This window comes from Flavobacterium erciyesense, from assembly GCF_018069925.1.
GTDB classification, from domain to species: domain Bacteria; phylum Bacteroidota; class Bacteroidia; order Flavobacteriales; family Flavobacteriaceae; genus Flavobacterium; species Flavobacterium erciyesense.
The window spans coordinates 230,686-461,371 of record NZ_JAGPXB010000001.1 but is presented as its reverse complement, the minus strand read 5'-3'; the positions used below and the strand labels follow the sequence as shown (position 1 = coordinate 461,371).

Below are 230,686 nucleotides of genomic sequence, written 5' to 3'. Positions count from 1 at the left end.
GCAGAAACATCAATTCCTCCTACTTCATTTGTTTTTTCAAATTCCGGTTTATTATCAATTTTCACATTTGTATGTGAACCACCATCTTTACTAGCCATTTCGGTAACTTTTTCCGTCAGAGCTGTTAATTTTTCGTCAATCGTTCCGGTAGCAGTTACTCCAGCTTCAACAAGTATAGCATCTACCGAAGTTTCTAAACTAGCAATAGTTCCCTGCGCTGTGGCTAATTCGGGATTTTCTTTGGCTGCGGCCAATTGAGTTTTCAAATCGGATTCGGATGCTTCTAGTGATTCAATTTTGTTTTCAATTAAGTCCAGTTGTTCCTCGTTGAAGTATGTCCCTTTATCAGTGCTTGCTAATGCAGCTGTTAAGCCTAGCGTGGCTTGTAATTTTAGCAGTGTTTTGCTCATGATTTTATTATTAGTGTTGTTTAATTGCTCGTTTTTATCCTTTAAGTTGGACAAGCTAAATACTTTGTCAATAGCGGTTTGCAAATCTCCTAGTTCGTCAATCAGTCCCATTTCTAAAGCCTTCACTCCGCCCCATGTTGAGCCATCAAAAACGGCTTCGTTAAGTCCTGGACGGGTTGCTTTCATATCCTGGTGAAAAGTCGTTACTATTGGATCTAGTACATTTTTGATGTAAGGCTCGTAGTTAGAATTATTGACTACTTCGCGGTAATCTGCATTTTTTCCAGTTGATTTTGTAGCGTAGAATTCATGTACTTTTGCACCGTATTTTTCCCAAATACCTGTAAAATCTACAATTGTAGTGTAAGCACCAATAGAGCCAATAGCATCGGCTCTTTTATTGGCAACTATCCATTTTGCAGCATTGCCTATATAGTAGGCCGCTGAACACATGTAACCATCGGTATAGCTAACAACAGGTAGTGGATAGGCAGTTAGATAATCATAAAACTCACCGGTGCCATAAACTTGACCGCCGCCGCTATCGATATTCAAAACAACTCCTGCAATGTTTGGGTCGTTTTTATACCGGTCTAAAATAGACATGAATGATTTTGTACCTAAATATTCCCAGGAAGAGAATTTCTGAATAGGAGTCTTGATAGACAAAATTAAAACAGTTTTTGCGCTAACTCCAGAACCGCCCTCTGTTGATGCCATGCGTTGGCTTAGAGCAAGCGTTTCTTTTTCTGTTTCGGTTTTGGATGGGGTTTTGCCTAAAACAAATGCGGAATACAGCACAGGTAGTAAAGACTGTGCGTATTCTTTATTGATGTAAAAAGGGCTTGCAAAAATACTTTGTAGATCGTTTTCCAAGGCAAAAAAATTTGTACTTATTATTGAAGTACAAATTTTGTTTTTTGCGTAATCTTAAAATAGGACAATTTTTTTACAACTTATAGTGTACTGGTCTATGACGCATTTCGCCTTTTATGCTTACCATTATTAATCCTGCATCTTCAATTTTTTTACCTTCGTCAATTTTCCAATTAAAAATTAAAGGCGTTTCATTAGTACCGTATAATTTCTTTATTCCGGTATTAAGTGTTAATAGCGCGACGACAGATTTGTTTTGATATTTGTCTAAATATTTTTCTAGTGATAGCACTCGGTTCGAAAAATTGAAAACAATTTCAATAGGGTAGGTAGTTCCATTGGCGGCTTGTTTAGGAGGAATATTGACATCTATGCTTTCGTCTATAATTTTACCATAATCTTCTACTACACATTCAGGAAGTATTATTTGATTTGCTGTTTCGTCATTAAGCACAATGGGCCAGTTACTAGTGTCTTCAATAAGAAAAAATTCCACTTTGCAAAACCCTCCTAACTGTTCAAAATCTGTATCCATAAAATTTATTTTTTTTAAATTGTCGTATTGTTACGCCTTGCTGTCATTGGCTTAACGCTCTATTTTATTCAAAAATGAAATTATTTTTAAATTATTTTTTTTGCTTTAATTCCATTTTTGCAGTGACGCTGATATTGCCTGTAAAAACTATAAAATTTAATTTCATCTTCAGAAATTGAGTACTGTTTAAAAAATATACGCATTGCTTCTACAGCTGTGCAATTCATATTCGAAACTGAGATATCAACATAAGCGTAAAAATCCTCAATAAATAGTTTTTCTAAGCAGATCGCTAAAAACCTACGCTTTCGTAATGGTATTGAAAATCCTTTTTCGTAAAAATATTGCGGCGAAATGTGTATTAGATATTTTTCAGAATACTCCTTAAAGTTTTGATTTGGCTTTTCTGTTTTTTTATCTAAAACATTGAAAAGCAAAATACCGATTAACGATTTTTTTGTTAATGTATGCTCTGTTCCGTAGCGAATTGATATGTATTTTTTTATGTGGGGCTTTACAGGTATAGTAATAGAAATAAAATCAGTTTTTTTTTTCACGGGTGGTTTTTTTGATTTGGGTTTCAAAAATGCATTTTAAAATAAGCTAAACTTTCCCGTTAGAATTACCTTATAGTTTGTAAAATTAATAAAATTCCTAATAAGGCATTATTTTGACATCATAATTTTCAAGTTTTTTACTGTCCTATTTTTTAGAATGCTACAAACTTAATTTAGCTTAAAAATTAGGAATGGCATCGGCAATTGATTTATATAATTTAGAAAAACAATTAGCGAAAAAGGGAACGACTGCTTTAAAAGTAGCGCTTAAAAATGCCATAAATTCAACGGTTGAAATTAAAACATTTGTAGCATTGAATACCGCAAATTCACGCGCGGTTTACAAAGACCAACGATTGCAAAGAATTACCATTCAAGCATCTCACTATGTTTTTAAACAAAATTACGGTTTCGAAGGCTCTAAGTCGAACGGCATAAATATGCGATTAAATCAAACAGATGTGCTTTCAAAAGCACTAGATAGTTCAAACATTTTAAACACTTTAGCTGATGGTATTGCAGAAATTCGTTTAAGTCAAGTAACCACACTAATAAATTTCTCTAAAAATGGCAGGTAGAAAAGAAATCCCTAGAGAAATATCAATTTACGTCAATGATGTAGCTGTAGTTAATTCCTTTACTGGGATTAATAGAGCTATTAGACAAACAAATAATGAGATTGGCGCATTAAATAAAAACTCTGAAACTTACGAGCAAGATTTGCAACGTTTGAAAACTACTTTAAGTGAGTTACAAGAAAAACAATCAGAGTTCAAAGAAGAGATTCAGGGAACAAATATGACTGTTGGCCAGTTTAAAGAATCAATCTCTCAAATATTCACAGGCTTACAATCGGGTGATTTAGAAACCGCAAAAGAGGGTTTTGAGGGCATCAAAGGTTCAATAAGTGGGATGGTAAAGTCTGCAGCTGCTTTTATAGCAACGCCACTTGGTGCTGCCATAGCTGTAATTTCTACAATTGCAATAGGTACTAAGGCTATTTTTGATTTTAACCAAGGCCTCCAGGAATCAAATAAACTTCTTGAGGCTTTTGGATTGCAGGGAGATCAACTACGTAAAGTTAGATCTGAAATACAAGCTACAGCTGAAACTTTTGATAAGGATTTTAAAGAAATTGGTGAACGAGCCAATTCCCTAGCTAAAACTTATGGTATTTCAATGTCAGAGGCTAATGCAGAAATTGCGCGCGGTCTTGCTGATGGTGGTGCGCAAAATTCAGAGTTTCTGGATAGTCTCGGAGAGTACGATGAGTTTTTTGCTAAGGCAGGATACTCTGCGCGTGATTTTGTCAATATTGTTAATACAGGTTTTGATTTAGGAATATATTCAGATAAACTACCGGATGCTTTAAAAGAGGCTGATTTATCATTGAGAGAACAGACTAAAGCCACCCGCGATGCGTTGACCAATGCTTTTGGAGCTTCGTTTACTGATACAATTTTAGCTAAAGTTTCAAGTGGTGAAATAACCACAAAAACGGCTTTAGAAAATATTGCTCAAAAAGCTAAAGAAACAGGATTAACTCAACAGCAACAGGCACAGTTAACGGCTGATGTTTTTAGAGGTGCGGGAGAAGATGCTGGTGGAGCTCTGAAAATTTTAGAGGCAGTTGGTGCTTCTTCAAAAAGAGAATTGTCAGAAAGTGCAAAAGCATCGCTGGAACTGGTTGAAGCAAATGAACGTTTGAATAAGGCTCAATCAGATTTATTTGAAATCGAAGGTTTTAGTTCAATTTGGACTAATATAAAAATAGAATCAACAGATGCTTTAACCTCTATTTTAGAATGGATTCTAGATGTAAAAAAGGATATACAGCCGCTTATTGATTTCGTTGGAGTTGTTTTTGTAAATGCATGGCATGGATTAAAAACTAGTGTACAAATTGCTTTTGATGTAGTTGGAGGTGTTTTAAAATCTTTTTCTAACACAATTGGCACTATATTTAATTTCGTAATAAAACTGTTTAAAGGTGATTTTTCAGGAGCCTTAAATGTTTTGAAAAACGGTTTTACAAAATTAGCAACTATAGTTGGCGACACTTTTGCAAAAATTAAAAATCATGTTATAGATGGACTGAAATCTATAATTAATAATGTAGCCCCATTCCTTGATGCTGTAGGAATTGATGTAGATAAACTCCAAAAAAAATTAGATGGTTTAAAATCTAAAAACATAGTGTTAAAAACTACTCCAGAAACAAACAAACCAAACGGATCTAATCCGGATGCAGCTGCTACAAAAATTACTGCTGAAGAGTTAGCCAAACAAAAAGCGCTCAGAGATGCTGCGCGACAAAAAGAAATTGATGCTAATCAAAAAGCGCTTGATAAAAAGAAATCAGACCAACAAAAGCACGATAAACTTATATGGGATCAGGCAATGTCCCTGGCAAAATCTCAAAGTGATTTAGCCAAAGCTGAACTGGATAGTTTTATTACTAATAATCGAACTAAAATTGATAGTACAAAGCAATTAACTCCTGAATTAATTGCTGAGGAAACGAAAAGGCTTGACGAAATTAAATTCCGTCAACAAAATGCATTAGCAGAAAAGCGCTTAAATGATATAGCAAAGGCGGAACACGAAATTAAATCTGAAACAGAATTAGCAAACGTCAAAAAAGCAATTGATTTAGAGTATTTAACTGCTGAACAAAATTTAGAACTTCAATTTTTGGATGCTACAACTGTATTAAAAAAACAGTATGAAGAGCAGCAAAAACAATTGGCCCTTGAGCAATTGCAGGCTGAAAATCAGTTACAAGTAATTGAAGCTGATACTAAGGCACAGCAAGAATCTATTAAGCAAGCACAGGATTACAGGACTAAATTAGCAGGTTATAAAAAATTACTTGAGGATAAAAAAATTACTCAGTCCCAATATGATCGTTTTGAAAAGGCGGCAAAAAAAGAACAAGAAACATTAGATCGCGCCAGAGAATTACAACAATTACAAGGAACGCTTGGAGGATTAAATCAAGTGGCTGGTGCTATTGGTGAAATGTTTGGACAATCAAAAGGATTAGCTATCGCTCAAGCTGGAATTAATGGTGCTATGGCTGTGACATCTATTTTGGCACAATATCCAAAATTTGATGGTGGTTTTGCTATGTGGGCTGCTATCGCTGCTGCAGGAATTACGACTATTGCTCAGGTCGGTAAAATTACCAATACGAAAAGCCCAAAAACCCCGAAATTCTTTTACGGCGGTTTTAATAACTCAGATGGTTCTGGCGGCCCTACGGGTAATACGGCTTATCTCGGAACTGATGAATACGGCAAGATAACAGGCGTTACACACGATGAAGAGTGGATTGCTCCAAAAGTAATGACGCAGTCACCAAGATATGCAGCAACATTTTCATGGTTGGAGAACGAACGTAAATCAATGATAGGTAATAAATTTTTTAATGGTGGTGAATCTTCTAGTGGCACAGTTGCGCCATTTGTCGCGAATTCAACTAATGATGATGCCCTTCTAATTGCTATTAATAAACTGAATGATCACTTAGACAGAGGTATAAAGTCTACAGCGCTAATAGGCTATAAAGAAGCAAAAAATATCAAGGAATTGAATGATGAAAGAGAAATGTCTAACCAATACGGAATAATAAGTCAATGATACAAATAGATAAATTTCCAGCCGAAAACAAGGTCTGTTTAGATGGTAATAGTACCATTGTTTCTATTACTTCAAGTAATGGTTTAGGATTCTATTTTAGAGCAAAAATTTACATCAATGATGAATTATTTGATGAGCAAAGTTGGTCTAGAAAAAATGATAAAACCGCTGAAAAGGATTTGAAAAAACTATATCATGCTTATTTTGAAACAGTTTTCAAATCTAATATTATAAATGGTTTAGAGCAGCAAAATCACCTACTTAAAAAGGTTTCTATTATTGTAGAAGAGTATAATTTGGCTAATGATATTTTGGTGCAAAGTCTGAATTTACCGCAATTCTATTTAATGTACAATGTAAAACCTGTTTTATTTGATGACACTATTAAAGTTCAATTGTTAGATGGTAGGAGTGAATTATTACAAATATCGTCAAAGGGCAAAATTGCGGTACCTTTTATGGTTAATGCTTTAAATGAGACTTTAACAGTAGAGTTAATAGATAATTATGGCAATGTCATTAATTCTCTTGGTAAATCTAATTTTTCAGATAAGAGGGTATATCAGTATTTTTTCGATTTAGCTACCGTTTCTATTCCGGAATCCACTCTTTATTTGACACTCAAGATTAGTGTGGGAAATACTTTTGTTGCTAAGAACTTTAGATTTTTTAATTCTTCTCAATATTCTATAAAAGAAATTGTTTTTGCAAACAATTTTGGTTATTGGGTCTATGCGTATTTAGATGGCAAATTGACTATCGAAAATAATATTGATACTAAAACCTACGAGCAAAATGACGGTTTTGAGAAAGTATATGAAATTAATGAAAAAGAAACTTATACCCTGAATTCAGGAACTTTGTTATTATCTGAAAAGAATATCTTAAATCAAATATGTACAGCAATTGAAGCTAAAATTTATTGGCAGACTAAATACATATCATTGGTAAATGCGACCAAAAAAATTAATACTTACAATGAAAGAGAGTATTTGTACTCTGAAAATTTAAGTTTTTCAGTTCGTGAAAACACAGATATTGATAATCAATTATCCACAAGGAAAGCTTACTACTCTAATAAATACAACCCATCATATTATAAAACCAATTAAAAATATAAATAATGATTTTAAAAGATATTATTCTAAACCTCATAAATGCAAAAATCAGGAATAATCCAGCTGAGATAGAGCCTGAAGATCATGCAACTGTTGAAGAGCAAATTTTAGATGCAATATTTATACCCTATCAAGTAATTGAAATGGATTGTACTTTAGAATTTATACAAAATAATTTTATTTGGGATGAAGTTCCAGAGAAAGGTTTGGGTAAAAATTTAATGGTTGGATTTGCATATTGTAATGGAAATAATGGAACCCGCGACCGCCGAAAATTGACATCTGTGTGCTATAGTGATGAAGAAGGACCATTTATTTATGATTATGGCGAAATGGGTAATGAATTTGGATCTGAAAGTCATGTTTTAACAAAGGAAGAGCTTCCTAGTACTATTGATATCGATACATCAGCTGGAACAGATGAGGGTAATGATTACATGACTACAGGTAGGCAAAACGAAGGGAGAATTACATTGCAAACTGGAGGTTTGGATAAAGCCCACAATAATATGCAGCCTTCAATTGTTTCTTTTTTTGTTCAAAGAGTATGAGTTTGATAAAAATAATTGCCAATAATTATGAATTAGAAATTGTTCGTGAAACCTTAACCATCACAAAAGAAAACAATTCTTTTAGTAATGATTTTAAGGTTTCGCGTTCTGATTTCCCATTTTTAATTGTCGAAAATTCAAAAACTAAAAAAGCAATTGGTTCCAGGGATATTACCTCGTTTAATAAACCAAAGGTAGTACCGGTTGTGGTAGAGGAACTCAACGAAAGGTATTACGGTCAATTACAAATCATTTCGTATTTGCCAGGTTTTAGAAAGGTTACTTTGAGATACGCGACTCAATTGCTAGAAATTACTGAGAAGCCTATCGCTGCTTTCATGCCTAGTATTTCAGTAATACCAAACGAAAATAATCCAGTACCATACACTCAGGAATCTGAGTTGCTCCTGGAAGGCGCCTCTAGTTTTAATCAATTTGCTAAAAATCAAATAACGAAATCATATCCTGAAGTTAAATTTAATTTTCCAAAAATGTATTGGAGAAATAAATTCGGAACTGAATTAAAAGCGGATGATGAATGGTTTGGTTATTTAGGATTCGTGAACTTTTTTGATGACGATTTGAATTTTGTTTCAAACACTTATACAATAGCCTCCGAAGTTGTAACAACTTCAAATGGTAACGTTCCCTCGCCACAGCTTTATTTATTGAGTCCTCTGTTTTATGCACTGCAAAGTTTAGGGTGGCGAATGGTTGGTGACTTTGTTGAATCGGAGTTTATTCAAAAAATAATACTCCTTTCGTCTAAAGATAATCTTTGTAAAACAAATGTTTACGCAGCTCCTACTCAATTAAACTTTTCAAATCCATTAGTTTGGGAAGCTATCCAGGTAGCTTATGCAGGCAGAGGTCCGCAGTATACAACTTACAGAACTAAAATACAGTTTACATTAACTCAAGATAAAAGTTTTATTTTAAACTGGAAGTTTAAAATAACGGATGCAACTACTGATCTACCAGGGCAAATTAAAACTTATGCTCGTTTAGATATTACTGGCTCAGGAGGCGGTACTAGGGGTGGAGGAAATGCCACGACTTATGATAGGTATGGCGATAGGATTTTGTTGTTTTCAAACACCATGAATGGTAATAATTTAGTTTTTCAAGGAACTCATGAGTTTAAAGGAGTGGCAGGTGATGTCGTGACAATAACATTCGGTAATTTACATAAAACCCCACCGGTTGAATATTCACTTTCATTATATAATAATGATGGTAAAAAGGTTTTTTATCAATTTCATCCCACAATAGATTTGGGTAGGTTCTGCCCTGATTGGACTTTTGGAACTTACCTTAATGAGCTGAAAAAATTATTTAATTTAAAAATAACTATTGATGACACTACTAAAAAATTGGCACTGAATTTTAATGAAGCAATTATTCAAAGTTCTGAAAAAGTAGTTCTGAAAAAGTCTTTTCTGATTAAGAGCCATGAGCACACTCAATTTGATGCGTTTCATCTTAAATTTGAAAATGATGAAGATAAAAGTGTATGGGTTACGCGTGCAGGTTCGCAATTGTTTTCCAAACAGGAAAGTTCGTTCGTTAATACAATAGAATCAAAATTCAAATTTGTTCCAAGAAATGGTTTAAGCAGTGTTTTGTCGGATGATCTTGAGAGTAAATCAGGAGTTGGATTGATGATTTATGATTCGGATTTTGCACCGCATACATCAGAAAGTTTTAATGAACAAAAATTGCAAATTGAAGGTGATAAAGGCATCTGTAATACTTTTTGGAAAAACTTCTTGAAATTCAGACTGAATGCAGAACCAATTGAAATAGTTGGTTATTTTACAGAAATTGAATTGTCAAAAATTCAAAAAACAGAAAGAATTTATATTGATCATCAGGATTTTTTTGTTTCAGTTCTCGAGTATTCAGAAACTGAAAAAAACAACTTTGAGGTTTTAATGAAATTGGAAAGTGTAAATTTCTAAACAACTGACCGACATTCATGCCGGTCAGTTCTATTGCTTAATTGCATTAATTATTTTAAAATGCACATCATCCTGGGTGGTGTCCAGAAAGTCGCCTTCATAAACGCTATGAACATCGCCCCTAGTGTGGCCAGTAAGCTCCATAATAACATCCCTGTTCAGTTCCAGTTTTTTCCCAATATCGATGAAGGTATAACGAGCCGTTTTTGTTGTGAAATAGCTTTCAATTCCAATAGCTTTAAGCCATTTTTTAAATTGTAAATTATAATTTTTTCGATAATTGTCGTAATCGGTTTTTCTCCAGATGTTTGTTAGGTAGTCAGACTCATCCTTGTATAAGTCTAAAATAGATTGCGCTTCAGGAAAAATTTTGTTGTTAATCCATTCATAAGTTGAACCGCCTTTAAATCTTTTAAAAATGATTCGGCCATTTTTCACATGCTCAGAGTATTTTAAATTGGCAATATCTATAAAGTCGAGCCCACCAAGATAAAAGCATAACAGAAAATAGTTGTGATAGTGATATTCTCTTGATTTTGTTTTTTCAGTGTTATTCCATCCTTTTATTGTAGGTCCGTTGTATGGATTGTTAGTGTTTAAATTCTTTATAACACTTTTCATTTCATCAATAGAGAAGTATTTGTCTTTAGTTTTTTCGTTTTTTTTCATCACACCCAAAAATGGTTTTTTGAATGAAGTAGGGGTAAATGCCTCTCTTTTTATTCCTTCGTTATAAATGGCGCGCATTGTTCGTAAATAAACGTTTATTCCGTTTGTTGTGCATCCATTTTGCAGTTTGTAATCTCTGTATGAGATAAGAAAATTATAATTGATATCGCTAAATGCGATATCGTTTTTAAATTGCTTTAAAATTGATAAATGCAAGGTGTACGTTTTGTGAACCTTTTTTTCATTTCGTTTGTATTCTGCAGCTAGATCAAAGCCAAACTTTAAAAAACTTTCTGAATTTTCGTTTTTTAATGTAGTCTCAATTTTTTGCATGCTCCATTTTTCTTGAGCAGCTGTGTTTTTCAATTTTATGAGCTCTACCTTTTTGGTGGCAATCCATTCGTAAAGAAATAGAAAGTTTGGATGTTTTTTATTTGGTTCAAAAGTTTCTGTGTTGAATTCCTCAAGAAAGGCGTAGTGATCTGTTTGAATCCATTTTTCACTTCCTTTTTTTAGATAAACATAAATTTTGATCGGATAGCCCTTTGAAGTAATTTTTCTTTTGTCAAGTTTTAGTTCAATTTTCATTTGCAGTCTTTTTGCAGAAAAAATGTATATTTATGTATATTTATTTCCTATTTAATTAATCAATTTGTTTTTTTTGAAGACAGAAAATTGCAATTTTGGAGTGTTTTAAAACAAATAAAGCGTTGTGAAACAACGCTTTATTTATTAGTGGAGAATACCGGATTCGAACCGGTCACCTCTTGCCTGCCAGGCAAGCGCTCTAGCCAAATGAGCTAATCCCCCAATCTTGTCGCAAATATATGATTTTAATTATCCAAAAAACAAATTTCCAAAAAACAAATCCATTCCTTTTTCTCAAAAATTGAAATCATTCGGTAGTTTTTTTAACTTTACCCTAAAAAATCCCTATGTCATCAATACCGTCTACAGGTTCGCTTACTACAACTATCAACGCAGCAGTTGCAACACTTACATTTGGCCATCCTGCAAGCAATTCGTTCCCAAGAGTTTTACTAGATCAGTTAACCGAAGCTTTAAAAGCAATGAGTAACAATCCAGAGATATCTTTAATTGTAATTCAAAGCGAGGGCGAAGGCGCTTTTTGTGCAGGTGCCTCATTTGATGAACTCTTGGCGGTATCCAATGAAGCAGAAGGAGCTCATTTTTTCTCTGGTTTTGCCCATCTTATCAATGCCATGCGTTCCTGCTCAAAGTTGATTATTGGTCGCGTACATGGTAAAGCAGTGGGCGGTGGAGTAGGTATTGCCGCAGCTTGTGATTATGTTTTAGCATCTACTTCGGCAGCTATAAAACTCTCTGAATTAGCCATCGGCATAGGTCCGTTTGTTATCGAGCCTGCCGTTTCTCGTAAAATTGGTAAAACTGCCATGTCCGAAATGACGCTTGCTGCTCACGAATGGAAGTCGGCCGATTGGGCTGTTGCCAAAGGTTTATACGCCGCGACCTATACCACGCAACAAGAACTTGACGCTGCCGTTGCTTCGTTTAGCACCAAATTGGCGAGTTACAATCCGGAGGCATTATTTGAAATGAAAAAAGTGCTTTGGGAAGGAACCGAAAACTGGGATACACTTTTGTTAGAGCGCGCCAGCATTTCTGGAACTTTGGTTTTGTCTGAGTTTACTAAAAATGCTTTGGCACAATTCAAAAAATAGTTGAGGTATTTTTTTTAGGAGCTTTTTCCTGCTGTACACTATATTCCCGATAAATAAAAACTACGGCAAAAAAGCCTTGTTTTTCTAAATCGGGAGATGCCGTTTCCATCAGGGCTATGGGTTTATCCATTCTGAAGTTAAGTTTTTTTAATATTCGTATCATTTTAATAAGAGGTTACACTTTTCAAACTCCGCTCCAAAAGCCATTGCCTAATATTTACAGCTTATTTCTCGCTTCTATTTCCTAAATTTGCATCAAAATTCAAGTCTAATGAGCAATATCAGAATTACAAAACAATTTAGTTTCGAGACCGGGCATGCCTTGTATGGTTACGATGGCAAATGCAAAAACGTACACGGACACAGTTATAAATTGTCAGTAACCGTAATAGGAACGCCAATCACAGATCGTTCTAATGTAAAATTCGGAATGGTAATTGACTTCACGGATTTAAAGAAAATTGTAAAAGAAGAAATCGTTGATCAGTTCGATCACGCCACAGTTTTTAATGGTACCACGCCACATATTGATCTAGCCAATGAGCTTATCAATCGTGGGCATCACGTAATTTTGGTGGATTACCAACCTACGAGTGAGAATATGGTAATTGATTTTGCAAAACGAATCAGCAACAGACTTCCAGAAGGAATTGCACTTTTCTCATTGAAATTACAAGAAACAGAATCGTCTTTTGCAGAGTGGTTTGCTAGCGACAATATTTAATATTTAGGCCGTTTTCATGACTGTACCTCCTAACAAAAAGATTTATTTTGCCTCTGATCAGCATTTTGGTGCGCCAACGCCTGAGTTGAGTTTTCCCCGAGAACAAAAGTTTGTGGCTTGGCTAGACGAAGTAAAAAAGGATGCCGAAGCGATTTTTTTGTTAGGTGATTTATTTGACTTTTGGTTCGAATACAAAACAGTAGTTCCCAAAGGTTTTGTTCGTGTTTTGGGTAAGTTAGCCGAAATTCGCGACAGCGGAATTCCTATTTATTTTTTTGTAGGCAACCACGATTTATGGATGGCTGATTATTTCCAAAAGGAATTGAACATCCCTGTTTTTCATGACAATCAAGAGTATACTTTTGGTAATAAAACTTTTTTAATCGGACATGGCGATGGCAAAGGCCCTGGTGATTTAGGATACAAACGCATGAAAAAGATTTTTACCAATCCGTTTTTTAAATGGCTTTTCAGATGGTTGCATCCGGATATTGGCGTGAGGTTAGCACAGTATCTTTCTGTAAAAAACAAACTAATTTCAGGCGATGAAGATGTGAAATTTCTTGGCGAAGACAACGAATGGCTGATTCTTTATTCCAAGAAAAAATTGCAAACCAAACACTACAATTACCTTGTTTTTGGCCACCGTCACTTACCAATGAAAGTGTCTGTCGGCGATAATTCTGAATACGTAAACCTTGGCGATTGGATTATATATTTTACTTACGGTGTTTTTGATGGTGAGAATTTTGAAATTAAAAAATTCCAATCTTAATTTAATCCTTCTCCATATACATATTTTTCCAAATTAATAGTAAACAAAGTTCCCATTACTAAGTCTTTCACCGCTGAAAGTTCAGTCATAGTCACCGCTAAATCTATTTGAGAATTAGGTGTTTTTAACAAAAAGCGCTGGCATTGTTGCTGAAACTCGCAATTCATACACGACTTATTGTTTTCAAAACTATCTTGAATACAATTGGCAAACAGTTGCAATTCCTGAGTCGTATAGTAAAAACCCATGTCTTTAAAAATGATCTGTATACGATCTGAAAGAAGCTGCTCTCCTTTTTTCCAATAAAATGAGGTTCCTAAATGGTTCTGATAAATGGTTTTGATGTCGTGCATGAGCTACTCTTTTTTACAAAGATAATTATTATTTAAAATTATTCTAAATAATAAATTGTAAAAAAGACTTAAAATTTTATGACTAAGGATAGCATCGCTAAACAGACTTATGACTCGCTTTTTTCATGGTCTTCAACATCTTTTTGCAGGTCTAATTTTCTGAAAGTAGGTGATACCGCTCCTGTAAAAAATACCGTTACCAAAGTCATTACACCACCAAACACTACTGCATTTACAGTGCCCATAAGTTTTGCGGTCAATCCACTTTCAAAAGCGCCTAATTCATTTGAGGATCCTACAAAGATTGAATTTACAGCTGCTACGCGGCCTCGCATCGAATCCGGTGTTTTTAATTGTAAAATGGTTTGTCTAATCACAACTGAAATTCCATCGAACAGACCACTTAAAAACAAAGCGACAACTGAAATCCAAAAAACAGAGGATAGCCCAAAAACTATCATACACAGTCCAAAGGCAAATACAGCCAGTAATAATTTGATTCCTGCATTTTTTGTAAACGGAATGTAAGCCGAAAGAATCAGCATTAAAAATGCCCCAACTGCCGGTGCGGCACGCAACACACCAAATCCTTGTGGACCCACTTTTAAAATGTCTTGCGCAAAAACAGGTAACAGCGCTACGGCACCACCAAACAAAACGGCAATCATATCCAAGGACAAAGCACCCAAAATGGTTTTGTTAGTAAATACAAATCGTACGCCTTCTTTCAAGCTGTCCATTATAGGTTCCCCAATTTTCGGATTCAAAATAGGCTTTTTTTCTATCTGAGTTAGCGCAAGCAAAGCAAGTACGGAGCAAAAAAGCACTACTGCCATCGAACTCGGTACTCCAAACCAATTGATCGAAAAACCAGCTACAGCAGGCCCAAGTACAGAACTTATTTGCCAAACAGAACTACTCCAAGTTGCTGCATTAGGATATATTTTTTTGGGAACGATAAGAGCCAACAAAGAGAAAATCGTTGGACCTAGGAAGGCACGAACTGCACCGCCCAAAAACACCAAAAAGTAAATGAAATACAACAAGGTCGTCTTAGATATATCTTTTGTAATTGAGGGCAAAGTACATAAGAATAGGCCTAAACTAATAACTGCAAAACCTAAAATGCATTTTACAAGTAGGCCTTTTTTTTCCTTTTGATCTACAACATGTCCAGCAAATAGTGCCATCGTTATAGCGGGAATTACTTCCATTAAACCAATAATCCCTAGCGATAGCGGGTTTTTAGTCAAACTATAAACTTCCCATTCTATGATGATAAATTGCATAGACCAACCAAATACCATGGCAAAACGCAACAATAAAAAAATAGTAAATTCTTTGTAACGGAGCGCTGCGTAAGGATCAGTTTTGGTACTAGTCATGGTGTTATGCTTTAATATCTTTTAATCGCAATTGGGTTGTAACGGTGCCGTTCCATTCGTTTTCGTCAATGCAATAAACAGCCTGAAAGGTTTTTTGATGTGAAGTAATATCTAATTTAGCACCAAGATTAAATCCTATTGCCGCAACGCCAGCTGAATGATTTTGTTTCACAAAAAGGCGAATGTGTTCGTCTTCTTTACCCATTGGCTTGCCATAACCAGTATCTTTTACATTTTTGGTTAAAAATACGGGAGTCATATTTTGTGGCCCGAAAGGTTCAAATTGTTTTAAAATCCGAATCAGTTTGGGAGTGATGTCGTTAAAATCAATTTCGGCATCGATGGTAATTTCAGGAACCAATAATTCGGGTGGAATGGTTTGTTTGACCTCATTTTCGAATGCATTTTTAAACGACTCGTAGTTTTCTTTTTTTAAAGTCATACCGGCAGCATACATGTGGCCACCAAATTGTTCTAAATGTTCGGCACAAGATTCAAGAGCATTGTAAACATCAAATCCTTTTACGGAACGTGCCGAAGCGGCATATTTGTCGCCACTTTTGGTAAAAACTAATGTCGGTCGGTAGTAGGTTTCAATTAAGCGCGAAGCTACAATTCCGATGACTCCTTTATGCCAATCTTCTTGAAAAACAACGGTAGTAAAGCGTTCAGTTTCGTCATTTTCAATGATTTGTTGCAGAGCTTCTTTTGTAATGTACTTATCTAAATCTTTGCGTTCTGCGTTATAAGCTTCAATTTCTGAGGCAAACTGTTGCGCTTGTTCAAAATCAAATTCGGTTAACAATTCAACAGCGTGATTGCCATGTTTGATGCGGCCAGCAGCATTGATGCGGGGAGCAATGATAAATACTACATCGGTAATATCTAAAGTTTGTTTTTTTAATTGATGGATAATGGCTTTGATTCCCGGTCTCGGATTACTATTGATAACTTGTAATCCAAAATGAGCCAAAACTCTGTTTTCTCCTGTCATTGGTACAATGTCTGCAGCAATGGCGGCAGCTACTAAATCAAGATATTCCGTTAAATCAGTTACGGTTTGATTCCTATTGGCGCCTAGTGCTTGAATGAGCTTGAATCCAATACCGCAACCACACAATTCATCATACGGATAAGTGCAATCGTCACGTTTGGGATCAAGTATTGCTACTGCATCGGGTAGGGAATCGCCTGGCCTATGGTGGTCACAAATGACAAAATCAATGCCTTTATTTTTGGCGTAAGCCACGTGATCAATTGATTTAATACCGCAGTCTAAGGCAATAATAAGTGTAAAATCGTTATCCTCTGCAAAGTCAATCCCCTTAAACGATACTCCGTAACCTTCGTCATAACGATCCGGAATATAAGTGGCAACATTAGGGTAAAACGACCTTAAGTAGGACGATACGAGTGATACCGCTGTTGTTCCATCCACATCGTAATCACCAAAAACCAGTATGTTTTCGTTTGCTGAGATGGCATTTTCAATGCGTGCGATGGCTTTGTCCATATCTTTCATCAAGTATGGATCATGTAAATGTTCTAGACTTGGTCTAAAAAAAGCCTTGGCTTCTCCAAAAGTAGTAATGCCGCGTTGAACGAGTAAAGTGGCCACAAATTCCTCTACATTAAGTGCTTTAGCCAATGCAGTTACAGTTTCTTGTGGCGGTTTTGGTTTTAGTGTCCAACGCATACTTATTCTGAATAATAAATTGGTGTTATAAATTTTGTAATCTTGAGCGCATTAGCAATCATTTGATCAGAATTGATTGTGATGCAACTAACAATGAGATTATAGTTTTATTTTGCCACTAAGGGACTTCCGTAAAAAGCAATGCCATCCCAACCTGTTTTCATGAAATTGCGAATGTTTTGGTGATTGGTTCCGTTTGGATCTCCCAAAACATCTTCAAAATAATACGCTCCAAAACAAGCTAAAGTAGCTTCTGGACTTAGTTGGTGCATTTCGGCGAAAGCCAAAAGTTTACACGAACCTGAATTTTCGCCAGCAGCATTGTGCTGTGTACCGTTTTCAAAGGCGGTTGGAGTAAAATCATAGTGGGCTTCAATAACAGCTATAGTATCTGCAAATGCGATTGATTCTGGTGTTGCATGTAATTTTTCTAAAAAAGCTTCAATAGTCATGATCTGAAATATATTAAAATTGAGATGAAATTTTTTTTGCGGCAGCAAGTGCTCCGTCCATGTAACCAGGATGTTGTTGCGCTGTTTCGGAGCCAGATAAGAATAGTTTTCCATTAAACTGGCTTTGTTGGTAGGCTTTGTGCCCATTATTTTGGTGTGCCAAAACAAGTTGATCGTATGGGTGAAAAGTCAAAGCTTCATTTCGCCAAACAGTTTCATAATAGCCTTCGATTGTCGAAGCTTCAGGTCCAAATAAACTAGTTAACTGCGCAAGAACTTTTTGCTGCCTTTCTTGAGATGAGAGCACTGCTGTGCCTGCGTTCAAAAAGCCTTTTAATGCAAATCCTGTAGCCGTAGCGGTGCTGTGGTCGTACATTTCTTGAATGATACTTGCTTGACTGTACAAAGTTCCGGAGTAATTGGCCTCACGCCAAAAAGGAGTTTTGTAAGCCACGGCAAATTTAATGCTTTCGCCCATCCAAGTATGAGTTTTACGAGCCAGTTGCATCACATTTTCAGGCAGCGTAGGTTCAAATTCTACGGTGTTAATGAGTAAATTGGGCGGAATCGTACTGATGACATAATCGGCTGTAAAAATAGTTCCGTTACTGGTCGTTACGTTAATTTGAGTTTCTTGCTCTTCAATTGCAGTTACTGTGTATCCGGTTTTAATTGTTGCCGCAGCGCACAATGATACCAAGCGATCAATTAAAACGCTACTGCCGCCTTCAATTCGAAACGAAGGTTCTTCTGCATCAGATATTTCAAACTTTTGCGGAGGCACAAATGACATAGTTTCGAATAATGAAATTCCTTTGGTGTGTTGTCTAAAATACGGAATTTGTAATTCTTGCAATAAAGCAACGAGATGCGTATGCTGGTTGCTAAACCAAGTAGCACCCATTTCCATGGTAACGGGAGTGCTACCTGTGATCGTATGAATGCGTCCGCCTACACGATTGCGAGCTTCTATGATTTTGACATCAAAACCTTTTTCAAGTAGTAAATACGCGGTGTACAAACCCGTAAGTCCTGCCCCGATAAGGATTACTTTCTTTTTATTCATGATTCACTTTGGTCCGAGAATTTACTTTTCTTAGGTTCTTTAATTGCTGTTTTACCCGCTACCACAACTACAATTTCGCCTCTTGGTGCTGTTTTTTCAAAATGAGCAGCAACTTCTTTTACGGTGCCACGAACATTTTCTTCGTGTAGTTTTGATAATTCTCTTGAGACACAAATTTGTCGGTCTTCGCCAAAATAAGTGCTAAATTCAGCGAGTGTTTTTACTAATTTATGTGGTGAAACATATAAAATCATGGTTCTCGTTTCCTCGGCTAATGTCAAATAACGCGTTTGACGGCCCTTTTTTTCAGGTAAAAAACCCTCAAAAACAAACTTATCATTAGGCAATCCGCTATTGACTAATGCAGGTACAAATGCAGTCGCGCCAGGCAAACATTCAACCGCAATACCATGTTCAACGCATGCTCTTGTAAGCAAAAAACCAGGGTCAGAAATGGCTGGTGTTCCTGCATCAGAGATCAATGCGATGTTTTCGCCAGCTTGTAATCGAGCAATTAAATTCTCGACTGTTTTGTGTTCGTTGTGCATGTGATGGCTGTGCATGTGCGTGCCAATTTCAAAATGCTTCAACAGTTTGCCGCTCGTACGCGTGTCTTCGGCTAGAATCAAGTCGACTTCTTTCAATATTCGAATGGCTCGAAAAGTCATGTCTTCTAGATTACCAATGGGCGTAGGAACGATATATAATTTTGACATAGTAGTTGGTATTTCCTAATTAGGAATTCTTAACAAAAGGCTAATTTGAAATGAAAATTACAAGAATTTCTTTTCGATGATATCCATAAAACGGTCTTCGTATTCTTGTTTGCCTTCCCAATTGTTATAATCTGGTTTTACCATGTCTTGAACAAAATCTCTTGTTTCGTAAAATGAATTAAAAGTATTAATTTGACTCAAAACGCGGTTGTAATCCTCGCTGCTGTTTGCAAATAAATGTTTGATAAAAGCCAAGCGATCATTTAAATCAATATGGATTCCTTTGGCTAATTTGTCGTTTAAAGATACAGCTTTTGCCTCTGTTTTTTCAATTTCAGTTGCCGCCTCCACAAGTTCTGGTTGTTGCGGTAGAGCTATTTCTTCTGGAGTTTCAATGACAACAGCGGTCGGTATATTTTCAATTTGCTGTTTTTTTACGAATAAAGTATCGTGGTAATTTCCACCTAATAAATCTTCAAAAGAAATTTGGACTGCTTCTGGTTTTTTTGTGGTTTCAACTGGAGTTTCTTCAACTTCATCTGCAAGTAAGCTAAAAGCCGGTGCAAAGGCTGCAGTCGCAGCAAGTTCAGGTTCAGCGGATTCATGTTGAGGTTCTAATTCCACGGCAGTTTTATTGTCAGTTACTGCAGCCACTTCCTCTTTTGTATCTTCCTCAACTTCATCATAGCTAATTGACTCATTTACTTCAGTACCTTCTTCTTCGTTGTTGATGTTTGATTCTGCTTCCGGGATGAGCTGTGGCTCGCTCTCTGCTTCAGGCTCAACGATTGATGATTCTTCTTTAACTGTTTCTTCGATCGTTTTCTCGATTTCTGATTCTTGTGTCGTTGGAATTTCCTCTTCAACATTAGTTTCAATTGCAGTGGCTTTTTCCTCAAAAATGGTTTCCAATTGCTGAGTTACTTCCGATAGACCAATAGTAGGTTTTACCTCGCTAAAGTGGTTTTCTACAAATTGTAAAACAGTTAATTTTTCATATAATTTTTGCGTTTCCAGATACAATTGATTGATGTCAGATTTATTTTTGAGCTGTAATATTCGGTGCGCAATGCTGATTAAATCGGCTTCTAATTTTTTTTTCATAACAATTTCAATTATAAGAGGTTAGGCGGAAAATTTTTATTTTGATTTGATGTGCTTGTATAAATGGTCTGATAATGAGGGGTGTTGCTTCTGGACTTTTATTTTTTTTGAAATAAGTCTCAGCTAAACCTCGTTTTGATTTAATTTTTATACTTTTGAAACGACGTAAAAGTATAAAATTTTTAGGTCGTTTATTCAGTACAAAGTAATAAAAACTATTCATTTTTTAAGTCAGAAAAATACAAAATGTTTCTCGAAAATACAGTAAATCACAAAGAGCAGTTTGGTTGGATCGAAGTCATTTGTGGCTCGATGTTTTCGGGTAAAACCGAAGAATTAATTCGTCGTTTAAAAAGGGCGCAATTTGCTAAACAACGAATCGAAATTTTCAAACCAGCAATCGATACGCGTTATGACGAGGAAATGGTAGTATCACATGATTCAAGCCAAATTCGTTCTACACCCGTTCCAGCTGCTGCCAATATCTCAATTTTGGCGCAAGGTTGTGATGTAGTTGGTATTGATGAAGCGCAGTTTTTTGATGATGAAATTGTAAAAGTGTGCAACGATTTGGCCAACCAAGGCATTCGTGTTATTGTTGCAGGATTGGATATGGATTTTAAAGGAAATCCTTTTGGGCCGATGCCTGCCTTAATGGCCACGGCAGAATATGTTACAAAAGTACACGCGGTTTGTACTCGTACTGGTAATTTGGCGCATTATAGTTTTAGAAAAACTGATAATGATAAACTAGTTATGCTTGGTGAAACTCAGGAGTACGAACCTTTGAGCCGAGCGGCGTATTATCATGCGATGCGTAAAGATCAGGACAAAAAATAAAAATTCTCTCAAAAATAAAGGAACTAGAACTGAACTAAAAAAACAAACCCTTTCAAATTTTATAATTTTGAAAGGGTTTGTTTTTTTAGTTAAAAATAGATTCTAATTTAAAATCCAACTCAGGAAATAATTTACTTTGAATCGTATCCTCTTCAATTAACGGATGCATTCCTATAAATTCATTATCTTTTAATACATAAATAAAAACTGTTTTATCCGCGGGGTTTACAATCCAATATTCAAGGACCCCGGCTTCTTCATATAAATCAAATTTATATTTCATCTCTTTGTTAGAATTTCCAGGTGAAAGAATTTCTATAACCAAGTCAGGAGCACCAATAGCACCACGTTCGTCAATTTTAGAATCATCACAAATGACACATAAATCAGGTTGTACAACGGTATAAATTTCTTGGTTTAACTTCGATTTCTTCTTATCCATCAATCGAACATCAAATGGAGCAGCGAAAAGATTGCATGGGTGTGGTTTGAAAAAATTATAAAGCATACCTGCTAACTCCATGGATATTCTTTGATGAGTAGTACTTGGTGCTGGGCTCATCTTAAATATCTTTCCTTTTATCAATTCCAATTTCTCTTGAAATTGCCAAGTTAAATAATCCGCATAGGAATACGTTTTATTTAAATCTAATTGGTTTATGTCCGTTATCATGATGCTTCTTTTTTTCAAAGTTATTAAAAAAACGATCTCGGTTATGCCATCACAAAAGATGAAATCTGTTAAAGTAACTAAACCAAAATTCTACATTTTCTTTCTCATTCTCGCTACCGGAATATCGAGTTGCTCTCTGTATTTTGCAATCGTTCTTCTTGCAATTGGATATCCTTTTTCTTTAAGGATCTCGGCTAGTTGATCGTCTGGCAATGGTTTTTTCTTATCTTCTTCTTCAATGGTGTTTTGTAGAATTTTCTTGATTTCCAATGTCGAAACGTCTTCTCCTTGGTCGTTCTTCATTGATTCTGAGAAAAATTCTTTGATCAATTTGGTGCCGTACGGAGTCTCCACATATTTACTGTTGGCTACGCGTGAAATGGTCGAAATATCAAGACCTACCAAATCGGCAATGTCTTTCAAAATCATTGGCTTCATCTTAGTCTCATCACCATCTAGAAAAAATTCTTCTTGGTAATGCATAATCGCATTCATGGTAACGAATAAAGTTTCCTGGCGCTGACGAATGGCATCAATAAACCATTTAGCCGAATCCAGTTTTTGTTTAATGAATTGAACCGCTTCTTTTTGTTGTGTTGATTTGTCACGAGAATCCTTATAGGTTTGCATCATTTCCTGATAATCTTTTGAAACGTGCAGTGATGGTGCGTTACGACCGTTTAGAGTCAACTCCAGCTCGCCATCAACAATTCTAATTGCAAAATCAGGAACTACATTTTCGGTAACTTTATTGTTTCCGGTAAACGAACCGCCTGGTTTTGGATTCAGTTTCTCAATCTCGTGAATGGCTTTTTTCAATTGTTCATTTGATACGCCATACTTTTGAAGTAATTTATCGTAATGTTTTTTTGTAAAAGCATCAAATTGATTTTCGATAATGTCAATAGCCAAATCCACCGATTCCGTTGGTGTTTTGTGCTTGAGTTGTAGCAGCAAACATTCTTGCAAATCTTGTGCGCCTACACCTGCTGGTTCTAATTCATGAATTACATGAAGCATTTTTTGCACCATTTTTTCGTCGGTGTAAATGCCTTGCGTAAATGCCATATCATCAACCATGTCTGGAATGCTACGACGTATGTAACCCATATCATCAATACTTCCTACGAGGAATTCAGCAATTTCGCGCTCCTCATCATTCAAGATAAAGGTGTTTAACTGATTGATTAAATCTTGGTGAAAACTGATTGGCGCGGCAAAAGGTGTTTCGCGATCCTCATCATCATCGCTGTAATTGTTGGCCTGAGTTTTATAATCAGGTGTTTCGTCGTTGCTTAAATACTCATCAATATTGATATCTTCAGCATCAATTCGTTCTGATTCGGCATCATCATAATCATCGTAATCTTCGTTTTCAAACTCGTCCTTCTCGTAATCATCTTCTTCTTTTCCGGATTCGAGTGCCGGATTCTCGTTCATTTCTTCGAGTAAACGTTGTTCAAAAGCTTGCGTAGGCAATTGAATTAACTTCATCAGCTGGATTTGCTGTGGAGATAATTTTTGTGATAATTTTAAATTTAAGAATTGCTTTAGCATTTTATATTTTGTTGTTTTTGTTTAAGGTTTCAAGTTTCAAGTTGTCGCACTTGAAACTTTAAACCTTGAACTTTAAACTTTTTTTAGAATTCCGCATTCATAGGTGTTCTTGGGAAAGGAATTACGTCACGAATATTAGTCATTCCAGTTACAAACAATACCAATCTTTCAAACCCAAGTCCAAAACCAGAGTGAACCGCTGATCCAAATCTACGAGTGTCTAAGTACCACCACAATTCTTCTTCGTCAATTCCTAAGGCTTTCATTTTTTCAACCAAAACATCAAAACGCTCTTCACGCTGAGATCCACCTACGATTTCTCCAATTCCAGGGAACAAGATATCCATGGCGCGAACTGTTTTTCCGTCTTCGTTCAAACGCATGTAAAATGCTTTGATATTGGCAGGATAATCAAACAAAATTACCGGACATTTAAAGTGTTTCTCCACCAAGTAACGCTCGTGCTCACTTTGTAAATCAGCACCCCATTCGTTGATGATATAGTTGAATTTTTTCTTTTTGTTTGGTGTAGAATCTCTTAAAATATCAATAGCTTCTGTGTACGAAACGCGCTTGAAATTGTTCTCTAAAACAAAGTTCAATTTTTCTAGTAAAGCCATTTCACTGCGCTCAGCTTGTGGTTTTGATTTTTCTTCTTCTAATAAACGACCTTCTAAGAATTTCAAATCCTCCGGACATTTATCCATTGTGTATTTGATTACATATTGAATGAAATCTTCAGCCAAGTCCATGTTGTCATTCAAATCATTGAACGCCACCTCTGGCTCAATCATCCAAAATTCCGCCAAGTGTCGTGAAGTGTTTGAGTTTTCAGCTCTAAATGTTGGTCCAAAAGTATAAATCTGCCCCAAAGCCATCGCAAAAGTTTCTCCTTCTAATTGTCCAGAAACTGTCAAGTTGGTTTCTTTTCCAAAGAAATCCTCTTTGTAATTTACTTTTCCATCCTCAGTTCTTGGAGTGTTGTCAAATGGCAAAGCAGTTACTTTAAACATTTCACCAGCACCTTCAGCATCAGACCCTGTGATGATAGGCGTGTTCACATACACAAAACCTTTCTCTTGAAAATAGCTATGAACGGCATACGACAGTACAGAACGAACACGCATAATAGCACCAAAAGCATTCGTACGCACACGCAAATGCGCATTTTCACGCAAGAATTCTAACGAGTGTTTTTTAGGCTGCATTGGGAATTTCTCCGGATCAGAGTCGCCTAAAATCTCTAATTTAGTTACCTGAATTTCAAATTTCTGTCCAGCTCCTTTGCTTTCTACCAAAGTTCCTGTTACTGAAACCGCTGCTCCGGTTGTAATGCGTTTTAAAGTCTCGTCTGGCGTATTTTCAAAATCCACCACACATTGTATATTGGCAATGGTCGAACCATCGTTTAAGGCAATAAATTGATTGTTTCTAAAAGTTCTCACCCATCCTTTTGCATTTACTTCATGAAGCGTCGTGGTGCTGTTTAGCAAGTCTTTAACTTTTGTATGTCTCATTTTAGGTATAGAGTTGATATTAAAATTGGTATCGTAATCGAACTGCAAATATAAATCATTTGTTTGTAATTGCATTGTGACAATTCAGGTAATCAGGAGCTATTTCCCGCTATACATTGCAATCTTATTGTTTTTGGCAAGCAAAACAATAAGGATTTCCACTTCTATCGGGGCTAGTGAGTAAGTTTCAGGACATATTTTGTTTACTGTTTTGCAGTTTCTTCTTTTTGAAGCTGTTTAAAAACTTGGCGAACCGCACAACACTTTGTACTTTTGCGGTATGAACGACAATTTTGTAACAGAGTATTTCGGTATCGGAATTCAAAACGGTAAAACCCCTGAAAATTTGGGAGTTTTGTGGCGTACCGCCCAAAACCTGGGTGCCAGTTATATTTTCACTATAGGAAATCGATATGCTAAGCAAGCTTGTGATACACACAATGCTGTAAAATCTTTACCGTATTTTCATTACGAAAATTTTGAGGATTTCTATAACAACTTACCTAAAGGCGCTCGCTTAGTAGGCGTTGAATTAGATGAACGCGCTACCGATTTAGAAACATTTGAGCACCCAAGGCGATGTGTGTACTTATTAGGTGCCGAAGACAATGGCTTATCTAAAGCGGCTATGGCCAAATGCCATCATTTGGTAAAATTCAAATCAGAGAAAAGCTTAAACGTGTCGGTAGCGGGAAGTATCGTGATGTACGATCGAGCGCTGCCTAAACCAAGATCATAAAACTAAAAATTCCCGTAATTAGCGGGAATTTTTATCAATAATACGTTTAGCTATTGCTTTCCATTTCTAGAATGAGGTTGGCAATCAAAGCTGTCCAGCCCGTTTGGTGCGAGGCTCCTAAACCGCGACCGGTATCTCCATCAAAAAACTCATAAAACAAATGTTGATTCTTGAACTCTTCTTCGTTCGTGAACAATTGGTTGTGGTTTTCTGAATGGTAGCGAAATTTTCCATTATCATCACGTTCAAACAACTTGATAAGTCTTTTGGTCAACTCATTTGCAATTTGATTTAAATTCAGTTTGTTACCCGATCCAGTCGGAAATTCATAACGGTATTTATCGCCATAAAAAGTATAATATTTGCGCAACGACTGTATAATCATATAATTGAGCGGCATCCAGATAGGGCCACGCCAATTTGAATTGCCTCCAAACATACCCGATCTGCTTTCGCCAGGTTCGTACTGAATTTTATGATGCCCATTATTGCCAAAAACAAAAGGATTGTCTTTGTGGAATTTAGATAGGGATCGAATACCGAAGTCGGATAAAAATTCATTTTCATCCAAAAGTCGAATTAAAAGATGCTCCAATCTAAAACCGCGCATGATGGAGAACATAAAGTTTCCGTCTTTATTCGCTGTTTCTAAATTTGAAATTAATGAAGCCAAATCAGGTCGCGTGCGAATAATTTCATTGGCTCTTTTTTGGAAATCTTTTAGCTGTTCAAATAATTCTTTGTTCATTATTTCGACTGCAAATAGCGGAATTACGCCCACAAGCGAACGCACTTTTAAGCGTTCGGAGCCGCCATCCGAGAGTTCAACAACATCGTAATAAAAATTATCTTGATCGTCCCAAAGTGATAGATCTCTTTTACCAATATGGTGCATGGCCCAAGCAATATTTAAAAAATGCCTGAAAAATTTAGCCGAAATGTCTTCGTAAATTTTATTGGTTTTTGCCAGTTCTAAACTCATGCGCAACATGTTTAACGAAAACAGCGCCATCCAACTTGTGGCATCGGCTTGTTGCATTTTTTTGATGCCTTCGGGCATGTGGTTGCGATCAAAAACTCCGATATTATCTAGGCCAAGGAAACCACCTTCAAATAAATCGGTGCCGCTCGTATCTTTTTGATTGACCCACCACGTAAAATTGACATTCAGTTTTTGAAAAGCCGTTTCTAAAAATTCTGTGTCGGCTATTCCAGTTCGCTTGAGGTCTTTTTCGTAAACCGTCCATACGGCCCACGAATGCACGGGCGGATTCACATCGCTAAAATTCCATTCGTAAGCAGGAATTTGTCCGTTGGAGTGCATATAACTTTCTTGCAATACCAAGAGTAGTTGTTGTTTGGCAAAACGCGGGTCAATTTCTACAAAAGAAGCCATGTGAAAAGCCAAATCCCAAGCGGCATACCACGGATATTCCCATTTATCTGGCATGGAAATGACATGACGGTTAGTTAAATGTTTCCAGCTACTATTGCGTTTGTCGTGGCGGTTAGGTGGCGTTTCGCCTGGCCCGCCGTACAACCATTTAAACACATCATAATAATAAAATTGTTTGGTCCACAATAAACCTGAGAAGGCACTTTTTGCAATTGCTTGCTGCTCTTGCGGCAAGTTTGAACTAATTTTAGAGTTGTAAAACGCCTCACATTCTTCTTTTCGAGCATTAATAACTGCGTCAAAGTCGGTCCATGGTTCGGCTTTTGGCGATTTACTCAAACGTATTTTAATGCTTTTTTCTTCGCCTGCTGCTAATTCAAATTGTTGCCAAATAGCAGCTTTGGTTCCAAATAAGTCTGGGTTTACAGTCGGTTCATCATGAATAACGTGGTTATTGATACCGTCTTTTACATAAGGATATTCGTTGGCAACCCCGTAAATGCGTTCGTTATTGGTTTCGTTTTCACAAAAAAGTTGTGTTCCTTCCTCATGGTATAAATAATAGGTTTCAATGCGCGAGCTTGTTGTTTCGATAGTATTGTTTCCTATACTTTTCATTGATGGACGCGGATGCCTGTCGTTGTGCTTCCAGAAATTACGATACCAAAGGTGTGGCAAGACGTGAATTTGAGCTTGTTGAGCACCGCGATTTACGATGGTTACTTGCATCAGAATATCATCGACATCGGCTTTTGCATATTCAATAAAACAATCAAAATAAGCATTGTCGTCAAAGCTATTGGTATCCGTTATTTCAAACTCTGTTTCTTCGCGGCTGCGTTGGTTTTTTACAATAAGTTCCTCGTACGGAAACCCGTTTTGCGGGTATTTGTACAAGTATTTGTTGTACGAATGCGAGGGTGAAGCCACTTGATGAAAATAAAGTTCTTTAACATCTTCGCCGTGGTTGCCTTGATTATTGGTTAAACCAAAAAGTCGCTCTTTGATGATAGGATCTTTTCCGTTCCAAAATGCGGGAGCCAAGCAGAGAATTTCGCGAGAGTCACAAAAACCACCGATGCCTTCCTCGCCCCAACGGTAAGCGTTGCTTCGGGCTCTATCGTGGTTGATAAAGTTCCATGCATCTCCGTTTTGGCTGTAGTCTTCTCGAACTGTTCCCCATTGTCTTTCGGCTAAATATGGCCCCCATTTTTTCCAATTGCGGTAGTTATCAGGAACGGCTAATTTTTGTTCTTCGGAAAGGTGCTGCGACATAGTAAAAAATCAAATTAGTAGTGTGTTTCAAAAATAGTAAAGGATAATTGCAAGAGATTGCAAGCTTGCTTTTTTTGAAAATTGTGTTGGCGTAAAAATAAGATTTATTTTGTAACCGAACGAAATCAGGGCTTTACTATTGTTTAATTGCCCGCCATCGATGGATTTCTTTGGTTATGTCGTAAAATTGGGGTGCTGAAATTATTTATTTTTATTGAAGTGCTAATAAAAACAGAAGTACTCTAAGCATCGGTGTTAAAATAGTTCTACCTCAGATTTGATTCTCTTCGGAGAAAAATTTTTTTCAAGCGCAAGTAGTGTACAATGCAACAGTTCCTAGCCCGGATAGCAGTGGAAATCCTTCCTGTTTTTGTTAAAAAACAGGAAGATTGTAGCGGATAGCCGGAAATAGCTCCTGATGAATTTTATTTTTTTGAGGTTAAATCGTCAATTTCTTCATCGGTTGGTTCGATAATATCAATTTTTGGTTCGATAAAATCTTGTTCGTTGGCCAATGTTTTGTTGAGTGTGAGCACCAAGGCTGGCAACAACATTAAATTGGATAACATCCCGAATAACAGTGTCAACGAAATCAAGCCGCCAAGGGCAATTGTTCCTCCAAAACTAGACAGCATAAATACTGAAAATCCAAAGAATAATACGATCGAGGTGTAGAACATGCTCAAACCTGCATCTGTAAAAGTGGCGTAAACTGATTTGCGAATTTTCCAGTTATTTTTCTTCAATTCCTCTCGGTACTGAGATAAGAAACGAACGGTATCATCGACTGAAAGTCCGAATGCAATTCCAAAAACTAATATAGTTGATGGCTTAAGCGGAATGTCTAAAAAGCCCATCAGTCCTGCAGTAAGCATGAGCGGCAAGAGGTTTGGAATGATAGAAACCAGTACCATTTTGAAGGAACGGAACATAAACGCAATTAAAAGCGCGGTAAGTAAAAAGGCAAAAGCTAGCGATGATAACAAGTTGTCTAGCAAATAACCGGTTCCTTTTTGAAACACGAGAGCTTTTCCGGTAACTGTTACATTGTATTGGTTTTCAGGGAAAATTTTAGCTGCTTTTTTCTTGATTTCGGCTTCAATTTTAGCAATTTTATCGCCGCTTTCGTCTCTCATGAACGTTGTAATTCGGGCAAATTGACCAGAATTATCTACGTAACTTTTCATCAGGTTGTCCTTTGAATCTTTGGTCGCATTTTTGGCATACGATAAGATAAAGGATTGCTCTTGCGAAGATGGTAATTCGTAATACGCGGGATTACCATTGTAGTACGCTTGCTTCGAATATTTAATCAAGTTTACAATAGAAATGGGTTTTGATAATTCAGGAATTTCATCAATTGCTTGCTCGAGTTCGTCCATTCTTCGCAGGGTTGAGAGTTTCATTACTCCCTTTTTGCGTTTGGTATCAATCATGATTTCGAGCGGCATGACACCATCAAATTCTTTTTCGAAGAAAACGATGTCCTCGAAAAAGGCTTCTTTTTTAGGCATGTCCTCGATAAGACTGCCAGAAATACGCATTTCGTAAATGCCGATAATACTGATGACCAATAATGCAATAGCAACAACATAGATTGAGAAACGGTTGTACTTTACGTTGCGTAAAATCCAGCCCATGAATGATTTTACATAGTCTCGATCTAAGTGCTCGATGTGGCGCTCTTTTGGTGCGGGAATATAACTGTGAAAAATAGGAATCACAATAATACACAAAAAGAAAAGTGCCATGATGTTGATGGAAGTCACCACACCAAACTCTAGCAACAACTGATTATTTGACGCCACAAAAGTAGCAAAACCAATGGCTGTGGTAAGATTTGTCATTAGCGTTGCCATACCTACTTTGGTAGTAACGCGTTGCAAAGCTTTAGCTTTATTATGGTGGATTTTATATTCTTGATGATATTTATTGGTCAGGAAAATACAATTTGGGATACCAATTACGATGATTAGTGAAGGCACTAAAGCCGTTAAAACAGTAATTTCATAATGCAGCAGTCCTAAAAATCCGAACGACCACATTACACCAATAATCACAATAATCATAGAGATTAAAGTGGCTCTAAAACTCCTAAAAAAGAAAAAGAAAAGCAAAGAAGTAACCAAGAGCGAGGCACCAATAAAAATGCTAATCTCGTCAGTAATCGTTTTTGCATTCAGGGTTCGAATGTAGGGCATGCCCGAAACACGAAGGTCGATTCCAGTTTCTTTTTCGAATGTTTCAACCGCGGGAACGAGTTTGTCTAAAATAAAATCTTTTCGAGCGGCAGTATTTACAATTTTCTTATCCATGTAAATGGCAGAACGAATACTTCCAGAACGCTTGTTAAAAAGTAAACCTTCATAAAAAGGGAGGTCGTTAAAAAGTTCTTTTTTTATTTTTTGAAGATAGGCTGGGTCAAGAGTTTTTGATTGCTCAACAAAGGGAATTAATTCAAAAGTTTGTAGCGAGTCGTTTTTTTGTAATTTTTTTAAATCATTAAACGACACGACCAAATCAACAGCTTTGTCGCCTTTAAGAGTATTCATCATTTTACTCCAAGCGGCAAAAGCTTTTGGGGTAAATATAGCTTTGTCTTGTACGCCTATAATTACAAGATTTCCTTCTTCGCCAAATTTATTTAAAAAGGCATTGTACTCAATATTAACAATATTATCGTCTGGTAATAAATTAGCTTCGGTAAAAGTAAAATGGATATTTTTCCATTGTGAGGCCAAAAGTGCTGTTATTGCAACAATAATAGACAGCATTAAAATTCTATTTCGAAGGACTACACGGGCAATTAATTCCCAAAACCCCAAACTAAACCACTTGATCATAACTTATATTTAACGGGCGCAAAGGTAGTTAAAACCACTTTGAATCGTTAGTTTAAGGCTAAAGATTTGCTCGTTTTACCTAAACATTAAGTTTTTATTTTGTTTCTATTTTAAAAAATAGAATAAAATAATAATGATATATTTGAATTAGTTGTGGCGAGGAAAAACCAAACCCCAAAAACTATTTTTTTTGCTATGAAGAAGTATAAAAACACTATTTTCTATTTGATTGTAACAGGTTGCTTTTCAGTACTTATGTATTGGATTATTACAAAAGGAAAACTGCTAGAAGCAACAGAAGTCATTGAAAAACCCGCTAGTGGCAAGGGTTCTTGGGCTGATTTTTTGATCTCCATGCAACATAATTTTCAAGAACCTTTGGCTATTTTGTTGGCGCAAATTGTGACCATCATTTTAGTAGCTCGTTTTTTTGGATGGGTTTTCAGAAAAATAGGGCAACCCTCTGTGATTGGTGAAATCATTGCAGGAATTGTGTTGGGGCCGTCTTTGTTAGGAATGTATTTTCCGGAGTTCTCGGCGATTTTGTTTCCTGTTGCTTCTTTGGGTAACTTAAAGTTTTTGAGTCAAATTGGTTTGATTCTGTTCATGTTTGTGATTGGGATGGAATTGGATTTGAAAATATTGAAAAATAAAGCCAACGAAGCCATTGTCATTAGTCATGCGAGTATAATTATTCCTTTTGCACTCGGAATCGGATTAGCCTATTTTGTATACAATCAGTTTGCTCCTGAAGGCGTGACGTTTTTGTCTTTTAGTTTATTCATGGGTATTGCTTTGAGTATTACTGCTTTTCCGGTTTTGGCCCGAATTGTACAGGAACGTGGCATTCATAAAACCAGGTTAGGAGCTATAGTAATCACTTGCGCTGCCGCTGATGATATTACTGCATGGTGTATCTTGGCAGTTGTAATTGCCATTGTAAAAGCGGGTAATTTTGTCAGTTCATTATATATCATCTCACTCGCGGTGTTGTACGTTGTGGCAATGATTTATGTAGTAAAACCGTTTTTAAAACGTATTGGCGATTTGTACGGTTCCAAAGAAAGCATAGTAAAACCTGTTGTTGCTATTTTCTTTTTGGTACTTATTATGTCTTCTTACGCGACTGAAGTGATCGGGATTCATGCCCTTTTTGGTGCTTTTATGGCGGGTGTTATTATGCCTGATGTTCCAAAATTCAGAACTATTTTTATTGATAAAGTGGAGGATGTAGCGCTGATACTTTTACTTCCGTTGTTCTTTGTTTTTACAGGTTTAAAAACTGAAATTGGCCTTATCAGTGATCCTTATCTTTTAAAAGTGACAGGATTTATTATTTTGGTAGCTGTTGTTGGTAAATTTCTTGGTAGTGCTTTGGCAGCAAAGTTTGTTGGGCAATCTTGGCGTGATAGTTTTACAATTGGCGCTTTAATGAATACCAGAGGATTGATGGAGTTGATTGTTTTGAACATTGGTTTGGAATTGAAAGTACTAACTCCAGAAGTTTTTACAATGATGGTAATTATGGCCTTGGTTACGACTTTTATGACCGGTCCAGCGCTTGATTTGATTAATTTTATTTTTAAAACTAAAGATGGTGCGGATGTTTTAGAACCTATAAACGATAATAAATACCGCGTTTTGATATCTTTCGGTAATAACGAAAAAGGAAAATCTTTGTTGCGATTGGCGAATAGCTTAACCAAACGACAAAAAAACACCTCTAGTGTTACCGTGATGCACTTGTCTTTGAGTGATGAGGTGCATACCTTTAATATGGAAGACAAGGAAAAAAACAGTTTCCATCCTATTGTTGAAGAATCTCAGGTGCTTAAACAAGAGATCACTACGATTTTTAAAGCCACTACAGATATTGAAACCGAAATTGCCGATGTAGCCAATCAAGGAGATTATGATTTGCTGTTGGTAGGACTTGGAAAATCTATTTTTGAAGGTACGATTTTGGGTAAAGTAATTGGTTTTACTACTCGAATTATAAATCCGGATCGCTTAATTGATAAATTTACGGGTAAGGAAGGTTTGTTCGAAAACTCACCGTTTGATGAGCGAACGAGACAAATTATCTCCAAAACCAAAATGCCAATTGGGATTTTAATTGACAAAGATTTACAAGAAGTGCAAAATGTTTTTGTACCTGTTTTTAGTACCGAAGATGCCTTTGTGATTGATTACATCCAAAAACTGATTTACAACAACAATTCTAAAGTGATTATTTTAGATGTAAATGGTCATGTGGCTACAAATTTTGTTATGAATAGTGCTGTAGATTCTTTAGAACAAAAACATCCAAATAATATCAGTTTGATTACTGAAAAAACCATCAAGAAAGAGTTTTTGGCCCAACAAAATTTGATGTTAATTAGTCTCGAAAGCTGGAAACAACTAGTTGATTCGCGTAGTGTTTGGTTGAGCGGAGTACCATCAGTATTAATTGTAAAACAATAATATGAATTGGATTTTATTGATTATTGGTGGCCTGTTCGAAGTAGGTTTTGCAACTTGTTTAGGCAAAGCCAAAGAAAGTACGGGTACGGCAGCTACATTATGGTTGCTCGGTTTTTTGGCATGTTTAACAATAAGTATGGTATTGCTTTATAAAGCTACGCAAACCTTACCCATAGGAACCGCATACGCAGTTTGGACCGGGATTGGCGCAGTAGGAACTGTGCTGGTGGGTATTTTTGTATTCAAGGAACCGGCTGATTTTTGGCGTCTGTTTTTTATTACCACCTTAATTAGTTCTATCATAGGATTGAAATTCGTTTCAAGTCATTAGTGATATTTAAATTTTTATTGTTTTAAGATTGTCTTATTTTAGATAACTTATTTTAAGTACAATGTAATTTCTACAATGTAACAAACCTAACCAATTATTAACCAAAACGATTATGATTCTAACCACAACCAACTCTATCGAAGATTATAAAATTCTCGAATACAACGGCATTGTTTCAGGTACTGCTATTAACATGCAAAAAATGGGTTTGACTTTTAGCATGCAAAAATACTATGACGGCATTGCTGAAAGTATTGCAGAAGTGAGAGAAAAGGCATTTGCAAACTTAAAAGTAAATGCCGAAAAAATGAGTGCCAATGCAGTTGTAGGAATTCAAGTAGATGTGGAGCTCAAAAGTGGCGAAGGATTAATCACTGTAATGATAACGGGAACTGCCGTGAGTATTGTAAAGCGCTAGGATATTGCTTTTTTTCTAAACTAGTTTAGCTTTAAACATAGCAAACGACTAGTTCCTTAAAACTACAAAATAACCGCCTCGTTTTCTCAACAAGGCGGTTTTAAAATATTTGTCAGATAGGTTTACACCTTCATGATTTCGGCTTCTTTTACCACTAACAGTTCATCATTTTTTTTGATAAAACTGTTGGTTAAGTTTTGTACTTCTTCTTCGGCACTATTATCGTTAGTCAGCTTGTAGTAGTAGCGGATAAATATACCAAAGTTTATGGTTAATAACGAACCTCTACAACTACAATAGCGACTTTCAGATATACTGAAAGCCGCTATTGCTACAAACTGTGGTTGTACCTAGTTAATTTAATTCATCGTACATGTTGTGCATCCCGTACAATAATATGCTGTATAACCAAACATACCCTCTTTCTCTAATTTACAACTACCTCCACTAGTGCCACTACAACTACAACCTTTTGGACCACCTGCATCTTCCAGTGAAGCTAATCTTAAATTTGGTAAAAGTTTACTGATTTTAGGATCTTTAGGAATTACTAAACCTAATTCTACTCCAAATAGATAAGTTTTAGCAAATACAAATTTAGTACTATTCATTTTACTTAATTCAGATTTAAAATTTGGTTTATCAATATGTTTATAAATTAAATCGTATCCCTTTTTAATTTCATTTCTAAACTCTTCGACCTTAAATATTCCAACTTTACCCAAATCAGATAAACTAGCCATTTCATCAGTTTTTGTGTCTATTTTATCATTGTCAATAAAAACAACTCCTTCAATTCTTGAAGCTGATAAACTTTTGGTTCTTTTTCCAGTACAAGAACCAGTACAATTTGATTGCAAACAGCCATAACCTACAGAATCATTATAAAAGGTTGTACAGCTACCATCTGCTGAACAAGTACATGAGTATCCAGCTCCCGCATCAGCTAATCTAAATGAACCTTCTTTTTCATCAAATAATAAAAATTTGTAGCCTGTTGGTAATTCAAATTCCACCTCGTTGTGTTCTTTATTTGTATAAAACCACTTGGTATTTTTTGGCAGATAAATATTACTACCTATTAATGTTTTATTTTTAAGTGTTTCTCTTTTGACAGAACTATAATCAATGTCACTTGTATTGTCATTGCAGGATATAATGTTTAACGAAAGACTTAAAACAAAAATTATCAATGCAATGGAAATTAATTTAATTTTCATGATTAAAATGTTTTAATTAGTAATATATTGAAATATAGAATTTGTTGAGTTCAATAAACTTAATCCCTGTAAGTTAAAGATACAATATTTTGACTTACAGGGTTAATTCTCGAAGATTTTCTGCCTTTTGAATGTCATTTTCTATTTAATTAGGTACAACATATGAATTCACGTATGGGCAAGTAGTAACTATTAAAATTTCGTAGTAAGCTTTTGTGGAGTCGGTACAGTCTTGTCCAGGTGCATGGCCAGCACTAGAACCGCAATAATGTGTTATTAAAGATGCTGATGAAGAACAATCGTCTGCAGTTTTTGCTGTTGTAGTATTGGCCTGTTTTTGAGGTTGACCGTTTAATATTCTGCTTTCTGCTCTAATCTTTTTTTTGAGATCCAGTATCTGGATTTTCCCGGAAAAGGAATCAATGTTTAAGTATTCAATGGGAGTATCAGGAATATATTTTAAATACCCTACTTTTTCTGTATCTCGATCTTTTGTAATTACATAATACATAAAATACGGGTTTTTTGTAGAATAATTATTTAGCAATAGTAGGTATGTTGTGTATTCATTACCCTTGACTATTTTTGTAAAATATACAGGGGCTATTTCACTACTTTTCTGTGTAATGCCTTGTAGTGTACTAGTTTTGAAAGTTTCAGTTTGATTTAGTATTAGTGGGTTCTCAATGACTGACAGTACTTTATCTAGGCTTATTTTCTCAGAATTTATATAATCTTTAGTTGTTGCGTCATTGTTTGTGATGCCCTCTTCGGTACTACATGCTTGTGTAAAAACAAGAATTAATACTATAAATAGACTTTTTGCAGTGACCTCAGCTTAGTTGTTTGTTTGTTTGTTTGTTTGTTTGTTTCAACATAATTTTAGTTTAAAGTTAGTTTTAATGGTGTTATCGCTCTTTAATGACTAACCAATATCCTTACATAGGACATTTACAATAAATTGCAACAAGCTTTTACCAAAATTAGAACAATATTTTCATTCTATTTTACGGTTTTTATGTTAAAATTTTACGGTTTTTTTACACTTTAAATCAATGTTTTAATTCGGTTCATTTCCTAAATAGCAGGATATTAATTTCTGATGTATTTGTTTGAAGTCATATTGTTTCATTATGTAGCACAAAAAAACCGCCTCGTTTTCTCAACAAGGCGGTTTTTAAAATATTTATAAATCAGGTTTACACCTTCATGATTTCGGCTTCTTTTACCACAAATAGTTCATCAATTTTTTTGATAAAACTGTTGGTTAAGTTTTGAACCTCTTCTTCGGCACTTTTACAAATGTCTTCTGAGGTACCGTCTTTTTCTAATTTTTTGATTTCGGTGTTGGCATCTTTACGAGCATTACGAATACCAATTTTTGCATCTTCAGCCTCTGCTTTGGCTTGTTTGGCCAATTCCTTACGACGATCTTCTGTCAAAGGTGGAACACTAATGATTACTACATCACCATTATTCATTGGGTTAAAGCCCAAATTAGCAATCATAATAGCTTTTTCAATTGGGTGAAGCATGCTTTTTTCAAACGGCTGTAACGTAATTGTTCTAGCATCTGGCACACTGATTTTTGAAACCTGTGACAAAGGCGTAGCTGCTCCGTAATAATCAACAAAAACACTTCCTAACATAGCAGGCGATGCTTTTCCGGCACGGATATTTAAAAATTCTTTTTCTAAATGCGCAATAGAACCCGCCATTGATTCTTGTGTGCTATCTAATATAAAATCAATTTCTTCAGTCATAATTTTAATTTTCAGTTTTCAGCAACAGTTTTTAGTTTAAGCCGCACTTGCGACTGTAAACTGTAACTGTATACTATATATTTACTACAGTTCCTATATTTTCGCCTTGGCAAATTTTAAGTAAGTTACCCACTTTGTTCATGTCAAAAACTACAATAGGCAATTTGTTTTCTTGACTTAAAGTGAATGCAGTGGTATCCATTACATTCAATCCTTTTTTCAAAACATCTTCAAAAGAGATAAAATCAAATTTTACTGCTGATGAATTCTTTTCTGGATCAGAATCATATACACCATCAACACGCGTTCCTTTTAAAATTACATCGGCATTAATTTCAATTCCTCTTAAAACCGCTGCAGTATCTGTTGTAAAATAAGGGTTTCCGGTTCCGGCACCAAAAATTACAATTCTACCTTTTTCAAGATGTCTGTCGGCTCTCCTTTTAATGTAAGGCTCAGCGATTGACTCCATTTTTAAAGCCGTTTGTAAACGGGTTTTCATTCCTTTTTCTTCAAGAGCGCCCTGCAAAGCCATTCCGTTGATTACGGTAGCAAGCATTCCCATATAATCGCCTTGTACACGATCCATACCAGCACTTGCGCCTGCAACTCCTCTAAAAATATTTCCACCACCTATTACAATGGCAATTTCTACTCCCTTAGCGTGAATTTGCTTAATTTCGTCAGCGTATTCAGCTAATCTTTTAGGATCAATTCCGTATTGTAAGTCGCCCATTAAGGCTTCTCCACTTAATTTCAGTAGAATTCTTTTGTATTTCATGTGTGTGTTGCGTTGATTGGTGCAAATATAGAATTTTCTTTTTTTTTAAAATAATCTTGACTCTATTTTATAAAGCTAGTTTTTCATACGAATTTTTGGCTGATTGATAACCAATTTGGAACACCTGATCCATCTTTAGTTTGCTGGTTTCAAAGGTGCTATAAATACAGAGTTCTTTGGGTTCAATGACCCAATCGCACATATTAAATTTATGAATATTGGAGTTGGCCGATAACAAATCAAAGGCGCGCGTTGTCACTGCTTTGATTGAGTTTAAATCAGAAGCTTCAATTTTCTGAATCGGGCTTACGTAAACTCCAATAATTGTATCGCACTGTCCTAATAAAATGTCAGTAGGAAAGTGGTTCAGGATTCCACCATCACTGTAAATATTGCCATCGATGGCATAGGGTGAAATTATTCCCGGAAAAGCAGATGAGGCTAAAACGGCATCAACCACCTTTGTGTCGGGATGAAATATTTTTAACTTCCCGCGTACCATATCAGTTGCAGTTATTTGAAGCGGAATGTTTAAATCGGCCAAAGTCGCTTCTTTAAAAATGGCTTTAAAATAGATTTTAAACGATTCAGAATCGATTAAACCCGCTTTTTTAAAAGTTAAATGTTTCCAATTAAAAAGATAAATCGATTTAAAAAAAGCTAAAATTTCATCAGGTGTTTTACCACAGGCATACAATGCACCTACTATTGATCCAGCGCTTGTTCCTGCAATTATACTGGGCTTTATGCCTTTTTCTTCTAAAAATTTAATCGCACCAGCGTGAGCCAATCCTTTGGAGCCTCCACCCGAAAGTACTAATCCTATCGATTTTGTTTCTAAATCCATTGTGTTTATTTGTGCTAAAATTACTTATTTTTTTTAAGCAGGGTCGTTTCTGAGAAATTAAAATTCCATTTATGCCTAACTTTGTGTTTCAAAAAATGCAACTCATGAAACAAGAAATTGAACAAGCCTTGGCTAAAAGTTATACATACGATGGCTACAAGCAGTTGGTTACTAATTTGCTATTAGATGGTAAATCAACGGGACATATACAGAGTGAAGATTTAACGCACTACAGTCAGCTCAATGAAACACGCATGAAGCGTTTGGATAAAACAATTGTGATTACTGAGGCAGTTGCCGCCCAATTGAAGAGTATTAAACAGAACTACTTATTTTTGGTTATTTCTGAGGGATGGTGCGGTGATGCAGCTCAAATATTACCAATTATCAATAAAATGGTGAATTTGGCGCCTACCATTGATTTGAAGATTGTTTTGCGTGATGACAATGAGCCGCTCATGAACTTATTTTTAACGAATAATGCCAAATCTATTCCGATTTTGATTTGTATAAATTCAGATACAAATGAAGTGCTAACGAGTTGGGGACCAAGACCCAAACCTGCTGTAGAACTGGTTGAGAATTACAAAAAAGAGTTTGGGGTTATTGATGCAACGCTTAAAACCAACTTGCAAAAATGGTATCATGACGATAAAGGTCTAGCTACTCAAAGTGAAATCTTACAAATTATTTTGAGATAAAGTTATTTGTAATAAATAAATAAAAGAAAATTCTGAAAAAAATATTCAATCTATCGACGAATAAACTAAAAAGTTCGCTCAAATACATCATTTTGAGTTTTATATTTCTTTTAAGAAAAATTAATTCTCAAGACTAAAAAATAATCGTAACTTGCTGAAAGATAACCAAATCTATTAATTGATTTACTTTTTTTATACATGTTTCGCATTGTTTAACAATTAAAAAAACAGTATCATGAAAAATTTATTTGAAAGATTGTATGATTATTTGTCTCTGGTTTTATTTGGTGGAAAAAACATTCCTCATTACTAATCGTAAACTAAACCCAGAAAGAGTAAAAGTATGAAGTGAAAATTACTTTTTACCTTTAGAAAAAACACATCGCAAATTTCAGTTTGAATTTGTCATGTGTTTTTGTCTTTTATAACACAATCAAAATATATAAAGGTGTCTTTAAATCAGTTGTTAGTGATTTTACTTTGCAGTTAAACTTTCTTCAAAATCGATAACATTAATTCCGTTTTTAACATCGTAATCTCCAATTTTTGTTCTTCGTAAAACGGTCAAATGAGAACCAGATTGCATGGCTTTACCGAAATCATAGGCTAAAGAACGAATGTATGTTCCTTTACTGCAAACTACCCTGAAATCAACTTCGGGTAATGCAATTCGGGTTATTTCAAACTCGTGAATGGTGGTTTTTCGACTCGCAATTTCAATACTTTCTCCTGCACGAGCGTGCTCATACAAGCGGACGCCGTCTTTTTTTATTGCCGAAAAAATAGGAGGTATTTGATCAATTTCACCAAGAAATTGTTTCACGGTTTCATGAATTAAGCTTTCGTTTATGTGTTCTGTTGGGAAAGTTTGGTCAATTTCTGTTTCTAAATCATAGGAAGGTGTTGTGGCTCCAATGAAAAAAGTTCCAGTGTATTCTTTGGCTTGACCTTGAAGTTCAGCAATTCTTTTGGTAAACTTTCCGGTACAAACTATTAATAAACCACTTGCTAGTGGATCTAAGGTGCCTGCATGACCAATCTTGAATTTTTTGGGCAATCCAACTTTATTAATCAAAGCATATTTTAGCTTGTTCACCGCCTGAAAAGAACTCCAATTTAATGGTTTGTCAATAAGTAAAATTTGTCCGTTTTGGTAATCTTCGACTGTCATCGCTGGAATTTATTTAAAGTATGAAAAGTAAATCAGTAAAAAGATCCCAACTATTATTCGGTACCAACCCCAAGGTTTGAAACCGTATTTTTTGATGATTTCGATAAAGAATTTTATTGCAATAATGGCAACTATAAAAGCAACTATGTTACCAATTATAAAAAGCTGAATATTTTGATCTGATTTTAAAATAAGTTCATAACCCTTCATCTGTGAGCTTTCGTAGGTCTTTAAGAATACAGAGTAGCAAGTAACGGCCATCATGGTTGGAACTGCCAGAAAAAATGAAAATTCGGCTGCAGCATGTCGTGACAACCCTTGTTGCATACCGCCAATAATGGATGCCGCAGATCGACTAGTGCCGGGCATCATGGCCAAACACTGCCAAAAGCCAATGGTCACGGCTTTTTTTATAGAAATATCCTCTTCTTTTAAAACGGTAGGATTTTTAAAATAGTTGTCTATAAAAAGTAATACAACACCTCCTAAAATAAGAACTATGGCAATAGGGATAGGATTTCCTAGAACAGCTTCTATTTTGTCATCAAATAGTTTACCTAATACGAGTGCAGGTATAACAGCGCAAAATAGTTTGAGGTAAAAATTAAATTTAGAAAAATCAAAGAATTTTTTCCAATACAAAGCAACAACCGCCAAGATGGCACCAAATTGAATCGAGACTTGAAAAAGTTTCACAAAATCATCTTCTTGTATTCCGAAATACGAACTCAAAAAAACCATGTGAGCCGTTGATGAAACCGGCAGGTATTCTGTTAATCCTTCGATGATAGCAATCAAAAACGCTTGTAATGTATTCATTTATGCCTTTTTGGGATTCTTAAGAATGGCATAAATAGTAATTCCAAAACCGATTAAAACAGTTGTTGGTGCCAATCTAATTCTTCTAAAATTGAAAATATCTTCGCTAAATACATTAGGATCTTCGCTACCGCCACCAGACATTAAAACAAAGCCTAAGGCTATTACTCCAAGTCCAATTAAAAGAAATTTGTAGTTAACTTTCTCAAACAAAAATTCGTTTTTTTTATCCTTATCTTCCATTTGTACGTGCTAATTTTTTACTTAACGATATAACTCTGAACAGTGACTCAATATTAATTTCTAATAAAGATCGTCTGTGCGTAAATTCAAGAATCTTTGTGTAGCAAAATAAGTACTTAGCCAAGTGATCACAATTCCTATTGCTAATACACCTATTAATACCAAAATAATTGATCCTTTATCATTGAAGATTCCCAAAAGCGGAAAGTTAGTATCAATATAAAATAATACGCCAAGTAAAGCTATAACTGCTAAACCTGCACCAATCATACCGAGTTTAATACTGCGCATAACAAATGGTTTACGAATAAAAGATTTTGTTGCTCCTACCATTTGCATGGTTTTGATTATAAATCGATTCGAATAGATTGATAATCTAAGCGAACTGTTGATTAACAAAACAGCAATGACAGCCAAGAAACTACTCACGATTAAAATCCACATACTTACTTTATTGATATTGTCGTTTACCAGATTAACCAATTGTTTGTCATATACAATATCAGATATCATTGTGTTTTTACGTAATTGTGCTTCAATTTTTGTAATGCTATCATTTACTACATAATCTCCTTTGAAGTGAATGTCGTACGAGTTTTGCAATGGGTTTTCGCCAAGAAAAGTCATAAAATCTTCGCCAATAATATCGGTGTGCTCTTTTGCAGCAGCTTCTTTAGTCACATATTTGTGTGAGCGTACAAACGGACTTGTTTTTAATTGTTGGTCAAAACTTTTTACAATACTATCATTAGCCTCGTTTTTAAAAAACACAGTCATGGCTATATTTTCTTTAAAATCGTTAGCTAATTTTTTAGAATTAATGATAAAAAGCCCTAAAATTCCCAGTAAAAATAACACTAAGAATACACTTAACACTACTGAAAAATAAGAAGAAATTAAACGGCGTTTTTGGAAATTATCAAAGGAAGAACTCATAGTATGTTGAAATTATGGGGTAAAAATAATAAACAATTTCTTTATTTAAAGTTAATAACGTTCAAAGTTTCAACTTTCGTACAATAAACGTAAATTTGGCATCTAAAAACAGTGATCTCAATAAATCTAAGAATCTTAGAACCTTAGTTACTCAGAACCTAATAGAAATGAAATACAATCCCAACGAAATTGAAGCCAAATGGCAAAAATATTGGTTAGAAAACCAAACTTTTAAAGCCGAAAACCACTCTGCTAAACCTAAATATTACGTTTTAGACATGTTTCCTTACCCTTCTGGAGCGGGCTTGCACGTAGGGCATCCGCTGGGATACATTGCCTCTGATGTATACTCGCGTTACAAGAGACATCAAGGTTTTAATGTGCTTCATCCTATGGGTTACGACAGTTTTGGGTTGCCTGCAGAGCAGTACGCTATTCAAACGGGTCAACGTCCGGAGGATACAACTCGGGTGAACATTGACGGTGGTGTGGACAAAGAAGGAAACCAAATTGCGGGTTACAGAAAGCAATTAGATAAAATAGGATTCTCTTTTGATTGGAGTCGTGAAGTGCGTACTTCAAATCCAGATTATTACAAGCATACACAATGGATTTTCATCCAATTGTTCAACTCTTGGTACAATAAAAACAGCGATAAAGCGGAAGATATTGCAACCTTAATTGCCTTGTTTGAAAAAGAAGGAAATGCAACTGTCAATGCAGTTTGTGATGAAAATATAGATCCTTTTTCAGCTGAAGAATGGAACGCTTTCGCAAAAGATACTCAGGAAAAAATCCTCTTGCAATACCGATTGACGTATTTAGCGGAGACCGAAGTAAACTGGTGCCCCGGATTAGGAACGGTTTTGGCCAATGATGAAATTGTAAATGGCGTTTCGGAACGTGGCGGATTTACAGTAGTTCGTAAAAAAATGACGCAATGGAGCATGCGCATTTCAGCCTATGCGGAACGCTTATTGCAAGGTTTGAATGATATCGACTGGAGCGAAAGCATTAAAGAAAGTCAAAGAAACTGGATTGGGAAATCAGTCGGTGCGATGGTTTCTTTTAAAGTCGAAAGTCAAAAGTTGAAGGTCGAAAGTGAGCAACAATATATCGATGTTTTCACAACAAGACCCGATACTATTTTTGGAGTTACGTTTATGACCTTGGCTCCAGAGCATCCTTTGGTTCAAGAAATCACTACTGCCGAACAAAAAGCAGAAGTAGAAGCCTATATCGAAAAAACGTCAAAACGTTCTGAGAGGGAACGTATGGCCGATGTAAAAACAATTTCGGGAGTATTCACAGGAGCTTTTGCAGAACATCCGTTTACCAAAGAACCAATTCCGGTTTGGATTGGTGATTATGTTTTGGCGGGATACGGAACAGGTGCGGTAATGGCGGTTCCTTGTGGAGACGAGAGAGATTATGCTTTTGCGAATTTCTTCAAAGGTCAAAACGGAATGCTAGCTATCAAAAACATATTCGATCAAGACATTTCGGAAGCTGCATTTGGAGCCAAAGAAGGGTTTCAATTAGTCGATTCTGATTTTTTAAATGGATTAGATTATAAAAAAGGAACTCAAAAAGTAATAGAAGAACTTGAAAAAATAAACCAAGGAAAAGGGAAAATCAATTACCGTTTGCGTGATGCGGTTTTCTCTCGCCAGCGTTATTGGGGAGAGCCTTTTCCGGTGTATTATGTAAATGGCTTGCCGCAAATGATTGATGCGCAACATTTGCCTATCATTTTACCTGAAGTGGAGAAATATTTACCAACCGAAGACGGTTTACCACCTTTAGGAAACGCGGCTGTTTGGGCTTGGGACAGTGTAAATAACAAAGTTGTCGAAACGAGTTCGGTAGACAATGCAACTATTTTTCCTCTAGAATTGAACACCATGCCAGGTTGGGCTGGAAGTTCATACTACTGGATGCGTTATATGGATGCGCACAACGAAACCGAATTTGCAAGTCAAGAAGCGCTTAACTATTGGCAAAATGTTGATTTGTATATAGGAGGAAACGAACATGCAACCGGACACTTGTTGTACTCTCGTTTTTGGAACAAATTCCTGAAAGACAAAGGCTTTGCACCAACCGAAGAACCATTCAAAAAATTGATCAATCAAGGGATGATTTTGGGAACGAGTGCTTTCGTTTATCGATTAGAAGGAACAAATACTTTTATTTCAAAAAATAGTATTGCAGGACAATCAGTTCAACCAATTCACGCTGATGTTTCAATGGTGAATTCGTCTGATGAATTAGATATTCAAAGATTTAAAGCTTGGAGAGAAGATTACGCAGATTCGGAATTTATTTTAGACGAAAACGGTAAATATATCGTTGGTCGTGAAGTTGAAAAAATGTCGAAATCTAAATACAATGTGGTTACTCCGGATGCTATTTGTGAAGAATACGGAGCCGATACCTTGCGTTTGTATGAAATGTTTTTAGGACCATTGGAACAAGCGAAACCTTGGAATACAGCAGGAATTTCGGGAGTTTTTGGTTTCTTGAAAAAATTATGGCGTTTGTATTTCGATGATAATGGTTTGATTGTTACCGATGACGCACCAACCAAAGACAACTTAAAATCATTGCACAAAACCATCAAGAAAGTAGCTGAGGATATTGAAGGATTTTCTTTCAACACTTCGGTTTCACAGTTTATGATTTGTGTGAACGAATTGTCTGCTCAAAACTGTCATTCTCGTGCTATCTTAGAACCATTGGCTATTGTGATTTCGCCTTACGCGCCTCACATTGCCGAAGAATTATGGTCGTTACTAGGTCATGAAGGTTCGATAGCAGCAGTTCCTTTCCCTGTTTTTGATCCAAAACATTTGGTAGAAAGTGAGAAAGAATATCCAGTTTCTTTCAACGGAAAAATGCGTTTTACATTAGTTTTACCTTTGGATTTAACCGCAGCACAAATCGAGGAAATCGTTATGAAAGACGAAAGAACTATCAAACAACTAGATGGTAAAACACCAAACAAGGTGATTATTGTTCCAGGTAAAATAATTAACTTGGTGGGATAACCTATCAATTTCAATATTTAAAATTCCAAATTCCAATTTCAAAATTGGGTTTGGAATTTTTTTTAGGATTATTTAACTAATGCCAATTTGACATTTTTACAAATTGGTGCAAATTTTGCTATTTCTTTAGTAACTTTAAAAAAAATAAAAAAATAAGATATGTTAGGATTTAGTTTACCATCAATGATATTAATGGGCGGTATTATGCTAGCAAGTTGGTTAGTTAGCTCAAGATTAAAAAGCAAATTTGAACACTATTCAAAGTTGCATTTGCAAAACGGAATGTCGGGCGCTGAAATTGCCGAGAAAATGCTAGCCGATAATGGAATTCGTGATGTAAGAGTGATTTCAACTCCGGGTCGTTTAACGGATCACTATAATCCTGCTGATAAAACAGTAAATTTAAGTGAAGCGGTGTACAATCAGCGCAATGCTGCAGCTGCGGCCGTAGCGGCTCACGAATGCGGACACGCGGTACAACACGCTGTAGGATATGAATGGCTTACGATGCGTTCGAAGTTGGTTCCTGTTGTAAATGTGGCATCAACTTACATGCAATGGATTTTGTTAGCGGGAATTGTAATGCTAAAAACGTTTCCAGGACTTTTACTAGTGGGAATTATAATTTTTGCTGCAACAACCTTGTTTTCAATTGTTACTTTGCCAGTGGAGTATGATGCAAGTAACCGTGCTTTGGCTTGGTTAGAAAACAAAAGAATGCTTACACCACAAGAACAGGCTGGTGCAAAAGATTCTTTAAAATGGGCAGCCAGAACCTATGTGGTAGCTGCATTAGGATCAATAGCAACGTTGTTGTATTATATTTCAATTTATATGGGAGGAAGAAGAGACTAATTCTTCAATTTGCAGATAACTATTTATCAAATCCAAATTCCAGTTTTAATGGAGTTTGGATTTTTTTTGATAGCTCACATTTCACTTCTCACAACTCACTTTTCACTTTCCTTAAAGTTGAATTTGTCGTTCAATTTGCTGGTCAAGCGAGATGAAAGTTTCGGTTCGTGAAACACCTTCGATAGCTTGAATTTTGGTATTGAGTAGCTGCATTAAATGCTCGTTATCACGACAGATAATTTTAATCAGAATAGACCAATTTCCGGTGGTGTAATGACATTCTAACACCTCTGGAATTTTCCTTAAATCGCGCACTGCCTCTGCGTTTCGGGCAGCCTTGTCTAGATAAACGCCTACAAAAGCCATAGTGTTGTATCCAAGAACTTTATTGTTTACCGTAAATTTTGATCCCGATATTACACCAGATTGCTCCAACTTGCGCAAACGTTGGTGTATTGCAGCGCCCGAAATTCCTATTTTATTGGCAATTTGAAGAATGGGTTTTCGAGCATCCTCCATAAGGTCACGAAGAATTTCTTTATCGATACCGTCAATTTCGACTATCAGCGAATTAATTTTCATAGTTTGAATTTTAAACTAAAATGAGAAATTTAGTTTTAATTAAAAATCAAATTTAAGTAATTAACGCTTAAAAGAAGTATTAGTTCTTGTTTTTGTCAAATCGAGCGCAGTCGAGATGTTTATTTGATTCTCGACTGCGCTCGAACGGACAGTAGATTAGATAAAGGATAATGCTCTATGATAGTTGGTGTGTTATATTGTAATTTATAAAGCAAGCACAAAAAAAGCCATTCTATCAGGAATGGCTTTTTGGACTGTAATTTAATGTTATTTTCCTTTATTCGCTTCGGCGATATATTTTTCTAATGCCATTGTCATCGATGGAGTAGCAGGCGTAGGTGCTAAAATATCAACTCTCAAACCATGATCTAATGCTTCTTTTTGTGTGGTACTACCAAATACGGCAATTCTTGTTTTGTTTTGTTCGAAATCAGGGAAGTTTTTGAACAATGATTTAATTCCAGTTGGACTAAAAAAAGCTAAAACATCGTAATAAACATCTGCTAAATCAGATAGATCACTCATAACTGTTCTGTAAAAAACGGCAGGAGTCCAGTCTACTTTTAGGGCGTTTAATGTAATTGGTGCATCTGCATTCAATTGGTCTGATGCTGGAAGCAAGAATTTTTCGTCTTTGTACTTTTTGATAAGTGGAGATAAATCAGCAAAGTCTTTTGGGCCTACGTAAATTTTACGTTTTCTGTACACAACATACTTTTGAAGGTAAAAGGCAATTGCTTCTGACTGACAGAAATATTTTAATCCTTCTGGTACTTTGTATCTCATTTCTTCGGCTACTCTAAAAAAATGATCGACGGCATTTTTACTCGTTAAAATAATAGCGGTGTAATGATTAAGGTCGATTTTTTGTAATCGAATCTCTTTGGCGCTAACTCCTTCTACGTGAATAAAAGGTCTGAAATCAATTTTTACTTTGTGTTTTTGTTGAAGTTCAAAGTAAGGGGAATTTTCCACTTTAGGCTCGGGTTGTGACACCAAAATTGTTTTCACTTTCATATATAACGGTTTCTAAGCACTCCCTTTTGTAAACCAATAATACATAAAATAATAGGGGGCTATTTCAAGAGCGCAAAGATATAAAATAAAATAAAACAACTTACCGAATATTATATTTTGATAATTTTTTATTGAAACCAAATAAGTTAGTATGTTGGATACTAATATTATAGCAATTATCGCTAATGGAATATTTCTTGAAATACTGTCATAATAGAACAAAATAATATTGAAAGGAAGAATTAACAATCCAATATAGGTTCTGTAGGTGACTTTTTGCAAGTTGAATTGAGACGAGAATTCTTCGATGTTGAATGAAGTTGCGATTATTTTCTCTATTAAATATTTTGCTAAAATGAAAAAAACAAGAAACGTTACAATCCGAATGTATAATAACCAATCTGTTTTTGAAGCGTAGCCAAAATAGCTCAGCGAAATTTGAATAAAAAATGCAAAAGAAATAACTTGAACAGCAAACAGTGCAATAGTAAATCCACTTTTTAAATGACTGCTGTCGCGATATATTTTGATGTATTTGTTCGAAAACAATAAGTTGGCAAATTCGCCAAATCGATTTTCAAAAATTGATTTAGTAAATGCAATAATAGCAAATGCTAATACAAACAGGGCAGTAGCCCAGTCTTTGTTCTCAATTATTCTCGGATGCAGTACGTTTTCAATCATAACGATGCAAAATTACTAATTTTTCTCTCATTCTTTTTATTATAATTTTATTAAGGATGAAGTGGCATAAAAAGGTTACTTTTGCGGTGAAATTAGTCTAAAATATGAATGATTGTATTGTTATAATTCCAACCTATAACGAAATTGAAAATATTGAAAGTATCATTCGAGCTGTACTTTCACAAAATAAACTTTTTCATGTACTGATAATAGATGATAATTCACCAGATCATACGGCTGACAAAGTTATAGTGCTTCAAGAGGAGTTTAAAGGTCGTTTGTTTTTAGAGCAAAGACAAAAAAAATCTGGTTTAGGTACCGCTTATGTACACGGTTTTAAATGGGCGTTGCGTCATCAATATGAATTTATTTTTGAAATGGATGCTGATTTCTCTCACAACCCTCAAGATTTAGAGAAATTATATAATGCCTGTCATCTTGGTGATGCTGATTTGGCTATTGGCTCGCGCTATGTTACGGGTGTAAATGTGGTCAATTGGCCCTTAAGTAGGGTGCTTTTGTCCTATTTCGCCTCTGTTTACGTTCGCTTGATAACCGGAATGAAAATTCATGATGCCACTGCAGGATTTGTTTGTTACAAACGCAAAGTTTTAGAAGATATTAATCTAAACAAAATTCGTTTTGTGGGTTATGCTTTTCAAATTGAAATGAAATACAGAACATTTTGCAAAAATTTCCAAATTGTAGAAGTTCCTATTATTTTTACAGATAGAACAAAAGGGCAGTCCAAAATGAGCAATTCAATTATTGTTGAGGCTGTTTTTGGTGTGATCGCACTTCGCCTAAAAAAATTAATTAACACATTATAAAGCAGCAAGAAGATGAATCGGGTTTTAATAAAAAATGCTAAAATAGTCAACGAAGGAGTTATTTTTGAAGGTGATGTACTAATTGAAAATGATATGATTGTCGAAATTGCCGACAGTATTAGTGCTAAATTTGCAGATTGCAAAATCATTGATGCCGAAGGTAATTATTTGATGCCTGGTGCTATTGACGATCAAGTACACTTCAGAGAACCTGGTTTAACGCACAAAGGCGATATCGAATCAGAGTCGCGCGCAGCTGTAGCTGGTGGAATCACCACTTATATTGAGCAACCCAATACGGTACCAAATGCGGTGACGCAAGAAATTTTGGAGCAGAAATACCAATTGGCAGCGCAAAAATCGTACGCGAATTATTCGTTTATGATGGGTGCTACTAACGATAATTTAGAAGAAGTTTTAAAAACAGATCCAAAGAATGTTGCTGGTATTAAAATATTTTTAGGCTCGTCAACAGGAAACATGTTGGTTGATAATGAGGCTACACTCGAAAAAATATTTTCAAGCACCTCTTTGTTAATTGCTGTGCATTGTGAAGACGAAACTACCATACGCAACAACTTAGCGGCTTACAAAGAGGAATTTGGCGATGCTATTCCGGTAACGGCGCATCATTTAATTCGAAGCGAAGAAGCTTGCTACATTTCAAGTTCAAAAGCTGTGGCTTTGGCCAAAAAAACTGGCGCTCGTTTGCATATTTTTCATCTTTCGACAGCTAAAGAAATGGAGTTATTTACTAATAAAATTCCATTAGAAGAAAAGAAGATCACTGCCGAAGTGTGCGTACATCATTTATGGTTTACCAATGATGATTACGCTACAAAAGGAAACTTGATCAAGTGGAATCCCGCAGTAAAGACAGCGAAAGACAGAGATGCGCTTTGGGCAGCTTTACTAGATGATCGTATTGATGTTATTGCAACAGATCATGCGCCACATACCATTGAAGAGAAAAGTAAAAATTATCTTGAAGCACCATCAGGTGGGCCATTAGTGCAACATGCTGTGGTGGCTCTTTTTGAGGCTTTCCATCAAGGTAAAATAAGCGTTGAAAAAATTGTAGAAAAAATGTGTCACAATCCGGCTAAAATTTTCAAAATTGAAAAACGTGGATTTATCAAAGTTGGGTATTTCGCTGATTTGGTAATTGTCAATCCAGGCTTACCTTGGAGTGTGAAAAAAGAAAATATTTTAGCTAAATGCGGTTGGTCTCCCTTTGAAGGATTTACTTTTAAATCCCGAATTACACATACATTTGTAAACGGACAATTAGTTTATAACGCATTCAAAGTAAAAGACATCAAAGCTGGAAAACGTTTGTCATTTGAACGATAAAATTTAGAATATGAAGCAAATCATCACCATAGTAGTACTTTGTTTTCTTTTTACAAGTTGTAAAAACGAAGTGCTGCAAGAACCAAAAAAGCCGATTAGCAAAGTGGTTATGGCAGATATTATGTATGATTTGGCCATTCTTGAGGCTATAAAGTTCCAAAATCCGGTCTCATTGGATACCTTAAAAATAAATTCAAGAGATTTTATTTTCAAAAAATACAAGGTAGATAGTTTGCAATTCGTTGAAAACAATGCTTATTATGCTGCCAATTATGAAGAGTATAAACAAATGTTTGATCAAGTTACAACTCGCTTAGAACAAAAATTAAAAGCGACTGATGTGCTTATTGCTAACAAACAGAAAAAAATTAGAGCAGAAAAACTAAAAAAACTGCGAGCTAAGAAAAAAGTAGATAGCACTGCTGCAAAACCATAAATTACAGTTGGCTAATTTGTTTTATATACGCCTTGACATCAGTAAAATCGATAGTTAAGGCGTTTTTTATTTTTTGATTAGAATACAAATTACTGTTGTAGGATGCCATTGCTGATGCTCGAGAAATGCGTCTTTTTTGCCCAAAAATAGTTGCCAAAACCCAATCTAGCCTCCAAATAATTTTCATGATAAAAGGTGTAGCATGCCAGCGTGGTTTGCTTGCATTTAGACTTTCGGCCATGGTGTCAAGTACTTCTTTAAAAGTGATGTTGCTCGCTATCAATGTAAAACGTTCGTTTGTAATATCGCTTTCCGTAAGTTTTTGTGCAATCTGTACCACATCTGTCACAGCAATAAAACCACTGCTGCCAAGGGTATAAAAAGGCAGTCCTCTTTTTACTTTGGTAAGCAATTGACCACTACCATTTTCCCAATCTTTAAAAGGAAGTACCGGACCAAGAATAACTCCAGGGTTTATAATGATAACGGACAAGCCTTCTTGTTGTCCTCTCCAAACTTCCATTTCGGCACCGTATTTAGATATGGCGTAGTCGCTGTGGTAGTTTTCTGGATTCCATTCGGTAGTTTCAGTTATAAAAGTTTCGTGCGGAAGCGGGTCTCCAAGTGTAGCAATCGAGCTTACATAGCATAATTTTTGTACGCCATAGTCAATACTGAAATTGACAATATTTGCCGTGCCCTCAATATTAATTTTGCGTAGTTGCGCTTCTTCTTTTGGATCAAATGATATTAACGCAGCACAATGGTAAACGGTTGTAACACCTGGAAAAGCAAGCTCTAGCGAAGGGATATCAGTAATGTCAGCTTGAACCCATTCAATTTGTGTAAAGAAAGTCGCCTTATTGTAAAGCTCGAAAAGTGCTTTGGTTTTTTGTATTGCATCTTCTTTTCGGTAAATAGCTCGTACTTTTTCACTGCCAATACTTTTGGATTCAATTAATTGAAGCAATAAATGCGCGCCTACTAAACCGGTTCCTCCTGTTACTAATATCATGTTACGAAAATACAAATAATTTTTCTCGAATAACCTATTAAACAAATAACGGAATCCGCAATAAATTTTATCTTTGTGCACATAGCGCCTTTAGGGCGAAAGAGACCAAAGTAAATAGCATAAAAAGATGAAGAATTTTATTGAAGAAGTAACTTGGAGAGGAATGCTCCACGATGTTATGCCCGGCACAGAAGAACATTTGATGGAACAAATGCGTGTGGCATATGTGGGAATTGACCCAACTGCCGATTCATTGCATATAGGACATTTAGTGGGCGTAATGTTGTTGAAACATTTTCAACTTGCAGGACATAAACCTTTAGCGCTTGTGGGTGGAGCAACGGGTATGATTGGTGATCCATCGGGTAAATCTAATGAACGTAATTTGTTAGATGAGGCTACCTTGCGCCACAATCAAGAAGCGATAAAAGGGCAATTGGCTCGTTTTTTAGACTTTACTTCAGAGGCAGATAATGCAGCTGAATTAGTGAATAATTACGATTGGATGAAGAATTTTTCATTTCTAGATTTCATTCGTGATGTGGGTAAACATATTACCGTAAATTATATGATGGCAAAAGATTCTGTGAAGAAACGTTTGTCATCTGAAGCAGCCGAAGGAATGTCGTTCACGGAGTTTACCTACCAATTGGTTCAAGGGTATGACTTTTTGCATTTGTACAGAGAAAAGAGCTGTACGTTACAAATGGGCGGAAGTGACCAATGGGGAAATATTACTACCGGAACCGAATTAGTACGCAGAATTGCCAGCGGTAAAGCGTATGCTTTGACTTGTCCGTTGATTACTAAAGCAGACGGAACTAAGTTTGGAAAATCTGAAGGAGGTAACATTTGGTTGGATTCGGCTAGAACGTCTCCATATAAATTTTACCAATATTGGTTGAATACCTCAGATGTGGATGCCGAGAAATACATCAAAATTTTTACTTTTTTATCGAAAGAAGAAATTGAAGATTTAACCGTAAAACACAGAGAGGCGCCGCATTTGCGCTTGTTGCAAAAACGCTTAGCCGAAGAAATTACGATACTTGTTCATTCTGCAACCGACCTAGAAAACGCGATAAAAGCATCGTCTATCTTGTTCGGAAATTCATCTGCTGATGATTTAAAGCAATTGGATGTAGCAACTTTTTTAGATGTTTTTGATGGCGTTCCGCAAGCAGAAATTGCTAGAAATGAAGTAGAGGCTGGAATCAATATTGTTGACGTTTTAAACGAAAAAACAGGTTTCATGAAATCTAATGGCGAAGCGCGTCGTGCTTTAACAGCGAATTCTATTTCAGTAAACAAAGAAAAAGTTACCGAAGAATTTATGGTTTCAACCAAAGATTTAATCAACAATCAATTTGTTTTGCTACAAAGCGGAAAGAAGAATTATTTTGTGGTTAGAGTGTTATAAATAAAATGGCGTTTTAACTACGCTTCATAATAATTTAAATATCCCAATAACTCAAACGAGTTATTGGGATTTTTTTTGTCAATCCTTAAAATTGATTGGGAATTTATTAGAATTAATCCAGCCAGAAACGAGGTTGGGAGTTTCAAGTATGTTTTTTAAATCTTGAGCGGGCAAGTTGCTAGCTAATTCGTGTTTGTTGAAATACAAAAACAAGTCTAAAAAATGAGTATCGTTGGTGTTTAAATAATATTCGTTGTCTTCAAATTTATGGTAACGGTTTTTGTCCCAACTCAAATTGGCTGTAAATTTTTTAGTTTCATTCCCTTGAAATTGTAGAACGCTTTCTAATATTTCCTTACGAGTTTTTTGTTCAATTCCTTCTGTCTGTTTTGCTAAAAAATCGGCTAAATCTTTACGGTTTTCCTCTAAAGCTTGCATTAACTGTTTCAGTGCTGCATCGTTTTTTTTAGAATTGAAAATACTATTGGTTTCTATTACGTTTTCTTCTTGATACAATCTGTACGAAGGAACCCAAGAAGAGTGGTTGTACATATTCGGTTTTATAGAACGCGTGTTTAAAATCAAAGAAATAACGTCTTTTGTTTTGTTCGTAACACTATAATGAACGGTAAATAGTCGCTCGTTTGGGGAAGGATCTATATGAGTAATCGAGTCTATTTGAACTCCTACCTCAGTGGTTTGCGCGCCGCTATTCCATCCAAAAAACAATAAAACAATAAGAGATAAAATTCGCATTTGTACTTTTTAAAAAAGGTTAAAGCACCATCAAATTGCACCCACGAATATCCGAATTGTCAAAGCGCCCCAAAACCTCGAAAGAGTTGTTTGGATTTTTTTTACCCAAATCCTGAGTAGCAATAAAGGAACACGAATTGATGTTGGCCAAATCGATCACATTGATTCCGCCTGTTTTTCCGTTGTCAATATAAGTCAAGGCATCTTCTGTGTCACGAATTAAAATTTGCATCCATGCAGGGCATTCAAAAACACCATCTCCCAGTGAATAAGCTTGTGAAAGGAGTTCTGTCATTCCGTATTCTGAGTGTATGGCTGATACGCCAAAACCTTGGCATAATTGCTCGTGTAGCTCCTCGCGAATCATTTCTTTGCGACGCCCTTTCATGCCGCCAGTTTCCATGATAATAGTATGTTGTAATTGAAACGGAAGTTTTTCAATTAAGTCTAATAAAGCAAACGTCACACCAAACAAAATAACATTTTGCCCTTGATTATCTAGTTCTACAAGTTTAGAGATTAAGGCGTCGTGATCGTTCAAATAAAAGCCGCTGTCCGCTTGGTTTGAAAGTTCAATTAAATCTTTAACCATATAAATTAATGAAGAGCCTTCGCGTTCTAAATAGGATGGGAGCAAGGCCAAAACTACATAATCTTCGATATTGCCATAAAATTCAGCAAAACCTCTGCGATAGCTTTCTTCATAAAGGCTGACATCAGTTACCAAATGTTTGCTAGTAATCATACCTGTCGTGCCACTACTAGTAAACGTTTCTTGAATTGGGTTGGAATTGGAAACTACAGCATGACTTTTAAAAAATTGTATGGGTAAAAAAGGAATTTGCTGTATGGACTTTACCTTGTGTGGATCGGTTTTTAGAAATTGGCAAAATTCATTATACACCAGATTGTTTTCGTATTGAAAACGAAATACTTTTAAAGCTATTTTTTCAAATTGTTTGTGGCTTGAAATCGTAAATATATCTGTTGCTGTGATCACCAATTTTTTTTACAAAAGTAATAAAAATTGTCAGGACTAGCTATGCAATTAGAGCGGAGTAGGAAAGGAAACTTTTTTATAAAAAACAAGCTCCAATTGGTATTGGAGCTTGTGGTATAGATTTTTATTTGATAATTAATTTTCGAGTGGCTGAGGATTCTTTCTCGTTAATCCTGATGATGTATACACCAGAACTCAGTGCAGAAACATTCAGTTCTTTTGAATTCATCATAGTATGCAGTACTTTTTTACCAAGCACATCAAAGATGATGATTTCTTTATCAAGATCATTTTTAGTGGTAATGAAAACTTTACCATTACTCACAGGATTTGGGTACAAACTCAAGCCTTCGATGCTTGTTTCTTGTACTCTTGGTGCTTGTTTTGTTTCTTGTGCAACAGCACTAAAAGAACAAAAGAAAACCAATGCAATAAGTGTATAAAAGTAGTTTTTTGCCATCATTTCAATTTTGATTAGTAAAGATACAAAAAATATTTCAAAAAGCATACCAAAAAAAATGCCTTTCAAAGTTGAAAGGCATTTAATCTATTTTAGAACTTGAATTACAATCCTACTGACCATCCAGCTGCCCATCCAGGAGCTGCGGCACCGTTTCCAGCACCTGTTGCAGTTGCAGATTCAGATGCAATTGCTAGTGAAGCATCAGCTGTTACTCCTGCGGCAGGAGCTACTGCAGTTTTTGTTCCTCTAGTTTTGGTAGTTACATCAACAAAGTTAACACTTGTAAGTTTCAAAGCAGTTCCAATAAAGCTTAAAGTCTCGTCATGCTCGATGTCAACACCTCTTGCCCATACACTCAGAGCTACGTTTGTAAAAATTGCTTTAGTACCTCTTCTTAATTTAATTGCTTGGTTTTCTTGCCAAGTTCCAGATGTAGGAGCGCTACCAGGACCTACTAAAGTGATATTTGTGATAGTTGGGTTTGCAATTGGTGTATTAGCAAAACCAAATTCAAAATTATCAGCTTCGATACCTCTGTTTCCTTTTCCAAATGATAATTTTCCGTACCAGTTGGTGTTTGTTCCATTCCATCCTTCTGTCCAATCGTATTGATCGTCTTCGTTACCAAATGAAATCAAGTTTGAAGTGTTTACAGATCCTCCAAAAAATTCGAAACCATCATCTGCACCTTGGTAAGCCTCTACATATTCAAAAGTAGTTCCTGAACCTACTCCGAATAATGAAACTCCATTAAATTCTTTTTCACTGTTAAATGCTGCTCCAGCATACTCTACTCTTAAATAACGAATAGATCCTGAGTTATCGTTTGATGCAGTTCCGCCATAAGTTAAATCTGCAACTTCTGATTGTGCTGTACTTGCTCCACCTGTTACACGGTTGATTGGTGCTTTACCACAAATTACTAATCCTCCCCAGTCTCCCGCTTTTTTAGTAGGCAAACCACTTGTCATAACCACTGGGTTGCTTGCTGTTCCGTTTACGTTTAATTTTCCACCTTGTGCTACCGCAATGTATGATGCAGTACCACCAGTTCCTTCAATTTTCGTTCCAGCAGGAATGTTTAAGGTTGCTCCTGAATTTACTTGCAGTTTACCAGTAAGCTTGTATGTTTTAGATGCGTCAAGAGTTACTTCACCCTCATTGATATTTCCTTGAAAATTGTTGGCATCAACTACGAAATTAGATGAAGGCTTTTCGTTTTCTTCCGTTGTTGAACAACTGCTCACTACGGCTGCACTTACTGTTAAAATTCCAATTAGTTGTAAAAATTTTGTTTTCATGTTGTAATAGTTAATTGTTTTGTTTCTGTTACAAAGGTGTAGCAATTTGCTCAAGTCTAGGTTAAGTCAATGTGAATGTTAATTTAATAAATGCTTACAATAGTATTAACTTAATGTTATGTAGGTTAAGGAAGGTGTGTTATAAACAAAAAGCAGCCTCATTGGGCTGCTTTTGTAATACTTATGTTGGTTGGCTATTAGAATTGGTAATTTAAACTCAATCCTAAATTGATTCCTTTTTTGTATGAAAGAACATTGATGTCTCCAGACTTGTTTTCTTGCGTTCTATTAAGTGTAGCGTCTAAAATGTTTTTTGCTATAAAGTCAATTCCCATTTTTTTGTTTAACTTCAACTTTGTTATTAAGTCAAGAGATCCATAGGCTTTGTCTACTAAATTCCCTCTGTCATTGGTTCCTAATGCATATACTCTATCCGAAAAGTAAGTGTAAGCTAAGGTTGTTGTTAAATTACTTTCTTTATTATTCCAATCAGTATAGAATGAAAGATCAGCGTTTAGTAATAAATCTGATGCTCCTGTAAATTTGCTTTCTGCATCAGTGAAAACAACATTATAATCTGTTTCTCTGATAACTTTATTGCTATCTAATTCTTGATTACTGTATAAATAAGATGCATTTAAACCTCCTGTTAATTTTTTTGATTTAGACTCGTCAAAGTTAAAAATTGTTTTTCTGTACTCTAATTCAGCTCCAGCTACATATCCAAAATCACCTGTGTTGATAAAAGAAATATCATTTGTTGAAGAAGCGATTGTTACTTCGTTCATTGGATTTAAAATGTATTTACCAAATCCAGTTACAGAGATTAACTCGTCAGCACTAGGGAAAACTTCCCATTTTAGGTCAAAGTTGTAATCATCAGAAGCATACAAATCAGGGTTACCAACTTTTACTTCGTTTACTTCTTCGTATACAAATAAAGCTCTCTCTTTAAATTGTGGTAAAGTGTAAGTTTTACTGAAACCAAAACGTAAATTTTGTTTTTCGTTTACTGTATATTTTAATGTTAAGCTAGGTAAAAAAGCTATTTTTTCTAGTTCATCAAAATCTCCTGCAGGATCTAATTGAGTTTCCCAAGCAATTTTTTGAAAAACATACTCTCCTCTTAATCCTAAAACTCCTGATAGTTTACCAAAATTATATTCAGTGTTCAAGAAACCTCCGTTAATAAATTGTTCACCATTATAAATTTGTGGATCTAAGGCATTTGGAACTTGGCTATTACCTCTAAAAGTAGTAATCTCAAATACGTTGTTTGCTAAATTTTGCTGGTTGTAAAACAAATCTAGATTGTTAGGGTCTACACTAATTGTTGAATTGGCGGCTGTTGTTTTGAAGTTGAATTGTCTAGCTTCAAAATCTCTATTTTTAGCTCGTCCGCTGTAGCCTGCTGTAAATTTACCTTTATATTCTCCTTCAAAATCTTTGTTGAATTTGTAGTCAACAGCTAGGTTAGCGGCTACCTCAGTTTCTTGTAGTTCTTGATAATACCTGTGGTTGTCTGGTGCAGAAATATTCGATAATTTGAAACCATCAGCTTCTTTTCTAAAAATATTTTGGTTACGGTCTGGCATCTGTCCATCGATACTGTTTAATGAAGTTCCCCATCTTACGGCAGTACGCTCGCTTAAAGTATGTTCTCCTAAAAGTTGGTTGATCCATAAGGCGTTTTTCTTGAATTCATTACGACGAATTAATCCGTTACCATCATTTGCAATATCAACTATCAGTCCTGAAAATTCCTCTTTGGTTAAAGATGAAGTATTGATGAATACAGAGTTGAAATTAATTTTGTTGGCCTTGTTTATTTTGTAACCAAGGTTTAACATTCCTGTTAGGTTTGTGCTGTAAGAGTCTGATGTATATTCTTCGAAGTTTTTATTGATAACGCCGTTCCCGTTAATTGACCCCTTTGCGCTTCCATCTGCTCGAGAAGAATAATTGGTACTGTAGTTGATTGTTGCAAAAACATTCAATTTACTTTGGTTACCAATATCAAATGAATTCCCTGTTGAAATTCCAAATGAACCAGCAATAGGATTTTTTGTTTCTAAATTTAAAGAGTTGTAGTTGTATGCCGTTAAAGGGCTGCTTGGAATTTTACTTGCTTTTAAACCAAAATCATTGATGCCAGTTTGTAATGAAAAGTTGTCATTGCTTACCGCATTTGTATTTACTTTTGAACCAATATCTACTTTTACAAAACCTTTTCCTTTGTAGTCTTTAGAAATTATATCGACGTTTCCTCCTGCAAAGTCCCCATAAATACTTCCATTATAAACTTTGTCGATAGAAATGTACTCAACAATGTCAGTTGAAAAAATATCAAGATTTAAGTTTTTCTTTTCCGGGTCGTTTGAAGGAATTGGTAAACCATTCATCGTCGTAGAATTGTAACGGTCACCCAAACCTCTAACAAAAATAGTTCCTGAGCCTTCTTGTTTTGTAATTCCCGTCGTTTTGGTCACAGCTGTTGCTACATCGCTAACTCCTTTACGAGCTAATTCTTGTGAACCAATACTTTGTTTGATAGATACTGCATTTTTTTGATCCAATAGCAAAGCCGTTTCTTTTTGTCTACTAACAGTTGATCTTACCACGACATCTTCAAGTTTATAACTTCCAGAGCCTAATGCTTGGTCAACAGTTATGGTTTGGTCGGCAACTACTGTCACGGATACTTCAACTGATTCGTATCCTACAAAGCTAAATTGCAATGTGTATTTTCCTGGTGCTACTTTTAAGGTGTATTTACCATCAATATCGGTATTGGTACCAATAGTTGTACCTTTGATAATTGCGTTAGCAAATGGCAATGATTGATTGTTAGCATCTTTGTCTGTTAACGTTCCTGTGATAGTTCCTTTGCTTTGTGCGAAAGAAAAAGCAGTAATTAATAACGTAAGTAATAGTAACTTGAATTTCATCGGGTTTAATTTTTGTGCAAATTAACGGCCATAATGCAAATCAGGAGTTACTGACTTGTTAACCTTATGTTGTCTTTATGTTTGCAAAAACCGTTCAATATTAAATTACGGTTAACTGCTTTTGATTACTTCAATTATGTTTACATTTACATCTCAAAAATAATTTTTGACACTCCATGAAGAAAAAACACACCAAAATTTTATTAGTTGATGACGAGCAAGATATCTTAGAAATAGTTGGTTACAACCTATCTCAAGAGGGATATCAAATTTTTACTGCAGTAAACGGTAAAGAGGCTATTGCAAAAGCTAAGAAGGAAATTCCAGACCTTATTATTATGGATGTAATGATGCCAGAAATGGACGGAATGGAAGCTTGCGAGCACATCAGGAAAATTCCAGAATTGAATAATGTTTTAATCACTTTTCTAACCGCTAGAAGCGAAGATTACTCACAAGTAGCCGGTTTTGATGCGGGTGCCGATGATTATATTACCAAACCGATTAAACCGAAATTGTTGGTAAGCAAAGTGAAAGCTTTACTACGTCGTTTAAAGGAAAAAGAAATTGAGAGCGAAACCTTAAATGTGGGTGGTATTGAAATTAATAGAGAAGAATACAAAATTATAAAAGACAATATTGAGATTGCGCTTCCGCGAAAAGAATTCGAATTGTTTTACCTCTTGGCTTCAAAACCAGGAAAAGTATTCAAACGTGACGAAATTCTAGATAAGGTTTGGGGTAACGAAGTAGTTGTTGGAGGCAGAACAATTGATGTGCATATTAGAAAACTGCGCGAAAAAATTGGAGAAGATTTGTTTAAAACCATCAAAGGAGTTGGTTATAAGTTTGAAGTGTAAATGACAATAAATTTTAAAAAAACTTACCGATTTGCAGTCAAATCGTCCTTGTATATAACTTTGTTCTCTACTTTATTAGTGAGTTTTTTAACGCACTATTTTTTTGAATTTTCCCTTAATTTCATTCTTATTTTTGCGGTTTGTATCGCTTCTTTTTCATTTTTAGTGGTGCAATATCGTGTGGAGCGTTTTATTTATAAAAAAGTAAAAAAGATTTATGATGACGTTTCTTTGTTAGAGTCAAGTACGTTTAGGAATCAGCCGATTACCACTGATATGGCTACGCTTACGCGCGAAGTGAAAAAGTTCGCTACCGATAAAAAACTTGAAATTGAAACGCTAAAAGTTCGTGAAGAATACCGTAGAGAATTTTTAGGTAACGTTTCGCACGAATTGAAAACACCTTTATTTACCGTTCAAGGATATCTTTCTACTTTGTTGGATGGCGCTATGAATGATAAAACGATTCGAAAAAAATATTTAGAACGTGCTGAAAAAGGGGTAGAGCGTCTTATTTACATTGTTCAAGATTTAGATATGATTTCGAAATTGGAAACAGGCGATTTGAATCTTGAAATTGCCGAGTTTGACATTGTGAAATTAGTGCAAAACGTTTTTGATTTACTCGAAATGAAAGCCTCCAAAAAGGATATTCTTTTGATGTTTGACATGCGCTACCATAAACCAATTATGGTGTTGGGTGACCAAGAAAAAATTCAACAAGTAGTCATGAACTTAGTTGTAAATTCTATCAAATATGGTAAACTAAAAGGGACAACCGAGGTAAGTATTGAAGAATTAACTTCGGATAAAGTAATTGTTCGTTTTACGGATAATGGCGAAGGGATAGAAAAGAAAAACATTCCGCGTTTATTTGAACGTTTTTACCGTGTGGATCAAAGTGGTGCACGAACTGAAGGAGGTTCAGGTCTCGGCCTTTCAATCGTTAAACATATTATTGAGGCACATGATGAAAAAATTTATGTGGATAGTACTTTTGGCGTAGGGTCTGAATTTTCATTTACATTAACGACAGCTAAAAATCAGGCTTCCTTTGGGGTTAAAAAATAAGTAGTAACTTAGAGCTGTAAATCATTTTTTTCTTCAAATAATCCAAATAATCTCTCCCAAGCTACTTTTGAATCTGCCTTTGGCAAACCTTTATAATGGTCAACTTCTTGTAAATTGGCAATACAAAATTCATCTTGGGTAGAAAAGGGTACCAGACCTTCTTTTTCTAGTTTTTGGGCTAAATATTCTTGTTCAAATTGCCCAGGTGTAGGTATAAAAAACGCTTTTTTTCGTAAAACGGAAAGATCCATAATCGAGGTGTAACCAGAGCGACAAAGCACCATTTCGCTTTCGTTGATAGCTTGTTCCAATTGGCAAGTAGTCATGAAATTATGGTATTCTATTTTTCCTAGTTGGCTGAATTTTTGCTGTGTAGTTACTGTTCCTGCAACAAAAAGAACTGTTCCTTCAAATCCTTTCAACTCTTGTAATAAATGCGCTTCGAGCATACTTCGTTGTGGTTCTGGACCTGATAGTAAAACAAGTAGATCGTATTTTTTTGGGACTAATTTTTTATGCAAACGGCTAATTGGGCCAATGTATTTCAATTTATGTTCAAAATCATCTATATGACCTAATATTCCAGATAAGTTATTGGTGCTCGCATGATCAGGTATCCAACATTCGTTATGTTGAAAAGCAAAGTACTGATGAATTTTGCTACTGAGCCAAGTTGTTTGTCCGCTTAAAACCTGAATTTGATGGGTAAGGTAAGCGCTAGGAATGTTTTTATTGTATACACCCAAGCGGTTGTCAGATATAATGCCGTCGATTCCGTAAGTTGCAATCCATTTTTTGAGCAATGCTTTTTCTTTGCGAATAGCTTTTAAGGTTTTCCAACTGTTTTTTAACAAATGCCATTTGAAATTTTTGGCTTTTGCAGCATATTCTATTTCGTAGGACGGAAGTTCGAGCGTTTTTAGGTCTGGAAATTCACTTTGAAGCAGCAATAACGCGGCGCCATCAGAAGCAATAATGGGTTGGTAGTTGTGCTCTAAAAGTGCTCTAATAATCGGAATACAGCGGGTTGCGTGGCCTAAACCCCAGTTTAAAGGTGCAACTAAAATTGTTTTAGATCGAGTAGTCACAATTGTTTCTGTAAGCATAAACTTGGATTTAATACTAGCAAGATACACAAGTTAAATGCTTTTTTGTATTTACAAAAGTTTACCAAACCATTAATTTAATGAATTTGGGCTTTTTATAGATAAAAAAGATTAATTAAGCCCAACTCAGCTTATTAAGAGTAGTTTACGAGAGTGGAAAACTCTATCGGTAACGATTTAGTAATGGTGCTCATTGCGCTTACTTTCACTCGATTACCTTGTAAATCAATACAGCAAATTTAATAAATAAAGGGTAAAGTACACCAAGACTTTACCTTTTTTGTTTATCCAAAATACAGTTTCTTGAAAATAAATCTTTCCCAAGTTGGGTTCATCTGTGGAAATGGTCTGAAGAATATTCACAAAATTTGATTTTGGTATATCAACAATAGTTGCAACTCCGAAACAAATAGTAATAACCCTTAAAAAAGACTATGCTATGGAAATCGTGTTGAGTAAAATATTAGCGCAAATCAGGCATAAGGAAGATAAACTAACTTCTGAAGTATTGCCGACAGCAAATGAAACATATCAAATGACTTTGTTCCTAAAGGACATGTTGAGTTCTATAAAAGACCAAGTCCTCCAATTTGGATTTAAAAATGAGCAACAGGAAATTGATTTTTTCAAGAACATCAAACCGCAAGTTTTAGGCAAACTCATTTATTACAACAAGGTGTTTCGCATTGAAACCACCTGCCCTGTTAGCACCGGAAAAATACACCAATGTTTTTACGAAAATCAGCTCAAAAATCTCAAAGCAGAATATAAAGAAAGTATCTGTAATGAGGATTTTTACAGGTACTATCGTGCAGGCAGAACAGATCGTGATCATAGTTATTTTAGGCTTGGGCAAATTAATTATCACGATGGACTTAAAAGCGGTGTGTTTGAAATTGACCTTAGTTTCTCCACTTATTACGACAACAAGATTGCTTACATTATTGCCAACGAATTACTTTACACATATCTGCTCGCCAAAATCAATCCCGAAGAAAATTCCGATACCATCTTCCTGAATGGCGATACCAACAAGGATATTTCCTGGACAAATTCTCAAAATGCACTTATCGAATTAATTTACGCCCTTTATGCCTCAAACTCCATAGCATACGGAAAAATGGGCATCCGCAAATTAGCTTTGCTTTTCCAAGTATTATTCCGAACTCCCTTAAATGATGTGCACCACGCTTTCCACCGCATGAAAACCCGAAGCGGCACCCGAACTTCATTTTTAGATCAGCTTAAAACTTCATTAGAAGAATACATGGATAAAGACCTTTAACCTTATTCAAGTGAGAATTTACAGGCAGTACATTTTGTGTGCTGCTTTTTTTTTGCCCATATCTGCCAATTGGCAAACGCTGGCGAATTTCCATCTAAAAACATCTCCAATTCTTCAAAAACCTTATCTAGTAAGGGATTTTCTCTATTCTAAAAATTTTAAAAAAAGTGCCAAACCAATGGGTAAGCATTGGCGGACAAACTCTGCCACCCTTAGCAACTTTGCATAGTAAACTTTAAATGCTGTGTAATGAAAATAATCACTATTGAAGAAGAAGCTTGGCAACAACTTGACAATCGTATCAATGCCATTTTCGATTATCTGAAAAGACTAGAAGATACAAGTTATGATAATCTCTGGCTCAACAATCACGAGGTATGCCAATACCTGCATATCAGCGAAAAGACTTTGTGGCGAATGCGTACCAAAGGCGAAATAGCTTACTCAAAAATCTACGGACAATATTTCTATACCATCGGATCAATCAAGGATATGCTGAATGCAAATGCCATTCAAAGCAGTGATGAATTTGTAAAAGAACTTATGGCAAAAGGAAAAAGCTATGTCGAAAAAGGAAGAAAACTAAAATTGAGAAAACCGTAAAACGTAGGGCTATGAATATTGACAGAATGGAATTTTTGGCGTGGATGGAACGCATCATGGAGCGAATGGATATGCTGAGCGATAATATTGACAGTTTACAAAAGAAACGCAACAGCATTGACGGGGAAGAATTACTGGACAATCAGGATTTATTACAAATGCTGAAAATCAGCAACCGATCTTTACAGCGCTACCGCTCTATTGGCAAGCTGCCTTATTATACCATCAGTGGTAAACTGTACTACAAACTATCCGATGTGCATCAATTCATAAGAGAAAGTTTTAATCCTCCCTTACCTAAACTGAAAGCCAATGGGTGACAAACACTGCCTTTGACTGCCAAATCCTGCAATCAAGCAAAGGCTTCAACTACTTTCGGTATTTGAACTTTAAATATTCAGATTATGAGCGAAGAAACAGAAAACAAGCAACCTGCCCCAGAACAGCTATCGGATATATTATTGGTACTGGATAAGCAAAAGAATAAAATACAAGCAGTTACAGGTATTGACGAAAATGGCAAGTTGAAGACTACCGATCCTACAAAGGAAAATCAAAGCCAGTTTATGCACGTGGACAAACACGGAGATCTGTTCTCGAATTTCTTTTCCAACTTTCTGCGGCAGCTAAAAAATCCTACCCATTTTTCATTCTTCAAAGTCCCTGCCGATGAGGCTTTAGATAAAGCTAAGGAAATGCAAAAGCAGGTCGATCATCCCACGCCCGAAGGCGAGAAGGAAATGAAAAAGAACGAAGTAAAAATCGAACCCGAAAAAGAAAATCAACAAGAAAATCAAAATAATATGGAAACAACACAGACAACACCGGAAACCAGCGAATACCGCTTTAAACCAGAACAGATTGATTGGGAAACAATGAGCAATCTTGGATTAGGTAAAGAACGTCTTGAAAAAATGAACCTTTTAGATCCTTTGTTAAGAGGCTACAAAACCAATGACCTTGTACCTGTCAGCGTAAATCTTGGCGGTGCTATTGTTCGTACAGATGCTCGCTTGTCTTTACAGACCACACCAGACGGAATGGTTGTGGCAGCGATACACGGTATCAGAAAAGAACCTAACCTCAATTTTGAGTTCTTCGGACACAAGTTTACCGATGAGGACAAGAAAAACTTGTTGGAAACGGGTAACATGGGACGTGTGGTTAATTTGACCAATACTAAAACAAACGAACAGATGCCCTCTATTATCAGTGTGGACAGGCTAACAAACGAATTGATCGCCCTAAAAACGGAATACATCAAAATTCCCAATGAAATTAAAGGAGTAAAATTAAACGACGAACAAAAACAGACTTTAATGGAAGGTAAGCCTTTAAAATTAGACGGAATGATTTCTAAAAAAGGCGATGAATTTAGTGCAACGGTTCAGTTCAATGCCGATAAAAGATATGTTGAGTTTCTATTTGATCGAAGCAAAAGCAATCAGCAAACTCAAAATACTGGGCAGGCTAAGGAACAGAGCCAATCGCAAGAAGTTCCGAAAACATTTAGAGGAAAGGAACTCGATGATGAGCAGTACAACAAGTTCAAAGCAGGGCAAACGGTTTATTTAGATGGTTTGATAGATAAAAAAGGACAAAAATATCAGGGTTACATCACACTCAATAAAGAAACGGGCAAAACAGATTTCTCGTTTCAAAATCCCGATAAACTCAAAGCACAGGCAAAACCTACCGAAGCTCATAAAACGCAGACTGCCGTTAATTCGGAGGGCAAAACCAACGAAGCAACCAAGAATATCAAGGAACCTTTGAAAACGGGACAACAAACCCCAAAAAATAAGCAACAGCAGGATCAACAGGAAAAACCAAAAGCACCTGCAAAATCTAAAGGTAGAAAAGTGTAAAATATGAAGACAATTATTGCAGAAAAACCAAGCGTAGCAAGAGAAATAGCCGGAATTGTAGGAGCATCCGATAAAAAAGATGGCTATCTTACAGGTAACGGCTATTTTGTTACCTGGGCATTCGGACACCTGATAGGTTTGGGAATGCCCGAAGATTATGGGATTTCGGGATTTGACAAAACCGCCTTGCCAATCCTCCCAAATCCGTTTATGCTTACCGTTCGAAAAGTAAAAAAAGACAAAGGTTATACCGCAGATGCAGGTGCTTTAAAACAGTTGAAAGTCATTGAGAAACTGTTCAACCAAAGTGAAAGCCTTATTGTTGCTACCGATGCTGGTCGTGAGGGCGAACTTATTTTTCGCTACATCTATGAATATCTGAATTGTAGAAAACCCTTTGAGCGCCTTTGGATAAGCTCACTTACCGAAAAAGCCATCAAGCAAGGTTTTGACAACCTGAAAAGTGGAAAGGAATTTGACGGATTGTATCAGGCAGCCCAAGGTAGAAGCCGTGCCGATTGGCTCGTAGGCATCAATGCCACACAAGCGTTGAGTATCACCGCTAGCAACGGCATTTATTCTCTTGGACGTGTGCAAACGCCAACTCTTGCTTTAATCTGTAAACGTTATTTAGATAACAAAAATTTCTCCATACTGAAATACTGGCAGATTCAGTTATTGCATCATAAAGAGCAAATTGAATTTAAAAGTATTTCTACCACCAGATGGCAGGATAAACAGCAGGCAGATGATACCTTAAAATCTATCGAAAGAAACGGTAATGCAGTAAGCATTACTTCAGTAGAAAGTAAAACTGTTACCGAACAGCCTCCTTTATTATTTGACCTTACCGGTTTGCAAAAGGAAGCGAATAAAAAACTGAACCTTTCTGCCGAAAAAACGCTGAATATTGCCCAAAGCCTCTACGAAAAGAAATTCATTACCTATCCACGTACCGGTAGCAAGTATATTCCAGAAGATGTATGGGCTGAAATTGCGAACCTCGTAAGAGCCTTACAAAACAGAGAAGTTTGCAAAACAGCCTTATCAAAAATTAAATGGGGACGTTTCAATAAACGTATCGTAAACGATTTGCGAGTTACCGATCATCACGGATTATTGATTACGGACAAAATACCATCTGTTTTGAGTGCAGACGAAAATGCCGTTTACGATATGATTGCCTTTCGTTTACTCGAAGCTATTTCGGGAGCTTGTGTCAAAGAGATTACCGATGTTTCATTACAGACCGCTCATTATGATTTCACAGCAAAAGGTTGTAAAATTTTAGAAGCAGGTTGGCGTGCCATTAAGGGTAGCTTTACGGAAGACGATACCGAACCTATACAAGATTTGCCCGAATTGAAAAAGGGTGATGAACTGAAAATTAAAGAAGCGATCGTTTTGGAAAAGAAAACCAAACCGCCTGTACTTTATACCGAGGCAGGGCTTTTATCGGCAATGGAAACCGCGGGAAAGGAAATCGAAAACGAGGAAGAACGGAAAGCTTTGCAAAATATCGGTATCGGTACTCCGGCAACAAGAGCCACCATCATTGAAACGCTGTTTACCCGTAATTATATTCAGCGAGAAAAGAAATCTCTAATCCCTACGGAAAAAGGATTGCAAGTGTACGAGTTGGTAAAAGACCGAAAAATTGCTGATGTAGCCATGACTGCCGAATGGGAATTGGCGTTGCAGAAAATTGAAAACAACGAAGCTGATGCAGAAACATTTCACAAGGAAATGGAAGTTTATACAAAATCTATTACCAATGAATTGTTGCAAACCTCCATCGCTACAAACAATTTACCGAAATTGATTTGCCCAAAATGCAAAAGCCAACAATTGATTATCCGTGATAAAATTGTGAAATGTCCCGATGAGGTTTGTAATTGGATTCAGTTCCGGAATGTTTGTGAGCTGCAAATTAGTATAGCTGAGATTGAAAACCTTGTCAACAAAGGAAAAACCAATCTTATCAAAGGGATGAAAAGCAAAGCAGGGAAAAAGTTTGATGCTTTTATCGTATTGAATGCAGATTGCAGTACTTCATTTGAATTTGAAAAGAATAAACCCAAACAGAAATAATGGAAAATAATATCATTCCACAAAAAGAGATAGAAAACAGGATTTACAGCATCAGAGGAAAACAGGTGATGCTGGATACCGACCTTGCTAGTATTTATCAGGTTGAAACTAAGGTTTTCAACCAAGCTGTAAAGCGTAATGCAGAACGTTTCCCCGAAAATTTCTGTTTTCAGCTAACATCCGAGGAGTGGGAAGTTTTAAGGTCACAATTTGTGACCTTAAATACAGGTAGAGGTCAGCACCGAAAATACCTGCCCTTTGTATTTGCCGAACAAGGAATAGCAATGCTTTCCGGTGTACTAAAAAGCACTGTTGCTATAAGGGTAAGCATCGAGATAATGAATGCCTTTGTAGAAATGCGTAAAATCCTTATCAGCAATGCTTCACTGTTTCAGCGTTTGGAGAATATCGAATTAAAACAACTACAAACCGACCAAAAATTTGAAGAGATTTTTAAGGCTTTAGAAAGTGATAAGCTCCATAGCGAAAAAGGCATTTTCTACAACGGACAAATCTTTGATGCTTACACTTTTGTATCGGATATCATCCGAAGCGCTAACCATTCCATTATCCTGCTTGACAATTATGTGGACGACACGGTGCTGACTTTATTGGGAAAACGAACTACTGAAGTAACCGCTATCATCTATACCAAAAACATAAGTAATCAGCTACGGCTGGATTTACAACGGTACAACTGTCAATATCCTCCCATTGAAGTTAAAAATTTTACAGATGCCCACGACCGTTTTTTAATTATTGACGATACAGAACTCTATCATATCGGAGCTTCCCTCAAAGATCTGGGCAAAAAATGGTTTGCCTTTTCGAGAATGGATATTGAGGTAGGTAGGATGCTGCAAATACTGAATAGAGCTTAATTTAATCCTTGTTTTGACAGGGATTAAATTAAGCTCTCCTTGTCCAATTTGAATTTACAGATATTAATTCGATTATTAGAGTTTCCAATATTTCATTTACCCATTCTAATTCAAAAATCAGGTTGTTTTTAGCGAACCTAAAAGTTAAATCTTGTTTTTCTGCGTGAAATATCTTGTTTCGGAGGTAATAACAGTATTTTATGCAGATGAAGACAATAATTTCCAGTTCGGTATTTGTTACGGGTTTTTTAACTTTATCCTCCAAATAATCTTTAATCTTCTTAAAAATTATTTCGCTATCTGTTGAAGACTTATTGTTGTGATAAAGGTCTTTGATATAGTCGAACTTATTAAACTTGCTTTCAACTTTATCCAGATTGAAAATATCTTTTAAATCAGCTTCAAAATAACTGATATTATCAAATAGGTTTTTACAAACAACCTGATTTTGATACCTAAAGATAAATGCAATAAAAGAAACAATCTTTTCTTTTGTGTCGTAATCATTACTAAGTAGCTCATAGAAACGAACTTTTTCCCGAAGTTCTTTAGCCGTAATGGTTCTTGCCTTATGCAGTGATTTTGAGAATAATGTTGGATTGGTAAGTATAAAATCTCGCATTAAGCGGTGGCATTCATTTTCGTTTGCACCATTTCCAAAGTAATAATAAATAGAATTAAAAGACTTCCATAACTTTTCAAATCGCTCACTTTCTTCATTGGTAATTTTCGACTTCAAAAGATAGGTTAAAGCGTATTGTATTGCTTTAGATTTATCATTAACCTTAAATAGGTCGTTGATATTGGCAATTGGAATATCAACACCATGAAACTTATCGTTCAATATCTGCTCAATACCAATTTTTGTGGTTGGCAAAGAAAGAATTGTTTCTTCTCCTGTTTGCTTTATTCGGTTAATGGAGATATTCTGTATAGGAACGAAGCGGTTTACTCGAATGTAATAGTAAATCAGAGATTTTATAATCTGATTATGAATAGAACTGCTTTCTGAAAAAACAATATTTATGAGATTGATTTTTGCAGTTCTATTGCACTTTATAGTTACTGTGTCATTCTCAATCACTAATTCGTCATTTGTATCTGAACTTCCTCTATACTCCATTTCAAATACTTCCCGAGAAATTGAAATGTCAGGAGCATCAAAACTTATATTGATGGAATAATTGTGCTTTATTTTATTTTTTGCGAATGTCTTAATGGAGCTTGTTATAAAGCTGTCAAACTTTGATTTCTTTTCATAATTATAAATATCATAAACGTAGGGATATAAATCCTTAAACTTTATCTTGAAATCTGTTAATGTATAAGGGTCGCCATTAAACGAATTGTGCAAAATCAAAAGTTTATCATTTATAGTTTTAACTGGCTTTCCTTTCTTTTTTTTGGTCAATCTAACATCTTCGCCAAAATTTTGCAATGCTCTAAAGGCTTGTTCCTTAACTTCAAATATCCTATCCGTTTTCATCAAACGATACAATTCCCTTTTGCTTTCAAAGCATTTATACTTTGAAAGGAAGTCTATTGCGTTCAATCTGTTCTGATAGTCAGATATATCATTTGCAAGGCTTATATATTCTACTATGTTGTTTGGTTTTTTATTCTCAAAATCCTTTTTAGCCATATTCTGCACCATATTGTTTAATCGTCAAATTTAATCAAAACCAATCTGTATTCGGCTGCCTCGCCTATTATGTTTACGCCAAAACCTACCTCTCAAAGCCAAATACTACCACAATTATAAAGGCTGCTATCTATCGCTATAATTTTGAGTTCGAGTAAAATTCAAAACAAAATAGAGCATGGATACACAGCAAAAAGACCTATCGTATTTCAGATTACGATTACAAGAATTATTAAACACCAGCTTTCCTGAGAAAGCAAACGACGAGAAATTTATACAGCAACGTTCTTCGTGGGCTGCCAATGCTTATGACGGGGCTTTTCGCTCTGGAAACGCTATTGAGCAATGCGATGAAATAGCCAACTACATCTTGTTTGAAGGCTTGTACTTCTCCAAATTCGATACTGTTTTTCAGGTAGTCTGTAACGAGTTTGACACCGTAATGGCTGACGAGGAGCTAAGACCATTCGCTCTTAAAATGTTTCCAATCTGCGAGCCTGTTTTTAATAATTATGAGCTAACCGATGATTTCGCCTACGGTTATGATTTTGACCTGCTTTATACCGAAATAACCGGAACCATCGCTATTTGGATTGAGGAAAATGGGCTTCAGTAAACGTCAACATCTCCAACAGAACATTGATGCCCTACGAATTGCTTTTACACTGGAAAAGGAGAAACGACAAGCCACCGTAGGCGAAAGACTGCTCATGATGCAATACAGCGGATTTGGTGGTCTAAAATTCGTATTGAACCCCATTGAAAATGAAATTGACATCAATAATTGGAGAAAAACCGAACACGATTTATTTCCACTTACTCGGGAATTACACCAACTTCTCAAAGAAAATGCTACCGATGAAAAGCAGTATAAGCATTATGTGGACAGTATGCGAAGCTCGGTGCTTACAGCTTTTTATACACCACCACAGGTTATAGATGTCCTTTCAGAAAGTTTGCGTGAAAGCGGTTTGCACATTGATAAATTTCTTGAACCATCGGCAGGTATCGGCTCGTTTATACAATCCTTTTCGGAAAATCAAAACGCCAAAGTTACCGCCTATGAAAAGGATTTGCTGACAGGAAAGATATTAAAACAGCTTTATCCCGACAATACTATCCGTATCAGTGGCTTTGAGGAAATTTCCGAAAAAGAACAAGATACCTTCGATGTTATCGCCAGCAATATCCCGTTTGGCGATACGGCTATTTTCGATCTTTCGTATTCCAGAAGTAAAGACACCGCAAAAATACAGGCAGCCCGAAGTATTCACAATTATTTCTTTTTGAAAGGAAATGATATGCTTCGTGAGGGAGGTTTGCAGGTTTATATTACTTCACAAGGCATTTTAAACAGTCCGAAGAACGAGCCTATCCGCCGGGCTTTAATGGAAACCAATAATTTGGTTTCGGTTGTACGATTGCCCAATAATCTCTTTACAGAATATGCAGGAACAGAGGTTGGAAGTGATTTGATTATCCTGCAAAAGAATACTGCAAAACAAGGTTTGAGTGAAACCGAAGAGCTGTTTTGTCAAAGCAAGCAAACCAAATACAATACGCCAAGCAATGCTTTTTTTCAGAATGGTTCAAGGGTTATCCATACCGACCGTAAAATAGATACCGATCCCTACGGAAAGCCAGCCATTATTTACACGCATAAGGATGGTGTAGAGGGTATTGCCAAAGACTTAAAACAGATGCTTTCCGAAGATTTTGGTAAAAATCTGAATTTAGCTTTATACAAAGGGGAACGTAATGATGAACCTATTGTACAAATTCCTGTTACGCCAACTTTCACACCATCTATCGCTGAACAAATAATCATTGAACCTCCAAAACAACAATCTATACAGCAAACAATAAGAAAAGAAAATCCACAGGAATTAAAGCAGCTAAGCATTTTCGACTTGTTTGAAAATGCAGGAGAGTCAGTTATGGTTGCAACACCTAAATTGGCAACTCAGACAATAAAACGACCAAGCTCTCGCAAACCCAAACGAAATACAGCACGCCAAACCAATCTGTTCAGTAGTTCAATGCAACAGCCTTACACAGCACCAATTAGGCACCAAATCAACAATGAAAAATCTTCGCCAACCGAACAAAAACAGGGAATTATTGGCGATTTATTTTCGGATACCAGTGCAAAAGATCAAGTAGAAATACCGTCTATAATTACCACTATTCCTGAACGTGCTCCGTATAGTAACAAGTTACAATCGTTTTACCGAAACGATTGCCTTGTGGTGGATAAAGGCTTCGTAGGTCATTTGCAAGAAGTAGATTTACGTAATGATTTGGCTGATTTCCATCCGTTGCAATTACCGCCTTTGCAAAAAGCAAGAGCCGAAGCCTACATTGAAGTTCGTGATGTGTACCAACAGCTTTATACCAAAGAAGCCGAAAAACAAACCGAGCATAAAGAAGAACGAGAAGTGTTGAACCGTTTGTACGATGCTTTTGTCAAAAAGTACGGCAACCTCAACAGTGCCGATAACATCAAACTGATTAAAACCGACAGTACAGGTAAAGAAATTCCTTATCTGGAACGTGTTGTGGGCGGTGTGGTACACAAAGCGGATATATTCAGCCGTCCGGTAAGTTTTTCTACCCTAACCATAGCAACCGACAATCCTGATGAAGCGTTGGCTGCATCGCTGAATAAGTACGGAAGCGTGGATTTGGATTATATGTCCGAAATCAGCGGTATGACCGATGATGCTTTGAAAGAAGCTTTGCACGGTCGTATTTTCTACAATCCTTTAGAGCGTGAATACGAAATTGCCGAACGCTGGATTGCTGGTAATGTAGTGGAAAAAGCCCAAAATGTCCAAAATTACGTTGAACAAAATCCCAATAACACCGAAGCTAAAGCCAGTCTTACCGTATTGGAAGAAGCCCGACCAAGACGCATTGAGTTTGAAGAATTGGATTTCAACTTAGGCGAACGCTGGATACCTACCGGAATTTACGCCCGTTTTGCTTCGCATTTGTTTGATACCGATGTACTGGTTCATTATTCCGATAGTTCCGATGATTTTTCAGTAAAGTGTGACCGTAAGAATGTCCATATATGGGATAAATATGCCGTAAAAGCAGAAAGTAGAACCTTTGACGGTATTGCCTTGCTCAAACATGCCTTGGTAAATACCACTCCGGACATTACCAAAAAAATAATGGTGGGCGATCAGGAAGTAAAGGTGCGTGATATGGAAGCCATCCAAATGGCGAATACCAAGATTGACGAAATCCGAACTGCTTTTACTGATTGGCTCCATGCCCAAAGCGATGAGTTTAAAAACAGACTGACCGACCAATACAATGATACCTTTAATTGTTTTGTCCGACCGAATTATGACGGAACCCATCAGAACTTTCCGGGTTTAGACCGAAAAGCATTGAGCATCGAAGATTTGTACGATAGCCAAAAAGACACCGTTTGGATGATAAAACTGAACAACGGTGCTATCTGCGACCACGAAGTAGGTGCTGGGAAAACGTTGGTTATGTGTACGGCTGCACAGGAAATGAAGCGTTTGGGATTAGCCCATAAACCAATGATTATCGGATTAAAAAGTAATGTACACGAAATTGCCGAAGCCTACCGTACCGCTTATCCACACGCCAAAATTCTGTTTCCGGGCAAGGAAGATTTTACGCCTCAAAAACGCCTGCGCATTTTCGGCGATATTAAAAACAACGATTGGGATTGTGTGATTTTAACACACGATCAATTTGGCATGATACCACAATCACCCGAAATACAAAAGGAAATATTGCAAATTGAGCTGGATAGTGTAGAGCGTAACCTTGATGCACTACAAGCCCAAGGCAAAGAGGTAACCAGAGGAATGCTTGCTGGAGTAATCAAGCGGAAAGAAAATTTAGAAGTAAAGCTCAAAACCCTGCAACACGATATTGAGAACCGAAAAGACGATGTGGTGGACTTCAAAATGATGGGTATAGACCATTTGTTTGTGGACGAAAGTCACCAGTTCAAAAACCTAATGTTCAACACAAGACATACACGGGTTGCGGGATTGGGCAATGTGGACGGAAGTCAAAAAGCAATGAACCTGCTGTTTGCCATTCGCACCATTCAAGAGCGTACCAATGCGGATATGGGTGCGACCTTTCTTTCAGGAACTACCATCAGCAATTCCTTAACGGAACTGTACCTGTTATTCAAATACCTGCGACCTCGGGCAATGGAAAAACAAGGCATTCATTCGTTTGATGCGTGGGCGGCTATCTATGCACGAAAAACCACCGATTACGAATTTTCTGTGGCAAATAATATCGTGGCGAAAGAGCGTTTCCGTTACTTTATCAAAGTGCCGGAACTGGCACAATTCTATTCAGAAATTACAGATTACCGAACAGCAAAAGATATCGGCATTGACCGCCCGAATAAGAACGAAATTCTGTACAACATTCCTCCAACGCCCGATCAGGAAGCATTTATCCAAAGCTTGATGCAGTTTGCCAAATCGGGCGATGCGACCTTATTGGGAAGATTACCGTTATCGCCAACCGAAGAAAAAGCAAAGATGCTGATTGCTACCGATTATGCCAGAAAAATGTCTTTAGATATGCGGATGGTAAGCAGTGATTATGACGATCATCCCGACAGCAAGGCTTCGCATTGTGCAGCCAACATCGCCAAATATTATAATCAATACAACGCACAAAAAGGAACGCAGTTTGTCTTTTCGGATTTGGGGACTTACAAGCCGGGCGAATGGAACGTTTATTCTGAAATTAAACGCAAGTTGGTAGAAGATCACGGTTTACCAGCTCATGAGGTTCGCTTTATTCAAGAAGCAAAAAGCGACAAACAGCGTAAGGAATTGATTAAGGGAATGAACGAGGGTAAAATCCGAGTATTGTTTGGTTCTACCAGTATGTTGGGAACGGGCGTAAATGCACAGAAAAGAGCGGTTGCCATTCATCATTTGGATACACCTTGGCGACCGTCTGATCTTGCTCAACGGGATGGTCGGGCAATCCGAAAAGGAAATGAAATAGCCAAATTCTTTGCTGATAACAAAGTAGATGTTGTGATTTATGCCGTTGAAAAATCGTTGGATAGCTATAAGTTCAACCTGTTGTATAATAAACAACTTTTTATTGACCAATTAAAGAATAACAACTTGGGTAAACGAACAATTGATGAGGGCAGTATGGACGAAAAATCGGGAATGAACTTTTCAGAATATGTGGCAATTCTTTCAGGTAATACCGACTTATTGGACAAAGCCAAACTGGAAAAACAGATTGCTGGACTAGAGAGCGAAAAGCAGGCTTTTAACCGTTCTAAATACAGTGCAAAGTATAAATTGGAAGACTATACGGCAGAATTAGACAAAGCCCAATCTCGTTATGACCGCATGAGCTTAGACTGGAATAATCTGCAAGGACGTATTCAAAAACGTCCAGATGGTTTCATTATCAATCCAATTCAGTTAGAGGGTTTATCGCCTAATACAGATGTAAAACAAATCGGTGCCAAACTCAATCAATTGGCGGACAAAGCCCGTACAGGTGGCGATTATGAAGAAATCGGCAGCTTGTATGGTTTTCAGCTGTTGGTAAAAACCGAAGTTTCTCAAAAAGAAGGGATTGATATTCGGGTAAACCGCTTTTTTGTACAGGGCGAGGGAAACATTAAATACACGCACAACAACGGTGCAATGGCTAAAGACCCCGAAACTGCAGCACTCAATTTTTTAAGAGCTTTGGAAAAATTACCTTCTTATATCAAGAAAGAAAAGGAAAATATAGACGAGTTTCAAAAAGACCTGCCTGTTCTTCAGCAGGTGGTTAATGGTACATGGTCTAAGGAAATTAAATTGGGCGAACTTAAAACAGAATTGGCAGCCGTAGAAAGAAAAATACAATTGTCCATTGAGCCTGTTAATCAATTAGAAGAACCAGTAAAGCAAGCTAAAAAACAAAAAGAAGTACCTCAAATTTCTGAAAATATTGTCAGCACGAAAGGCATCCACTTATCTCTGGGAATATTGTAAGTGAAATTTCTGACTGATTTTGTACTTCTTTTTCTTTCAATTTTAAATTTACTTCTTATTTAATAATAAGATTCCATATCTCTATTGTTCAAAAAACAATAGGCTATCTTTTCACATATACTTCTTCAAATGGAACTCGGCAGCGTTCACCCCAAATGCCCTCATCGTCTTTTCTTATACCACAAGAAACAACCATAGTGATTTCGGCTCCACTAGGCAACTGTAATGCTTTCTTTAACCTTCTGCTATCAAACCCTTCTAACGGACAAGTATCATATCCTTCATTTGCCATTGCTATCATAAAAGTTTGTGCAGCCAAAGCACAGGATTTATGAACGACAACCCGCATATCGTTTTCAGATACTTGTCGAGTTATAGGACGAAACAGACCCGTAACTGTTGTAAGTGTTTTTCTGAACATTCCTAATAATCCGAAAAAACGGGCATAAAGTAATGGTATCAATTTTCCGTAATACAACTCTCTGTCTTTAATCCGCTTTGCTTGTCTTTCTTTTGGACTGTTTCGGGTGATATTGTCAATTTCAAAATCTAAAACAAATTTTGCACGTTTGCGATATAAATCCTGTCGGGTTACAAATACCACTATTTGGTTGGCTGTTGAAGTCGCTACTTGATCTAAACATGCTTTTGAAACCTTTGCCATAAGACTTGGGTCTGTAATATGATGAAATTCCCACACCTGCATATTGGAGCTGTTGGGTGCTAAAGTTGCTAACTCTAAAAATTGCTTTACTTTTTCCGTATCAATTGGTTTTTCTTTGTCATATACACGCACGGCACGACGAAAGTGTAATAATTCTATTAAATTCATTGTTGTTTTTCTAAAGGATTAATATCTATTATTCTATATCTAATCTTCTGATGATAAGATTGTTTACAACTCCTCATGTTCTTCCATTCTTTTAATCAATGAATCACGTAAGCTGTCTAAGAATTTTGCTCTGTTCATTTTTCGGTTTTTCAGTTCCAAATAGGTATGGTAGAAATCTCCTAAATTAACATCAAATGCTTGTTCAAAGGTTTTGGCGATATTTTTTATATCTGCATTTCCATTGTCAAATACACCTTGCGAATGTAGTGCATATATTAGTTCGGTCAATGCAGCTTTACTACCCGTCCAAATCAAATTAGAATTATCCGAAGTCTTTTTCTGATTTACATTATGAAGTTGATCTTCAAGGTAAACTTGTATTAAGTCATTAGCAATAATTTTTGCAGCTTTGTAATCGTGTGAAGTTGAAAAACTATGGTCAGCCTCAAAATAATAAGTGTCTATACTTAGCTTTACATCGTGCTTTCCACGCACAAATAGTTTATCATCAATAAAAGAATTATTAGTTCTATAATACTTGTAAAATTCGAGGTTGTTGTCAAAAAAGCGTTTTAGTTTTTTCAGTTCGTCATTGAGATACTTCTTTATTGGCTTTGCACCGTATGGTTTTTTCGTTTCTATTTTGTAAACAGCATTGTAATAAATAAGCTTTGAAACAATGGCAGGTTTTTGATGTTTAAAAAAGTAGATTTCCTCATCAATACTATTAAATCCATTTTGAACGACATATTTTTTTACTTCGCCTAAACATTTAAGAATAATATTTATAACTGTTTCGATCCTGTGTAAAGAGCAGTCAGTATCGACTTCTAATTCAATGATTGAAGTTTCCAACTTGTTTAATATTTCGTTATAGTATTTTTCCATGAGCTATGGTTGAAACCTAGATCCTATACAATTGCGGGAAAGGATGTCCAATCCGTGATGTTTGGACAGTAATATTTTTCCTCCTGCCATAATCCCTCGAATTAATTTGGGATTATGAACAAGAGTTTATTCAATTTCGCTTTACAAAGATTATTTCAATTACATTATCATTACTTTATTCTCTTTGATAATACAATTTTAGAAAGATGAATATTTAAGTCGTTCTTCTTCAAGATCTAAACGCATCAAATGCTTTTTAATCACATCTTCATCTAAATCCTTAAATTCCGAATTTTTCCGTAATAACCACTGTCTTTGAAATTCTAAAAGTTCTATGTATAAATTTTTAGAAGAATCATTTCTACACACATTTTCAACATCATCATACTTTTTCTCCCATTTGGAGACCATAGTCATTACATACGGATAGTCATTCATCTTATCACCGTGCTTATCTTTTAGATAATCTAGTGTTTCTGATGTCATTTCTCTGAATATAGATGAACTTACGTGTTCTTCAGATGTATCGTCATCATCGCTCGGTAGTTGCAGTTTTTTAATCAGATACGGCAAGGTTAAACCTTGAACAACAAGCGTCAATAAAATAACAATAAATGTAATAAACAGAATTAGACTTCTTTGTGGGAAAAGCTCTCCATTATCTAAATAAACAGGGATTGAAAGAGCTGCTGCTAATGAAATTACACCACGCATTCCAGACCATCCAAAGAAAATTGGGAATCCCCAACCGTGATTTTTAGACGCTGCAACTGTTACAAAATTCCTTGCAATGAAAGTCACAATCACGGCAGCGTAAGACGAAATAAATCTAACCAATATAACTACTCCTGTAATTAAAACACCATATCCAATTGCTTTAGAAATACTAATATCTCCAAGTTCTGCTATAATTTGAGGAAGGTCAAGACCAATCATCATAAACACCGCACCATTTAAAATAAAGCCTAAACAGTTCCAACGCTTATAGCGCGTAAACGTGAAGAGCTGCTCAAAAATTTATGTTGATTGTATGATAGAAAAAGTCCACCAGAAACTACCGATAATACACCCGAAGCATGTACTTCTTCTGCAAGAAGATACATAATATAAGGCGCTACCAATGTAAAAATAGTATCTATATTGGCATCGGTTTCTAGTTTCTTATGCACTTCCATAAATATTTTCCCTATCAGAAGACCAATACCTATACCTCCAATAACCATCCAAACAAAGCTTCCTAAAGCTTCATACCAAACAAATTTCCCTGTCATTACAGCTGCTACGGCAAAGAAAACAACAATTAAAGATGATGCATCATTTAATAGGCTTTCTCCCTCAAGAATTGATGATGAACTCTTTGGTATTTTTACATTTTTTAAAATAGCCCCAGCGCTAACCGCATCAGGAGGGGAAACAATTCCTCCTAACAAAAATCCTAAAGCTAATGTAAAACCTGGTATAAAGTACCAAGCTGTTATCCCAACAGCGAATGCAGTAAAGAAAACAACTAAAAAGGCAAAGCTGATTATGATTCTTCTCCATTTCCAAAGTTGTTTCCACGAAATATTCCATGCAGATTCGTAAAGTAATGGTGGTAAAAAAATAATAAAAATAAGCTTAGGATCAATCGTAATCATTGGAACATGTGGAATGAAACTAATCGCAAGCCCTGCTAAAACCAACAGAATGGGATATGCAACTTTGATCTTTTTTGCCATTATAATCAATAAAGTAATGACAACAATAAGGATTATATAAAAGATAACCTTTTCTTCCATATTATTAGTTTTTAATAAAATTAAATTGAGTGAAATAACAAACCCAAACCTGAGTTATCAACGCTTGTTTGAGCTTGATAATACTATAATTTATTCAGTTGAAGACTAAATCAAACATAAATAAACTGTCTATATAAAACATCCAATTGAAGTCGAACTTCTTTTATAGCTTTTTCGTCCTGTTCGTCAGATGCAGCAATAAGCTGATGTTCCAAGTTCGTGATACGATCACAAAGCTCTTCAAGATTCTCACAGAATTGTTCAGAATGTGTAACTGTTTTATTATCTTCAGCGGTATCAGAATTTAATCTTCTTATCGAAGAAACTGGAGAAACATGATGCTCTTCATTATAGGCAATTTGACGTTTTCTACGGCCTCTTGTCTCATCAATAGCAAGTTGCATTGCAGGTGTAATCTTATCTGCGTACATAATTGCCTTTCCATTAACATTTCGAGCTACTCGACCAATCATCTGTAAAAGGGCACTTGCTGAACGTAAGAATCCTGCACGATCAGCATCCATAATTGCAATTAATGAAGCCTCTGGGATATCTAAGCCTTCACGCAATAAGCTAATGCCTATCAAAATGTCAAAATCACCAACTCTCAGACTGTCCAAAATCTCCGTTCTTTCTGTTGTTTTGAAGTCTGAATGCAAATATCTTGTACGAAAACCTTTGCTTCCGATGTATTCGTTTAGGTTTTCAGCTGATGCTTTTGTTAAAGTTGTAATTAAAACACGATTGCCAGCATCTACACAAGTTTTAATTTCGCCCAATAAATCATCAATAGCATCAGTTAATGGACGTACTTCTACAATTGGGTCAAGAAGTCCAGTTGGTCTTACAACTTGCTCAACAACCCGCTCTTTAGAAATATTCAATTCATAATTTCCCGGAGTAGCCGAAACAAAAACTGCTTGTGGTTTAATTTTTTCAAATTCTTCAAAACTCAAAGGATGGTTGTATTTTGAAGAAGGAAGCCTGAAACCATAATCAATTAATGTATCTTTACGAGCCTGATCACCCTTGAACATTGCTGAGATTTGCGGAATCATAACGTGGGATTCATCAATGAACAAAAGTCCATCTTTTGGCAAATAATCAAGCAGAGTTGTTGGTGGTAATTTTGGATCTCTACCACTAAAATAGCTTGCATAATTTTCCATACCTGAACAATATCCAGCAGTTCTCAACATTTCTACATCATTGGTAATTCTTTCATAAAGGCGGTCTGCTTCTTCTAATCTATTTTCATTATTTAATTGTTCTACACGTTCTTCCAACTCAATTAAGATTTGTTCTGCTGCTGCCTTTGCTTGTCCTTTTGATGGTGCAAAAAGCGTTTTTGGAGATACTGCGTATTGTGCTAAATCTTCAATAAAATTTCCTGTTGCAGCGTCTATTAATCGCAATGTAGCAATTACACCATTGCTTAGTATTAATTGCACGGCGTTGGATTCTGAATCAGCAGGAAAAATATCAATAGTATCTTCATCAATTCTATAAGTACCGCGCTTCAATTTTCGTTCGGTACGATCGTATTGTAAATGAGCCAAGCTTTGTTCCAATTTATCCAATTGAATAGCTCGTCCTAATGAAAGATGAATTTGTAATTCTTTATAATCTTTCGGATCGCCAAGTCCATAAATAGAAGACACAGAAGCTACCACAATGGTATCTCTACGTTCGATAAGTGATTTTGTGGTTGAAAGACGTAATCTTTCTAAATGTTCATTTATTGAAGAATCTTTCTCTACAAAACGGTCACTTCCGGGAAGATACATTTCGGGTTGAAAATAATCGTAATAAGAAACAAAGAACTCAACTGCGTTTTCGGGAAAGAACCGCTTCATTTCATCATAAAGTTGTGCAGTAAGTGTTTTGTTTGGGGCAAGAATCATCGTAGGTCTATTCAGTTGATGAATAATGTTAGCCATCGTAAAAGTCTTCCCAGACCCTGTAATACCTTTCAATGTTTGATGAGTTGCACCAGATTCAATACCTGAAACAATTCGTGCAATGGCATCAGGCTGATCTCCTGACGGTATATATTTTGAATGTAATATAAAAGTATCTTTTGACATAATTTTAGTTTTTTGATGTTTTAATGTAGCTGTATACAAAAATAATTAAAAAGCTACTTCTCATTTTTATTTTATACCTTATAATTTGTATTATTTCCCTCAAACCAAATGTTTAAATCTTAACACTTAACAACAACAATCATGTCAGGGTATTTTATCATTTAAACATACTCCGCCAAATATTTAGCTGTTTTACTTTTTGTGTTTTTCGCAACTTCTACCGGAGTACCTTCTGCTACAATTTGTCCGCCATCTTTCCCTGCACCGGGGCCAATATCGATTACCCAGTCACTTGAAGCCACCACGTGCATATCATGTTCGATTGTGATAACTGTATTTCCTGCATCAACCAGAAAATTAAGCTGACCAATCAGTTTTTCAACATCAGATGGATGTAAACCTGTTGTTGGTTCATCCAAAATATATAATGTTTTACCACGCTGCGTACGCTGTAATTCTGAAGCTAATTTAATACGTTGTGCCTCACCACCTGATAACTCGGTTGCTGGTTGTCCTAAACGAATATACCCTAAGCCAACTTGCTTTAATACATCTAAACTTTGGCGTAATGATTTATCATGCTGAAAGAAATTCCAAGCTTCATCTACGGTCAGATCCAACACTTTAGCAATATTTTTGTTGTTATACGTTACCTCTAGCGTTTTTTCATTGTATCGTGTTCCTTTGCAAGTTGGACATGGTGTATAAACACTTGGAAGAAATAATAATTCTACCATAACAAATCCTTCGCCTTTACAATGTGTACAACGACCTTTGGCTACATTAAATGAAAATCTACCTACATCATATTTGCGACTTTTAGCCATCGGGGTTTCCGCAAAAAGCTGTCGTATTCTGTCAAACAAACCTGTATAAGTTGCCAGATTTGATCTCGGCGTTCTACCAATTGGTTTTTGATCTACTCTTACCAATCGTTTTATATTTTGCATACCATCAGTTATTACACCTGAGGTGTGAATAATATTTTCTTGTAATAATTCTGACTGTTCTTCTTTAGCTTCTTCTATCTCTTGTCCTAAATAATCTGAAACTAAATCCACCAACGCCTGACTTACTAAGCTGCTTTTCCCAGAACCCGATGTTCCGGTAATACTGGTAAGAACTCCTAATGGAAAGGACACATCAAGATTCTGAATATTATTTCGGGTAACATTATTTACTTGCAACCATTGCTCTGCTTTTCTAACCTTCTTTTTAGCTATAGGTTTTGGGGTGATATAATGACGGGTCAATGATCTTTCGACCGATTGTAAGCCCTCTAAAGTACCACTGTACAATATTTCTCCACCGTTGGTTCCTGCTTCTGGGCCAACATCAACAATCCAATCACAGTGCCTGATGATATCCACTTCGTGCTCAACAATAAACATGGAATTACCAACATCCTTTAGTTTTTGAAGTACCGTAAATAACGCTTCGGTATCAGCAGGATGTAGTCCAGCGGAGGGCTCGTCCAAAACATAAATTACTCCAAAAAGATTAGAGTGCACCTGTGTTGCCAATCGCAATCTTTGTAATTCTCCAGGAGATACACTTGGTGTACTACGTTCTAATGAAAGGTATCCAAGTCCTAGATCAATCATGATTTTTAATCTTGCGACAAGATCAATAGCGATATTTTGGGCTACTATAGCTTTTTCAGGAAATTTATCTTTTTCTTTATTTAAAAATTGTCCTTCGGCATAAGACGTAAAAATATCCATCAATTGTGAAAGGGATAGATTGGACAGATCAATAATATCATATCCATCAAATTTTACAGATAATGATTCTCTTTTAAGTCTTTTTCCATGACATACAGGACATTCTGTATTCAGCATATATTGTGAAACTCTTCGTTTCATCATTTGGCTGTTTGTATTAGCAAAAGTTTGAAGAACATATCGTTTTGCACCGGTGAATGTTCCCATATAACTTGCAGGCAGATTCAATTCCAAAGCTCTTTTTACCTCCGGAGCCGATAACCCTGAATAAACCGGAACAGTTGGCGTTTCATCCGTAAATAAAATCCAGTCACGATCTTTTTGTGGTAGATCTTTCCATGGTTTATCCACATCGAAACCCAAAGTCATTAATATTTCACGAAGATTCTGTCCTTGCCATGCTGATGGCCATGCCTCAACTGCTCTTTCTCGTATAGTCAATGAATCATTCGGCACCATAGATTTTTCCGTAACATCATAAATACGACCAATACCATGACATTTTGGACAAGCTCCTTCAGGTGTATTTGCAGAAAATCCTTCCGCATAAATAATAGACTGGTTGGCAGGATAATCTCCAGCTCTGGAATACAACATCCGTAGTAAATTAGAAATGGTGGTAACACTTCCTACGGTAGAACGTACAGTTGTTCCTCCACGGCTTTGTTGCAGAGCAACCGCTGGCGGAAGACCATGAATAGCTTCAACATCTGGAACAGACATCTGATTAAATAATCTTCTAGCATAAGGTGATACCGATTCCAGATATCTTCTTTGGGCTTCGGCATATATAGTACCAAAGGCCAATGAAGATTTCCCTGAACCTGATATTCCTGTAAACACAACAAGTTTATTTCTTGGAATATCTACATCTATATTTTTTAGGTTGTGTTCTTTTGCTCCTCGAATCTGAACAAAACCAGCTATATTCTCGTCATTAAATTCTTGAACCATGATAACTATACTTTAAGATTATACGTTATTTCCTAATATTACATAAGATAAAATCCTTGGGCTTCAATAGACTTAGGGATTTCGGTCTCATTTAATAATTGTCGAATATTAATTTCTATTGTACGTGACAGTGCTGATATTGGTGTATCAGTAGGGCTATTATTGAACGGATTTTGAAGTCTATGTGCCAACATTTCCAGAAAAAAGAACATCATTGAAATTGAAATAAGAATAAAAACTTGCAGTACAATATCAATATTCTGATGAAATGAAGAAGAAAGACTTAAAAGTACAACAAACAAGTAAATAGCAATATGCAATATTTGCCCAAAGGTTGGAGGGAAAATTGTATTTTTTATCCTTTCAGTTTTCCCCATAGATGCCAATAAATTATTAATTGTATTTTCTAACTGAAGACGTCCTAAATCATCAATTAAATTCTTCTCAAATAACGCTTTTACAGCTTTTAACTGCAAATGACTAATAGCAAGCGGAATATTGGAATGCCTCTTTATTTCAGCAATGTCATCGTCGTTCAACAATCCTTCAAAATTGGACCATGCATCCTGATTTCTCAACGATTTTTCCAACGCATAATTCCAAGCTATCTGATAATATGAAATTTTCTGCAAGTGCCCATTTTCATTACCCAAATAAAGTTGCAGTCGCAAAATTAATGTACGGCTATCATTAACAATCGATCCCCAAATTGTGCGAGCTTCCCACCAACGATTGTAGGATTGATTGATTTTATAAGATAAGAGAATGGAGATTGCAATACCCAAAGTTGAAGCAATCTGAATGGATACATCTGGCGTATATTCCGAATAATAACGGGGTAATAAACCAAAAGCCGTTCCCAATAAAGCAACAGCAAACAACGGTAATTTAATTTCATTCAACAGAAACTTAAATGGAATTTTTCGGTTGATAATCATAGCAATTGTTATTTTAAATTATAGTTTTAGGTTCAATGAAAGACGAAAATCATGCGATTCATTTTCCTCTAATAAATATAACGCTAATAACTTTATTAGCGAAGCAAGCGGTTAATTCAAGAATGATTAACCGCTTTACTTTGCAATATTAATTAATTTTGGTAAATCACACCTTCATAACAAGCGTTATAAAGATCTTTTAAGTCTTGAAGACTTGGTTTACGTGGATTAAAACCTGTACATGGATCTTCCAAAGCATTTTTGGTAATGTAATCCAAGTTTTTGTCCCAATCTTCACGAGATATTCCAAAAGCTTTCAAAGAACCGATATTGTTTACCGAAGCTCTTAGTTTTTCGATTTCTTGTGCTAATTCCTCAGCAGTTTCTTTTCCAACAATTTTTGCCAAATTAGGGTATCTTGTTGTTTCTGTTTGATTGTAACGGATAACATTCGGAAGGAAAATCGCATTAGCTGCACCGTGTGGAATACCATAAAGGGCACCTACTTGATGTGATAATGAGTGTACAATTCCTAACCAAGCGTTATTGAACGCTAAGCCCCCCATAAATGAAGCGTCGTGCATATTTTGACGAGCTTTAATATTTGTTGGATTATTTACAGCTTCTTCAAGATTGTCGAATACGATTTCTAAACCACCTTTAGCTAATACGTCTGCATAATTGTCTTCAATATTTGAAACGTATGCTTCAACACAATGTGTTAATGCATCTAAACCAGTGTTTGACGTGATATGAGCTGGCATAGTAGCACAAATTTCTCCATCAACAATCGCAATATCTGGTGTTAGTTCATAAGAAACAATTGGATATTTAACCCCTTTTTCTTTATCGGTAATAACCGCTAAACCTGTTGTTTCAGTTCCTGTACCACTTGTAGAAGGAATTGCTACGAATTTTGCCTTTTGACGTAATGTTGGAACACTGAAAGGTTTTGTCATCGCTTCAAAATCTGCATCTGGATGTTCGTAGAATACCCACATCATTTTAGCGGCATCAATCGCTGAACAACCACCAAGACCAACAATCCAGTCTGGTTGGAACTCACGCATAATTTCTGCTCCTTTAAGACTTGTCGCTGATGATGGATCTTCTTCAACACCATCAAAAACAATAGTTTCCAATCCAGCTTCTGTTAAGAATGCTTTTGCACGATCTAACGTTCCGCTTTTTTTCATTGATTGTCCACCAGTCACAATGATTGCTTTTTTTCCAGATAGATTTTTCAATTCTGATAAACTTCCAGCACCATGAAATACTTCGCTGGCAACAAATAACTTACTCATATTTTATTATTTAAATTTCTTCTACAAAAGTACTGCCTCTTGCATGGCTGTTGTTATACATTACCTACTATATGATATACATTTGATCCATTCAGAGCCAACCGCCTGAATTGTTTATTTTTAATCAATACAATATGCAATAGGGGATCATGATTCTACATATTCCTTTAATTGTTTCGCTTCGATATACATTTATTATACACGATTAAACATATAAAAGGCCACAGAAATTTCTCCGTTGCCTTTTGTAAAACTGTATTAATATTATAGATTAACGCCAAGTTTTATATTGATCGATCAATCCATTGGTGGATGAATCGTGACTTACAATCTTATCATCTTCTTCAAGCTCTGAAAGAATTACGGTAGCCAATTGTTTACCTAATTCTACTCCCCATTGGTCGAAGCTGAAAATATTCCAAATCACACCCTGAACAAAAATTTTATGTTCATACAAAGCGATAAGTTTCCCCAAAGATTTTGGTGTTATTTTTTCCAACAAGAATGAATTAGTAGGACGGTTTCCTTGAAATACTTTATACTTCTTTTGCTGATTGACTTCTGCGTCTGATTTTCCAGCGGCTTTCAATTCTGCAATTACTTCTTCTTCTGATTTGCCATTCATTAAGGCTTCAGTTTGTGCAAAGAAGTTAGAAAGTAATATTTTGTGGTGTTCGCCAAGTGGATTTAAGCTCTTAGCTGGTGCGATGAAATCCGAAGGGATAAGTTTTGTACCTTGATGAAGTAATTGATAAAATGCGTGCTGTCCGTTGGTACCAGGTTCGCCCCAAACTATTGGACCAGTTTGATAGTTGACTACCTTACCATTGCGATCAATATATTTTCCATTACTTTCCATATCTCCTTGCTGAAAATAAGAAGCAAAGCGATGCAAATATTGGTCGTACGGGAATATTCCTAATGTTTCAGCACCATAGAAATTAATATACCATACACCAAGTAAAGCCATGATAACAGGGATATTTTGATCTAACGCACTGTTCTGAAAATGTTGATCGGTTTCGTTAGCACCTTCTAATAACGCTTTGAAATTATTAAAGCCGATTCCAAGACTGATAGACAGGCCAATTGCAGACCACAATGAATATCTTCCGCCAACCCAATCCCAGAAAACAAACATATTTTTAGGATTGATTCCGAATTTTTTCACTTCAGCTTCATTAGTACTTAGCGCGACGAAGTGTTTTTCTACATCTTCTTCTTTAGCACCAGAATTAATCAACCAAGTACGTGCACTACGTCCATTGGTCATGGTTTCTTGTGTGATAAATGTTTTGGATGCAATAAGGAAAAGTGTGGTTTCAGGATTTACATTTTTTAAAACTTCTGACAAATGAGTACCATCAACATTGGAAACAAAATGCAAGTTTAAATGCGTTTTGTATGCTTTTAAAGCTTCAGTAACCATTACAGGTCCAAGGTCAGAACCACCGATACCGATATTAACAATATCGGTAATTTGTTTTCCAGTATATCCTTTCCATGTGCCTGAAAGTACATCTTCGGTAAAAGTTTGGATTTGTTCAAGCACTTCATAAACTTGTGGAACAACATTGATTCCATCAACAAGAACAACTGCGTCTTTTGGTTGTCTTAATGCAGTATGCAAAACAGGTCTTCCTTCTGTTGCATTAATTTTATCGCCTGCGAACATCTTTTCAATAGCTTCCTGAAGTTTCACTTCATTTGCTAATTCAAGCAATAAATCAAATGTTTCTTTTGTGATTCTGTTCTTTGAATAATCGAACAAAATATCATTCCATAAGATAGAAAACGAAGAAAATCGTTGTGGATCTTTTGAAAATAAATCCTTAATCTGCACATCTTTTGTGTCCTCGAAATGTGCTGCAAGCTTCTGAAATGCTTGCGTATTTTTTAATTGAACTGATGGTAACATATACTTTTAATTTGTAGTACAAACCTACCTCTAATCTTAGGCGTATATGCTACCAAGTTAAGCCTATGTATTATACATTTGTGCCAGTTGTTGTTGCAGATTTGTTGGGGTTTCATCCAATTTTGCACGCACAAATTTATTCAACGCTGCTGGCGAATTGAATCCAAGTTCAAAAGCAATTTCTTTATGAGAATAACTGGATAGTAACAGCAATTGTTTGATCTCGTTCATTATCCTTGCGTGAATGGTTTCAATAGAAGTTAAGCCTGCCACTTTCTTCGTTATTTCATTTAATTTCTTTGGTGAAATGAGTAGTTTTTCAGCGTACCAACTAACCATTCGTTCCGTTTTATAATGGCGTTCCAACAATTCAAGAAATTTTCCATAAAGTCTGGTATTCTCATTTGTTACTTTATCTTTATCCCATTTTGTATGTACAAACTCCACTAATTTCAACAATGTTATCTTGATAAAAAATCGTGCTTGCTCTTTTTTGACAGAGGTTAGGTCATGATACAACTTTTCAATTTGTTCCAATAACATTTGTACTTCATTTGTTTCGGCAACGGGTAATTCAATATGGTTTAGCTTAACGGATATATTGTGATTGTAAATACTTAACTCATTTTTTAAAATATCTGAACAGAATAATACTTCATCAAATAGAATCATTTTTCCATCAAAATCATCACTGATTTGTTCTTTTGAGGATAATTGACCAGGAAATATAACGCTTATGCAATTTTCACTGACATCATAACGACGATCTTCTACTTGCATTTTCATACTCCCTTTTTTAACAAACAGGAGACAAAAATGGTCTTTTGTATGAGGATTCCGATATTGCTCCATATCCTCTTTATCCAAATCAAAAATATGAAAGGGCGTGATTGCCCTTTCAGAATTATGCTGTATATCTTTAAGATAATGTGTAAACATATTGTAGTTTTTCTTTTTGCTAATTAATCGTTATTGCTCAAATATTTTGCCGCTTTTTCGTCCACTAAAAACAAAAGTTCTCCTTTTGTGGGTTTCAATAATTGCGATGGATAGAGGGACGGATTATAATCTCCTTCCAACACTTCTTTCAAGGCATCAGCCTTAGCATCGCCAAAAGTTAACACGATTATTTTTTTTGCTTTGTTTAAAAAAGGAGCTGTAAGAGTGATCCTATACATTTGCTGTGCATCTAAATAATAAGCAGCAACCCATTTTTCTTTTTCATCAAGAACGGCAGTTCCAGGAAATAATGAAGCAGTGTGTCCATCACTTCCCATCCCCAAAAGTATAAAATCCATTATTCCATCATCTCCAAGTTTTTCATGTAAAAGTGTATTGTAAGTTGATGCAAAATCTTCGGGCTTTACATCATCTGCATACATTGGAAAAATATTAGACGGCAGGACAGGAACATTTTGTAGAAGTGTTTCTTGGGACATTTTAGCATTACTTAGCCCATTATCCAGTGAAACCCATCTTTCATCTCCCCAAAAAACAAGAACTTTAGTCCAGTCAATTTGATTTTTGTATTGATCTTCGGACAAAAGTTTGTATAGCCCTTCTGGCGAAGAACCTCCTGTTAAAGCAACTGTAAAAAAGCCTTTTTGATCTATTGCATCATTAGCAGCAGCTACAAATAGTTGTGCTGTCGTTTTAAATATTTCTTCCGTTGATGATTGTATATTAAGCATCTTTTTTGGTTTTCAAAGTTTCATTAGAATTACTCAGCCAATTATGTCCTTGTCTCTTCAACAATTCATCTGCTGCTTCTGGCCCTGAGCTTCCAGCAGGATAAGTTACCATTTTTGACACGTTTCCATTTTCCCATGCTGTTTGAATATTCGCAATAACATCCCAAGCTTCTTCCACTTGATCTGAACGCATAAACAGTGTTGAATCTCCATCAAGAGCGTCCAACAATAACGTCTCGTAAGCTTCAGGTGTATCTGGTGCACATTCAAAATAATCGAATACCATTTCAGCAGGTTTCAGTTTCATGTCAAGCCCTGGCTTTTTCGTCATAAACGATAAATTGATATCCATTTCAGGTTGAATATTGATGGTTAATTTATTGGGTTGCAATTTTTTTATTCCATCCTGAAAAGTAGTACAAGGTACTTCTTTAAAACTGATTACAATAGAAGATTCTTTTTTGGACATACGTTTTCCTGTGCGCATATAGAACGGAACACCTTTCCAACGCTCATTATCAACATAAAGCTTCATGGCAACATAAGTTTCTGTGTTTGAGTTTGGATTAACTCCTGGCTCTGCCAAATAGCCTAATTTCTTTTTACCATCAATCTCACCTTCAGTATATTGTGCTCTAACCGTATAATGATTGATGTCTTCCAAATTGATTCTTCTCACACTTTTTAAGACATCTACTTTTCGGTTTCTGATTTCTGTAGATTCAAATGCAGTTGGTGGTTCCATAGCTACCATGCAAAGAATCTGCATTAAATGGTTTTGGATCATATCTCGCAATGCTCCCGAACCGTCATAATAACCTCCACGATCTTCAACACCTACGGTTTCCGCCACAGTAATCTGCACAGAATCGATATATTTATTATTCCAAAGTGGTTCGAAAATAGTGTTACCAAAACGGAACGCTAAAATGTTCTGTACATTTTCTTTACCCAAATAATGGTCAATTCTGTAGATTTGCTCTTCTTTGAACGTTTGTGCTAACATTGCATTAAGCGCCACAGCCGAATCTTTATCGTATCCAAAAGGCTTTTCGATAATCATGCGATCTTGATTCATATTATTAGCCAAGCCATTTTCTTTAAGGCTTTTTGAAACTTTTTCAATAAAGCTTGGTGCTACCGAAAGGTAAAAAAGACGGTTGGCTCTGGCACCTAATTTAGCATCTATGCCGTCAAGTTGATTTTTCAACTGAATGAAAGATTCTTCTTGTGTAATATCGAACCTGACAAATTTGATTTTTTCTTTGAATTGATTCCATTTCTCTTCAGAAAAGTTCTTGATTCTCGAAAAATCGTTGATATTTTCTAAAATATAATTTCTGAATTCTTCCTGAGTATGTTCTGTTCTTCCTAAAGAAAGAAGTTCAAAATCTTCTGGCATCCAACCGTCCAAAAACAGATTAAAAAATGCAGGAAATAATTTTCTTTTTGCTAAATCTCCCGTTGCGCCAAAAATGACAATAGAAGTTGGTTTTTTATCATTATTTTTCATTTGATTTATTTTTTACGATTCCCAACGGGTGTGGAATATTCCATCTTTGTCAATTCGTTCATACGTGTGTGCTCCAAAGAAATCACGTTGCGCTTGAATAAGATTGGTTGGCAAATTTTCAGAACGATAAGCATCAAAATAAGATAATGCGTTCGTCCATGCAGAAGCTGGAGTTCCATTTTGAATAGTGTCTTTCAAAACAGTACGAATACTGCTTTGTGTTGTATTCAGTTTTTCTGCAATGTGTTTATCGAGCATTACGTTTGGTAAATCGGATTCTGTTGCAAATGCTTGTCTAAAATCTTCTAATAAAATTGCTCTAATAATACATCCTCCTCTCCAAATTTTACATATTGTTTCTAAATTCAAATCGTATCCATAGATTTCAGAAGCAATTTTAAGTTGAGCTAATCCTTGTGCATAAGTGGTTATAATGGCAAAGTACAGTCCTTTTTTCAAATCATCTAAATTTGCATTACTGATATTTTCTTCATTATTCCATTTTAATAAAGCTGAAGCCTGTATTCTTTCAAGTTTGTATTTAGACATATCTCTCATATTTACAGCAGCATCAATAACTGGAACCGGAACCTGTAAATCCATTGCATTTTGTGAAGTCCATTTTCCTGTTCCTTTAGATTTAGCCCAGTCTGAAATTAAATCAACCAAATATTTATCACCTTCTTTTTGCTTCAAAATATCAGCTGTAATTTCAATAAGGAAAGAGTTTAATTCTTCTTTATTCCATTGTTCAAATAATTGTTGAATGGTTTCATGATCCAAATGATAAACATTTTTCATAATATCATAGGTTTCTGCAATAAGCTGCATAATTCCATATTCTATACCATTATGCACCATTTTTACATAATTTCCAGCAGATCCGTTGCCTAAAAATTCTACACAAGGTTCACCATCTACTTTTGCAGCTATGGCTTCGAAGATTGGACGTAAACGTTCGTAAGCTATCTTATCTCCTCCAGGCATCATGCTTGGGCCTCTTCTTGCCCCACTTTCTCCGCCAGAAATACCCATTCCGAAAAAATGGATTCCTTTTGAAGAAAGCTCTTTATATCTTCTGTCTGTATCTGTAAAATACGTGTTTCCTCCGTCAATAATAATATCGCCTTCGTCCAAAAATGGAAGCAATGTTTTAATTGCTCCATCTACTGGAGCACCAGCCGGAACTAATAACATTATAGCTCTTGGTTGTTCTAAGGATTTTACAAAGTCTTCTGGTTTAACAGTTGCAAAAACAGAATGACCATCCTGAGCTTCTGCCTGTAATGAATCTGCTTTTTCTTGATCCAAATCTAAACCTGCAACAGCAAATCCATGGTCAGCCATATTGAGCAATAGATTTCTGCCCATAACACCTAAACCAACTATACCGAAATTATATGTAATCATTTTCTAAGTTTTTTATTAATATCAATTGCTATCGAGTATCGCTAACAAACTAATTGAGATATTAGCCATTCTGAATTTAAAAATCCCTCATTAAAATTAATCTTTATTTTAATATGCAGAGATTAAAAAAAGAGAATTTATATCATCAATAGCATAGAACAAGGTCTTCCCTACAATAGTAGAGAAGACTTTGATGGTGAGTTAATAGCAAATTATGCTATTATTGCTTCTTTTAAAGCTTTTGCAGCTGCGGCAGGATCTTCTGCACCATAGATTGCTCCACCAGCAACTGCTACTGCAGCACCAGCAGCTACGACATCTTTTATTGTGTTGATGTTAACACCACCAGCGATTGAGAAAGGAACTTGAGCTTCTCTACCTTCGCTGATTAATTTTTGTACATTATAGCCTGGTAATGCTTGTTCATCTAAACCAGCGTGTAATTCCACAAACTCTACTCCAAAAGCAGTTACTTCTTTAGCACGTTGTACACGATTCTTAACACCGATTGTATCTACTACTACTTTTTTACCCGCTTTTTTCGCAGCTTCAATAGCGCCAATAATTGTTGCATCATCTACAGCACCCATTACGGTTACTAAATCTGCCCCAGCATTGAATGCCATTTCTGCTTCTAATGCACCTGTATCAGCAGTTTTAAGGTCTGCGAATACCAGTTTATTTGGATGAGCGGCCTTCATTGCTGTGATTACTTTAAGACCTTCTGCCTTGATTAATGGAGTACCTAACTCAATGATATCTACATAAGGTGCTACTTTTTCTGCCAATTCTAAGGCTGCTTCAGTAGTTAATAAGTCAATTGCTACTTGTAATTTAGTCATGATATAAAATTTAAAAATTTAGTTGTATTTTAATTATTCGAGATTGGCATGTTTCGGCCAAAGATTTTCTTTTGTTAATCCTGATTTTTGCCATAGCGTCATAAAGACTGCGTCTAAAATCAACAAAACAGACTGTTCAAATAAGCTACCTGCATATTGCTCAGAAGCAGATATACCGAAATCGGTTTTTACAGCTGCTTTAATGGCTATTATTTGATCTGATAGAGTTGCGATTTTACTATGCTCATCTGCTGTAATTGCAATTACTGTGGCATTTTGTTTTTTAGCTTTTTCTGTAGCAAGCACAAGGGTTGATGTTGTGCCAGAACCGGAACCGACTATAAGCAGATCATTTTCTAAAATAGCAGGTGTTGTAGTTTCTCCCACTACATGCACTTTAAATCCAAGGTGCATAAACCTCATAGCTGTCATCTTTAATGCTAATCCAGTACGTCCAGCTCCTACAAAAAAGATACGTTTTGCTTGCTTAATATGATTTTCAAGCAACGATAGAGATTCTGGATTCAGAAGAGTTGAGATTTCTTCATTTTCGATCAGGATCTTTTTTAAATTGTCTATTGTAGTATTCACTTGTTCCATTTTTTGCTTTTAGAAGAACTTTAATAATTATTTCTTCTAATTTGATAATGCAAAGTTATACTCCCCAATTCTCCTGATATTATACAAATAATATTATGTAATATACATTTGCGACCATCTAACATTTACCTATTGGATATTGTTAATACTTTTGATTTTAAGCATTGGAGACGGGTAAAAGAAACTTCTTAACCAAAAAACACATAATTTAAGTTTTTAATAAACAACTAATTACATAAAATATATTTCAGTTTTGATATAGTTGCTTTCGACATTTTTATACCATTTATATAGTTTGTGTGCTATTCATTCTTGCACCAAATGCTGTAAGTTCGGATCATTCTTAATCCGTTCAATTTCACTTTCTACAATATGTAGAATATCGGTTTTTATCTTGCGGTAATTGTTTTCAATTTCCTGTTTCATTTTGTCCTCTCCATGTTCATCAACAAAGGATAAAATTTCAGGTATCTTCTGATAGGCTTTGGTTTCGGCAGCTACTTTTTCATTATCCACCACAATTTCTGCATGAAATATCTTTTGCTCAATGCGCTCATCAAAATTATCTGATACAGAACCAACGAACATCCCCTGTGTCAATGTTGAGATTTTGGAAGCAGGTATCAAACTATCCAATTGTGTAGAAATAGACGTAGATTTATCATTACGGTTAATGGTCAAACTTTGGCGTTTTTGTAAAACTTTACCGAAACGTTCCGAAAGGCTTTTTGCCGTTTCCCCTACAACCTGACCACTGAATATATTACCAACGGTATTCTGAATAACTTTGGCTTCTTTGTCGCCATAATCACGTATTAATTGCGAAAAATCTTGGAACCCCAAACACACCGCTACCTTATTACTTCTCGCTGTTGCGATTAGATTATCCAGTCCTCTAAAATAAATAGTTGGTAACTCGTCAATGATAACAGAACTTTTTAACTGTCCTTTTTTGTTAATCAGCTTTACAATCCTTGAATTGTACAAACCTAACGCTGCCGAGTAAATATTTTGACGATCAGGATTATTACCAACGCATAAAATTTTAGGCTCTTTTGGATTGTTGATATCGAGTGTAAAATCATCGCCTGTCATTACCCAATAAAGTTGCGGGCTAATCATTCTCGATAACGGAATTTTTGCTGATGCTATCTGACCTTGTAACTGATCTTGGGCGCCACCTTGCCACGCATCCATAAAGGGTGATAAGTAATTTTCCAAATCGGGGTATGAGGTTAAAATCGTGAACACGTCCGAATACTTTTTATTCAGCAATTCGATTGCATGCGGGAATGTGCAATACTTACCATTTTCGTAGATTTTCAGATACCAAATAATGGCAGCCAATAAGATGATTGGACTTTCCACGAAAAAATCCCCTTGTTTTTGTATCCAGCTTCGGTTGAGGTTTAACATTATGGTATAAGCGGCTTCGTAAGCATCAGAAATGTCCGTCATAAAGTCGGGATTGAGTGGATTACATCGGTGACTCTTGCGTGGGTCATCAAAATTTATCACATAAAATTTAGGCTGGATTTTGTACTTATCCCGATGCTTTAGTAAGTGGTTGTAGGCAATGGTGGAAAGGTCGTCGAACTTGAAATCGTAGATGTACATTGAGAAACCTTTCTCAATCTGTTGTTTGATGTAGTTATTTACAATAGCATAAGATTTTCCCGAACCTGGCGTGCCCAACACGATAGATGCCCTAAATGGATTTACAATATTTATCCAACCGTTGTTCCATTTACCTTTGTAGTAAAATTTGGTGGGTAGATTAACAGAATACTCGTTTTCCATCAACTTGGTTTCCTGTTGAAAACTCTCGTTCTCGTTATTGAAAACATCGTCCATCAGGTTGTTTTTAAGTAATCGGCTCATCCATACTCCTGCCATCAGCAAAGCAATATAGCCCAAAGAGATAGTAAGGATATACAGAAATGTGCCAATTATCGGAGGTAATTTTAGCAATGGTGTGTTCAGAAAGAACAATACAAAACCAACGCCCAAAGCAACATAAATTTTAGACCAGGTTATCTTTTCGTTCTTTACACCTTTTGTTCCCAAACAACTTAAAGCCAACAATACTAAAGCAAAGGCTTTGGTGTAAAGAGTATGTGAAAACAAACTTGCCGTTCGTTGAAAATTCCCTAATATTTTGTTGATTACTTCCAAAGTCCAACCACGTTCTAAAAAGAAACCGTAGCAAAACCAATAAAGGTGCATCAGCACCAAAAGAATACTGACTGCCCGCATAAAAGCCATTATCTTGGCAAGTCCTCTTAAATCGTCTTCTCCTTGCATTATTTTAAATTTTAATGTTCGGGCGTGAATTTAAAAGCTCTACATAATGGCTGTATTAATGTGGCAGTGTTTGGCGTTTTTTGGTAGTATTTGGCGGAATATTATCGCTGACCTCTTTGACGTTTTCGTTTCTTCTTCATCTTATTTGCAAAGTCTTGTTCTTCGTAATCTTCGCCCTGAACTTCGGGCAGTAAACCTCCTAATGCTTCAATCAAACCGTCTTCATTTTTATCCGTAGTTAAGAAATCGAATAAATGATGAGGTTCTTCTTTTGGAAGATCTACATCATTAATAGTAGATCGTTTGGATTGTACGGTAGGTTCTTTAATATCCGGTTTGATACTATTGTTCCAATAATCATTAAAGGTATTTGCAGAAAGTTCCTTTGCCAATCGTGAACCATTCCATACCGATTTTGAATTGTGGTCAATAAAAGTCATACCATAAATACGCCCTGTGTCATTTCTTCGTACCACCACATTGATACCTTGTTTCATTAACTTCTTTTTAAAATCCTGTTCATTATCTGTGGATTGCAGGGCAATGGTAACGACAGATTTTAAAGTCTGCTTGACGGGATGATCTTTTAATTTTGTTTTGCTGTTTTCAAAATGCAGTTCCAAACCCGCAAGTCCTGCGTTTTTTCCAAATAACGAAGCCTTGAATGGATGCCCAGCTCTTTCGCCTTTTTCATTTAATGGAATGTAGAGTAAACCCTGCTGCGGCTTGCCACGTAATTCGCCTTCGACCTTTTCTGTAGTAATATTAAATAGCGAAAGCAAAGCATTGTATTCGCCCAACGTTTGGAATTGGTAATAGTTTTGAAGATGACGAACGACGGATGCAATCTGACTTTTAATATCGCCAACTTTGTAATCTACCGGACGGAAAATCTTATCATTTTGCTTATGCTCTTTGTCCGTTGCAGGTATCAAATGATGTTGTTTTTCAAGTTCTCTACAAACATTCATCGACCGCATTTTCTCAAACTTGTCAGAAATTTTCTTACCGTTTTCATCTACACAAACCGAAACAATATGAATATGGCTGCGGTCAATATCGGTATGTTTGAATACTATAAAAGGCTGTTCTCCGTAACCCATTTCCTGCATATACTGTTGTGCCATTTCCCGAAATTTATCATCAGAAACCTTATCGTTTGGGTCGGGATTGAGTGAAATATGCAGCGTATGTTTTTCCGTATTGCGATTTGCAATTAGGTACGGAGCGAAAGATTGAGCCAATTGCGTCACTGTATATTGCCCGTTTGCAGTTTCAATAATCTTATTTGTAAACAGAATTTGTCCGTTTTCTTTCTCAATTTTCAGATTATTGTACGCCAATGCACCATATAAATTTTCGCTCCTACCAATTTTTGCTATCATTTTTTAGACTGGTTTTTCAGATATTCTGTTTCAAATTCTTCTGTTAATTCAATTATTTGTCGGCATAACATCGCCATTTCAGCGGTCTGTTTTTCCAGTTTAAAAAGATAAGCCGATGCTTTTTTCGGCGAAAAATTCTTGTAAAGCAGTTTAATAATCTGATTGTAATTCACGCCAACATTGCGAAATTGGCTGTGAAATGAGGTAAGTCGCATATAAAAATCAACGGTTCCTTTGTCAATCTGAATGGTCTTGATTGTCTTATCAAAGATGCAAGACTTAATAAAATGTGCCTTTACCTGCATACCTGATTTGTCAAAAAGAGCAAGAAATAGGGCGTGTTCCTGTTCGTTAAAAGAAACGGTGTACCGTATGGTCGCTGGATCTGTTTTAAGTGGACGACCTATGGTCTTCTTCACTTGTCTTCTGTTGTTCTCGTTCATAATTAATCCATTTTTAATCTATACAAAACCTCGACTTCGGAGAGTGTTTTTCAGCCCCCGGCAGGGCAAGTTGTTCTGCATCGGAAAATACTTTTGAGATGCTGAGAACACAACTTGCCGTGTTCTGTTGAACACAAAAATCCGCCCTGCGGGACGGATTAAATGTAACAGGGAAAAACGGCTCGATGCCGTTCCCGTTACCCTCCGATTTGTCAAAAGAATTTTGCATAAATCCATTAATAAAAATCATTGTACAAAGTAAAGCCCTGTTTACGAAAGCATTGTACTGTATAACAGTGCCAAACACTGCCTTTGAACGCCAAACACTGCCACACCGCAATCAGCGGTCAAATCAATCTCTTTATTTGCCGTATAATTTTAGTGCAGGTAGTAAAAAATGTATTTCAACAAAGAAGAAAATCAGGTTTGAAAACAAGCGGTTTGGAATAAAAGCATAGGGTTTTAAAAGCATAAAACAATAAAAGTGTAAAAGCATAAAAGCGGTAAAGCAATTTACCTGTTGCAAGTTTTGCCACTTGCCAAAGAATGTACCTGACAAGGCAAAAATGAAAGCAAATACCTGTGCAGAAAAGTACGCAAAAGGGAATGCAGGAATATAGGAATGAGGTAATAATCAGATAAACCAATATTCAATCCTGCAAAACAAATAAAGTGTGTAACAATAAATTTTTAAATAATGGAAACGACAAAGAAAACTTTAAAAATCAGTTTCTCCACCCAAAAGGGCGGTGTGGGAAAATCTACGATGACCACCTTGCTGGCAAGTGTACTTCATTACCGTTTAGGTTTTAATGTGCTGGTAATGGACTGCGACTTTCCACAGCACAGCCTGACCAATATGCGTGAACGGGATAAGAGAACCATAATGCAGAACGACTACCATAAAAAGGCAGCAATGAAGCAGTTCCAAGCCATCAACAAAAAAGCGTACCCGATTATCAAATGCAAGGCTGAAACGGCTCTGGAGAAAGCATCGGAATATAGAAGCCAGTCGGCGGTTGTACCGGATGTGGTTTTCTTCGACCTGCCGGGAACAGCCAATACCAAAGGCGTACTGACTACCTTGAAAAAAATGGACTTTATCTTTTCGCCCATTACTGCCGACCGTTTGGTAGTGGAAAGTACATTGGGCTTTACCAAAGCCTTTCTCGGACTTCCCCAAACGGACGAGGGCAATCCCGAACAAGAGATATGGCTGTTTTGGAACCAAGTGGACGGCAGGGAAAAAACAGGTTTGTATGATGCGTATCAAAGTGTCATCAAAGAACTCAACCTGCCCATAATGGAAACAAGGATAATGGATAGCAAGCGTTTCCGAAAGGAAACAGACGACACGGGCAGTTATGTATTCCGGTCAAGTTTGCTGCCTGCCGAACCACAGCTAATGAAAGCAACCAAAATGGATTTGTTTGTCGAGGAATTTTTAAAAATCGTTCATCTATAAAAACAGTAAAGTATGGCTTCAGATAACAAAAACAACGATTTTGAAAAGCCCAATGTTGATGAGGAATACCTTATGAACGTCATAAGTGGCGATGAGCCTGTTGCTCCACCGAGCAATAATAAAGAGCAGGATGTACCAAAGGAAACCAAGCCCAGGGAAAAAGCCCGGAATAGTTCATCAAAGAAAGCAGACTACGAGGAAACATTTTTGGTCAATCGGTTTCCATCGGGGCGTAACGGCAAGGTGGTTTATATACGCCCTGAATACCACGAAAGATTGCTCCGCATCGTTCAACTGACAAGGGAAGAAAGAACAACGCTCTACTCTTACATTGACAATATCCTTGAACATCATTTCAGGGAGTACGGGGACGATATTACCAATTATTTTAATGAACATTTTAAACCCATTCTATAATGAAGAAAGATAAAAAGAACAGGATTGCTGTTGCATCCGGCAACGGCTCCGATACAGTTAGCAATACGGCTAAGACAACCTATGAACAAGCATTTATGCAAATGAATAGGATGCAGAAAAGAGGCAATAAAAGCATATACCTAAGTCCTGAACATCATGAGCGTTTAACTCGCATTGTCCAGATTATAGGCGATGATAAAATACCCTTGTTTGCCTATCTCAATAATATTCTTGAATACCATTTTAAAATGTTTGAAGATATGATTACAAAAGAGTTCAACGAAAAGTACAAAGGCTTGTTTTAAAAAAACCTACGTTATGGAAATAGTAATTGTGATATGCATGCTGACGGTCATTGTCCTGCTTTTGCAGGATAAGATTGTTATTAAGAAAAGGACAAAACAAGAACCTCCGCAGAAGAAATTCAATCCGAACCTGCCCGATATTATGGGGCAACCTAAATCCGTAGAACGCCTTTCAGTGCCAAACACTGCCACTGAACGCCAAATTGAGGAACCGGAGATAAACCCTGCTAATTTAGACATTGAATACGACGAAAATGAAAACGTCGGCATTCAAATCCGCAAGGAAGAGCTGGACGAAGTTTTCAGTAATATGCCTGATTTGGAGGAAGAGGAAGAAGATTGGAATAGGTATGGAATATCCAGTGGCGATAACAGTCTTGCCCAAGGGGTTACCTTTGAAGAACTAAGCTCCGTAGGGGCGTTGCTCCAAAAAGAGAATTTGGAACAATCACAAAAGGAAACAGCGGTAGATATAGTTCAAAGAATACAGGGGACTGAATTATTCAGTCTGCTGGAAAATTCCATCGAGGGTGCCTCCCGAAAAATTGCCGAGCTTTTGGATAGCACACTCTCATCTGAAACGGAAGCCGGTTCTTCCACTTTGCGGAAAAATGATTTGAATGATTTTGACATTGGGGAGTTTGTATAGACTTCCCTTTGTCTTTTAAAATAAGAAAATATGGAAAATGGATTGCCTAATACCAATATAGAACCGGGCAGTTTGCTTGACCTGCGTTTGAATAAAGGCATGCTACCTACACTTGATATTGCAGGTCATACATTCTACGTGGATTTACGCATGAACAAACTACGGCCAAAGGACGACTTTATATCCAAAGGCATAGACTTTACTGAAATAAAAGATTATTATGACCGAGACAGACGGGCATTTGTTATTCCCTATAATCCAACAAAACGCGAATTTCAGCAGGACGATGTTTCTAAAATGACCGAACTGCCTACTGATATTATCATAGTGCAGTTTCCCAATCAGTATGAATTGGATATAGTGGGATGGAATAGAAAGCATGGTAATAGCCTAACTGATCAGGATGTGAAACAAATGCACTTTGAAGCGCGTACCCTGCCGTGGGTAGATACCAATGTGATTGAGCATATAAAACGTAATGTTGCCGAACAGCTACATCCAAAAGAAGAATATATTGTCAACCAGCCAAAGGACAATCTGTATAAGATACCAACCGATACACAAAGGGTACTTCCGACATATAAAGTATTCGGAACAGAATTTATCGTCGATGTCAATCAGTTGGAACTCCGTCAAAAAGCCAATCCGAAAAATGTAATTTCTCTATCCGACATGGAAGAAAAAGCAGTACAGGGCTACAGATTTTGGTACAGCCCAAACACAAAGGGCTTGACGACATATGCCGAACCAGGAGCAAAATTAGCAGAGATACCCGACTTTGTAAAACTCGACCCAACTGGGATGTCAAAGAAATATAATATTTCCGAAGATATTATGGCGGGAATGGACGATTTCAAACTAATGGTTAATCAGGATGCGTTCGATAAAATTGCTTACAAAGGTATTATTCCAACAATAGATATTGCGGGGCATACCTTCTATATTGACTTATTCAATGACAAATTGCACCCTAAAGATGATATCTGGTCACGGGGCATCATCTTTTCCGAACTCAAACATTATTATTCGTACAAAGACGACACCTATACAATTCCGTACAATCAAGGGACACATACCTTTCAGGAAGTGAGCCTCAATGTCAAGGAGGTTCCCAAAGACCTTATTGTTGTACAAATTCCCGGCAAACGTACCCTTGACCCAATTGGTCAAAACAAAGCGGGTGACTTAAATAGTTCAGACTATTTAAAAAAACATGGAGTGCAACTGAAATTTGACGCCAAAGTAATACCGTGGCATCAGACCCGTTTTGCGGAAACCGTAAAGCAAAACAATGGACAAGAAGTAAAGGTAGGACAAAAAAAATCTACTAGTCCAAAGCCAGAGGAAAGTGAATTCAGCAAAAGAAAAGGTCGCAGAATGTGAATTAAGCATGCTAAAAAGCTAGCTATTGGGCAGTTACCTTTTCTTTGAAACTGAAGTTTATTCTTTTGTTTTGTGGAAAATGATTTTGGAGAATTTTGACATTGGGAGTTTGTTTGATAGCAAGCTCCCTTTTCTATTTGCAATGCTCCCCATTTATTAATATTCATGAAACATACTCACTTTCATGTCGTTAAACTTGTTTTTAATAGAAAATAGAAACTAAAATCTTTTTTTTGGAAATTTATATCAAAAAATGGAAATAAAAATCTTGTTTTGGAAATTTATTACTATATTTGCATTTATAACTTAAGAAACAAATAAGCAAATGCTCAAATATTTCAGTATAGTACAAGCTCTAAGCAGGTCCGCATTGGCAACGCCGAATGAAGCTGTCACGCATCAAATTAGAAGATTAAAAGAAAGTCTGGAAAAAGATGGGTTTGCTAAAGAGGCAAAGTCATTGGAGGCTTTGTTGACTGCTTCTGAATCATCGCTTGACATGTCTCCAAGTAAAATCCAAAGATCTTTCGTTGTTTTAAAAGGCGAGGAAGTAACTCCTAAGACATCGATTCCTGTAGATAAGGAGACATCAACTCCATTGGCAGAGATTTTTTTTCCTGATGATCTACCAGAAAAAGCCCCAATGTTTGATGGTAATATCCAGCTTGCTATTCACTCAATTGTAAATGAATGGAGTAAATTCGATCAACTTTTAGAAATTAATGCTACTCCTGCTAGCTCTTGCTTAATTTATGGTGCGCCAGGAACTGGTAAAACACATTTAGCAAAATGGATTGCAAAACAAATTGGATTACCTGTAGTGCTGGCAAGGTTAGAAGGGCTTATGTCTTCGTATTTAGGAACTACATCTCGAAATATTGGTAATCTGTTCGCTTTTGCTAATAGGTATAAATGCATCTTACTTCTTGATGAGTTTGATGCAATTGCTAAACTCCGTAACGATCCACAGGAGGTTGGTGAAGTAAAAAGAGTAGTCAATACGTTGTTGCAAAGTCTAGATTCACGTCATGAAAAAGGTTTTACCATTGGTGTAACCAACCATGAAAGTCTTCTTGATCCCGCTATTTGGAGAAGGTTTGATATACAGGTTGAAATTCCTAAACCTTCTCCCGAAGTAATGATTCAATTACTCAAGAATTTTATTACGCCTTTAGAATTTAACGAAAGTGAGATTAAATTTTTAGCATGGTGCCTAGATGGTTCATCAGGTGCTGATGCAGAAATGCTTTCAAAATGGCTAAAGAGAGCTTTTGTCTTAGAAAAGAAAAGCAATATCGTAGAAGTAATGAAGCAATTTGCTGTACTCAACTCTGGAAGGGTAGACACAAAAAAGAGAAATGTTATGGTTCACAGTGATGAAGATTTTATAAACATGCTGTTAAACGATAAGGTTTACTCTTTTAAACAGAAAGATCTAGCATCATTGTTCGGAATGACCCCGTCAACTTTGAGTAAGCAGCTATCGAAATTTAAAGATTCTGAAAAAATATAAGTTATGGCAAATAGTCCTGTTCAAATAGTATTAAATAGCGATGCTTTTATCGAGGCATTAGAAAATAATGGTGGCGGTGGTTCTAAAGACTTTTTTGCCGGAAATGATACTGAATTCATAGAGCATCGAGATAACATTCAAAATCAGCTTAGTGAGATAAAGAGCATGCAATTGGTAAATAGTTTTGCTAAGGTTTCTTATGCGAAAGTTACATTAAAGCAAACGGCATTAGCAAAAAGTCATCGCCCAACTTCACAAGTTTTTAAAAGGGATGTTGCTCCTATAATTGGAGCTGGAGATTTGGGAGAATTATTTGTCGAACTGACGCCAGAAAGTATTGATAAAATAAATACTAAAGTTGGACAGGCTGAACCCGAAACAAGATATAAAGAAAAGAATGGGAAGAATGAACCTAATCCTTCAAGATTAAGAAGTGAAGTCGGTGCAATTGAAGGAATTAGCCCATATACTGCAAGTGACAAAAGGAATTTTTCTGTTAAAGAAGCCGTAAAATGGCTATCTAATCCTCAAACTGGCGGTTCGTATATGGTAGAATTGTTTGAAGCTCCTCCGGCGAGGCAAGATTGGGATTTACTAAGCAAATACAAATTCGATTTGTTTGATAGCTTTTTTGGCGGGTTAACCATTTTAGGCACAGGCTTATTTGTGTCAAGAATTACTACTGGTCAGGGCTCATCTATTGTATTTGGTATCAAATTAGAAAAAACCGATTCAACTCCTGTAATACAGCTTTACTCATCATCAACAGCAGGCAAATCAGGTGAGAAAAAATCTATTGACCTAAACTTGGAGAGACATAACGAATTATTAGAATATTTGGGAAATCATCCATTGGTAAAAAAAGTTACTCTTCCTCCCATCATTACACAAAGCTCAACTGTCAAGTCTCAGGTCAAAGGTGAAAACTTTACTGTTCTTGCTCCTGATCATGAAGGCTCATATCCAAAAATATGCGTTGTAGACGGAGGTGTTTCAGATGTTTATGGCGACTGGATAGAAGATCGTTGGGGATTAATTAGCAGCATGGACAAAGACGAAAATCACGGTACTTTTATAGCTGGATTAGCAATATTTGGCCAACAATTAAATGGAAAGGCTATTTGCAGGGAAATTGATGGTTGTAAAATTATAGATCTTGATATATTACCTCGTGCTGATAGATATAGCTCGTACTATTCAAAACCTCTAGAATTTTTTAATGAACTTGAAACTGCTGTTCAGGAATTAAAAGCTAGAACTGGAGTTCGAATATTTAACTTCAGCCTGAATATAGAAGAGCATGCATCAACTACAGGCTATAGCGTTCCAGCACAAATTTTGGACAAAATTGCAGAAGAAAACTGTAAATCGTCAGCAAAAAGTGTACTGATTTAGTTCAGAACTAAGATAGTGTTTTCATAATAAACAGAACAAAAAAATAATTAAATTTGATTTATTATGACAGCCAAAAAACCAATCAGTAATCCTGAAAATTATTTAAAAGACATCCGTCGCAAAACCAGAAGGATTTTCACGGCGGAGCAAAAGATCCTCATTGTGATGGAAGCCCTGCGGGCAGAAACTTCCATTGCCGAACTCTGCCGCAAGCACGCCATTCAGGAATCTACCTTCTACAAATGGAACAAGGAGTTTATTGAAGCCGGTAAGAAGCAGCTCTCCGGAGATACGCTCCGCCAGGCAACCTCCGAAGAAGTTTCAGCCCTTCGGGAAGAGAACCGAAAACTCAAGGAGACGGTCGCCGACCTCGTTATCCGCTACGACATTATAAAAAAAAGTTTGGAAATTCTGGAATAACCGAAAAATACAGAAAGTATATGAGGTTGTTACCTGAAGAAAAACTGGAAATCATCCAAATGGTTACCCGTAGTGAAATCGGCGTCAACAGGACGCTCAGGGAACTTGGCATTCACAAAAGCACCTTCTACAAGTGGTATAATCTGTACCTTGAGAAAGGTGAAGCGGGATTTCATTCTTCCCCTTCTTCTGGCAGAAGGCAGTGGAACAGCATTCCTGAAGAAGAGAAAAATCTGGTGGTAGAAATCGCTTTGAATTATCCTGAACTCTCCAGCAGAGAACTGGCTCATAAAATCACCGATGAGAAGGGCGTCTTCATCTCAGAATCCAGTGTTTATCGGATTTTAAAGAAAAGAGGGCTGATAACCGCGCCATCGCATATCCTGATTTCTGCCTCGAATGAATTTAAGGATAAAACCAATTTTGTTCACGAAATGTGGCAGACGGATTTTACTTACTTTAAAATTCTGGGTTGGGGCTGGTACTATCTAAGCACGGTGATTGACGATTTTAGCCGCTATATCGTTCATTGGGAATTGTGCCGAAATATGAAGGTGAATGATGTTCAAAGAACGATTGACCGAGCTGTGAAGAAAGCAGGTTTAAGAAAAGGACAAGTTCCGAAACTTCTATCGGACAACGGTTCTTGCTATATTACCGAGGAATTAAAGGATTATTTACACGATAATCACGGCATGAAGCAAATCCACGGAAAACCCGCTCATCCACAGACACAAGGCAAGATTGAACGCTACCACAGGACGATGAAAAATGTGGTGAAACTGCATCATTATTACAGTCCGGATGAATTGCAAGCCGCTTTGGAAGTGTTTGTAAACCGCTACAACAATGAGCGTTATCACGAATCTTTGAAGAATCTCACTCCAGCGGATGTGTATTTTGGAAGAGCCAACGAAGTCTTGAAGATAAGACAGCAGATAAAATCTGAAACTCTAAAAAGAAGAAAAAAGGAATATTACAAAAGAAAATTAATCGAAACCTAATTTTTTTTCTTTTTAAAAGCAAAAAACTAAACTTTAAATTCTATATTTGAAACAGAAAACACTCTCTAAGAAAAAGTACACTTTCTTTTGAAGACATACAGCTAAGAATAAGCAAAGCAAAACAGCTAAATATTTGGCTGCCTATGTTTAAAAAATGAAAATTAAAGGACGAAATGTCCGCTATTAACAAAATAAATATGTCGTATGAATACAGACGTAATTGGACTCATTGCAGGTGTCTTAACTTCATTTGCAATGATGCCCCAATTGATAAAGGTGATAAGAACCAGAAATGCGGATGACATTTCAATCTTAACACTTATTGTTTTACTTTCAGGCCTTTCCCTGTGGGTCTGGTATGGAATCATGAAACAAGATTGGCAGATCATCCTATCGAATGCCTTTGCCGTTCTGGTCAATTTATCCCTCCTGGCTTACTGTATTATTTCCAGAAAGTGATTTAACAGGTGCAGATCCGAAATGTATGGCACACTGCGATCAAATCTGGCGGCTGCGAAAATTGGGATTAAGTAAATTTTATTTGGTCAATAGTAAATATATAAAGACTTAAGTATGAAATCTTATCGGATAACTCCCGTAAATTTAAGCGACAGTTCTAAATTGGATTCCAGACTGGAGCACCGGAGGACTTTTAATCTTCCGAACTGTGAGCTCAACATATTTGAAACATTTCATAAAAGTGACAATGTAATACTTTCATATAGTGGTGGATTGGTGGTTTCAAGTATGATGAGAGGTAAAAAAGTGATGTCCGTGGAGGGTCAGGAGGCATTTGACTTTCTGCCCGGTCAAAGTGTGATCCTTCCTGACGGACTAACCATGAATGTAGGTTTTCCAGACGCAGATGAAAATCGTCCCGTGCAATGTATCACTCTTACACTGGACTGGAATACTGTTCACAAAAATCTTGACTATCTAAATGAGAGATATTCAAATCATCAGGCACCTTTTGAATGGAAACTTGATTTTTCGCATCAGCATTTCGAGAATAGCATGGAGCTGGTAGCAAGTCTCAATAAGCTTGTTAACCTTAGTATGGAGGAAGGTTTTGCAAAAGAGGCAATTGCGGACCTGTCTCTTAAAGTACTTCTATTAAGGCTTCTTCAGACCCAGAACCGTTTGTCAGTGAACAGCAATCAATCAATGTATGACAATCGAATTCAACCGGCAATCAATTATGTGCATAAGCATCTTACGGAAAAAATAACTGTTGAAAAGATGGCAAGAGAATGCTGTTTGAGCCAATCATCTTTTTATCAATATTTTAAAAATATACTGGGCATAACTCCACTGGAATTTGTTCTGCGTACACGCATAGACCATGCAAAAAAAATAATGGCTGACAGTTCCGTTACTGTGACCGAAGCCTGTTATGCATCAGGTTTTAATAATGTGAATCATTTCATTAAAATTTTTAAAAGGCTTGAGGGGCTTTCTCCGGGCCAATATAGACACTGATTAACGCAAAGTGCGCGTTAAATAGGTATGTAATTGGTTAAGCTGAGAAATTAAAAAAAGGTGGGACATTTATTCGATGCCCCACCTTTACTTTTTATTTTCGCTCTACATGAGTTTACGAACGGTTTTTTATCATGCCATGTGGATCGATAATAAACTTTTTGCTTGAACCATCCGAAAAGTCTTTATAGGCTTGTGGTGCTTCGTCAAGACTGATAACCTGCGGGTTCATGATCGTTTTCATCGAGATACGGCCCCATAGAATGGCCTGCATAATTTGATAGTTGTAACGTCCAATTGGAGCCATTCCCGTTTGAATATGCAATGACTTAAGCCAACCTTTTCCCCAGTCGACAGTCAGTTTACCGTGCTTAGCGTTCTCATCACGTCCTCCTGGGTCAGAAGGAGTATAGATACCTGGAATCCCTATACCTCCGCTTGCGCGGACAACATCGAAAAGATCATTGATAACTGCATTGGGATTTTCTTTTTTGTAGTCTTCATCACCATGTCCATGTGCCTCATAACCTACGGCATCCACACCGGCATCCACTTCCGGTACTCCGAGAATCTGTTCGATCTGTTCTGCTACACTGGCATCAAGGGTAAGATCAACAGTTTCCATTCCCGCCTGTTTGACAAGTTCCAACCGCTCCTTGTTCATATCTCCCACAATAACGCAGGAAGCTCCAAGAAGCTTTGCTGATTCTGCAGCACAGCGTCCCACTGGTCCAGCACCAGCAATATAAACAGTAGATCCTGTTGTAACACCAGCAGCATACGCGCCATGATATCCTGTTGGGAGAATGTCAGATACTAATGTGAGATCTAAAATCTTTTCCAGCGCTTGTTCTCTATCTGGAAACTTAAGGAGCTGAAAGTCAGCATAGGGGATAAGACAATATTCAGATTGGCCACCTAACCAGCCTCCCAGGTCAAACCCATAAGCGCCAACAGGAGCATCCGGATTAACGGTCTCGCAGACGTCGGTATTTCCATTTTTACAGTTTCTGCACCGTCCGCAGGAAACGTTGAAAGGGACTGAAACGATGTCACCTACCTTGATGAATTCTACGTCTTTTCCAATTTCAACTACTTCGCCTGTGATTTCATGACCCAATACGTGTCCCACAGGTACTGAGAAACGTCCCCTAAAAATGTGCTGGTCACTGCCACAAATATTTGTGGAGACCACTTTAATGATTACCGCATGATGAATGTCCTTTCCCTTGGGGTTCTGGAATGTGGGATAGGCAATTTCATTTACTTCTAAGTTCCATGGGCCTTTGTAGACCACTCCTCTGTTACTAGCCATAATGTTTTATTTTGATGGTTTATAAATGTTTGTATTCCCTCATTCTGTGAGGATTATATATTAAAATTAAGCAATATTTAGTCCGATAAAACATGTTGAACTCAGTAACGGAGAATGCTTATTCTAATATCAAGGATCGTTCTATTGTTCTGTGATCCAGTTATGATGAGAATAGTAGAAACCTTGCTTTTTAAAGCACTTATAATTTATGGAGCGAGACCTATTTTTGTAAGATTTTAGTATAAAATTTATCCAGTAATGTTTGGGAATAATGACTTACCAGAATTTTATTTTTGGGATAAACCAAATCTGTAATGAATACTAAACGCGAATAAGTAAGATATGAATCAGTAAAAGAAATTACTGGAATCATTTTCAAAAAAATGCATAACCGCCAGCTTCTAAAGCCTGACGGTTTTTTTGTTTCCCGGTACTCACATTAGGAAAACAACGGCAAACTTAGTACCTCTCATACCACCAGCCCCCAACTCTGATACTATCTGCAACACCTTTGTTTCCAAGCCCGCATAGGCGGGTATTACAAACTTAAAATGTAATGAAACATGAAAAAATCAAGACAAAAAATTCTGCTGGCGTTGCTGTTTATTTCGCTTATCAGCAATGGGACTTTTGCGCAGGGAAATGGTGCTGCAGGTATCCAGGAAGCCACGCAGATGGTTACAAGCTATTTTGATCCGGCAACAAAGCTGATCTATGCTATCGGTGCTGTGGTCGGACTGATCGGAGGTGTTAAAGTGTACAACAAATTCAGTTCGGGTGACCCTGACACTTCAAAGACAGCGGCGAGCTGGTTCGGCGCCTGTATATTCCTGATTGTCGCTGCGACCATTTTGCGATCATTTTTCCTTTAGGCTAACCCGATTAATTTTTTTCAATTATGGCAAAAAATAAGATGGTTACGCCACTGACGTATTATGGCGGAAAGCAACAGCTGGCCAAGATCATTATACCGCTTATTCCACCCCATTATACCTACGTTGAACCGTTTGTTGGGGGAGGAGCGATATTCTGGTCAAAACCAAGGTCTGAGGTTGAGGTGATCAACGATTACAACCGTGAGCTGATCAATTTTTACGAGATGGTCAAAAATCAGTTTGTTGAACTGGAAAAAATGATCCGAATAACGCTTCACAGTAGATCCCTTCATAGCGATGCGCTGGTGATCTATAACAATCCCCATCTCTTTGACAGATTACAACGAGCCTGGGCAGTCTGGGTTCTATGCAATCAGTCTTTCAGCGCAAAGATCGGTGATTCATGGGGTTATGATGTTCGGGATCAGACTTCCACTAGAAGATTGAGTAATAAGCGAGCATCATTCTCCGAGGAATATGCTATACGACTTCAGAATGTTCAGATCGAAAATACGGATGCTATTCGGATTATTAATTCAAGAGATCATGAAAAGGCTTTTCACTATTGTGATCCGCCTTATTTTAACAGTGACTGCGGTCATTACGACGGGTACAGCAAACATGATTTTGAATCTCTTCTATTATGCCTGTCCCGTGCAAAAGGCAAATTTCTATTGAGCAGTTATCCCAGTGATCTCCTGAACAAATTTAGCCGGGATCTTAATTGGCACACTGTCAAAATGCAGAAAGATGTACTGGTCGATAAACATTCCGGAAAAGTACCCAAGAAAAAGATCGAAGTGCTGACCGCCAACTATGACCTTGCTATCGTGCAGGGGACCCTAAACTTTAAATCCCAAGAACATGAAAACCTATAACATCAATAAAGGTATCGGCTGTACAGTCGAATTTAAAGGGTTGAAAGCGCAGTATCTCTTCGGATTTGCCGGAGGATTGTTATTGGTCCTGATCCTGGTTATGGTGCTGTACATGGCTGACGTAAATATGTATATCTGCCTTTCGGTCGGCTGTATTTCTGCATCGCTGATTGTTTGGAAAACTTTCAGTCTGAACAACAAGTACGGTGAACATGGGCTGATGAAGCTAGGTGCGAAAAGAAAGCATCCACAATTTATCATCACCCGTAAACCTGTACAATCTTACCTTAAATACTCGGTTGCAAAAGGTGAGAAAATCCAAAATTTTAACACTAAATCTTCAAGGCTATCATGAGAAATATCTCTAAAACAACTACGTTAGAAAGCCGTTTTCCCCTCCTTGCAATTGAGAACGATTGTATTATATCGAAAGAAGGAGACCTTACGGTGTGTTTCCGTGTAAGGCTACCGGAAATTTTTACGGTGGGCACGGATGTATACGAATCCATTCATTCCTCATGGAGTAAAGCGATCAAGACTTTGCCTGATTATAGTATCCTGCACAAACAGGACTGGTATTTAAAGGAAAACTATCAGCCGGATCTTGAAAGAATTGAACATAGTTTTTTGTCGCGTTCTTTCCAGCTGCATTTTAATGAGCGGCCGTTTCTGAACCACTACTGTTATATTTTCCTTACAAAGACCACAAAAGCAAGGATGCAGTCCCAGAGCAATTTTAGCAGTTTGTGCAGGGGCAATCTTGTTCCAAAAGAAATAAGGGATAAGGAAGGAATGCGGCGTTTCTTGGAATCGGTAAGCCAGTTCCAGCGTATCATCAATGACAGTGGTCATATAACAATGGATCAGCTGGGTGAAGCTGAAATATTGGGGAGCGAAGGGAAAACCGGAATCCTTGAACAGTATTTTACACTGTCACGTGATGCCAATCCCGTTCTGCAGGATATGGCTCTGGGAGCAGAGGAACTTAGGATAGGAAGTAAGAGGATGGTACTTCATACCTTATCCAGTACAGACGATCTTCCGGGAGCTGTTTCAGACTGCAATCGCTATGATAGGCTTTCCACAGATCGCAGTGATTGTATGTTGTCTTTTGCCAGTCCTGTGGGGCTGATGCTGAGCTGTGACCACATCTATAACCAGTACCTGTTCATCGATAATAGTTCTGAAAACCTTAAGAAATTTGAGAAGTCCGCCAGAAATATGCACTCATTGGCACGTTATAGCCGGGCGAACCAGATCAATAAAGAATGGATAGAGCGTTATCTGAATGAAGCACACTCCCACGGTTCACCATCGATCCGGGCTCATTATAATGTATTTGCGTGGAGTGAAGACCGCCAGGAGCTACGCAACCTGAAAAATGATGTCGGAAGTGCGCTTGCGTTAATGGAATGTAAGCCCCGTCATAATACCGTAGATGCTGCCACTTTATATTGGGCGGGAATTCCGGGCAATGCCGGAGATTTTCCTGCCGAAGAATCCTTTTACACTTTCATCGAACCGGCATTGTGTTTTTTTACGCAGGAGACCAACTATCAGAATTCACTTTCTCCTTTTGGGATCAAGCTTGCGGACAGGCTGACTGGGAAACCGGTGCATTTGGATATCAGTGATCTTCCCATGAAAAAGGGGATTATCACGAATAGAAACCGTTTCATCTTAGGGCCATCTGGGGGTTGGCGGGCTATTCTTAATTGAGTAGCCCGCCAGCCCACCCAAAAAATGGAAGTGGAAAATCATTCTTCACCAATCATATGGTGAGACAGTATTATGAGCAAGGAACTCATGTGCTATTAGTTGATACGGGTAACTCTTATCAGGGTCTTTGCGAACTGATCAAAGGTAAGACTAAGGGAAAAGACGGGGTTTATTTCACCTATACCGAGGAAAACCCGATCTCATTCAATCCTTTTTTTACCGAAGATAATGTCTTCGATATCGAGAAAAGAGAAAGCATTAAGACCTTGATCCTCACATTGTAAATCGTCAGCAAAAAGTGTACTGATTTAGTTCAGAACTAAGATAGTGTTTTCATAATAAACAGAACAAAAAAATAATTAAATTTGATTTATTATGACAGCCAAAAAACCAATCAGTAATCCTGAAAATTATTTAAAAGACATCCGCAGAAAAACCAGAAGGATTTTCACGGCGGAACAAAAGATCCTCATTGTGATGGAAGCCCTTCGGGCTGAAACCTCCATAGCCGAACTCTGTCGCAAGCACGCTATTCAGGAATCTACCTTCTACAAATGGAATAAGGAGTTCATTGAAGCCGGTAAAAAGCAGCTCTCCGGAGATACGCTCCGCCAGGCAACCTCCGAAGAAGTTTCAGCCCTTCGGGAAGAGAACCGAAAACTCAAGGAGACGGTCGCCGACCTCGTTATCCGCTACGACATTATAAAAAAAAGTTTGGAAATTCTGGAATAACCGAAAAATACAGAAAGTATATGAGGTTGTTACCTGAAGAAAAACTGGAAATCATCCAAATGGTTACCCGTAGTGAAATCGGCGTCAACAGGACGCTCAGGGAACTTGGCATTCACAAAAGCACCTTCTACAAGTGGTATAATCTGTACCTTGAGAAAGGTGAAGCGGGATTTCATTCTTCCCCTTCTTCTGGCAGAAGGCAGTGGAACAGCATTCCTGAAGAAGAGAAAAATCTGGTGGTAGAAATCGCTTTGAATTATCCTGAACTCTCCAGCAGAGAACTGGCTCATAAAATCACCGATGAGAAGGGCGTCTTCATCTCAGAATCCAGTGTTTATCGGATTTTAAAGAAAAGAGGGCTGATAACCGCGCCATCGCATATCCTGATTTCTGCCTCGAATGAATTTAAGGATAAAACCAATTTTGTTCACGAAATGTGGCAGACGGATTTTACTTACTTTAAAATTCTGGGTTGGGGCTGGTACTATCTAAGCACGGTGATTGACGATTTTAGCCGCTATATCGTTCATTGGGAATTGTGCCGAAATATGAAGGTGAATGATGTTCAAAGAACGATTGACCGAGCTGTGAAGAAAGCAGGTTTAAGAAAAGGACAAGTTCCGAAACTTCTATCGGACAACGGTTCTTGCTATATTACCGAGGAATTAAAGGATTATTTACACGATAATCACGGCATGAAGCAAATCCACGGAAAACCCGCTCATCCACAGACACAAGGCAAGATTGAACGCTACCACAGGACGATGAAAAATGTGGTGAAACTGCATCATTATTACAGTCCGGATGAATTGCAAGCCGCTTTGGAAGTGTTTGTAAACCGCTACAACAATGAGCGTTATCACGAATCTTTGAAGAATCTCACTCCAGCGGATGTGTATTTTGGAAGAGCCAACGAAGTCTTGAAGATAAGACAGCAGATAAAATCTGAAACTCTAAAAAGAAGAAAAAAGGAATATTACAAAAGAAAATTAATCGAAACCTAATTTTTTTTCTTTTTAAAAGCAAAAAACTAAACTTTAAATTCTATATTTGAAACAGAAAACACTCTCTAAGAAAAAGTACACTTTCTTTTGAAGACATACAGGTTATTTTCCAGCAATAATCTCGCACAACTCTCCAAATTTCATTACCTCTTCGTAACTATCTGTTGCGTGTAGAAAGGCGGGGTTTTTCTGGTCTGATTTATTAATAATATCAATAAATAACTTCATGTTTTCTAATTGTAAAGCTGAGAAAGAGTCGATATCCGCTTTAATTTCCTCCATATTGTGTGTATTCCTGTAATTGGTGTATTTACCCATGAAACCAACAAAAACATCAGATAGTTGTGTCAATTGGCTATCCTGAGAATCAACAAAAGAATAGTTTTTAAACTCTACTCCTTTATCTAGCATTCTATACCCGTTCAAAGCTTCTCGGATGGAATCCTCATTATCGAATATATGAGTTGAATTCTTGAAAGTGTAAATGGGTCTAAGATAAAAATGTGTCAGATCTGCCAGCAGAATATAATCTTTTTCATCCATAACAAAAGCTAGTTCGCCTTTCTTTTTAGACTCTTTCAATATCTGTCGTAACGATTCCAACCCAAAATGAAATTCAGGTAACTGAAGATATGCTTCAAAAAGATTACTCAATGCTTCAATGAAATCACCAATTTTCTCAGGTTTAACATTAGGATATTCGAAAGTATAAAAGAGTTGAATAACGGCATCTATTTCAAGACGACACAGTTTATAGAGGTCGTTCTTTAGTCGGTTGTCAAATCCAGGGCCTAATCTCATAGCCACATCAGAGTTCATGATAGCAGAATCTACAATGTCCACAATCGACCAATAGAGAATATTAAGACTTGAATAATGCACATAAAGATCACTATCCTTTAAAAAGTGCAAGAACAGGTTTAACTTCTGGGATTTGAGGCAATCAAGAAAATCCCCGAATGCTATATGTTTGAATTTAACTTCCTTAGCTGTTTTTTGCAATTTAAAGCTATCTATCAATGGCTGTACGTCTGGTACTTCTCCCTGATGTAGAAGTCCACCCAAAACGAAGTTTGCTGTAAATGTATAATTGAAATCATTTTCTCTTACATAGAATGTTTTGATGTTATTGGTTTCATCATAATAGAATATGTACGGTGTCGCAAAATCTACCCTTGGATTCAATAATCGGGCAAATTGATTAGCATCTTCTATTTCTGCTATTTCAAAATCTATCATAGTATTAACTTATTAAAAATAATAAGTGACTAAGTTATAAAAAATCCCCCTTAGACCGCCACCCACCGCCAAACAATTCCTTTGACTGCCACTTTGTTATCACGCCCTGATTTCTGAAACACCTTTGTCTCGAAAGCCCGCAAGGTGCGGGAAAACAGTAACAAATTAATGTGTTTCAATTATGGAAAAACAGAGAAAAAAAGTTTTGCTGGCAGCAATGGCAATGCTGTCAGGAATTGGTGCGTTCGCACAGGGAAACGGTTCGGCAGGTATCAACGAGGCTACCCAAATGGTAACAAGCTATTTCGACCCCGCAACCCAACTAATCTACGCCATCGGTGCGGTGGTTGGGCTCATCGGAGGCGTTAAGGTGTACAACAAATTCAGTTCAGGCGATCCCGACACATCGAAAACTGCGGCGAGCTGGTTCGGTGCGTGTATCTTCTTAATCGTGGCGGCTACCATCCTGCGTTCATTCTTCCTTTAATCCTTTGCTTTATGAACAGTTATAACATAAACAAAGGCATTGGCAGGACAGTGGAATTTAAAGGGTTGAAAGCACAATACCTGTTCATTTTCGCAGGTGGGCTGCTCGGTACGCTTATCCTCGTGATGATACTGTATATGGCAGGCGTAAACTCTTACATCTGCCTGTTCCTCGGAGCAGGCGGAGCTTCGCTCATTGTATGGCAAACCTTTTCACTGAATAGGAAATATGGAGAACACGGATTGATGAAGATAGCGGCCAATAAAAGGCATCCGCGCTACATCATCTGCCGCAAGCCTGTACGCCGCTATTTAAAATTCACTTCTAAACAGAATGCCGTATGAGAAATGTAGCAAAGACCACCACATTGGAAAGCAAGTTTCCTTTGCTGGCAGTAGAAAACAACTGCATTCTTTCAAAAGATGCAGACATTACCGCCTGCTTTGAGGTTCGTTTACCAGAACTGTTTACGGTAGCTTCTGCGGAATATGAAGCCATTCATTCTGCCTGGCATAAAGCTATCAAGACTTTACCGGATTTTACAGTCGTTCACAAACAGGATTGGTACATTAAAGAAAGCTACGCTCCCGATTTGGCGAAGGAAGACCAAAGTTTTTTGGCTAAATCCTACCAACGCCATTTTAATGAGCGACCGTTCTTAAATCACTACTGCTACCTTTTCCTAACCAAGACTACTAAGGAAAGAATGCGTATGCAAAGCAACTTCAGCTCGCTTTGCAAAGGTTCATTGATACCAAAGGAAATCAGGAACAAGGAAACGATACATCGCTTTATGGAAGCGGTAGCACAATTTGAGCGTATCGTAAACGATAGCGGTTTCATAACCCTGAAACGCCTTACCGAAGATGACATCATCGGAACAGAAGAAACGCAGGGATTACTGGAACAATACCTAACTCTATCAAGGGATGCCGGAGCACCGATGCAGGACATCGCTCTCGGAACGGAAGAAGTCCGTATCGGGAACAAAAGGTTGAGCTTGCACACCTTGTCCGATACGGACGATTTACCCGGAACGGTATCGGCTGATACCCGTTTTGAAAAACTATCCACCGACCGCAGCGACTGCCGTTTGTCGTTCGCCGCACCTGTGGGTTTGCTGTTAAGCTGCAATCACATTTACAATCAGTATTTGTTTTTGGATAACAGCGAAGACAACCTGCAAAAGTTTGAAAAGTCCGCAAGGAATATGCACTCACTGGCAAGGTACAGCCGTGCCAACCAAATCAACAAAGAATGGATAGAAAAGTATCTGAACGAAGCCCACAGCTTCGGGCTATCCTCCATCCGTGCACACTTCAACATTATGGCGTGGTCGGAAGATCCGGCAGAACTGAAACAGCTAAAGAATGATTGCGGTAGTGCGTTGGCACTGATGGAATGCAAACCACGCCACAACACTACGGATGTAGCCACATTGTATTGGGCAGGAATGCCTGGCAATGCAGGCGATTTTCCGAGTGAGGAAAGTTTTTACACTTTTATTGAACCTGCTTTGTGTTTATTCACAGAAGAAACCAATTACCACAATTCGCCATCGCCATTTGGCATCAAGATGGCCGACCGTTTGACCGGAAAACCTATCCATTTAGATATTTCGGATTTACCGATGAAGCGTGGAATTATCACGAACAGGAACAAGTTTATACTTGGTCCATCGGGAAGTGGTAAATCGTTCTTTACAAACCATATGGTACGGCAGTATTACGAGCAGGGAGCTCACGTATTGCTTGTAGATACAGGTAATTCGTATCAGGGACTATGTGAACTCATTAAAGGAAAAACCAAAGGCGAAGACGGTGTTTACTTTACTTATACGGAAGACAACCCGATCGCCTTTAATCCATTTTATACTGATGATGGTGTGTTTGACATTGAAAAGAGAGAAAGTGTCAAGACTTTGATACTGACACTCTGGAAACGTGATGATGAACCGCCAACCCGTTCGGAAGAGGTTGCCCTTTCCAATGCCGTAAGCGGATATATCGAACGCATTAAAGCGGACGATGTTTATCCATCTTTCAATGGCTTCTATGAATATGTGAAGGGCGATTACCGCAAGGTACTCGAAGAAAAACAGGTACGGGAAAAAGACTTTGACATCGCCAATTTCCTGAATGTTCTCGAACCCTACTACAAGGGTGGCGAATATGATTACCTGTTGAACTCTGATAAGCAATTAGACCTGCTTTCCAAACGCTTTATCGTGTTTGAAATTGATGCGATTAAAGACCATAAAATCCTGTTTCCCATAGTCACAATTATCATTATGGAGGTCTTTATTAACAAGATGCGAAGGCTCAAAGGTATCCGCAAACTCATCCTGATTGAAGAAGCGTGGAAAGCGATAGCGAAAGAGGGAATGGCAGAATACATCAAGTATTTGTTTAAGACCGTCCGCAAATTTTTCGGAGAAGCGATTGTCGTAACGCAAGAGGTCGATGATATTATCCAGTCGCCCATTGTGAAAGAAAGTATCATCAACAATTCCGATTGTAAAATCCTATTAGACCAACGCAAGTATATGAACAAATTCGATGATATACAGGCGATGTTAGGGCTTACGGATAAAGAGAAAGGGCAAGTACTTTCCATCAATATGAACAACGATGCAAGCCGTCTGTACAAAGAGGTTTGGATTGGCTTAGGTGGTACGCACTCGGCAGTCTATGCCACCGAAGTTAGTTTGGAGGAATACCTCGCATATACGACCGAAGAAACCGAAAAAATGGAAGTAATGCAATTAGCTTCCGAATTGGACGGTAACGTAGAACTCGCCATTAAGCATATCGCAATGGAAAGGCGGGACAAAGTAAATCAATAGTCATTAACATTTTAAAATTCAGAAACAATGAAAAAAGTATTGTATCTGGTGTGTACGGCACTAATGCTTGCCGTAGCACCGTCAGCGAAAGCACAATGGGTAGTAACCGACCCTGCAAATTTGGCTTCAGGTATTATCAACTCTGCGAACGAAATCATACAGACTTCTTCCACCGTGAGCAATGTAGTAAAGAACTTCAACGAAGTGAAGAAAGTTTACGACCAGGGCAAGGAATATTACGACAAGCTGAAAGCTATTAACAACCTTGTGAAAGATGCCCGTAAGGTGCAGCAAACCGTACTTTTAGTAGGCGATGTTTCCGAAATGTATGTGCAGAATTTTGGCAAGATGATGAACGACCCAAATTTCACACCACAGGAATTGGTTGCTATTGGCAATGGTTATTCGGCACTACTCAATGAAAGTACCGAACTGCTGAAAGAATTGAAGCAAATTATAACCTCTTCAAGCCTTTCGCTAAACGACAAAGAGCGTATGGATATTATTGATCGTGTGTACAAAGAGGTAAAGGATTACCACAGCCTTGTACGCTACTACACCAATAAGAACATTTCTGTAAGCTACCTAAGAGCGAAAAAGAAAAACGATGCCAAAAGAGTGCTTGAACTCTACGGAACCTCTAACCAAAAATACTGGTAAAATGGAATGGGATAATCTTCACGAACTCCTGCGTTCGCTTTACGACGATATGATGCCGCTTGCAGGCGATATGGCGGCAGTAGCTAAAGGTTTAGCGGGATTGGGAGCGTTGTTCTATGTAGCATTAAAGGTTTGGCAGGCTTTAAGCCGAGCAGAACCTATTGATGTGTTCCCGTTGTTGCGTCCCTTCGCTTTGGGGCTTTGTATAATGTTCTTCCCAACTATCGTGTTGGGAACCATTAATGCAGTATTAAGTCCGGTGGTTAGAGGAACCCACACCATACTCGAAGACCAAGTACTTGACCTGAACAAGCTGCAACAGCAGAAAGACCAATTGGAATATGAAGCAATGGTCAGAAATCCAGAAACCGCCTATATGGCATCAGACGAAGAGTTTGATAAAAAACTGGATGAATTGGGCTGGTCGCCATCGGACGTTGGTACAATGGCGGGAATGTATATGGACAGACAAGCCTACAAGATAGAGAAAGCCATAAAGGATTGGTTTCGCAATTTACTGGAAATACTCTTTCAGGCGGCGGCTTTGGTTATTGATACCATACGAACATTTTTCCTGATAGTCCTTTCCATACTCGGACCAATAGCTTTTGCTATTTCCGTTTGGGAGGGATTTCAGTCCACACTCACACAGTGGATTACCAGGTATGTCAGCGTATATCTCTGGCTTCCTGTTTCGGATTTGTTCAGCTCGATGCTGGCAAGAATACAATCCCTCATACTGGAAAGGGATATAGCAATGCTTGCCGATCCGACCTACATACCTGATACGAGCAATACAGTGTACATCATATTTATGATTATCGGCATCATCGGGTACTTCACAATTCCTACAGTGACAGGTTGGGTAATCCAAGCCGGAGGCGCAGGAAACTTTACCCGCAACGTGAACCAAGCTGCAATGAAAACAGGGAACATCGCCGGAGCAGGTGCAGGTTCCACAGTTGGAAACATCGGCGGCAAACTGATGAATAAATAAACAATTAATCATTCTAAAAAATGGAATTTAAAACTCTAAGAAATATCGAAAACAGCTTTAGGCAGATAAGATTATATGCCATTGTGTTTGCGGTTCTCTGCATTGGCGTGGTAGGATATGCCGTATGGCAGTCCTACCACTTTGCAGAAGAACAACGCCAAAAAATCTATGTATTGGATAACGGCAAATCTTTGATGCTTGCCTTGTCGCAAGATGCGAGCATCAACCGACCTGTGGAAGCAAGGGAACACGTCAGACGTTTTCACGAGCTTTTTTTTACACTCGCTCCGGATAAAAATGCTATCGAAAGCAATATGAGGAGGGCATTTAACCTTGCGGATAAAAGTGCTTTTGACTATTACAAAGACTTATCTGAAAAGGGTTATTACAACAGAATTATTTCAGGTAATGTTCAGCAACGCATCGAAGTCGATAGTGTCGTGTGCAATTTCGACACCCATCCTTATGCGGTGCGCACCTATGCCAAACAATTTATTATCCGTTCGAGTAATGTAACCAGGCGTAACCTGATTACTTCCTGCTATCTCGTGAACTCCGTCCGTTCCGACAATAACCCGCAAGGCTTTAACATTGAAAAATTTGCAGTGGTTGAAAACAGGGATATTGAAGTCATCGAACGCTAAAAAACAATCTTATGGAAACATTATCAGATTTAAACACGTTTGCGAAAATCCTTACCGACAAAGGATATAACGGCTATTTCCATACGCAGGGTGCGTATGCCGGAAGGTTGAAAGACACCATCAGCGATTACATCGAAAGCTGCCAAAAAGGTACAGACAGTTTACCCAAACAAGATTTATTGCTGACAGGCTATCTGCAATGGTCGGGCGATGACAAGCCCCGTGTCGAATGTAGTATGTGGGTAAAATACCTGAACGGGAAATTCTCTCTCAATAAAATGGAGGTGGCAAGGAAAGACCAATTTGGGCAACTGCTGAAAAAATCGGAACTGACAAACCTGTCTGTAATATCTGCACCCAAAGCGGCTGAGGTAGTCGCTTTGGTCAATGATGAACTAAAACAAAAGGCAGGTAAAAGCCCTAAGCGTTTCAAGCTCTAAAACAGAAAACGGTATGAAAAAATTAAGAGCAATTATGGACAGATATTTTGACAAGCTGGACGAACGCTGGCGGGCATTGTCCCTACGCAAACAGTACCAATATACGCTGTACTTCTTTGTAGGTTACCTGCTGCTTACCATGGCGGTGATTGGCAAAGTAATGTATGATACCTCAAAATCCGGTAACGATATAATCATTGAGCATATCGAAAACCCTGTCCTCAAAAAAAGTGAAAGCCCTGCAAGATTACAGGACACATTATCAACAATTCTAAAAAATAAGATTTATGAAAGAAAATGAGAACAAAAAATCGGTTGTTCGGGTAACGGAAGGGAACCCGACAGCAACCGCTGATGTGCTGCAAGACGGCACACAGAATAATAAGGAGAAGCTCAAAAAGCCCCTAATCTTTGGTTTGATGGCGATTGTATTCGTGGGTTGTATGTACCTCATATTTAAACCGTCCGAAGATAAAAAAGCGATTGAAAACATCGGGCTGAACGATGCAGTACCAGAAGCTACGGGAGCCGGAATGCCTGCCGACAAAGGCAAGGCGTATGAGCAGGAAATGCTGGAAAGCAAAGACCAGGAAAAGCGTAATGCTTTAACTACGCTTTCTGATTATTGGAATACCGAAGACAAAGAAGAGCCAGTTGATGAACAACTTCCTGAAGAAGACCAAAGCAACAGCTATGGCGGCGGCAGAAATTCGGGCAGGAACGGTAATCCGGCAGTAAACAGTTACCGTAATGCGCAAAGCACATTAGGTTCTTTTTATCAGGACAACAATTCGGAAACAATGGAACTCCGCAGGCAATTGGACGAAATGAAAGAAAAGCTGGCTGAAAAAGATGTGCCACCCGTTGCTACCGTAGATGACCAACTTAAACTAATGGAGAAATCCTATGAAATGGCAGCAAAGTATCTTCCGAAAAATACGAATACCGAAAATGTAACACCTGCTAATGGTGCTGTTCCGGATGCTTTTAGTGCTGCTGGCACTAACCAAAAAGAGCATTTTGTATCGTTTACGCCTGCAAGAAAGAATGCCGTATCAGCCCTGTACCGTGAGCCTACGGACAGTGCTTTTTTAGCCGATTGGAGCCAAACAAAGAACCGAGGTTTTTATACCGCCGGTTCTGTTGAGCAGGTGATACAACCGAAAAACAGTATCAAAGCCTGTGTACACGATGCTCAAACAGTAGTTGGCGAAACGGGTGTGCGTTTACGATTGTTAGAGCCTGCCCAAACACCACAACATACCATTCCAAAAGGAACGATTGTAACGGCTAATGCCAAATTTCAAGGTGGGAGATTACAACTAAAAATTACCTCGATAGAAATGGAGGGCAATATCATCCCGGTAGATATAACCATTTACGATTTGGACGGGCAGCAAGGCTTGTATGTTCCGTATTCACCCGAAATGAATGCCCTTACCGAAATGGCAGGCAATATGAGCCAGACAGGTGGAACGAGCGTAATGCTCACACAGAATGCCGGACAACAGGTTGCCGCAGATTTAAGCAAAGGAGTGGTACAGGGAATTTCGGGCTATTTCGCCAAAAAGGTAAGAACCCCAAAAGTTACGCTGAAAGCAGGACATCAGGTTTTTCTTGTACCTAAAAAATAATGTTGAACTCAAATAAATAAAATAATGAAAAATCATTTTAAAACCTTTTGGGCAATCGCCCTGATACTCGGCCTTGCCGTACAATCTTATGCACAGGACAGTACAAAGGCAAAAACTCCGCTTGCGTTGGGCAAGATAGAACCGTATAAAATGGAAGTTACCTATGATAAGACTTCACACCTGATTTTCCCGACCGCTATCCGTTACGTGGATTTGGGAAGCGAATACCTGATTGCAGGGAAAGCGGAAGATGCGGAAAACGTGTTGCGTGTAAAAGCAACGGTAAGGGATTTTGAAGCTGAAACCAATTTTTCTGTGATTACTAATGACGGACGTTTTTACAGTTTCAATGTGTATTACAGTTCCTATCCCGAAGTGTTGAGCTATGACCTACTTACAATGCAAAAAGCAGTTGATAAAGCTAACGGAAACGATGTGCTTTTTGAGGAATTGGGCAACAATTCGCCATCATTGGCGGGTTTGCTTTTGGAAACCATTTACAAAAAAGACAAACGCATTGTAAAACATATCGGGGCTAAGAGTTTCGGTATACAGTTTATTCTTAAAGGCATTTACATACATAACGGCAAATACTATTTCCATACGGAATTGAGAAACCGTACCAATGTGCCGTTTCAGATTGATTTTATCAATTTCAAAGTAGTGGATAAAAAGATAGCCAAACGTACCGTAGTACAGGAACGCCCGCTGATACCGTTACGCACTTACAAGCCATTGGAGGAGATTGGCGGTAAATCGACCGAACAAAACGTGTTCCTGTTAGATCAATTTACGATTGCCGATGACAAAGTACTGCTGATTGAGATTTTCGAAAAAAACGGGGGCAGGCATCAGACACTCCAGATAGAAAATTCCGATTTAATCAAGGCTCGTTTGGTTAATGATATGCACCTGAAATTTTAATAACCTTTTAAAGCAATTTTATGAAAAAGTATATCTATACCGTGATGCTCATCTTTATGGCCATCACTGCTACACAGGCACAAAGAATGCTTCCAAAACAGAAAGGATTGGAAATAAGTGCAGGCGTATTATCCGATGATAAAATCGGTAATGATTATTACCTCAACATCGGAATGACCGTGAACGGAAAAAATGGAAATTACCAGCTTTGGGCGTTGGAATACACACACCAATACCACGATTATAAAGACCTCCGTATACAGCAGGAAACTTATACTGCCGAGGGTGGTTACAGCTTCTTCCTTCTGGGTGATGTTCGTAAGAATATCACACTGAACTTCGGGATAACAGGCGTAGTCGGTTATGAAAGTATCAATCGTGGCGAAACAATGTTATATGACGGAGCAAAGATTTTGAGCGAGGATAATTTTATATACGGAGCAGGTGGTCGCCTCACTTTTGAAACGTACCTGTCAGACCGTTTTGTGTTAGTCCTGCAAGGGCGTACAAAGGTTTTATGGGGTACGGATTTACAACAGTTCCGACCGTCTGCAGGTGTGGGATTAAGGTTTAATTTTTAAAACTTAAAACAATGATAGGAATATTCAATAAATTCAGAATAGGATTACTGCCGATATATGTAATGCTGGCAATCCTCACAGCTTCGGTTTCTTTGGTATCTTGTAGCAAAGATGATGAACTCGAAATACAGAACGATTTCCCTTTTGAGGTAAACGTGATGCCTGTTCCAAAAGATGTAGCCAACGGGCAAACGGTTGAAATACGCATTACCATACAGCGTAAAGGCAATTACAGCAACACGCAGTATTTTTTCCGTTACTTTCAGTTTGACGGACAAGGAACGTTGCAATACTACGATGAACCGCCATATCTGCCGAACGATTTATACCCTTTACCGACAGAGCAGTTTAGATTGTACTATACGTCAACATCTGCCGTATCACAATCCTTTGAGGTTTGGATTTCGGACAGCTTCGGAAACGAAAAGCAATTGAGCTTTCAGTTTAACAGTAGTGATTAAAAGTAGTATGTCAGTTCATAAAAACGGCTTATCTGATTGGTAAGCCGTTTTATATTTAAAGCAATATGATTAGGAGTATTTTACTGGCTCATCAATATTTCTTAAATTCATAGTTGTGAAATTAAAAATGTGAGGATATGGTTGCATCATTGGTTATTGGGATAATATTTGTGTTTGCAGGCTTGGGACTTCGTTATTGGATCAACCGGAGAAAGTTTTACAGGCGTGGTCCAATGGGAGCTGAGGGCTTTTCGTCCTATGAAAAGTCGGTTGCCATTAAATTTATTGAAAAGGTTGGTAAATGGATAGCTTATGCCCTGATAATATTTGGACTTTTGTCGCTTTGGGTTTATTCTCGTGAGAAAAAAGAAATGGAAAAGCAGAAGGCAGCAGTGGAAAGTATTCGGTAGAACAATAATTGAAACTCATCAAACAGCAATTATTCAAATTTATATAGTAGATGGTATAGATATTACGAGTTTTCGGTAAAAATATAAAGCTAATTGAGCAAATCTAGCACTTTTATAGTACAAGAATGATTAATTAAACCTTTATGATCTCACTGTAGAGGAAAAAATAATGTAATTTAGATCACTAATAATTACAATTATGGTACAGAATGAGTAACAAAGAAAACTTCAAAATTATAGCTATTAATGTTGGTAAAATGCTACCAACCAAAGACACTCGTAAAAATTCTTTATTGACTTTAGATGCTTCAAAAAATTTAAAAAAAAATCAAATTTACCAATTCCGAAATGAGTATCAATTTCGGAAAAATGACTTTTCAGAGGTAGAATACATACCTAAAACCGATGTCAATTTATATGAACTTAAAACCTCAATAAATAATATTCCAATTAACATTAATGCTGTTGTAGGTGGAAACGGTTCAGGTAAAAGTACTTTAATAGAATTACTATACTGGGCAAATTACAATATTGGAAGTATTCTAAATTTATTAGAAGATGAGAACCGTAGAAAACGGAAACCTTTTAAATTTTTAGATTTTGAACTTTTGTATTCTGTTGATTTGAATACTCTAATAAATGTTGTTTTTAAAGAAGGTAATGTTTATCAACAAACCTATAAACGAAAAAACAATAAGTTTGTCGCGAATGTGTCAAAGCAAGAGATTAAAAGCATTGATGACTTACAACAGTTCTTTTATACGATAGTTGTTAATTACTCTCACTTTGCTTTGAATTCTTTAGAAATTGGAGATTGGATTAATCCTTTATTTCACAAAAACGACGGATATCAGACACCTATTGTATTAAATCCAATGCGAACCGATGGTATTATTGACATCAATAAAGAAAAATATTTGCTCACAAGAAGATTATTAGCCAATCTTCTTGAACCTATAACCGAAGGACAAGAAGAAAACAGTTTACGCAATATTGTAAACAATAAAATTGCATCTGCTTTGGAACTGTCATACAATCCTAATCCTAATGCAACCCTAGAAGAGCCCATAGATTCAACAGTAAGAGAAAAATTAATTGAAGCCTTTCAGCAACATTTTGGATTTAAAATAACAGAACAACAACTTAATAATGATTTATTTGTGAATGTTACACTTTCGTACATTCATAAGAAGCTCATTAAAATGGCTTTTTCTGATTATAAAATATTCAAAAGATATAGAGAACCGAAAGAAAGAAATATAAAAAATATAAATGCGTATATCAGAAGAATAAAAGAAAGCGACAGTCACGCCGTTTTCAAAGTAAAAGGAGCTATTCTTTACTTAAAATATTATCAGACCTTGTTACCGAATCTCGATTTTAAAAAACCTTTCAGTTTAGAAATTGATGGATTGTCAAAAAAGATACAGGAGATACAGAAAAAAGAATCATTTATGGTGAATACCTTTATGATGTCACCTCCTTCTTTTTTCTATATTAACATAGTCCCAAAAGATGGTTCTTCATTTGGTTCTTTAAGTTCTGGAGAAAAACAAAAAACACATAGTATTAGTTCTATTGTATATCATCTTATTAACCTCAATTCTGTTGAACAGCTAAAGGAAGAAAAAGCAGAAGAGTCCGAAAAAATAATTCATTACAACTATATCAACATCATATTAGACGAAATAGAACTTTATTATCACCCTGAATGGCAAAGGACATATATTGCTGATCTATTAGATTATATTGGTAAAATTAATCCTGAAAATTTAAAACACATTAAAGGATTAAACATAACTTTTTTAACGCACTCACCATATATTTTATCAGACATTCCGAATGCTTTTGTTTTGAAATTAATCAAAGGAGAGCCTTATATAGAAGGCAACGAAACCTTTGGAGCAAATGTACACGACCTCTTAGCAAATGACTTTTTTATGCAAAAGGGGTTTATGGGGGAATGGGCAAAAAGTCAAATAAAATTGGTTATTGAAAGTCTCACATTGAAGATTAATAATAAAAAGATAGAATCACTCAACGGTCTATTAAATGAAGAGACCGAAAAAAATAAAATTGCTATAATAAAAGGCGAGATTAAATCTATTGAAATTGAAAATTCTAGATACAAAGAGATAGATCAAAGTCAATGCTCTTCTATTATATCAATAGTTGGTGAACCTGTTTTGTATAATAGTTTAATGGAACTTTACAGTCAAGCATTTCCAAATGATGAAACCAATTTCATTCAATCACAAATTGACAAGCTAACTAAACTATTAAACAAATAATCATGATTTCGTTACATATAAATAAAGCAAAAAGTGTTCAAGAATTTTTTAAAGTAGAAATAGAAGAACAAAGAAGTTCTGCACTGCAAAAACTTCAGGCAATTAACGCAAACATATTTGATCAAGCTGAACAAACTTACCTTAACAACATCATTACTCAATTTCAAGATATTTCATTTTTAACAAAAAGCCCTTTAGAAATAGAAGTTATCAAAGGAATAGTTGGGCCATTACCTACAAATTCCCGTTTTGAGACGGTTAATGGAGTACTCAAGCCCATGAAAAAACAACTAACTCATTTTATTCAAAATGCCCTTAACTATACAAATTGCCGAGATAAATTTTATCCAAAATATTTTAGGAAGATTGGAATAAAATCTTGTGTTTATTGTAATTCTCAATTAACTGTTGTTATCACTAAAAAGAACAACGAAATTGACGCAAGACTCGAAGTTGACCACCACTATCCTAAAAGTGATTTTCCGTTTTTGAGCATTTCGTTATTTAATTTATATCCCTGTTGTGCTTCTTGTAACAAAAGAAAAAGTTCTACACCAATCAATTTTTTTCTTTATACAGATATCACATCAAAACTATCAAAATCCGATTATAACTTTAAAATCACTAAGTCTTCCGAATGTGATTATTTAGTGACGAAAGATGCTGAAAGTATTGAAATTCTATTTAATGATGTCTCTACAACAGTAGCTGGTCATCAATCGCTACAAAATATGTTCAGTATAAAAGAAATTCACGATACTCAAAAGGATATTATAGCAGAATTGATTGTCAAGAACCAAATTTATAATGAGAGTTTCAAAGATATTCTTCAAAAGAGCTTTTCAAAATTATCATTAAGTCAAAATGATTTTGATAGAGTAATTGTAGGTAATTATACCAAAGAAAAAGATATCCATAAAAGACCATTTAGCAAAATGACAATGGACATTGCTAAACAATTGGGGCTGATTAAATAAAACGCATTGTAAACAAAATTGAATCCTATTTTTAAGCCAAACACTTCCTTTCAAAGCCAATCAATACCACAACTCCCAACACTGCATTAAGCCTCTTTAATTTAGACTTCCACGGAAAAAACAAGCAAACTATGGAAGTTATCGCAATACAAAAATCCGCATTGGACGGAATGAAAAATGAGTTGAAGGAACTTTTGAAAATGACCGAAAACGCAACGAAAAAATACACACCGATTTTCAAAGAAGAAAAGTGGCTCGATAACCAGGAAGTGTGTTTGATGATGAACATTACCAAACGGACCTTGCAAACCTACAAGGACAAAGGCTTATTACCTTATTCCAAACTGAACCGCAAGAATTATTACAAACTTTCGGACATACAGGCTTTGCTCGAAGCCGGACAGCCGTACAATACTACTGAAAATGGATTTATTGACGAATGAAAATGAAGAAATCATTACTCATCAGGAAATGATAATGAAGTTAAGAGGCCGCATTGAAGAAATATTGAAAAACTATCGTCCTGTAATGAATGGAGAGATTTACTTATCGGGCGAAGATCTGTGCCGGTTATTGCATATCAGCAAACGGACTTTACAGCAGTACCGTGATGATAATATATTGCCATTTATACAGATTGGCGGAAAGATCATCTACAAGGAAAGTGATATCCTGACTATCTTGGAACAGAATTATATAGTCAATAAAACAGGCTTACGGTAACCTTTTGTATCTTATATCTGTTCAAAAAGGAATGAGTTTAGTATATTTGCTATATAAAATATAGAATCTTAAAGTGTTTTTACTTTAAGTCCCACATTGAAAACTGGTAATTTTTAGACAACGGGACGATAAGGAAGAACGCTCATGCCATAGGCGTGGGCGCTCGCTTATTCGTTGTCGGGTATACCAGTACCTCAATGTGCGGTAAGTGTAGTTGCCTGCGCTTTCTTTTTTGTGCAGGAAACTCCATTAACTCAAAATCTGACAATATTATGGAAACTGGTACAGCACAACAAAAAATCACTCTCGCATTTATCAACGACAAAAGCCCTATTTTAAATGGTATCTGCCAAGACCTTGTCGCTTCAGGAACTGAAGTCTTATTTCGTTCGGAAAGCATTGAAGATGGACTATCGCAATTGTTTTCATTGAATGAACTTCCCTATGTTTGCATTATTGACCTTGATTTTTACGACAAGAATGTGCTGACACAGCTTCAAGAATTGAGGACAAAATATCCAACCATAAAACTGATTGCCCATAGTGATATTGATGATGAGAAAGTAGGAAAGGCAATTTTAAATATAGGGTTTTCAAGTTATCTTCTTGTTGGTAGTGATACTATGGATTTTAAGAAATTGATTTTCAACGCTTAAGACTATATTTCATCTTCATCATCTCCATACCAGCTTGAAGTATCTACATCGTAATCATCAACCTCAAACTTAGTGGATGGAAAATCATCATCGATTTGATAGCGTATCTTCGTTTCAAAAGGAAATGTTTCTGGCAAGTCTAATCCATCACCTTCACGTCTTTCTCTATTAGATCCATATTCAAGAATCACATGTAAATCTCCAAAGACTTCCACTACAATTTCATATTCATTAATTTCTGAAATATGATATTCTGACACCTCACTATATTCCAATGAATGATGAGGTGCGAGCCGATCAACATTCTCAAAAAAATTAGTTACAACGGATGATATCATATGCTCTTCAATATGTCCATCAAGGAATTGTTTAAGATCTTCACGATAGTTCTCAATTGTTTCTACTAAAGCAATGAAGGAGTTAAGTACATCTTGGCTCATACGCTCAACTTCAGAATCGCTAATATCGAACACCTCAGGATTAATATGAGTGTACTTGCTTAAAGTATTGATTGTTTCTTTTACCTCCTTTATCATGTCTTTAAGTTCGTCAACATCAAATCCCCAGCTATCTAATAAAGCGTCTTCTATTCCACCTTGAACTGCGTATTTAATCCTTTGGTTTCTTGTAGGCTTTCCGTCAGTAGTTTCGGGACTAAACCAAACACAATTTTTCACACGTTCTTCAGGTGCAAGGTTATATAAAAAATGTCGTGATAACTCCCTTATAGAGTATGCAAAATTATTAAAGCGAAGTTTGTTTGTTCGATCATTTAGGCTAGCAAGTGAAGCTTCAAATAAATCCTGTTCAAATTGATTTAATAATAATTGCTTTATTTTTTCTGCTTTTTCCATATTGTCTATTTTATTTAGGATATAGTCAAATTTAAAAAATAATATGGCGCAATTTTTAATGTGACGATCAAATCTAATCATGCGACGTTCTTTTGCTTCTTTTCTTTGGTCGCTGTGTGAAAAGAAAAGAAGTCAGTGCTAAATACAACAAATGGGATACTAAATATCCCAAGCAAAAACTCGCAACCTGTTTGGTAAAATGTAAGGAAAGGGAATTGTGTAGTGGTGCATTTTGACAAGGGGGTTGCACCTATTCTAAATGCAAAAATGCGTTTCCGACCAAAGTGAGGAATTGCATTTTTGCCCGCCCGATTTTTCGGGTCAGGCGACTTTTATCGGGTGGGTACGGAAATCTTTCAGATTATGAAAAAATCCCTTGTATTCGGTCATTCCTCTGCGGAATAAGTTCCACAGCAAAGAACAACCCATTTGTGTCAATGAGGAATTGATAAACAAGTCCTGGTATTCCAATGCTTCGGCAAGGGAGCAACTTGGCGTGTTGTCTTCTTGTTCGGATTGCTTCAGCAATTCGCCAAATTCATCGGTAACAAATGGCAGGCTTGCCACCATTTGGTATTTCTCGGAATTGGGTTGCTTTATCTCTCCGATAGTAGATAGTAGCACTTGTCCTGTATCTTGGCTGTTGCCAAAATCCAACCAATACTTCGGCTCATCTTGGTAGTGTCTGCGGTAACTTATTTCTTTAAGAATTTCAGCAACGCCAAACCTCGCCTGTACATTGTCCACACAAGTAATGGTAATGATTGCCCTTGCTTGTTCGGGCAATCTGCCAAAATTGTCTTTTTCAAATTTTACCGTTTTGGCTTTCCAATTTGTACCTGCCCAACGGTTGCAACGATTGATTAAAGCAACGGATTTGTATAATCCTGTTTCACTTTCTGCAAAACGCTGTCTGCCCAAATTGGCACTCGTGATAACATCATCATCCCAAAGGCGGACTTGCAACCCTGCGTGTTCCAATGCTATCAAACTCTCATTTATTTCCATTAAGGCGGTCAATACTTTTGAGCCTGTACCACCTGCTCCGATGAGGTTTACCGAAATCGGGTTGGTAGGATTGAGTAAATAGTTGTCCGTAAAATGAACTGCTGTTTTTTCTGTATTCATCACAATATATTTTTAAGGGTTTTATTATTCTTTTTCAATACCTCTTTAGGAAAGGGTTTATCCGTATTGATAAGGTCTTTCCAAAGGGTTACAATATTTTTTTTCGTTAAGTTTTCGCATAATGAATGACTGAAATAAGAATTGAAAAAATAATGTTCCCACGCCTGTATAAATTCCTCAACCGAAGCCGAATTTTTAATGTCAATACTCACCGTACCCATACATACATTGCCCTTTTCGTAGATATTGAAAAAAGGTGCATAATGCAATAGCGTTTTCTCGGTGGGTCTTCTGTCATTTGCCAAAGCAAATACGGTAAGACTGCTTTTGCTCGCCAACCAAAGCATTGGCGGTACTTGTGCTTTTCCGTTGGGTATGCCCAAACTATCCACAAAATACAGTTTCCGTTGCTGTGCTTTGGTGTACCAAAGTACCGTACATTTTTCAGCATTCGGATTGATATGCAGGATATTTGTAGGCAATATTCCCTTCGGTTTTAAAAAGGCTTGGTTCTTTTCTTCATCGGTCTGTAAGGACTTTGCTAAAATATTGGCTTCTTTTACCGTTAGTGGGTGGGCATTGATAGGCATTCCGTTGCTGTCCATATCAAAATGCTCCACGTACAGATCGGTATTTGTGCCTATAGTTTCATAGAAAACCAAAGCGGATTTTGGGTGGTACAATGTGCCAAAATTTTCGGTGATATCGTTAACGTTGTTCATTTTTCTGTTGTTTTATAGTCGTCTAATATTGTGCAGAGGTCATCCAATAAGGCAAACAAGCGGTTCTCAAAATCGAGATTTGTTGTTGGTATTTCACTTCCGTCAAATCGCTTGGAAATGGTTGGTTCTTCCATTGCTCCGTACTCGTTAAATTCATTGTTGATGGTATCGGAAAGGCTTCCGTATAACCAACCTTTGGTATCTGCAATAAATGAAATGTACTTTTCCATTCCGATTGCTTCGTTTTCGTAATCATCATAAGGGTCTTGTTCGGACAATGGTGCGTTTCGGAAAATGCTTGCGTTCGGATATTCTGTAATAAGGGCAAACGCATTGCAAGACACCTTATGGCATTCCCTGTCGAACATATCAACGCTTTTAAATCGGTTCAAACGCTGTTCAAATACCTTTAGATTGCTACGGTTAAATAGCTTTTGTTCTATTTTATCGCCAATGTATTCGGTATTTCTCAACTCACTTCTATATGTTTCTGTTTCGTCCGTTTCCTCGTCCTGTTCTACCCAATCGTTCATCATTTCGTACAGCCAATACAGATAACTTTCTTCCTGCCTGTAATACGGCACATCGGCAATATGGTACAGATAACTACATACTGATATTAAAAGCTGTGCAGTCTTTTTACGCTTCGGGTCTTTTAGCATCCGATAAAGTGGTGCTATAGGAATATAATAAAGGGTTGTACCTGTATTGTATCGTTCCTCACTTGTGAAGTAGATTTTCTTACTGTCCTGTACCAATTTGAAACTATCCCAATTGATATTGGTATGTTTTACTTTGGTTTCCATATCCCACATAGCCAATGTTATATTGTATGGAAACTCAAAATCCTTGGTCTGCATTGGTTCAATGCTGTAATGCTCGGCAAGTTTGGAAAGGGAATTGTAAAAATCCCTCTCCGTTTTCTGACAAGCCTGTACGGATTGTGCTGTTTTCAGTTTTGGCAGAAACGTACACTTTAGAATACCATTGGTAGCATTGCTATCGGTACGGATTTCTGCTTGTCTTTCTGCACTTGGTTTGCATCTTTTGGTCTTTGTAGCCAATTGGCGAACTCGCACAACTGTCGGTGCAATTGCCGTTGTCGTTTCTGTTCGGGTATGCTGATAGTTCCCGATATGATGTTGCGTTGCATAATTCATTGTTTTATAATTTTGGTTTAACCTTTCGTACCCATTACGCTCTCAAATTTGTATTCTACTGCATCATCTTTAATTTGCGGTGCAGATGCTTTTGCTGTTGTCAAAATCGGGTACATATTAGCGTAAAAATTCATTACGGCTTCCACGCTCCAACGTGGTTCGGGGTCGGTCAGTCTAATGTCCTGTCCTTTATCTTTGAGTATGAAAACTCGCTCTAATTGGGTTGCTAATAACATATTGCTCGTTTTAATTATTAATACTGTTCTTCTTCGTCCGCTTCATCAATAGGATAATCGCCAGTAACTGCTTCCTCTGGCGGTTCGGGTGTTGCTTCTTCCATTGCTCCGAAAAGGCTCGGTGTGGCAAACTTGTCGGATAATGATGTTTTGCGTTTTCGTATCTCGTCCGCTTTTTCGGGAAACTCTGTTATATCGGGTACTTTCATCCACGCTTCACGGAATTTGCCCTCTTTTTCGAGTTCGTCAGCCTTTGCCATAGCATCTTTAAACTTCTTGTCTTTGGCTTCCTGTTCTTTCTTCTGCCTGTCGGCTTTTTCTTTTTCTATTGCGGAATGCTTTTTAACTTCTTCCAATTGCTTTAGGAATTTTTCCATATCCACCATTAAGCCCGATACCTTTTGTATAGGTGTGGTTATCTGCTCAAAAAATCCCTCGTCAAATTCTTGGGGCGTGGCGTTAAATGTTAATGGGGGAATACCGTTTTTGGCACTATCTCCGCATTGTTCGTTATTGAGCAATACTGTTACAATTAGGTTACTTTCTATTCCTTTTGAAATGTTCAGTTGTAAAACTCCTGTAAAGTCCAACTGCTGTATCTGATTGAAAAAATTTGTGTTCATCGTTCTGAAATTTTAATTGTTGAAGATTGCTTTTTGATTACTGTCAGTTTTTCGTACATATCTATCCAATAAGCTTTTTGTCTTTTGTCGAACTCAGAAAAACTTTTGTCTTCGTGGCGGTATTCTTTGTATTGCCTAGCCATTTTAATGGCTTCTTTAAGGTTTGTTATCTCAATGGGGCAACCGTTTAAATCTGTTACTTGCATAGCTTTATGAGGCTACCACCGTTTAAGGCGGTAGCCTGTTGTTAATTAATTAAGGTTTAGGATTTCTGCACCGTCTAAAGCAAAACCATTACACAATTCAAATGCTTTCTGTGATTTGAGTTGAGCAGTACCACCCAATACAATGCTTTGTAATTTGGCTTCGTCATTCTTGTAATTTCTCACGTTCTGATAGTAGCCTGTAACAGCATTATACGCTCCGAACAAAGTGCCTTTTGTTGTGTCCATTTGCTGTGTATCGCTTATCATTGCGTATGCAAATGCATCCTCAACGGTATTTTTGAACACTGTGGAAATTTCATCCATAGCACCTTTTTTTAGCAAATCAAAGGTTTCCTTATTCGGGCAAAGTGCCAATTGGATTAGCTTTTTAACCTCTTGGTCTGTTACCTTTACTTTTGCCCACTCATTAAAAATGCCCTCTAATTGGTTGCTCAATGTATTGGCAAGTCCCATAATCTTATGGGCATTCTCAATACGTTGTTTTGCTCCCGAAGTATGTTTGATACGGACTACATTGGTCATAGTGCGTAACGAAGCGTTTAAGGTGTTTTGGCAAACTATACGGATAGGAGTAAATGCGGCTGTGATACTTCCGCTACCATCGTGCGAAGTGGTTAGGAAAATGTACTTTTCCGTAACATCATCGCCATTACCTACACGGATATAGTCAGGCAATTTGGCTGTGATAAAAATACGTTCTCCGTTTCCTAATGCTCCTGCGGTTTCATAGAGAATACCCTCGCCACCGCCTACAATAGCATCAAAAAAATTAAAGGCTTCACGATTTTGTACTATGTGGTAATCCTTGCCAACTACTCCTAATACTGAATTGTTATCGGTACGTATGTTGGCAAAATAGTTGGGTACTTCCAATTCACTACTGCCTATCTCTATATCATTAGCAGTTTCGATAATGCCCGAACCTTTGGTAAACAGTGGGGATTTTACGACTTCGTAATCTAACCCTGCGTGCTTGATAGCTTCTTCGCTTGTCGGGTATTGCTCCACGATTTGCCCCAAACCGTGCCACGCTTTTTGTTGTACGCTAAAAAATGAATAACGTCCTGTTCTCTCGTTGAAATTGATATTATGTGCCATAATGCTTAAAATTTGATGTTAAAAAATGATTGAATACTCGTTGTTAAAATGGGAGGTCGTCTTCTGTCTTATTATTGTTTGTGCCTGTAGTAGCTTGTGCCGTTTCCGATTTTTTGCTACCTCCGTGTAATTTTATGTTTGATGTATGGAAATTTAGTCCTGCTCTTGGCTCTCCGTCATTGCCTGTCCACGCTCTTGTACTTACTCTTCCCGATAGTTCCACCAAAGTGCCTTTTGTAAGTAGCTTGGCTACATTTGGGGTTATCCAATAGGAGCAATCAAAATAGGTTGTTTGCTCTACACGCTCGCCTTGTTTGGTACGGTAGCTGTCGTTGGTCGCTACTGAAAAGTTTACTACTTGTTTGTCTTGTGACGTTGTGCGTACTTCCGCATCTCTTGTCAGTCTTCCTGTAATGTTCATGATTTCTACTTTTTTGCGTTATTAATTTTGTTCTGATTTAATTTTCCTTGATTTATTCGGCAATGAGAGGAGGTGCTGAAGTTTCGTTTCACTCTTTTGCCATTTCCAATGCTGTATTTTTTCATTTCTGACATTTTTTTTATTCGTCTAAAGAGCCGGAGTATGCTTTGTTTCGTTTCACGAGCATAAAAAGGTTAGTGTTTAGCAGGAACAAGGTTTTGTCAAAAAAATACGACCCGAATGGGTGGAGATTTTTTTGCAAACCAAGAGGGCACGACCTTGTTCCTGCGTTAAGAACACGGAAATACCTTTGCTCTTGAAATGGAACAAAACAGCATACCGGTTCTTGAATAAAAAATCATGTGGAAGCACGTGAAAAAGGCATTGAGTAAATGGCCTTGTGATTACAAAACCTGCAATTACATTTTGCAGAATTTATAAATATGGGGTTTTAGTATCTTAAAATATTGTGGCTATGGTAGCCACGTAAACGATACTAAAAAACATTTGTTGAGGGATAAGATTGGGTAGTTTTTCTGGATGGTTTATTAAGACATCCTGCTAAAGCTTTTTTATTGTGTTGGATGGCACTGGAGGAATAAATGTGCTTTTGAGGATTAAGTATGAGCATAAAAAAAGACGGAGCATTTTTGCTCCGTCCTTAAATAACACAATCACCCTTATACAAACTGGAACACATAACGATTTATAATTTCTGTTTGTCCTATTGTTTGAAGATGGGCGTAAGCATCAATGATTGATTGAAGATGTTCTTTATCCTTACACACAACATATTTCTGTGCCTGATGAAACATTGCCAGGTCCTTATTTACATAGAATGCGATATGTTGTACACGTTTTACTTGGGAATCATTACAGATAAAGGTATCATTACTACCTAGGGGTAAGATAAAATTTCCAAAATCATCAAGATTATTACTGTCGCTTTCTATTAAGGGGACATCTCCTAAAATCGATTTAATATTTGGATTAGAGTTTACATAACTATTATGGTGAACTCGAAGTAATCTTTCCTCACTTATATTCAGATTGTCATAGAAAGGGAGAAATGGGAATATTAATTTTTTGGTATGCCTGAACAATTCAGAATTCAATAGATGATCCAGTGCTTCTGTGTGATCGGAACCATCGTCTTTTTTAATTACTATGTTTACAGGAAGTTTATCATATGGGTACTCCTTGTCTTTGGTGTCAAAAAGATTATCATTTGCCGGCAAGCGCCATTTCATAGATGATGCCATTACCAATATAGATGTTAAGGCTTCTTCGGTAATAATACCTGTACGTGTTATTTCGACAAGATCTTTTGAAAACTTTTCATCAAGTTCGGCATAAAGTTTTTCCATATTATCGTTTGGCATTCCGTCAAAGTACCAGGTATTCCGGTTCATCTCAAAGAATACAGACTTGGGACTTCTTCTTTCTTTTGCGAAAGCCCCTTTTTCTTTATCATAGAGATAAAGCATATTATCTTCATCAGCAAATCTCTTAATAAGAAACTGCGGGATATAATGGTGTCTTTTTGATAGGGTCATGCATGTTAAATATTACTTAGTGCTGTCATTTTCTTTATTCTTGTTACGTTTTTCAAGCTCCTGTAGATATGTACCATACAAGCCTATTTCATTAAGTGCCAATCGAAACACAGTTCCATATATGGGTGGAGGCGTAAAAAGCTCGAATGTGTCACAATCTGGATCTCGGTCAGGGAAACTATATTTAGCTTTAAGATGTGCTGGTCTTTTAGCAATCTGATTGGTCTTAACACTTTCCAAAATTTCGTATGTAGCCAATATCAAAGCTGTAGACTCCCCAAATGAAGTAAGTTTATCAATATAAAAGAATTGCTTATCCTTCAGTATTAATGGCGGGGTAAAGAGGTTGATAATTCTTGAAAGAGCAAGTAGAAATCTCTGTTTCATCTTCAAGGTATCTTCTGCGGTTACAAAAAATGGCCTAATGAAGAAAAAGAAATCTTTTTCTTTTAATTTCTGAGCAAGATAAAATTTGTCGTAATAATAGTAAAGCGCCTGTGCGGTGTGGACTCTTCCTTGATCAGAACACTGATCAGCGAATGATTTTATATAATCAAGAACCTCATTATATTGGGAAGCTTCAAGAAAATTTGACATAAGAAAATTTTCAGGATTCTTCTGAAATTCATCATAACCGCCATCCTGAAGTTTTTCGAGAATATTGATAAGGGTAATTGGAGGGTTTGGAGAGTTTAGGGAAAAGTAAGCTATAATAATCTTTTCAAATGCTGATGGTCTTCGTATGCCATAAAATGAAAGTAGCTCATCAAAAAAACAGTACGGATAAAAAGGTCTGTTGCTAAGCATACTTGGATTTATATCTGATAGGTCATTTTCAAATAGATATTCGTCAATAGATGAACTAAGAAACTCGTCAATTGCTCCAAAGGTGAGATTGAAAGATTGAATGCCAATTAAGCCATTAATTGAAATGTTTATCAAATTTCTGCCCCCATTTGTCACATTTCCTTCGATGACGACTTCCATTGGTTTTACTGTTTTTTCCACAGATGCTATAGTAAACTTCTTGTTAGCAGACTTTTCGGTTTCTTCCACAACTTTATAGTCAATATCATCCTCTTCAAGCAGATCAATAACCCCTTTCCAATATTGCACCAGTTCCTTAGACTTCTCGTGTGTGTTAGAATTTATCGGGAATGCATCCAAGCCTTCTGCCACAGTCAAGATTGTCGTTGCCTTAAATCTGTCGCAAAAATTGAGGGCAAACTGGCGGATTCCGGGAAGAGTCGCTATGTTAGTTAGATAATGGTAGTACTCGTGTATAAATATGGACTGTTGTTGACCAATATTAAGATCTGTAACGAAGGTTGTTAAATTTTGGATATCAAATCCATCAAGACATATATAAAATCTGTCGGGATAATATTTTATTTTGGTAAGGTCTATTTCTTCCACAGGATAAATTTTATATTAATAGAAATTTTGCTGAATTCTTGGGAGATTCTTTTTATCATCCCCAACTGTAAATATAGAAAATAGTGCGTTCAAAATTGGAGGAATGAATGTAAATAAGAAGCAGGATTCTATGATCCTGCTTCTTGAGATAATATCTCATATAGATTCCATAAAAGCATTTTCCATAGACCTAAATTTATCAGAAACCAAATCCATATCCTTGCTGATTTTCTGACTGGTAATCTTGGCATAGATTTGAGTGGTAGAAATATTTTTATGTCCCATCATTTTGCTGAGGCTTTCTAGTGGTACACCCTCTGTTAAAAACATTGTTCCAAATGTGTGCCTTGCTGTGTGAAAGGTTACTTTTTGTTCTGTAACAATATCTAATTCTTGAATTAGTTTGTCTATATAGCTGTTACAAATTTTGTTTGTAGGAACAGGAAAAATAGAATCATTTCGGGTGGTACCTTTATATTTTTCAATAATTCGTTTGGGTATTTCCATAAGCCTTATATTAGAAGCAACATCAGATTTTTGTCTTCGGCTTATAATCCAATCGTGACCATCAAAAAAGGATTGTATGTTAGTACTTTTAAGTTGTTTAATATCTATATAAGATAGTCCTGTAAAACAGCTGAATACAAAAAGATCCTTTACAATTTCATAATTTTGTTTTGAAGGATTGTGTAATAACAGGGATTCAACGTTTTCCTTAAGTAAATAGCTACGGTCATTTTCCTTCATCGATATTTCATAATCTTCAAAAGGATTTTTCCTGATAAGACCGTTTTTGACAGCTATTTCCGCAACACGATAGAGTGGCATAGTATATACCCAAACAGTATTGTGTGTGCACTTTTTGTCTATTCTAAGGAAGAAATCAAACTCTCTGATAAAATCACACGTCAATTCCCTGAACGCCATGTCATCACGATGATACCTGCTTTTGATAAATTCAGCAACGTGGTTATAGACAATTTTGTACTTGTAGTAGGTACTTTCGGAGCGTTCTCCTTGTACTACCATTTTCCCAAAATCGTCATTGTTCTTTTTAAATACTTTCAGCAAGGAATCTTCCATAACACCAACACCGAGAAATGCAAGCTTCAGCTTTTGTGCCGTTACAAAACCCTCGTGTTTCAGCATATCTTCATAAAGGGTATCGATACGTGCCCGTATATTATCCAATTTTTGATTAATACCTAGTGCTTTTGCACTCTTGCCTTCAACTCTTCCGTACTTTAAATCCCAATTATTCAGGTTGATTTCTAACTTAGTTCCCAAAGTCTTAGGGGTCCCATCAATGGTAATGCGTGCCATAATAGGAGCATTACCATTCTTTTTCGGCTCGTTCTTTTTTAAGTAGAAAAGTAGCTTGAACGTGGATTTTTTTGTCTGTTCCATAACTCAAATGTTTAATGTTTAAAATTAAATTACATTGAGTTACAAGGGAATATAAAAAATAGAGCAAAACACTGAAATATAATCAGTTATGCCGAAAGGTTGCTTTATAAATCGGTAATGAATTAGTAACCTAACTTTGTATTTTCATGACCAAAACCTATCAGACACCGAGTTCCAAACTAAGACTACTGTTTTATAAAACCCTGCATAGCAACGGTTTTAACCGTTTTGCTTATTTTTGCTTTTTACTAATCTTTTTAAGATAAAAAAAGGAAGGCTATCAGTTTTAAGATAGCCTTCGTTTTATTACTATATTGTATAATTTAATCTTGAATGTAAGTCTTGTTTCCGTTTGCATTAATATAGTACTTACCACCTCTTGGGCCTGTGTATACTTTCTTGCCATTGTATTCACCAGTTACTTTATCGGCAACTTTTGGCGCTTTTTCATTGGTTTCTTTTACTGTTTTAGTAGCTTTTGCTTTTGTTGTAGTTGCTTTTTCTTTTACAGTTTCTGATTTTGAAGCTACTGCATCTGCTTTTGATTTGGTCATTTTTTCTTTTGCAGCGGTTGCTTTTTCTTTAGCAGTATCAGTTTTTTCTTTTTTGGCAGTTGCCTTTTCTTTAATGGCATTTGCTTTTTCTGCTTTTGCTTCAGCGACTTCTGCTTTAGCTTTGGTAGCTTTTTCTTTAGCAGTTGTTGCTTTCTCTTTTGTAGCTGTAGCTTTTTCTTTAGCAGCGCTAGATTTTTCCGCTTTTACTTCGGCTGCCTCAGCTTTTGCTTTTGTAGCCTTTTCTTTAGCTGCAGTGGTTTTCTCTTTTGCAGATTTTGACTTTTCTTTTGCAGTAGCGGCTTTTTCTTCAGCGGCCTCAGCTTTGGCTTTCGTTACTTTTTCTTTTGCCTTTGCTGTTTTTTCAGTTGCAGCCTTTTTTGTCTTTTTGGCTTCGGTTGCTGTTTGTGCATGACTTACTACTGATAAAAGCAAGGCAAACAATAATAAAATGGATTTTTTCATTGGTCTAGGTTTTATGTTTGTATTGTTAAAATTACAAAAAAAAGTAATTAGCAATCGATTACTTGTAGACTTATTTAAAAGTATGCTCTTAGTTGTACATTGCCGGTATGAATAGTCGCGTTTCGCTCGCTTTTTCGACCTTGATAATTCAAATTAATGTCTAAGAATGAAGTGATGTTTTTTTGTAGCAAAGCACGCCAAGTAACGTTTTGACCTGTTTGCAATCCCTCGAGCATTTGAAAACCAACGGCTGAAAATTCGTTCCCGTTAAATTTATTTTGGTACAATGATAATTCGCCATTAAAAGTAAATTTTTTAGATCCGGCATAGGAGAACGAAGTTCCTAATCGATTTTGAGATAATAATTCACCATTGCCTATTTGGTTTTGTTTTTTTTGATACTCATAAAACAGGTCCCAACTGGTGCTTTTTGAAAATAAATAACTGATTTTTGGAGCCAATTGATATCCCGTAACAGCGAAATTTTTCTCAATAAAATCTTCGGAGTCAACTTTGTTTTGAATGGTTTTGGTAAAAAAACCAAAAAGCCAACTTTTTTGGTACAAGTGGTTGTATTGCAGTTGATGGGAGGTGTTTTCAGACTCTTGAGAGCCAATTGACAGCAAACTTCTGGTTTTGTTAAGTAAGTAGGTATAGGTTACAGAATGTTTTTGCTTGCCGCGGTTGTAATAAAGCGTATTTCTTAAACTCGAGGTTAAGCCTAACACTTCATCAGAAATAGGACTAAACGGGTTCCATTCAAAATTAGAGCCGTTATTTTTTATTTTACGATCCAATAAAAAAGCAATTTGATTGTAAAAATATGATGCAAATTTTTTAAAACCTTTCTCGTTTTGCCATTGCGTAGGGTTAAAAGTTAGAGCTTGCGAAAATTTATTTTGATGCGTTTTGATAAATATTCGGTTGGGTAAAAACACACGTATAAATTTGGCTTGATCGATAAATGGTGCTATCTCAAACTCTTGTAGTTCTTGAATCCCATTACCGTTATAATCGTTCCAAGTATACACACCTTGACCAACGGCTACTTCGAGATAGGTAAATTCTTGTTGTGGAATGCTTCCGGAGGTAGTTTCGTACACCGTGTTGCTCAACAATAGCGAGTTAAAAAATCGGTCCGAGTAGATGAGGCGAGAGTTCAAAGTGCTTTCTCTTTTTCGATTGTTGGCTTCAAAATCAAGTGTTCTGTAATTAGCAACTACACTTAAATCACTAGTTTTTGTTTGGATTAATCTCGATTTTAAAACAAAGGTGTTTGATTGATTGACGCGTTGTACCATTCCGTTTTGCAAACTGTCATTTTTTCTTTTTAAATATCCTAATTCAAAAAATACTTTAGTACTGTCTCCACGACCGATATGTCCGCCGTATTCAATAAATTTTTGACTTAAAACAGAAAGTTGTTGTGTGTTTTTGTTGCGTTCGCTATTGTTTTCAAGTCGTAACGAGGTACTAATCCAGTTTTTTTTGAATCTATAACGTACTTGCGATTGGTTACGTAAAAAAGATGAACTTAAAATATTGCTCTCGCTTTGCAGGTAACTGCCTTGTTGGCGAATATTCCAATTTTTATGTTGCAAAAATCCATTTACTACATGACGATTTCCAGTAAAATTTCCAGCAAAATCTAATTTTTCTAGTTGATAGTTTGCATTTCCTATACTAGTGGATTTCGGATTTTGTTTTTTTTGTAGCTGTAATCCGGTGACCAACAAACTTTGATTGCCTGTAGTTAAAGGTTCTAAATTCCAATCGCGATTGAATTCAATGTTGTTCAATCGCTCTACGGTTTTAAAGGTACTTTCAATAAATTGGTAATTGACAACTGCATCCATGTTCCAACCTTTCGAAAACAGGCGTTGCTTACTTTTTATTTTAGCTGCTAGTCCTTTATTATTGGCGTCATCTAGCGCTGAAAATAAATTTTGATCGTTATTGCTTACTCCAATTTCAACATCAATATTCGTTTTTTCAGTAGGATGAAATTGCCCCACAAAACTGGCAACTTGAACTTTATTAGGCGCAATTAATTGAACGATTGGTTCGTAATTTCCTTGCGGTATGCCATTAATTGGTGCCACGTACGCAAAAACTCTGCTGATCGTATTGGTATTGGATAAAATGTAATTTCCTGCATTGGCACCTACTAAAGAAAAACGCACATTATACAAATCGCCTTCTTTATCTGTGGTATATTCGTAAACAAGTACACCGTCTACCAGAATTTGTTTGTAGAGTACTTTATTGTCGCTGTAGCTATCCAAAAAAGCCGATGGTGCGGTCATTTGGCGTGTATCATCGCCTGCATTTTTAATAATTTGAACTTGTTCTTGCGACAGGTTTTGCTGAACAGGTTGGTTTTTTAAATCGTTTTCAGAGTATAAATACCCGCCAAATCGCCACTTTTTAGATTCGTGTGTTCCACCAGCATAAGTAACAAATCGGCTGTAATTCCGGTCGGTATATTGGTATTCAATCGCAATCCGCATTTCAGAGGTTATTGTAAACAATGGTGTAAAGATGATTTCTCCAGCATTGTAATCAATCGTATAATCTTTGTTTTCGCCACGTTCCAGCAAATTACCGTTTACGTACACGCGCTCCGATCCTGATACAATAAGCACGTACAACTCGCCATTTTGGCCTCGTAATTTATAAGGACCTTGGTTTCCTTCCTGACCTATGATGTCACTTTTGGCGTATTGTCCTCGTACAAGTGCTGCTGCTGCAAATACATTGCTCTTATTGTTTTTTCGCTCCCAATTAAAGGTCGTAGCTATTCCTTGTACTTTTTTATTAAAGGTTAAAAACTGTGAAGCTTTATTATCTAAAAATAAATCTCCCGCTCGAACACTCCAATTATTTCCAAAGAGTTCCATAAATACGGTGTCAAATTGGTCGAGTTGTTGCGAGTAACCGCCATCTTGCAGTGGTATATTGCTGTCCTGTAGTGAGGCTCTAATACTTACCTTATCGGATAATTTTCCGGTGATTTGTAGGTCGAGATTCGAGTTTAAAACAGCATTTTGGTTGTTCCCAATCGTGACGCCTCGTGTTATACTTCCAGAAGTACTCAGCCCGTCAAAAGGAATGTTTTTTTTAAGATTTGGCTCTGCTATACTGTATAAGGTAGCTTGTCCAGCTGCATTTGACACCACTTTTCCGGGATCGTAAATGGTGTATGTTTTAGTCAAAAAATCCGGATATTGTAAGTACTCAACCGTGATAGAGTCTGATAGATTATTAACATCAGAAAGCAGTAACAATGTGCTTTTTGAGAAATTAATACGGTACAAAGTACTGTCAATTGCTTTTCCTTTTGAATCTAAAACTTTAAAAAAACTGGAGTTGATACTGGTTTTTTCAAGCCGAATGGTGTCTTTTGTAGGAGCTATTTTTTTGGTTTGGTAGAGCGTGCTTTTTTCCTGAGCCAGAAGTCCAGAACAATAGCATAGAATAATCCAAAAAAATATTTTTTTCCACATAAATAAGGATAACTCCAAAGTATCAAAAGTAGTATATAATAATTGATAATTAAACCTTGTTGAAGTGCGTTATTTTACTGTTTGAAAAATAAAAAAAATGGGAATCAAAATTGTAGTATTTGATTCCCATTGGTATGAATGATTGGTGTTTTTAAACTTCTTTAGTGACTACTTGCATGGTTTCGCGGCTCACTTGTTTTAATAAAACGGTTTTGTTTGCCTCCACAGTCTGCGCAGCGCTGTCATTAAAATGTCTGATGGTATACAAAGTTACGTTTTCTTCAAAATCGACTTTGAATTTTTTAGATAAAATGGCATTCAAAGCATTGAAGTTGTCAAACTTATCTTCTACACAAACAGAAAAACTGATTGCTGAATTTTGAATCAAATTCACTTTAATTTTAAACTGATGGAAAAGGGCAAAAATTTCGCTGATATTCTCCTCCATGATAAATGAGAAATCAATTGATGAAAGCGAAATCAACAATTGGTTTCTTTTCACGATAAAACATGGAAGGTAAGGCTCTAAATCGACACCTTTTGAAACACTCGTACCCTGTAATAATGGATTGATAAATGATTTTACATACAAAGGAATTTCCTTTTTTTGTAAAGGTTGTAACGTTTTTGGGTGAATCACTGTAGCACCATAAAACGCTAACTCGATGGCTTCACGGTAGGAAATTTGATTTAACAAACTTGCATTTTCAAAATAACGCGGATCGGCGTTCATAACTCCCGGAACGTCTTTCCAAATGGTTACACTTTCAGCATTTAAGCAATAAGCAAAAATAGCCGCGGTATAATCAGATCCCTCACGGCCTAGAGTAGTAGTGAAATTGTTTGGATCAGACCCCAAAAATCCTTGCGTTATGTTAAGGGTTTTGCGTTTTACATTTTTAGAAATGTTGGCTTGCGTTAATTCCCAATCCACTTCAGCATCTCTGTAATTAGCATCTGTTTTTACAAAATTACGTACATCTAGCCATTGTGTAGCCATGCCCATAAAGTTCATGTAGTGGCTTAAGATTGTAGTTGAAATTAATTCGCCATAACTTACCACTTGATCGTACACAAAATTATAATTGGGAGATTTGTTGTGTGCTAAAAAATATTCTAAATCAGCAAACTGCTCATTTACGGCTGTAAATACTGCATTGTTTTCATCTTCGAATAAATCTAAAAGAATTTGGTTGTGGTACTTTTTTACTTCTTGCACTGCAGCATTAAGTTCAGCCGATTTATCAAAATAATGTTTGATTACCAATTCTAACGCATTGGTTGTTTTTCCCATTGCTGATACTACTAGCAACACATCTTCATAACCTACGGTTTGTAACACATGCTGCACGTTTTTGATTCCTGCAGCGTCTTTTACAGAGGCACCTCCAAATTTAAATACTCTCATTTTATTATCGTATTGTGCATCTAGTTGCGTGGTAACAACTAAATAGCAATTGTTATTTTATCTATTTTCACAAAAAGTTGCAATTCCTTGCTCATCCATTTGTACCACATGCCAATCGCGTAATACTTTAGCACCTGATTTTTCATAAAAGTCAATGGCAGGTGTATTCCAATCTAATACATTCCATTCTACTCGTCGTACTTGATCTTTTTTTCCTTGTTGTAAAATGGCTGCGTACAATGCTGAACCTAATCCGGTGCCGCGCATACTTTCTTTAACTACCAAATCTTCAAGGTGAATGGTTTTACCTTTCCAAGTTGAAAAACGATAGTACCAGAGCGCAATACCTACGATTTCTTTTTCATGGGTAGTGTTTGTAATTTCGGCTACAAAAACATGAAAAAGCGGATTGGCTCCAAAACCATCTCGTACTAAATCGTCAACAGTAATTTTTACTGCATCGGGTTCTTTTTCAAAAATAGCCAATTCTTTGATGAGTCCTAAAACGGCCTCCATGTCTGCTGCTGTTCCTTGTCGTATGATCATGATTGCTTTAGTTTGGTTTTGGTTTGTAAGATTACTTGTTAGAGTGTTTGTTTGCACGAACAAGTTCGAAATAAAGTTAATTATAAACTTCGATTATCGCAAAAAATGCTGCTTCTGAGTACTCAAAATTGAACTTTTTACAGCAAATATACAATAGAGCTAAACTAAGTGCGTATTATTCAATTCATTTTCACAAAAAAAACGATATTTGTGACTTCAAAATAACTACAACGATTTCGTAATGGAAGAACGCAACAAAACACTAGGAGAATTTATTATTGAAAATCAAAATGCTTTTCAGTATTCGTCAGGAGAATTGTCCCGAATTATCAACTCAATTCGATTGGCAGCAAAAGTTGTCAATTACAAAGTTAACAAAGCTGGATTGGTTGACATTGTAGGTGCTGCAGGTGAGCAAAATATACAAGGAGAAGACCAGCAAAAACTCGATGTTTATGCCAATGAGGTTTTTATTCAAACGCTGATTAACCGTGAAATTGTATGCGGTATAGCCTCTGAAGAAAACGATGATTTTATCACTGTAGAAGGTAGCGATAACAGCCACAATAACAAATATGTGGTTTTGATGGATCCACTTGATGGCTCTTCTAATATCGATGTGAATGTTTCGGTTGGAACTATTTTTTCAGTGTACCGTCGTGTAACTCCTATTGGAACTCCAGTAACAATCGAAGATTTTTTACAGCCAGGAATAAATCAGGTAGCAGCAGGATATGTAATTTATGGTACATCAACTATGCTTGTTTATACTACCGGACACGGCGTTAATGGCTTTACTTTAAACCCTGCCATTGGTACTTTCTATTTGTCGCACCCTAACATGCAGTTTTCTAAAGATGGATCTATTTATTCAATCAATGAGGGTAACTACATTCATTTTCCGCAAGGAGTAAAAGATTATATAAAATATTGTCAAACCGAAGAAGAGGACAGGCCTTACACTTCAAGATACATCGGAAGTTTAGTTTCTGATATTCATAGAAATATGATTAAAGGTGGAATTTATATTTATCCTACCAGTTCAAAAGCGCCAAACGGTAAACTACGTTTGCTGTATGAGTGTAATCCAATGGCTTTTATAGTAGAGCAAGCAGGAGGAAAAGCTTCAGATGGATTTAGCCGAATTATGGAAATTACGCCAACAGAATTGCACCAACGCGTTCCCTTTTTCTGCGGAAGCTACAACATGGTAGAAAAAGCAGAGGATTTTATGCTTAAAGCAAAGCTGAGTAAATATTAAGTCGTACCATTCAAAATAAAAAATGCCCCAAATAGTTTATTACTTTTTGGGGCATTTTTATAAGATAAAAGTTTACTTGTTCATGTTTTGCATTTCTTCAAAGAAGGTGTCAAAATCAACTTCCTTATCTACTAGAACTAGTGCTTTGTGTACGATGTAATTGACGTTATCAATATTAAATCCTAAACCTACACCAATTTTGCGAAGCATTAATTCTTGCTGATCTCCTAAATGATGATCAACATGAACAATTCGCGCCAAATCATACAAACGCTCCAAACGATGCTCGTGCAAGTAAGGTGGATTGATTGGGTAGTTCATTGGGTTTTCTAGAATTTCTTCATACTCAGTCGCCGAAATTTCAAGACGAACGGCTAACTTGTTTAAAAATTCTTTTTCTTCTGGCGAAAACGTTCCGTCAGTAAGTGCAACACGTGCAATAGAAGCAAAATGGCCTTTGTTTCTTTGCTTGAATTCGCTATCAAATAAATCTGAAAATGACATAATTGTGGGTTTTATATCTAACAAAGATACGGCTATTTTTAAAATCAGTAGCTTGTTTGACCTAGCTTTTTGAGTACTATTTGATAAATAACCCTACACTATTTACTACTGAGTTTGTATTTAAATCCAGCAATCATTAGTTTTTATTTACTATCCGAAAGTGTTTTCATAAAGGCAACGAGCGCTTTTTGTTCTTTGTCGGTTAAATTGAGTTTGTCTGTGGGCAAGGTTTGGTTGTAAACCGCAATTCCGGTACCTGCGCCGCCACCTTCATTATAAAAAACTACTACTTCTTCTAATGATTTGAATACGCCATTATGCATGTAAGGAGCTGTCAAAGCTACATTTCGCAATGTTGGTGTTTTAAAAGCATGTAATAATTGTGGCATTTTGTATTGGGCATAACGTCCTAAATCAGGATCTATTTTTTTTCCGTTTTTGATCTGCGGTGTTCCAATAACCTCTTGTTCAGTTTTTTTATAGGCAGGCGGTACCGTACCATTAAATAGCGGAATAAAATGACAGGTTGCACATTTTCCTTTTCCTGCAAAAACGTTAAATCCCAATTGTTCCTCTGCAGACAAAGCGGTTGCTGGTTCTGTAAAGTGTTGATCGAATTTGGAGTTGAATTTATTTAAGGAGCGCACATAACTTGCAAGTGCGTTCTGCAGTTGCCATTCTTCTAGTTTTTTGCTCTTTGGGAATGCTTTTTGAATTAATTTTTTATAACTCGGATTACTGCTAATGTTTTTGATATTATCCCGAATATTGCCATGCATTTCGTCTTTGTTCTGAATTACATCCAAACTTTGTTTCTCTAAATCCGTTTGACGCATATCCCAAAATTGCGCATTTTGAAGCCCTGCGTAGGTCAATGTAGGTGTGTTTCTCAATAGTCGACTTCCGTTTAATGACAAGTTGGTTTTTAGTCCGTCAGTAAAAGCCAATTCCGGATTGTGGCATGAGGCACAGCTGCGGGCTCCTTCCTTTGAAAATGAGGTGTCGTAAAACAACTCTTTACCAAGTTGTGCTTTCGCGGAAGTATATGCGTATTCTTGTGACGGAATGAAGGCATCAACATTGAATACCTTTGATCCGAATAATGAGCTAGCTGTTTGTAAAACAGCATTGGTCTTTGCAACGTTTGCAATTTTATAATGCTGCTGAAACTCTTGTAAATTTTTTGAAATCGGGTTGAGGTAGTTTTTAATAAAAAGCGTACGATCAAAACTATTAAAATCTTTTGCGCTGTTGCAAAAAGCGGCAGCTTTACGAATGCGATCTAATAAACTGTTTTGAATTTGCGATGGTTCTTGAGGCAGCTTTTCAATTACAGAAGGCAGGGCTAACAAACTAGCTTGTGCTTCTGGGATAGAATTGTTGGCAATAGGCGAATCAAACCCCGTAATTCCGAGGGTGATGATGCGATACATTTGCATTTTTACAGCATCAACAACATAATCTGGGCTAATAGTAATTGCCGAAACATGTTCTTTTACCTGCATGATCAATCCTTTCAAAACGGCGATTTCTCGCTGTAAAGTAGCTTTTTCTTTTGCTGAAAATGTTGGGTAAATCAGTTCTTCGATAACTTGAAAACCACTCGGATTCAAAAATTTATTCTCTTCTACCTCTAGTTCATCGAGTGCAGGACCATTGATAAATCGTGCAGGTTCAGGGGTAAAGTATTCTACAGCCCATTCTATTTTTTTGTAAGCAAGGCGGCTTTTTTCAAAACTTTGTTGTAGCTGTTTGTTGCTAGCATTTTTTTGTGCTATTTGCTCAAATGCTTCTATTTCCTGATTCAATTGGGCAATTTGCTGTAATAGTTCTTCCTTTGGTCCTAAGGTTTCATATTCTTTCTGACACGATAAAAAAAATAATGTAAATAAGGGAAGAATTTTTAATAAGGATTTCATAATAAACCGAGTTATAATAAAACACAACAACCCAAAGTGAATTTGGGTTGCTATAGTTTGGATTTTAAAGGTATTATCTCTGTACGTTTCTAATGATAATAGTTTGACCGCCTTCTTTATTGGTGTTTAAACCGCTTCCGTCAGCATTTGAAAAAGCATCTTTTTGCCAAGTATGTGGGTGAATGTTCACTAAAAAGGTGTTTGGTACTCCAATTACATCTGAGATATCTTCCATGGCACCGTACTCCCAGCTACCAAAACGCATTTCATTCGTTTGGTTGTAAGTTGTATTCCAAGCAGCGTCGGTTCTTTTGTGGTTCATTGTCAACCAAGGTTTGTTTACCTTAGATGCGATGTTGTATTGCCAGATGTAAGAATCGTGCTGAGCAGCAGAGTAGTAAGAATCTCCATCTTCTTGTGTGTACACATAATTCTCAGTTACTGTAATATTATCTGGATTGATAATTCCTGTTCCAGGAGTTGAGTCACCTTCAATTACTAACTCTAATTTTCCTTTTAATGGGTTAGCATCGTCTAATATCAATTTGTAAACGCGTCCCCACATGGTATAACCTGCAACTGGAGCATTAGCGCTAGCTTGTCCGGTAGCTGTAAAATACAATTCACGGTTGTTTTTTGCTGATCCTTTACGGTAATCAACATCTTCTACTCTTGAAAAACGAATGGCTCCCAAATTGTTCACAGTAGTATTAATTACTGCACCTGTTAAGTTTTTAGCATTCGGAATTTCAACAAATGAAACGTCAAATGAAGATCCCATGCCCATACTCATTTCGGTTTGGTTTCCGTCGTTTCTTTTTAAGGCATATAGTTTTCCGTTGTTTAAATCTCCAACAGTTTCGCTCATGTACATGATCACCTGTCCTGCACTAGCATGAGAGGTTGAGTATGATTGATCTTCACCAATTACAATTACAGTTTTTCCCGGGTAAGCTTGTTTGGTCAATGGTACTGCGTTCTCCATACTTGCTTTTCCTAAAGCAGGCAAAACGCGGTCAGTTCTCTTTTTCATGCTGCTTAGCCCAAGCGGATCAATTCCGTGTACCATACTTTCTTCACCACTTTCTCCAGCAGTTAAAAACAAAGGTCCAAAACCGTGAATAGCTGGTACAGCAAGTGTAGCTGAGCACAAACGAGTCATTCCGCCAACTGCATCAACGATATAATCTCCTTTTATTGGTTTTAAGGTTTTGTCAAAATATACTCTTGAAACCGATTTTAATATTTCGTGGTTGGTAATCATAATGTAACCGTCTCCAGCAGGATCTTTCATGAATCCAGCTCCATCGGGTTGTGCTCCGTAAATAAAGCCTGGTGATTGTGCCAATACATCTGGGCTACTCAATAAAGAGGTAATTTGTAAGTTTTCGAATCCTTCTTTGGCTACAGCCAATGGTGGTACAGTTGAAGTTGTTGCAAAATTAATAGCAGTATTTAAAGCAGGAGCTTCGTTGTTGTCGTCTTGACAAGCTACAACGGCAGTAAGTAACACTGATGTTAAAGCTATTTTTTTAAATAATTGTTTTTTCATGGTAATAGTGTGTTTTGTTTGTTTGAATGCAAATCTATACCATGAATCAAAATCTTTGTTTAGGATAATATTGTCGAATAATCATTAAAACGTTGTCTTAGGTTTACCGAATTGTAAAGTTGTAAGGTTAAAGTAAATTTAAGATTAGCTAAAAAATTTAAGGCTTTTACAAGCTATTTCGAGTAAATACAAACCGGATGACTTTGCGCTTTTAAGCGTTTTTCTGGTGAAAAATTGTTAAGCTATTTGGTTGTATTTTGCCAATCGCCAATTACTATGTTTTAGGAAATTGATCGTGCGTTTTAGCACACATATTTGCCTTTTTAACAGATAAATTTTCAAAAATAATCGTATGTTTACAACCCTTTATCCACCTTAAATGAATTTTGATGAATGAATTTTGGATCTACTTTCAAATAGGTTTAAAACACGTTTTAGACCTCAATGCTTACGATCACGTTTTGTTTTTAATGGCGCTTGCCGTTCCATACGCTTTTAAAGATTGGAAACGAGTTGTCTTACTCGTCACCTTGTTTACTCTTGGTCATACCATGGCTTTGGTACTGTCCGTTTTTGAAATCATTGTTATTAAAGCGAACGTGGTAGAGTTTTTAATTCCGATAACGATTCTGATCACCGCACTTTTTAACTTGTTTACCGCAGGAAAAAACAATAAAAAAGAAAGTATTAATCTGGTAGTTTTTATAACCTTATTTTTCGGTATTATTCACGGTTTAGGATTTTCGAATTATTTTAAATCTATTTTGGGCGGAGATGCCGCTTCAAAAGTATTGCCCTTGGCAGAGTTTGCCCTTGGTATTGAAGCCGCACAAATGATTGTTGTTTTTGTACTTTTGGTACTGTCTTATATCGTGCAAACTGTTTTTAGATTTTCTAAACGAGATTGGACTTTAGTAATGTCTGCTTTTATAATAGGTGTGGTTATTCCGATGATAATAGCAAGTGAAATTTGGAATCGATAAAATGAGTGAAAAAAAATTAAATAAATACGACAAAGCCTATTTGCGTATAGCAAAAGAGTGGAGTTTACTTTCTTATTGCAAACGCAAGCAGGTAGGTGCTATTATTGTACGTGACCGAATGATTATTTCGGATGGTTACAACGGTACTCCGAGTGGTTTTGATAATTGCTGCGAAGACGATGAAGGTATTACTCGTTGGGATGTCTTGCATGCCGAGGCCAATGCGATTTTAAAAGTAGCGCGTTCTACACAATCTTGTGAAGGAGCTACTTTGTACATCACACTTTCGCCCTGCAAAGAATGCAGTAAACTCATTCACCAATCAGGAATAAAAAGGGTGGTTTACCACAATGGGTATCGCGATGATTCCGGCATACAATTCTTAATTAAAGCAGGAGTAGAAGTAGAGCATATTCCAATTCTTGAAGAATAAATGAAGGTTAATTTTAAATATTTACCACTTATTTTAGGCGCAACACTTGCGGCGGGCGTGCTATTGGGTAGCATGATTCAATTGCCAGGATCGAGCAATCTGTTATCGAAAAACAATTCTAAAACTAAACTTAACAAATTAATTGATTTTATTGATTCCGAATATGTAGATGAAATCAATACCGATTCAATTGTAAATCTTACGGTAGATAAAATTTTAGCGCAACTGGATCCGCATTCTGCTTACATGCCACCAACCGAGCAACAAGAGGTGGCCGAGAGCATGCAAGGAAATTTTGTAGGTATTGGAGTTAATTTTTACATGTACAAAGACTCTGTTGCTGTTATTAAACCTGTCGAAAACGGCCCTTCGGCAAAAGCAGGATTGTTACCAGGCGATCGTATATTGTATGCAGACAAAACTAAACTTTTTGGCCGAAAATTGCCCACAGACAGCTTGTTTAGTAAGTTAAAAGGCGAGGTAGGTTCAAGCATCGAGTTGACTATTTTTAGAAAATCCATTCAAAAAAAATTAAAGGTTACAATCAAACGTGATATCATCCCGATCAAAAGTGTAGATGTAGCCTTGCTCCTTCACCCAACAACGGGCTACATTAAAATCAATCGTTTTGCCGAAACTACGTACGAGGAGTTCATGACAGGTCTCAATTTGCTCAAGAAAAAAGGAGTTTCTTCACTTGTTATTGACGTGCGTGACAATGGCGGAGGTTATATGGAAGAAGCCATTGCTATTGCCGATGAATTTTTGCCTGATGAGCAACTTATTGTATTTACGAAAGCTAAAAACGGCACTACAACTAAAACGTATGCTACGGCAAAAGGCAGTTTCGAAAAAGGAAAAGTATTTGTTTTGGTAAATGAAAACAGTGCCTCAGCGAGTGAAATTTTGGCAGGCGCAATTCAAGATAACGATAGAGGAACTATTGTTGGTCGACGAACTTTTGGAAAAGGACTGGTACAACGCGAAATGAATTTTGCAGATGGCTCAGCCGTTCGATTGACAATTGCACGTTATTATACTCCAACCGGCCGTTCCATTCAAAAACCATATTCAAAGGGGAATGAAGCCTATTTTAAAGAATCCGAAGGACGAATTGCTAATGGTGAGCTGTACTCCAAAGACAGCATAAAAGTGGCAGATACGCTTAAATTTAAAACCAAAAAAGGTAAAATTGTATATGGCGGCGGCGGGATTGTACCTGATGTTTTTGTTCCTATTGTGGCAGAACACGGTCAAGAAGAAACTGCTTATTTCTTGCAGTCGGGTATTGTGGGTAATTTTGTTTTTGAACAACTAGACAATAAAAAAACAAGCTTAAAAGGATTAACTTTTGAAAAATTACAAGCCAAAATACAATCGACCACTGCTTATGTGAAAGCTTTTCAGGAGTTTGTGTTTAAAAACGGATTGGATTTAGATTTCTCGAAAAGTAAAGATTTGGTAAAAAAATACCTCACCGCTGAATTTGCCAAGCAATTATTTGGCGAGCAGCGCTATTATGAAATGCTTGTTCGTGACGACGCCATGTTGAAAAAAGTACTTCCCGTTAAAAAATAAAAAGTTTTATCGAATGCTATCGTGTGCATGCGTTTGTATGCCATCGTTCCAAAGTGTCAGTATATCAGTGGCCACCGCAGCACCACTTCCTGCAGCAATGGCTAATTGACTTCTCCAGCCTGCCAAAGTTCCAACAACATAAATACCTTCTGTTACAAGATGATCGTTGTTTTTTAGCTGTAGGCGTTGCTTGGATTCCAATGATTTTTGATGCGGAATTACATATTCCATCAAGCCGTCAATTGCAAAAGTATTTGATGATCCAATTCCTACCACAATCAATTTGCTGCTGTAAGTTGCTTTGTTGGTATGTACAATAAAATGCGGTGCCTTTCCTTCAATTCGCAGCACTTTTTCATTGGGAATAGTGGTAATGTGTGGGTAGGTGTTTTGCAGTTGGTTTACGCTATCTGCTAAGAGCGTAGCGCCAAGAGTTCCTGCGGGAATTCCGTAAGCATTATTAAAAAGTGCCTCTTGCAAAGCGCTACTTTTTTGATGTGTAAAAATGCCGATTTTTTTATCAGTGGCAAAGGATTTGAGTTTTGCAGATCCTAAAACAAGTGCACAAGACATCCCTGAAGCACCACCGCCAATGATCAAAACATCATACATGTTTACAAGTTTTCTTTTGTTTTTTCTTCTATCTTTTTAGAAACTCTAAAAATTAATAAAATAAGTACAGCGCACAATGAGGCTCCAATGCCAATAAGGGCAACTACGCTATCTCCTTTAAAAGGATTGTTGAAGTCTAATAAAGTAACATTAAAGACGATTAGCGCTAGAGCTAAAAATACCAGTATGTTAGTGAAGATTTTCATAAAAAATTTTGATTTTTAAAGCATAAATAGCAATATAGCTATCTCTATCAATGATTTTGGTATTGTTTGAGTGTGTAAACTTATAAAAAAAATAGTTAAGCAAATAGACCTTTAACATTAGCAGCGAATAATTTAACAGCAATAGCTAATAATACCACTCCAAAAGTCTTTCTGATTACGCCAAGTCCGTTTTCGCCTAACATTTTTTCAATTTTAGAAGACGATTTAAGAACTACGTATACCAATATAATATTTAAAATAATAGCGATAACAATGTTGAGTGTATTGTATTGTGAGCGCAATGAAAGTAAGGTAGTCATAGTACCTGCACCAGCAATTAACGGAAACGCAAGAGGAACGATAGAGGCAGAGCTCGCTTCCTCGTCACGATAAATGCGGATTCCTAAAATCATTTCAAGTGCCAAAAAAAACAAAACGAATGATCCTGCTACAGCAAATGAGTTGACATCAATACCGATGAGGTTTAGTAATTCTTCACCCGCAAAAAGAAACACAATCATGATTACACCAGCAACGATAGAAGCTTTCTCCGATTCGATAATACCATGTTTAGCTCGTAAATCCACAATAATTGGAATAGATCCAACAATATCAATAACGGCAAAGAGCACCATGCTTACAGTTATTATTTCTCTCAAATCTAGTCCCATGTCGATGTGTTTTAAGGTGCAAAAGTATTCATTTTTGTTTATCGATAAAGGAGTTGTGGCTTTTTTTTAATGCTTGAAAATAAATTTGAATAAGTTTTTTTGAATCTCGTATTTTGATCTTCATACATTTCTTTTTTTGTTTTTGTGGGCTGCTTTTTCGATTTGTTTGAATACCTTTGCGGCATGTTTCAACTAGGAAAAACCATCGTCTCAGAGGACTTACTCGAAAAAGAATTTGTGTGCAACTTATCAGCTTGCAAAGGAGCTTGCTGTGTAGACGGCGATGCCGGAGCGCCGTTAAGCGAGGAAGAAACCAAAATTTTAGAGGCCATTTACCCAAAAGTGAAGCCTTTTTTGCGCAAGCAAGGCATAGCGGCTATCGAGGCACAAGGAACTTGGGTAACTGGTACGGATGGGGAACTAGAAACTCCTTTAATTGACAATAAAGATTGTGCTTACGTAATTTTTGACGGCAAGACCGCATTATGTGGAATCGAACAAGCCTACAATCAAGGAATAATCGACTGGAAAAAACCTGTTTCTTGTCATTTATATCCGGTGCGCGTGAAAGATTTTAGTGAGTTTGCAGCGGTAAATTATGATAAATGGGACATCTGCGACGCGGCTTGTTCCCTTGGTCAAGAACTCGAAGTGCCGGTGTACAAATTTGTCAAAGAAGCTTTGGTTAGAAAGTTTGGCGAAGACTGGTATGCTGAGCTAGAAACTGTGGCAGAAGAACACAAAAACAACCCTAAGCGGTAACTAATAAACTGCTTTTCTTCTTTTTAAAAATCCTATATTTTACGGTGCTTTGCGCCATTTTTAGAATTGCAAAAAACTGATTTTCAGTATTTTGTAATTTGAATGAATTTCCCGTTGTTTTTCTGAAGTTTGTTAAAAACTAGGTCCGATTGTGAATAAGTTTGACTTTTTATTGAAGCAATATTTCACAATCTTTGTACTCCGCAGAAAGCAATTTTTTTCGATAAAATCACAAAATAAACACAACATACAATGACACAAGTGGAGCCAATTTTACAAGAAAACAAAAATCGTTTCGTAATTTTTCCGATTAAACATCATGATATTTGGGAGTGGTATAAAAAAATGGAAGCTAGTTTTTGGACTGCTGAAGAAATCGATTTGTCTCAGGATTTAAATGACTGGAACAATAAACTTTCTGATGATGAGCGGTACTTTGTAAAACACATTTTGGCGTTTTTTGCTGCTTCAGATGGAATTGTAAATGAAAACTTGGCAGAAAATTTTGTGAATGAAGTACAATATGCTGAGGCGAAGTTTTTCTATGGTTTTCAGATCATGATGGAAAACATTCACAGCGAAACTTACTCTTTATTGATCGATACTTACGTGAAAGACGAAGCGGAGAAAGATGAATTGTTCAATGCGCTTGATGTGTTTCCTGCAATCAAGAAAAAAGCAGATTGGGCTTTGCGTTGGATTGAATCAGATTCGTTTGCGGAGCGTTTGATTGCTTTTGCAGCTGTTGAAGGAATCTTTTTCTCTGGTGCATTTTGTTCTATCTACTGGTTGAAAAAGCGTGGTTTAATGCCAGGACTTACTTTTTCGAACGAGTTGATTTCTCGTGACGAAGGTGTACACTGTGATTTTGCTGTACACTTGCACAACCACCACTTGATTAACAAAGTACCTACTGAAAGAATTAGAGAAATCATTGTAGATGCTTTGAATATTGAAAGAGAGTTTATCACTGAGTCGTTACCAGTATCTTTAATTGGAATGAATGCAGGATTGATGACACAATACTTGGAGTTTGTTGCAGATCGTTTGTTAGTAGAATTAGGTTGCGATAGAGAATACAATACGGCCAATCCTTTTGATTTTATGGACATGATTTCATTGCAAGGAAAAACCAACTTCTTTGAGAAAAAAGTAGCTGAATACCAAAAAGCTGGTGTTATGAACACCGATGAAGAAGCACAAAAAATTACCTTCGACGCTGATTTTTAATCGGTTTTGAATATACCTACTACCTTCCTAGCCCCGATGGAAGGGAAAATCCTTTTTAATCCTGATTTTTCTCAGGACTAAAAAGATTGGAATGACAGCGGGATAAGCTCCCGAAAATAAAGAAACTGAACTTTATTCTAAATCAGTAACCACCAAATAGTAGTTGCTGCCACAAAAGTTGTGGTGGTTATGCTGCGAAATAATCAACAAATAACTTAAAACAGAGAAGGGATTTTCTGTTTTTTAAAACCACTTTGCGTATGTATGTAGTAAAAAGAGACGGGCACAAAGAGCCTGTAATGTTTGACAAAATCACGGATAGAATTAAAAAACTATGCTATGGTTTGAATGATTTAGTAGACGCTGTAAAAGTGGCGATGCGTGTTATTGAAGGACTTTATGATGGGGTTACTACCTCAGAATTGGATAATCTTGCGGCCGAAACTGCTGCCTCAATGACCATTGCACACCCGGATTATGCACAATTGGCTGCCCGTATTGCAATTTCGAATTTGCACAAGAACACTAAAAAATCGTTCTCTGAAACGATGAATGATATGTTCAATTACGTGAATCCTAGAAACGGTCAATACGCACCTTTGTTATCGGAGGAAGTGCACAAAGTAATTATGGATAATGCGGAGTATTTAGATTCGCACATTATATACAATAGAGATTTCAACTACGATTATTTTGGTTTTAAAACGCTAGAAAGATCGTATTTGCTTAAAATAAATGGTAAAATTGTAGAGCGTCCGCAGCACATGTTGATGCGTGTATCGGTGGGGATTCACTTAGGCGATTTGAAATCGGTTATTGAAACTTACGACTTAATGTCGAAAAAATTCTTTACCCATGCTACGCCTACCTTATTTAATGCGGGTACACCAAAACCTCAGATGTCAAGTTGTTTCTTATTGGCGATGCAAGATGACAGTATCGACGGGATTTACGATACGTTGAAACAAACGGCTAAAATTTCGCAATCAGCAGGAGGAATTGGACTTTCTATTCACAACGTGAGAGCTACAGGATCGTATATTCGTGGAACAAATGGAACTTCAAACGGAATTGTACCGATGTTGCGTGTGTTTAATGATACGGCGCGTTATGTAGATCAAGGTGGTGGAAAACGTAAAGGAAGTTTTGCCATTTACATAGAAACTTGGCATGCTGATATCTTTGATTTCCTTGACTTGAAAAAGAATACAGGAAAAGAAGAAATGCGTGCAAGAGATTTGTTTTTTGCGATGTGGACTTCGGATTTATTCATGAAACGTGTGCAAGAAGATGGATTATGGACCCTAATGTGTCCGAACGAATGTCCGGGCTTGTATGATGTGCATGGTGAAGAGTTTGAAAAATTATATACCTCATATGAAGCGGCTGGAAAAGGTAGAAAAACCATCAAAGCGCATGAATTGTGGGAGAAAATCCTAGAGTCTCAAATTGAGACTGGAACACCTTACATGTTGTACAAAGATGCAGCTAACCGCAAATCGAATCAAAAAAATCTAGGTACTATTCGTTCGTCGAATTTGTGTACCGAAATTATGGAGTTTACTTCAAAAGACGAAATTGCTGTATGTAACTTGGCTTCGTTGTCATTGCCAATGTTTGTTGAAAACGGAGCATTCAATCACGATTTGTTTTATACGGTAACTAAGCGTGTAACGCGCAACTTAAATAAAGTAATTGACAGGAATTATTATCCGGTTAAAGAAGGGGAAAATTCTAATAAACGTCACCGTCCAATTGGTTTAGGTGTGCAAGGACTTGCAGATGCATTTATCATGTTGCGTTTGCCGTTTACAAGTGACGAAGCTAAAAAACTGAATCAAGAAATTTTTGAAACCATGTACTTTGCGGCCGTAACAGCATCGATGGAAATGGCTAAAGAAGAAGGGCCGTATTCAAGTTTTGCTGGATCGCCAATTTCACAAGGAGAATTTCAGTACAATTTATGGGGATTAACCGATACTGATTTATCAGGTCGTTGGGACTGGGCTTCGCTTCGTAAAGAAGTTATGGAGCACGGTGTTCGTAACTCATTATTGGTAGCGCCAATGCCTACTGCATCTACATCTCAAATCTTGGGTAACAACGAAGCATTCGAACCGTACACTTCAAATATTTATACCAGACGTGTACTTTCGGGAGAGTTTATTGTAGTAAACAAACACTTGCTTCACGATTTAGTAGAGCGTGGCTTGTGGAACGAAACCCTGAAACAAGAGTTAATGCGTAATAACGGATCGGTGCAGGCGCTTGATATTCCTCAAGATTTGAAAGATCTTTACAAAACTGTTTGGGAAATGTCTATGAAAGATATTATTGATATGTCCCGTCAACGTGGGTATTTTGTAGATCAGTCACAATCATTGAACTTGTTCATGCAAAATGCTAATTATGCTAAATTAACTTCAATGCACTTTTACGCTTGGCAATCAGGTCTTAAAACCGGAATGTATTATTTAAGAACAAAAGCTGCCGTTGATGCTATTAAATTTACCTTAAACAACGATAAAAAAGCAGAACCAATTGTTATTAAAGAACAACCCATTGCTATTCCGGTTGTAGCTGAACCTGTAGAAATGACCGCAGCGGAATACCGAGCCATGATCGAACTAGCTAAGAATGCTGGTCCAGAAGATTGTGAAATGTGTGGATCGTAAATAAATTTTAAAAAACAGTCAAAAAAACAGCTATCATTTTTGGTAGCTGTTTTTTTTAGGAGCTATTTCCTGCTATTCGTTACAATCTTTTTAAGGCTTCTAGCCTTTGACAGGCTAGAAGCCTTAAAAAGGATTTCCACTGCTATCAGGGCTAGGATTCGCACGGAATACTTGATATAACTCATTTTTAAAACACTTCCATTTGAAGAAGTCAACACTCAAAAAGGCCATGCGCTAAAACCCGAGTAAGCATTATTCGTACGCTCAAATCTTTTTCTTTATATTCGCTCCTTTAAAACTAGAAAATTACAAAAAGCAATGATGAACTGGGAACAACTTTTATCACTTAAACGTCAAGGCGACAAAGGCAAACGATTGCGTATAGAACAAGACGACACTCGTTTGGGTTTTGAAGTAGATTATGATCGAATCATTTTTTCTTCGGCGTTCAGAAGTTTACAAGATAAAACACAAGTTATTCCATTATCCAAAACAGATTTTGTACATACCAGATTAACGCATAGTCTGGAAGTTTCAGTCGTTGGACGTTCTTTGGGCCGTTTGGTAGGAAAAAAAATCATTGCAAAATACCCGCATTTAAAAGAAGTACACGGTTATCATATGAATGATTTTGGGGCAATTGTAGCTGCAGCATCACTGGCACACGATATTGGGAATCCGCCTTTTGGGCATTCGGGCGAAAAAGCTATTGGAGAGTATTTTTCGATAGGAAACGGACAAAAATACAAAGACCAACTTAGCGCAAAAGAGTGGCAAGACTTAATAGATTTTGAAGGTAATGCTAATGGTTTTTCGGTACTTACCGCAAGCCGTCCAGGAATTGAAGGAGGACTTCGAATCTCGTATGCAACTTTGGGTGCTTTTATGAAATATCCCAAAGAGAGTTTGCCTAAAAAACCAACCAAAAATATCGCAGACAAAAAATATGGTTTTTTTCAGACAGACAAAGCTTTTTTTGAAGAAGTTGCGCAAGATATGGGTTTAATTCCGAATAAATCAGGAGAAGATGTTGGTTTTGAACGCCATCCCTTGGCGTATCTCGTTGAGGCTGCAGATGATATTTGTTACACCATCATCGATTTTGAGGACGGAATGAATCTAGGTTTGGTTTCGGAGGATTTTGCATTGGAATACCTTATAAAATTAGTAAAAGACAGTATTGATACTTCTAAATACAAAACCCTTGAAACCAAAGAAGACCGAATTAGTTATTTGCGCGCTTTAGCAATAGGAAGTTTAATTAGTGATGCTGTAAAGGTTTTTGTTGAAAACGAAGAGCTTATTTTGCAAGGAAAATTCCCTTATGCCTTAATGGATAAAAGCAAGTACAAAGCACAGATGGATGATATTATCAAGATCAGTGTCGAGAAAATCTATCAAAGTCGTGAGGTAATAGAGAAAGAAGTGGTTGGTTATCAAATTATTCAAACCTTGTTAGATAAATTCATAACCGCGTTCAATAACAAATTTGATGGCGTACCATCAAATTACGATGCGCTACTTTTAAAAATGCTACCCGAGAAACACCATCTCGAAAAAGAGGATTTGTACGGGCGTTTGTTGCATATATGTCATTTTATTTCACTCTTGACTGATGGAAATGCATTATTGTACTACAAAACCATCACAGCCTCAAAAAGTTAAAATTCATTAGTTTTTAAAAACACACTTTCATTATTGTAAATATTGGTTATTTTTGTTTCACCAAACAATCAATATTTATGAAAAAAAAATTACTATTCGTATTTTTAGTTATCCCTTTCTTTGTTTTTAGTCAGAATAATAATGAAATTATTAAGAATTATTTAAATAGTTCTTCTGCTCGTTCCTTGCCGTTCAAAGAAGCGCTACAGGATTGGAGTATTCAAAGTGAGTCACCTTCGGCTGCAACAGGTATAACCAACTGCTTTGTAGTACAGCGCTACCAAGGAATCGAGATTTTTAGAGCAGTTTCTAATTTTGCAATTAAAAACGGTAAGGTTATAGGACACCAAGAGCGTATAGTAACGGATCTTGGTCGTAAAATTAAGACTACCAAGCCAGCTCTGGCAGCGCCCGAAGCTGCAGCAAAAGTTTATTTTCAATTAGGCTTGGCACAAAATGCTAATTTTCAAATTAAATCAAATCCACAACCTAACTCATACCTTATAAGTTCAGATTTAAGCAATAAGGAGTCAATTACTACTAATTTGGTTTACTTTCAAACCAAAACAGGTGATTTAAAATTGGCTTGGGACATGACAATACCAACTGCTGAGCATGATAAAATTTGGAGCGTTAGAGTAGATGCATCGAACGGTAAAATTTTAGAAAAAATCAATACCGTTATCAATTGTAGTTTTGATCATAAGGGTGTTATTTCTAGTCATGATCATTTTAATAATTCAGAATCAATATCCTACAAGCAAATTTTCACCCCTAAACAAGCGCAAACGCAAGCCGGTACTTATAGAGTTTTGCCATTTAACGTAGAAAGCCCAATACATGGTAGTTTTCAACTGCTAAGTAATCCAGCAAATGCGACAGCATCTCCATTTGGCTGGCATGACATTAATGGTAATTCAGGTCCAGAATTCACCACCACTAGAGGGAATAACGTTTGGGCAAAGGAGGATTATGAATCAGATAATGGCATAGACGGATACAGTCCAGAGGGAGGAAGTTCCTTGTTATTTGATTTTCCATATGGAGGTACAAGTGTTAGTGCCTCAAGTTATATTGATGCGGCGTGTACTAATTTGTTTTACATGAACAATGCCATGCATGATGTTTGGTATCAGTACGGTTTTGATGAGGCTAGCGGAAATTTTCAGCAAAATAACTATGGCCGAGGCGGATTGGGTGCGGATTTTGTCTTCGCAGACGCGCAAGATGGGTCTATTGCTTCGCCACCACGAATAAATAACGCCAACTTCTCGACTCCTGTTGATGGAAGTAGCCCACGTATGCAAATGTTTTTATGGAATACAGCACCTGCTATTAGCCCAGTTATAATTACATCGCCAAGTATTTTAGCTGGTAGGTATGGAGCTAGGCAAAACGCATTTAATCCAGGAAACGTAGAGTTACCAGTTGCTCCTGCATTTTTACAATCAAATTTAGCACTATACATAGATGATTCTGGTGCAGGATCACTAGGCTGTTCAGCACCAAGTAATGCTGCTGCCTTGAATGGTAAAATTGTGATCTTATACCGTGGCTCCTGTAATTTTGTGGTTAAGGCTAAATTTGCGCAAGATGCTGGTGCTATTGCGGTTATAATTGTTAACAATGTTGCAGGTGAAATAACTATGTCTGGCGCCGATGAAAGTATTGCAATTCCAGTAATCAGTATCACTAAGGCTCTTGGAGATAGTATAGTAGAGCAAATGCAAAGCGGTGCGGTTAATATTAAATTACAAGTTGAATCGTCTCCTTTTGTTAACTCTGATGGTGATTTTGATAATGGAATTATAGCACATGAATACGGTCACGGAATATCTACCCGTTTGGCAGGAGGAAGAAATAACTCTCGATGTTTAGACAATACCGACCAAATGGGAGAGGGTTGGTCAGATTGGTTTGCCTTGATGATGCAATTAAAACCAGGAGATGTTGGTACTGCGAAAAGAGGAATTGGAACTTTCGTGTCTTCTCAAAAAACTGATGGAGTAGGAATTCGTAGCTTTCCATACTCAACTGACACTTCTGTAAATCCAATGACATACGGTACTACAAACTCTTTTCAGTTTAGAAATGCTGAAAATGTTGAGGAGACTTCTGTACACGGTGTAGGGTCAGTTTGGGCAACAATGTTATGGGATTTAGCATGGGCTTATATTGCTAAATATGGATATGATGATAATAAATATACAGGAAAAGGAGGTAATAATAAGGTCATGCAGCTAGTTTTGGATGGGTTGAAGTTACAACCTTGTAGTCCTACTTTTGTAGATGGGAGAGACGCACTTATTGCTGCAGACCAAGCTACAACAGGCGGTAAAGATTTTTGTATGATTTGGGAAGTTTTTGCAGCGAGAGGATTAGGGGTTAACGCTTCTGCTGGCTCTAACAATATTGGAAATGATCAGGTGGAAGATTTTACAAGACCAGCAGCTAATTCAAATTGTACGCTAGGCACTGTTAGCATCGATGAAGAAAGTGTAATGCGCGTGTATCCAAATCCGTCTCAAGGTACTATCACCGTTCGTATAAACAACTATGATGGTTTAGTAAATATAAAAATAAGTGACATTACTGGACGCATTGTTTTTCAAAAAGACAAAGAGTCGTTCAATGGAGAAAAATCATTTAACGTTAGCCCTATTTCTGCTGGAGTTTATATTCTAGCTGTTGAAGGCGAAGGTTTGCGCTATGTAGATAAATTAATTATCAATTAAATAGATTGACACAACATAAAAAAGCCCCAACAGTATTGCTGTTGGGGCTTTTTTTTGGAGCAATAAACCTTAAAAGATGTATTCAATTCCAACACCTATCGCTTGACGCAATTGAGTTTTAGGTCCTTCGGTTACTTGTACGCCTTCAATTTCTCGTTTCGATTTAATATCGTCATCATAAATTACATGCGCACCAATGTTGGCTTTAACATATTGGTTCACTACGAGCTCAACTTGTAAGTCGCAATCAACATCGACATTACCAAAACGGTTGATGTAATCGGAATATAGAGTCAATCGATTTTCAAGCGTAATGTTTTTCGCAAGCTCTTTTCTGTATTTACTAGTAGCCAAAAATCCAAGTTCAACCTTTGCCTTTTCACCCGGAGTTATAATGTTTCCGTCGGCATCAACCGTAGCTTTTGCCACACCAAAAGCACCTTGGTTTGCTAATCTTTGATCCAAAACTAAAGTAGTTTTGAATGTAAAAGGTGAAATATAAAAGGTTCTTTTTTTATCTTTATCGATGTTTTCGGCTCCAACTCCCATAAAAACATAAGCCGGTGCAAATGGTTTAGAAATAGCCTGATCGGTGTTAGGGTAAGCGTATCCGTTGGTAAATTGGGTGTTGAAATTAAACTTTGCTGAATGAAACCAGTTAGAAAGGGTATCTCTGCGGTAGCCAAAGGTGGAGTTAAATTGCAAGGCATCCTCCGTTTTCCTAACTTCAATTCCATCTTGTTTGTTTAAACCGTAACGTACTAGCAATTCATTACTCCAATTAAAGTTTTTTCGATTATAATTTCTATGAAATTTACCTTTTAACAATCCTGAAATAGAGCTAGTTCCACCGGCAGACCAATTGACAAAAGCTACTTCAGAAATATCAAAACCAATGCTGTTTTTTTTGGTCCAATGTGAAAGTGGTAAATAGTGTGTTTTCGTCTGAATTTTTAATGGAATTCGTAATGAGCTGATATTGTTCATTGATGCTGAAACTATTTTTAATTGATTTGGACTGAAAATAGAGTCTCTTTTTTGAGCAAAAATGTGAAGAGGTAAGATTAAAATGAGAGCAAAAAATATATTTTTTAAATAGTTCATGTTGTAGAGTAGTAGTTTTAGTTGTGCAAATTAAACATTTTTACAAACTCGAAAAGAGCTCTTTTAGGCTTTTAACGTCAATTTTGCAATATTGTTGTAATTCGTTTACAGTTCCTTGTTCGATAAATCTATCTGGAATTCCCAAAATTGTTATCATTGAGATGTAATGATGTGACGCAGCAAATTCGGTAATAGCACTTCCAAAGCCACCAATAACAGTTCCATCTTCAATAGTAATTACTTTTGAAAAAGTTTTAAAAATAGTATGTAAAGCATTTTCGTCCAATGGTTTTACAAACGGAAAATCGTAATGTGCAATCTTATTTTTGTCTATTATTTCTTCAAGTGCCAAGGATACGTTTTGAGCAATTGTTCCTGTTGATAAAACAGCCACTTTATCACCATTTACCAAACGCGAGCTAGCTCCGATGGAGATTTTTTGGTAATTCCCTTTGTAGTCTTGCTCCCAGTTGTTGATAACGCCGCGACCTCTCGGATAGCGAATGGCGATAGGGTTTGCAAGTCCCAATTGCGCGGTATACAATATATTTTGAAGTTCAATTTCATTCCTCGGAGCATGAACAATTAGGTTAGGAATGCAACGCAGGTAAGCCAAATCAAAAACTCCATGATGTGTTGAGCCATCTTCGCCCACTAAACCTGCTCTGTCCAAACAAAAAATTACCGGAAGATTTTGCAATGCTACGTCATGAATGATTTGGTCATACGCTCTCTGTAAAAAAGTCGAGTAGATATTGCAATAAACAATCATGCCTTGTGTTGCCATTCCGGCGGCTAAAGTCACAGCGTGTTGCTCTGCAATACCTACATCAAAAGCACGTTCTGGAAATGCATCCATCATAAACTTCAACGAACTACCAGAAGGCATTGCCGGTGTGATTCCTATTATCTTTTCGTTTTTTCGAGCCAAGTCTAAAACGGTCAAGCCAAAAACATCTTGGTATTTTGGAGGTAAATTTTCTTCTTGTTTTGTTATGATTTCGCCAGTTGTGGCATCAAATTTTCCCGGAGCGTGGTACTTTACTTGATCCTCTTCGGCTTGTTGCAGGCCTTTTCCTTTGGTGGTAATTAAATGTAAAAATTTAGGTCCTTTTATCTTTTGCAAACGCTTCAATTCTTTGATCACAGCAAAAATATCATGACCGTCAATAGGTCCTGAATAATCAAAGTTCAAGGACTTAATCATGTTGTTTTGCCTTGGATTTTTCCCTTCTTTTACCGCAGTGAGATATTGTTTCAAAGCACCTACGCTTGGGTCAATCCCAATAGCGTTATCATTTAAAATTACGAGTAAATTGGCATCAGTAACACCAGCGTGATTCAAGCCTTCAAAAGCCATTCCTGAAGCGATAGATGCGTCACCTATAATAGCAATGTGTTGTTTGTTGAAATCGCCTTTCAAATTAGAAGCAATTGCCATTCCGAGTGCTGCCGAAATAGAAGTTGAGGAATGGCCTACGCCAAAGGTGTCGTAATTGCTTTCGCTTCTTTTTGGGAAACCAGAAATTCCTCCCAATTGACGATTAGTATGAAAATTTTCTCTTCGGCCGGTCAGTATTTTATGGCCATAGGCTTGATGGCCCACATCCCAAATCAATAAATCATTTGGGGTGTCAAAAACATAATGCAAGGCAATTGTCAATTCAATAACACCAAGGCTTGCACCAAGATGACCTTCTTTTACGGCCACAATATCGATTATAAAATCACGTAATTCTTGTGCAACTTGAGGAAGTTGCGCTTCGTCAAGCAAGCGTAAATCGGTTGGGTTATTGATGTTTGAAAGTAAATTATCTGACATGAAGCAAAGGTACGATTTGAAATTGTATTTTTACAGTCGATAAAAAAAGTTGTCTCACAAAGAATTTAAATTTGCGAATTTGCGGTCTGTATTATGATAAACCCATTCACCGACGAATACTTCATGAAAAAAGCTTTGCAGGAAGCTGAAATGGCTTTTGAGAAAGGTGAAATTCCTGTTGGAGCCTTAATTGTTATTGATAACAAAGTAATTGCACGAAGTCATAATTTAACCGAATTACTTCATGATGTGACAGCTCATGCCGAAATGCAATCCATCACTGCTGCAGCAAATTATCTAGGTGGGAAATATTTAACAGGTTGTACACTTTACGTAACACTAGAGCCTTGCCAGATGTGCGCTGGCGCTTTGTATTGGAGCCAAATTTCTAAAATTGTTTTTGGAGCTCGTGATGAACAACGCGGTTTTATCACTCTTGGAACAAAACTGCATCCTAAAACTACTGTTGTACAAGGAATCATGGCCAATGAAGCCGCTGATTTGATGAAACGATTTTTTGCTGAGAGAAGAAAGTAGAGTAGTCAAGATGTTCTCTAGCCCAGATAGCAGTGAAAATCCTTATGTGCCAATCCCGAAACTTCGGGACGGCATATAAGATTGTCACGTATAGCTGGACACGAGTGAAACGAACTGGCGAAGCAAAAAGCTCCTAAAAAAAAAGAGCAAAAAAAAACTCCCCAATTTCTTGAGGAGTCTGTTTTATTCTATGACAGCATTTTCTTTTTTGTCATAAAAATGATATTCTAGGTACGTGTAAGCATCACGAGGTATAATTTTCACCCATTTTTTGTGTTCAAGAAACCATCTCGAACGCAATGATGGAAAACCTTTGGTAAGGTATGCGGCCACAAACGGGTGTACGTTAAGCACTACTTGATTGTGGTTTTTTAATACTCTTTCTAGATCAAAAGAAATTTTATCAATGATTTGAATTGGCGCTTCAATTTCGCCTACTACATTGTTTGGATCTTCTTCTCTGGTTTTAATATTAACTTCTGGTCTTACTCTTTGACGTGTAATTTGAACTAATCCAAATTTGCTAGGAGGTAAGATTTTGTGCTTGGCTTTATCATCGCTCATTTCTTCTTTTAAGAAATCGAACAACACTTTGCGATTTTCAGGATTAGACATATCAATAAAATCAACTACAATGATACCGCCCATATCTCGCAGACGCAATTGTCTAGCGATTTCGGCAGCGGCAATCATGTTGACTTCCATGGCAGTATCTTCTTGGTTGGTGGCTTTGTTAGAACGGTTTCCGCTGTTTACGTCAATAACGTGCAAAGCTTCGGTGTGTTCTATAATTAGGTAAGCTCCTTTACTCATGGAAACTGTTTTCCCAAATGAAGTCTTGATTTGTCGTTCTATGTTGTATTTCTCAAAAATAGGTGTGTCTTTTGATTGATAGAACTTTACAATTGATTGTTTGGATGGTGCAATTTCTTGCAAGTAATCCTTTGTTTGGTTGTACAACTCTTCATCATCTATTTGAATACCGCTAAAGGTATCATTAAACACGTCGCGAAGTATTGATGAAGCTCTGTTGAGTTCTCCAAGTACTTTTGACGGATGATGAGCAGTTGGTAATTTTTTACACATTGCAGTCCATCTGCTTAGCAGGTTCTGCAAATCTTTTTCTAATTCTACTGTGCTTTTGCCTTCGGCTACTGTGCGAACAATAACACCAAATCCTTTTGGTTTGACGGATTGCACTAATCGTTTCAAGCGTTCCTTTTCTTTTTTGTCTTCTATTTTTTGTGAAATAGAAACGCGGTCAGAAAACGGAACCAAAACTATAAATCTTCCTGCAAGAGAGAGCTCAGCGCTAATTCTTGGTCCTTTGGTTGATATAGGTTCTTTGACGACTTGTACTAATACAGATTGATTGGCATTCAAAACATCAGTAATGGTGCCATCTTTATCAATCTCTTTTTCAAACTGAAAGTTTTTTAGGGAGAAATCTTTTAATTTACCTGCGCTTACAAGTTTTATGAATTTCAGTTGAGAAGCAAGATTAGGTCCTAAGTCGTGATAGTGTAAAAAGGCATCTTTTTCGAAGCCTACATTTACAAAAGCAGCGTTAAGTCCGGCAACTGGTTTCCTGATTTTGGCAATAAAAATATCACCTACTTGGAAATTGCTTTTTTCTTCTTCTTTGTGTAATTCAATTAGTTTTCCATCTTTTAATAAGGCAAAATCTACAGCTTCAGAACTAGATCTAATGATTAATTCTTTATTCATTTGTAAATTTTTATCCGAATTCTCAATCAGGGATTTGGGATTTGGGATTTGGGATTTTGCAATCCTAAATCTAAAAATCCTAATTCCTAAATCAATAATAGGGATGGATTAAACAATAATTTTACAGGTATTGTACCCGGGGAAAATTAGCTAGCGATTTTCAATTTAAGTTCACAGTTGAACTGCTTACTGAGACTGTAGACTGCCGGCTGGATTTTCGATTTCAATGAACGTTTAAAAAGAAAAAAGTAGTTTAAAACTACTTTTTCTTCTTGTGACGGTTAGCTCTCGCTCTTTTTTTACGTTTGTGCGTTGCTACCTTATGTCTCTTTCTTTTTTTACCACTTGGCATGTCTTGTCGATTTTATGATTAATATTATTATTTTGCTTCGTTGTTCGTTTTTACACCTTCTACAAATACTTTAGCTGGTTTGAAAGCAGGAATATTGTGTGCAGGAATTTTTATAGTTGTGTTTTTAGAGATATTTCTACCTGTTTTCTCAGCTCTAGTCTTCACTATAAAACTTCCAAAACCTCTTAAATAAACATTGTCTCCAGTTTCTAATGAATTTTTCACTTCATTCATGAAAGTCTCCACAGTTGCCTGAACATCTCCTTTTTCAAGACCTAATTTTTCTGAAATTTTCGCTACGATATCTGCTTTCGTCATTTTCTTTCCTATTTATAATGTTGTACTATTTTTTTGAGTTTGCAAATATAGGAATTTAAAAAACAATTATTCAAGCTAATTCATTAAATTTTAATTACATAAACTTTTACTTTTGCTAACAAATAATTAATTAATGGTTTTTTCTAAAACACTGATAAATTGGTACTTACAAAATAAACGTGATTTACCATGGCGTCATACAACAAATCCGTACGCTATTTGGCTCTCTGAAATTATGTTGCAACAAACGCGTGTAGCGCAAGGTTTGCCGTATTTTTTGTCGTTTACCACTGCATTTCCAACCGTTTTTGACCTCGCAAAAGCTAATGAAGAGCAAGTTTTAAAGCTATGGCAGGGATTAGGGTATTATTCTAGAGCACGAAACTTGTATCAAACGGCTCAATATATTGCCCAAGAGTTGTCAGGCATTTTTCCGGCAACGTACAAAGAGTTGTTGCAATTAAAAGGAGTAGGCGAGTACACCGCCGCTGCTATTGCCTCATTTGCTTATAATGAAGCCGTTCCTGTGGTGGATGGAAATGTGTTTCGGGTATTGTCCCGTTATTTTGATGTGGAGACTGATATTGCGCAGGCTGCTGCCAAAAAAGAATTTGCAGCACTCGCGTTCGAGTTAATGCCTAAAGATGATCCTGCAATTTTTAACCAAGCCATAATGGAGTTTGGAGCCTTGCAATGCGTACCTAAAAATCCGGATTGTGCTAATTGTGTTTTTAATGATAGCTGCGCCGCTTTGCAGAAAAAGAAAGTTGATCAACTGCCTGTAAAGTCAAAAAAGCTCAAAGTGCGAAATCGCTACTTTAATTACTTGGTCTTTGAGGATCTTCAAGGCAATACTTTGGTTCAAAAACGAACTGATAAAGGAATTTGGCATAATTTATATGAGTTTCCTGTTTATGAAACCGATAAAGAAGAGGATTGGTACCACGTTAATGAGCAAGTTCAGGAGGAGTACGGTAATGTAAAATCAAATCCTATTATATATGAGTACAATGCTAAAAGTATCGTACATAAATTATCCCACCAACATCTGCATATTAAGTTTTGGAAAGTACAAGTTGCTGAGACTTTAGAGTCAGCTATCGATATCGAAACTTTGCGCGCTTTTCCTTTTCCTATTGTCATTCATAATTTTATTGAAAAGGAACTTTAGAATTTCCAAAAAAATGTACCTTTGGTAAATACCACAAATTAAAATGAACGGAACCTTAAATAAAGTCATGCTCATAGGCTATCTTGGCGATGCCGTCAAAATGCACTATTTTGATGGTGGCAACTGTATTGGTCGCTTTCAGTTGGCCACTCATGAAGTTTACATTAATAAGACTACCAATGAAAAAATCACTTCTACCGAATGGCATAATTTGGTAGTACGCAATAAAGCCGCTGAACTTTGTGAAAAGTATTTGTCAAAAGGAGATAAAATTTATGTGGAGGGCAGAATCAAATCACGTCAATGGCAAGCTGAAGACGGAAGTACGAAGTTTGCTAACGAAATTCAAGTAACCGAATTTACCTTTTTGTCTACCAAAAAAGATACTGAAAACAACAAGTCGGTTACAGGCACTGACGCCTCAAAAAATAGTAATTTTGACAGCGATACACCACGAACATTGCCTATAAATGATTTGCCATTTTGATTGTTTAACTAACACCCTTTGATTTGGACCCAGAGCCCAGTTTACTTTTTTCTATTTTTGCGCCTACTAGCCAGTTATTGGTAGGTCTGTTAATTTTTACACTAGTATTTTGTGCGGCTGTTGTAGCTGCGGCCGAAGTAGCTTTTTTTTCGCTTTCGGCAAAAGATATAGCACTGTTTCAGGTTTCTCCTTCAATTGAAAAAAAGTTGAGTCGTTTACTCAGCAAACCCAATAAACTAAGAGCAAGTTTAACTATTGCTAACAAAACTTTCTATTTGGCAATCATAATCCTCTTTTTGCAAGAGCTTAAAATGGGTTTTGTTTTTTCTGAAAATTATTCTGTTGCAACCATTCTTGGAATCGTTTTTTTGATTGTAGTACTGTTGTTTTTCGCAGATGTATTGCCCAAAGTACTCGCCAGCCGAAACAACTATTTTTTTGTAAAGAAGTTAATACTGCCTGTTTATTGGTTAGATGTGTTACTATCGCCAATAAGCGCTCCGATGCGAAAGTTGACATTGTATTTGCACCATAAGTTTACCAAACAAAAAACTAATTTATCCGTTGATCAACTCTCGCAAGCACTGGAGTTAACAGCCGAAGATGCAACCTCGAGCGAAGAGCAAAAAATATTAGAAGGAATTGTAAGTTTCGGAAATACCGATACAAGGCAGGTAATGAGTCCGAGAATTGATATTTTTGCAATTGAAATTTCAGATTCGTTTGCAACCATTTATCCGCAAATTATCGAAAAAGGATATTCAAGGATTCCTGTTTATAAGGACAATATTGATCAAATTGTTGGCGTTTTATTTGTGAAAGATTTGTTGCCTTACATTCATACACTAGATTTTGACTGGAAATTACTATTACGCGAGCCCTTTTTTATACCCGAAAATAAAAAGCTCGATGATTTACTGAAAGATTTTCAAGGTATGAAAAGTCATTTGGCTATTGTGGTTGATGAATATGGAGGAACTTCGGGATTGGTATCGTTAGAAGATGTTATCGAAGAAATTGTAGGCGATATTAGCGATGAGTTCGATGATGATAAAATCAATTATTCGCAAATTGACAGCAAGAATTTCATTTTTGAAGGAAAGATAAATCTAAAGGATTTTTATCGCATCGTTCCTGTTGATGATGAATTGTTTGAGGCCAACAAAGGTGAGGCCGAAACATTAGCGGGATTTATATTAGAAATAGAAGGTGGTTTTCCTAAAAAAAATCAAAAATTGGTTTTTGAAAATTGTCATTTTACCATAGAGGCAGTTGATTCCAAAAGAATAAAACAAATTAAAGTAACGATTTTGTAATTATAAACTAGTTTTGCAATGCAGTTTTAAAATGAAAGCTAAGATGTTAAAAAAGATACCTGTTTTTGCGGTTTTATTGGTTAGTGCAATAAGTTTTATGTCTTGCAAAGACGAAATTTTACCAAAACCAAAGAGCTATTTGCGTTTGGATTATCCAGAGGCCAAGTACGTTAATTTTGAAAATGAATGTCCATTTGTTTTTGAAATGAATGAAGATGCCGTTATAAAAAAAGACAAAGACTGTGGTTTGAGTATTACATATCCTAAAATGAAGGCGACTATTTTTTTGACCTACCAGCCCGTCAATAAAAACATTAATAATTTGCTACGCGAAGCACAAACATTAACTTACAAGCACGTAATCAAAGCTGATGATATTTTGGAGCAGCCGTATTTAAATGCTGATAAAAAAGTGTACGGCATGTTTTATCAAGTAAATGGTAATGCAGCAACTAACTCGCAGTTTTATGCAACAGACAGCACACGTCATTTTGTAACAGGATCTGTTTATTTTTATGCAAAACCAAATTTTGATTCTATTATGCCTGCGGCTAGTTACATTAAAAACGATATGCAGCGTCTAATGGAAACCATGAAGTGGAAGTAACACCATTGTTCTTTGATTCCCAAAAAAAAAGCATTCCCGGTAAGAGAATGCTTTTTTCGTTTAAATAAAAATCAATTTACGATTTCATATTGGTGACCTTGTATGTTTTACCATCGGCTACAGCCTCAACAGTTTGAGTTAGTTTAGCTGGCGATTGTGTAGTTTTGTCGTAAACTACAGTGGCCAGTTTCGTGTCAAAGTCTACAGTAGCTTTTGATACTCCCTCTAATTCGGTTAGTTCTTCTTGAATTGTTTTAGCACAACCTACAGCGCAGGTCATACCTTCCACAGCAAAAGTTGCGGTTTTTAAATTAGCGGCAGCAATTGGTTTTTTTGCTTGTGGTGCTGCGGTCAAGGCAAGCTCTGCTTTTGTTTTTTCTCTAGTATTTTCTTTGCAAGCTACCAATATAGTACTTGCTAGTGTTAGAACGAGTATTGCTTTTAGTAGTTTCATAATGTGAATGTTTTTAAAGGAAATTCGAATTATACTCTATGCAAAATTAACTAAAAAAAGCAGTGCTAATTCATAAAATAATTACAATTTTGAACCCAAATTACAACTATGGAAGCAAAGCAATTAAAATGGGTTTACTTAACGGTATTGGCTCTTGTGTGGGGAAGTTCGTTTATTTTGATAAAAAAAGGTCTTGTTGGTCTCACGCCACTGCAATTAGGGTCTTTGCGTATTTTATTTGCAGCGCTATTTTTGGTGTTGATAGGTTTTAAAAGCATTTCTAAAATTCCTAGTTTCAAATGGAAATATATTGCGTTAACCTCTTTGTTTGGAACATTTATTCCGGCTTATTTATTTGCAATTGCGCAAACCGAAATAGATAGTTCTGTTAGTTCCATTTTAAATTCTTTAACGCCGCTCAATACTTTAATCTTAGGAGCCGTTTTTTTTGGTTTGCATTTTAAGCGAACGCAAATTATAGGAATTGTAATTGGCTTGGCAGGAAGCGCTTTGCTTATTTTAAATGGTGCAATGCATCATCCAGAACAAAATTACTGGTATGCTATTTTGGTTTTAATTGCCTCGATTTGTTATGCGTTAAATGTCAATTTAATCAAAAAGTATTTGCATGATTTGAGTCCGCTGAGCATAACCACGGGTAATTTTATGGTATTAAGTCTACCTGCTTTGGCTGTTTTGTTTGCATCTGGTTTTTTTGATGTGGTACAGCAAGATCAAGTGCAGCAATCAGTACTTTATATTATAGTATTGGGAGTAGTAGGAACTGGTATCGCTAATATTTTATTTTTTAAACTGATTCAAATGTCGTCGCCAGTATTTGCAACATCAGTAACGTATTTAATTCCTGTAGTGGCATTTTGTTGGGGTTTACTAGATCAAGAAATGTTAACATCTGTTCAGTTTTTAGGTGCTTTCATCGTATTGATCGGCGTGTATTTATCAGCTAAGAAATAAATACTTTGTAATGATTTTAGAGGAGAGTATTTAGTTTTGAAGATATGTTTTTCATGTTTCAACGAATTTCATTTGAAAAAGAAGTTTGCCGCCAAATAAGATCGAAGTACCGCTTATCGGGTAATTATCAGAAGCAAAAAAGGCTGCCTATTTCTAGACAGCCTTTTGTATTATATGGTGTTTTGATTATTGAAAATCAGCATCAATTACACCTTCGTTTACTTTTACTTCAGATAATTTAATATCTAAATCAAAACCAACATTTTGAATAATGTTAAACGGAAGTTTTACTCCTTTTACATCTCTGTAATCCGAATAGTTAGTTGTTTTGGTCATACTTTTTCCGCCTTGTTCCATTAAAATAGAATCAGCAATTTTCAATCCTGAAGTTACATCAAAATACAAAGTAGTTTTTCCGTTTTTCACAGCGTAAGCCTCTTTTCCGTTGATGATTTCGATAGATTCTAATTTTAGATCTTGTTGTTTAGCAAGTGATAATTCTGGTATTGGCATAGCAACTGCTCTCATTTCAGTGAGTGCAGCTCCTTCAATGTTCTGACGCTGTCCTTGTTGCATTACGTAGCCACCTTTTTCGTTTACTACTTGTTTCATTAAACTCATAGTTCCCATTGCTAACTCTACCATGATTTTTCCTTTTACATCAGATTTTGAGGTAAAACTCAATGGTGATGGTGCTTGTGGAATTGTTGTAGAACCTATCATCGTAACTGTTTTTACAGCCGTTGCTGCTTTTTCGCCACCAATAGCTTTAATGTAATTGTCAAGAACTGTTTTTGCAGTAACACCTGCTGGCACCGCTTTTTTCATTTCTGGTTTTGAAGTAGGATTACCGTATTTGTCAAAATAGTAAATAGGGTATTTTAGTTTTTCTAATCCAGAAACCACATCAGCTGCTTTTCCAACAATGATAATACGGCTATTGTCAGCTAAGAAGTATTTATTAGCAACTCTCATTACATCATCTGCAGTTACGGCACTGATGTTTTTGATGTAGTTCTCGTAAAAATCAGCTGGTAGACCTTGTGTTTTTGTTCTCAATGCGTATCCAGCAACGGTTTGTGGTTTTTCAATTTGCATTACAAAACGACCTATATAACCTGCTTTAACATTAGCCAACATTTCATCGGTAACTTTTTCGGTTCTGATTTTTTTGTATTCTTTGAAAATTTCAACAACGGTACTGTCAGTTACTGCGTTACGTACTTGAGTCGAAGCGCTGAAAGTAGAGATTCTTTTGTCGCCGTAAATTCCAGTGCGCGCACCGTAAGTCCATCCGTGAGCTTCTCTTAAGTTCATGTTGATGTAGCTATTAAAGTCGCCACCTAAGATTTGATTCGCAATTAAAACCGCAAAATAATCTGGATCAGTCATTTTTAAATTAGACATGTTTAGCACATTAACTTCTGATTGTACAGCGTTAGGCATGTCTACAAAGTTGATTTGTGTTTGTGCTACATCTTTTGGATCAGCAAATGCAAGAGATGGTGCGGCAGCTTTTTTCCAAGAACCAAAGAATTTTTCGACCATTTTCTTAGTTTCAGTCACTTTTACATCACCTACAATAATAAGGTACGCATTGCTTGGTACAAAGTAGGTATTGTAGTTGTTTTGAACATCAGCAAGTGTTACATTTTTCAATGTAGCTTCGCTTACATATTCTCCTGCAGGATGGTTTTTTCCGTATGTTAAAACATCAACCACGCGCGCTGAAACAGCTGATACACTTTTTTCATTCGATTTTAAGCCTTCAATTAATTTAGCTTTTTCTTTATCGAATTCCTCTTGAGTGAATTTAGGATTCAAAGCACCGTCTGCCATTAATTCTAAAACACGACCTGCGTATTTAGATAGTGAACTTGCAGATGCTCCATTAGAACTAAAATTAATGTTAGCGCCTAAAAAATCTACCTCTTCATTAAAGGCAGTTTTAGAGATTTTGGTAGTACCGCTTCCCATAAGGCTGCTAGTCATATCAGATACTCCTTTTTTGTCACCTTCAGTATACGGATCGTTGTCTAGTGTAAGACTAAAAGATACACGTGGAAGTTTATGATTTTCAACCACAAGTACTTTTAAACCGTTTTTTAATTCAAAAGTAACTGGTTTTCCAATTTTTATAGTTGGAGCTGCTCCTGGTTTTGGCTGAGGTATGATCTGTCCTTGCATAATAACTGTTAAGAACAAGCTGGATATAATTAATATTGATTTTTTCATGATGAGATATCTTATTTTTGAGCTTTGTCTTTAGATGGCACATAATCCAAAACTAATCTTTGGTTCGGATTTAAATATTTTTTAGCAACTTCTCTAATTTCTTCACGAGTTATAGAACGGTAAATGTCGATTTCAGTATTGATTAGGTTAATATCTCCGTACAATAAATGGTAAGTTGCTAAGTTGTCAGCAATACCGTCGATGGTTGAGTTGCTGTTTACGTATTGATTCTCAAATTTGTTTTGTAATTTTTGCAAATCGTTTTCTGATAATAATTCAGTTTGAAGTTTCGCAATTTCAGCATCAATTTCAGCTAAAATACCTTCAGCTGTGTTAGGAGCCTGCGGCAAGCCGTAAATGATGTAGCTTCCGTAGTCCTCTTGGTTGTTGCTAAAAGCACCAATTTGCAATGCCATTTTCTTATCGTCAACAATTTTTTTGTACAATCTTGAGCTTTTTCCATCGCTTAAAAGAGAAGAAATCATATCCAAAACTCTAGCATCTCTGGTTTTCATTGATGGCGTTCTGTAAGCGGCTACGATTGCAGGGATTTGAATATTAGGATCTTCAAATGTAGCTTTAATTGTTTGTGTAATTGGTTCCTCTACAAAAGTTTCTCTCTTAACTGCAGCTCCTTTTTTAATTGGTCCAAAATATTTTTGAATCCATTCTTTGGCTTGCTCTGGTTTAAAATCACCTGCTACAACAAGAACAGCGTTATTTGGCACATAGAATTTCTTGTTGAATGCTTGAAATTCTTCTAAAGTAGCGGCGTCAAGGTGATCCATTGAACCAATAGTTGCCCAACGGTAAGGGTGTTTTTTAAAGATGTTCTTTTTTACTTCGGCTAAGAAATTCCCGTAAGGTTGATTGTCAACACGCAATCTTTTTTCTTCTTTAACTACTTCATTTTGAGTGTCAACTCCAATTTGGTTAATTACTGGGTGTAGCATTCTTTCTGCCTCCATCCATAATCCTAGTTCTAGGTTATTCGATGGAAATACTTCGTAATAATAGGTTCTATCGTCAGTAGTGTTGGCATTGTTCACACCACCATTACCGGTTACGATTTTAAACCATTCACCACGTTTTATATTCTCTGTTCCTTCAAATAATAAGTGTTCAAAAAAGTGTGCAAAACCAGTTCTTTCTGGGTTTTCGTCTTTGGCACCTACATGGTACATTACAGAGGTAATTACAGTTGGAGCCGATGGGTCATTGTGTAAAATGACGTGTAAGCCATTGTCAAGTTTGTATTCCTCAAAAGCTACTTTTTGTGCAGAAGCTACTCCTCCTAGCATAAATAAAGCACCTAAAGCCATTAATGAATTTTTCATAAGGTTAATAATTTTGTTAAGTATGATAATTTGTAATACTATGATGGGTTTTGTTACAGTCGAAATCGATATAATTTAAACTTTAACAACTGTTTGGGTTGAGGTTGATAAAAGGGTAGATAAATATCAAGAAAATCAAGGTTTTATAGGTTTTGAATAAATTTTATAGTTGTAATTGCAGGTTAAAAATATAATTGTATATTTGCAACCTTAAAAATTATTAAAACAATTCAGTATGTATGCAATCGTAGAGATAGCAGGGCAACAATTTAAAGTAAGCAAAGACTTAAAGGTTTATGTAAACCGTTTGTCTAACGAAGAAGGTTCAAAAGTTACTTTTGACAAAGTTCTTTTAGTAGATGACAACGGAGCAATCACTTTAGGCGCCCCAGCTATAGAAGGTGCTTCAGTAGAAGCTAAAGTGTTACAACACTTAAAAGGAGATAAAGTTATCGTTTTCAAAAAGAAAAGAAGAAAAGGATACAAAAAGAGAAACGGTCACAGACAATATCTTACTCAAATTGTAATTGAAGGTATTACTGGTGTTGGTGCTAAAAAAGCAGCTCCTAAAAAAGCAGCAGCTGAGGCAACTACAGAAGAAGTAGAGGCTCCTAAGAAAAAAGCAGCTAAAGCTAAAAAAGAAGATACTCAAGAATAATAACAAAATAAAACTAATACGTCATGGCTCACAAGAAAGGTGTCGGTAGTTCGAAGAATGGTAGAGAATCAGAATCAAAACGTTTAGGCGTTAAGATTTTTGGTGGTCAAGCTGCTATTGCTGGGAACATCATCGTAAGACAAAGAGGTTCAAAACATAATCCAGGTGCTAATGTTTACATCAGTAAAGATCACACACTACACGCAAGAGTAGATGGAGTTGTTTTATTCCAAAAGAAAAGAGATAACAAATCTTATGTTTCTATCCTTCCATTTGAAGTTGAAGCATAATTGATTTTCTCAAGTCACTAAAAAACCCATTTCGAAAGAAATGGGTTTTTTGTTTTATTGTGATATTTAAAATCTAGAACAATTTAACAATGGTGTTTTTGCTATACGTTTAGATGATTTGTTTATCTGATGAATCTAAAAAGAAATCAATTCTCGTAGATTTTATATTTGTTGTCTTCTGCTGCAGCTTCTAATTCGCTTAATTTTTGGGTGCTATATTCAACTTTGAGTATGGCTAGAGCAAGCTTTTTTTGGAGTTGGCCTATCTTTCTTTTATAAAAGTTTTGTTTGGGGCTTTTATCGTTAGTTTCTAATAATTTTAATTGTTCCAAATTGCTTTTTAATTCTTCGTCTATTTTCCATCTTTTAGCAGCTAGTTTAACTAGTTTTTTTTCTTGAGCAATTATTCTGTTATTTTCAAGTTGTTTTTGAGAAAAGGATTTTGGTTTTACCGTTTCTAATTGTGGAATTTTTGCATACTTTTCTTCCCTCGGATACATTAAAGGTAATGTAGGTGTTTGAGCGTAAACCGCCGCAGATAGCAGTAATAGTAAGGTAATTATTGTTTGTTTCATTTAGCTTATTTTGTGTCGCCAAAAATATATAAATAAATTTTATTTTTAACTTTTGTCAAAATATAGTTCTGGACATTGATGCAATGTGATGAGCATCAATTTAGATTAAGCGGAATCTAATAGAGTAATTTTTAAAGCTTCTAGCTTTAAAAAGGCTAGAAGCTAAGAATTGAAATATGTAATAGAAATAGATGTAGTGATTTGATTTTTCTGTATAAGTCATCAAGTTTTTAACTATTGTAATTTAAAATAAAATATTTCTGGATTTCCGCATACTAATTCAGTATAATTATCGTCTATTTTTTCGCCTATAAAATATGCTTTTAATTCGCCGGTAGTTGAATCAATTTTATAATCCCAAACTTCATTATTAAAGTTTAAAAATTCAGTAAAGGAGTACGACTCTGGATTTTCTGAAAATCTGATTTTGTCGGTTTGTACTAGTTTCCAGTCTTTGGCATTTTTATACAATTCAAAAAACTGAATTTCTTCTGTAGTAATATGAATCATCTTGCCAACTAAATTATCTTCTCGTATTGCCCAATTGCCTTCTTTGGGGATCCATTTCCATTTTCCAATTAGTTCGTTGATTTTGTTTTGTCGCAATATTCTTTTTAAGGAATCACCTTTTTTAATTGCAAAAGCTGCGATTTCGGCTTTAGGATTGATATTGTTGCTAATTGCAAAAGTTCTTATTGCTCCTAAATAATCACCGCTCTCACTCGTTTTTATTGCTAATTTATACAGCTGAGTTTGGTAGGCGCTTCGATCATTATCTTGTGCAGCCAAGTTTTGAAAAACAATTATAAAAAGTATAACTAAGTAGGGCTTAAAGGGAGTCATAATGGTTTTTTTAATATTGCTATCTACGTAAAATTACAATATTAAATTTATTATAGGAGAAGTATTTTAATCCTTAGTATTGCTGTAAGGGTTTGGATTCTTCCTATCGTCAGAATGACAAATAGGACTGGTGTCTACAGTATTTTGGTTTTAAGGGTCCATTTGCTTTAGTAGATATACATTTGGCTTGTTTGATACGTTGTGATCTCAGTGCAATATTTAGTTTTGTGAGATGTACCATTGTAAAGCTTCTAGCCTTCAAAAGGCTAGAAGCTTTTTTGTAAATACTTCCGCATGAGGGATGGTAGCGGCATCCTTTTATGGAGCGCAGCGCAATAAAAGATATAGCGAATAGCCCGACCCGAAGTTTTTACGGAGGGTCATGCCCAAAACAAAAAACCCTCGCATTGCTGCAAGGGTTTCTCTATTTTAATTTAGCTAGTCACTAAGGACTAAGGACTAATTTTTAGTATCTGTAGTACTCTGGTTTGAATGGTCCAGCTACTTCAACACCAATATATTCTGCTTGATCTTGACGTAAAGTTTCAAGCTCTACTCCTAATTTAGCAAGGTGTAACATAGCAACTTTTTCATCAAGGTGTTTTGGTAACATGTACACTTCATTGTTATAAGCAGCACTGTTTTTCCATAATTCGATTTGAGCCAAAGTTTGGTTTGTAAATGAGTTACTCATAACAAAACTTGGGTGACCTGTAGCACAACCAAGGTTTACCAAACGACCTTCTGCCAAAATAATAATGTCATTACCGTTGATTGTATATTTGTCAACTTGAGGTTTGATTTCGATTTTTGAAGCGCCGTGGTTTTTGTTTAACCAAGCCATGTCAATTTCGTTATCAAAGTGTCCGATGTTACAAACGATAGTTTTGTCTTTCATTTTCTCGAAGTGAGAACCTAAAACGATGTCTTTATTACCTGTTGTTGTAATAATGATATCAGCGGTAGCAATCACAGTATCTAGTTTTTTAACTTCAAAACCGTCCATTGCAGCTTGTAAAGCACAAATTGGGTCAATTTCAGTAACAGTAACAATAGATCCAGCACCTCTAAAAGAAGCAGCAGTTCCTTTTCCTACGTCACCGTATCCACAAACAACTACTCTTTTACCTGCCAACATAATGTCAGTTGCACGACGAACGGCATCAACTGCAGATTCTTTACAACCGTATTTGTTGTCAAATTTAGATTTAGTAACGGAGTCATTTACGTTAATAGCAGGCATTGGTAATGTTCCCGCTTTAACTCTTTCGTATAATCTATGAACTCCTGTTGTAGTCTCTTCAGATAATCCTTTGATACCAGCAACTAAATGTGGGTAACGGTCAATTACCATGTTTGTTAAATCTCCACCGTCATCAAGAATCATGTTTAATGGTTGTCTGTCTTCACCAAAGAACAAAGTTTGCTCAATACACCAGTCAAAATCCTCTTCGTTCAAACCTTTCCAAGCGTAAACTTGAATTCCAGCAGCAGCAATAGCAGCAGCAGCTTGATCTTGAGTAGAGAAAATGTTACAAGAAGACCAAGTTACCTCAGCTCCAAGTGCAATTAAAGTTTCGATTAAAACGGCAGTTTGAATCGTCATGTGTAAGCATCCTGCAATACGAGCGCCTTTCAAAGGTTGTTCGTCTTTGTATTCTGCTCTAAGCGCCATTAAACCTGGCATCTCAGCTTCAGCTAATTCAATTTCTTTTCGTCCCCAAGCTGCAAGGGAAATGTCTTTAACCTTGAAAGCCACGTATGGCATAGTTGCTGTACTCATTTATTGTATATTTGTAATTATTTTGACTGTTGGCCTGCCAAACGCGGGCTAATTTTTTGCAAAATTACACAATATCTTAGGATTATAAAAACATTCACTTCTATTTATGAAATGTTTAGCGGTGTAAACTTTTAAAAATCAATAAAATAAAAAGTTTCATAGCGTTTATTTTCGTTTTTAGGAGCTATTTCCCGCTTTTCACTGCAATCTTTTTTCCCGCTAAAGAAGCGGATAAAAAAGGATTTCCGTTGCAATCGGGGCTAAAAATCAAGTTACTAACATGCCTTTATATCAGGATACGCACCCGCAATTGGGTACTCGAATGCTTATTTGGAAAGTCACAGAGTCGCTCACACACTTGCAAAGTCAAATTCAATTAAGACCCGAAAGCCAAGCTCGGTTAGAGTCTATGAAGTCGGAGTTGCACCAGCGTGCTTTTTTAAGTGTTCGTATGCTGTTGCACGAGGCTGGTTACACGGATTTTGATTTGTATTACGACGCTTTTGGAAAACCGCACTTGGAGGATGGTCAGCATATTTCTATTACACATTCGCATGAATTTGCAGCGATTATTATTAGCAATCAAAAAGTAGGTATTGATATCGAACTGCAGCGCGAAAAAATAAAAAGTATTGCTTCTAAATTTTGTGATGCTGAACTAACTTTCCTCGTTGAACAAAGCCAAGATTACATTCCGAAATTAACCGTTATTTGGGGTGCAAAGGAAGCCATTTTTAAAATCAGAAACGAAAAAGGCATCAGTTTCAAGAATCATATTCAGGTAGATTCTTTTGACTTAGTAGATAAGCAATCGCAATCGCAATTGCATTTTGATAACGTAATTCAATATTTTAAAATCTATTTTGAAGAGGTGGAAGATTTTATCTTAGTTTACGCATTTGAAAATTAATACAAGCCGTAAATTTGCGAATTAGCGGTAAAACTTATGGATAACTTGTACACCCAAATAATAAAAGCCAAGACTAAAAATCAAAAATTATTAGCGATCCTTCTAGATCCTGATAAAATTACTGTTGCGCAACTAAGTGTTTTGATCCCAAAAATCAATCAATCTCCTGCTACGCATTTGTTCATTGGCGGAAGCCACGTTACAACCAACATTCTAGACGAGTTAATAACTATTTTAAAAAGAGATTGCGCTTTGCCAGTAGTTCTTTTTCCGGGCAATCCTTCGCAAATTTCAGATAAGGCTGATGGAATTTTGTTCTTATCATTAATTTCAGGCAGAAACCCTGATTATTTAATTGCCCATCAAGTACAGGCGGCGCCAATTTTAAAAAGAACGCACCTAGAAATTATTCCGACTGGCTATGTACTAATTGAAAGTGGTACACAAACTGCAGTAGAGAGTGTAAGTGAAACAAAGCCGCTTGACCGCTCCAACATTGATTTGGTTGTGGCCACGGCACTAGCGGGTGAAATGTTAGGGCATCAATTGATTTATCTTGAAGCGGGTAGCGGTGCTAAACAAGCAGTGCCACCAAACATGATTACAGCCGTTGCACAAAATATTAAAATTCCCCTAATTGTGGGCGGCGGAATTATTACTTTACAAGGAATTCAGCTCGCCCACGATGCTGGTGCGGACTTAGTAGTTATAGGCACCGCATTTGAGAACGATATTAATTTTTTTAATTAACATTTTATGTTTGATTATTTTTTTGCACAATATAGCACGTATCCTCGATTAGATGTGTACCTCGAAATTATTGCGGTAATTTTTGGTCTTTTGAGTGTTTGGTGTGCCAAAAAAGATAATATTTGGGTTTTTCCAACAGGTTTAGTAAGCACTTCGATTTTTGTCTATCTACTTTGGAAATGGGTTTTGTGGGGCGATATGATGATTAATGCCTACTATTTTATAATGAGTATTTATGGTTGGTATCATTGGACCCGCAAAAAGGGAGACGAAGTGGCTTTTCCTATTTCTACAATTTCTTCAGTAGAAAAACGAATTGCCATATTTCTTTTTATATTTACGGTCGCATTTGTTGTGGCGGTGTATCATTTTTTTGATAAATTCACCACTTGGTACGCTTACGTAGACACATTTATAACGGGAATTTTCTTTGTAGGAATGTGGCTTATGGCCAAGCGAAAAGTAGAAAACTGGATATTTTGGATCATCGGAGATGTCATTTCGATTCCTTTGTATTTTTTTAAAGGATATACCTTTACTAGTTTTCAATATGTAGTATTTACAATAGTTGCCATATTTGGCTATTTAGAATGGAAGAAAATCTCAAACAGCGCTCTAGTGGCGAAAACAGAGTAGTAAAAATAACCTTATTTGGTCCTGAAAGTACTGGTAAAACAACATTAGCCAAGCAACTTGCGGCACACTATCAAACAGAGTGGGTGCCCGAATTTGCTCGCGATTATTTGCAACAAAAATGGGATTCGAATCAGCAATTGTGCACACTAGATGATATGTTGCCTATTGCTGAAGGACAAATGCAACTTGAAAACGAAAGTGTTTTAAAAGCAAAAGAGCTACTATTTTGTGATACCAATTTAATGGTTACCAAGGTTTTCTCCGATTTGTATTATGGTACTTGCCCGGATGCTTTACAAGAGGCAGCAGTTTCGCATGAGTATGATTTATTTTTTTTAACGTCTATTGATGTACCTTGGGAAAAAGATGATATCCGAGATACTCCGCAAGGGAGAGAGGCCATTTTTACTGAGTTCAAGCAGGCGCTAATTGATCATAATAAATCTTTTCTAACTCTTACTGGAGATAAAGAAACGCGTTTTAAAACGGCTGTTACAATTATAGATGAATTGGTTTTGGCCAACAAGTTAGGATTTTCTACCGCCGATTTTTTACAGATAAAAGAACACGGAATTGCGCTTAAAAATATTGAACAGCAGTTGCATTTTTTTAAAAATGGAATAGAGCCAGCAAAACTTTTACGTCCCGCAAAATTATCGGATGGTATTTTGAAATTATCTGAGACAGACTTCCAAATGCATGCCTCATTTTTTGATGCGCACAAAGACGAATTTAAACTTTCTAAGTTTGTACCCGCTTCAGGAGCAGCTAGTAGGATGTTTAAATTTCTAACTGAATTTCTAAATGATTTTGATTTTGAAAACGAATCAATAAATGCTTATATCAATCGTAAGCAAGCTAGTGAGTTGTCTATTTTTATTGTAGGAATGGATAAATTTCCATTTTTTGAAATGGTATATGAAACACTAAAAAAAGAATTCGAGAATTTTGATAGTCTTGATCGTAACCTTAAGAATTATTACTTCATAAAGGTACTTCTGGCTCCCACTCATTTTAATTTTGCAAACAAACCAAAAGGAGTATTACCTTTTCACAAATACGCAACTCGCTTGGCAACTCCAGTAGCTGAGCATTTGCTAGAATGTGTACAATACGCTACCGCACAAGAGAAATCTAATTTACATTTCACGGTTTCGCAGTCTCATCAAGCGTACTTTGAGCAAGTGGTATTAAACGATTTGGCTAAAGTTCAGGAGAACAATAATGTCACCATCGATATAACGTACTCTTACCAAAATCAAAGCACAGATACCATTGCCGTTACTCCAAGTAATCAGCCGTTTAGAGATGCTGCAGGTCAATTGTTATTTCGACCTGGTGGGCATGGCGCATTAATCGAGAACTTGAATCAAATTGAGGCAGATATTGTTTTTATTAAAAATATAGACAACGTAGTTCAAAACGATCTAGATAAGGTGGCTTTGTATAAAAGAGCATTGGGAGGAATTTTAATTGCTTTGCAAAAGCAAGTTTTTAATTATTTACTAGGCTTGGATGCTGCAAAAGTACCTTCCACTTACATCAATCAGATTGTTGTTTTCTTGAAAGATAAATTTCATATTACACTTTCAGACGATTTTCAAACGGGAACACAAAAATATAAAGTAGCGACTTTGCACGCTATTTTAAACAGACCAATACGCGTATGTGGAATGGTGAAAAATGAAGGAGAGCCTGGTGGAGGTCCTTTCTGGGTTCGACAACAAAATGGCGCGGTTTCGCTGCAAATTGTAGAGAGTTCTCAAGTAGATATTAACGATTCACAACAAAAAGAGATTCTGCAAACAGCCACTCATTTTAATCCAGTAGATTTGGTTTGCGGTTTAAAAGATTATAAGAATCAAAAATTTAATTTACCTGATTTTATTGATAAAAACAGTGGTTTTATAGTTGAAAAAAATAGCGCAGGTCAGCCTATTAAAGGCTATGAACTACCTGGTTTATGGAATGGCGCCATGGCCGATTGGTTGACTATTTTTGTACAAGTGCCTTTGGTTACTTTTAATCCTGTGAAAACGGTCAACGACTTGTTAAAACCAACGCATCAATCATACAACTAAGTCTTAACTGACCAAAGATGGATAAAATACAACTACAATCAGAGATACAATATAAAGCGGTTAGGAGTAGCGGAGCTGGCGGTCAAAATGTGAACAAAGTATCTTCAAAAGTAGTGCTGAGTTTTGATTTGAAAAATACGAAAGGCTTGAACGAAGAACAAAAACAGTTGGTCACGACGCAATTGCAAACACGTTTAACGGCTGATGGAATTTTAAATTTAAGTTGTGACGAGGACCGAAGTCAGCTTCGAAATAAGGAATTGGTAACAAAACGATTCTTTGAATTAGTAAAAAAAGCACTGATTGTACCCAAAGAACGAAAACCTACCAAGGTTCCTAAAGGTGTCATTCGCAAACGAATAAAGGATAAAAAGAGCGCTTCCGAAGTGAAAAAAAACCGTCGAAAACCCGATTTTTAAAATTTATTTCAATTCATAATTTGTAATTCACTTTTTATAATTAGTTTTGCACTGTCTCAAAGGGGTGCTCTAAATTACGAGCTGAGATCATACCCAAAGAACGGGAACAGGTAATGCTGTTTACGGAAAATTGACAAAATAGTAGAGTGCACGCTAGTGTCTTGTCATAGAAACAAATCATTTTATTAATTAAAACAAAAAAGAATAATTCCCCCTTTTATTCGTAATCTTTTTACGGATGAAAACTTTATTTTATTTTACAAGCCGCAAAAGCGCGCAGGCGAAACCGTCAAACTTATCTTTGACTCGTCTATTTTCTATTTTCTTTTCTCTCTTTTCTTTTTTCACTTTTGCACAAGTAAAAGATACTACTAACGTCAACAAGCTCGATGCGGTTTTAGTATCGGCAGTACGTGTTACTACAAAAACACCAGTTAGTTTTAGCAATCTCACTAAAAAAGAAATTAAATTCAGAAATCTAGGTCAAGACATTCCTATTTTAATGAACTATTTACCATCTGTTGTCACTACATCTGATGCAGGAAATGGTGTAGGCTATACAGGTATACGAGTGCGTGGTAGTGATGCTACCCGTGTAAACGTTACCATCAACGGTATTCCTTATAACGACTCCGAAAGTCATGGAACCTATTGGGTGAATATGCCTGATTTTGCTTCATCTGTCGAAAGTTTACAATTGCAGCGTGGAGTAGGAACGTCTACTAATGGAGCGGGTGCTTTTGGCGCAAGCCTTAACATGCTTACCGATAATTTTGCAACAAAAAGTACTGGCGAAATCTCTAATTCGTTTGGTAGTTTCAATACACGTAAGCATACCGTGAAATTCAGTACCGGATTGATGAACGATCATTTTGAAATTGCAGGCCGTTTATCAGCACTAAACTCAGATGGGTTTATTGACAGAGGCGCTTCGGATTTGAAATCGTATTTTTTACAAGGAACGTACGTTGGTAAAACAACCTTAATCAAAGCTTTGGTTTTTGGAGGAAATGAAAAAACGTATCAGTCTTGGAACGGAATTGATGGTGAAACCTTGAATGCCAATCGCAGATTCAACACGGCAGGAGCTTTTACAGACGAACAAGGTAATATGCGTTTTTATGATAATGAAACCGATAATTACCAACAAGATCATTCACAGTTGCATTGGAACGAGAAATTTTCGGATAAATGGAGTACCAATTTTGCTTTGCATTACACCAAAGGAAAAGGCTATTACGAAAACTACAAAGAAGATGCTGACTTTGCAGAATATGGCTTACAGCCTTTTGGTACAGTGACAACAACTGATTTAGTGCGTCAAAAATGGTTGGATAATGATTTTTATGGAACCACTTTTTCAGCTAATTACAAAGACGAGTCAGTAGATGTCATTTTTGGTGGAGGCTGGAACAAGTACGAGGGCAATCATTTTGGTGAAGTTATTTGGGCTCGTTTTGCTTCGCAAAGTGAATTGGGCGACAAGTATTACGATGATGACGCCATAAAAACTGATGGGAATATTTTTGCGAAAGCCAATTATCAAATTACAAGTCAATTGAGTTTATTTGGAGACCTTCAATTTCGATCTGTAAATTACAAAGCAGATGGTGTGCAGGCGCTTCCTGTAAATGATACTTTTAACTTTTTTAACCCAAAAGCAGGTTTGACTTACACGGTAAATGCAAGCAATGCTTTGTACGCTTCGTACGCAAGAGCCAACAGAGAACCAAACAGAAGTGATTACGAAGGTGGCAATGTAAGACCAGAGAAATTAAACGACTTTGAATTGGGTTGGAGGTATACTGCTGAGAAAATGCAAATTAATACCAATGTGTATTATATGGCATATAAAGACCAATTAATTTTGACCGGAAACCTTGATGATGTTGGCGCACCAATTCGTTCTAACAGTGAAAAAAGTTACCGATTGGGATTAGAAGTAGATGCGACAATTGCGTTCAACGATCAGTGGATCATTCGACCTAATTTCACCTTGAGTGCTAATAAAAATAGAGACTTAGCTGTTGAAGGGCAAAACTACGGCACTACAGATATTGCTTATTCTCCATCAATTATTGCAGGAAATATTATAGTGTATTCGCCTATTAAAAACTTGCATCTTTCATGGTTGCAAAAATTTGTGGGTGAGCAATACCTGAACAATATTGAGTTGCCTGCAGCACGATTAGCTGATTATTTTGTCAATGATCTAAACGTAGCATACACTTTTAAACCAAAAACCATATTTAATGAAATAGTCTTAACGGGCTTATTGAACAACTTTTTAGATAAAAAATACGTTTCAAATGGGTACATGTACGATATCTATCCGTACTACTATCCGCAAGCGGGGACTAATTTCTTGCTAGGTTTGACCCTGAAGTTTTAAAAGAAGAGTTTGTAATTGGAGTAAATCCTGATGGTTCGCTGTCAGGATTTTTTAGTTATTGATAGGAGGGAATATCACCAAAAGTGGGTATTGTAGGAGCTTTAAAAAAGAGGTATCCTTGTGTTTGGTACTTTTAAACTAGCATTTGGTATAATCGTCAAAACGAAACTGGAGGATTCTAGGTTTAATATAGTATTTGGAGGTACTAATAATTATTTGTCCGATCATTTTTAAGCAACTTTTTTGTAAAAAAGAATTTAAAATTGAGTATTCAATAGGTAAAACAATTACTGATGAACAATAAACCAAAAACGTACTTTCAAATTAGTATTTTTGCTATTGTTGTATTTTTCATTCTGTAAAGTTTGGTTTCTACATTCTGTTTATTGTAAAACATTTATTTGTGTCTAGTTATTAAATTTATTAAAAGTATAAACTTGTTAAATTATAGTTAAAATTTAAAGTAAATTCTTTTAAATAGTTTTTTTTGATATTTGACTTGGTTAACCAAAAAAACTATTAATAAATTTAAAAATTTTAAGAATGAAATCGCAGATTCACGAAAACCAAAAAGAAATATAAACCTGAGTAAAAATTATTATTTACCGCTCTAGCAGTGGTAGCATTTAGTGGAGCTGCAATGGCGAAGAATTTTGAAGTAAAAGAAAGCATTAAAAAAACGTCAAAGAAAAAAACATTTGCGACCACGGATTGTAATACAGCAAAGTTTGTAGCTTACGTTGATGCGAAAGCTGCTGGATTTAGTCACGAAGCTGCCGTTGGTATGTCCTATTCTGTTTATTTTATGTGTTTGGGATTAAACGAGGCCACAATATCGCAATAAACAAGAAACTAAATTTAATTAAAATGTAATGACGCACCAATTTCGATGATTTTGGTGTGTTATTGATATATATAAGATGAATAAAATCATTGTTATTTTAATTTTATATGCAGCTGTAGGTTACAGCCAAGGTAAAAATGTTACGGTGGCTTACGGATTAATAATAGAAAAGGAAGCAGGATTATTTGATAATAACGCCGTGTTAAAAAACATGCTTGAAAAATCCATACTTGAGTCTAAAAAACTAACATTTCAATTAATCATAACAGAAAATGGTTCTAAATTTTATAGCGAAGCAAATTTAGAGAATGACAGTGCTCCCGGTTTAAAAGGATTTATCTATGGCATGGCACATTATGCAGGCACCGTTTACACCTTAAAAGAAAAACTATTATTTCAAAAGGATTTGTTAGGAAAAAACATTTACACACAAGAGGATTTGAAAGATAATTGGCTTTTGACTAATGAGACCAAATTAATAGATAATTATTTATGTTACAAAGCCACTAATATCTATACAGTAATTAACGGATCTAAAATTTTTAGCCATCCTGTAATTGCATGGTATTGTCCAAAATTACCGTTTCCGCACGGTCCCGTCGGTTATGGAAATTTGCCTGGGTTGATTTTAGAACTTCGGGTACGAAATACTGTGTACGGAGCAAAAAATATAAAACTAGATAGTGATTCAAATTTTGATATCAAAGCTTTTGAAAAAATAAAAATCTTAAATCAGAAACAATTAGAAGAAGCCTATGATAAACTGAATGGTTTTATTGAATAACCATATTTACAAGAAAACTAATCTCCTGAATTTTTTTGTTTAATCGTAATTTAAAAATCAAAAAAAAATTAAGAATGAAGAAAATGATTTTTACCGCTCTAGCAGTGGTAGCATTTAGTGGCGCTGCAATGGCGAACACAGGAGAAGTTAAGGAAGATGTTGTATTTAGCAACGAAAACAAAGTAGAAGCTGCAGTTGTGCAAGGTCCTGGTGATAACGAGGGAACAGCTACTCCATGTCAGGAATCTGCGATTATAATTTACGAATCTATTGTAAAAGATGGACCGGATAGACCCGATTTATTAAATGCCTTAATGGGACTTTGCATGTTGTAAACTTCTAGATGTAGTTAAAGTTTACATTGGAAATACTTGAACTTTCTCAGTTTTAATTGAGAAAGTTCTTTTTACAATCTTAATTATAAAATTAATGAAAAAATTTTTGCTACTATTTTTGTTTTTGGTAAATGTTATTCAAGCTCAATCAGGAAAGGTTATTTATGCTATACAAGTTAGTCCATCTGCAAACACCGTCAAAGCGGAACAAAAAGTTTTAATGGAGACTTTATTGCAAAATGCGAATCTGCAAGAATTTCAATTATTGTTTAATTCTACAAGTTCTAGTTTCAAAAGCATTGAAAGTATGAATACCTTATCAGCCTATGAGGCGCAAATAAATACCATCGCAAAATTAGCATTTAGTTCTGCAGATGAGATTTACTTTGACAAGAAGGCACAAACGGAGTACATCAAAAAAGACGATGGACTTATAGTTAAGGATGATAATTTATCTTTAAATTGGACCATAACAACAAATTCAAAATTAATTAGTTCTTATCTGTGTTATGAAGGAATTTTAAAAAGAACTTTTATTAACAGAAAGGGAGAAACCAAAACAAAAGAGATAATTGCTTGGTTTGCACCTCAACTTCCATATTCTTACGGTCCTAAAGATTTTCATGGATTACCTGGATTAATTTTAGAATTATACGAGGACAAAACTGTCTATAGTGCGAAAAATATTGAACTTATAAAAGATGACCAAAATATATACTTCCCAAAGGGCAGAACAATATCTAAAGAGGAATATGAAAAAAAACTTGAATCTTCAGAAGCAGGGGTGATTATAGGTAAAAAACGAGAAAAAGAGAAAAACTCGCAATAATAAAGGAAAGGTCAATCTTTTAATTACCATAATTCCAAATAAGAATTAATTTCAATGCACAAAATACTCTTCTATTTTCTTTTATTTACAACCTTTAGTTTCTCTCAATCCCGCTCCATTACTGGTGTGGTGGTTGAGGAGAACAACAAACCATTAGAGTCTGCAAACGTTATTGCAAAACCCTTACAAGAAAAAGCAAGCTTAAAATTTGCTATTGCTGATAATAAAGGACGCTACCGCTTAGAGCTGGAAAAAGCAGTGAAGTATGAAATTACGGTTTCGTACATTGGGTTTGAAGAGGAAGTGTTTATTCTTGAGGCAGATGCTGTGGTGACTACACACGATTTTACTTTAAAGTCTACCGGAGTTCAACTCAAAGAAATCGTTATCAAACACGAGTTCAAACCCATCGAAATTAAAAAGGATACTATGACGTTTAACGTTAAAAGTTTTGCCAACGGCAACGAACGTAAAATGAAAGAAGTCCTTGAAAAACTTCCTGGTGTTGAAGTCGATAAAAACGGAGGTGTTACCGTACAAGGTAAAAAAGTTACTAAAATGCTTGTTGAGGGCAAATCTTTTTTTGGAGGTGGCTCTAAACTAGCGGTTGAAAACATTCCAGCTGATGCATTGGATAAAATTGAAGTCATTGACCACTTTAATGAAGTGGGTTTTATGAAGCAGGTGTCGGATAGTGATGAACTGGCCATGAATGTAAAACTCAAAGCCGATAAAAAGAAATTTGTTTTTGGTGATGTTGAGGCTGGTGCCGAGGTTGGCAATGCCGATAATGGTTTTTATCTTGGGCACGCCGCTTTGTTTTATTACGCTCCTAAAACAAACCTAAGTTTTATAGGCGATTTAAACAATATTGGTAAACGCACCTTTACATTTGATGACCTGATGCGTTTTGGTGGTGGCATGAGCACCTTTTTATCAGGTCGAAAATCACTCACGAATTTGTATTCCTTTGCCAATGACAACCAAGATGTGGTGCAGAATACGTCTCAATTTGGCGCGTTTAATTTTAGCCACGATACCTCATCAAAGCTTTCTATTTCTGGTTTTTCTATTTTTTCGAAAGTGTTGACGGCATCGCAAACCGAAAGTAAAAATGAGTATTTGCAAAACAGTGCCATTGCTTTTGAAAACCGATTGCAAGAAGGTACCAATCGGTCTGTTTTAGGAATTGGCAACATCAAACTCGATTATTCGCCAAGCGCTAAAGAAAAATGGTACTACAACGGACAATACCAGTCGAGTAATAATACCATCTCAAACGCCATCAACTCGATTACTAATGTCAATGCGAGTATTTTTGAAACACTCAACAAAGCCGATAATACCGCCATAAAACAATACATTGAGTGGCACAAAAGTTACAATCTAAAACACACTACCACTTTAGTAATCAATCAAGCATACGATTACAACACGCCACGAACCAACTGGTTTACTGATCAGCCTTTCTTGACAGGATTAATTCCGTTGCAAGAGGACAGCGCGTACCGCATTGAACAAGTTAAAAAAGTAAAAACCAATAGCGTTGATGCGCTTTTTAAACATTACTGGATTATCAATAATTTCAATCACTTGTACACCAATGTGGGGAATAATTACGGTAATTCCCGTTTAGAAACCACAGAGCAGCAATTACTAACCAACGGGAATGTCAATGATTTTGCTTTGTCTGGTTTTGGGAACTCGATAAAATATCAATTGAATGATGCCTATGTAGGTTTAGAATATAAGTTCAGAATAGGAAAATGGACTAATAAACCTGGCTTGTACGCGCATTGGTATCATTTAACTACAGATCAAAAGTCAGGAGAGCGAACACTTACTAAAACACTTTTGCAACCACAATGGAACAGCGATTATGAGTTTAATAAGTCAGAATCTTTAAATTTTGTTTACAAACTAGAAAATAGTTTTCCGCAAGCCACCCAATTAGCGGAGCAGTTTACCTTGCAAAATTATAACTTGGTTTACAAAGGAAATGCCTTATTACAAAACGAGCGCTTCCACAATGCCAACCTGCGTTACACGAAAACGAACTTGTATCGTGGGATCACTTGGAACGCCATGGCAAGTTGGAATCAAAAAGTAAGAACGATCCGTAACGAAATTCAATTAGATGGTATCAATCAGTTTAATACACCAATTTTAAGCGATAATCCCGAAACGAATTACAATGTAAACGGTTCTTTTAGCAAAAAGATATACCGTTTTAACTTGAGGTTCAATACTAGTTTTAGTTGGTTTACTTATTTCCAAACACTAAATAATGCCGAAACTTTAAACGATAGAAACAATCAAAGGTTGGGCGTAGTACTTCGTACAGCACACAAAAAATGGCCGGGTTTTAGTATAGGATACAATAAAGGATTTAGTCAGTTTTCGGGCTTGACCCAATCTCAGTTTCAAACCGATGCGATTACTTCTGATTTTGACATTACCATCGCAAAGTTTTGGACGTTCAAATGCAGTTACGAAAACCTTAAAAACACCAATAGCAACAAGCAGAGTAATTTTTACGACATCGCCAATACTTCGTTGCGTTATCAAAAAAAGAACAGTCCTTTTGGATTTGAGTTAATAGCCAACAACCTTTTTGATAACAAGGTTAAAAATGATTTTTCCTTCTCAGATTATCTCATCAGTCAGCGCACCACTTTTGTCTTACCAAGAGTTTTTATGCTATCTGTAAGTTATAAGCTGTAATTAATTAAAAACTCTCAAAATATCTCCGTTCACTTGTACGCGGTATTGTTTTAAAGGATATTGCAAATTGCTTTGTCCCGTAAACAAGCTATAGGTGGCGTTATCGCATCCACAAACCGCATTAATTCCGTTAATGGTCATAGTCGAGCAGCCGCTAATAGTTTGATTAGGGCAAGCAGCATCAAAGGCATTGTAGCCGCTACCTGTGTTAAAAACAATGACTCCTCGCGCGCCAATATTGGGTACATAAACGGCATTACTCACAAATTTTAGGTTGGAGTAGGTAGGTAAATTTAAGTTGAGGTCTAGGGTAAAAGTATAATTAGGAACAAAAGGATTGTTGTTGTTTACATTTGATTCACTGCAGGAAAACAGTAGGGATACAATCACAATCAAGGAGATATATTTTTTCATTTTAAAATAGTGGTAAAGTATTAGCGAAACAAATTTAATTTATTTAACTTTGACTTATATATGATTAACATATAATTATAGTCGAAAAAAAAATTTTACAATTTTGTGGAAAGAAATCCCGTCCTGATGGGATTTTTTCTATTTATATAAATAATGAAGTTATGAGCACAGTATCCTATTACACCGCAGACGGATTAAAGAAATTAAGAGAAGAATTAGATTATTTAAAAAGTGTGATGCGTCCAAAAGCATCTGCAGATATTGCTGAGGCGAGAGACAAAGGGGATTTGTCTGAAAATGCAGAGTATGATGCAGCCAAAGAAGCGCAAGGAATGCTAGAAATGCGTATTGCAAAACTCGAAGAAATACATGCCAATGCCCGATTGATTGACGAAAGCAACTTGGACTTGTCTAAAGTTTTGGTACTATCAAACGTAAAGATTAAAAATCAAAACAACGGTATGGAAATGAAATACACCTTGGTAGCAGAAAGCGAAGCCGATCTTAAAACTGGAAAAATATCGGTAACCTCGCCAATAGGTAAAGGTTTACTAGGAAAATCAGTAGGCGAAGTTGCTGAAATTACTGTACCAAACGGGGTGTTGAAATTTGAAATTCTTGAAATCACTAGAGACTAATTTTGAAATAAAAGTTGAGGTTCAACACCTAAAATTGTAAGTATGTCAAGTATTTTTACCAAAATTATCCAAGGAGAAATTCCATGTTACAAAATTGCCGAAGACGATCGTTTTCTGGCGTTTTTAGATGTGAATCCAAACGCAAAAGGTCACACACTGTGTATTCCAAAACAAGAAATCAATAAGATTTTTGACATGGATGACGATTTGTATTTGGGGCTAATGCAGTTTTCTAAAAAAATAGCAATTGCACTCGAAAAAACAGTTCCTTGTAAACGCGTCGGGATGGCAGTTGTAGGACTCGAAGTTCCTCATGCGCACGTGCATTTGATTCCGCTAAACGAGATGGATGAAATGCGTTTTCAAAATAAAGTAAGTCTTACCACCGAAGAATTTACTGAACTGGCAGCGGCAATCGCAGCCAATTTGTAAAAATTAAAACACAAAAACTAAAAAAGGAATACGACAAAAACGTATTCCTTTTTTTATGAATTAGAAATAGAGTCTTGTTTGATTTTTAGTAAAACTTGCATGGTAGTTCCTTTGCCAATTTCAGACTGTAACACTTTAATTGTGCCTTTGTGATATTCTTCTACAATTCGTTTGGTTAACGAAAGTCCCAATCCCCAACCGCGTTTTTTGGTTGTAAAACCGGGCTCAAAAATAGTTTGAAACTGTTTTTTTTGAATGCCACTGCCTGTATCTGTAACATTAATTTTTACCGATTCAGAGTCTGCAACAATAGCCAGTTGGAGTTTTCCTTTTCCCTTCATGGCATCAATGGCATTTTTAACCAAATTTTCTATCGTCCAGCTGTGCAAAATAGGGTTAAGCTGTACCCAAATCGGGTGTTTTGGAGCGCTAAAAGTAAATTCAATTTGTTTTGAAAATCGAGATTGTAAGTAATCATAAGCCTGTTGTGTTTCGTGAACAATATCAGTGCGTTCCAGCTTTGGTTCCGAACCAATTTTTGAAAATCGGTCGGTTATTGTTTGCAGACGTTCAATATCTTTTTCTATTTCTTGCGTGATCGAGGCGTCCACGTCATCTGCTTTTAAAATTTCGACCCAACCGATAAGAGATGAAAGTGGCGTGCCAATTTGATGCGCAGTTTCCTTTGCCATTCCGGCCCATAATTTATTTTGCGTCGCCATTTTGGTACTGCGGTAAAAATTATAAACCAAACCGCCAAAAAGCACAATGATTAACACCAACGCAAGCGGATAATACTTCAGTTTGTTGAGTAGCGAGGAGTTGCCATAGTACAGTTTTTGAAATTTTCCGGGAACATATTCAATAACAATAGGATCATTTTCTGATTTTAAATCTTGTAAAAAAGCTTGGGCTTTTATTTTGTTTTTTACAATCTCTTCATCAATGTTAACCGTATTGATAATGCTATCTTTTTCGGTTAAAATGATTGGAATGGAAGTGTTGTTGCTAAATATTTGTAAAGGCAGTTCTACCTCAGTATTTTCATCAGCGTTGATCAGTGTTTTTTGCGCCTGCGCCCATAAATTCATCTTCAATCGTTCTTCATTTTTAAAAATTTGAAAAAACGAATAGGTATTCCATAGAATCAAGGAAATGATTAAAAACGAAGCAAAAATGATTACCCATCGGGTGGTGTTTCTACGTTCAGAAAACTGCATAAGGAAAATTTTGAATGCTAAATATAACGAAATAAATGGCGTAGTATTTTAGTTTTTGATAAAGAATTTTTGACGGAACCACAAGCAAGATAATTTTGCTTAAAATGTAGCAAGCCATTCTAAAAACCAAATTCATTTACTTACTTTTGTATGCTACAGTAAAAAAATGTCTTTATGCTATCGATAGATCCTAAAAGTATTTCTACAGCTCAATTACAAGGTTATTTGCAAGGTTCAGTAGGTCCAAGGCCTATTGCGTTTGCCAGTACAATGGATGCCGATGGCAATGCCAATGTGTCGCCTTTTAGTTTTTTTAATGTGTTTAGTGCCAATCCGCCTATTCTTATTTTTTCGCCAGCACGCCGTGTTCGAGACAATACCATTAAACACACGCTTATTAATGCTGAGGCAACCAAAGAAGTGGTGATCAATGTTGTGAATTATGACATTGTACAGCAAATCTCGTTAGCCAGCACGGAGTATGCTGACGGTGTTGATGAATTTATTAAATCAGGATTAACGCCTGTTGCTTCTGATATTGTAAAGCCGTATCGGGTAAAAGAATCTCCGGTACAATTTGAATGTAAAGTCAATCAAATTATTGCTCTGGGTTCAGAGGGTGGTGCGGGTAACTTAGTTGTGTGCGAAGTAGTAAAAATTCATATTGACGAGGCCGTTTTAGACAGTAACGGAGCTATAGATCAACATAAAATTGACTTGGTTTCACGATTGGGTGGCAATTGGTATTCTAGATCCAATCAAGGACTTTTTGAAGTGCCAAAACCACTAGCTACCTTAGGAATTGGAGTAGATGCAATACCTGATTTTATCAAGCAAAGCCCCGTGTTTAACGGAAACGATTTAGGAATTTTAGGAAATGTTGAAGCCTTGCCTACAACCGAAGAAGTTAGTATATTTGTACAACAAAATTTTGCAGTAAAAGCCGTTTTGAGCTCCGATGATCCTGAAAAAGTGCAGCTCGAGGCTAAAAGATATTTGAACGAAAATGATGTTGACTCAGCTTGGAAAGTCCTTCTAGCAGAGCCTATTAAACAGAGCAAAAACAATTAATATAGAGAAGATGGAAGTAACAGGAAAAATTAGAATGATTGATCAAACTAAAGAAGTTGGATCAGGCGGTTTCAAAAAAAGAGACGTTGTAGTAACAACTGATGAACAATATCCGCAGCACATTTCGGTACAATTTGTGCAAGATAAATGTGATTTGTTGAATAATTTTCAAGTAGGAGAATCAGTAAAAATTGATATCAATTTAAGAGGTAGAGAGTGGACTAACGCACAAGGCGAAACGGTTTATTTCAACACTATTCAAGGTTGGAGAATTGGGAAATTGCAAGAAGGCGCTGCTGCAGCTCCACAAATGCCACCAATGCCTGCTGCACAAGCTTTTGCACCGGCAACCAACTTAAACGAAGAAGAAGCAGACGATTTACCGTTCTAAGATAAACTTCCAAATTATTGAAATTCCAAATTCCAACTTGAACCTGTTTTCATTTCGGAATTTGGTTTTTTTTTGAGCCAATTGCGCCTTTTTTCAATTGATCTGATCATGCATTACCTTTCTGAAATACTTTATTTCCCTGACGTTAACCAAGCCAATCGCGATGGAATTCTTGCTATTGGTGGTGATTTGTCTCCTAAGCGCTTGCAGTTAGCCTATAAAAGTGGCATTTTTCCGTGGTTTGAAGTCGGTGATCCTATCCTTTGGTGGTCGCCTAACCCAAGAATGGTTTTATTTCTTGAGGAGTTAAAAATCTCCAAAAGCATGCGTAACGTTCTCAACAAAGGCGAATTTTCAGTTACCTTCAATCAAAATTTTAGAGACGTGATTTCCTATTGTCAAAAAGTAAAACGCGACGGTCAAAACGGTACTTGGATTACTAATGACATGATTGAGGCCTATTGCAAATTGCATGACTTAGGCATTGCAAAATCAGTTGAAGTCTGGCAAGATGACATCTTAGTTGGCGGTTTGTATGGCGTTGATTTATGTCATATTTTTTGCGGCGAAAGCATGTTTTCGATAGTTTCGAATGCTTCCAAAGTGGCTTTTATTGCCTTGGTAAACCACTTGAAAAAAGAAAATTATAAGCTGCTCGATTGTCAAGTTTACAATCCACATCTCGAAAGTTTAGGTTGCAGAGAAATTGCTCGCGAGGAGTTTATGCGAATTTTGCAGCAGCAGTAGGGCCTATTTCCAGCTGTTTGTTACAAGTCCTCCTTCAAAGTCTTATTTTTTCTAAAGCCATCAAAGGAGCTTCCTGCCGGTCGCTCTTTGCTGTCTCGAAAAAATAGCCTTTTCAGTCCGGGCTTTTCACGTCCATCTGGGGCAGGGAATTTCGTTTCCAACAATTTTCTACATGATCATCAACCATGCCTGTTGCTTGCATGAAGGCATACATAACGGTAGAACCAACAAATTTAAAACCGCGTTTTTTTAAATCCTTGCTTATAGAATCAGAAATGGGTGAAGTAGCAGGAACTTCTTTTAAAGTTCTTGGAGAGTTTTTTATAGGCGTGTGATTGACAAATGCCCAGATGTAAGTTGAGAAACTTCCAAATTCTTCTTGAATTTTAATGAAATTTTGCGCGTTGGTCACAGCCGAATAAACTTTGAGTTTGTTGCGAATAATACCTGCATCTTGTAGTAATTCTTGAATTTTATCATCAGAATAGTGCGCAATTTTTTTATAATCAAACTGGTCAAAAGCAGCTTTGAAATTTTCTCTTTTGTTCAAGATGGTAATCCAACTTAGGCCTGCTTGAAAGGTTTCAAGGAGTAAAAATTCGAATAGAGTAGTGTCATCATAAACAGGAACACCCCATTCTACGTCATGGTATTTCATGTATAAATCACTAGAATGGCACCAGCCACAACGTATTCTATCAGCGGTGATCATTCTTTATCAGAGGCTAAATAATTTTTTATCATATAGTGACCTAGATAAATTAAAGGAGTTAACAGGATGGCTGTGCCTAGCTTAAAAGTATAGCCAGTTAAGGCTGAGGTTAGGAAGGTTTCAAAGTTGATTTTGCCTGGCAACCAAAAAGCTATTCCCAAAACAATAAAAGAATCAAATAATTGCGATATGACCGTTGAACCTGTGGCTCTCAGCCATATTTTGTTGTTTCCAGTTCGATTTTTGAAAAACCAAAAAACAGTAACATCTATCAATTGTGATACAAGAAAAGCAATAATGCTCCCCACAATAATCCACATACTTTGACCAAAAACGGCGGTAAACTGAGCATCGTTTACAGGGCTAATTCCTTTTGCAGCAGGAATGCTCATTGCTAGAAGTAAAATAATAAACGAATAGGCAATTAATGCAGCAGTGATTAATGATAATTTTTTCACTCCTTTTTCGCCAAAATAATCGTTGATTAAATCTGTAGTCAAAAACACAATAGGCCAAGGCAAAATACCGATGCTCATTACAAACGGACCTATTTGAATCAGCTTGCCACCAATCAATTCAGCAGTAACGGCATTAGTGATAAATATTCCGGCAAGGATGATGAAGACAAGTTCTTTTTTGGTTTTGAGCATAGAATTAACTTTTGCCAAATTTAATAAATTAATGAGAATATTAGAGAGTTGTTATTGTGGTTAGCTGTTATATCTATAAATCTCCATTTTACTAATAACCAGGTGTTTTTAAAAGTTAAAGTAAGAAAATATTCTATTAAAAATTTGGTCAATTGTTTTTTTTTTTTTTTTTTGATTTGTACTCGGACGTCCAAAACCTCTTACTAAAAAGTTTAGTAAGACAACAATCAAATTATTTTAAAACTATGAAAAAATTCTTATTATCTTTAGCTTTTATGCTAATGTGTTCGTTTGCTTTTGCAAATTCTCTAGAAATAAATAAAGTTTCAAAAGAATCAATTAAATTAAATCTTAGTAAAACATCATCTTTAAATGTGGATGGCCTTGTTGTTAAGTCTTGTACATACGATGTTATAGATGCTAGAACCTTGAAAAAAGTCGGCGAAATCACAGTAACTGATGTACCTGGTATGTTACCATGTAATGACTCAAATCTCATAAGAGAAATAACTGAATACATAAATAGAGTAGAGTAACAATTTAGAGCAATTTTTTAGGGCAGTCTTTGAGACTGCCTTAATTTAAAAAAGAAAAGGATGAGAAAAATTATACTTGGATTGATTTTATTTTCACAAATTAGTTTCAGCCAAAAGGCAAGCAATGCAAATTTAAATGTTGAGTATGATGAGTATCGAATATTTACTCAAGGTTTTATAAATTTAGATTTAGGAACATTATTTGTCTCCAATCAAATATCCTATTACAATTCAGTAGTGCAAAAAAAATTAACAACTGATTTAGTGCCTAATGAAAGAGCAATCATGTTCACCAAAGGTACTGGTGACAAAGAAATTTTACCAGAAATTATTATTGATAGAGAAAAGAATTTATTAACAGAGCGACTATTTGAAGATTCACATCTTAATAGCTATTTTGCTGTTCAAGAGCCACTGCCTAAAATGAATTGGAAACTATTAAATGAAAAAAAAACTATAGGGAAATATAATTGTACAAAAGCAGTTGTTGAATTTAGGGGTAGAACATATACTGCTTGGTACACAATTGAAATTCCTATCTCACTTGGTCCTTGGAAATTTAATGGCCTTCCAGGGCTTATCTTGGAAGTTGATGACGAAAAAGGAGTTTATAAATGGCAAGCAAAAACAATTTCCTTTAATAATAATCTTTCCGAAAAAGAAATTCTTGTAAAAATTCAAAACGACCCTAAGTTTGAAGCTATTTCTTTTAAAGATTATGATGCTAAAAAAATTAAAAAAGTTCAAGATAAAATTCAAACTATTAAAGCTAGAAGTGGAGGCAGAGGCGCTCAATTTGGAATGATGACCGCTTTTGAATTTGATAAAGAGCCAATAAATGAGTATCGCTCAGAAATGGAGTTTAATTAAAGTGATGCAATTTATTTTATCGTAATAAAAAAAATGTATAAACAAAATCTTAAGTTATTGTATGCCAAATGTAAAATAGTATTATGTATTTCTATATTTATAATTTTTAGCAATACTGTTTTTTCTCAAACGGTAATAAAAGGGAGCATTAAAAATAATGAAAATGAAAGTATACAAAATGTAAGTGTTTTACTTGTAAACGAAAAAGAGGATATTCTAGACTACACTTTTACAACAAAAAATGGTTTTTTTTCGTTTGAAGTTTTCAATCAGGATAGAAAATTTCTCGTTTTTAAGGGAATTGGTTATGAAGAAAAAAAAGTTGAATTGATCAATAATAAACCAAAATCGATTGAACTTGATGGACTAATATTACAAACAAAATCAATAGAACTCAGAGAAATAGTAATTGATGTAAAAAAGCCAATATTTGTAAAAAAAGATACCATTGTTTTTGATTCAAAATCATTTTTGCAAGGAAATGAGCAAATAGTAGAAGATTTACTAAAAAAAATACCTGGATTAAATATTGAGGCAAACGGTACCATAAAAGTAGGCAATCAAGAAATTGAAAAAGTAATGATTGATGGCGATGATATGTTTGAAAAAGGATATAAAATTCTAACTAAAAACATGCCAGTAAACCCCATTGATAAAGTAGAATTGTATCATAATTATTCTAACAACAAACATCTTAAAGGCATTGAAAATAGTAATAAGGTTGCCTTAAATCTTGTGCTAAAAGAAGATGCTAAGCGGGTGTGGTTTGGTAATACCCAATTAGGTTATGGCTTAACTTCTGAAAACAGATATGAAGTAAGAAGCAATTTAATGAATTTTGGAAAAAAAAATAAATATTATTTCCTCACTAATTTAAACAACATAGGTGAAGATGCAACTGGTGATATAGATAATTTAATTAGACCTTACCGTATTGATGAAGCAGGAAGTATAGGGGATGGCCAAACCGTTAATAAACTGCTTGGTTTAGGATTTGACACACCAAATCTAAAACAAAAAAGAACCAATCTTAACAATGCTGAAATGGTCTCTCTCAATAGTATTTTTACCTTATCCGATAAAGTAAAACTCAAAACCTTAGGTTTTTTTAATACAGACCAAAATAATTTTTTTAGAAATGGTTTTCAACAATTTACCGTTGGCACTACAACTTTTACCAATACTGAGGATTTTAAAGGAAGAAAAACACAGTTAACTGGTTTTGGAAAAGTAGATTTAACGTATGATATTTCTAAAACCAAAACGCTGGAGTACGCTGGTAAATTTAATAAAACGAATGAAAAAAACAGAAGTGATTTATTGTTTAATTCCGATTTATTGAACGAACGATTAACGGCTAATAATCAACTTTTTGATCAAAAATTAGTTTTTACCAACAAGTTTAAGGATAAAAAGGTTTTCTTACTATCAGGAAGGTATATCAATGAAAAAACGCCGCAAAATTATGCAGTAAATCAGTTTATTTTTAGTGATTTGTTTACTGTAAATGCAAACAGCACCGCACAATTTAGCGAAAACAAAATGCAATTTGCAGGTGTTGAAGCCCATTTGCTAGACAAAAAGAAAAATGGTGATTTATTAGAGATTAAAATAGGTAATCAATTACGCGTAGATAAATTAGCTACACGCTTTGAATTATTACAAAGCGAAAACACACTTACTTTGCCTAATGGTTATCAAAATGGATTAGTTTATTCAACTAATGATATGTATTTGACTGCGAAATACAGCGTTAAATTGAGTAATTTTACTGTACTAACTCAATCAAATTTCCACCAATTATTCAATCGATTAGAAAATTTCAATATAAAATCAAACCAAAATCCATTTTTTGTAATGCCTAAAATTGGCATAGATTGGACAATTAACGACATAAATAAAATTCGTACCTCGTATTCTTATAGCACAACAAACGCCCGTGTTTTAGATGTTTATTCGGGATTTGTACAAACAGGTTTTCGTTCTTTTTCCAAAGGTTTAGAGGAGTTTAATCAGTTAAATTCATCTAGTGCATTTTTAAATTACACCTACGGCAGTTGGGGTGACAAGTTTTTTGCAAATACATATATCTTTTACACCACAAACAATGACTTTTTTAGTACCAATTCGATCATTGCCCAAAATTTTTCACAATCTGAAAAAATAATAATCAAAGACCGCGAGCTTTTATCTATTTCTTCGAGTATAGATCGTTATTTTAAACCGATTAAATCCAATTTAAAAGCCAATTTGGGCGCTAGCAAAACTAATTTTAAGAACATAGTTAATAATTCTAATCTTAGAGAAGTAAATAACTTTAATGCTTATTATGGTTTTGAATTGCGTTCTGGTTTCAAAGGTTTTTTTAATTATCATATTGGTTCAAAATGGAATTACAATCAGGTAAAAACGACTATAACAAATGATTTTACTGATAATATGAGCTTTTTAGATTTATCTTTCATAGTCAGTGATAAATTTAACTTTCAAGTGCAATCTGAACGTTACTTTTTTGGAAATTTAGACAAAGACAATAACAAATATTATTTTCTAGATTTAGAGGCGCGTTATGTTGTTAAAGAAAATAAGCTCACTATTTTCCTTTCAGGAAATAACTTGTTTAATACCCAAACTTTCCGCAATTACAGTATTTCTGATATCAATATTTCGCAAACCGAGTACCGTTTACAACCCAGATATGCCCTCTTAAAAATGGAGTATAGGTTTTAAGAAATTAAATTTTTGTTGGGCAGTCTATATTTATCTATAATGGCTCTTATTTCCACTTAATAATCAAATAAAAAACCCCATTTCAACAAAATTGAAATGGGGTTGTATTTTAATTTGATGGCAAGTATAATTGCATCAAATGTATTTATTATCCTAAAGAAGCTCTTTTGAAACCTGTAATTTCAACATTGAAACCTTTAACATAATCACCTACTTTTTTACTATCATCTTTGATGAAGTTTTGATCAAGTAAAGCTTTTTCTTGGTCTAAAGTAGTGTTGTCAGAGATAAAACGTTGGATTTTACCAGGAATAATTTTGTCCCAAATTTGCTCTGGTTTACCTTCAGCTTTCAATTCAGCTTTAGCATCTTCTTCAGCTTGTTTGATAACTTCTTCAGTTAATTGAGAGAAAGAAATGTATTTAGGAACATTTTTTAAAGTTTTTCCTAAACGTTTTGCTTCTTCATTTTCTTTTTCAATGATCGCAATACGAGCTGCTAATTCAGATTCAACAAAAGCAGGATCAAAATCTTTGTAAGATAATGTATCAGCTCCCATTGATGCTACTTGCATAGAGATATCTTTAGTCAAAACTTCAGCATTTGGTACAGCTGCAGAGATAGCAGTTAATGCAGCAATTTTGTTAACGTGAACATAAGATCCAACAAAAGCACCTTCTAAAATTTCAAAACCACCGATTTCGATTTTTTCACCGATAACACCAGTTTGTTCAATCAATTTTTCAGCTACAGTAATTCCGTTGAAATCTGATGCTAAAAATTCTTCTTTAGATGAGAAGTTGATCGCTTTTTCAACTAATTCTTTAGCCAAAGTAACGAAAGATTCATTTTTACCTACGAAATCTGTTTCGCAGTTTAAAGTGATGATAGCTCCTTTAGTTTTATCAGCATTGATAAAAGAAACAGCAGCTCCTTCAGAAGACTCACGGTCAGAACGGTTAGCAGCAACTTTTTGACCTTTTTCTCTAAGGTTTTGGATTGCTTTATCGAAATCTCCATCAGCTTCAACTAAAGCTTTTTTACAGTCCATCATTCCGGCACCTGTAGTTTGTCTTAATTTGTTTACGTCTGCAGCAGTAATTGTTGCCATAATATTTTGAATTTTAATGTTAAAAGTAAAAATTCCAATTTTCAAATCCCAAATTCCAATGTTATCAGAAAGTTATTTTCTGATTTTGGAATTTGGAATTCAAAATTTGGAATTCAAAATTTGATTTATTCTTCAGTTGCAGTTGCAGCTGGAGCTTCTGTAGTTTCAGTAGCTGGAGCAGCAACTTCAGCAGTAGCTTCAGTTTCTTTTTCAGTACCTCTATCAGAAAGACCTTCGATAATTGCAGCAGTAACTAAAGTTAAAATTTTATCAATTGATTTAGAAGCGTCATCATTTGCAGGAATAACATACTCTACTTCACGTGGATCAGAGTTAGTATCAACCATTGCGAAAACTGGAATGTTTAATTTTTGAGCTTCTTTTATAGCGATATGTTCTGCTTTGATATCTACTACGAACAATGCAGCCGGTAGTCTAGACATGTCAGCGATTGAACCTAAGTTTTTCTCTAATTTAGCACGAAGACGATCAACTTGCAAACGCTCTTTTTTAGATAAAGTCATGAAAGTACCATCTTTCTTCATTTTATCAATAGTAGCCATTTTTTTAACAGCTTTACGGATAGTTACAAAGTTAGTTAGCATTCCACCAGGCCATCTTTCAGTGATGTAAGGCATGTTTGCAGCTTTTGCTTTATCAGCAACGATATCTTTTGCTTGTTTTTTGGTAGCAACAAATAATATTTTTCTACCTGATGCAGCGATTTTTTTCAAAGCTTCATTAGCCTCTTCAATTTTTGCTGCTGTTTTATATAGGTTGATAATGTGAATACCATTACGCTCCATATAAATGTAAGGAGCCATGTTCGGATCCCATTTTCTAGTCATGTGTCCAAAGTGAACACCTGCTTCTAGTAAGTCTTTAACTTCTATTTTGTTTGCCATTTTTGTTCTAGTTTACGTTCTGTTGATTAGCAATAAGCTTCTTTGATACGACTTGTTGACTTTTGTCTGCAAGACTTTCGGCTTATTTAGATGCTAAACTATTTCCTACCTCGGTAGGAGAGCAACAACAACTGTGTTTTTAAATTTATACTGAAATTTTTTCAGCATTTTTTTAATAATTTCAAGGTATATAAAAATAGATCTTGAAATAAATTTGATATTAACGCTTAGAGAACTGGAATCTCTTACGAGCTTTCTTCTGACCGAATTTCTTACGTTCAACCATTCTTGGATCTCTTGTTAATAAACCTTGTGGTTTCAAAATTCCTCTGTTTTCAGCATTAACTTCACACATTACACGTGCTAATGCCATTCTTACAGCTTCTGCTTGACCATTTGATCCACCTCCGTAAACGTTCACTTTTACATCAAAGTTACTTACATTCTCTGTCATAGACATTGGTTGTAATACTTTGTACTGTAAAGTTGCAGTTGGGAAATACGTTTCGAATGCTTTTTTGTTTACAGTGATTACTCCTGTTCCTTCTGAAACGTAAACACGTGCAACAGCCGTTTTTCTTCTACCGATTTTGTGAATAACTCCCATTACTTAAGATCGTTAAGGTTAACTGTTCTAGGTTTTTGAGCGCCTTGTTTGTGCTCTGATCCTACAACAACATTTAAATTTCTAAAAAGTTCAGCTCCTAATTTGTTTTTAGGTAACATTCCTTTTACAGCTTTTTCTACTAATAATGCAGGATTTTTCGCTTGCAATACTTTAGCAGTTAAACTTCTTTGACCTCCTGGGTAACCAGTGTGACGGATGTATGTTTTTTCATCCATTTTGTTACCTGTAAGGTTGATTTTTTCTGAGTTGATAACAATTACGTTATCACCGCAGTCCACGTGTGGTGTGTAACTTGGCTTGTACTTACCTCTTAAAATCATTGCGACTTTTGAAGCAAGACGACCTAAGTTGTGACCTTCTGCATCTACAACAATCCACTCTTTAGTAACGGTGGCTTTGCTTGCTGACTGTGTCTTGTAGCTTAATGCGTCCATAATATATTTTTAATTAAACATTCCATCCCCAATAAAGGGGTTGCAAAAGTACAATTAATTATTTTAAATGCAAATACCTGAAAAGATTATTTTGTAAACGGTTGTGTGCTGATTATCAAACGGATATTAATTGTCTGTTTGGTTTGCCTTATTTCTTTTTTGTTTTAGGTAACTGCTTTGCATTCAATAGATTTTATTTTTCGTAGTGTTTTTTGATTTTTCGCGTTTTTTTATGCTAAATCCGTATCAAAAATGGTTATTTTTGTCAATTAGACACATTGTGTTTTAATTATTCTTACATTGTGTTCGTTTTTTAAAACTAACTACGCACAACCTAGCTCCTATGAAAGCCAAAGCAACTCTAAAACAAATTGCCAAAGAACTCAATGTTTCTGTTTCAACAGTTTCTAAAGCGCTAAATGATAGTCCAGAGATTAGTGACCAAACTAAGATTAAAATTAAGGAATATGCCAAGCTTAAAAATTACAAACCGAATGTGATTGGTTTGAATTTAAAAAACAGAAAAACGAAAACTATTGGTGTTATTATTCCTAATATTTTAAACTCCTTTTTTGCTAAAGTGTTTAGCGGAATTGAAAAAGTTGCTGATGAAAAAGGATACAACGTTATTATGTGTATATCTAACGAATCTTCAGAAAAAGAGGCACACACGCTCGAAATGTTAAGTAATGGTACAACGGATGGTTTTATAGTTTCAGTTTCTGAAGAGGCTCAAAAAAATGAAGATTACCAGCATTTTTCTGCCATTATAAATGACGGTACTCCAATTGTAATGTTTGATCGTATTGCCGAAGGGGTTGATTGCGATAAAGTAATCGTAGATGATTTTGACTCTGCACTCAACGCTACGCAACATTTGATTGATTTAGGTTGCAAAAAAATTGCGCTTTTCTCATCGGTTGATAATTTGAGTGTAGGAAAATTGCGTGCCGAAGGTTATTTGAAAGCTTTAGCCGATAATAATATCGCTGTAGATGAATCGATCATCATTCGTACCGATGCTGAAGAAGATTTAAAAAGTAAGGTTGATGCTGTTTTTGCTCAAGGTATTGATGGTATTTTCGCCTTGGAGGAGAACGATTCGGTGGCAGCTTTGCGATTTGCAGTTAAAAAGGGATTTCGAGTTCCAGAAGATATTTCGATCATTGGATTTGCTGATGGAATTTTGGCCTCGCGCCGATTATCTCCGAGTTTAACTACGGTAAGTCAGCACGGAATTGAAATAGGAGAAGTAGCGGCTACATTACTAATTGATCGTTTAGAATCAAATGAGGAACACTTGCCTTATGAAACGAAAGTGATAAAAACCAAATTGAAAGAGCGTGAATCTACGCGATTGGTTTAAACTATAAATTGTTTAGTTTATTTGTCTCAAATATTAGCTGGTTTATTTTTAAACTAGTAATAAGAAGCAGCATCAAAAGTTATTGATGCTGCTTTTTATTTTAGAGTTTTTCGAAAAGTGTCCATTTATTTTTAGAGCGTAATCTTTAAGCGCTAATACGTTGATTATAATGTGTTTTTCTTAAGGATAAAAAGATTTTTTTTGTTAAAAAAAAGTTAACTATTTCTTTTTCATTTTTTTTATTAAAAAAAAGTTAACTATTTCTTTTTCATTTTTTTTTTTCATATTTGTCTTACGAAACAATTAGGCGTTATTGTTGTTAAAAGTTGGCTTTTCCTGATACAAAAAAATTAGCTTATTATAGTCGCGAATATATGTAGCTAACCTTGCAAGGATGTTTTCAATAAAAAGGAAAGTCAACAGGGCGGAATAAATTGACCATAAAGTATGTTCTTAAAATTTTCGCCCCTAATTGCAGATGGTCTACAATTTTAACGTATCTATTTAATCAAGAAAAACCTTAACAAATGAAAAATGTATTTTTATCCCTTACTTTTAGCCTTGTGAGCTTTTGCTCATTTGCAAAATCAGAGAACCTATCAGTAGTTATACCTAATAATTTAGAAACAAAAGAATTTTCTAATATTGAGCGTGAAACTATTGATGTTTTTGATGTTAAATATGTATTTAGTGAAGCGTCTTGCTATGCTGACATTTATTATCAGGGTGTTTTGGTGAAAACTGTTAGAGCTATAGGCTCAGGAAGCAATAGTTTTACAGCTCAATTGAACTGTTTGCAAAATGCAGACAAAGCCGCTAGGGCGTATATTGCAATGAGAGAGGCAACTATCTCTCAAAATTAAATCACTTACAATGTTAAAATAGAGAGGCTTAGTAAAGCCTCTCCCTTTTTTTTACTATGAAAAGATTAATGACACAACTTATTTATTTTTTGTTTATCACAACTTGCTGGGCTCAGCAAGATTCCTTATCTAAAATTTACGTACAATATAATTATGTGGTTAGAGGAAATGCAACAAAACAGGTTACATATAGGAATGATTACGATTTGATCGTTTTGCCTGACTATCAAGTTTCTATCTATGACGAAAAATTTAACAAATTTAGTCAAAAAGAGGAGTCTAAAAATGATGGAATTATCAGTTGGAAGCCCAAAGGAGAAAATCTAGCTACAGTTTATAAAAACTATGGGACTAACGAGATGTTTCATAAAGATAACATCAACATGCGTTTTTTTGTTCAAAAGGATTCTTTAAATATATTTAATTGGGAGATAAAAGAAGACACTAAAATTATTTTAGATTACCCTTGCCAATTAGCAGTTACAACTTTTAGAGGTAGGTCATACGAGGCTTGGTTTACGGCTTTGCTTCCAGATGCTGGTCCATGGAAGTTTGGTGATTTACCAGGCATGATTTTATCAATAAAATCAACTGATGATTTTGTGCTTTGGGAGGCAGTGGGCATACAAATTAAAAACGGTGGCTCAGATTATAAAAAGCCCGAAAATCCTTTTCAATTAGACAAATGTCTTTCATGGTCTGAATTTAAGGCGCTGTACAAAGAAAAAGCTATCGCGTCAAGTAAATTTACTACAATGCAGGGCGAAGCTTACAATATAGTTACACCTAGAATGCAAATACAACGGTACATTGAAGAAGATGATAAAGATTACACAGCAGACAAGGCACTAGAAAAGAAAAGCAAATAACTAATGTGTTTAATTTCAAATAGTATATGAAATTTATATTTTCATTTGCCTTATTTTTTTTCTTATCAACTTTCTATTCGCAAAATATCAGAGGTACAATTTTAGATACAAATAATAAAAAAATAGTAAATGTAACTCTATTAATTAAAGAGGCCTCTAATTTGAATGTTATAAAAGAATTCAATAGGAGCGTCGATGGAACATTTTCCTTTTCATTAAAAAAAGTGTATCGAAGTGTTGTTATAGAGATCAAAGCACATGGATACACCATGCAAAGTGTTTCATTAGAAAATCCGATCGCTTCAAAATCTTACGTTTTCAATATTATCTTAGAGAAAGATAAAAATATAGTACTGAAAGAGGTTGTAATTGTAGCCAAGAAAAAACCATTTGAAGTTGTAGAGGATACCTTAAAGTTTAACGTAGCCTCCTATAGCAATGGAACTGAGCGCAAAATTGATGAAATTATTAAAAAGCTTCCAGGTATTGAAGTTGATAGTAAGTCAGGACAAATAAAGTATAAAGGTAAAGCTGTTGAAACGGTCACTCTAGAAGGAGATAATCTATTTGGATCAAATTACACATTAGGGACAAAGAACATCAATGTTGATATAGTAGACCAAGTACAAGCTGTAGATAATTACAGTGCAAATCCTTTGTTAAAAGGTATAGAGCAAGGTGGCAAGGTATCCTTGAACTTAAAACTTAAAAAAGGGAAGCTTAGTTTTTCTGGCGATGTGAGCTACGGAGGTGGTTTGTTTGAAAAAGGAAGGGCAGTACATCAAGATAACATAACGGTTTTAGGGATTACTAAAAATTTTAAATCTTTTGGAACTTTAAATTATAACAATATTGGAGTAAATAGCTCACCCTTTGATTATTTTGGATTCAATCTAAATGTGGAGGAGCTAAAAGAAAGCAATGTTGCAGGTAAAAAGATAATATCAGAAAGTCAATTTTCAAATGTTTTAGGAAATACGCGCGCTAATTTAAACAATCAGCTATTTGGTAACTATAGTAGTACTTTTAAATTAGGAGAAAAATGGCGCGTCAAAACTAACTTGTATTATTTGCAAGACAAAATAACTTCCAACATTTTTTCTGAAAACCAATATCAAATTAATAATCAAAATTTTAGCACAACCGATAATACGTTTATTACCAAAATGCCAAGTCAGTTTAGAGCAGACTTAGAGCTGAAATACACCATATCACCCACTTCATTACTTGAATATAATTTGAGAATTAAAGATGAAAGTATTAGAACGCCAACTCAAATAGTACAAAATACAACGAATAAATATTCTTCAATTCTAAATTCTAGAGAAATACTGTATAGGCAAAATTTATTATGGACTAAGAAATTTTCTGACAAGAGAGCGATGCAAGTGACTATTTTTCAGTCATCGAATGATTTACCGCAGAGATTTACAATTAGTCCATCTTTATTTGATGCTTCTTCAAGAAATGATGTGCAAGAAAGTGCTTTTAAAAAAAATTACATGGAAGCAAGTGGGAAATTACTTGGCATGTACAACAAAAATAAATATAGCTTTAAAATTGGCACATTTCTGGATTCTAATTTGTTTACATCCAACTTATATAGTCAGGATAATTTTGACAGTACTACTACTTCAATAAGCAAAAATAATTTTGATTTCATAAAAAAGACGGTTTATCAAAAAGGAGAGTATAATTTTATTATTGGGAAATTTAGTATATCTCCTTCATACAATTTGGCCTATCTTTCACAAAATTTAGATTATCGTATTGCGAACGGAAATTTAGTACAAGAGAATTTTATATTTGAGCCAAGGCTGAACTCACTATATCAATTTTCGAATATTTCATCGCTGAGTGGGAATGCAAGTTATTCTCAAAATAGTACAGGAGAGCAGTTCTTTTTCATCAATCAAATTCTAATCAATAACAGATCTAGTGTTACCAATCGTCCGTCCTTAAGTTTACAAAAAAATTATAACTTTGGTGTGAACTACATTATTAATGATCTTTTCAATCAATTTGAACTAGATGCAGGACTTGATTTTAGGCTAAACAAAGGGAATTTTTTTTCTAATTCAAGCATAACTCAAAATACTTTTCAAATTGAATATTTCTTTCTGCCACAGGATAACAAAGAGTTAAGAGCTGATTTTTTAATAGCAAAATATATTTCTTTTCTAGAATCAACACTTAAACTAAAGTCTAATTTCACATCATCTACCTATAGTAATATTGTTAATGGTTCTGAATTAAGGAGCAATAAAACTCAGTTTTTTCAAACGCAATTCTTTTGGAAAACAGCATTCGACTTACCTTTTAATTTTGAAAGCGAGCTCAGTTGGAGTTATTCTATTTCTAAAAGTCAAGTACTTAAACAAGCATTTGTCAATAGTGCGATTCAAGATGAATTCAGAGTTATAGTTAAGCCATTCAAGAGATGGAACTATATTTTTGCAGCAGATTATTTTTTGCCAGATTTATCAAATAAGAAAACAGATTTTTTATTTCTTGATAGTACTCTAGAATATTTAGCAAAAAAAATAAGTGGCGTGCAAGTTTCAAAATAACAAACATTGCTAATGAAAAGAATTTTGAACAAATTCAAACTAATGATTTTTCAACCACAATTTTTAGAAGTAATTTATTGCCAAGATATTTTTTGATGAATTTTTCTTTGAATTTTTAGTTGTAGACACATTTGTCATAAAAAAACTCTAATCAAACTGATTAGAGTTTTTACGTCTTCTTATTAATGTGCTTCGAGCCAATCTTTTCCTTTTCCAATCTCCACTTCTAATGGAACTGTTAGTTGAAAAGCGTTTTCCATTTCGTGTTTAATCATGGGTTGAATAGCATCTAGTTCGTCATTGTGAACATCAAAAACAAGTTCATCATGTACTTGAAGCAGCATTTTGCTTTTCCAGTTTTCATCGGTCAGCTTTTTATGAATGTTGATCATGGCAATTTTGATGATATCGGCGGCGCTACCTTGAATTGGTGCATTGACGGCATTTCGTTCTGCACCACCACGAACGATGGCGTTTTGCGAGTTGATATCTTTTAAATACCTACGACGTCCTACAATAGTTTGCACATAGCCATTGTCTCGGGCAAAATCAACTTGATCTTGTATGTATGATTTTAATTTAGGATACGTTTGGTAATATGCTTCGATCAAATCGGCACTTTCTTTACGCGACAAATTGGTTTGATTACTCAATCCGAATGCCGAAACCCCATAAATGATTCCGAAATTCACTGTTTTGGCATGACTACGTTGTTCGCGAGTTACTTCTTCTAACGGCACGTTAAATACTTTTGATGCCGTTGATTTATGAATATCTTCTTTATTTTGAAAAGCTTTAATCATATTCTCTTCGCCACACAAAGCGGCAATTACGCGAAGCTCAATTTGGGAGTAATCCGCCGAAACTAAGGTGTAATTTTCATCTCTAGCAACAAATGCTTTCCTGATTTGGCGACCACGTTCGGTACGAATTGGGATGTTTTGCAAGTTAGGATTGTTTGAGCTCAAACGTCCTGTTGCTGCTACTGTTTGCATGTAATCGGTATGAATGCGTTTTGTAGCAACATCAACTTGATTCGGTAGGGCATCTACGTAGGTGTTTTGTAGTTTTACTAATTGACGCCAATCTAAAATATCTTTTACAATTGGATTTTCGGCGGCTAAATAACTTAAAATTTCTTCGCCAGTGGCATATTGTCCTGTTTTGGTCTTTTTTTGCTTGGCGCCACCTATTTTTAATTTGTCAAATAAAATATCTCCAAGTTGTTTTGGCGAGGCTAAGTTGAATTTTTCGCCTGCGGTTTCGTAGATGTTTTGCTCTAGCTTTTTTATATCTTCTGTTAGGTTTTGCGAAAGCGATTGCAAGAAAGCGACATCTACACGAATGCCTTCGCGCTCCATATCGGCTAAAACTTTAACTAACGGAATTTCGATATCGTCAAATAATTTTTTGGTGCCCGTGTTGTCTAATTCGGTTGTGAATAATTCTTTGAGTTGAAAGGTAACATCGGCATCTTCTACAGCGTATTCTTTGATTTCCTCAAGAGCCACATCGCGCATTGACTTTTGGTTTTTACCTTTTTTACCAATTAGCTCTTCAATTGATTGCGGACTGTATTGCAAATAGGTTTCGGCTAAAATATCCATGTTGTGACGCATGTCAGGATTGATCAAGTAATGCGCTATCATGGTGTCAAATAGTTTTCCTTTTACAGTGATGCCATAATTAGAAAGTATTTTGAGATCGTATTTTAGATTTTGACCAATTTTTTCAATGTTTTCGTTTTCAAAAAAGGGAAGAAACTTGGCAGCAAGTACTTGTGCTTCTTCTTGATTTTCGGGAAACGGAACATAAAACCCTTTGCCTTTCTCGAACGAAAATGAAATCCCTACCAATTCTGCATGTAGCGCATCAAGGCCTGTAGTTTCGGTATCAAAACAAACGGAGCTTTGATTTTGTAGATTTTGCAACAGCAAGCGCAATCCTAAATCACCTTGAATGATTTGATAGGCGTGTGGTGTTGTTGCTAATGTGTTATAAAAAGCGGTGCGACTAGTAGCGTCTTCATCTGTTGTTGCTGCTCCAAATAAATCAAATTGGTCGTCGTTTTTAGTGCTTTTTTTGTAAAGCTTCGCATCGTTTGCAACTTCAGTTGTGTTGCTGTTTTGCGATGGATTTTTAAAAATGGCATCAAATTGCTCGGCCATTCGTCTAAATTCTAATTCGTTAAACAGCGCATCTGTTTTTTCAACATCAGGCGTAGATAATTCATAATCAGCCTCGTTGAAGGTAACAGGACAATCTAATAAAATGGTTGCTAATTTTTTAGAAAGTAAACCCAACTCAGCATTCGCTTCAATTTTGGTTTTGATGGCGCCTTTAAGTTGATGGGTGTTGGCTAACAAATTTTCGATAGAACCGTACTCAGCTAGGAATTTTTTAGCAGTTTTTTCGCCTACACCAGGTAATCCCGGAATGTTATCGGCAGAGTCGCCCATCATTCCTAAGTAATCAATTACTTGTTCGGGTCTTTCAATTTCAAATTTTTCAAGTACCTCTGGAATACCCCAAATTTCAATGCCATTACCCATTCGGGCAGGCTTGTACATAAAGATATTTTCAGACACTAATTGTGCAAAATCTTTATCTGGCGTAACCATAAAAACTTTAAAATTTTCTTTCTCAGCTTGTTTGGCTATCGTACCAATTAAATCATCAGCCTCGAAACCCGCCACTTCGATAATAGGAATGTGCATGGCTTTTAGCAATTCTTGAATATAAGGAACGGCAATTTTAATAGCCTCTGGTGTGGCATCTCTATTGGCTTTGTATTCCGGAAAAAGTTCGTTTCGAAGCTCGCTACCTCCTTTGTCAAAAGCTACCGCCAAATGATCTGGTTTTTCTCTTTTGATCACATCCATTAATGAATTCATAAATCCCATAATGGCAGAGGTGTCCATGCCTTTGGAGTTAATTCTCGGATTTTTAATAAACGCATAATATCCTCGAAAGATTAAGGCGTAGGCATCGAGTAAGAAAAGTCTTTTTTGTGCTGACATAAGTGTGAATTTGTAAAGATTTCAAAAATACAAAACTTCGAAGACAAAGTATGGAGCGGTTTGGAAATCTTTTTGGAGGAATTTCAAGATTTGAATTTTTTAAGGGAGGAATTTCAAAATGCTTTGAGGTTGGTAGCCACCTAAATTCCTAAAACATAAAAACCTTGTCTTTTAATTTTCTATTATTGTAAGAAAATATATTTGTAATAATAAAATAAGTGCTTTTTATCGTGATTATTTGTATTTTATCGATTTTAATTATTATTTTTGGTTGAAAGTTTAGAACAGATTACAAACAACTCAAAATACCTCTGTCATGAAAAAAAAATACTTCTCCTTTAAAATTTTCTTTAGCTTTTTTATCTGTTTTATGATTTTTACAGTAAATAGCTATGCACAAGTAGGTGTTGGTACAATTACTCCAGATGCAAGTTCGGTATTGGATGTTTCATCAACCACTCAGGGAATGCTGACGCCAAGAATGACAACGGCGCAAAAAAATGCAATCGCTTCACCAGCGGATGGATTAATGGTGTACGATACTGATTTGAAAGCTTTTTATTATTATAATGCGGCAATCCCAAGTTGGCTTCCAATAAGTACACAAGCAGACGGACGTTTAAAATTTAAAAGAATACGATCAACGGACAATGTAGCTACTATTTTAGCTGCTGAAAAGGTAGCTGGATCAAATGCAAAATATTTACTTGATGCAAACACGTATTACGAAATAAACGGAACTGTAACTTTTGATTTGCCTATCGATTTAAATGGGGCATATATCTCTGGCGTTGATACCAATGAAGATCGTCTGGTTCGTGCAGGTAATTTATTTGAAGGTGCTACCGGCGGAAGTATCAGGAGTTTGACACTGCAAGCTACTGCGGGTGGAAGCGTTTTTAATATATCTGGAAATGCTGCTCAAAATTTAATTTTTAGAGATTGTGTAGTAGCAAGTTCAAGTAGTGTTGGGTCTATTCGTGGTTTAGGTTTGGTGTTCGTTAGTATTGTTCAGTATGCGGGTAATGCGGCAGGGGTTGTTTATGAAAATATAAGTAAACTTTTGATAAGTAATGCAGGATGGTTTGGAAACAATTCAGGAACTTACGAAAAACTTGTAGGTACATTTGATTTAGTACAAAAACAAGGAGGCTTTACTGAGGTGGTTGGTACAAATATTGGTTTTGATGTTTCAGAAAACCCAACTATCAATAGTGATGCAGTACTTGAAACAGTTGTTTTTACAGGTACATTAACCTCTGGTAAGTACGTTAATGGATATACGATAGGCAGTTATGCAGGTTACAATTTTAGTAATAGTTGGACTGTTCGTTGCGCTGGAATTCCAACAGAAACAGATGCTGGAGCCGTTGGTGAATTATCAGTTGATTATGCAGTAGGTCAGGGTATAAACACGGGCTTTTCGTTATTTAATCCAAGTACTACAATTAAGTTACAAGCAGCTTCAACGTCCACAAATCTATTTCGATTTTCAACAGGAGGGCAAAGTAATAGGTTGGTATACTTGGGTCGCAGAAAAAGGTTTTTTCAAGTGAGTGGTTCTATTTCTTTTCAGGTTTCAAATCCAGGAACATATATAATTTATATCGCAAAGAATGGATCTGTTTTATCACAATATAAAATTTATGGTCGCGGTTTAGTGGTAAGTGATATTGTGGTATTGCCATTGAGTGCGTTGGTCGAGCTAAGTCCTAATGATTATGTTGAAGTGTATGTTCAGCGTTATACTTCTACTAATCTTTTAGATAGTATTCTCACTCCAAATATGACATTGGTTGTTAAGTAGTAATTTTGGAATTTCAGGAAATTCGCACTGCTTTTATAAGTGGTGCGTTTTTTTTAAATGAACATTAATTTATAAAGTTACGCAACAGTTAAAATTAAACTAATTGCAAGTTGTGCTTCACGATTCTTTTGTTATTTTGCTCAAAAATAATTGGTAATGATTTTTCGTCTCGTATTTATAAGTTTAATTCTTTTTATCTTAGAATTATACACCTATCAGTTTCTTAAAACTTTGATTAAAAGCAAACCACTTTTAGTCTCATTACAAGTGTTAAGTGTACTAATTTTAATCTATATCGTATATGCGCTCACTCAGTTTGATCGAAGTGTGGGACAAACTCAACAAACAATGTTTACCATGGGTTTGTTGTTGGTCATCTATGTGCCTAAGTTGCTCATTACTTTCGTGCTATTAGGAGAAGATGTTTATAGACTTTTTGTGGGGACCGTTAATTTTTTTGGAAACTACGATAAAGACGCCGCTTTTTTTGATTCCCGCCGAAAATTCGTTAGTCAGATAGGTTTAGGTCTCGCTGCAGTCCCTTTTCTCTCACTAATTTATGGCGTAACTATTGGGAAATATAATTACAAGGTGATTAAACAGCGTATCTTTTTTCCGGATTTACCCGATGCATTCGATGGTTTTACCATTACTCAAATTTCGGATGTTCATAGTGGTAGCTTTGATAATCCTGAAAAAATTCAATATGCTATTGATTTAGTGAATGAGCAAAATTCAGATATCATCTTATTTACAGGAGATATTGTCAATACACATGCTAAAGAAATGCTTCCTTGGATTGAAACTTTCAATAAAATAAAAAGTCATCCTTTTGGTAAATTTGCAGTGCTTGGTAATCACGATTACGGAGAATATGTTACTTGGCCCAATGAGGCAGCAAAAGAAGCTAATTTTCAAGCTATAAAAAAACTATACGGCGACATTGATTTTAAATTGTTGCTGAACGAGCATACGTTTATCAAAAAAGGAACAGATCAATTGGCTTTGATTGGAGTAGAGAATTGGGGACATAATTTTAAACAAGCTGGCGATTTAAAAAAAGCTTCAGGTTCATTAACCAAACAAGATTTTAAAATATTAATGAGTCACGATCCTTCGCATTGGGACAAAGTTGTTCAACATGACGATAAACACTATCATCTTACACTGTCAGGACACACGCACGGTATGCAGTTTGGTATCGAGATTCCTGGTTATTTTAAATGGAGTTTAGTGCAATATGTGTACGCACAGTGGGCAGGATTGTACGAAAACCTCGGACGATACGTTTATGTTAATCGCGGATTTGGTTTTCATGCCTACCCAGGTCGAGTAGGTATCATGCCTGAAATTACAGTTATAGAACTAAAAAAAGGTGTAAGTATCGCATAATTGGTTAAAAATGCTACATTTGTAATACAACTAACTTTTTGTAGTTAATTTTCAAAATTAAATTTTTGGTTTTATGTCAAAATTTGGAGAACTAATCAATGCTCGAATTCCGGTTTTAATAGATTTTTATACCGATTGGAGTGAGCCTTCAGTATCGATGCATCCTGTAATAAGAGATGTGGCGGCGGCGCTTGGTGATAAAGCAAAAGTCATAAAAATTGATGTCGATAAAAACAAAGAGTTGGCAGACGCATTGCGCATTAAAGGGCTTCCTACCTTAATGATTTATAAAGAAGGCCAAATGGTTTGGAGACAATCAGGTGAGTTGGACGCCAATACCATTATTAGTTTAGTGCAAGAGCAAGTTTAAAATAGGTGTACGGTATCACAACGGTTTACACGCAAAATTGTGCTGTTGTAAGTATTCCAAAAGTTTTGGTAATACGTACTGTAAATTATTGAATGCTTTTTTGCTATCGTGAAAAACGATAATACTTCCTGGCCGAATTCCGGTTAATACATTTTTTAAGCACTGTTCTTTGGTAATTGTGGTGTCAAAGTCTGCACTTAAAATATCCCACATTACAATTCGATATCCTAAGTGGCGAGCTGTTTTGGCTTGGCTCGGTTTTATTTTGCCGTAAGGCGGTCTAAATAATAATGGCAATTGATTTGTGGTGGTTACTTTGTCAAGCTCGATTTGACAATTTATAATATTATCTTCATATATTTTATTTTGGGTCTTCCAGCCGTTTAAATGATTTTGGGTGTGATTACCTATGCGATGACCTGCGCTATTGATTTGCGTAATAATTTCTGGATTTGCTGCTACATTGTCTCCAATACAAAAAAAGGTAGCTTTGCAATGGTATTTTTGTAATTGAGCAAGTACCCAAGGCGTGATTTCTGGAATCGGACCATCATCAAAAGTTAAATATACGGCACGTTCTTTTGTGTCAATACTCCAAATGTATCGGTGAAATAAACGCTTGATAAGCCAATTTGTTTTAACCCAATAGAACTTCATAAGGCGCAGTTTGTTTGTGAATTTTGGTGCAAGTACGTTTTGAAGTAATGTTTTATTAGTGTTTGTAAATAAAAAGAGTGTTTTAGTAATAGACTTAGTGGGCTATTCTAAAACACTCTTCTTTTATGGACTCAATCTTTTATTCCAAATCACGTTGAAAACGCTCAAACATTTTAATATAAGTGTTAAAGCTAACTTTGTTTTTGTTGTAAAAAGCGAGATCGCCATTTGTTTTCATGACTGTTAATAAACTTCTGTATCGTTCAATATCAGTAATAATTGGGATTGCAATACTTGACTGTTCAGATGATTTTAATCCGCCATAATAATTTAAGTTTTCTTGGTATTTTTTGACCAATTGATTCAAAAGCTGTTGTGCTTTTTTAGTTTCGCCAACTTTATAATAACCATCTGCAAAGGGTTCTACTAGTGAGTAATACCCAAAATATTCAACAGGCATTTTAGTCATCGCTAATTCAATGATATTTTTTGCCTTGTCTTTTTTGCCTTCAGCAATAAGTTGCAACATAAGTCTAGAAAGATTTGCTCTGTACGTTATACTGTTGCGTCTGGTTTCTGGATCGTGGTAAATGTTTGGACTTTCGCCATTACCCCAATCCCATTTCATTACTTTGGCATACATATTATCAGTGTCTAGTTGCCCCATCTCAAGAGGACTAGCATCTTTTGCTAATGCGGTTTTAATTGGAACCAATTTGTAAACCATACCCTCCAATTGAAGATAATCTTTTAGCCAAAGATAATCTTCGCTATCTGATGAGCCTCCACTAAAATAGATAGGTCGTTTCCAGTTGTTATTAGCAATTAGGTCCAACATCATTAGCCTATTTTTATATAGTGCGTTTCCTTTAATTTCGATATCTAATGATGATACTATTGAATCATTAAACTTAGGATTAACCACTTTGTTTTTAATGATAACATTCTTGTCTACAGGAATTCTGATTTTGTTGGTTGGATAAAAATGAATAGTTTGTCCATTTTGCATGTCAACTGTTGATTGCGGATTTTTGATAAAACTAATCAAATCCTTAACGTCCCAGCGGCTGTCTACTTTTGGTATATGAGCTACATAATCTAACTTGTCACCTACATAATCATCATGGGTAAACGATATAGGCAATGGGTCCGACTCGTAGGTTTTGGTTTTCATTTGGTCAATATACCAATCCGTCATAAATAGACTTGTGTTTACAATTTTGACATCAGTTCGTATGCCTTCTATTTCTTGGGCATACCAGAGTGGGAAGGTATCGTTGTCACCAATGGTAAATAAGATGGCATTTTTGTCGCACGATTCTAAATACGCTTTTGCCATTGCTACGGCAGTATATTTGCCAGAACGATCATGATCGTCCCAGTTTTGTGATGCCATTAATACCGGTGCAGCTAGTAAAGTAGCAGCAATAAGTGCTGGTCCTGCAATTTTTGGAGCTAAATATTTTTGAGCACTCTCATATAATGCGTATACTCCAAAACCAATCCAAATAGCGAATACATAGAATGATCCAACTAGGGCGTAGTCGCGTTCCCTTGGTTCAAAAGGTCTTTCGTTCAAATAAATCTTTAAAGCGATTCCGGTAAATAGAAATAAGGAAAGCAGTACATAAAAACTTTTACGGTCTTTACTAGCGTGATACATCAATCCGATTAGACCTAAAATAAATGGGATAAAGAAATAAACATTACGTCCTTTATTGTTTAGTACATCTGATGGTAGATTTTCTTGGCTACCCAAATGTAGTTCATCGATAAACGAAATTCCACTTAACCAGTTCCCGTCTAAATAATCGTAGCGGCCTTGTACATCATTTTGACGTCCTACAAAGTTCCACATTAAATACCTCCAGTACATGTAACCAAATTGGTATTCAATCATGAAACCTAAGTTATCAGCAGTTGTTGGTTTTTCAACAATTAAATAGTCACCATAGCTTTTCAAGAATTTTACATAACCTTCGTTGTCAATTTGATTTTGAGCATATGCTTGTCTGAACTCATTTACAATTTTTTCCGTTTCATTTTTTAATTGCGCAATGGCTTTGTTATAATCCTCTTCACTTAACTGACTTGGATCAATACCATATTTACCTAAATCGTCTTCGTAAGGATAGTCAGGATTCAATCTAAACTCTGGCGGATTACTAAAATTCATGTAGTTTTCGATATGACCATCGCTCCACATTCTTGGTAGAATAGTTTTGTGATTGTCATCAGAATTTTGAGCAGCGTTCTTAAAGTTGTTTACAATAACATATTTTCCTGTTTTGTAATCGCGCTCGTAATTAGGTGCTTTATCCAAATAAGGTTTGTCTTTGTCTAAACCAGCAAAATTTTCGGTGTATTGAGGTCCGTAAAACAAAGGGTTTACTCCATATTGTTCTCTGTTGTAGTAGGCCAAAACTTCGCGTGCATCAGACGGTTTGTTTTCGTTGATAACGGTGTTAGCATTTGCTCGTATAGGAAGCATCATCCAAGTTGAAAATCCAATTAAGATAAAAAGAACGCAAAGCAGTACTGTGTTGTAAGTCGCTAATCCTTTCTCCTTGGTAATTTTTAAGCCAAAGTAAAAGAACGCCACCAACAATAAGGTTACAAATATAGTTCCTGAGTCAAAAGGTAAGCCCAAACTGTTTACCATGAATACTTCGGTTTTTCCAAAGAAACCCATGGTAAGAGGTAATAATAGTTTGAAAATGAAGAGTAATATTGCAATTACAATAATGTTCGCTAAGATAAAGTTCTTAATGGTAACAACTTTGTAGTTTTTAAAAAAGTATAAAAATCCAATGGCAGGAATAGTCAACAAGGCCATGAAGTGCACTCCAAATGAAAGTCCAACTACAAGTGAAATGATCAACAACCATTTATTTCCTCGTGGATTATTCATGTCTTGTTCCCATCGCAATCCTAACCAAAATAATAAAGCAATAAATAGAGAGGCCATCGCGTATACTTCGGCTTCAACAGCATTGTACCAAAAACTGTCCGAAAAAGTATAGGCAAGTGCACCTACAAAGGAACTTCCTAATACAACTATATCATTATATTTAGGATTATCTTGATTGGATGTGTTACTTGTTTCTGTTGCAGATACAATGCTAATTAATTTTTTTAGCAAAAGTGTCGATGACCAAAACATAAATAAAATGGTAAAAGCACTCGAGAAAACAGACATCATATTAACCATTAGCGCTATTTGGGTAGGAGCAGTTGCAAACATCGCAAAAAAGGCACCCATCATTTGGTATAAAGGTGCTCCTGGTGGGTGACCAACTTCTAGCTTTGCTGCTGTGGCAATGTATTCACCGCAATCCCAAAAGCTCATTGTAGGTTCAACTGTCAAAGTGTAGGTTAATAATGCGATCCCAAATGTGAACCATCCTAAAATGGTATTCCATTTTTTGAAATTGAATACTGCTTTATCCATGTACTATTTTTTAATTAAATTGTAGGATACAAAGAAAATGTTTTTTTGTTTAACCTTCGTTGCATTAACATTATTTTCTGGAAAAGAGTATTGATTTAATAACTCCTTGACAATGAATTATTTTCGTCTACGTAGTGCTTTTAGCTCAAAAAAAAATCAATTTTTTTTCATAAAAAGTTGAAAAAAGTTTGCGCAAACTAAAAAATAGTCTAAATTTGCACTCGCTAAGGAACAATAGCGACTTAGTAATCAAATTTGGTCTATGGTGTAATGGTAACACAACTGTTTTTGGTGCAGTCTTTCTAGGTTCGAGTC

General features: G+C 36.2%; 205 protein-coding genes, 2 tRNA genes and 2 pseudogenes (2 of these 209 running past the window's edge). 107 read left to right on the top strand and 102 right to left on the bottom strand.

Features of this window, described 5'->3' with window-relative positions:
* The 3 genes from KBJ98_RS02020 to KBJ98_RS02010 all read right to left on the bottom strand — a co-directional run.
* Positions 1–1,286 carry the 5' portion of a S49 family peptidase gene (locus KBJ98_RS02020; protein ID WP_210788019.1) on the bottom strand. It extends 16 nt beyond the left edge of the window, so the window shows 1,286 of its 1,302 coding nt (coding positions 1–1,286); it begins with the start codon at positions 1,284–1,286; its stop codon lies off the left edge, out of view.
* A 73-nt stretch (positions 1,287–1,359) separates the two neighbouring features.
* Positions 1,360–1,821: a hypothetical protein gene (locus tag KBJ98_RS02015; RefSeq protein WP_210788018.1), complete on the bottom strand. Its 462-nt coding sequence runs from the start codon at positions 1,819–1,821 to the stop codon at positions 1,360–1,362.
* A gap of 86 nt (positions 1,822–1,907) precedes the next feature.
* Positions 1,908–2,378 carry a hypothetical protein gene (locus KBJ98_RS02010; RefSeq protein WP_210788017.1) on the bottom strand — a complete coding sequence of 157 codons (471 nt, stop codon included), beginning with the start codon at positions 2,376–2,378 and terminating at the stop codon, positions 1,908–1,910.
* A gap of 191 nt (positions 2,379–2,569) precedes the next feature.
* Between KBJ98_RS02010 and KBJ98_RS02005 the strand changes: the two genes are divergently transcribed.
* From KBJ98_RS02005 to KBJ98_RS01985, 5 genes are read left to right on the top strand one after another with little or no spacing between them, the layout of a single operon-like run.
* Positions 2,570–2,956, top strand: a complete 387-nt coding sequence (locus KBJ98_RS02005; RefSeq protein ID WP_210788016.1) for a hypothetical protein — start codon at positions 2,570–2,572, stop codon at positions 2,954–2,956.
* Entirely contained in the window at positions 2,946–6,020 is a 3,075-nt protein-coding gene (locus tag KBJ98_RS02000; RefSeq protein WP_210788015.1) for a phage tail tape measure protein, read from the top strand. Before KBJ98_RS02005 ends, KBJ98_RS02000 begins: the two co-directional genes overlap by 11 nt.
* Complete coding sequence (locus KBJ98_RS01995) at positions 6,017–7,132, top strand: hypothetical protein (RefSeq protein WP_210788014.1); 1,116 nt, start codon at positions 6,017–6,019, stop codon at positions 7,130–7,132. Before KBJ98_RS02000 ends, KBJ98_RS01995 begins: the two co-directional genes overlap by 4 nt.
* A gap of 11 nt (positions 7,133–7,143) precedes the next feature.
* A complete protein-coding gene (locus KBJ98_RS01990) occupies positions 7,144–7,689 on the top strand; it encodes a hypothetical protein (RefSeq protein WP_210788013.1) in 546 nt (181 codons plus the stop codon).
* Positions 7,686–9,650 (top strand): hypothetical protein, encoded by a 1,965-nt coding sequence (locus tag KBJ98_RS01985; protein WP_210788012.1) that lies wholly within the window; start codon positions 7,686–7,688, stop codon positions 9,648–9,650. Before KBJ98_RS01990 ends, KBJ98_RS01985 begins: the two co-directional genes overlap by 4 nt.
* Positions 9,651–9,680: 30 nt before the next feature.
* Here KBJ98_RS01985 and KBJ98_RS01980 read toward each other — a convergent pair whose 3' ends face one another.
* A complete protein-coding gene (locus KBJ98_RS01980) occupies positions 9,681–10,907 on the bottom strand; it encodes a tyrosine-type recombinase/integrase (RefSeq protein WP_210788011.1) in 1,227 nt (408 codons plus the stop codon).
* 148 nt (positions 10,908–11,055) lie between these two features.
* Positions 11,056–11,129 (bottom strand) — tRNA-Ala (locus KBJ98_RS01975).
* 125 nt (positions 11,130–11,254) lie between these two features.
* Between KBJ98_RS01975 and KBJ98_RS01970 the strand changes: the two genes are divergently transcribed.
* Positions 11,255–12,022: an enoyl-CoA hydratase/isomerase family protein gene (locus KBJ98_RS01970; protein ID WP_210788010.1), complete on the top strand. Its 768-nt coding sequence runs from the start codon at positions 11,255–11,257 to the stop codon at positions 12,020–12,022.
* On the opposite strand, the gene KBJ98_RS01965 is transcribed toward KBJ98_RS01970, so the two are convergent.
* Positions 12,012–12,152 (bottom strand): hypothetical protein, encoded by a 141-nt coding sequence (locus tag KBJ98_RS01965; protein WP_210788009.1) that lies wholly within the window; start codon positions 12,150–12,152, stop codon positions 12,012–12,014. The genes KBJ98_RS01970 and KBJ98_RS01965 overlap by 11 nt on opposite strands.
* Positions 12,153–12,293: 141 nt before the next feature.
* Here KBJ98_RS01965 and KBJ98_RS01960 point away from each other — a divergent pair, with 141 nt between their 5' ends.
* Together KBJ98_RS01960 and KBJ98_RS01955 are read left to right on the top strand one after the other, a co-directional pair.
* Positions 12,294–12,746 (top strand): 6-pyruvoyl trahydropterin synthase family protein, encoded by a 453-nt coding sequence (locus KBJ98_RS01960; protein ID WP_210788008.1) that lies wholly within the window; start codon positions 12,294–12,296, stop codon positions 12,744–12,746.
* A 16-nt stretch (positions 12,747–12,762) separates the two neighbouring features.
* Positions 12,763–13,521: a UDP-2,3-diacylglucosamine diphosphatase gene (locus KBJ98_RS01955; RefSeq protein ID WP_210788007.1), complete on the top strand. Its 759-nt coding sequence runs from the start codon at positions 12,763–12,765 to the stop codon at positions 13,519–13,521.
* On the opposite strand, the gene KBJ98_RS01950 is transcribed toward KBJ98_RS01955, so the two are convergent.
* From KBJ98_RS01950 to KBJ98_RS01920, 7 genes are all read right to left on the bottom strand, one after another.
* A complete protein-coding gene (locus KBJ98_RS01950; protein ID WP_210788006.1) occupies positions 13,518–13,874 on the bottom strand; it encodes a hypothetical protein in 357 nt (118 codons plus the stop codon). The two genes, KBJ98_RS01955 and KBJ98_RS01950, sit on opposite strands and share 4 nt — an antisense overlap.
* Positions 13,875–13,981: 107 nt before the next feature.
* Complete coding sequence (locus KBJ98_RS01945) at positions 13,982–15,259, bottom strand: MFS transporter (protein WP_210788005.1); 1,278 nt, start codon at positions 15,257–15,259, stop codon at positions 13,982–13,984.
* A 4-nt stretch (positions 15,260–15,263) separates the two neighbouring features.
* Positions 15,264–16,955, bottom strand: a complete 1,692-nt coding sequence (gene recJ / locus KBJ98_RS01940; RefSeq protein WP_210788004.1) for a single-stranded-DNA-specific exonuclease RecJ — start codon at positions 16,953–16,955, stop codon at positions 15,264–15,266.
* Between the two features lie 107 nt (positions 16,956–17,062).
* Positions 17,063–17,407, bottom strand: a complete 345-nt coding sequence (locus KBJ98_RS01935; RefSeq protein ID WP_210788003.1) for a HopJ type III effector protein — start codon at positions 17,405–17,407, stop codon at positions 17,063–17,065.
* A 13-nt stretch (positions 17,408–17,420) separates the two neighbouring features.
* Positions 17,421–18,473, bottom strand: coding sequence for a flavin monoamine oxidase family protein (locus KBJ98_RS01930; protein WP_210788002.1), 1,053 nt, complete (start codon positions 18,471–18,473; stop codon positions 17,421–17,423).
* Positions 18,470–19,189 carry a 16S rRNA (cytidine(1402)-2'-O)-methyltransferase gene (rsmI, locus tag KBJ98_RS01925; protein ID WP_210788001.1) on the bottom strand — a complete coding sequence of 240 codons (720 nt, stop codon included), beginning with the start codon at positions 19,187–19,189 and terminating at the stop codon, positions 18,470–18,472. The genes KBJ98_RS01930 and rsmI overlap by 4 nt, the downstream gene beginning before the upstream one ends.
* A 57-nt stretch (positions 19,190–19,246) precedes the next feature.
* A complete protein-coding gene (locus KBJ98_RS01920; RefSeq protein ID WP_210788000.1) occupies positions 19,247–20,293 on the bottom strand; it encodes a hypothetical protein in 1,047 nt (348 codons plus the stop codon).
* Positions 20,294–20,539: 246 nt separating this feature from the next.
* Here KBJ98_RS01920 and KBJ98_RS01915 point away from each other — a divergent pair, with 246 nt between their 5' ends.
* Positions 20,540–21,133: a thymidine kinase gene (locus KBJ98_RS01915; RefSeq protein ID WP_210787999.1), complete on the top strand. Its 594-nt coding sequence runs from the start codon at positions 20,540–20,542 to the stop codon at positions 21,131–21,133.
* Positions 21,134–21,218: 85 nt separating this feature from the next.
* On the opposite strand, the gene KBJ98_RS01910 is transcribed toward KBJ98_RS01915, so the two are convergent.
* The 3 genes from KBJ98_RS01910 to asnS form a co-directional block, all read right to left on the bottom strand.
* Positions 21,219–21,806, bottom strand: coding sequence for a Uma2 family endonuclease (locus tag KBJ98_RS01910; RefSeq protein ID WP_210787998.1), 588 nt, complete (start codon positions 21,804–21,806; stop codon positions 21,219–21,221).
* Positions 21,807–21,896: 90 nt separating this feature from the next.
* Positions 21,897–23,363: an RNA polymerase factor sigma-54 gene (rpoN, locus tag KBJ98_RS01905; protein ID WP_210787997.1), complete on the bottom strand. Its 1,467-nt coding sequence runs from the start codon at positions 23,361–23,363 to the stop codon at positions 21,897–21,899.
* Positions 23,364–23,446: 83 nt separating this feature from the next.
* Positions 23,447–24,880: an asparagine--tRNA ligase gene (gene asnS, locus KBJ98_RS01900; RefSeq protein ID WP_210788210.1), complete on the bottom strand. Its 1,434-nt coding sequence runs from the start codon at positions 24,878–24,880 to the stop codon at positions 23,447–23,449.
* Between the two features lie 280 nt (positions 24,881–25,160).
* Here asnS and KBJ98_RS01895 point away from each other — a divergent pair, with 280 nt between their 5' ends.
* Complete coding sequence (locus KBJ98_RS01895; RefSeq protein ID WP_166132866.1) at positions 25,161–25,619, top strand: RNA methyltransferase; 459 nt, start codon at positions 25,161–25,163, stop codon at positions 25,617–25,619.
* A gap of 46 nt (positions 25,620–25,665) precedes the next feature.
* On the opposite strand, the gene KBJ98_RS01890 is transcribed toward KBJ98_RS01895, so the two are convergent.
* Positions 25,666–28,290, bottom strand: a complete 2,625-nt coding sequence (locus tag KBJ98_RS01890) for an MGH1-like glycoside hydrolase domain-containing protein (protein WP_210787996.1) — start codon at positions 28,288–28,290, stop codon at positions 25,666–25,668.
* A 425-nt stretch (positions 28,291–28,715) separates the two neighbouring features.
* On the bottom strand, positions 28,716–31,133 hold the full coding sequence (locus KBJ98_RS01885; protein ID WP_210787995.1) for an efflux RND transporter permease subunit: 2,418 nt from the start codon (positions 31,131–31,133) through the stop codon (positions 28,716–28,718).
* Between the two features lie 195 nt (positions 31,134–31,328).
* On the opposite strand from KBJ98_RS01885, the gene KBJ98_RS01880 reads away from it, so the two are divergent.
* The 3 genes from KBJ98_RS01880 to KBJ98_RS01870 all read left to right on the top strand — a co-directional run bounded on the left by KBJ98_RS01880 (position 31,329) and on the right by KBJ98_RS01870 (position 34,348).
* Positions 31,329–33,599 carry a cation:proton antiporter gene (locus tag KBJ98_RS01880; RefSeq protein ID WP_210787994.1) on the top strand — a complete coding sequence of 757 codons (2,271 nt, stop codon included), beginning with the start codon at positions 31,329–31,331 and terminating at the stop codon, positions 33,597–33,599.
* A 1-nt stretch (position 33,600) separates the two neighbouring features.
* The gene (locus KBJ98_RS01875) at positions 33,601–33,930 is read left to right on the top strand and encodes a DMT family transporter (protein WP_166132870.1); all 330 of its coding nucleotides are present in this window, start codon (positions 33,601–33,603) and stop codon (positions 33,928–33,930) included.
* Between the two features lie 112 nt (positions 33,931–34,042).
* Positions 34,043–34,348 (top strand): YbjQ family protein, encoded by a 306-nt coding sequence (locus tag KBJ98_RS01870; protein WP_210787993.1) that lies wholly within the window; start codon positions 34,043–34,045, stop codon positions 34,346–34,348.
* A gap of 122 nt (positions 34,349–34,470) precedes the next feature.
* Here the strand turns inward: KBJ98_RS01870 and KBJ98_RS15245 are convergent.
* From KBJ98_RS15245 to KBJ98_RS01845, 6 genes and pseudogenes are all read right to left on the bottom strand, one after another.
* Positions 34,471–34,566: pseudogene (locus tag KBJ98_RS15245) on the bottom strand (ribosome recycling factor); the annotation flags it as partial.
* A gap of 141 nt (positions 34,567–34,707) precedes the next feature.
* The gene (locus tag KBJ98_RS01865) at positions 34,708–35,568 is read right to left on the bottom strand and encodes a hypothetical protein (RefSeq protein ID WP_210787992.1); all 861 of its coding nucleotides are present in this window, start codon (positions 35,566–35,568) and stop codon (positions 34,708–34,710) included.
* A gap of 145 nt (positions 35,569–35,713) precedes the next feature.
* Complete coding sequence (locus tag KBJ98_RS01860; protein ID WP_210787991.1) at positions 35,714–36,079, bottom strand: hypothetical protein; 366 nt, start codon at positions 36,077–36,079, stop codon at positions 35,714–35,716.
* A gap of 688 nt (positions 36,080–36,767) precedes the next feature.
* The gene (gene frr / locus KBJ98_RS01855) at positions 36,768–37,331 is read right to left on the bottom strand and encodes a ribosome recycling factor (RefSeq protein ID WP_210787990.1); all 564 of its coding nucleotides are present in this window, start codon (positions 37,329–37,331) and stop codon (positions 36,768–36,770) included.
* A gap of 73 nt (positions 37,332–37,404) precedes the next feature.
* Positions 37,405–38,112, bottom strand: coding sequence for a UMP kinase (gene pyrH / locus KBJ98_RS01850; RefSeq protein ID WP_210787989.1), 708 nt, complete (start codon positions 38,110–38,112; stop codon positions 37,405–37,407).
* Positions 38,113–38,179: 67 nt separating this feature from the next.
* Positions 38,180–38,959, bottom strand: coding sequence for a patatin-like phospholipase family protein (locus KBJ98_RS01845; protein ID WP_210787988.1), 780 nt, complete (start codon positions 38,957–38,959; stop codon positions 38,180–38,182).
* A 104-nt stretch (positions 38,960–39,063) separates the two neighbouring features.
* Between KBJ98_RS01845 and KBJ98_RS01840 the strand changes: the two genes are divergently transcribed.
* On the top strand, positions 39,064–39,660 hold the full coding sequence (locus tag KBJ98_RS01840) for a thioredoxin family protein (RefSeq protein WP_210787987.1): 597 nt from the start codon (positions 39,064–39,066) through the stop codon (positions 39,658–39,660).
* Positions 39,661–40,135: 475 nt separating this feature from the next.
* On the opposite strand, the gene truB is transcribed toward KBJ98_RS01840, so the two are convergent.
* From truB to KBJ98_RS01820, 4 genes are read right to left on the bottom strand one after another with little or no spacing between them, the layout of a single operon-like run.
* Positions 40,136–40,831 (bottom strand): tRNA pseudouridine(55) synthase TruB, encoded by a 696-nt coding sequence (gene truB / locus KBJ98_RS01835; RefSeq protein ID WP_210787986.1) that lies wholly within the window; start codon positions 40,829–40,831, stop codon positions 40,136–40,138.
* 9 nt (positions 40,832–40,840) lie between these two features.
* On the bottom strand, positions 40,841–41,650 hold the full coding sequence (locus KBJ98_RS01830; RefSeq protein ID WP_210787985.1) for an undecaprenyl-diphosphate phosphatase: 810 nt from the start codon (positions 41,648–41,650) through the stop codon (positions 40,841–40,843).
* Positions 41,651–41,893 carry a DUF3098 domain-containing protein gene (locus KBJ98_RS01825; protein WP_210787984.1) on the bottom strand — a complete coding sequence of 81 codons (243 nt, stop codon included), beginning with the start codon at positions 41,891–41,893 and terminating at the stop codon, positions 41,651–41,653. It abuts the gene before it with no gap.
* Positions 41,894–41,953: 60 nt separating this feature from the next.
* Positions 41,954–42,829, bottom strand: a complete 876-nt coding sequence (locus KBJ98_RS01820) for a cell division protein FtsX (protein ID WP_210787983.1) — start codon at positions 42,827–42,829, stop codon at positions 41,954–41,956.
* A 167-nt stretch (positions 42,830–42,996) separates the two neighbouring features.
* Between KBJ98_RS01820 and leuS the strand changes: the two genes are divergently transcribed.
* Both leuS and KBJ98_RS01810 read left to right on the top strand, forming a co-directional pair.
* Positions 42,997–45,879: a leucine--tRNA ligase gene (gene leuS, locus KBJ98_RS01815; RefSeq protein WP_210787982.1), complete on the top strand. Its 2,883-nt coding sequence runs from the start codon at positions 42,997–42,999 to the stop codon at positions 45,877–45,879.
* Positions 45,880–46,038: 159 nt separating this feature from the next.
* Positions 46,039–46,734 (top strand): zinc metallopeptidase, encoded by a 696-nt coding sequence (locus KBJ98_RS01810; RefSeq protein ID WP_225899043.1) that lies wholly within the window; start codon positions 46,039–46,041, stop codon positions 46,732–46,734.
* Between the two features lie 111 nt (positions 46,735–46,845).
* Here KBJ98_RS01810 and KBJ98_RS01805 read toward each other — a convergent pair whose 3' ends face one another.
* From KBJ98_RS01805 to KBJ98_RS01795, 3 genes are all read right to left on the bottom strand, one after another.
* Entirely contained in the window at positions 46,846–47,316 is a 471-nt protein-coding gene (locus tag KBJ98_RS01805) for an Lrp/AsnC family transcriptional regulator (RefSeq protein ID WP_210787981.1), read from the bottom strand.
* Between the two features lie 267 nt (positions 47,317–47,583).
* Positions 47,584–48,333 (bottom strand): uroporphyrinogen-III synthase, encoded by a 750-nt coding sequence (locus tag KBJ98_RS01800; protein ID WP_210787980.1) that lies wholly within the window; start codon positions 48,331–48,333, stop codon positions 47,584–47,586.
* Positions 48,334–48,345: 12 nt separating this feature from the next.
* Positions 48,346–49,017: a DUF4271 domain-containing protein gene (locus KBJ98_RS01795; protein ID WP_210787979.1), complete on the bottom strand. Its 672-nt coding sequence runs from the start codon at positions 49,015–49,017 to the stop codon at positions 48,346–48,348.
* 104 nt (positions 49,018–49,121) lie between these two features.
* Between KBJ98_RS01795 and KBJ98_RS01790 the strand changes: the two genes are divergently transcribed.
* Genes KBJ98_RS01790 through KBJ98_RS01780 form a run of 3 tightly spaced genes read left to right on the top strand, consistent with a single transcriptional unit; the run spans position 49,122 to position 51,636 of the window.
* Entirely contained in the window at positions 49,122–49,847 is a 726-nt protein-coding gene (locus KBJ98_RS01790; RefSeq protein ID WP_210787978.1) for a polyprenol monophosphomannose synthase, read from the top strand.
* Positions 49,848–49,859: 12 nt separating this feature from the next.
* Positions 49,860–51,200, top strand: coding sequence for a dihydroorotase (locus KBJ98_RS01785; protein WP_210787977.1), 1,341 nt, complete (start codon positions 49,860–49,862; stop codon positions 51,198–51,200).
* A 10-nt stretch (positions 51,201–51,210) separates the two neighbouring features.
* Positions 51,211–51,636: a DUF4296 domain-containing protein gene (locus tag KBJ98_RS01780; protein WP_210787976.1), complete on the top strand. Its 426-nt coding sequence runs from the start codon at positions 51,211–51,213 to the stop codon at positions 51,634–51,636.
* Between the two features lies 1 nt (position 51,637).
* Here KBJ98_RS01780 and KBJ98_RS01775 read toward each other — a convergent pair whose 3' ends face one another.
* Positions 51,638–52,651 carry an NAD-dependent epimerase/dehydratase family protein gene (locus KBJ98_RS01775; RefSeq protein WP_210787975.1) on the bottom strand — a complete coding sequence of 338 codons (1,014 nt, stop codon included), beginning with the start codon at positions 52,649–52,651 and terminating at the stop codon, positions 51,638–51,640.
* Between the two features lie 127 nt (positions 52,652–52,778).
* On the opposite strand from KBJ98_RS01775, the gene tyrS reads away from it, so the two are divergent.
* Complete coding sequence (gene tyrS / locus KBJ98_RS01770) at positions 52,779–54,071, top strand: tyrosine--tRNA ligase (RefSeq protein ID WP_210787974.1); 1,293 nt, start codon at positions 52,779–52,781, stop codon at positions 54,069–54,071.
* 78 nt (positions 54,072–54,149) lie between these two features.
* On the opposite strand, the gene KBJ98_RS01765 is transcribed toward tyrS, so the two are convergent.
* The 5 genes from KBJ98_RS01765 to KBJ98_RS01745 form a co-directional block, all read right to left on the bottom strand.
* Positions 54,150–54,827 carry a hypothetical protein gene (locus KBJ98_RS01765; RefSeq protein WP_210787973.1) on the bottom strand — a complete coding sequence of 226 codons (678 nt, stop codon included), beginning with the start codon at positions 54,825–54,827 and terminating at the stop codon, positions 54,150–54,152.
* 19 nt (positions 54,828–54,846) lie between these two features.
* Positions 54,847–55,827 carry a LuxE/PaaK family acyltransferase gene (locus tag KBJ98_RS01760; protein WP_210787972.1) on the bottom strand — a complete coding sequence of 327 codons (981 nt, stop codon included), beginning with the start codon at positions 55,825–55,827 and terminating at the stop codon, positions 54,847–54,849.
* 124 nt (positions 55,828–55,951) lie between these two features.
* Positions 55,952–56,287 carry a T9SS type A sorting domain-containing protein gene (locus KBJ98_RS01755; RefSeq protein WP_210787971.1) on the bottom strand — a complete coding sequence of 112 codons (336 nt, stop codon included), beginning with the start codon at positions 56,285–56,287 and terminating at the stop codon, positions 55,952–55,954.
* A gap of 104 nt (positions 56,288–56,391) precedes the next feature.
* Positions 56,392–57,591, bottom strand: a complete 1,200-nt coding sequence (locus KBJ98_RS01750) for a hypothetical protein (protein ID WP_210787970.1) — start codon at positions 57,589–57,591, stop codon at positions 56,392–56,394.
* A 197-nt stretch (positions 57,592–57,788) separates the two neighbouring features.
* Positions 57,789–60,539, bottom strand: a complete 2,751-nt coding sequence (locus KBJ98_RS01745; protein ID WP_210787969.1) for a TonB-dependent receptor — start codon at positions 60,537–60,539, stop codon at positions 57,789–57,791.
* Between the two features lie 176 nt (positions 60,540–60,715).
* On the opposite strand from KBJ98_RS01745, the gene KBJ98_RS01740 reads away from it, so the two are divergent.
* Both KBJ98_RS01740 and KBJ98_RS01735 read left to right on the top strand, forming a co-directional pair.
* The gene (locus tag KBJ98_RS01740) at positions 60,716–61,399 is read left to right on the top strand and encodes a response regulator transcription factor (RefSeq protein ID WP_210787968.1); all 684 of its coding nucleotides are present in this window, start codon (positions 60,716–60,718) and stop codon (positions 61,397–61,399) included.
* Positions 61,400–62,470 (top strand): sensor histidine kinase, encoded by a 1,071-nt coding sequence (locus KBJ98_RS01735; RefSeq protein ID WP_210787967.1) that lies wholly within the window; start codon positions 61,400–61,402, stop codon positions 62,468–62,470.
* An 8-nt stretch (positions 62,471–62,478) separates the two neighbouring features.
* Here KBJ98_RS01735 and KBJ98_RS01730 read toward each other — a convergent pair whose 3' ends face one another.
* Positions 62,479–63,576 (bottom strand): glycosyltransferase, encoded by a 1,098-nt coding sequence (locus KBJ98_RS01730; RefSeq protein WP_210787966.1) that lies wholly within the window; start codon positions 63,574–63,576, stop codon positions 62,479–62,481.
* A gap of 439 nt (positions 63,577–64,015) precedes the next feature.
* Here KBJ98_RS01730 and KBJ98_RS01725 point away from each other — a divergent pair, with 439 nt between their 5' ends.
* From KBJ98_RS01725 to KBJ98_RS01700, 6 genes are all read left to right on the top strand, one after another.
* Complete coding sequence (locus tag KBJ98_RS01725) at positions 64,016–64,861, top strand: RteC domain-containing protein (RefSeq protein ID WP_191179279.1); 846 nt, start codon at positions 64,016–64,018, stop codon at positions 64,859–64,861.
* A 249-nt stretch (positions 64,862–65,110) separates the two neighbouring features.
* A complete protein-coding gene (locus KBJ98_RS01720; RefSeq protein WP_191179278.1) occupies positions 65,111–65,464 on the top strand; it encodes a helix-turn-helix domain-containing protein in 354 nt (117 codons plus the stop codon).
* Between the two features lie 11 nt (positions 65,465–65,475).
* Positions 65,476–65,784 (top strand): helix-turn-helix domain-containing protein, encoded by a 309-nt coding sequence (locus KBJ98_RS01715; RefSeq protein WP_191179277.1) that lies wholly within the window; start codon positions 65,476–65,478, stop codon positions 65,782–65,784.
* An 84-nt stretch (positions 65,785–65,868) separates the two neighbouring features.
* On the top strand, positions 65,869–67,332 hold the full coding sequence (locus KBJ98_RS01710; protein ID WP_191179276.1) for a DUF3945 domain-containing protein: 1,464 nt from the start codon (positions 65,869–65,871) through the stop codon (positions 67,330–67,332).
* A 3-nt stretch (positions 67,333–67,335) separates the two neighbouring features.
* A complete protein-coding gene (locus KBJ98_RS01705; RefSeq protein WP_191179275.1) occupies positions 67,336–69,423 on the top strand; it encodes a type IA DNA topoisomerase in 2,088 nt (695 codons plus the stop codon).
* On the top strand, positions 69,423–70,304 hold the full coding sequence (locus KBJ98_RS01700; RefSeq protein WP_191179274.1) for an ORF6N domain-containing protein: 882 nt from the start codon (positions 69,423–69,425) through the stop codon (positions 70,302–70,304). The genes KBJ98_RS01705 and KBJ98_RS01700 overlap by 1 nt, the downstream gene beginning before the upstream one ends.
* Positions 70,305–70,332: 28 nt before the next feature.
* On the opposite strand, the gene KBJ98_RS01695 is transcribed toward KBJ98_RS01700, so the two are convergent.
* Positions 70,333–71,946: a hypothetical protein gene (locus KBJ98_RS01695; protein ID WP_191179273.1), complete on the bottom strand. Its 1,614-nt coding sequence runs from the start codon at positions 71,944–71,946 to the stop codon at positions 70,333–70,335.
* Between the two features lie 178 nt (positions 71,947–72,124).
* Between KBJ98_RS01695 and KBJ98_RS01690 the strand changes: the two genes are divergently transcribed.
* Positions 72,125–72,562: a DUF1896 domain-containing protein gene (locus KBJ98_RS01690; protein ID WP_191179272.1), complete on the top strand. Its 438-nt coding sequence runs from the start codon at positions 72,125–72,127 to the stop codon at positions 72,560–72,562.
* Complete coding sequence (locus KBJ98_RS01685) at positions 72,549–77,978, top strand: N-6 DNA methylase (RefSeq protein ID WP_191179271.1); 5,430 nt, start codon at positions 72,549–72,551, stop codon at positions 77,976–77,978. The genes KBJ98_RS01690 and KBJ98_RS01685 overlap by 14 nt, the downstream gene beginning before the upstream one ends.
* A gap of 103 nt (positions 77,979–78,081) precedes the next feature.
* Here the strand turns inward: KBJ98_RS01685 and KBJ98_RS01680 are convergent, their stop codons facing one another.
* The 18 genes from KBJ98_RS01680 to mobA all read right to left on the bottom strand — a co-directional run bounded on the left by KBJ98_RS01680 (position 78,082) and on the right by mobA (position 100,589).
* On the bottom strand, positions 78,082–78,810 hold the full coding sequence (locus tag KBJ98_RS01680; RefSeq protein WP_191179270.1) for a nitroreductase family protein: 729 nt from the start codon (positions 78,808–78,810) through the stop codon (positions 78,082–78,084).
* Positions 78,811–78,873: 63 nt separating this feature from the next.
* Positions 78,874–79,698: an RteC domain-containing protein gene (locus tag KBJ98_RS01675; RefSeq protein WP_191179269.1), complete on the bottom strand. Its 825-nt coding sequence runs from the start codon at positions 79,696–79,698 to the stop codon at positions 78,874–78,876.
* Positions 79,699–79,896: 198 nt separating this feature from the next.
* On the bottom strand, positions 79,897–80,637 hold the full coding sequence (locus KBJ98_RS15320) for a cation:proton antiporter domain-containing protein (RefSeq protein ID WP_313636064.1): 741 nt from the start codon (positions 80,635–80,637) through the stop codon (positions 79,897–79,899).
* A 26-nt stretch (positions 80,638–80,663) separates the two neighbouring features.
* Positions 80,664–81,476, bottom strand: coding sequence for a cation:proton antiporter (locus tag KBJ98_RS15315; protein ID WP_313636065.1), 813 nt, complete (start codon positions 81,474–81,476; stop codon positions 80,664–80,666).
* Positions 81,477–81,586: 110 nt separating this feature from the next.
* Positions 81,587–83,563 (bottom strand): excinuclease ABC subunit UvrB, encoded by a 1,977-nt coding sequence (gene uvrB / locus KBJ98_RS01665; protein WP_191179268.1) that lies wholly within the window; start codon positions 83,561–83,563, stop codon positions 81,587–81,589.
* Between the two features lie 161 nt (positions 83,564–83,724).
* Positions 83,725–85,884, bottom strand: coding sequence for an excinuclease ABC subunit UvrA (uvrA, locus tag KBJ98_RS01660; protein ID WP_225899041.1), 2,160 nt, complete (start codon positions 85,882–85,884; stop codon positions 83,725–83,727).
* 395 nt (positions 85,885–86,279) lie between these two features.
* A complete protein-coding gene (locus KBJ98_RS01655) occupies positions 86,280–87,179 on the bottom strand; it encodes a bestrophin family protein (RefSeq protein ID WP_210787965.1) in 900 nt (299 codons plus the stop codon).
* A gap of 152 nt (positions 87,180–87,331) precedes the next feature.
* Positions 87,332–88,483, bottom strand: a complete 1,152-nt coding sequence (locus KBJ98_RS01650) for an iron-containing alcohol dehydrogenase (RefSeq protein WP_191179265.1) — start codon at positions 88,481–88,483, stop codon at positions 87,332–87,334.
* A gap of 271 nt (positions 88,484–88,754) precedes the next feature.
* Positions 88,755–90,401: a glucose-6-phosphate isomerase gene (gene pgi, locus KBJ98_RS01645; RefSeq protein WP_191179264.1), complete on the bottom strand. Its 1,647-nt coding sequence runs from the start codon at positions 90,399–90,401 to the stop codon at positions 88,755–88,757.
* Positions 90,402–90,464: 63 nt separating this feature from the next.
* A complete protein-coding gene (locus tag KBJ98_RS01640; RefSeq protein WP_191179263.1) occupies positions 90,465–91,340 on the bottom strand; it encodes an AraC family transcriptional regulator in 876 nt (291 codons plus the stop codon).
* A 23-nt stretch (positions 91,341–91,363) separates the two neighbouring features.
* Positions 91,364–92,092, bottom strand: coding sequence for a 6-phosphogluconolactonase (gene pgl, locus KBJ98_RS01635; protein WP_191179262.1), 729 nt, complete (start codon positions 92,090–92,092; stop codon positions 91,364–91,366).
* Positions 92,085–93,605 (bottom strand): glucose-6-phosphate dehydrogenase, encoded by a 1,521-nt coding sequence (gene zwf / locus KBJ98_RS01630; RefSeq protein WP_191179261.1) that lies wholly within the window; start codon positions 93,603–93,605, stop codon positions 92,085–92,087. The genes pgl and zwf overlap by 8 nt, the downstream gene beginning before the upstream one ends.
* 12 nt (positions 93,606–93,617) lie before the next feature.
* On the bottom strand, positions 93,618–95,015 hold the full coding sequence (gene gndA, locus KBJ98_RS01625) for an NADP-dependent phosphogluconate dehydrogenase (protein ID WP_191179260.1): 1,398 nt from the start codon (positions 95,013–95,015) through the stop codon (positions 93,618–93,620).
* Between the two features lie 212 nt (positions 95,016–95,227).
* Positions 95,228–95,857, bottom strand: a complete 630-nt coding sequence (gene hxlA / locus KBJ98_RS01620) for a 3-hexulose-6-phosphate synthase (protein ID WP_191179259.1) — start codon at positions 95,855–95,857, stop codon at positions 95,228–95,230.
* A 33-nt stretch (positions 95,858–95,890) separates the two neighbouring features.
* On the bottom strand, positions 95,891–96,457 hold the full coding sequence (gene hxlB / locus KBJ98_RS01615) for a 6-phospho-3-hexuloisomerase (protein WP_191179258.1): 567 nt from the start codon (positions 96,455–96,457) through the stop codon (positions 95,891–95,893).
* A gap of 306 nt (positions 96,458–96,763) precedes the next feature.
* Positions 96,764–98,761, bottom strand: a complete 1,998-nt coding sequence (gene mobC, locus KBJ98_RS01610) for a conjugal transfer protein MobC (RefSeq protein ID WP_191179257.1) — start codon at positions 98,759–98,761, stop codon at positions 96,764–96,766.
* A gap of 101 nt (positions 98,762–98,862) precedes the next feature.
* Positions 98,863–100,146, bottom strand: a complete 1,284-nt coding sequence (gene mobB / locus KBJ98_RS01605) for a conjugal transfer protein MobB (RefSeq protein ID WP_191179256.1) — start codon at positions 100,144–100,146, stop codon at positions 98,863–98,865.
* Complete coding sequence (gene mobA / locus KBJ98_RS01600; RefSeq protein WP_191179255.1) at positions 100,143–100,589, bottom strand: conjugal transfer protein MobA; 447 nt, start codon at positions 100,587–100,589, stop codon at positions 100,143–100,145. The genes mobB and mobA overlap by 4 nt, the downstream gene beginning before the upstream one ends.
* Before the next feature lie 697 nt (positions 100,590–101,286).
* Here mobA and KBJ98_RS01595 point away from each other — a divergent pair.
* The 10 genes from KBJ98_RS01595 to KBJ98_RS01550 all read left to right on the top strand — a co-directional run bounded on the left by KBJ98_RS01595 (position 101,287) and on the right by KBJ98_RS01550 (position 110,619).
* On the top strand, positions 101,287–102,054 hold the full coding sequence (locus KBJ98_RS01595) for a ParA family protein (RefSeq protein WP_191179254.1): 768 nt from the start codon (positions 101,287–101,289) through the stop codon (positions 102,052–102,054).
* 12 nt (positions 102,055–102,066) lie between these two features.
* On the top strand, positions 102,067–102,471 hold the full coding sequence (locus tag KBJ98_RS01590) for a DUF3408 domain-containing protein (RefSeq protein WP_191179253.1): 405 nt from the start codon (positions 102,067–102,069) through the stop codon (positions 102,469–102,471).
* Complete coding sequence (locus KBJ98_RS01585) at positions 102,471–102,776, top strand: DUF3408 domain-containing protein (RefSeq protein WP_191179252.1); 306 nt, start codon at positions 102,471–102,473, stop codon at positions 102,774–102,776. The genes KBJ98_RS01590 and KBJ98_RS01585 overlap by 1 nt, the downstream gene beginning before the upstream one ends.
* 13 nt (positions 102,777–102,789) lie before the next feature.
* The gene (locus KBJ98_RS01580; protein ID WP_191179251.1) at positions 102,790–103,425 is read left to right on the top strand and encodes a conjugal transfer protein TraD; all 636 of its coding nucleotides are present in this window, start codon (positions 102,790–102,792) and stop codon (positions 103,423–103,425) included.
* A gap of 30 nt (positions 103,426–103,455) precedes the next feature.
* Positions 103,456–104,808, top strand: coding sequence for a hypothetical protein (locus KBJ98_RS01575; protein WP_191179250.1), 1,353 nt, complete (start codon positions 103,456–103,458; stop codon positions 104,806–104,808).
* A gap of 370 nt (positions 104,809–105,178) precedes the next feature.
* Positions 105,179–106,321: an AAA family ATPase gene (locus KBJ98_RS01570; RefSeq protein WP_210787964.1), complete on the top strand. Its 1,143-nt coding sequence runs from the start codon at positions 105,179–105,181 to the stop codon at positions 106,319–106,321.
* A 3-nt stretch (positions 106,322–106,324) separates the two neighbouring features.
* Positions 106,325–107,716, top strand: a complete 1,392-nt coding sequence (locus KBJ98_RS01565; RefSeq protein WP_191179249.1) for a S8/S53 family peptidase — start codon at positions 106,325–106,327, stop codon at positions 107,714–107,716.
* A gap of 63 nt (positions 107,717–107,779) precedes the next feature.
* A protein-coding gene (locus tag KBJ98_RS01560; protein ID WP_394369357.1) for an IS3 family transposase occupies positions 107,780–109,140 on the top strand; the annotation gives its coding sequence in 2 pieces (ribosomal slippage) (positions 107,780–108,118 and positions 108,121–109,140; 1,359 coding nt in all).
* A gap of 204 nt (positions 109,141–109,344) precedes the next feature.
* The gene (locus KBJ98_RS01555; protein WP_027374815.1) at positions 109,345–109,599 is read left to right on the top strand and encodes a SemiSWEET transporter; all 255 of its coding nucleotides are present in this window, start codon (positions 109,345–109,347) and stop codon (positions 109,597–109,599) included.
* 114 nt (positions 109,600–109,713) lie between these two features.
* A complete protein-coding gene (locus KBJ98_RS01550) occupies positions 109,714–110,619 on the top strand; it encodes a helix-turn-helix domain-containing protein (protein ID WP_034722849.1) in 906 nt (301 codons plus the stop codon).
* 115 nt (positions 110,620–110,734) lie between these two features.
* Here KBJ98_RS01550 and KBJ98_RS01545 read toward each other — a convergent pair whose 3' ends face one another.
* The gene (locus tag KBJ98_RS01545; protein WP_027374817.1) at positions 110,735–111,934 is read right to left on the bottom strand and encodes an alcohol dehydrogenase catalytic domain-containing protein; all 1,200 of its coding nucleotides are present in this window, start codon (positions 111,932–111,934) and stop codon (positions 110,735–110,737) included.
* Positions 111,935–112,497: 563 nt separating this feature from the next.
* Here KBJ98_RS01545 and KBJ98_RS01540 point away from each other — a divergent pair.
* The 5 genes and pseudogenes from KBJ98_RS01540 (at position 112,498) to KBJ98_RS01520 (ending at position 117,142) form a co-directional block, all read left to right on the top strand.
* A complete protein-coding gene (locus KBJ98_RS01540) occupies positions 112,498–112,806 on the top strand; it encodes a DUF4134 domain-containing protein (protein WP_061085369.1) in 309 nt (102 codons plus the stop codon).
* Between the two features lie 26 nt (positions 112,807–112,832).
* Complete coding sequence (locus KBJ98_RS01535; RefSeq protein WP_061085370.1) at positions 112,833–113,687, top strand: DNA adenine methylase; 855 nt, start codon at positions 112,833–112,835, stop codon at positions 113,685–113,687.
* Complete coding sequence (locus tag KBJ98_RS01530) at positions 113,674–114,042, top strand: DUF4133 domain-containing protein (RefSeq protein ID WP_061085371.1); 369 nt, start codon at positions 113,674–113,676, stop codon at positions 114,040–114,042. Before KBJ98_RS01535 ends, KBJ98_RS01530 begins: the two co-directional genes overlap by 14 nt.
* Positions 114,039–115,687, top strand: a pseudogene (locus KBJ98_RS01525) (TraG family conjugative transposon ATPase); the annotation flags it as partial. The gene KBJ98_RS01530 and the pseudogene KBJ98_RS01525, both read left to right, overlap by 4 nt.
* Positions 115,688–115,781: 94 nt before the next feature.
* Positions 115,782–117,142 (top strand): IS3 family transposase gene (locus KBJ98_RS01520; protein ID WP_394369357.1). Its coding sequence is split into 2 segments (ribosomal slippage): positions 115,782–116,120 and positions 116,123–117,142, totalling 1,359 coding nucleotides; the frame shifts between segments, so codons are not numbered across the junction.
* Positions 117,143–117,244: 102 nt separating this feature from the next.
* Here KBJ98_RS01520 and KBJ98_RS01515 read toward each other — a convergent pair.
* A complete protein-coding gene (locus tag KBJ98_RS01515; RefSeq protein WP_210787963.1) occupies positions 117,245–118,327 on the bottom strand; it encodes a DUF3800 domain-containing protein in 1,083 nt (360 codons plus the stop codon).
* Positions 118,328–118,562: 235 nt separating this feature from the next.
* On the opposite strand from KBJ98_RS01515, the gene KBJ98_RS01510 reads away from it, so the two are divergent.
* The 18 genes from KBJ98_RS01510 to KBJ98_RS01425 all read left to right on the top strand — a co-directional run bounded on the left by KBJ98_RS01510 (position 118,563) and on the right by KBJ98_RS01425 (position 133,111).
* Positions 118,563–118,868, top strand: a complete 306-nt coding sequence (locus KBJ98_RS01510) for a DUF4134 domain-containing protein (RefSeq protein WP_086949882.1) — start codon at positions 118,563–118,565, stop codon at positions 118,866–118,868.
* A gap of 11 nt (positions 118,869–118,879) precedes the next feature.
* Positions 118,880–119,212 (top strand): DUF4133 domain-containing protein, encoded by a 333-nt coding sequence (locus KBJ98_RS01505; protein WP_191180536.1) that lies wholly within the window; start codon positions 118,880–118,882, stop codon positions 119,210–119,212.
* A complete protein-coding gene (locus tag KBJ98_RS01500) occupies positions 119,209–121,713 on the top strand; it encodes a TraG family conjugative transposon ATPase (RefSeq protein WP_191180537.1) in 2,505 nt (834 codons plus the stop codon). The genes KBJ98_RS01505 and KBJ98_RS01500 overlap by 4 nt, the downstream gene beginning before the upstream one ends.
* 27 nt (positions 121,714–121,740) lie before the next feature.
* Positions 121,741–122,373, top strand: coding sequence for a DUF4141 domain-containing protein (locus tag KBJ98_RS01495; RefSeq protein WP_191180538.1), 633 nt, complete (start codon positions 121,741–121,743; stop codon positions 122,371–122,373).
* Position 122,374: 1 nt separating this feature from the next.
* Positions 122,375–123,370 (top strand): conjugative transposon protein TraJ, encoded by a 996-nt coding sequence (gene traJ, locus KBJ98_RS01490; protein ID WP_191180539.1) that lies wholly within the window; start codon positions 122,375–122,377, stop codon positions 123,368–123,370.
* Positions 123,371–123,390: 20 nt separating this feature from the next.
* Positions 123,391–124,014 (top strand): conjugative transposon protein TraK, encoded by a 624-nt coding sequence (gene traK, locus KBJ98_RS01485; protein ID WP_191180540.1) that lies wholly within the window; start codon positions 123,391–123,393, stop codon positions 124,012–124,014.
* Between the two features lie 11 nt (positions 124,015–124,025).
* Positions 124,026–124,454 carry a hypothetical protein gene (locus KBJ98_RS01480; RefSeq protein WP_191180541.1) on the top strand — a complete coding sequence of 143 codons (429 nt, stop codon included), beginning with the start codon at positions 124,026–124,028 and terminating at the stop codon, positions 124,452–124,454.
* A 13-nt stretch (positions 124,455–124,467) separates the two neighbouring features.
* Positions 124,468–124,755 (top strand): nitrogen regulatory IIA protein, encoded by a 288-nt coding sequence (locus KBJ98_RS01475; RefSeq protein WP_191180542.1) that lies wholly within the window; start codon positions 124,468–124,470, stop codon positions 124,753–124,755.
* Entirely contained in the window at positions 124,742–126,088 is a 1,347-nt protein-coding gene (traM, locus tag KBJ98_RS01470) for a conjugative transposon protein TraM (protein WP_191180543.1), read from the top strand. Before KBJ98_RS01475 ends, traM begins: the two co-directional genes overlap by 14 nt.
* Before the next feature lie 24 nt (positions 126,089–126,112).
* Positions 126,113–127,012, top strand: a complete 900-nt coding sequence (traN, locus tag KBJ98_RS01465) for a conjugative transposon protein TraN (protein WP_191180544.1) — start codon at positions 126,113–126,115, stop codon at positions 127,010–127,012.
* A gap of 20 nt (positions 127,013–127,032) precedes the next feature.
* Positions 127,033–127,593, top strand: coding sequence for a conjugal transfer protein TraO (locus KBJ98_RS01460; protein ID WP_191180545.1), 561 nt, complete (start codon positions 127,033–127,035; stop codon positions 127,591–127,593).
* 11 nt (positions 127,594–127,604) lie between these two features.
* Entirely contained in the window at positions 127,605–128,054 is a 450-nt protein-coding gene (locus KBJ98_RS01455) for a DUF3872 domain-containing protein (RefSeq protein WP_191180546.1), read from the top strand.
* A 137-nt stretch (positions 128,055–128,191) separates the two neighbouring features.
* The gene (locus KBJ98_RS01450; protein WP_191180547.1) at positions 128,192–128,464 is read left to right on the top strand and encodes a molybdenum ABC transporter permease; all 273 of its coding nucleotides are present in this window, start codon (positions 128,192–128,194) and stop codon (positions 128,462–128,464) included.
* A 209-nt stretch (positions 128,465–128,673) separates the two neighbouring features.
* Complete coding sequence (locus KBJ98_RS01445) at positions 128,674–130,755, top strand: hypothetical protein (RefSeq protein ID WP_191180548.1); 2,082 nt, start codon at positions 128,674–128,676, stop codon at positions 130,753–130,755.
* A gap of 2 nt (positions 130,756–130,757) precedes the next feature.
* Positions 130,758–131,732 (top strand): HNH endonuclease, encoded by a 975-nt coding sequence (locus tag KBJ98_RS01440; RefSeq protein ID WP_191180549.1) that lies wholly within the window; start codon positions 130,758–130,760, stop codon positions 131,730–131,732.
* A gap of 131 nt (positions 131,733–131,863) precedes the next feature.
* Positions 131,864–132,175 carry a helix-turn-helix domain-containing protein gene (locus tag KBJ98_RS01435; RefSeq protein ID WP_078702670.1) on the top strand — a complete coding sequence of 104 codons (312 nt, stop codon included), beginning with the start codon at positions 131,864–131,866 and terminating at the stop codon, positions 132,173–132,175.
* On the top strand, positions 132,156–132,455 hold the full coding sequence (locus KBJ98_RS01430; RefSeq protein WP_191180550.1) for a helix-turn-helix domain-containing protein: 300 nt from the start codon (positions 132,156–132,158) through the stop codon (positions 132,453–132,455). Before KBJ98_RS01435 ends, KBJ98_RS01430 begins: the two co-directional genes overlap by 20 nt.
* A gap of 272 nt (positions 132,456–132,727) precedes the next feature.
* Complete coding sequence (locus tag KBJ98_RS01425) at positions 132,728–133,111, top strand: response regulator transcription factor (RefSeq protein WP_191180551.1); 384 nt, start codon at positions 132,728–132,730, stop codon at positions 133,109–133,111.
* Between the two features lie 2 nt (positions 133,112–133,113).
* Here the strand turns inward: KBJ98_RS01425 and KBJ98_RS01420 are convergent, their stop codons facing one another.
* The 16 genes from KBJ98_RS01420 to KBJ98_RS01345 form a co-directional block, all read right to left on the bottom strand.
* On the bottom strand, positions 133,114–133,965 hold the full coding sequence (locus tag KBJ98_RS01420) for a pPIWI-associating nuclease domain-containing protein (RefSeq protein ID WP_191180552.1): 852 nt from the start codon (positions 133,963–133,965) through the stop codon (positions 133,114–133,116).
* A gap of 321 nt (positions 133,966–134,286) precedes the next feature.
* A complete protein-coding gene (locus KBJ98_RS01415) occupies positions 134,287–135,093 on the bottom strand; it encodes a PRTRC system ThiF family protein (RefSeq protein WP_191180553.1) in 807 nt (268 codons plus the stop codon).
* Positions 135,093–135,815, bottom strand: a complete 723-nt coding sequence (locus tag KBJ98_RS01410; RefSeq protein ID WP_191180554.1) for a PRTRC system protein B — start codon at positions 135,813–135,815, stop codon at positions 135,093–135,095. Before KBJ98_RS01410 ends, KBJ98_RS01415 begins: the two co-directional genes overlap by 1 nt.
* Entirely contained in the window at positions 135,812–136,975 is a 1,164-nt protein-coding gene (locus KBJ98_RS01405) for a hypothetical protein (protein WP_191180555.1), read from the bottom strand. The genes KBJ98_RS01410 and KBJ98_RS01405 overlap by 4 nt, the downstream gene beginning before the upstream one ends.
* A 17-nt stretch (positions 136,976–136,992) precedes the next feature.
* Positions 136,993–137,211 carry a PRTRC system protein C gene (locus tag KBJ98_RS01400; RefSeq protein WP_002978317.1) on the bottom strand — a complete coding sequence of 73 codons (219 nt, stop codon included), beginning with the start codon at positions 137,209–137,211 and terminating at the stop codon, positions 136,993–136,995.
* 17 nt (positions 137,212–137,228) lie between these two features.
* Entirely contained in the window at positions 137,229–137,834 is a 606-nt protein-coding gene (locus KBJ98_RS01395; RefSeq protein ID WP_191180556.1) for a PRTRC system protein E, read from the bottom strand.
* On the bottom strand, positions 137,831–138,040 hold the full coding sequence (locus KBJ98_RS01390) for a hypothetical protein (RefSeq protein WP_112376282.1): 210 nt from the start codon (positions 138,038–138,040) through the stop codon (positions 137,831–137,833). The genes KBJ98_RS01395 and KBJ98_RS01390 overlap by 4 nt, the downstream gene beginning before the upstream one ends.
* Before the next feature lie 45 nt (positions 138,041–138,085).
* Complete coding sequence (locus tag KBJ98_RS01385) at positions 138,086–139,159, bottom strand: DUF932 domain-containing protein (protein ID WP_191180557.1); 1,074 nt, start codon at positions 139,157–139,159, stop codon at positions 138,086–138,088.
* A gap of 43 nt (positions 139,160–139,202) precedes the next feature.
* The gene (locus tag KBJ98_RS01380; protein ID WP_191180558.1) at positions 139,203–139,580 is read right to left on the bottom strand and encodes a single-stranded DNA-binding protein; all 378 of its coding nucleotides are present in this window, start codon (positions 139,578–139,580) and stop codon (positions 139,203–139,205) included.
* Between the two features lie 680 nt (positions 139,581–140,260).
* On the bottom strand, positions 140,261–141,136 hold the full coding sequence (locus tag KBJ98_RS01375; RefSeq protein WP_191180559.1) for a DUF4238 domain-containing protein: 876 nt from the start codon (positions 141,134–141,136) through the stop codon (positions 140,261–140,263).
* 12 nt (positions 141,137–141,148) lie between these two features.
* On the bottom strand, positions 141,149–142,552 hold the full coding sequence (locus KBJ98_RS01370; protein WP_191180560.1) for a hypothetical protein: 1,404 nt from the start codon (positions 142,550–142,552) through the stop codon (positions 141,149–141,151).
* 156 nt (positions 142,553–142,708) lie between these two features.
* Complete coding sequence (locus tag KBJ98_RS01365) at positions 142,709–143,959, bottom strand: site-specific integrase (protein ID WP_191180561.1); 1,251 nt, start codon at positions 143,957–143,959, stop codon at positions 142,709–142,711.
* 323 nt (positions 143,960–144,282) lie between these two features.
* Entirely contained in the window at positions 144,283–144,975 is a 693-nt protein-coding gene (locus tag KBJ98_RS01360; RefSeq protein WP_210787962.1) for a hypothetical protein, read from the bottom strand.
* Positions 144,976–145,049: 74 nt separating this feature from the next.
* The gene (locus tag KBJ98_RS01355) at positions 145,050–148,481 is read right to left on the bottom strand and encodes a hypothetical protein (RefSeq protein ID WP_210787961.1); all 3,432 of its coding nucleotides are present in this window, start codon (positions 148,479–148,481) and stop codon (positions 145,050–145,052) included.
* A gap of 151 nt (positions 148,482–148,632) precedes the next feature.
* Positions 148,633–149,889: an aspartate kinase gene (locus tag KBJ98_RS01350; RefSeq protein ID WP_210787960.1), complete on the bottom strand. Its 1,257-nt coding sequence runs from the start codon at positions 149,887–149,889 to the stop codon at positions 148,633–148,635.
* A gap of 57 nt (positions 149,890–149,946) precedes the next feature.
* Positions 149,947–150,435 (bottom strand): GNAT family N-acetyltransferase, encoded by a 489-nt coding sequence (locus tag KBJ98_RS01345; RefSeq protein WP_210787959.1) that lies wholly within the window; start codon positions 150,433–150,435, stop codon positions 149,947–149,949.
* 241 nt (positions 150,436–150,676) lie between these two features.
* On the opposite strand from KBJ98_RS01345, the gene fbp reads away from it, so the two are divergent.
* Positions 150,677–151,696: a class 1 fructose-bisphosphatase gene (fbp, locus tag KBJ98_RS01340; RefSeq protein ID WP_210787958.1), complete on the top strand. Its 1,020-nt coding sequence runs from the start codon at positions 150,677–150,679 to the stop codon at positions 151,694–151,696.
* Between the two features lie 72 nt (positions 151,697–151,768).
* Here the strand turns inward: fbp and KBJ98_RS01335 are convergent, their stop codons facing one another.
* The 3 genes from KBJ98_RS01335 to KBJ98_RS01325 all read right to left on the bottom strand — a co-directional run bounded on the left by KBJ98_RS01335 (position 151,769) and on the right by KBJ98_RS01325 (position 155,671).
* Positions 151,769–152,200: a tellurite resistance TerB family protein gene (locus KBJ98_RS01335; RefSeq protein WP_210787957.1), complete on the bottom strand. Its 432-nt coding sequence runs from the start codon at positions 152,198–152,200 to the stop codon at positions 151,769–151,771.
* A 143-nt stretch (positions 152,201–152,343) separates the two neighbouring features.
* Positions 152,344–154,119, bottom strand: a complete 1,776-nt coding sequence (locus KBJ98_RS01330) for a cytochrome-c peroxidase (protein WP_210787956.1) — start codon at positions 154,117–154,119, stop codon at positions 152,344–152,346.
* A gap of 73 nt (positions 154,120–154,192) precedes the next feature.
* Positions 154,193–155,671 carry a PhoX family protein gene (locus KBJ98_RS01325; RefSeq protein WP_210787955.1) on the bottom strand — a complete coding sequence of 493 codons (1,479 nt, stop codon included), beginning with the start codon at positions 155,669–155,671 and terminating at the stop codon, positions 154,193–154,195.
* 389 nt (positions 155,672–156,060) lie between these two features.
* Between KBJ98_RS01325 and KBJ98_RS01320 the strand changes: the two genes are divergently transcribed.
* The 3 genes from KBJ98_RS01320 to KBJ98_RS01310 are packed head-to-tail and all read left to right on the top strand — an operon-like array spanning position 156,061 to position 158,665.
* Positions 156,061–156,654, top strand: coding sequence for a HupE/UreJ family protein (locus KBJ98_RS01320; RefSeq protein ID WP_210787954.1), 594 nt, complete (start codon positions 156,061–156,063; stop codon positions 156,652–156,654).
* Position 156,655: 1 nt separating this feature from the next.
* Positions 156,656–157,087 carry a deoxycytidylate deaminase gene (locus tag KBJ98_RS01315; RefSeq protein ID WP_166132914.1) on the top strand — a complete coding sequence of 144 codons (432 nt, stop codon included), beginning with the start codon at positions 156,656–156,658 and terminating at the stop codon, positions 157,085–157,087.
* A complete protein-coding gene (locus KBJ98_RS01310; protein WP_210787953.1) occupies positions 157,088–158,665 on the top strand; it encodes a S41 family peptidase in 1,578 nt (525 codons plus the stop codon).
* Positions 158,666–158,671: 6 nt separating this feature from the next.
* Here the strand turns inward: KBJ98_RS01310 and KBJ98_RS01305 are convergent, their stop codons facing one another.
* From KBJ98_RS01305 to KBJ98_RS01295, 3 genes are all read right to left on the bottom strand, one after another.
* Entirely contained in the window at positions 158,672–159,277 is a 606-nt protein-coding gene (locus KBJ98_RS01305) for an FAD-dependent oxidoreductase (RefSeq protein WP_210787952.1), read from the bottom strand.
* A gap of 2 nt (positions 159,278–159,279) precedes the next feature.
* Positions 159,280–159,483 carry a hypothetical protein gene (locus tag KBJ98_RS01300; RefSeq protein WP_210787951.1) on the bottom strand — a complete coding sequence of 68 codons (204 nt, stop codon included), beginning with the start codon at positions 159,481–159,483 and terminating at the stop codon, positions 159,280–159,282.
* A gap of 95 nt (positions 159,484–159,578) precedes the next feature.
* Positions 159,579–160,154: a MarC family protein gene (locus KBJ98_RS01295; protein WP_166132922.1), complete on the bottom strand. Its 576-nt coding sequence runs from the start codon at positions 160,152–160,154 to the stop codon at positions 159,579–159,581.
* Positions 160,155–160,337: 183 nt separating this feature from the next.
* On the opposite strand from KBJ98_RS01295, the gene KBJ98_RS01290 reads away from it, so the two are divergent.
* The 5 genes from KBJ98_RS01290 to KBJ98_RS01270 all read left to right on the top strand — a co-directional run bounded on the left by KBJ98_RS01290 (position 160,338) and on the right by KBJ98_RS01270 (position 169,221).
* Positions 160,338–160,916: a DUF3109 family protein gene (locus KBJ98_RS01290; protein ID WP_210787950.1), complete on the top strand. Its 579-nt coding sequence runs from the start codon at positions 160,338–160,340 to the stop codon at positions 160,914–160,916.
* Between the two features lie 252 nt (positions 160,917–161,168).
* Positions 161,169–162,146, top strand: coding sequence for a ribonucleotide-diphosphate reductase subunit beta (locus KBJ98_RS01285; RefSeq protein WP_166132926.1), 978 nt, complete (start codon positions 161,169–161,171; stop codon positions 162,144–162,146).
* A gap of 260 nt (positions 162,147–162,406) precedes the next feature.
* Positions 162,407–164,821, top strand: coding sequence for a ribonucleoside-diphosphate reductase subunit alpha (locus KBJ98_RS01280; protein ID WP_210787949.1), 2,415 nt, complete (start codon positions 162,407–162,409; stop codon positions 164,819–164,821).
* A gap of 321 nt (positions 164,822–165,142) precedes the next feature.
* Positions 165,143–166,486 carry a dGTP triphosphohydrolase gene (dgt, locus tag KBJ98_RS01275; protein WP_210788208.1) on the top strand — a complete coding sequence of 448 codons (1,344 nt, stop codon included), beginning with the start codon at positions 165,143–165,145 and terminating at the stop codon, positions 166,484–166,486.
* 77 nt (positions 166,487–166,563) lie between these two features.
* A complete protein-coding gene (locus KBJ98_RS01270) occupies positions 166,564–169,221 on the top strand; it encodes a T9SS-dependent M36 family metallopeptidase (protein WP_210787948.1) in 2,658 nt (885 codons plus the stop codon).
* 69 nt (positions 169,222–169,290) lie between these two features.
* On the opposite strand, the gene KBJ98_RS01265 is transcribed toward KBJ98_RS01270, so the two are convergent.
* Both KBJ98_RS01265 and KBJ98_RS01260 read right to left on the bottom strand, forming a co-directional pair.
* Positions 169,291–170,208 carry a DUF3078 domain-containing protein gene (locus KBJ98_RS01265; RefSeq protein ID WP_210787947.1) on the bottom strand — a complete coding sequence of 306 codons (918 nt, stop codon included), beginning with the start codon at positions 170,206–170,208 and terminating at the stop codon, positions 169,291–169,293.
* A 157-nt stretch (positions 170,209–170,365) separates the two neighbouring features.
* Positions 170,366–172,147, bottom strand: a complete 1,782-nt coding sequence (locus KBJ98_RS01260; RefSeq protein WP_210787946.1) for a 1-deoxy-D-xylulose-5-phosphate synthase — start codon at positions 172,145–172,147, stop codon at positions 170,366–170,368.
* A gap of 93 nt (positions 172,148–172,240) precedes the next feature.
* Between KBJ98_RS01260 and KBJ98_RS01255 the strand changes: the two genes are divergently transcribed.
* On the top strand, positions 172,241–172,684 hold the full coding sequence (locus tag KBJ98_RS01255; RefSeq protein WP_158728759.1) for a nucleoside deaminase: 444 nt from the start codon (positions 172,241–172,243) through the stop codon (positions 172,682–172,684).
* 183 nt (positions 172,685–172,867) lie between these two features.
* Here the strand turns inward: KBJ98_RS01255 and KBJ98_RS01250 are convergent, their stop codons facing one another.
* Both KBJ98_RS01250 and KBJ98_RS01245 read right to left on the bottom strand, forming a co-directional pair.
* The gene (locus KBJ98_RS01250; RefSeq protein ID WP_166132944.1) at positions 172,868–174,412 is read right to left on the bottom strand and encodes an Rne/Rng family ribonuclease; all 1,545 of its coding nucleotides are present in this window, start codon (positions 174,410–174,412) and stop codon (positions 172,868–172,870) included.
* A gap of 379 nt (positions 174,413–174,791) precedes the next feature.
* A complete protein-coding gene (locus tag KBJ98_RS01245; RefSeq protein WP_066080765.1) occupies positions 174,792–175,082 on the bottom strand; it encodes an HU family DNA-binding protein in 291 nt (96 codons plus the stop codon).
* A 133-nt stretch (positions 175,083–175,215) separates the two neighbouring features.
* Here KBJ98_RS01245 and mutY point away from each other — a divergent pair, with 133 nt between their 5' ends.
* From mutY to gldD, 4 genes are read left to right on the top strand one after another with little or no spacing between them, the layout of a single operon-like run.
* Positions 175,216–176,253 (top strand): A/G-specific adenine glycosylase, encoded by a 1,038-nt coding sequence (gene mutY / locus KBJ98_RS01240; RefSeq protein WP_210787945.1) that lies wholly within the window; start codon positions 175,216–175,218, stop codon positions 176,251–176,253.
* A 43-nt stretch (positions 176,254–176,296) separates the two neighbouring features.
* Complete coding sequence (locus KBJ98_RS01235) at positions 176,297–176,740, top strand: single-stranded DNA-binding protein (protein ID WP_210787944.1); 444 nt, start codon at positions 176,297–176,299, stop codon at positions 176,738–176,740.
* Positions 176,741–176,763: 23 nt separating this feature from the next.
* Positions 176,764–178,056 carry a gliding motility-associated protein GldE gene (gldE, locus tag KBJ98_RS01230; protein ID WP_210787943.1) on the top strand — a complete coding sequence of 431 codons (1,293 nt, stop codon included), beginning with the start codon at positions 176,764–176,766 and terminating at the stop codon, positions 178,054–178,056.
* Between the two features lie 43 nt (positions 178,057–178,099).
* A complete protein-coding gene (gene gldD, locus KBJ98_RS01225) occupies positions 178,100–178,663 on the top strand; it encodes a gliding motility lipoprotein GldD (protein WP_210787942.1) in 564 nt (187 codons plus the stop codon).
* A 76-nt stretch (positions 178,664–178,739) separates the two neighbouring features.
* On the opposite strand, the gene KBJ98_RS01220 is transcribed toward gldD, so the two are convergent.
* Positions 178,740–179,117 carry a heavy-metal-associated domain-containing protein gene (locus KBJ98_RS01220; protein WP_210787941.1) on the bottom strand — a complete coding sequence of 126 codons (378 nt, stop codon included), beginning with the start codon at positions 179,115–179,117 and terminating at the stop codon, positions 178,740–178,742.
* A 108-nt stretch (positions 179,118–179,225) separates the two neighbouring features.
* Here KBJ98_RS01220 and KBJ98_RS01215 point away from each other — a divergent pair, with 108 nt between their 5' ends.
* Positions 179,226–180,092, top strand: coding sequence for a DMT family transporter (locus KBJ98_RS01215; RefSeq protein ID WP_210787940.1), 867 nt, complete (start codon positions 179,226–179,228; stop codon positions 180,090–180,092).
* Between the two features lie 186 nt (positions 180,093–180,278).
* Here KBJ98_RS01215 and KBJ98_RS01210 read toward each other — a convergent pair whose 3' ends face one another.
* Positions 180,279–182,327 carry a M16 family metallopeptidase gene (locus KBJ98_RS01210; RefSeq protein WP_225899040.1) on the bottom strand — a complete coding sequence of 683 codons (2,049 nt, stop codon included), beginning with the start codon at positions 182,325–182,327 and terminating at the stop codon, positions 180,279–180,281.
* Between the two features lie 11 nt (positions 182,328–182,338).
* Positions 182,339–183,664, bottom strand: a complete 1,326-nt coding sequence (locus tag KBJ98_RS01205) for a M16 family metallopeptidase (RefSeq protein ID WP_166132958.1) — start codon at positions 183,662–183,664, stop codon at positions 182,339–182,341.
* A gap of 235 nt (positions 183,665–183,899) precedes the next feature.
* Here KBJ98_RS01205 and rplU point away from each other — a divergent pair, with 235 nt between their 5' ends.
* Both rplU and rpmA read left to right on the top strand, forming a co-directional pair.
* Positions 183,900–184,322 carry a 50S ribosomal protein L21 gene (rplU, locus tag KBJ98_RS01200; RefSeq protein WP_166132960.1) on the top strand — a complete coding sequence of 141 codons (423 nt, stop codon included), beginning with the start codon at positions 183,900–183,902 and terminating at the stop codon, positions 184,320–184,322.
* Positions 184,323–184,345: 23 nt separating this feature from the next.
* The gene (rpmA, locus tag KBJ98_RS01195) at positions 184,346–184,612 is read left to right on the top strand and encodes a 50S ribosomal protein L27 (RefSeq protein WP_166132962.1); all 267 of its coding nucleotides are present in this window, start codon (positions 184,346–184,348) and stop codon (positions 184,610–184,612) included.
* A gap of 146 nt (positions 184,613–184,758) precedes the next feature.
* Here rpmA and KBJ98_RS01190 read toward each other — a convergent pair whose 3' ends face one another.
* The 3 genes from KBJ98_RS01190 to ahcY form a co-directional block, all read right to left on the bottom strand.
* Entirely contained in the window at positions 184,759–185,187 is a 429-nt protein-coding gene (locus tag KBJ98_RS01190; RefSeq protein WP_210787939.1) for a hypothetical protein, read from the bottom strand.
* Between the two features lie 234 nt (positions 185,188–185,421).
* The gene (locus KBJ98_RS01185; RefSeq protein ID WP_210787938.1) at positions 185,422–186,030 is read right to left on the bottom strand and encodes a hypothetical protein; all 609 of its coding nucleotides are present in this window, start codon (positions 186,028–186,030) and stop codon (positions 185,422–185,424) included.
* Positions 186,031–186,496: 466 nt separating this feature from the next.
* Positions 186,497–187,813: an adenosylhomocysteinase gene (gene ahcY, locus KBJ98_RS01180; RefSeq protein WP_210787937.1), complete on the bottom strand. Its 1,317-nt coding sequence runs from the start codon at positions 187,811–187,813 to the stop codon at positions 186,497–186,499.
* A gap of 280 nt (positions 187,814–188,093) precedes the next feature.
* Here ahcY and KBJ98_RS01175 point away from each other — a divergent pair, with 280 nt between their 5' ends.
* The 11 genes from KBJ98_RS01175 (at position 188,094) to KBJ98_RS01125 (ending at position 200,517) form a co-directional block, all read left to right on the top strand.
* Positions 188,094–188,723, top strand: a complete 630-nt coding sequence (locus KBJ98_RS01175; protein WP_210787936.1) for a 4'-phosphopantetheinyl transferase family protein — start codon at positions 188,094–188,096, stop codon at positions 188,721–188,723.
* A 36-nt stretch (positions 188,724–188,759) separates the two neighbouring features.
* The gene (locus tag KBJ98_RS01170; RefSeq protein ID WP_210787935.1) at positions 188,760–189,473 is read left to right on the top strand and encodes a geranylgeranylglyceryl/heptaprenylglyceryl phosphate synthase; all 714 of its coding nucleotides are present in this window, start codon (positions 188,760–188,762) and stop codon (positions 189,471–189,473) included.
* Between the two features lie 6 nt (positions 189,474–189,479).
* On the top strand, positions 189,480–190,109 hold the full coding sequence (gene pnuC, locus KBJ98_RS01165; RefSeq protein WP_210787934.1) for a nicotinamide riboside transporter PnuC: 630 nt from the start codon (positions 189,480–189,482) through the stop codon (positions 190,107–190,109).
* Complete coding sequence (locus KBJ98_RS01160; protein ID WP_210787933.1) at positions 190,064–192,190, top strand: DUF4301 family protein; 2,127 nt, start codon at positions 190,064–190,066, stop codon at positions 192,188–192,190. The genes pnuC and KBJ98_RS01160 overlap by 46 nt, the downstream gene beginning before the upstream one ends.
* Before the next feature lie 17 nt (positions 192,191–192,207).
* A complete protein-coding gene (gene arfB / locus KBJ98_RS01155) occupies positions 192,208–192,609 on the top strand; it encodes an alternative ribosome rescue aminoacyl-tRNA hydrolase ArfB (RefSeq protein WP_210787932.1) in 402 nt (133 codons plus the stop codon).
* Positions 192,610–192,847: 238 nt separating this feature from the next.
* The gene (locus KBJ98_RS01150) at positions 192,848–195,001 is read left to right on the top strand and encodes a TonB-dependent receptor (protein ID WP_210787931.1); all 2,154 of its coding nucleotides are present in this window, start codon (positions 192,848–192,850) and stop codon (positions 194,999–195,001) included.
* Positions 195,002–195,617: 616 nt separating this feature from the next.
* Entirely contained in the window at positions 195,618–195,845 is a 228-nt protein-coding gene (locus tag KBJ98_RS01145) for a hypothetical protein (protein ID WP_210787930.1), read from the top strand.
* Positions 195,846–195,921: 76 nt separating this feature from the next.
* Positions 195,922–196,629 (top strand): GLPGLI family protein, encoded by a 708-nt coding sequence (locus KBJ98_RS01140; RefSeq protein WP_114754902.1) that lies wholly within the window; start codon positions 195,922–195,924, stop codon positions 196,627–196,629.
* Between the two features lie 74 nt (positions 196,630–196,703).
* The gene (locus KBJ98_RS01135; RefSeq protein WP_210787929.1) at positions 196,704–196,964 is read left to right on the top strand and encodes a hypothetical protein; all 261 of its coding nucleotides are present in this window, start codon (positions 196,704–196,706) and stop codon (positions 196,962–196,964) included.
* A 94-nt stretch (positions 196,965–197,058) separates the two neighbouring features.
* On the top strand, positions 197,059–197,793 hold the full coding sequence (locus KBJ98_RS01130) for a GLPGLI family protein (RefSeq protein WP_210787928.1): 735 nt from the start codon (positions 197,059–197,061) through the stop codon (positions 197,791–197,793).
* 54 nt (positions 197,794–197,847) lie between these two features.
* Positions 197,848–200,517 (top strand): carboxypeptidase regulatory-like domain-containing protein, encoded by a 2,670-nt coding sequence (locus tag KBJ98_RS01125; protein ID WP_210787927.1) that lies wholly within the window; start codon positions 197,848–197,850, stop codon positions 200,515–200,517.
* On the opposite strand, the gene KBJ98_RS01120 is transcribed toward KBJ98_RS01125, so the two are convergent.
* Positions 200,518–200,931 (bottom strand): Rieske (2Fe-2S) protein, encoded by a 414-nt coding sequence (locus KBJ98_RS01120; RefSeq protein WP_210787926.1) that lies wholly within the window; start codon positions 200,929–200,931, stop codon positions 200,518–200,520.
* 161 nt (positions 200,932–201,092) lie between these two features.
* Between KBJ98_RS01120 and greA the strand changes: the two genes are divergently transcribed.
* Complete coding sequence (gene greA, locus KBJ98_RS01115) at positions 201,093–201,569, top strand: transcription elongation factor GreA (protein ID WP_166132997.1); 477 nt, start codon at positions 201,093–201,095, stop codon at positions 201,567–201,569.
* A gap of 42 nt (positions 201,570–201,611) precedes the next feature.
* Positions 201,612–202,001: an HIT family protein gene (locus tag KBJ98_RS01110; RefSeq protein WP_210787925.1), complete on the top strand. Its 390-nt coding sequence runs from the start codon at positions 201,612–201,614 to the stop codon at positions 201,999–202,001.
* Between the two features lie 53 nt (positions 202,002–202,054).
* Here the strand turns inward: KBJ98_RS01110 and KBJ98_RS01105 are convergent, their stop codons facing one another.
* Positions 202,055–203,221, bottom strand: a complete 1,167-nt coding sequence (locus KBJ98_RS01105; protein WP_210787924.1) for a sensor histidine kinase — start codon at positions 203,219–203,221, stop codon at positions 202,055–202,057.
* A 174-nt stretch (positions 203,222–203,395) separates the two neighbouring features.
* On the opposite strand from KBJ98_RS01105, the gene KBJ98_RS01100 reads away from it, so the two are divergent.
* The 3 genes from KBJ98_RS01100 (at position 203,396) to aat (ending at position 205,430) form a co-directional block, all read left to right on the top strand.
* Positions 203,396–204,292, top strand: a complete 897-nt coding sequence (locus tag KBJ98_RS01100) for a flavin reductase family protein (RefSeq protein ID WP_210787923.1) — start codon at positions 203,396–203,398, stop codon at positions 204,290–204,292.
* A 10-nt stretch (positions 204,293–204,302) separates the two neighbouring features.
* On the top strand, positions 204,303–204,683 hold the full coding sequence (locus KBJ98_RS01095) for a DUF3127 domain-containing protein (RefSeq protein ID WP_210787922.1): 381 nt from the start codon (positions 204,303–204,305) through the stop codon (positions 204,681–204,683).
* Between the two features lie 108 nt (positions 204,684–204,791).
* Positions 204,792–205,430 carry a leucyl/phenylalanyl-tRNA--protein transferase gene (gene aat / locus KBJ98_RS01090; protein ID WP_210787921.1) on the top strand — a complete coding sequence of 213 codons (639 nt, stop codon included), beginning with the start codon at positions 204,792–204,794 and terminating at the stop codon, positions 205,428–205,430.
* 112 nt (positions 205,431–205,542) lie between these two features.
* Here aat and KBJ98_RS01085 read toward each other — a convergent pair whose 3' ends face one another.
* Positions 205,543–206,142, bottom strand: coding sequence for a DNA-3-methyladenine glycosylase I (locus KBJ98_RS01085; RefSeq protein ID WP_210787920.1), 600 nt, complete (start codon positions 206,140–206,142; stop codon positions 205,543–205,545).
* A complete protein-coding gene (locus KBJ98_RS01080) occupies positions 206,139–206,792 on the bottom strand; it encodes a queuosine precursor transporter (RefSeq protein ID WP_210787919.1) in 654 nt (217 codons plus the stop codon). Before KBJ98_RS01080 ends, KBJ98_RS01085 begins: the two co-directional genes overlap by 4 nt.
* Before the next feature lie 245 nt (positions 206,793–207,037).
* Between KBJ98_RS01080 and KBJ98_RS01075 the strand changes: the two genes are divergently transcribed.
* Genes KBJ98_RS01075 through KBJ98_RS01065 form a run of 3 tightly spaced genes read left to right on the top strand, consistent with a single transcriptional unit; the run spans position 207,038 to position 210,928 of the window.
* Entirely contained in the window at positions 207,038–207,328 is a 291-nt protein-coding gene (locus KBJ98_RS01075) for a hypothetical protein (protein ID WP_210787918.1), read from the top strand.
* Between the two features lie 60 nt (positions 207,329–207,388).
* Entirely contained in the window at positions 207,389–208,198 is an 810-nt protein-coding gene (locus KBJ98_RS01070; protein ID WP_210787917.1) for a GLPGLI family protein, read from the top strand.
* Positions 208,199–208,231: 33 nt separating this feature from the next.
* Entirely contained in the window at positions 208,232–210,928 is a 2,697-nt protein-coding gene (locus KBJ98_RS01065) for a TonB-dependent receptor (protein WP_225899039.1), read from the top strand.
* Between the two features lie 148 nt (positions 210,929–211,076).
* On the opposite strand, the gene tsf is transcribed toward KBJ98_RS01065, so the two are convergent.
* From tsf to rplM, 4 genes are all read right to left on the bottom strand, one after another.
* Positions 211,077–212,039, bottom strand: a complete 963-nt coding sequence (tsf, locus tag KBJ98_RS01060; RefSeq protein ID WP_210787916.1) for a translation elongation factor Ts — start codon at positions 212,037–212,039, stop codon at positions 211,077–211,079.
* Between the two features lie 125 nt (positions 212,040–212,164).
* Entirely contained in the window at positions 212,165–212,944 is a 780-nt protein-coding gene (gene rpsB / locus KBJ98_RS01055; RefSeq protein ID WP_166133015.1) for a 30S ribosomal protein S2, read from the bottom strand.
* A gap of 220 nt (positions 212,945–213,164) precedes the next feature.
* Positions 213,165–213,551, bottom strand: a complete 387-nt coding sequence (gene rpsI, locus KBJ98_RS01050) for a 30S ribosomal protein S9 (protein WP_210787915.1) — start codon at positions 213,549–213,551, stop codon at positions 213,165–213,167.
* Positions 213,551–214,006, bottom strand: coding sequence for a 50S ribosomal protein L13 (rplM, locus tag KBJ98_RS01045; protein ID WP_166133019.1), 456 nt, complete (start codon positions 214,004–214,006; stop codon positions 213,551–213,553). The genes rpsI and rplM overlap by 1 nt, the downstream gene beginning before the upstream one ends.
* Before the next feature lie 343 nt (positions 214,007–214,349).
* On the opposite strand from rplM, the gene KBJ98_RS01040 reads away from it, so the two are divergent.
* The 4 genes from KBJ98_RS01040 (at position 214,350) to KBJ98_RS01025 (ending at position 219,674) form a co-directional block, all read left to right on the top strand.
* Positions 214,350–215,372 carry a LacI family DNA-binding transcriptional regulator gene (locus KBJ98_RS01040; RefSeq protein WP_210787914.1) on the top strand — a complete coding sequence of 341 codons (1,023 nt, stop codon included), beginning with the start codon at positions 214,350–214,352 and terminating at the stop codon, positions 215,370–215,372.
* Between the two features lie 527 nt (positions 215,373–215,899).
* Positions 215,900–216,235, top strand: a complete 336-nt coding sequence (locus KBJ98_RS01035) for a hypothetical protein (protein ID WP_210787913.1) — start codon at positions 215,900–215,902, stop codon at positions 216,233–216,235.
* Positions 216,236–216,303: 68 nt separating this feature from the next.
* A complete protein-coding gene (locus tag KBJ98_RS01030; protein WP_210787912.1) occupies positions 216,304–217,104 on the top strand; it encodes a GLPGLI family protein in 801 nt (266 codons plus the stop codon).
* A 26-nt stretch (positions 217,105–217,130) separates the two neighbouring features.
* Positions 217,131–219,674 carry a hypothetical protein gene (locus tag KBJ98_RS01025; RefSeq protein ID WP_210787911.1) on the top strand — a complete coding sequence of 848 codons (2,544 nt, stop codon included), beginning with the start codon at positions 217,131–217,133 and terminating at the stop codon, positions 219,672–219,674.
* A 182-nt stretch (positions 219,675–219,856) separates the two neighbouring features.
* On the opposite strand, the gene polA is transcribed toward KBJ98_RS01025, so the two are convergent.
* Positions 219,857–222,694 (bottom strand): DNA polymerase I, encoded by a 2,838-nt coding sequence (polA, locus tag KBJ98_RS01020; RefSeq protein WP_210787910.1) that lies wholly within the window; start codon positions 222,692–222,694, stop codon positions 219,857–219,859.
* 316 nt (positions 222,695–223,010) lie between these two features.
* On the opposite strand from polA, the gene KBJ98_RS01015 reads away from it, so the two are divergent.
* The 3 genes from KBJ98_RS01015 to KBJ98_RS01005 all read left to right on the top strand — a co-directional run bounded on the left by KBJ98_RS01015 (position 223,011) and on the right by KBJ98_RS01005 (position 226,263).
* Positions 223,011–224,501 carry a hypothetical protein gene (locus KBJ98_RS01015; RefSeq protein ID WP_225899037.1) on the top strand — a complete coding sequence of 497 codons (1,491 nt, stop codon included), beginning with the start codon at positions 223,011–223,013 and terminating at the stop codon, positions 224,499–224,501.
* 156 nt (positions 224,502–224,657) lie between these two features.
* Positions 224,658–225,893 carry a metallophosphoesterase gene (locus KBJ98_RS01010; RefSeq protein ID WP_210787909.1) on the top strand — a complete coding sequence of 412 codons (1,236 nt, stop codon included), beginning with the start codon at positions 224,658–224,660 and terminating at the stop codon, positions 225,891–225,893.
* Between the two features lie 73 nt (positions 225,894–225,966).
* The gene (locus KBJ98_RS01005; protein WP_166133029.1) at positions 225,967–226,263 is read left to right on the top strand and encodes a thioredoxin family protein; all 297 of its coding nucleotides are present in this window, start codon (positions 225,967–225,969) and stop codon (positions 226,261–226,263) included.
* 15 nt (positions 226,264–226,278) lie between these two features.
* On the opposite strand, the gene KBJ98_RS01000 is transcribed toward KBJ98_RS01005, so the two are convergent.
* Positions 226,279–226,920, bottom strand: coding sequence for a polysaccharide deacetylase family protein (locus KBJ98_RS01000; RefSeq protein ID WP_210787908.1), 642 nt, complete (start codon positions 226,918–226,920; stop codon positions 226,279–226,281).
* A 139-nt stretch (positions 226,921–227,059) separates the two neighbouring features.
* Entirely contained in the window at positions 227,060–230,371 is a 3,312-nt protein-coding gene (locus KBJ98_RS00995; protein ID WP_210787907.1) for a glycosyltransferase family 117 protein, read from the bottom strand.
* Positions 230,372–230,627: 256 nt separating this feature from the next.
* Between KBJ98_RS00995 and KBJ98_RS00990 the strand changes: the two genes are divergently transcribed.
* Positions 230,628–230,686, top strand: a tRNA-Gln gene (locus tag KBJ98_RS00990) (it continues 12 nt past the right edge of the window).

Excerpts from the sequence above, each read along its gene's own strand:
- KBJ98_RS02015 (WP_210788018.1), bottom strand. The coding sequence starts at position 1,821 with ATGGATACAGATTTTGAACAGTTAGGAGGGTTTTGCAAAGTGGAATTT.
- KBJ98_RS02005 (WP_210788016.1), top strand. The coding sequence starts at position 2,570 with ATGGCATCGGCAATTGATTTATATAATTTAGAAAAACAATTAGCGAAA.
- KBJ98_RS02000 (WP_210788015.1), top strand. The coding sequence starts at position 2,946 with ATGGCAGGTAGAAAAGAAATCCCTAGAGAAATATCAATTTACGTCAAT.
- KBJ98_RS01995 (WP_210788014.1), top strand. The coding sequence starts at position 6,017 with ATGATACAAATAGATAAATTTCCAGCCGAAAACAAGGTCTGTTTAGAT.
- KBJ98_RS01990 (WP_210788013.1), top strand. The coding sequence starts at position 7,144 with ATGATTTTAAAAGATATTATTCTAAACCTCATAAATGCAAAAATCAGG.
- KBJ98_RS01985 (WP_210788012.1), top strand. The coding sequence starts at position 7,686 with ATGAGTTTGATAAAAATAATTGCCAATAATTATGAATTAGAAATTGTT.
- KBJ98_RS01980 (WP_210788011.1), bottom strand. The coding sequence starts at position 10,907 with ATGAAAATTGAACTAAAACTTGACAAAAGAAAAATTACTTCAAAGGGC.
- KBJ98_RS01970 (WP_210788010.1), top strand. The coding sequence starts at position 11,255 with ATGTCATCAATACCGTCTACAGGTTCGCTTACTACAACTATCAACGCA.
- KBJ98_RS01965 (WP_210788009.1), bottom strand. The coding sequence starts at position 12,152 with ATGGATAAACCCATAGCCCTGATGGAAACGGCATCTCCCGATTTAGAA.
- KBJ98_RS01960 (WP_210788008.1), top strand. The coding sequence starts at position 12,294 with ATGAGCAATATCAGAATTACAAAACAATTTAGTTTCGAGACCGGGCAT.
- KBJ98_RS01955 (WP_210788007.1), top strand. The coding sequence starts at position 12,763 with ATGACTGTACCTCCTAACAAAAAGATTTATTTTGCCTCTGATCAGCAT.
- KBJ98_RS01950 (WP_210788006.1), bottom strand. The coding sequence starts at position 13,874 with ATGCACGACATCAAAACCATTTATCAGAACCATTTAGGAACCTCATTT.
- KBJ98_RS01945 (WP_210788005.1), bottom strand. The coding sequence starts at position 15,259 with ATGACTAGTACCAAAACTGATCCTTACGCAGCGCTCCGTTACAAAGAA.
- recJ (WP_210788004.1), bottom strand. The coding sequence starts at position 16,955 with ATGCGTTGGACACTAAAACCAAAACCGCCACAAGAAACTGTAACTGCA.
- KBJ98_RS01935 (WP_210788003.1), bottom strand. The coding sequence starts at position 17,407 with ATGACTATTGAAGCTTTTTTAGAAAAATTACATGCAACACCAGAATCA.
- KBJ98_RS01930 (WP_210788002.1), bottom strand. The coding sequence starts at position 18,473 with ATGAATAAAAAGAAAGTAATCCTTATCGGGGCAGGACTTACGGGTTTG.
- rsmI (WP_210788001.1), bottom strand. The coding sequence starts at position 19,189 with ATGTCAAAATTATATATCGTTCCTACGCCCATTGGTAATCTAGAAGAC.
- KBJ98_RS01920 (WP_210788000.1), bottom strand. The coding sequence starts at position 20,293 with ATGAAAAAAAAATTAGAAGCCGATTTAATCAGCATTGCGCACCGAATA.
- KBJ98_RS01915 (WP_210787999.1), top strand. The coding sequence starts at position 20,540 with ATGTTTCTCGAAAATACAGTAAATCACAAAGAGCAGTTTGGTTGGATC.
- KBJ98_RS01910 (WP_210787998.1), bottom strand. The coding sequence starts at position 21,806 with ATGATAACGGACATAAACCAATTAGATTTAAATAAAACGTATTCCTAT.
- rpoN (WP_210787997.1), bottom strand. The coding sequence starts at position 23,363 with ATGCTAAAGCAATTCTTAAATTTAAAATTATCACAAAAATTATCTCCA.
- asnS (WP_210788210.1), bottom strand. The coding sequence starts at position 24,880 with ATGAGACATACAAAAGTTAAAGACTTGCTAAACAGCACCACGACGCTT.
- KBJ98_RS01895 (WP_166132866.1), top strand. The coding sequence starts at position 25,161 with ATGAACGACAATTTTGTAACAGAGTATTTCGGTATCGGAATTCAAAAC.
- KBJ98_RS01890 (WP_210787996.1), bottom strand. The coding sequence starts at position 28,290 with ATGTCGCAGCACCTTTCCGAAGAACAAAAATTAGCCGTTCCTGATAAC.
- KBJ98_RS01885 (WP_210787995.1), bottom strand. The coding sequence starts at position 31,133 with ATGATCAAGTGGTTTAGTTTGGGGTTTTGGGAATTAATTGCCCGTGTA.
- KBJ98_RS01880 (WP_210787994.1), top strand. The coding sequence starts at position 31,329 with ATGAAGAAGTATAAAAACACTATTTTCTATTTGATTGTAACAGGTTGC.
- KBJ98_RS01875 (WP_166132870.1), top strand. The coding sequence starts at position 33,601 with ATGAATTGGATTTTATTGATTATTGGTGGCCTGTTCGAAGTAGGTTTT.
- KBJ98_RS01870 (WP_210787993.1), top strand. The coding sequence starts at position 34,043 with ATGATTCTAACCACAACCAACTCTATCGAAGATTATAAAATTCTCGAA.
- KBJ98_RS01865 (WP_210787992.1), bottom strand. The coding sequence starts at position 35,568 with ATGAAAATTAAATTAATTTCCATTGCATTGATAATTTTTGTTTTAAGT.
- KBJ98_RS01860 (WP_210787991.1), bottom strand. The coding sequence starts at position 36,079 with ATGTATTATGTAATTACAAAAGATCGAGATACAGAAAAAGTAGGGTAT.
- frr (WP_210787990.1), bottom strand. The coding sequence starts at position 37,331 with ATGACTGAAGAAATTGATTTTATATTAGATAGCACACAAGAATCAATG.
- pyrH (WP_210787989.1), bottom strand. The coding sequence starts at position 38,112 with ATGAAATACAAAAGAATTCTACTGAAATTAAGTGGAGAAGCCTTAATG.
- KBJ98_RS01845 (WP_210787988.1), bottom strand. The coding sequence starts at position 38,959 with ATGGATTTAGAAACAAAATCGATAGGATTAGTACTTTCGGGTGGAGGC.
- KBJ98_RS01840 (WP_210787987.1), top strand. The coding sequence starts at position 39,064 with ATGAAACAAGAAATTGAACAAGCCTTGGCTAAAAGTTATACATACGAT.
- truB (WP_210787986.1), bottom strand. The coding sequence starts at position 40,831 with ATGACAGTCGAAGATTACCAAAACGGACAAATTTTACTTATTGACAAA.
- KBJ98_RS01830 (WP_210787985.1), bottom strand. The coding sequence starts at position 41,650 with ATGAATACATTACAAGCGTTTTTGATTGCTATCATCGAAGGATTAACA.
- KBJ98_RS01825 (WP_210787984.1), bottom strand. The coding sequence starts at position 41,893 with ATGGAAGATAAGGATAAAAAAAACGAATTTTTGTTTGAGAAAGTTAAC.
- KBJ98_RS01820 (WP_210787983.1), bottom strand. The coding sequence starts at position 42,829 with ATGAGTTCTTCCTTTGATAATTTCCAAAAACGCCGTTTAATTTCTTCT.
- leuS (WP_210787982.1), top strand. The coding sequence starts at position 42,997 with ATGAAATACAATCCCAACGAAATTGAAGCCAAATGGCAAAAATATTGG.
- KBJ98_RS01810 (WP_225899043.1), top strand. The coding sequence starts at position 46,039 with ATGTTAGGATTTAGTTTACCATCAATGATATTAATGGGCGGTATTATG.
- KBJ98_RS01805 (WP_210787981.1), bottom strand. The coding sequence starts at position 47,316 with ATGAAAATTAATTCGCTGATAGTCGAAATTGACGGTATCGATAAAGAA.
- KBJ98_RS01800 (WP_210787980.1), bottom strand. The coding sequence starts at position 48,333 with ATGAAAGTGAAAACAATTTTGGTGTCACAACCCGAGCCTAAAGTGGAA.
- KBJ98_RS01795 (WP_210787979.1), bottom strand. The coding sequence starts at position 49,017 with ATGATTGAAAACGTACTGCATCCGAGAATAATTGAGAACAAAGACTGG.
- KBJ98_RS01790 (WP_210787978.1), top strand. The coding sequence starts at position 49,122 with ATGAATGATTGTATTGTTATAATTCCAACCTATAACGAAATTGAAAAT.
- KBJ98_RS01785 (WP_210787977.1), top strand. The coding sequence starts at position 49,860 with ATGAATCGGGTTTTAATAAAAAATGCTAAAATAGTCAACGAAGGAGTT.
- KBJ98_RS01780 (WP_210787976.1), top strand. The coding sequence starts at position 51,211 with ATGAAGCAAATCATCACCATAGTAGTACTTTGTTTTCTTTTTACAAGT.
- KBJ98_RS01775 (WP_210787975.1), bottom strand. The coding sequence starts at position 52,651 with ATGATATTAGTAACAGGAGGAACCGGTTTAGTAGGCGCGCATTTATTG.
- tyrS (WP_210787974.1), top strand. The coding sequence starts at position 52,779 with ATGAAGAATTTTATTGAAGAAGTAACTTGGAGAGGAATGCTCCACGAT.
- KBJ98_RS01765 (WP_210787973.1), bottom strand. The coding sequence starts at position 54,827 with ATGCGAATTTTATCTCTTATTGTTTTATTGTTTTTTGGATGGAATAGC.
- KBJ98_RS01755 (WP_210787971.1), bottom strand. The coding sequence starts at position 56,287 with ATGGCAAAAAACTACTTTTATACACTTATTGCATTGGTTTTCTTTTGT.
- KBJ98_RS01750 (WP_210787970.1), bottom strand. The coding sequence starts at position 57,591 with ATGAAAACAAAATTTTTACAACTAATTGGAATTTTAACAGTAAGTGCA.
- KBJ98_RS01745 (WP_210787969.1), bottom strand. The coding sequence starts at position 60,539 with ATGAAATTCAAGTTACTATTACTTACGTTATTAATTACTGCTTTTTCT.
- KBJ98_RS01740 (WP_210787968.1), top strand. The coding sequence starts at position 60,716 with ATGAAGAAAAAACACACCAAAATTTTATTAGTTGATGACGAGCAAGAT.
- KBJ98_RS01735 (WP_210787967.1), top strand. The coding sequence starts at position 61,400 with ATGACAATAAATTTTAAAAAAACTTACCGATTTGCAGTCAAATCGTCC.
- KBJ98_RS01730 (WP_210787966.1), bottom strand. The coding sequence starts at position 63,576 with ATGCTTACAGAAACAATTGTGACTACTCGATCTAAAACAATTTTAGTT.
- KBJ98_RS01725 (WP_191179279.1), top strand. The coding sequence starts at position 64,016 with ATGGAAATCGTGTTGAGTAAAATATTAGCGCAAATCAGGCATAAGGAA.
- KBJ98_RS01720 (WP_191179278.1), top strand. The coding sequence starts at position 65,111 with ATGAAAATAATCACTATTGAAGAAGAAGCTTGGCAACAACTTGACAAT.
- KBJ98_RS01715 (WP_191179277.1), top strand. The coding sequence starts at position 65,476 with ATGAATATTGACAGAATGGAATTTTTGGCGTGGATGGAACGCATCATG.
- KBJ98_RS01710 (WP_191179276.1), top strand. The coding sequence starts at position 65,869 with ATGAGCGAAGAAACAGAAAACAAGCAACCTGCCCCAGAACAGCTATCG.
- KBJ98_RS01705 (WP_191179275.1), top strand. The coding sequence starts at position 67,336 with ATGAAGACAATTATTGCAGAAAAACCAAGCGTAGCAAGAGAAATAGCC.
- KBJ98_RS01700 (WP_191179274.1), top strand. The coding sequence starts at position 69,423 with ATGGAAAATAATATCATTCCACAAAAAGAGATAGAAAACAGGATTTAC.
- KBJ98_RS01695 (WP_191179273.1), bottom strand. The coding sequence starts at position 71,946 with ATGGCTAAAAAGGATTTTGAGAATAAAAAACCAAACAACATAGTAGAA.
- KBJ98_RS01690 (WP_191179272.1), top strand. The coding sequence starts at position 72,125 with ATGGATACACAGCAAAAAGACCTATCGTATTTCAGATTACGATTACAA.
- KBJ98_RS01685 (WP_191179271.1), top strand. The coding sequence starts at position 72,549 with ATGGGCTTCAGTAAACGTCAACATCTCCAACAGAACATTGATGCCCTA.
- KBJ98_RS01680 (WP_191179270.1), bottom strand. The coding sequence starts at position 78,810 with ATGAATTTAATAGAATTATTACACTTTCGTCGTGCCGTGCGTGTATAT.
- KBJ98_RS01675 (WP_191179269.1), bottom strand. The coding sequence starts at position 79,698 with ATGGAAAAATACTATAACGAAATATTAAACAAGTTGGAAACTTCAATC.
- KBJ98_RS15320 (WP_313636064.1), bottom strand. The coding sequence starts at position 80,637 with ATGATGATTGGTCTTGACCTTCCTCAAATTATAGCAGAACTTGGAGAT.
- KBJ98_RS15315 (WP_313636065.1), bottom strand. The coding sequence starts at position 81,476 with ATGGAAGAAAAGGTTATCTTTTATATAATCCTTATTGTTGTCATTACT.
- uvrB (WP_191179268.1), bottom strand. The coding sequence starts at position 83,563 with ATGTCAAAAGATACTTTTATATTACATTCAAAATATATACCGTCAGGA.
- uvrA (WP_225899041.1), bottom strand. The coding sequence starts at position 85,884 with ATGTTGTATTCCAGAGCTGGAGATTATCCTGCCAACCAGTCTATTATT.
- KBJ98_RS01655 (WP_210787965.1), bottom strand. The coding sequence starts at position 87,179 with ATGATTATCAACCGAAAAATTCCATTTAAGTTTCTGTTGAATGAAATT.
- KBJ98_RS01650 (WP_191179265.1), bottom strand. The coding sequence starts at position 88,483 with ATGAGTAAGTTATTTGTTGCCAGCGAAGTATTTCATGGTGCTGGAAGT.
- pgi (WP_191179264.1), bottom strand. The coding sequence starts at position 90,401 with ATGTTACCATCAGTTCAATTAAAAAATACGCAAGCATTTCAGAAGCTT.
- KBJ98_RS01640 (WP_191179263.1), bottom strand. The coding sequence starts at position 91,340 with ATGTTTACACATTATCTTAAAGATATACAGCATAATTCTGAAAGGGCA.
- pgl (WP_191179262.1), bottom strand. The coding sequence starts at position 92,092 with ATGCTTAATATACAATCATCAACGGAAGAAATATTTAAAACGACAGCA.
- zwf (WP_191179261.1), bottom strand. The coding sequence starts at position 93,605 with ATGAAAAATAATGATAAAAAACCAACTTCTATTGTCATTTTTGGCGCA.
- gndA (WP_191179260.1), bottom strand. The coding sequence starts at position 95,015 with ATGATTACATATAATTTCGGTATAGTTGGTTTAGGTGTTATGGGCAGA.
- hxlA (WP_191179259.1), bottom strand. The coding sequence starts at position 95,857 with ATGACTAAATTACAAGTAGCAATTGACTTATTAACTACTGAAGCAGCC.
- hxlB (WP_191179258.1), bottom strand. The coding sequence starts at position 96,457 with ATGGAACAAGTGAATACTACAATAGACAATTTAAAAAAGATCCTGATC.
- mobC (WP_191179257.1), bottom strand. The coding sequence starts at position 98,761 with ATGCAAGGAGAAGACGATTTAAGAGGACTTGCCAAGATAATGGCTTTT.
- mobB (WP_191179256.1), bottom strand. The coding sequence starts at position 100,146 with ATGATAGCAAAAATTGGTAGGAGCGAAAATTTATATGGTGCATTGGCG.
- mobA (WP_191179255.1), bottom strand. The coding sequence starts at position 100,589 with ATGAACGAGAACAACAGAAGACAAGTGAAGAAGACCATAGGTCGTCCA.
- KBJ98_RS01595 (WP_191179254.1), top strand. The coding sequence starts at position 101,287 with ATGGAAACGACAAAGAAAACTTTAAAAATCAGTTTCTCCACCCAAAAG.
- KBJ98_RS01590 (WP_191179253.1), top strand. The coding sequence starts at position 102,067 with ATGGCTTCAGATAACAAAAACAACGATTTTGAAAAGCCCAATGTTGAT.
- KBJ98_RS01585 (WP_191179252.1), top strand. The coding sequence starts at position 102,471 with ATGAAGAAAGATAAAAAGAACAGGATTGCTGTTGCATCCGGCAACGGC.
- KBJ98_RS01580 (WP_191179251.1), top strand. The coding sequence starts at position 102,790 with ATGGAAATAGTAATTGTGATATGCATGCTGACGGTCATTGTCCTGCTT.
- KBJ98_RS01575 (WP_191179250.1), top strand. The coding sequence starts at position 103,456 with ATGGAAAATGGATTGCCTAATACCAATATAGAACCGGGCAGTTTGCTT.
- KBJ98_RS01565 (WP_191179249.1), top strand. The coding sequence starts at position 106,325 with ATGGCAAATAGTCCTGTTCAAATAGTATTAAATAGCGATGCTTTTATC.
- KBJ98_RS01555 (WP_027374815.1), top strand. The coding sequence starts at position 109,345 with ATGAATACAGACGTAATTGGACTCATTGCAGGTGTCTTAACTTCATTT.
- KBJ98_RS01550 (WP_034722849.1), top strand. The coding sequence starts at position 109,714 with ATGAAATCTTATCGGATAACTCCCGTAAATTTAAGCGACAGTTCTAAA.
- KBJ98_RS01545 (WP_027374817.1), bottom strand. The coding sequence starts at position 111,934 with ATGGCTAGTAACAGAGGAGTGGTCTACAAAGGCCCATGGAACTTAGAA.
- KBJ98_RS01540 (WP_061085369.1), top strand. The coding sequence starts at position 112,498 with ATGAAAAAATCAAGACAAAAAATTCTGCTGGCGTTGCTGTTTATTTCG.
- KBJ98_RS01535 (WP_061085370.1), top strand. The coding sequence starts at position 112,833 with ATGGCAAAAAATAAGATGGTTACGCCACTGACGTATTATGGCGGAAAG.
- KBJ98_RS01530 (WP_061085371.1), top strand. The coding sequence starts at position 113,674 with ATGAAAACCTATAACATCAATAAAGGTATCGGCTGTACAGTCGAATTT.
- KBJ98_RS01510 (WP_086949882.1), top strand. The coding sequence starts at position 118,563 with ATGGAAAAACAGAGAAAAAAAGTTTTGCTGGCAGCAATGGCAATGCTG.
- KBJ98_RS01505 (WP_191180536.1), top strand. The coding sequence starts at position 118,880 with ATGAACAGTTATAACATAAACAAAGGCATTGGCAGGACAGTGGAATTT.
- KBJ98_RS01500 (WP_191180537.1), top strand. The coding sequence starts at position 119,209 with ATGAGAAATGTAGCAAAGACCACCACATTGGAAAGCAAGTTTCCTTTG.
- KBJ98_RS01495 (WP_191180538.1), top strand. The coding sequence starts at position 121,741 with ATGAAAAAAGTATTGTATCTGGTGTGTACGGCACTAATGCTTGCCGTA.
- traJ (WP_191180539.1), top strand. The coding sequence starts at position 122,375 with ATGGAATGGGATAATCTTCACGAACTCCTGCGTTCGCTTTACGACGAT.
- traK (WP_191180540.1), top strand. The coding sequence starts at position 123,391 with ATGGAATTTAAAACTCTAAGAAATATCGAAAACAGCTTTAGGCAGATA.
- KBJ98_RS01480 (WP_191180541.1), top strand. The coding sequence starts at position 124,026 with ATGGAAACATTATCAGATTTAAACACGTTTGCGAAAATCCTTACCGAC.
- KBJ98_RS01475 (WP_191180542.1), top strand. The coding sequence starts at position 124,468 with ATGAAAAAATTAAGAGCAATTATGGACAGATATTTTGACAAGCTGGAC.
- traM (WP_191180543.1), top strand. The coding sequence starts at position 124,742 with ATGAAAGAAAATGAGAACAAAAAATCGGTTGTTCGGGTAACGGAAGGG.
- traN (WP_191180544.1), top strand. The coding sequence starts at position 126,113 with ATGAAAAATCATTTTAAAACCTTTTGGGCAATCGCCCTGATACTCGGC.
- KBJ98_RS01460 (WP_191180545.1), top strand. The coding sequence starts at position 127,033 with ATGAAAAAGTATATCTATACCGTGATGCTCATCTTTATGGCCATCACT.
- KBJ98_RS01455 (WP_191180546.1), top strand. The coding sequence starts at position 127,605 with ATGATAGGAATATTCAATAAATTCAGAATAGGATTACTGCCGATATAT.
- KBJ98_RS01450 (WP_191180547.1), top strand. The coding sequence starts at position 128,192 with ATGGTTGCATCATTGGTTATTGGGATAATATTTGTGTTTGCAGGCTTG.
- KBJ98_RS01445 (WP_191180548.1), top strand. The coding sequence starts at position 128,674 with ATGAGTAACAAAGAAAACTTCAAAATTATAGCTATTAATGTTGGTAAA.
- KBJ98_RS01440 (WP_191180549.1), top strand. The coding sequence starts at position 130,758 with ATGATTTCGTTACATATAAATAAAGCAAAAAGTGTTCAAGAATTTTTT.
- KBJ98_RS01435 (WP_078702670.1), top strand. The coding sequence starts at position 131,864 with ATGGAAGTTATCGCAATACAAAAATCCGCATTGGACGGAATGAAAAAT.
- KBJ98_RS01430 (WP_191180550.1), top strand. The coding sequence starts at position 132,156 with ATGGATTTATTGACGAATGAAAATGAAGAAATCATTACTCATCAGGAA.
- KBJ98_RS01425 (WP_191180551.1), top strand. The coding sequence starts at position 132,728 with ATGGAAACTGGTACAGCACAACAAAAAATCACTCTCGCATTTATCAAC.
- KBJ98_RS01420 (WP_191180552.1), bottom strand. The coding sequence starts at position 133,965 with ATGGAAAAAGCAGAAAAAATAAAGCAATTATTATTAAATCAATTTGAA.
- KBJ98_RS01415 (WP_191180553.1), bottom strand. The coding sequence starts at position 135,093 with ATGAATACAGAAAAAACAGCAGTTCATTTTACGGACAACTATTTACTC.
- KBJ98_RS01410 (WP_191180554.1), bottom strand. The coding sequence starts at position 135,815 with ATGAACAACGTTAACGATATCACCGAAAATTTTGGCACATTGTACCAC.
- KBJ98_RS01405 (WP_191180555.1), bottom strand. The coding sequence starts at position 136,975 with ATGAATTATGCAACGCAACATCATATCGGGAACTATCAGCATACCCGA.
- KBJ98_RS01400 (WP_002978317.1), bottom strand. The coding sequence starts at position 137,211 with ATGTTATTAGCAACCCAATTAGAGCGAGTTTTCATACTCAAAGATAAA.
- KBJ98_RS01395 (WP_191180556.1), bottom strand. The coding sequence starts at position 137,834 with ATGAACACAAATTTTTTCAATCAGATACAGCAGTTGGACTTTACAGGA.
- KBJ98_RS01390 (WP_112376282.1), bottom strand. The coding sequence starts at position 138,040 with ATGCAAGTAACAGATTTAAACGGTTGCCCCATTGAGATAACAAACCTT.
- KBJ98_RS01385 (WP_191180557.1), bottom strand. The coding sequence starts at position 139,159 with ATGGCACATAATATCAATTTCAACGAGAGAACAGGACGTTATTCATTT.
- KBJ98_RS01380 (WP_191180558.1), bottom strand. The coding sequence starts at position 139,580 with ATGAACATTACAGGAAGACTGACAAGAGATGCGGAAGTACGCACAACG.
- KBJ98_RS01375 (WP_191180559.1), bottom strand. The coding sequence starts at position 141,136 with ATGACCCTATCAAAAAGACACCATTATATCCCGCAGTTTCTTATTAAG.
- KBJ98_RS01365 (WP_191180561.1), bottom strand. The coding sequence starts at position 143,959 with ATGGAACAGACAAAAAAATCCACGTTCAAGCTACTTTTCTACTTAAAA.
- KBJ98_RS01360 (WP_210787962.1), bottom strand. The coding sequence starts at position 144,975 with ATGAAAAAATCCATTTTATTATTGTTTGCCTTGCTTTTATCAGTAGTA.
- KBJ98_RS01355 (WP_210787961.1), bottom strand. The coding sequence starts at position 148,481 with ATGTGGAAAAAAATATTTTTTTGGATTATTCTATGCTATTGTTCTGGA.
- KBJ98_RS01350 (WP_210787960.1), bottom strand. The coding sequence starts at position 149,889 with ATGAGAGTATTTAAATTTGGAGGTGCCTCTGTAAAAGACGCTGCAGGA.
- KBJ98_RS01345 (WP_210787959.1), bottom strand. The coding sequence starts at position 150,435 with ATGATCATACGACAAGGAACAGCAGCAGACATGGAGGCCGTTTTAGGA.
- fbp (WP_210787958.1), top strand. The coding sequence starts at position 150,677 with ATGGAAGAACGCAACAAAACACTAGGAGAATTTATTATTGAAAATCAA.
- KBJ98_RS01335 (WP_210787957.1), bottom strand. The coding sequence starts at position 152,200 with ATGTCATTTTCAGATTTATTTGATAGCGAATTCAAGCAAAGAAACAAA.
- KBJ98_RS01330 (WP_210787956.1), bottom strand. The coding sequence starts at position 154,119 with ATGAAATCCTTATTAAAAATTCTTCCCTTATTTACATTATTTTTTTTA.
- KBJ98_RS01325 (WP_210787955.1), bottom strand. The coding sequence starts at position 155,671 with ATGAAAAAACAATTATTTAAAAAAATAGCTTTAACATCAGTGTTACTT.
- KBJ98_RS01320 (WP_210787954.1), top strand. The coding sequence starts at position 156,061 with ATGAATGAATTTTGGATCTACTTTCAAATAGGTTTAAAACACGTTTTA.
- KBJ98_RS01315 (WP_166132914.1), top strand. The coding sequence starts at position 156,656 with ATGAGTGAAAAAAAATTAAATAAATACGACAAAGCCTATTTGCGTATA.
- KBJ98_RS01310 (WP_210787953.1), top strand. The coding sequence starts at position 157,088 with ATGAAGGTTAATTTTAAATATTTACCACTTATTTTAGGCGCAACACTT.
- KBJ98_RS01305 (WP_210787952.1), bottom strand. The coding sequence starts at position 159,277 with ATGTATGATGTTTTGATCATTGGCGGTGGTGCTTCAGGGATGTCTTGT.
- KBJ98_RS01300 (WP_210787951.1), bottom strand. The coding sequence starts at position 159,483 with ATGAAAATCTTCACTAACATACTGGTATTTTTAGCTCTAGCGCTAATC.
- KBJ98_RS01295 (WP_166132922.1), bottom strand. The coding sequence starts at position 160,154 with ATGGGACTAGATTTGAGAGAAATAATAACTGTAAGCATGGTGCTCTTT.
- KBJ98_RS01290 (WP_210787950.1), top strand. The coding sequence starts at position 160,338 with ATGTTTCAACTAGGAAAAACCATCGTCTCAGAGGACTTACTCGAAAAA.
- KBJ98_RS01285 (WP_166132926.1), top strand. The coding sequence starts at position 161,169 with ATGACACAAGTGGAGCCAATTTTACAAGAAAACAAAAATCGTTTCGTA.
- KBJ98_RS01280 (WP_210787949.1), top strand. The coding sequence starts at position 162,407 with ATGTATGTAGTAAAAAGAGACGGGCACAAAGAGCCTGTAATGTTTGAC.
- dgt (WP_210788208.1), top strand. The coding sequence starts at position 165,143 with ATGAACTGGGAACAACTTTTATCACTTAAACGTCAAGGCGACAAAGGC.
- KBJ98_RS01270 (WP_210787948.1), top strand. The coding sequence starts at position 166,564 with ATGAAAAAAAAATTACTATTCGTATTTTTAGTTATCCCTTTCTTTGTT.
- KBJ98_RS01265 (WP_210787947.1), bottom strand. The coding sequence starts at position 170,208 with ATGAACAATATCAGCTCATTACGAATTCCATTAAAAATTCAGACGAAA.
- KBJ98_RS01260 (WP_210787946.1), bottom strand. The coding sequence starts at position 172,147 with ATGTCAGATAATTTACTTTCAAACATCAATAACCCAACCGATTTACGC.
- KBJ98_RS01255 (WP_158728759.1), top strand. The coding sequence starts at position 172,241 with ATGATAAACCCATTCACCGACGAATACTTCATGAAAAAAGCTTTGCAG.
- KBJ98_RS01250 (WP_166132944.1), bottom strand. The coding sequence starts at position 174,412 with ATGAATAAAGAATTAATCATTAGATCTAGTTCTGAAGCTGTAGATTTT.
- KBJ98_RS01245 (WP_066080765.1), bottom strand. The coding sequence starts at position 175,082 with ATGACGAAAGCAGATATCGTAGCGAAAATTTCAGAAAAATTAGGTCTT.
- mutY (WP_210787945.1), top strand. The coding sequence starts at position 175,216 with ATGGTTTTTTCTAAAACACTGATAAATTGGTACTTACAAAATAAACGT.
- KBJ98_RS01235 (WP_210787944.1), top strand. The coding sequence starts at position 176,297 with ATGAACGGAACCTTAAATAAAGTCATGCTCATAGGCTATCTTGGCGAT.
- gldD (WP_210787942.1), top strand. The coding sequence starts at position 178,100 with ATGTTAAAAAAGATACCTGTTTTTGCGGTTTTATTGGTTAGTGCAATA.
- KBJ98_RS01220 (WP_210787941.1), bottom strand. The coding sequence starts at position 179,117 with ATGAAACTACTAAAAGCAATACTCGTTCTAACACTAGCAAGTACTATA.
- KBJ98_RS01215 (WP_210787940.1), top strand. The coding sequence starts at position 179,226 with ATGGAAGCAAAGCAATTAAAATGGGTTTACTTAACGGTATTGGCTCTT.
- KBJ98_RS01210 (WP_225899040.1), bottom strand. The coding sequence starts at position 182,327 with ATGAAAAAATCAATATTAATTATATCCAGCTTGTTCTTAACAGTTATT.
- KBJ98_RS01205 (WP_166132958.1), bottom strand. The coding sequence starts at position 183,664 with ATGAAAAATTCATTAATGGCTTTAGGTGCTTTATTTATGCTAGGAGGA.
- rplU (WP_166132960.1), top strand. The coding sequence starts at position 183,900 with ATGTATGCAATCGTAGAGATAGCAGGGCAACAATTTAAAGTAAGCAAA.
- rpmA (WP_166132962.1), top strand. The coding sequence starts at position 184,346 with ATGGCTCACAAGAAAGGTGTCGGTAGTTCGAAGAATGGTAGAGAATCA.
- KBJ98_RS01190 (WP_210787939.1), bottom strand. The coding sequence starts at position 185,187 with ATGAAACAAACAATAATTACCTTACTATTACTGCTATCTGCGGCGGTT.
- KBJ98_RS01185 (WP_210787938.1), bottom strand. The coding sequence starts at position 186,030 with ATGACTCCCTTTAAGCCCTACTTAGTTATACTTTTTATAATTGTTTTT.
- ahcY (WP_210787937.1), bottom strand. The coding sequence starts at position 187,813 with ATGAGTACAGCAACTATGCCATACGTGGCTTTCAAGGTTAAAGACATT.
- KBJ98_RS01175 (WP_210787936.1), top strand. The coding sequence starts at position 188,094 with ATGCCTTTATATCAGGATACGCACCCGCAATTGGGTACTCGAATGCTT.
- KBJ98_RS01170 (WP_210787935.1), top strand. The coding sequence starts at position 188,760 with ATGGATAACTTGTACACCCAAATAATAAAAGCCAAGACTAAAAATCAA.
- pnuC (WP_210787934.1), top strand. The coding sequence starts at position 189,480 with ATGTTTGATTATTTTTTTGCACAATATAGCACGTATCCTCGATTAGAT.
- KBJ98_RS01160 (WP_210787933.1), top strand. The coding sequence starts at position 190,064 with ATGGAAGAAAATCTCAAACAGCGCTCTAGTGGCGAAAACAGAGTAGTA.
- arfB (WP_210787932.1), top strand. The coding sequence starts at position 192,208 with ATGGATAAAATACAACTACAATCAGAGATACAATATAAAGCGGTTAGG.
- KBJ98_RS01150 (WP_210787931.1), top strand. The coding sequence starts at position 192,848 with ATGAAAACTTTATTTTATTTTACAAGCCGCAAAAGCGCGCAGGCGAAA.
- KBJ98_RS01140 (WP_114754902.1), top strand. The coding sequence starts at position 195,922 with ATGAATAAAATCATTGTTATTTTAATTTTATATGCAGCTGTAGGTTAC.
- KBJ98_RS01135 (WP_210787929.1), top strand. The coding sequence starts at position 196,704 with ATGAAGAAAATGATTTTTACCGCTCTAGCAGTGGTAGCATTTAGTGGC.
- KBJ98_RS01130 (WP_210787928.1), top strand. The coding sequence starts at position 197,059 with ATGAAAAAATTTTTGCTACTATTTTTGTTTTTGGTAAATGTTATTCAA.
- KBJ98_RS01125 (WP_210787927.1), top strand. The coding sequence starts at position 197,848 with ATGCACAAAATACTCTTCTATTTTCTTTTATTTACAACCTTTAGTTTC.
- KBJ98_RS01120 (WP_210787926.1), bottom strand. The coding sequence starts at position 200,931 with ATGAAAAAATATATCTCCTTGATTGTGATTGTATCCCTACTGTTTTCC.
- greA (WP_166132997.1), top strand. The coding sequence starts at position 201,093 with ATGAGCACAGTATCCTATTACACCGCAGACGGATTAAAGAAATTAAGA.
- KBJ98_RS01110 (WP_210787925.1), top strand. The coding sequence starts at position 201,612 with ATGTCAAGTATTTTTACCAAAATTATCCAAGGAGAAATTCCATGTTAC.
- KBJ98_RS01105 (WP_210787924.1), bottom strand. The coding sequence starts at position 203,221 with ATGCAGTTTTCTGAACGTAGAAACACCACCCGATGGGTAATCATTTTT.
- KBJ98_RS01100 (WP_210787923.1), top strand. The coding sequence starts at position 203,396 with ATGCTATCGATAGATCCTAAAAGTATTTCTACAGCTCAATTACAAGGT.
- KBJ98_RS01095 (WP_210787922.1), top strand. The coding sequence starts at position 204,303 with ATGGAAGTAACAGGAAAAATTAGAATGATTGATCAAACTAAAGAAGTT.
- aat (WP_210787921.1), top strand. The coding sequence starts at position 204,792 with ATGCATTACCTTTCTGAAATACTTTATTTCCCTGACGTTAACCAAGCC.
- KBJ98_RS01085 (WP_210787920.1), bottom strand. The coding sequence starts at position 206,142 with ATGATCACCGCTGATAGAATACGTTGTGGCTGGTGCCATTCTAGTGAT.
- KBJ98_RS01080 (WP_210787919.1), bottom strand. The coding sequence starts at position 206,792 with ATGCTCAAAACCAAAAAAGAACTTGTCTTCATCATCCTTGCCGGAATA.
- KBJ98_RS01075 (WP_210787918.1), top strand. The coding sequence starts at position 207,038 with ATGAAAAAATTCTTATTATCTTTAGCTTTTATGCTAATGTGTTCGTTT.
- KBJ98_RS01070 (WP_210787917.1), top strand. The coding sequence starts at position 207,389 with ATGAGAAAAATTATACTTGGATTGATTTTATTTTCACAAATTAGTTTC.
- KBJ98_RS01065 (WP_225899039.1), top strand. The coding sequence starts at position 208,232 with ATGTATAAACAAAATCTTAAGTTATTGTATGCCAAATGTAAAATAGTA.
- tsf (WP_210787916.1), bottom strand. The coding sequence starts at position 212,039 with ATGGCAACAATTACTGCTGCAGACGTAAACAAATTAAGACAAACTACA.
- rpsB (WP_166133015.1), bottom strand. The coding sequence starts at position 212,944 with ATGGCAAACAAAATAGAAGTTAAAGACTTACTAGAAGCAGGTGTTCAC.
- rpsI (WP_210787915.1), bottom strand. The coding sequence starts at position 213,551 with ATGGGAGTTATTCACAAAATCGGTAGAAGAAAAACGGCTGTTGCACGT.
- rplM (WP_166133019.1), bottom strand. The coding sequence starts at position 214,006 with ATGGACGCATTAAGCTACAAGACACAGTCAGCAAGCAAAGCCACCGTT.
- KBJ98_RS01040 (WP_210787914.1), top strand. The coding sequence starts at position 214,350 with ATGAAAGCCAAAGCAACTCTAAAACAAATTGCCAAAGAACTCAATGTT.
- KBJ98_RS01035 (WP_210787913.1), top strand. The coding sequence starts at position 215,900 with ATGAAAAATGTATTTTTATCCCTTACTTTTAGCCTTGTGAGCTTTTGC.
- KBJ98_RS01030 (WP_210787912.1), top strand. The coding sequence starts at position 216,304 with ATGACACAACTTATTTATTTTTTGTTTATCACAACTTGCTGGGCTCAG.
- KBJ98_RS01025 (WP_210787911.1), top strand. The coding sequence starts at position 217,131 with ATGAAATTTATATTTTCATTTGCCTTATTTTTTTTCTTATCAACTTTC.
- polA (WP_210787910.1), bottom strand. The coding sequence starts at position 222,694 with ATGTCAGCACAAAAAAGACTTTTCTTACTCGATGCCTACGCCTTAATC.
- KBJ98_RS01015 (WP_225899037.1), top strand. The coding sequence starts at position 223,011 with ATGAAAAAAAAATACTTCTCCTTTAAAATTTTCTTTAGCTTTTTTATC.
- KBJ98_RS01010 (WP_210787909.1), top strand. The coding sequence starts at position 224,658 with ATGATTTTTCGTCTCGTATTTATAAGTTTAATTCTTTTTATCTTAGAA.
- KBJ98_RS01005 (WP_166133029.1), top strand. The coding sequence starts at position 225,967 with ATGTCAAAATTTGGAGAACTAATCAATGCTCGAATTCCGGTTTTAATA.
- KBJ98_RS01000 (WP_210787908.1), bottom strand. The coding sequence starts at position 226,920 with ATGAAGTTCTATTGGGTTAAAACAAATTGGCTTATCAAGCGTTTATTT.
- KBJ98_RS00995 (WP_210787907.1), bottom strand. The coding sequence starts at position 230,371 with ATGGATAAAGCAGTATTCAATTTCAAAAAATGGAATACCATTTTAGGA.